The 220,464-nt window shown below is 63.7% G+C and carries 225 protein-coding genes, 1 tRNA gene and 1 pseudogene; 134 read left to right on the forward strand and 93 right to left on the reverse strand.

The annotated features are described in order from the left end of the window. The 4 genes and pseudogenes from NKG95_RS00005 to NKG95_RS00020 all read left to right on the forward strand — a co-directional run. Positions 1 to 547: NAD(P)/FAD-dependent oxidoreductase (locus NKG95_RS00005; RefSeq protein WP_353039565.1), on the forward strand; the 547-nt coding region annotated here is incomplete at its 5' end. A gap of 451 nt (positions 548 to 998) precedes the next feature. Then, positions 999 to 1,154, forward strand: a complete 156-nt coding sequence (locus NKG95_RS00010; protein WP_023721927.1) for a hypothetical protein — start codon at positions 999 to 1,001, stop codon at positions 1,152 to 1,154. A gap of 235 nt (positions 1,155 to 1,389) precedes the next feature. Next, positions 1,390 to 2,265, forward strand: coding sequence for an MBL fold metallo-hydrolase (locus NKG95_RS00015; RefSeq protein ID WP_352481087.1), 876 nt, complete (start codon positions 1,390 to 1,392; stop codon positions 2,263 to 2,265). Between the two features lie 58 nt (positions 2,266 to 2,323). Then, a pseudogene (locus NKG95_RS00020) lies at positions 2,324 to 2,489 on the forward strand (IS630 family transposase); the annotation flags it as partial. A 16-nt stretch (positions 2,490 to 2,505) separates the two neighbouring features. On the opposite strand, the gene NKG95_RS00025 reads toward NKG95_RS00020, so the two are convergent. Continuing rightward, positions 2,506 to 2,931, reverse strand: coding sequence for a GNAT family N-acetyltransferase (locus tag NKG95_RS00025; RefSeq protein WP_352496013.1), 426 nt, complete (start codon positions 2,929 to 2,931; stop codon positions 2,506 to 2,508). A gap of 166 nt (positions 2,932 to 3,097) precedes the next feature. Here NKG95_RS00025 and leuD point away from each other — a divergent pair, with 166 nt between their 5' ends. From leuD to leuB, 5 genes are all read left to right on the forward strand, one after another. After that, the gene (leuD, locus tag NKG95_RS00030; RefSeq protein ID WP_023721924.1) at positions 3,098 to 3,703 is read left to right on the forward strand and encodes a 3-isopropylmalate dehydratase small subunit; all 606 of its coding nucleotides are present in this window, start codon (positions 3,098 to 3,100) and stop codon (positions 3,701 to 3,703) included. A 60-nt stretch (positions 3,704 to 3,763) separates the two neighbouring features. Then, entirely contained in the window at positions 3,764 to 4,693 is a 930-nt protein-coding gene (locus tag NKG95_RS00035; protein ID WP_353039567.1) for an Ivy family c-type lysozyme inhibitor, read from the forward strand. A 148-nt stretch (positions 4,694 to 4,841) separates the two neighbouring features. After that, positions 4,842 to 5,225: a RidA family protein gene (locus tag NKG95_RS00040; RefSeq protein ID WP_353039569.1), complete on the forward strand. Its 384-nt coding sequence runs from the start codon at positions 4,842 to 4,844 to the stop codon at positions 5,223 to 5,225. Positions 5,226 to 5,276: 51 nt separating this feature from the next. After that, positions 5,277 to 5,627 (forward strand): VOC family protein, encoded by a 351-nt coding sequence (locus tag NKG95_RS00045; protein ID WP_352481122.1) that lies wholly within the window; start codon positions 5,277 to 5,279, stop codon positions 5,625 to 5,627. Between the two features lie 140 nt (positions 5,628 to 5,767). After that, positions 5,768 to 6,871 (forward strand): 3-isopropylmalate dehydrogenase, encoded by a 1,104-nt coding sequence (gene leuB / locus NKG95_RS00050; RefSeq protein WP_353039571.1) that lies wholly within the window; start codon positions 5,768 to 5,770, stop codon positions 6,869 to 6,871. Between the two features lie 58 nt (positions 6,872 to 6,929). Here the strand turns inward: leuB and NKG95_RS00055 are convergent, their stop codons facing one another. After that, positions 6,930 to 7,643, reverse strand: a complete 714-nt coding sequence (locus tag NKG95_RS00055) for a DUF805 domain-containing protein (RefSeq protein ID WP_353039573.1) — start codon at positions 7,641 to 7,643, stop codon at positions 6,930 to 6,932. A gap of 88 nt (positions 7,644 to 7,731) precedes the next feature. Then, a complete protein-coding gene (locus tag NKG95_RS00060) occupies positions 7,732 to 9,564 on the reverse strand; it encodes a DEAD/DEAH box helicase (protein WP_353039575.1) in 1,833 nt (610 codons plus the stop codon). Between the two features lie 200 nt (positions 9,565 to 9,764). Between NKG95_RS00060 and NKG95_RS00065 the strand changes: the two genes are divergently transcribed. The 3 genes from NKG95_RS00065 to NKG95_RS00075 all read left to right on the forward strand — a co-directional run bounded on the left by NKG95_RS00065 (position 9,765) and on the right by NKG95_RS00075 (position 11,596). After that, positions 9,765 to 9,914, forward strand: a complete 150-nt coding sequence (locus tag NKG95_RS00065) for a hypothetical protein (protein WP_023721917.1) — start codon at positions 9,765 to 9,767, stop codon at positions 9,912 to 9,914. Positions 9,915 to 10,018: 104 nt separating this feature from the next. Beyond that, positions 10,019 to 11,053 carry an aspartate-semialdehyde dehydrogenase gene (locus tag NKG95_RS00070; RefSeq protein ID WP_023721916.1) on the forward strand — a complete coding sequence of 345 codons (1,035 nt, stop codon included), beginning with the start codon at positions 10,019 to 10,021 and terminating at the stop codon, positions 11,051 to 11,053. A 159-nt stretch (positions 11,054 to 11,212) separates the two neighbouring features. After that, a complete protein-coding gene (locus tag NKG95_RS00075; RefSeq protein ID WP_352516117.1) occupies positions 11,213 to 11,596 on the forward strand; it encodes a GNAT family N-acetyltransferase in 384 nt (127 codons plus the stop codon). 3 nt (positions 11,597 to 11,599) lie between these two features. On the opposite strand, the gene NKG95_RS00080 is transcribed toward NKG95_RS00075, so the two are convergent. Then, positions 11,600 to 12,007 carry an ACT domain-containing protein gene (locus NKG95_RS00080; protein ID WP_353039577.1) on the reverse strand — a complete coding sequence of 136 codons (408 nt, stop codon included), beginning with the start codon at positions 12,005 to 12,007 and terminating at the stop codon, positions 11,600 to 11,602. A 259-nt stretch (positions 12,008 to 12,266) separates the two neighbouring features. Here NKG95_RS00080 and NKG95_RS00085 point away from each other — a divergent pair, with 259 nt between their 5' ends. Further along, positions 12,267 to 12,677, forward strand: coding sequence for a DoxX family protein (locus NKG95_RS00085; protein WP_353039579.1), 411 nt, complete (start codon positions 12,267 to 12,269; stop codon positions 12,675 to 12,677). 192 nt (positions 12,678 to 12,869) lie between these two features. After that, positions 12,870 to 13,133: a YMGG-like glycine zipper-containing protein gene (locus NKG95_RS00090; RefSeq protein WP_023680734.1), complete on the forward strand. Its 264-nt coding sequence runs from the start codon at positions 12,870 to 12,872 to the stop codon at positions 13,131 to 13,133. Positions 13,134 to 13,226: 93 nt separating this feature from the next. Here the strand turns inward: NKG95_RS00090 and rpsP are convergent, their stop codons facing one another. The 7 genes from rpsP to NKG95_RS00125 form a co-directional block, all read right to left on the reverse strand. Beyond that, on the reverse strand, positions 13,227 to 13,628 hold the full coding sequence (gene rpsP, locus NKG95_RS00095) for a 30S ribosomal protein S16 (protein ID WP_023721913.1): 402 nt from the start codon (positions 13,626 to 13,628) through the stop codon (positions 13,227 to 13,229). A gap of 46 nt (positions 13,629 to 13,674) precedes the next feature. Continuing rightward, positions 13,675 to 14,001 carry a chorismate mutase gene (locus tag NKG95_RS00100; RefSeq protein ID WP_023721912.1) on the reverse strand — a complete coding sequence of 109 codons (327 nt, stop codon included), beginning with the start codon at positions 13,999 to 14,001 and terminating at the stop codon, positions 13,675 to 13,677. Positions 14,002 to 14,008: 7 nt separating this feature from the next. Continuing rightward, positions 14,009 to 15,619 carry a signal recognition particle protein gene (gene ffh, locus NKG95_RS00105; RefSeq protein WP_023721911.1) on the reverse strand — a complete coding sequence of 537 codons (1,611 nt, stop codon included), beginning with the start codon at positions 15,617 to 15,619 and terminating at the stop codon, positions 14,009 to 14,011. Between the two features lie 312 nt (positions 15,620 to 15,931). Then, positions 15,932 to 16,900, reverse strand: a complete 969-nt coding sequence (locus NKG95_RS00110) for a CPBP family intramembrane glutamic endopeptidase (RefSeq protein WP_353039581.1) — start codon at positions 16,898 to 16,900, stop codon at positions 15,932 to 15,934. Between the two features lie 147 nt (positions 16,901 to 17,047). Next, positions 17,048 to 17,650 carry a DUF1236 domain-containing protein gene (locus tag NKG95_RS00115; RefSeq protein WP_023721909.1) on the reverse strand — a complete coding sequence of 201 codons (603 nt, stop codon included), beginning with the start codon at positions 17,648 to 17,650 and terminating at the stop codon, positions 17,048 to 17,050. A 63-nt stretch (positions 17,651 to 17,713) separates the two neighbouring features. Then, positions 17,714 to 18,808, reverse strand: a complete 1,095-nt coding sequence (locus NKG95_RS00120) for a zinc-binding metallopeptidase family protein (protein WP_353039583.1) — start codon at positions 18,806 to 18,808, stop codon at positions 17,714 to 17,716. A gap of 90 nt (positions 18,809 to 18,898) precedes the next feature. After that, positions 18,899 to 20,146, reverse strand: a complete 1,248-nt coding sequence (locus NKG95_RS00125) for a flavin monoamine oxidase family protein (protein WP_353039585.1) — start codon at positions 20,144 to 20,146, stop codon at positions 18,899 to 18,901. A 185-nt stretch (positions 20,147 to 20,331) separates the two neighbouring features. On the opposite strand from NKG95_RS00125, the gene NKG95_RS00130 reads away from it, so the two are divergent. Continuing rightward, complete coding sequence (locus tag NKG95_RS00130) at positions 20,332 to 21,132, forward strand: lytic murein transglycosylase (protein WP_023721906.1); 801 nt, start codon at positions 20,332 to 20,334, stop codon at positions 21,130 to 21,132. On the opposite strand, the gene NKG95_RS00135 is transcribed toward NKG95_RS00130, so the two are convergent. Further along, positions 21,087 to 21,686 (reverse strand): hypothetical protein, encoded by a 600-nt coding sequence (locus NKG95_RS00135; RefSeq protein ID WP_353039586.1) that lies wholly within the window; start codon positions 21,684 to 21,686, stop codon positions 21,087 to 21,089. The genes NKG95_RS00130 and NKG95_RS00135 overlap by 46 nt on opposite strands. A 13-nt stretch (positions 21,687 to 21,699) precedes the next feature. On the opposite strand from NKG95_RS00135, the gene NKG95_RS00140 reads away from it, so the two are divergent. Further along, positions 21,700 to 22,080, forward strand: a complete 381-nt coding sequence (locus NKG95_RS00140; RefSeq protein WP_353004114.1) for a hypothetical protein — start codon at positions 21,700 to 21,702, stop codon at positions 22,078 to 22,080. Positions 22,081 to 22,179: 99 nt separating this feature from the next. Here the strand turns inward: NKG95_RS00140 and NKG95_RS00145 are convergent, their stop codons facing one another. Then, entirely contained in the window at positions 22,180 to 23,403 is a 1,224-nt protein-coding gene (locus tag NKG95_RS00145) for an argininosuccinate synthase (protein WP_353039588.1), read from the reverse strand. Between the two features lie 178 nt (positions 23,404 to 23,581). Here NKG95_RS00145 and NKG95_RS00150 point away from each other — a divergent pair, with 178 nt between their 5' ends. Beyond that, positions 23,582 to 24,223, forward strand: coding sequence for a LysE family translocator (locus NKG95_RS00150; protein WP_023721902.1), 642 nt, complete (start codon positions 23,582 to 23,584; stop codon positions 24,221 to 24,223). On the opposite strand, the gene NKG95_RS00155 is transcribed toward NKG95_RS00150, so the two are convergent. The 3 genes from NKG95_RS00155 to NKG95_RS00165 form a co-directional block, all read right to left on the reverse strand. After that, a complete protein-coding gene (locus NKG95_RS00155) occupies positions 24,195 to 24,674 on the reverse strand; it encodes a hypothetical protein (RefSeq protein ID WP_023721901.1) in 480 nt (159 codons plus the stop codon). The two genes, NKG95_RS00150 and NKG95_RS00155, sit on opposite strands and share 29 nt — an antisense overlap. Beyond that, positions 24,671 to 25,903: a dual-specificity RNA methyltransferase RlmN gene (gene rlmN, locus NKG95_RS00160; RefSeq protein WP_352481073.1), complete on the reverse strand. Its 1,233-nt coding sequence runs from the start codon at positions 25,901 to 25,903 to the stop codon at positions 24,671 to 24,673. The genes NKG95_RS00155 and rlmN overlap by 4 nt, the downstream gene beginning before the upstream one ends. Positions 25,904 to 26,218: 315 nt before the next feature. Then, positions 26,219 to 26,725: an invasion associated locus B family protein gene (locus NKG95_RS00165; protein WP_023721899.1), complete on the reverse strand. Its 507-nt coding sequence runs from the start codon at positions 26,723 to 26,725 to the stop codon at positions 26,219 to 26,221. 362 nt (positions 26,726 to 27,087) lie between these two features. Here NKG95_RS00165 and NKG95_RS00170 point away from each other — a divergent pair, with 362 nt between their 5' ends. Next, positions 27,088 to 27,696, forward strand: a complete 609-nt coding sequence (locus tag NKG95_RS00170) for a methyltransferase family protein (protein WP_352817241.1) — start codon at positions 27,088 to 27,090, stop codon at positions 27,694 to 27,696. A 45-nt stretch (positions 27,697 to 27,741) separates the two neighbouring features. Here NKG95_RS00170 and NKG95_RS00175 read toward each other — a convergent pair whose 3' ends face one another. The 4 genes from NKG95_RS00175 to NKG95_RS00190 form a co-directional block, all read right to left on the reverse strand. Then, on the reverse strand, positions 27,742 to 28,104 hold the full coding sequence (locus NKG95_RS00175) for a YkvA family protein (protein WP_023721897.1): 363 nt from the start codon (positions 28,102 to 28,104) through the stop codon (positions 27,742 to 27,744). Between the two features lie 92 nt (positions 28,105 to 28,196). Next, positions 28,197 to 28,493 carry a 4a-hydroxytetrahydrobiopterin dehydratase gene (locus NKG95_RS00180; RefSeq protein WP_023721896.1) on the reverse strand — a complete coding sequence of 99 codons (297 nt, stop codon included), beginning with the start codon at positions 28,491 to 28,493 and terminating at the stop codon, positions 28,197 to 28,199. A 6-nt stretch (positions 28,494 to 28,499) separates the two neighbouring features. Further along, a complete protein-coding gene (gene thpR, locus NKG95_RS00185; RefSeq protein WP_353039590.1) occupies positions 28,500 to 29,096 on the reverse strand; it encodes an RNA 2',3'-cyclic phosphodiesterase in 597 nt (198 codons plus the stop codon). A 136-nt stretch (positions 29,097 to 29,232) separates the two neighbouring features. After that, positions 29,233 to 29,877, reverse strand: a complete 645-nt coding sequence (locus NKG95_RS00190) for an arylesterase (RefSeq protein WP_353039591.1) — start codon at positions 29,875 to 29,877, stop codon at positions 29,233 to 29,235. Positions 29,878 to 29,985: 108 nt separating this feature from the next. On the opposite strand from NKG95_RS00190, the gene NKG95_RS00195 reads away from it, so the two are divergent. From NKG95_RS00195 to NKG95_RS00210, 4 genes are all read left to right on the forward strand, one after another. Then, entirely contained in the window at positions 29,986 to 30,696 is a 711-nt protein-coding gene (locus NKG95_RS00195; protein ID WP_353039593.1) for an ABC transporter ATP-binding protein, read from the forward strand. Then, a complete protein-coding gene (locus NKG95_RS00200) occupies positions 30,696 to 33,245 on the forward strand; it encodes an ABC transporter permease (protein ID WP_353039594.1) in 2,550 nt (849 codons plus the stop codon). The genes NKG95_RS00195 and NKG95_RS00200 overlap by 1 nt, the downstream gene beginning before the upstream one ends. Positions 33,246 to 33,464: 219 nt before the next feature. Beyond that, on the forward strand, positions 33,465 to 34,244 hold the full coding sequence (locus NKG95_RS00205; RefSeq protein WP_254817871.1) for a Bax inhibitor-1/YccA family protein: 780 nt from the start codon (positions 33,465 to 33,467) through the stop codon (positions 34,242 to 34,244). A gap of 167 nt (positions 34,245 to 34,411) precedes the next feature. Further along, positions 34,412 to 34,981, forward strand: a complete 570-nt coding sequence (locus NKG95_RS00210; protein ID WP_352494036.1) for a GNAT family N-acetyltransferase — start codon at positions 34,412 to 34,414, stop codon at positions 34,979 to 34,981. Between the two features lie 4 nt (positions 34,982 to 34,985). On the opposite strand, the gene NKG95_RS00215 is transcribed toward NKG95_RS00210, so the two are convergent. Together NKG95_RS00215 and NKG95_RS00220 are read right to left on the reverse strand one after the other, a co-directional pair. Then, entirely contained in the window at positions 34,986 to 35,372 is a 387-nt protein-coding gene (locus NKG95_RS00215) for a DUF2794 domain-containing protein (protein WP_023721889.1), read from the reverse strand. A 597-nt stretch (positions 35,373 to 35,969) separates the two neighbouring features. Next, entirely contained in the window at positions 35,970 to 36,719 is a 750-nt protein-coding gene (locus tag NKG95_RS00220) for a DUF1223 domain-containing protein (RefSeq protein ID WP_023721888.1), read from the reverse strand. Positions 36,720 to 36,894: 175 nt separating this feature from the next. Between NKG95_RS00220 and NKG95_RS00225 the strand changes: the two genes are divergently transcribed. Next, entirely contained in the window at positions 36,895 to 37,557 is a 663-nt protein-coding gene (locus tag NKG95_RS00225) for a ceramidase domain-containing protein (RefSeq protein WP_353039596.1), read from the forward strand. 59 nt (positions 37,558 to 37,616) lie between these two features. On the opposite strand, the gene acnA is transcribed toward NKG95_RS00225, so the two are convergent. Further along, positions 37,617 to 40,307 carry an aconitate hydratase AcnA gene (acnA, locus tag NKG95_RS00230; RefSeq protein WP_023721886.1) on the reverse strand — a complete coding sequence of 897 codons (2,691 nt, stop codon included), beginning with the start codon at positions 40,305 to 40,307 and terminating at the stop codon, positions 37,617 to 37,619. A gap of 283 nt (positions 40,308 to 40,590) precedes the next feature. On the opposite strand from acnA, the gene ccmA reads away from it, so the two are divergent. The 5 genes from ccmA (at position 40,591) to NKG95_RS00255 (ending at position 43,280) form a co-directional block, all read left to right on the forward strand. Then, positions 40,591 to 41,199 (forward strand): heme ABC exporter ATP-binding protein CcmA, encoded by a 609-nt coding sequence (ccmA, locus tag NKG95_RS00235; protein ID WP_023721885.1) that lies wholly within the window; start codon positions 40,591 to 40,593, stop codon positions 41,197 to 41,199. Between the two features lie 196 nt (positions 41,200 to 41,395). After that, the gene (ccmB, locus tag NKG95_RS00240) at positions 41,396 to 42,061 is read left to right on the forward strand and encodes a heme exporter protein CcmB (RefSeq protein WP_023721884.1); all 666 of its coding nucleotides are present in this window, start codon (positions 41,396 to 41,398) and stop codon (positions 42,059 to 42,061) included. Further along, positions 42,061 to 42,438 (forward strand): Imm50 family immunity protein, encoded by a 378-nt coding sequence (locus tag NKG95_RS00245; RefSeq protein ID WP_352481064.1) that lies wholly within the window; start codon positions 42,061 to 42,063, stop codon positions 42,436 to 42,438. The genes ccmB and NKG95_RS00245 overlap by 1 nt, the downstream gene beginning before the upstream one ends. 102 nt (positions 42,439 to 42,540) lie before the next feature. Continuing rightward, positions 42,541 to 42,708 (forward strand): heme exporter protein CcmD, encoded by a 168-nt coding sequence (gene ccmD / locus NKG95_RS00250; protein WP_023721882.1) that lies wholly within the window; start codon positions 42,541 to 42,543, stop codon positions 42,706 to 42,708. Continuing rightward, positions 42,705 to 43,280, forward strand: a complete 576-nt coding sequence (locus tag NKG95_RS00255) for a DsbE family thiol:disulfide interchange protein (protein ID WP_352790086.1) — start codon at positions 42,705 to 42,707, stop codon at positions 43,278 to 43,280. Before ccmD ends, NKG95_RS00255 begins: the two co-directional genes overlap by 4 nt. A 32-nt stretch (positions 43,281 to 43,312) precedes the next feature. Here the strand turns inward: NKG95_RS00255 and NKG95_RS00260 are convergent, their stop codons facing one another. Continuing rightward, a complete protein-coding gene (locus NKG95_RS00260; RefSeq protein ID WP_023721879.1) occupies positions 43,313 to 43,480 on the reverse strand; it encodes a hypothetical protein in 168 nt (55 codons plus the stop codon). Positions 43,481 to 43,743: 263 nt separating this feature from the next. On the opposite strand from NKG95_RS00260, the gene NKG95_RS00265 reads away from it, so the two are divergent. Next, complete coding sequence (locus NKG95_RS00265; RefSeq protein ID WP_353039598.1) at positions 43,744 to 44,661, forward strand: SMP-30/gluconolactonase/LRE family protein; 918 nt, start codon at positions 43,744 to 43,746, stop codon at positions 44,659 to 44,661. A 32-nt stretch (positions 44,662 to 44,693) separates the two neighbouring features. Beyond that, positions 44,694 to 44,903: a tautomerase family protein gene (locus tag NKG95_RS00270; protein WP_353039600.1), complete on the forward strand. Its 210-nt coding sequence runs from the start codon at positions 44,694 to 44,696 to the stop codon at positions 44,901 to 44,903. Positions 44,904 to 45,181: 278 nt separating this feature from the next. On the opposite strand, the gene NKG95_RS00275 is transcribed toward NKG95_RS00270, so the two are convergent. From NKG95_RS00275 to NKG95_RS00305, 7 genes are all read right to left on the reverse strand, one after another. Next, positions 45,182 to 45,715: an NADPH-dependent FMN reductase gene (locus NKG95_RS00275; protein WP_353039900.1), complete on the reverse strand. Its 534-nt coding sequence runs from the start codon at positions 45,713 to 45,715 to the stop codon at positions 45,182 to 45,184. A gap of 40 nt (positions 45,716 to 45,755) precedes the next feature. Continuing rightward, entirely contained in the window at positions 45,756 to 46,376 is a 621-nt protein-coding gene (locus NKG95_RS00280; RefSeq protein WP_352481060.1) for a pyridoxamine 5'-phosphate oxidase family protein, read from the reverse strand. 67 nt (positions 46,377 to 46,443) lie between these two features. After that, positions 46,444 to 47,109 carry a septation protein A gene (locus NKG95_RS00285; protein ID WP_352817258.1) on the reverse strand — a complete coding sequence of 222 codons (666 nt, stop codon included), beginning with the start codon at positions 47,107 to 47,109 and terminating at the stop codon, positions 46,444 to 46,446. 60 nt (positions 47,110 to 47,169) lie between these two features. Then, positions 47,170 to 48,933: a signal recognition particle-docking protein FtsY gene (gene ftsY / locus NKG95_RS00290; protein WP_352588007.1), complete on the reverse strand. Its 1,764-nt coding sequence runs from the start codon at positions 48,931 to 48,933 to the stop codon at positions 47,170 to 47,172. Positions 48,934 to 48,944: 11 nt separating this feature from the next. Then, on the reverse strand, positions 48,945 to 50,246 hold the full coding sequence (gene mtaB, locus NKG95_RS00295) for a tRNA (N(6)-L-threonylcarbamoyladenosine(37)-C(2))-methylthiotransferase MtaB (RefSeq protein WP_353020028.1): 1,302 nt from the start codon (positions 50,244 to 50,246) through the stop codon (positions 48,945 to 48,947). After that, the gene (gene dapF, locus NKG95_RS00300) at positions 50,246 to 51,130 is read right to left on the reverse strand and encodes a diaminopimelate epimerase (protein ID WP_353039602.1); all 885 of its coding nucleotides are present in this window, start codon (positions 51,128 to 51,130) and stop codon (positions 50,246 to 50,248) included. Before dapF ends, mtaB begins: the two co-directional genes overlap by 1 nt. Before the next feature lie 74 nt (positions 51,131 to 51,204). Continuing rightward, the gene (locus NKG95_RS00305; protein ID WP_031195454.1) at positions 51,205 to 51,366 is read right to left on the reverse strand and encodes a DUF1328 family protein; all 162 of its coding nucleotides are present in this window, start codon (positions 51,364 to 51,366) and stop codon (positions 51,205 to 51,207) included. Positions 51,367 to 51,656: 290 nt separating this feature from the next. Between NKG95_RS00305 and NKG95_RS00310 the strand changes: the two genes are divergently transcribed. Both NKG95_RS00310 and NKG95_RS00315 read left to right on the forward strand, forming a co-directional pair. After that, positions 51,657 to 52,334 carry a flavin-containing monooxygenase gene (locus NKG95_RS00310; protein ID WP_353039604.1) on the forward strand — a complete coding sequence of 226 codons (678 nt, stop codon included), beginning with the start codon at positions 51,657 to 51,659 and terminating at the stop codon, positions 52,332 to 52,334. Positions 52,335 to 52,395: 61 nt separating this feature from the next. Continuing rightward, positions 52,396 to 52,917: an NAD(P)/FAD-dependent oxidoreductase gene (locus tag NKG95_RS00315; RefSeq protein WP_353039606.1), complete on the forward strand. Its 522-nt coding sequence runs from the start codon at positions 52,396 to 52,398 to the stop codon at positions 52,915 to 52,917. Here the strand turns inward: NKG95_RS00315 and NKG95_RS00320 are convergent. Continuing rightward, positions 52,914 to 53,924, reverse strand: coding sequence for an MBL fold metallo-hydrolase (locus NKG95_RS00320; RefSeq protein WP_353020030.1), 1,011 nt, complete (start codon positions 53,922 to 53,924; stop codon positions 52,914 to 52,916). The two genes, NKG95_RS00315 and NKG95_RS00320, sit on opposite strands and share 4 nt — an antisense overlap. A gap of 281 nt (positions 53,925 to 54,205) precedes the next feature. Here NKG95_RS00320 and NKG95_RS00325 point away from each other — a divergent pair, with 281 nt between their 5' ends. Together NKG95_RS00325 and zapE are read left to right on the forward strand one after the other, a co-directional pair. Beyond that, positions 54,206 to 54,745, forward strand: coding sequence for a protease inhibitor Inh/omp19 family protein (locus tag NKG95_RS00325; RefSeq protein ID WP_353039608.1), 540 nt, complete (start codon positions 54,206 to 54,208; stop codon positions 54,743 to 54,745). 83 nt (positions 54,746 to 54,828) lie between these two features. After that, the gene (zapE, locus tag NKG95_RS00330; protein ID WP_352494048.1) at positions 54,829 to 56,025 is read left to right on the forward strand and encodes a cell division protein ZapE; all 1,197 of its coding nucleotides are present in this window, start codon (positions 54,829 to 54,831) and stop codon (positions 56,023 to 56,025) included. A gap of 87 nt (positions 56,026 to 56,112) precedes the next feature. Here zapE and NKG95_RS00335 read toward each other — a convergent pair whose 3' ends face one another. Then, entirely contained in the window at positions 56,113 to 56,493 is a 381-nt protein-coding gene (locus NKG95_RS00335; protein WP_502913909.1) for a GNAT family N-acetyltransferase, read from the reverse strand. A gap of 280 nt (positions 56,494 to 56,773) precedes the next feature. Between NKG95_RS00335 and mdh the strand changes: the two genes are divergently transcribed. The 9 genes from mdh (at position 56,774) to lpdA (ending at position 67,488) form a co-directional block, all read left to right on the forward strand. Next, a complete protein-coding gene (gene mdh / locus NKG95_RS00340) occupies positions 56,774 to 57,742 on the forward strand; it encodes a malate dehydrogenase (RefSeq protein WP_023723107.1) in 969 nt (322 codons plus the stop codon). 41 nt (positions 57,743 to 57,783) lie between these two features. After that, on the forward strand, positions 57,784 to 58,977 hold the full coding sequence (sucC, locus tag NKG95_RS00345) for an ADP-forming succinate--CoA ligase subunit beta (RefSeq protein ID WP_353039612.1): 1,194 nt from the start codon (positions 57,784 to 57,786) through the stop codon (positions 58,975 to 58,977). 4 nt (positions 58,978 to 58,981) lie between these two features. Next, a complete protein-coding gene (locus NKG95_RS00350; RefSeq protein ID WP_023723110.1) occupies positions 58,982 to 59,353 on the forward strand; it encodes a cupin domain-containing protein in 372 nt (123 codons plus the stop codon). Positions 59,354 to 59,402: 49 nt separating this feature from the next. Continuing rightward, a complete protein-coding gene (sucD, locus tag NKG95_RS00355; RefSeq protein ID WP_352481051.1) occupies positions 59,403 to 60,305 on the forward strand; it encodes a succinate--CoA ligase subunit alpha in 903 nt (300 codons plus the stop codon). A 124-nt stretch (positions 60,306 to 60,429) separates the two neighbouring features. Then, positions 60,430 to 63,417: a 2-oxoglutarate dehydrogenase E1 component gene (locus NKG95_RS00360; protein WP_352717863.1), complete on the forward strand. Its 2,988-nt coding sequence runs from the start codon at positions 60,430 to 60,432 to the stop codon at positions 63,415 to 63,417. A 48-nt stretch (positions 63,418 to 63,465) separates the two neighbouring features. Then, positions 63,466 to 64,767 carry a 2-oxoglutarate dehydrogenase complex dihydrolipoyllysine-residue succinyltransferase gene (gene odhB / locus NKG95_RS00365; protein WP_352548534.1) on the forward strand — a complete coding sequence of 434 codons (1,302 nt, stop codon included), beginning with the start codon at positions 63,466 to 63,468 and terminating at the stop codon, positions 64,765 to 64,767. 23 nt (positions 64,768 to 64,790) lie between these two features. Continuing rightward, on the forward strand, positions 64,791 to 65,318 hold the full coding sequence (locus NKG95_RS00370) for a hypothetical protein (protein WP_352481048.1): 528 nt from the start codon (positions 64,791 to 64,793) through the stop codon (positions 65,316 to 65,318). Continuing rightward, positions 65,315 to 66,064 (forward strand): SDR family oxidoreductase, encoded by a 750-nt coding sequence (locus NKG95_RS00375; RefSeq protein WP_023722722.1) that lies wholly within the window; start codon positions 65,315 to 65,317, stop codon positions 66,062 to 66,064. The genes NKG95_RS00370 and NKG95_RS00375 overlap by 4 nt, the downstream gene beginning before the upstream one ends. Before the next feature lie 17 nt (positions 66,065 to 66,081). Further along, positions 66,082 to 67,488, forward strand: a complete 1,407-nt coding sequence (lpdA, locus tag NKG95_RS00380; protein ID WP_023722721.1) for a dihydrolipoyl dehydrogenase — start codon at positions 66,082 to 66,084, stop codon at positions 67,486 to 67,488. 935 nt (positions 67,489 to 68,423) lie between these two features. On the opposite strand, the gene NKG95_RS00385 is transcribed toward lpdA, so the two are convergent. Both NKG95_RS00385 and NKG95_RS00390 read right to left on the reverse strand, forming a co-directional pair. Next, positions 68,424 to 69,491, reverse strand: a complete 1,068-nt coding sequence (locus NKG95_RS00385) for a TraB/GumN family protein (RefSeq protein ID WP_353039614.1) — start codon at positions 69,489 to 69,491, stop codon at positions 68,424 to 68,426. A gap of 84 nt (positions 69,492 to 69,575) precedes the next feature. Continuing rightward, complete coding sequence (locus NKG95_RS00390; protein ID WP_353039616.1) at positions 69,576 to 70,514, reverse strand: tyrosine recombinase XerC; 939 nt, start codon at positions 70,512 to 70,514, stop codon at positions 69,576 to 69,578. A gap of 115 nt (positions 70,515 to 70,629) precedes the next feature. On the opposite strand from NKG95_RS00390, the gene rimM reads away from it, so the two are divergent. Both rimM and trmD read left to right on the forward strand, forming a co-directional pair. After that, the gene (gene rimM / locus NKG95_RS00395) at positions 70,630 to 71,229 is read left to right on the forward strand and encodes a ribosome maturation factor RimM (RefSeq protein WP_352859611.1); all 600 of its coding nucleotides are present in this window, start codon (positions 70,630 to 70,632) and stop codon (positions 71,227 to 71,229) included. Further along, a complete protein-coding gene (gene trmD / locus NKG95_RS00400) occupies positions 71,226 to 71,924 on the forward strand; it encodes a tRNA (guanosine(37)-N1)-methyltransferase TrmD (RefSeq protein WP_352845356.1) in 699 nt (232 codons plus the stop codon). Before rimM ends, trmD begins: the two co-directional genes overlap by 4 nt. Here trmD and NKG95_RS00405 read toward each other — a convergent pair. Further along, a complete protein-coding gene (locus NKG95_RS00405) occupies positions 71,906 to 72,658 on the reverse strand; it encodes a sulfite exporter TauE/SafE family protein (RefSeq protein ID WP_352481045.1) in 753 nt (250 codons plus the stop codon). The two genes, trmD and NKG95_RS00405, sit on opposite strands and share 19 nt — an antisense overlap. Positions 72,659 to 73,025: 367 nt before the next feature. Here NKG95_RS00405 and rplS point away from each other — a divergent pair, with 367 nt between their 5' ends. From rplS to leuC, 5 genes are all read left to right on the forward strand, one after another. After that, complete coding sequence (gene rplS, locus NKG95_RS00410) at positions 73,026 to 73,565, forward strand: 50S ribosomal protein L19 (RefSeq protein ID WP_023722714.1); 540 nt, start codon at positions 73,026 to 73,028, stop codon at positions 73,563 to 73,565. A gap of 257 nt (positions 73,566 to 73,822) precedes the next feature. Further along, entirely contained in the window at positions 73,823 to 74,620 is a 798-nt protein-coding gene (locus NKG95_RS00415) for a transporter substrate-binding domain-containing protein (RefSeq protein WP_352845355.1), read from the forward strand. A 76-nt stretch (positions 74,621 to 74,696) separates the two neighbouring features. Beyond that, positions 74,697 to 75,512 (forward strand): amino acid ABC transporter permease, encoded by an 816-nt coding sequence (locus NKG95_RS00420; RefSeq protein ID WP_023722712.1) that lies wholly within the window; start codon positions 74,697 to 74,699, stop codon positions 75,510 to 75,512. 51 nt (positions 75,513 to 75,563) lie between these two features. After that, positions 75,564 to 76,199: a class I SAM-dependent DNA methyltransferase gene (locus NKG95_RS00425; protein ID WP_353039618.1), complete on the forward strand. Its 636-nt coding sequence runs from the start codon at positions 75,564 to 75,566 to the stop codon at positions 76,197 to 76,199. A gap of 250 nt (positions 76,200 to 76,449) precedes the next feature. Further along, a complete protein-coding gene (leuC, locus tag NKG95_RS00430; RefSeq protein ID WP_353039620.1) occupies positions 76,450 to 77,859 on the forward strand; it encodes a 3-isopropylmalate dehydratase large subunit in 1,410 nt (469 codons plus the stop codon). Between the two features lie 58 nt (positions 77,860 to 77,917). On the opposite strand, the gene NKG95_RS00435 is transcribed toward leuC, so the two are convergent. After that, positions 77,918 to 78,229, reverse strand: coding sequence for a hypothetical protein (locus NKG95_RS00435; RefSeq protein ID WP_023722708.1), 312 nt, complete (start codon positions 78,227 to 78,229; stop codon positions 77,918 to 77,920). A 161-nt stretch (positions 78,230 to 78,390) separates the two neighbouring features. Between NKG95_RS00435 and NKG95_RS00440 the strand changes: the two genes are divergently transcribed. Together NKG95_RS00440 and NKG95_RS00445 are read left to right on the forward strand one after the other, a co-directional pair. Continuing rightward, on the forward strand, positions 78,391 to 79,587 hold the full coding sequence (locus NKG95_RS00440; RefSeq protein WP_353039622.1) for a GGDEF domain-containing protein: 1,197 nt from the start codon (positions 78,391 to 78,393) through the stop codon (positions 79,585 to 79,587). A gap of 80 nt (positions 79,588 to 79,667) precedes the next feature. Further along, positions 79,668 to 80,888: a GGDEF domain-containing protein gene (locus tag NKG95_RS00445; RefSeq protein ID WP_353039624.1), complete on the forward strand. Its 1,221-nt coding sequence runs from the start codon at positions 79,668 to 79,670 to the stop codon at positions 80,886 to 80,888. Here the strand turns inward: NKG95_RS00445 and NKG95_RS00450 are convergent. Beyond that, a complete protein-coding gene (locus NKG95_RS00450; protein WP_353004062.1) occupies positions 80,872 to 81,231 on the reverse strand; it encodes a hypothetical protein in 360 nt (119 codons plus the stop codon). The two genes, NKG95_RS00445 and NKG95_RS00450, sit on opposite strands and share 17 nt — an antisense overlap. Positions 81,232 to 81,487: 256 nt before the next feature. On the opposite strand from NKG95_RS00450, the gene NKG95_RS00455 reads away from it, so the two are divergent. The 8 genes from NKG95_RS00455 (at position 81,488) to NKG95_RS00490 (ending at position 87,425) form a co-directional block, all read left to right on the forward strand. After that, positions 81,488 to 81,853, forward strand: coding sequence for a hypothetical protein (locus NKG95_RS00455; RefSeq protein WP_352536463.1), 366 nt, complete (start codon positions 81,488 to 81,490; stop codon positions 81,851 to 81,853). A 242-nt stretch (positions 81,854 to 82,095) separates the two neighbouring features. After that, positions 82,096 to 82,521 carry a succinate dehydrogenase, cytochrome b556 subunit gene (sdhC, locus tag NKG95_RS00460; protein ID WP_352962014.1) on the forward strand — a complete coding sequence of 142 codons (426 nt, stop codon included), beginning with the start codon at positions 82,096 to 82,098 and terminating at the stop codon, positions 82,519 to 82,521. Next, the gene (gene sdhD / locus NKG95_RS00465) at positions 82,518 to 82,913 is read left to right on the forward strand and encodes a succinate dehydrogenase, hydrophobic membrane anchor protein (protein ID WP_352845345.1); all 396 of its coding nucleotides are present in this window, start codon (positions 82,518 to 82,520) and stop codon (positions 82,911 to 82,913) included. Before sdhC ends, sdhD begins: the two co-directional genes overlap by 4 nt. Before the next feature lie 3 nt (positions 82,914 to 82,916). Next, positions 82,917 to 84,755, forward strand: coding sequence for a succinate dehydrogenase flavoprotein subunit (sdhA, locus tag NKG95_RS00470; RefSeq protein WP_353039626.1), 1,839 nt, complete (start codon positions 82,917 to 82,919; stop codon positions 84,753 to 84,755). A 2-nt stretch (positions 84,756 to 84,757) separates the two neighbouring features. Further along, positions 84,758 to 85,195 carry a DUF3052 domain-containing protein gene (locus tag NKG95_RS00475; protein WP_353039628.1) on the forward strand — a complete coding sequence of 146 codons (438 nt, stop codon included), beginning with the start codon at positions 84,758 to 84,760 and terminating at the stop codon, positions 85,193 to 85,195. Beyond that, entirely contained in the window at positions 85,195 to 85,974 is a 780-nt protein-coding gene (locus NKG95_RS00480) for a succinate dehydrogenase iron-sulfur subunit (protein ID WP_023722699.1), read from the forward strand. Before NKG95_RS00475 ends, NKG95_RS00480 begins: the two co-directional genes overlap by 1 nt. 6 nt (positions 85,975 to 85,980) lie before the next feature. Next, positions 85,981 to 86,793 carry a nucleotidyltransferase domain-containing protein gene (locus tag NKG95_RS00485; RefSeq protein WP_023722698.1) on the forward strand — a complete coding sequence of 271 codons (813 nt, stop codon included), beginning with the start codon at positions 85,981 to 85,983 and terminating at the stop codon, positions 86,791 to 86,793. Then, positions 86,790 to 87,425, forward strand: coding sequence for a YceH family protein (locus tag NKG95_RS00490; RefSeq protein ID WP_353020040.1), 636 nt, complete (start codon positions 86,790 to 86,792; stop codon positions 87,423 to 87,425). Before NKG95_RS00485 ends, NKG95_RS00490 begins: the two co-directional genes overlap by 4 nt. Positions 87,426 to 87,434: 9 nt before the next feature. Here the strand turns inward: NKG95_RS00490 and NKG95_RS00495 are convergent, their stop codons facing one another. From NKG95_RS00495 to NKG95_RS00505, 3 genes are read right to left on the reverse strand one after another with little or no spacing between them, the layout of a single operon-like run. Further along, a complete protein-coding gene (locus NKG95_RS00495) occupies positions 87,435 to 87,980 on the reverse strand; it encodes a hypothetical protein (RefSeq protein ID WP_353039630.1) in 546 nt (181 codons plus the stop codon). Further along, positions 87,974 to 88,327, reverse strand: a complete 354-nt coding sequence (locus NKG95_RS00500) for a hypothetical protein (RefSeq protein ID WP_353039632.1) — start codon at positions 88,325 to 88,327, stop codon at positions 87,974 to 87,976. Before NKG95_RS00500 ends, NKG95_RS00495 begins: the two co-directional genes overlap by 7 nt. Then, a complete protein-coding gene (locus NKG95_RS00505) occupies positions 88,324 to 88,476 on the reverse strand; it encodes a hypothetical protein (RefSeq protein ID WP_352494070.1) in 153 nt (50 codons plus the stop codon). The genes NKG95_RS00500 and NKG95_RS00505 overlap by 4 nt, the downstream gene beginning before the upstream one ends. A gap of 177 nt (positions 88,477 to 88,653) precedes the next feature. Here NKG95_RS00505 and NKG95_RS00510 point away from each other — a divergent pair, with 177 nt between their 5' ends. Further along, entirely contained in the window at positions 88,654 to 89,613 is a 960-nt protein-coding gene (locus tag NKG95_RS00510) for a helix-turn-helix transcriptional regulator (RefSeq protein WP_352494071.1), read from the forward strand. Positions 89,614 to 90,021: 408 nt separating this feature from the next. Here the strand turns inward: NKG95_RS00510 and NKG95_RS00515 are convergent, their stop codons facing one another. After that, positions 90,022 to 90,447, reverse strand: a complete 426-nt coding sequence (locus NKG95_RS00515; protein ID WP_352494072.1) for an OsmC family protein — start codon at positions 90,445 to 90,447, stop codon at positions 90,022 to 90,024. A gap of 112 nt (positions 90,448 to 90,559) precedes the next feature. Here NKG95_RS00515 and NKG95_RS00520 point away from each other — a divergent pair, with 112 nt between their 5' ends. The 3 genes from NKG95_RS00520 to NKG95_RS00530 all read left to right on the forward strand — a co-directional run bounded on the left by NKG95_RS00520 (position 90,560) and on the right by NKG95_RS00530 (position 91,925). Beyond that, positions 90,560 to 90,922: a hypothetical protein gene (locus tag NKG95_RS00520; protein WP_352845337.1), complete on the forward strand. Its 363-nt coding sequence runs from the start codon at positions 90,560 to 90,562 to the stop codon at positions 90,920 to 90,922. A 2-nt stretch (positions 90,923 to 90,924) separates the two neighbouring features. After that, positions 90,925 to 91,281, forward strand: a complete 357-nt coding sequence (locus tag NKG95_RS00525; protein ID WP_352999009.1) for a YciI family protein — start codon at positions 90,925 to 90,927, stop codon at positions 91,279 to 91,281. 116 nt (positions 91,282 to 91,397) lie between these two features. Continuing rightward, positions 91,398 to 91,925 (forward strand): hypothetical protein, encoded by a 528-nt coding sequence (locus NKG95_RS00530; RefSeq protein WP_023722688.1) that lies wholly within the window; start codon positions 91,398 to 91,400, stop codon positions 91,923 to 91,925. A gap of 187 nt (positions 91,926 to 92,112) precedes the next feature. Here the strand turns inward: NKG95_RS00530 and NKG95_RS00535 are convergent, their stop codons facing one another. Next, entirely contained in the window at positions 92,113 to 93,357 is a 1,245-nt protein-coding gene (locus NKG95_RS00535; RefSeq protein ID WP_353039901.1) for a ubiquinone biosynthesis hydroxylase, read from the reverse strand. A gap of 100 nt (positions 93,358 to 93,457) precedes the next feature. Here NKG95_RS00535 and tesB point away from each other — a divergent pair, with 100 nt between their 5' ends. From tesB to NKG95_RS00550, 3 genes are all read left to right on the forward strand, one after another. Next, the gene (gene tesB / locus NKG95_RS00540) at positions 93,458 to 94,333 is read left to right on the forward strand and encodes an acyl-CoA thioesterase II (RefSeq protein ID WP_023722686.1); all 876 of its coding nucleotides are present in this window, start codon (positions 93,458 to 93,460) and stop codon (positions 94,331 to 94,333) included. A gap of 219 nt (positions 94,334 to 94,552) precedes the next feature. Beyond that, entirely contained in the window at positions 94,553 to 94,891 is a 339-nt protein-coding gene (locus NKG95_RS00545) for a P-II family nitrogen regulator (protein ID WP_023679755.1), read from the forward strand. Positions 94,892 to 94,922: 31 nt separating this feature from the next. Next, a complete protein-coding gene (locus tag NKG95_RS00550) occupies positions 94,923 to 96,344 on the forward strand; it encodes an ammonium transporter (RefSeq protein WP_352845333.1) in 1,422 nt (473 codons plus the stop codon). 131 nt (positions 96,345 to 96,475) lie between these two features. Here the strand turns inward: NKG95_RS00550 and NKG95_RS00555 are convergent, their stop codons facing one another. Further along, on the reverse strand, positions 96,476 to 96,625 hold the full coding sequence (locus NKG95_RS00555; protein ID WP_023722684.1) for a hypothetical protein: 150 nt from the start codon (positions 96,623 to 96,625) through the stop codon (positions 96,476 to 96,478). 136 nt (positions 96,626 to 96,761) lie between these two features. Here NKG95_RS00555 and NKG95_RS00560 point away from each other — a divergent pair, with 136 nt between their 5' ends. The 3 genes from NKG95_RS00560 to NKG95_RS00570 all read left to right on the forward strand — a co-directional run bounded on the left by NKG95_RS00560 (position 96,762) and on the right by NKG95_RS00570 (position 101,430). Continuing rightward, complete coding sequence (locus NKG95_RS00560; protein WP_353039635.1) at positions 96,762 to 99,422, forward strand: FtsK/SpoIIIE family DNA translocase; 2,661 nt, start codon at positions 96,762 to 96,764, stop codon at positions 99,420 to 99,422. 133 nt (positions 99,423 to 99,555) lie between these two features. Next, a complete protein-coding gene (locus NKG95_RS00565) occupies positions 99,556 to 100,239 on the forward strand; it encodes an outer membrane lipoprotein carrier protein LolA (RefSeq protein WP_352481025.1) in 684 nt (227 codons plus the stop codon). Positions 100,240 to 100,623: 384 nt separating this feature from the next. Beyond that, entirely contained in the window at positions 100,624 to 101,430 is an 807-nt protein-coding gene (locus NKG95_RS00570; RefSeq protein ID WP_023721396.1) for an exodeoxyribonuclease III, read from the forward strand. A gap of 20 nt (positions 101,431 to 101,450) precedes the next feature. Here NKG95_RS00570 and NKG95_RS00575 read toward each other — a convergent pair whose 3' ends face one another. The 3 genes from NKG95_RS00575 to NKG95_RS00585 are packed head-to-tail and all read right to left on the reverse strand — an operon-like array spanning position 101,451 to position 104,645. Further along, entirely contained in the window at positions 101,451 to 102,302 is an 852-nt protein-coding gene (locus tag NKG95_RS00575; protein ID WP_023721395.1) for a TIGR01459 family HAD-type hydrolase, read from the reverse strand. Then, positions 102,299 to 103,600 (reverse strand): FGGY-family carbohydrate kinase, encoded by a 1,302-nt coding sequence (locus NKG95_RS00580; protein ID WP_353039637.1) that lies wholly within the window; start codon positions 103,598 to 103,600, stop codon positions 102,299 to 102,301. Before NKG95_RS00580 ends, NKG95_RS00575 begins: the two co-directional genes overlap by 4 nt. Position 103,601: 1 nt before the next feature. Beyond that, complete coding sequence (locus NKG95_RS00585; RefSeq protein ID WP_352961997.1) at positions 103,602 to 104,645, reverse strand: class II aldolase/adducin family protein; 1,044 nt, start codon at positions 104,643 to 104,645, stop codon at positions 103,602 to 103,604. A gap of 229 nt (positions 104,646 to 104,874) precedes the next feature. On the opposite strand from NKG95_RS00585, the gene NKG95_RS00590 reads away from it, so the two are divergent. The 6 genes from NKG95_RS00590 (at position 104,875) to NKG95_RS00615 (ending at position 111,607) form a co-directional block, all read left to right on the forward strand. Continuing rightward, positions 104,875 to 105,657: a DeoR/GlpR family DNA-binding transcription regulator gene (locus NKG95_RS00590; protein ID WP_023721392.1), complete on the forward strand. Its 783-nt coding sequence runs from the start codon at positions 104,875 to 104,877 to the stop codon at positions 105,655 to 105,657. Next, positions 105,654 to 107,033, forward strand: a complete 1,380-nt coding sequence (locus NKG95_RS00595; protein WP_353039639.1) for an FGGY-family carbohydrate kinase — start codon at positions 105,654 to 105,656, stop codon at positions 107,031 to 107,033. The genes NKG95_RS00590 and NKG95_RS00595 overlap by 4 nt, the downstream gene beginning before the upstream one ends. Beyond that, positions 107,030 to 108,574, forward strand: coding sequence for a sugar ABC transporter ATP-binding protein (locus NKG95_RS00600; RefSeq protein WP_353039641.1), 1,545 nt, complete (start codon positions 107,030 to 107,032; stop codon positions 108,572 to 108,574). Before NKG95_RS00595 ends, NKG95_RS00600 begins: the two co-directional genes overlap by 4 nt. Before the next feature lie 20 nt (positions 108,575 to 108,594). After that, complete coding sequence (locus NKG95_RS00605) at positions 108,595 to 109,572, forward strand: ABC transporter permease subunit (protein ID WP_502896313.1); 978 nt, start codon at positions 108,595 to 108,597, stop codon at positions 109,570 to 109,572. A gap of 85 nt (positions 109,573 to 109,657) precedes the next feature. Beyond that, positions 109,658 to 110,596: an ABC transporter substrate-binding protein gene (locus tag NKG95_RS00610; protein WP_353039643.1), complete on the forward strand. Its 939-nt coding sequence runs from the start codon at positions 109,658 to 109,660 to the stop codon at positions 110,594 to 110,596. Positions 110,597 to 110,713: 117 nt separating this feature from the next. Beyond that, positions 110,714 to 111,607: a sugar phosphate isomerase/epimerase family protein gene (locus NKG95_RS00615; protein ID WP_353039645.1), complete on the forward strand. Its 894-nt coding sequence runs from the start codon at positions 110,714 to 110,716 to the stop codon at positions 111,605 to 111,607. 43 nt (positions 111,608 to 111,650) lie between these two features. Here the strand turns inward: NKG95_RS00615 and NKG95_RS00620 are convergent, their stop codons facing one another. Continuing rightward, positions 111,651 to 112,106: a Crp/Fnr family transcriptional regulator gene (locus tag NKG95_RS00620; RefSeq protein ID WP_023680480.1), complete on the reverse strand. Its 456-nt coding sequence runs from the start codon at positions 112,104 to 112,106 to the stop codon at positions 111,651 to 111,653. Between the two features lie 195 nt (positions 112,107 to 112,301). After that, a complete protein-coding gene (locus tag NKG95_RS00625; RefSeq protein WP_023721386.1) occupies positions 112,302 to 112,985 on the reverse strand; it encodes a response regulator transcription factor in 684 nt (227 codons plus the stop codon). 144 nt (positions 112,986 to 113,129) lie between these two features. Here NKG95_RS00625 and NKG95_RS00630 point away from each other — a divergent pair, with 144 nt between their 5' ends. After that, the gene (locus NKG95_RS00630; protein ID WP_353039902.1) at positions 113,130 to 113,666 is read left to right on the forward strand and encodes a L,D-transpeptidase family protein; all 537 of its coding nucleotides are present in this window, start codon (positions 113,130 to 113,132) and stop codon (positions 113,664 to 113,666) included. A 97-nt stretch (positions 113,667 to 113,763) separates the two neighbouring features. Here NKG95_RS00630 and NKG95_RS00635 read toward each other — a convergent pair whose 3' ends face one another. After that, a complete protein-coding gene (locus NKG95_RS00635; RefSeq protein ID WP_353039647.1) occupies positions 113,764 to 114,009 on the reverse strand; it encodes a hypothetical protein in 246 nt (81 codons plus the stop codon). Between the two features lie 162 nt (positions 114,010 to 114,171). Here NKG95_RS00635 and gcvA point away from each other — a divergent pair, with 162 nt between their 5' ends. Continuing rightward, complete coding sequence (gene gcvA, locus NKG95_RS00640; protein ID WP_023721383.1) at positions 114,172 to 115,092, forward strand: transcriptional regulator GcvA; 921 nt, start codon at positions 114,172 to 114,174, stop codon at positions 115,090 to 115,092. 26 nt (positions 115,093 to 115,118) lie between these two features. Here gcvA and NKG95_RS00645 read toward each other — a convergent pair whose 3' ends face one another. From NKG95_RS00645 to tsaD, 6 genes are all read right to left on the reverse strand, one after another. Next, the gene (locus NKG95_RS00645) at positions 115,119 to 115,538 is read right to left on the reverse strand and encodes a DUF1761 domain-containing protein (protein ID WP_023721382.1); all 420 of its coding nucleotides are present in this window, start codon (positions 115,536 to 115,538) and stop codon (positions 115,119 to 115,121) included. 48 nt (positions 115,539 to 115,586) lie between these two features. Then, positions 115,587 to 116,243: a class I SAM-dependent methyltransferase gene (locus tag NKG95_RS00650; RefSeq protein ID WP_353039903.1), complete on the reverse strand. Its 657-nt coding sequence runs from the start codon at positions 116,241 to 116,243 to the stop codon at positions 115,587 to 115,589. Next, a complete protein-coding gene (locus NKG95_RS00655) occupies positions 116,240 to 116,665 on the reverse strand; it encodes an EVE domain-containing protein (protein ID WP_352481017.1) in 426 nt (141 codons plus the stop codon). Before NKG95_RS00655 ends, NKG95_RS00650 begins: the two co-directional genes overlap by 4 nt. 136 nt (positions 116,666 to 116,801) lie before the next feature. Then, positions 116,802 to 117,098 carry a YciI-like protein gene (locus NKG95_RS00660; protein WP_353020053.1) on the reverse strand — a complete coding sequence of 99 codons (297 nt, stop codon included), beginning with the start codon at positions 117,096 to 117,098 and terminating at the stop codon, positions 116,802 to 116,804. A 26-nt stretch (positions 117,099 to 117,124) separates the two neighbouring features. Beyond that, positions 117,125 to 118,126 (reverse strand): NAD(P)H-dependent glycerol-3-phosphate dehydrogenase, encoded by a 1,002-nt coding sequence (locus tag NKG95_RS00665; protein WP_353039649.1) that lies wholly within the window; start codon positions 118,124 to 118,126, stop codon positions 117,125 to 117,127. Between the two features lie 11 nt (positions 118,127 to 118,137). Then, complete coding sequence (gene tsaD, locus NKG95_RS00670) at positions 118,138 to 119,223, reverse strand: tRNA (adenosine(37)-N6)-threonylcarbamoyltransferase complex transferase subunit TsaD (protein ID WP_352588416.1); 1,086 nt, start codon at positions 119,221 to 119,223, stop codon at positions 118,138 to 118,140. A gap of 106 nt (positions 119,224 to 119,329) precedes the next feature. Here tsaD and hemC point away from each other — a divergent pair, with 106 nt between their 5' ends. From hemC to NKG95_RS00700, 6 genes are all read left to right on the forward strand, one after another. Further along, on the forward strand, positions 119,330 to 120,256 hold the full coding sequence (gene hemC / locus NKG95_RS00675; RefSeq protein ID WP_353039651.1) for a hydroxymethylbilane synthase: 927 nt from the start codon (positions 119,330 to 119,332) through the stop codon (positions 120,254 to 120,256). Position 120,257: 1 nt separating this feature from the next. Then, the gene (locus NKG95_RS00680) at positions 120,258 to 120,974 is read left to right on the forward strand and encodes a uroporphyrinogen-III synthase (RefSeq protein ID WP_353039653.1); all 717 of its coding nucleotides are present in this window, start codon (positions 120,258 to 120,260) and stop codon (positions 120,972 to 120,974) included. Positions 120,975 to 121,529: 555 nt separating this feature from the next. After that, positions 121,530 to 123,044, forward strand: a complete 1,515-nt coding sequence (locus NKG95_RS00685; protein WP_353039655.1) for a COG4223 family protein — start codon at positions 121,530 to 121,532, stop codon at positions 123,042 to 123,044. Between the two features lie 8 nt (positions 123,045 to 123,052). Next, on the forward strand, positions 123,053 to 124,669 hold the full coding sequence (locus NKG95_RS00690; protein WP_353039657.1) for a heme biosynthesis protein HemY: 1,617 nt from the start codon (positions 123,053 to 123,055) through the stop codon (positions 124,667 to 124,669). Positions 124,670 to 124,708: 39 nt separating this feature from the next. Continuing rightward, on the forward strand, positions 124,709 to 125,188 hold the full coding sequence (locus NKG95_RS00695) for a tellurite resistance TerB family protein (protein ID WP_352481012.1): 480 nt from the start codon (positions 124,709 to 124,711) through the stop codon (positions 125,186 to 125,188). A gap of 18 nt (positions 125,189 to 125,206) precedes the next feature. Then, positions 125,207 to 125,854 carry a glutamine amidotransferase gene (locus tag NKG95_RS00700; RefSeq protein ID WP_353039659.1) on the forward strand — a complete coding sequence of 216 codons (648 nt, stop codon included), beginning with the start codon at positions 125,207 to 125,209 and terminating at the stop codon, positions 125,852 to 125,854. A 119-nt stretch (positions 125,855 to 125,973) separates the two neighbouring features. On the opposite strand, the gene NKG95_RS00705 is transcribed toward NKG95_RS00700, so the two are convergent. From NKG95_RS00705 to NKG95_RS00730, 6 genes are all read right to left on the reverse strand, one after another. Then, a complete protein-coding gene (locus NKG95_RS00705) occupies positions 125,974 to 127,215 on the reverse strand; it encodes an MFS transporter (protein WP_023721370.1) in 1,242 nt (413 codons plus the stop codon). Positions 127,216 to 127,397: 182 nt separating this feature from the next. Next, positions 127,398 to 127,862 (reverse strand): Ros/MucR family transcriptional regulator, encoded by a 465-nt coding sequence (locus NKG95_RS00710; RefSeq protein WP_023721369.1) that lies wholly within the window; start codon positions 127,860 to 127,862, stop codon positions 127,398 to 127,400. Positions 127,863 to 128,026: 164 nt separating this feature from the next. Next, positions 128,027 to 128,731 carry an ROK family protein gene (locus NKG95_RS00715; RefSeq protein WP_023721368.1) on the reverse strand — a complete coding sequence of 235 codons (705 nt, stop codon included), beginning with the start codon at positions 128,729 to 128,731 and terminating at the stop codon, positions 128,027 to 128,029. Between the two features lie 19 nt (positions 128,732 to 128,750). Beyond that, on the reverse strand, positions 128,751 to 130,127 hold the full coding sequence (gene zwf / locus NKG95_RS00720; protein ID WP_353039661.1) for a glucose-6-phosphate dehydrogenase: 1,377 nt from the start codon (positions 130,125 to 130,127) through the stop codon (positions 128,751 to 128,753). A 22-nt stretch (positions 130,128 to 130,149) separates the two neighbouring features. Then, complete coding sequence (gene gnd, locus NKG95_RS00725; protein ID WP_353039663.1) at positions 130,150 to 131,166, reverse strand: phosphogluconate dehydrogenase (NAD(+)-dependent, decarboxylating); 1,017 nt, start codon at positions 131,164 to 131,166, stop codon at positions 130,150 to 130,152. Positions 131,167 to 131,180: 14 nt separating this feature from the next. Then, positions 131,181 to 133,607, reverse strand: a complete 2,427-nt coding sequence (locus NKG95_RS00730; protein WP_353039665.1) for a glucan 1,4-alpha-glucosidase — start codon at positions 133,605 to 133,607, stop codon at positions 131,181 to 131,183. A 218-nt stretch (positions 133,608 to 133,825) separates the two neighbouring features. On the opposite strand from NKG95_RS00730, the gene NKG95_RS00735 reads away from it, so the two are divergent. The 5 genes from NKG95_RS00735 (at position 133,826) to NKG95_RS00755 (ending at position 140,523) form a co-directional block, all read left to right on the forward strand. Continuing rightward, positions 133,826 to 134,839: an ABC transporter substrate-binding protein gene (locus tag NKG95_RS00735; RefSeq protein ID WP_023721363.1), complete on the forward strand. Its 1,014-nt coding sequence runs from the start codon at positions 133,826 to 133,828 to the stop codon at positions 134,837 to 134,839. Positions 134,840 to 134,886: 47 nt separating this feature from the next. After that, the gene (locus NKG95_RS00740) at positions 134,887 to 136,407 is read left to right on the forward strand and encodes a sugar ABC transporter ATP-binding protein (RefSeq protein ID WP_023721362.1); all 1,521 of its coding nucleotides are present in this window, start codon (positions 134,887 to 134,889) and stop codon (positions 136,405 to 136,407) included. A 1-nt stretch (position 136,408) separates the two neighbouring features. Beyond that, positions 136,409 to 137,383, forward strand: a complete 975-nt coding sequence (locus tag NKG95_RS00745) for an ABC transporter permease (RefSeq protein WP_023721361.1) — start codon at positions 136,409 to 136,411, stop codon at positions 137,381 to 137,383. A 2-nt stretch (positions 137,384 to 137,385) separates the two neighbouring features. Next, a complete protein-coding gene (locus NKG95_RS00750) occupies positions 137,386 to 138,333 on the forward strand; it encodes an ABC transporter permease (RefSeq protein WP_023721360.1) in 948 nt (315 codons plus the stop codon). A 120-nt stretch (positions 138,334 to 138,453) separates the two neighbouring features. After that, the gene (locus NKG95_RS00755) at positions 138,454 to 140,523 is read left to right on the forward strand and encodes a 3-hydroxyacyl-CoA dehydrogenase NAD-binding domain-containing protein (RefSeq protein WP_353039667.1); all 2,070 of its coding nucleotides are present in this window, start codon (positions 138,454 to 138,456) and stop codon (positions 140,521 to 140,523) included. Positions 140,524 to 140,531: 8 nt separating this feature from the next. Here NKG95_RS00755 and NKG95_RS00760 read toward each other — a convergent pair whose 3' ends face one another. Continuing rightward, positions 140,532 to 141,344, reverse strand: a complete 813-nt coding sequence (locus tag NKG95_RS00760; RefSeq protein WP_353039669.1) for a response regulator transcription factor — start codon at positions 141,342 to 141,344, stop codon at positions 140,532 to 140,534. Between the two features lie 114 nt (positions 141,345 to 141,458). On the opposite strand from NKG95_RS00760, the gene NKG95_RS00765 reads away from it, so the two are divergent. The 10 genes from NKG95_RS00765 (at position 141,459) to NKG95_RS00810 (ending at position 152,494) form a co-directional block, all read left to right on the forward strand. Then, complete coding sequence (locus NKG95_RS00765; RefSeq protein ID WP_353039671.1) at positions 141,459 to 142,589, forward strand: ABC transporter ATP-binding protein; 1,131 nt, start codon at positions 141,459 to 141,461, stop codon at positions 142,587 to 142,589. Continuing rightward, a complete protein-coding gene (locus NKG95_RS00770) occupies positions 142,570 to 143,733 on the forward strand; it encodes an ABC transporter substrate-binding protein (RefSeq protein ID WP_353039673.1) in 1,164 nt (387 codons plus the stop codon). The genes NKG95_RS00765 and NKG95_RS00770 overlap by 20 nt, the downstream gene beginning before the upstream one ends. A gap of 76 nt (positions 143,734 to 143,809) precedes the next feature. Then, positions 143,810 to 144,673: an ABC transporter permease gene (locus NKG95_RS00775; RefSeq protein ID WP_353039675.1), complete on the forward strand. Its 864-nt coding sequence runs from the start codon at positions 143,810 to 143,812 to the stop codon at positions 144,671 to 144,673. Continuing rightward, on the forward strand, positions 144,673 to 145,485 hold the full coding sequence (locus NKG95_RS00780) for an ABC transporter permease (protein ID WP_353020074.1): 813 nt from the start codon (positions 144,673 to 144,675) through the stop codon (positions 145,483 to 145,485). The genes NKG95_RS00775 and NKG95_RS00780 overlap by 1 nt, the downstream gene beginning before the upstream one ends. Before the next feature lie 11 nt (positions 145,486 to 145,496). Next, positions 145,497 to 146,258: an SDR family NAD(P)-dependent oxidoreductase gene (locus NKG95_RS00785; RefSeq protein WP_353039676.1), complete on the forward strand. Its 762-nt coding sequence runs from the start codon at positions 145,497 to 145,499 to the stop codon at positions 146,256 to 146,258. Between the two features lie 140 nt (positions 146,259 to 146,398). After that, entirely contained in the window at positions 146,399 to 147,604 is a 1,206-nt protein-coding gene (gene pcaF / locus NKG95_RS00790) for a 3-oxoadipyl-CoA thiolase (protein ID WP_352494090.1), read from the forward strand. 167 nt (positions 147,605 to 147,771) lie between these two features. Then, positions 147,772 to 148,803, forward strand: coding sequence for a BMP family protein (locus tag NKG95_RS00795; protein ID WP_023721351.1), 1,032 nt, complete (start codon positions 147,772 to 147,774; stop codon positions 148,801 to 148,803). Positions 148,804 to 148,986: 183 nt separating this feature from the next. After that, entirely contained in the window at positions 148,987 to 150,498 is a 1,512-nt protein-coding gene (locus tag NKG95_RS00800) for an ABC transporter ATP-binding protein (RefSeq protein WP_352908563.1), read from the forward strand. Then, positions 150,498 to 151,553 (forward strand): ABC transporter permease, encoded by a 1,056-nt coding sequence (locus NKG95_RS00805; RefSeq protein WP_352858636.1) that lies wholly within the window; start codon positions 150,498 to 150,500, stop codon positions 151,551 to 151,553. The genes NKG95_RS00800 and NKG95_RS00805 overlap by 1 nt, the downstream gene beginning before the upstream one ends. Next, a complete protein-coding gene (locus NKG95_RS00810; protein ID WP_353039679.1) occupies positions 151,550 to 152,494 on the forward strand; it encodes an ABC transporter permease in 945 nt (314 codons plus the stop codon). The genes NKG95_RS00805 and NKG95_RS00810 overlap by 4 nt, the downstream gene beginning before the upstream one ends. 14 nt (positions 152,495 to 152,508) lie before the next feature. Here the strand turns inward: NKG95_RS00810 and NKG95_RS00815 are convergent, their stop codons facing one another. After that, positions 152,509 to 153,276, reverse strand: a complete 768-nt coding sequence (locus tag NKG95_RS00815) for an SDR family NAD(P)-dependent oxidoreductase (RefSeq protein WP_023721347.1) — start codon at positions 153,274 to 153,276, stop codon at positions 152,509 to 152,511. A gap of 265 nt (positions 153,277 to 153,541) precedes the next feature. On the opposite strand from NKG95_RS00815, the gene NKG95_RS00820 reads away from it, so the two are divergent. Both NKG95_RS00820 and NKG95_RS00825 read left to right on the forward strand, forming a co-directional pair. Then, positions 153,542 to 153,697 (forward strand): hypothetical protein, encoded by a 156-nt coding sequence (locus tag NKG95_RS00820; protein WP_023678176.1) that lies wholly within the window; start codon positions 153,542 to 153,544, stop codon positions 153,695 to 153,697. Between the two features lie 130 nt (positions 153,698 to 153,827). Beyond that, positions 153,828 to 154,775: an LLM class flavin-dependent oxidoreductase gene (locus tag NKG95_RS00825; RefSeq protein ID WP_352480997.1), complete on the forward strand. Its 948-nt coding sequence runs from the start codon at positions 153,828 to 153,830 to the stop codon at positions 154,773 to 154,775. A gap of 34 nt (positions 154,776 to 154,809) precedes the next feature. On the opposite strand, the gene NKG95_RS00830 is transcribed toward NKG95_RS00825, so the two are convergent. From NKG95_RS00830 to NKG95_RS00840, 3 genes are read right to left on the reverse strand one after another with little or no spacing between them, the layout of a single operon-like run. Then, positions 154,810 to 155,760 carry a dihydrodipicolinate synthase family protein gene (locus NKG95_RS00830; RefSeq protein WP_353039681.1) on the reverse strand — a complete coding sequence of 317 codons (951 nt, stop codon included), beginning with the start codon at positions 155,758 to 155,760 and terminating at the stop codon, positions 154,810 to 154,812. Then, positions 155,750 to 156,745, reverse strand: coding sequence for a Gfo/Idh/MocA family protein (locus NKG95_RS00835; RefSeq protein WP_352917781.1), 996 nt, complete (start codon positions 156,743 to 156,745; stop codon positions 155,750 to 155,752). The genes NKG95_RS00830 and NKG95_RS00835 overlap by 11 nt, the downstream gene beginning before the upstream one ends. Beyond that, on the reverse strand, positions 156,742 to 157,713 hold the full coding sequence (locus NKG95_RS00840) for a Gfo/Idh/MocA family protein (RefSeq protein ID WP_353039683.1): 972 nt from the start codon (positions 157,711 to 157,713) through the stop codon (positions 156,742 to 156,744). Before NKG95_RS00840 ends, NKG95_RS00835 begins: the two co-directional genes overlap by 4 nt. A gap of 97 nt (positions 157,714 to 157,810) precedes the next feature. Between NKG95_RS00840 and NKG95_RS00845 the strand changes: the two genes are divergently transcribed. The 7 genes from NKG95_RS00845 to NKG95_RS00875 all read left to right on the forward strand — a co-directional run bounded on the left by NKG95_RS00845 (position 157,811) and on the right by NKG95_RS00875 (position 164,976). Further along, positions 157,811 to 158,524, forward strand: coding sequence for a FadR/GntR family transcriptional regulator (locus NKG95_RS00845; protein WP_031194640.1), 714 nt, complete (start codon positions 157,811 to 157,813; stop codon positions 158,522 to 158,524). 32 nt (positions 158,525 to 158,556) lie between these two features. Then, positions 158,557 to 160,137 (forward strand): ABC transporter substrate-binding protein, encoded by a 1,581-nt coding sequence (locus NKG95_RS00850; RefSeq protein ID WP_352494093.1) that lies wholly within the window; start codon positions 158,557 to 158,559, stop codon positions 160,135 to 160,137. A gap of 66 nt (positions 160,138 to 160,203) precedes the next feature. Beyond that, positions 160,204 to 161,163, forward strand: a complete 960-nt coding sequence (locus NKG95_RS00855; protein WP_353039685.1) for an ABC transporter permease — start codon at positions 160,204 to 160,206, stop codon at positions 161,161 to 161,163. Next, positions 161,160 to 162,065 carry an ABC transporter permease gene (locus NKG95_RS00860; protein WP_502913910.1) on the forward strand — a complete coding sequence of 302 codons (906 nt, stop codon included), beginning with the start codon at positions 161,160 to 161,162 and terminating at the stop codon, positions 162,063 to 162,065. The genes NKG95_RS00855 and NKG95_RS00860 overlap by 4 nt, the downstream gene beginning before the upstream one ends. A gap of 18 nt (positions 162,066 to 162,083) precedes the next feature. Then, positions 162,084 to 163,001, forward strand: a complete 918-nt coding sequence (locus tag NKG95_RS00865; protein ID WP_352917778.1) for a dihydrodipicolinate synthase family protein — start codon at positions 162,084 to 162,086, stop codon at positions 162,999 to 163,001. After that, entirely contained in the window at positions 162,998 to 164,008 is a 1,011-nt protein-coding gene (locus NKG95_RS00870; RefSeq protein ID WP_353039904.1) for an ABC transporter ATP-binding protein, read from the forward strand. The genes NKG95_RS00865 and NKG95_RS00870 overlap by 4 nt, the downstream gene beginning before the upstream one ends. After that, positions 164,008 to 164,976 (forward strand): ABC transporter ATP-binding protein, encoded by a 969-nt coding sequence (locus NKG95_RS00875; RefSeq protein ID WP_353039689.1) that lies wholly within the window; start codon positions 164,008 to 164,010, stop codon positions 164,974 to 164,976. The genes NKG95_RS00870 and NKG95_RS00875 overlap by 1 nt, the downstream gene beginning before the upstream one ends. Positions 164,977 to 164,992: 16 nt before the next feature. On the opposite strand, the gene NKG95_RS00880 is transcribed toward NKG95_RS00875, so the two are convergent. The 3 genes from NKG95_RS00880 to NKG95_RS00890 all read right to left on the reverse strand — a co-directional run bounded on the left by NKG95_RS00880 (position 164,993) and on the right by NKG95_RS00890 (position 166,629). Continuing rightward, positions 164,993 to 165,748, reverse strand: coding sequence for a haloacid dehalogenase type II (locus NKG95_RS00880; protein WP_352788026.1), 756 nt, complete (start codon positions 165,746 to 165,748; stop codon positions 164,993 to 164,995). Between the two features lie 249 nt (positions 165,749 to 165,997). Beyond that, positions 165,998 to 166,330 (reverse strand): DUF167 family protein, encoded by a 333-nt coding sequence (locus tag NKG95_RS00885; protein WP_353039691.1) that lies wholly within the window; start codon positions 166,328 to 166,330, stop codon positions 165,998 to 166,000. Beyond that, complete coding sequence (locus tag NKG95_RS00890) at positions 166,327 to 166,629, reverse strand: YggT family protein (RefSeq protein ID WP_292657287.1); 303 nt, start codon at positions 166,627 to 166,629, stop codon at positions 166,327 to 166,329. The genes NKG95_RS00885 and NKG95_RS00890 overlap by 4 nt, the downstream gene beginning before the upstream one ends. 164 nt (positions 166,630 to 166,793) lie before the next feature. On the opposite strand from NKG95_RS00890, the gene NKG95_RS00895 reads away from it, so the two are divergent. The 6 genes from NKG95_RS00895 to NKG95_RS00920 all read left to right on the forward strand — a co-directional run bounded on the left by NKG95_RS00895 (position 166,794) and on the right by NKG95_RS00920 (position 170,885). Continuing rightward, positions 166,794 to 166,869: transfer RNA gene (locus NKG95_RS00895), tRNA-Ala, on the forward strand. Positions 166,870 to 167,498: 629 nt separating this feature from the next. Continuing rightward, the gene (locus NKG95_RS00900; protein ID WP_023721331.1) at positions 167,499 to 168,398 is read left to right on the forward strand and encodes a DMT family transporter; all 900 of its coding nucleotides are present in this window, start codon (positions 167,499 to 167,501) and stop codon (positions 168,396 to 168,398) included. Then, positions 168,395 to 169,024: a LysE/ArgO family amino acid transporter gene (locus NKG95_RS00905; RefSeq protein ID WP_023721330.1), complete on the forward strand. Its 630-nt coding sequence runs from the start codon at positions 168,395 to 168,397 to the stop codon at positions 169,022 to 169,024. The genes NKG95_RS00900 and NKG95_RS00905 overlap by 4 nt, the downstream gene beginning before the upstream one ends. Positions 169,025 to 169,089: 65 nt before the next feature. Further along, positions 169,090 to 169,929 carry a hypothetical protein gene (locus NKG95_RS00910; RefSeq protein WP_031194636.1) on the forward strand — a complete coding sequence of 280 codons (840 nt, stop codon included), beginning with the start codon at positions 169,090 to 169,092 and terminating at the stop codon, positions 169,927 to 169,929. Positions 169,930 to 169,980: 51 nt separating this feature from the next. Next, positions 169,981 to 170,667 carry an LOG family protein gene (locus NKG95_RS00915; RefSeq protein WP_352494101.1) on the forward strand — a complete coding sequence of 229 codons (687 nt, stop codon included), beginning with the start codon at positions 169,981 to 169,983 and terminating at the stop codon, positions 170,665 to 170,667. Next, positions 170,664 to 170,885, forward strand: a complete 222-nt coding sequence (locus tag NKG95_RS00920) for a hypothetical protein (RefSeq protein WP_023721327.1) — start codon at positions 170,664 to 170,666, stop codon at positions 170,883 to 170,885. The genes NKG95_RS00915 and NKG95_RS00920 overlap by 4 nt, the downstream gene beginning before the upstream one ends. On the opposite strand, the gene NKG95_RS00925 is transcribed toward NKG95_RS00920, so the two are convergent. The 6 genes from NKG95_RS00925 to NKG95_RS00950 form a co-directional block, all read right to left on the reverse strand. After that, complete coding sequence (locus NKG95_RS00925) at positions 170,882 to 172,936, reverse strand: M3 family metallopeptidase (RefSeq protein ID WP_353039905.1); 2,055 nt, start codon at positions 172,934 to 172,936, stop codon at positions 170,882 to 170,884. The two genes, NKG95_RS00920 and NKG95_RS00925, sit on opposite strands and share 4 nt — an antisense overlap. A gap of 90 nt (positions 172,937 to 173,026) precedes the next feature. Next, positions 173,027 to 173,437, reverse strand: a complete 411-nt coding sequence (locus NKG95_RS00930) for a hypothetical protein (protein WP_023721325.1) — start codon at positions 173,435 to 173,437, stop codon at positions 173,027 to 173,029. An 11-nt stretch (positions 173,438 to 173,448) separates the two neighbouring features. Continuing rightward, complete coding sequence (locus NKG95_RS00935) at positions 173,449 to 174,093, reverse strand: carbonic anhydrase (protein ID WP_023721324.1); 645 nt, start codon at positions 174,091 to 174,093, stop codon at positions 173,449 to 173,451. A gap of 167 nt (positions 174,094 to 174,260) precedes the next feature. Beyond that, positions 174,261 to 175,286: a transporter gene (locus tag NKG95_RS00940; protein WP_023721323.1), complete on the reverse strand. Its 1,026-nt coding sequence runs from the start codon at positions 175,284 to 175,286 to the stop codon at positions 174,261 to 174,263. An 84-nt stretch (positions 175,287 to 175,370) separates the two neighbouring features. Next, positions 175,371 to 176,975 carry an inorganic phosphate transporter gene (locus NKG95_RS00945; protein WP_353039693.1) on the reverse strand — a complete coding sequence of 535 codons (1,605 nt, stop codon included), beginning with the start codon at positions 176,973 to 176,975 and terminating at the stop codon, positions 175,371 to 175,373. A 120-nt stretch (positions 176,976 to 177,095) separates the two neighbouring features. Next, on the reverse strand, positions 177,096 to 177,632 hold the full coding sequence (locus tag NKG95_RS00950) for a TetR/AcrR family transcriptional regulator (protein WP_352641294.1): 537 nt from the start codon (positions 177,630 to 177,632) through the stop codon (positions 177,096 to 177,098). Between the two features lie 150 nt (positions 177,633 to 177,782). On the opposite strand from NKG95_RS00950, the gene NKG95_RS00955 reads away from it, so the two are divergent. Together NKG95_RS00955 and NKG95_RS00960 are read left to right on the forward strand one after the other, a co-directional pair. Further along, a complete protein-coding gene (locus tag NKG95_RS00955) occupies positions 177,783 to 179,060 on the forward strand; it encodes an efflux RND transporter periplasmic adaptor subunit (RefSeq protein ID WP_502913911.1) in 1,278 nt (425 codons plus the stop codon). After that, the gene (locus NKG95_RS00960; RefSeq protein ID WP_353039695.1) at positions 179,057 to 182,191 is read left to right on the forward strand and encodes an efflux RND transporter permease subunit; all 3,135 of its coding nucleotides are present in this window, start codon (positions 179,057 to 179,059) and stop codon (positions 182,189 to 182,191) included. Before NKG95_RS00955 ends, NKG95_RS00960 begins: the two co-directional genes overlap by 4 nt. Positions 182,192 to 182,261: 70 nt before the next feature. Here the strand turns inward: NKG95_RS00960 and NKG95_RS00965 are convergent, their stop codons facing one another. Beyond that, positions 182,262 to 182,726 (reverse strand): L,D-transpeptidase, encoded by a 465-nt coding sequence (locus tag NKG95_RS00965; protein ID WP_023721319.1) that lies wholly within the window; start codon positions 182,724 to 182,726, stop codon positions 182,262 to 182,264. Between the two features lie 603 nt (positions 182,727 to 183,329). Between NKG95_RS00965 and NKG95_RS00970 the strand changes: the two genes are divergently transcribed. Then, positions 183,330 to 183,497: a hypothetical protein gene (locus NKG95_RS00970; RefSeq protein ID WP_023721318.1), complete on the forward strand. Its 168-nt coding sequence runs from the start codon at positions 183,330 to 183,332 to the stop codon at positions 183,495 to 183,497. A gap of 78 nt (positions 183,498 to 183,575) precedes the next feature. Here NKG95_RS00970 and NKG95_RS00975 read toward each other — a convergent pair whose 3' ends face one another. Next, positions 183,576 to 184,262 (reverse strand): winged helix-turn-helix domain-containing protein, encoded by a 687-nt coding sequence (locus NKG95_RS00975; RefSeq protein WP_352588153.1) that lies wholly within the window; start codon positions 184,260 to 184,262, stop codon positions 183,576 to 183,578. A 46-nt stretch (positions 184,263 to 184,308) separates the two neighbouring features. Here NKG95_RS00975 and NKG95_RS00980 point away from each other — a divergent pair, with 46 nt between their 5' ends. After that, entirely contained in the window at positions 184,309 to 185,088 is a 780-nt protein-coding gene (locus tag NKG95_RS00980; protein WP_198030534.1) for a response regulator, read from the forward strand. A gap of 39 nt (positions 185,089 to 185,127) precedes the next feature. After that, positions 185,128 to 187,215 carry a PAS domain S-box protein gene (locus NKG95_RS00985; protein ID WP_031194628.1) on the forward strand — a complete coding sequence of 696 codons (2,088 nt, stop codon included), beginning with the start codon at positions 185,128 to 185,130 and terminating at the stop codon, positions 187,213 to 187,215. Positions 187,216 to 187,308: 93 nt separating this feature from the next. Here NKG95_RS00985 and NKG95_RS00990 read toward each other — a convergent pair whose 3' ends face one another. Beyond that, the gene (locus NKG95_RS00990; protein ID WP_353039697.1) at positions 187,309 to 187,713 is read right to left on the reverse strand and encodes a hypothetical protein; all 405 of its coding nucleotides are present in this window, start codon (positions 187,711 to 187,713) and stop codon (positions 187,309 to 187,311) included. A gap of 420 nt (positions 187,714 to 188,133) precedes the next feature. On the opposite strand from NKG95_RS00990, the gene NKG95_RS00995 reads away from it, so the two are divergent. Next, positions 188,134 to 189,336 (forward strand): aromatic ring-hydroxylating oxygenase subunit alpha, encoded by a 1,203-nt coding sequence (locus NKG95_RS00995; protein WP_353039699.1) that lies wholly within the window; start codon positions 188,134 to 188,136, stop codon positions 189,334 to 189,336. A gap of 31 nt (positions 189,337 to 189,367) precedes the next feature. Here the strand turns inward: NKG95_RS00995 and NKG95_RS01000 are convergent, their stop codons facing one another. From NKG95_RS01000 to NKG95_RS01010, 3 genes are all read right to left on the reverse strand, one after another. After that, positions 189,368 to 190,120 (reverse strand): DUF429 domain-containing protein, encoded by a 753-nt coding sequence (locus NKG95_RS01000; RefSeq protein ID WP_502913915.1) that lies wholly within the window; start codon positions 190,118 to 190,120, stop codon positions 189,368 to 189,370. A 107-nt stretch (positions 190,121 to 190,227) separates the two neighbouring features. After that, positions 190,228 to 191,112, reverse strand: a complete 885-nt coding sequence (pdxY, locus tag NKG95_RS01005) for a pyridoxal kinase PdxY (protein WP_023721311.1) — start codon at positions 191,110 to 191,112, stop codon at positions 190,228 to 190,230. Positions 191,113 to 191,123: 11 nt separating this feature from the next. After that, positions 191,124 to 191,375 carry a hypothetical protein gene (locus NKG95_RS01010; RefSeq protein ID WP_353039701.1) on the reverse strand — a complete coding sequence of 84 codons (252 nt, stop codon included), beginning with the start codon at positions 191,373 to 191,375 and terminating at the stop codon, positions 191,124 to 191,126. Between the two features lie 162 nt (positions 191,376 to 191,537). Between NKG95_RS01010 and NKG95_RS01015 the strand changes: the two genes are divergently transcribed. The 6 genes from NKG95_RS01015 to ppa all read left to right on the forward strand — a co-directional run bounded on the left by NKG95_RS01015 (position 191,538) and on the right by ppa (position 195,885). Beyond that, positions 191,538 to 192,176 (forward strand): LemA family protein, encoded by a 639-nt coding sequence (locus NKG95_RS01015; RefSeq protein ID WP_023721309.1) that lies wholly within the window; start codon positions 191,538 to 191,540, stop codon positions 192,174 to 192,176. Between the two features lie 85 nt (positions 192,177 to 192,261). Next, positions 192,262 to 193,071, forward strand: a complete 810-nt coding sequence (locus NKG95_RS01020) for a TPM domain-containing protein (RefSeq protein WP_502913912.1) — start codon at positions 192,262 to 192,264, stop codon at positions 193,069 to 193,071. 52 nt (positions 193,072 to 193,123) lie between these two features. Then, the gene (locus NKG95_RS01025; protein ID WP_353039909.1) at positions 193,124 to 193,966 is read left to right on the forward strand and encodes a TPM domain-containing protein; all 843 of its coding nucleotides are present in this window, start codon (positions 193,124 to 193,126) and stop codon (positions 193,964 to 193,966) included. A 10-nt stretch (positions 193,967 to 193,976) separates the two neighbouring features. Beyond that, the gene (locus NKG95_RS01030) at positions 193,977 to 194,615 is read left to right on the forward strand and encodes a TPM domain-containing protein (RefSeq protein ID WP_352494107.1); all 639 of its coding nucleotides are present in this window, start codon (positions 193,977 to 193,979) and stop codon (positions 194,613 to 194,615) included. Between the two features lie 117 nt (positions 194,616 to 194,732). Further along, positions 194,733 to 195,239: a GNAT family N-acetyltransferase gene (locus NKG95_RS01035; protein ID WP_023678138.1), complete on the forward strand. Its 507-nt coding sequence runs from the start codon at positions 194,733 to 194,735 to the stop codon at positions 195,237 to 195,239. A gap of 115 nt (positions 195,240 to 195,354) precedes the next feature. After that, positions 195,355 to 195,885 (forward strand): inorganic diphosphatase, encoded by a 531-nt coding sequence (gene ppa / locus NKG95_RS01040; RefSeq protein WP_023721304.1) that lies wholly within the window; start codon positions 195,355 to 195,357, stop codon positions 195,883 to 195,885. Positions 195,886 to 195,902: 17 nt separating this feature from the next. On the opposite strand, the gene NKG95_RS01045 is transcribed toward ppa, so the two are convergent. Both NKG95_RS01045 and NKG95_RS01050 read right to left on the reverse strand, forming a co-directional pair. Next, entirely contained in the window at positions 195,903 to 196,493 is a 591-nt protein-coding gene (locus NKG95_RS01045; protein ID WP_352814974.1) for a hypothetical protein, read from the reverse strand. Positions 196,494 to 196,590: 97 nt separating this feature from the next. Next, entirely contained in the window at positions 196,591 to 197,196 is a 606-nt protein-coding gene (locus NKG95_RS01050) for a TetR/AcrR family transcriptional regulator (RefSeq protein ID WP_352480978.1), read from the reverse strand. An 82-nt stretch (positions 197,197 to 197,278) separates the two neighbouring features. On the opposite strand from NKG95_RS01050, the gene NKG95_RS01055 reads away from it, so the two are divergent. Continuing rightward, complete coding sequence (locus NKG95_RS01055; RefSeq protein WP_031194621.1) at positions 197,279 to 198,562, forward strand: MFS transporter; 1,284 nt, start codon at positions 197,279 to 197,281, stop codon at positions 198,560 to 198,562. A 366-nt stretch (positions 198,563 to 198,928) separates the two neighbouring features. Further along, on the forward strand, positions 198,929 to 200,503 hold the full coding sequence (locus NKG95_RS01060; RefSeq protein WP_352858669.1) for an alkaline phosphatase D family protein: 1,575 nt from the start codon (positions 198,929 to 198,931) through the stop codon (positions 200,501 to 200,503). A gap of 46 nt (positions 200,504 to 200,549) precedes the next feature. Here the strand turns inward: NKG95_RS01060 and NKG95_RS01065 are convergent, their stop codons facing one another. Further along, a complete protein-coding gene (locus NKG95_RS01065; RefSeq protein WP_353039703.1) occupies positions 200,550 to 200,831 on the reverse strand; it encodes a hypothetical protein in 282 nt (93 codons plus the stop codon). A gap of 198 nt (positions 200,832 to 201,029) precedes the next feature. Here NKG95_RS01065 and typA point away from each other — a divergent pair, with 198 nt between their 5' ends. After that, complete coding sequence (gene typA, locus NKG95_RS01070; protein WP_352465599.1) at positions 201,030 to 202,859, forward strand: translational GTPase TypA; 1,830 nt, start codon at positions 201,030 to 201,032, stop codon at positions 202,857 to 202,859. Positions 202,860 to 202,916: 57 nt separating this feature from the next. Here the strand turns inward: typA and NKG95_RS01075 are convergent, their stop codons facing one another. After that, a complete protein-coding gene (locus tag NKG95_RS01075; protein WP_023719737.1) occupies positions 202,917 to 203,543 on the reverse strand; it encodes a DUF1062 domain-containing protein in 627 nt (208 codons plus the stop codon). A 395-nt stretch (positions 203,544 to 203,938) separates the two neighbouring features. Between NKG95_RS01075 and NKG95_RS01080 the strand changes: the two genes are divergently transcribed. After that, positions 203,939 to 204,553, forward strand: a complete 615-nt coding sequence (locus tag NKG95_RS01080; protein WP_353039705.1) for a LysE family translocator — start codon at positions 203,939 to 203,941, stop codon at positions 204,551 to 204,553. A 9-nt stretch (positions 204,554 to 204,562) separates the two neighbouring features. Here NKG95_RS01080 and NKG95_RS01085 read toward each other — a convergent pair whose 3' ends face one another. After that, positions 204,563 to 204,886, reverse strand: coding sequence for a YciI family protein (locus NKG95_RS01085; protein ID WP_023678126.1), 324 nt, complete (start codon positions 204,884 to 204,886; stop codon positions 204,563 to 204,565). A gap of 123 nt (positions 204,887 to 205,009) precedes the next feature. After that, positions 205,010 to 205,573 (reverse strand): peroxidase-related enzyme, encoded by a 564-nt coding sequence (locus NKG95_RS01090; protein WP_353039707.1) that lies wholly within the window; start codon positions 205,571 to 205,573, stop codon positions 205,010 to 205,012. A gap of 134 nt (positions 205,574 to 205,707) precedes the next feature. Here NKG95_RS01090 and NKG95_RS01095 point away from each other — a divergent pair, with 134 nt between their 5' ends. Further along, positions 205,708 to 210,492, forward strand: a complete 4,785-nt coding sequence (locus tag NKG95_RS01095) for an NAD-glutamate dehydrogenase (protein WP_353039709.1) — start codon at positions 205,708 to 205,710, stop codon at positions 210,490 to 210,492. Positions 210,493 to 210,681: 189 nt separating this feature from the next. Further along, the gene (locus NKG95_RS01100; RefSeq protein ID WP_353039711.1) at positions 210,682 to 212,058 is read left to right on the forward strand and encodes an MFS transporter; all 1,377 of its coding nucleotides are present in this window, start codon (positions 210,682 to 210,684) and stop codon (positions 212,056 to 212,058) included. Positions 212,059 to 212,098: 40 nt separating this feature from the next. Here NKG95_RS01100 and purH read toward each other — a convergent pair whose 3' ends face one another. The 4 genes from purH to htpX all read right to left on the reverse strand — a co-directional run bounded on the left by purH (position 212,099) and on the right by htpX (position 218,090). Further along, a complete protein-coding gene (purH, locus tag NKG95_RS01105) occupies positions 212,099 to 213,715 on the reverse strand; it encodes a bifunctional phosphoribosylaminoimidazolecarboxamide formyltransferase/IMP cyclohydrolase (RefSeq protein WP_353039713.1) in 1,617 nt (538 codons plus the stop codon). Between the two features lie 84 nt (positions 213,716 to 213,799). Then, positions 213,800 to 215,548, reverse strand: coding sequence for a heparinase II/III family protein (locus NKG95_RS01110; protein ID WP_353039715.1), 1,749 nt, complete (start codon positions 215,546 to 215,548; stop codon positions 213,800 to 213,802). Between the two features lie 146 nt (positions 215,549 to 215,694). Beyond that, positions 215,695 to 217,083 (reverse strand): RsmB/NOP family class I SAM-dependent RNA methyltransferase, encoded by a 1,389-nt coding sequence (locus NKG95_RS01115; RefSeq protein WP_353039717.1) that lies wholly within the window; start codon positions 217,081 to 217,083, stop codon positions 215,695 to 215,697. Next, on the reverse strand, positions 217,074 to 218,090 hold the full coding sequence (gene htpX, locus NKG95_RS01120; RefSeq protein WP_352814986.1) for a zinc metalloprotease HtpX: 1,017 nt from the start codon (positions 218,088 to 218,090) through the stop codon (positions 217,074 to 217,076). The genes NKG95_RS01115 and htpX overlap by 10 nt, the downstream gene beginning before the upstream one ends. 116 nt (positions 218,091 to 218,206) lie before the next feature. Here htpX and NKG95_RS01125 point away from each other — a divergent pair, with 116 nt between their 5' ends. Continuing rightward, positions 218,207 to 218,419, forward strand: coding sequence for a DUF1674 domain-containing protein (locus NKG95_RS01125; RefSeq protein WP_023719727.1), 213 nt, complete (start codon positions 218,207 to 218,209; stop codon positions 218,417 to 218,419). A 33-nt stretch (positions 218,420 to 218,452) separates the two neighbouring features. Here the strand turns inward: NKG95_RS01125 and NKG95_RS01130 are convergent, their stop codons facing one another. Beyond that, complete coding sequence (locus NKG95_RS01130; protein WP_023719726.1) at positions 218,453 to 219,124, reverse strand: HAD-IA family hydrolase; 672 nt, start codon at positions 219,122 to 219,124, stop codon at positions 218,453 to 218,455. Between the two features lie 177 nt (positions 219,125 to 219,301). On the opposite strand from NKG95_RS01130, the gene NKG95_RS01135 reads away from it, so the two are divergent. After that, positions 219,302 to 220,171 (forward strand): transglutaminase-like domain-containing protein, encoded by an 870-nt coding sequence (locus NKG95_RS01135; RefSeq protein ID WP_353003962.1) that lies wholly within the window; start codon positions 219,302 to 219,304, stop codon positions 220,169 to 220,171. Positions 220,172 to 220,464: the final 293 nt, after the last annotated feature.

Below are 220,464 nucleotides of genomic sequence, written 5' to 3' on the forward strand. Positions count from 1 at the left end.
GAATGCCGGCAAGGTGGCAGCAATGGCCGGGCTGGCGCTGCCGGTGGAGCCGCGCAAGCGCAATGTCTTCGTCTTCGAGGCGCGCGAAAAATATGACGACATGCCGCTGCTGGTCGACCCGAGCGGCATCTATGTCCGGCCGGAAGGTTCGGTCTACATCACCGGCGGCGCCGAGCCGGAAGAGGGCGAAGGCCCCGCCGACCCCACAGATTTCGAACCCGACTGGCCGCTGTTCGAAGAGGTGATCTGGCCGGTGCTGGCGACCCGCATTCCGGCCTTCGAGGCGATCAAGCCGACGCGCGCCTGGGTCGGCCATTACGACTACAACACGCTCGACCAGAACGCGGTGATCGGTTCGCATCCCGAGGTCGGCAATTTCTTCTTCGCCAACGGTTTTTCCGGCCACGGCTTGCAGCAGGCGCCGGCGGTCGGCAAAGCGCTGGCCGAACTGATCGTCCATGGCGGCTATCGCACGGTGGATTGCTCGGCGTTTGGGTATAGCCGTGTCGCTGAGGGGCGGGCGTTTCGTGAATTGAACGTGATTTGAGGGAAGGCCGCCCAGAATAAGCCGCTCTGTCGAGTTCCCGCCCATCCCCTCTGTCCTGCCGGACAGAGGGGAGGCTGTCCCGCCGATATCAAAAGTCCGCACGCTAGTAGTCAAAACCTGACGCTTGGTACCCGAAACGGAATACCGCTGCCGACTCGTTTCGGACATCTAGGGCAGATACTTAAAGAGCCATGGAAAGCAGGAATTTGACTTGACCTCCACTAGTTGGAAGGCACTTTCAGTGTTGATGTTCGCAATTATCCCATTCTCTGGATGAAGCAACGACCCTGAGTCACCGGAGAACAAACGTATATACTCTGTTCTCCAGCATCAGGAGTTTGAATTACGTCAGCAGAATAATCTGCCAATTATTTTTTCGGCAAGCGAGTAATGGATACTGAAATCAATACTATCGCCGTCCCTCTCGCCGGTGAGGCGAAAGGCTTATGTAGTGTTTTATGCCACGCCCGAAGAGGGTGGGTTAATTCTGTCGGTTCCGCAGCAATATGACGATATCAGTCTGACGAAGCAGACGCTTGAAGCCATCGTTGATAAAGGCCTCATCTCAAAGCCGCTTGAAATTCACCTTGCGTCACGCGCGCACTGAGCGCTTTGCCAAAAAGTACATGGTAGCGTCCGCTTTCCACCCTGAGCGGGCTTACGGCCCCGGAACCAAGCGTCAGATTTCGACCACTAGTGGTTAAGTTCTAACGCTTGGTACCCGATCGTGAGCGCGGCCACATCGCGAGCGCTCCTTCTCCTACAGGCAGAAATGTCTGACGCCATCTGGCCGCAAATGTTATCTCTAGTGATCCGTCCTCGATCGAAGAAGGATGCAGTCAGTGGATGACTGGAGAATCGGGAATATCTGGATAACCAGAATTCTGGAGATGTGCGACCCCCTGCGGACGCCGTCGGAATGGTTTCCCGACTGCACCGATGAAGCGCTCGAACCGCATCTTCATTGGCTCACGCCGCGATTAATATCGCCTGCAACCGGCCGGCTTATTCTTCCCATCCAGAGTTTTCTTGTTCGTACCGGACACCACACCATTCTGGTCGACAGTTGCGTCGGCAACGATAAGACGTTCGCATACTTCCCCCATTGGCATCGCCGCAATGACGGCACCTTTTTGGAGCGCCTGGCAAATGCAGGTGTTGCTCCCGAGCAGATCGACTATGTGCTGTGCACCCATCTTCATGTCGACCATTGCGGTTGGAACACACGATTGGTGGACGGGCGTTGGATACCGACATTCCCGAACGCCCGCTACATCATGGCGCGGCGCGAGTTCGAGGCCGCACAGGCGGCCTCCGGTGATGACGAAGATCGGACCTATGAGGACAATGTGTTGCCAATCGTCGAGGCTGGTCGGGCTGTGCTTGTCGATATGGATTATGAACTCGATGGCGAAGTGTGGCTGGAACCGACGCCGGGCCACACCCCGGGGCACGTAGCCATCGGCCTGAAATCTCGAGGCGTAGGGGCAGTGTTTTCCGGCGATCTCATGCATTGGCCGATGCAATGCATATACCCTGACTGGAGCTTTCGGTACGACACGGACCCTGACCAGGCACGTCGGACGAGATGGGCATTCCTGGAGGCTTGCTCGGACAATGGCCGCATCGTAATGACGTCGCATTTTCCCTTGCCGTCGGTGGGAACCATCTCGCGACGCCAGTCATCATTCTGGTTCGAGGATCAGCAGCCGCCGTAGTCGCCGGGGACGCCGACTGGGCGATCGCCCTCGGCCACCCGCACTTGTCGAAGCGCCGCTCAAGCGCGGCGTCTTTCACTCGGTGGTCGACCTCCAGGGCGGCAATCTACCCCTTCCTCGCCGAGCACAACCAGCAGCCCAGACCCTTCATCTGGACCGCCGACCCCGACAGGATCGCCGCCGCGGTCAAACGCGGGCACCAAACGTTAGATTCGATCCACTAGCTGGCAAGGCAACGCGTCAGCGCTTGCGGTCGAACCAGAACGCGTCGGACACGCGCTTCATGCCGATGCGCTCATAAAAGCCGACGGCGTCGGGCATGGAAATCAGGCTTATGGCAACGGAAGGCCCGAGTTGCCGGCGCGCTTCATCAAGCAGGCCCTTGCCGATGCCGAGCCCTTGCGCCGATTTGCAAACGGCGAGCTCGGAAACGTAACAGACCCACGAGAAATCGGTAACACCGCGGGCAACACCGACCAGCGGCTTGCCTTCTGTATCGAGACGCGCGGTGAGCACCAAATTGGCCCCTGACAGCATCGCGTTCAATCGGGTGTCGTCATCGACGGGGCGATTGGCGCCGAGGCCGGATTCCACCAGAACGCGGCGGAACTCGGCGATGCCGAGACCCGGTTCGCTGGCGTAGAGGACCTTGGATCGCGTTGTCATGTCGACAAAAGTGCACCATGGGCCGGTGGTTTTGAAGCTGTTTTGTACCGATCTTGCGTTTCGATCGACGACAGAGGTCCAAAAACAGCCGCCTTTTATTTGCCCGCGGCTTTGTGTAAACCGGGCGCCAGCAATTTCCCGCAACAAGAAGAAGACGGGCAAGGACATGGAAAAATTCACCAAGCTCACCGGCGTCGCCGCGCCGATGCCGATCGTCAATGTCGACACCGACATGATCATCCCCAAGGATTATCTCAAGACGATCAAGCGCACCGGACTCGGCACCGGCCTGTTCGCCGAAATGCGCTACAAGGACGATGGTTCGGAAAACCCGGACTTCGTGCTCAACAAGCCGGCCTACCGCAAGGCGCAGATCCTGGTCGCCGGCGATAATTTCGGCTGCGGCTCGAGCCGGGAACATGCGCCGTGGGCGCTGCTCGACTTCGGCATCCGCTGCGTCATCTCGACCTCGTTCGCCGACATTTTCTACAACAATTGCTTCAAGAACGGCATCCTGCCGATCACCGTCAGCCCGGAAGACCTGGAGAAACTGATGGACGATGCCTCGCGCGGTTCGAACGCGACGCTGTCGGTCGATCTGGAGGCCAAGGAAATCCGCGGGCCGGACGGCGGCGTGGTCAAATTCGACCTCGACGAGTTCAAGCGCCATTGCCTGCTCAACGGGCTCGACGATATCGGCCTGACCATGGAGAAGGCCGGCGCCATCGCTTCGTTCGAGAAGAGGAACGCCGCTGAGCGCCCCTGGGCCTGAGCGGTACGATGACCCGGCGGCGACAGGCCGGGTTCGTTGCGGCTGAACGGAGGGACAGTCATGACACGTTCGCTTCTTGCCGGCGCCTGCGCGTTGGCGTGGATTCTGATGCCGATGGCTGGCGCGCATGCCCAGACCGACACGGTGCTCGTGCCGGCTGACGATGCGCCCGGCACGGCCGCCGACCAGGGCGCGTTGAGCAATGCGGCCCTAGCCGACAATGACAAACAGGCGCCGATCCCGTTCGAGGGCGGCCAGCTGACCATCACCCAGGAGGAGGAGTACGGGGAACGGGTGCTCGCCTTCGACGGCAAGGAACTGGCGCGCAATTATGACGTCTTCTTCGACAAGATCGTCGAGGTCGGCGGCGTCAAGGTGGCGCTGATCGATGTCGGCGACGGCGGCAATCAATGCGGCCCGGCCAAGGTGATCGTGTGGAAGCCGGAAGGCGGCACGATCCAGACGGTCACGGTCGAGCAGGACGAATGCGGCGCGCCGCCGACCGCGATCTCCGACAGCGCCATCTATTTCGTGCCCTATCTGCTGCCGGGCGATTCCAAGCCGGCGCTGCAATGGTCGCCGACGGCCGGACTGATGACTTCCGGCAATCTCACCTACATGCCGGAGCCGGGCACCGACTGGAAAGACGTCGATCCGTCGAAATACGACAACATCATCGACGCCTTCCACAACGAGGCTGTCTACAAGCAAGCCGAGACGCTGCTTGGCAAGGACATGCCCGACATGGCGACCAGCCTGCTGGTCGGCGGCGGCACGGAAAAAACCGCGTCGGGTGCCTTCTTTGCCAGCGGCTGCGTGCCGCATGATTGCGGCGGCAATGACGGCTTCATGGCGGTCGACCCGGTCAAGCACAAGCTCTATTTCGCCCGCCGCGGCGACAAGCCCGAGCCGGACGCGTGGCCAGCGGTGAGTACATGGCCGGCCGACGTCAAGGAAGCGCTGGACAAGGCGCTGGGGTCGGCGAATTAGGTATTTTTGCAAAGCGCAGTGACCACCACGCCTTGGACGAGAGGGCTTTGTCGAGGCGGGAGACTCATAACAACCGTCAGTTCTATCTGGCCCATGGCGGGATCGGCTCGTTCCCTGCAAGATATCCGCGACGATTTGCGGAGGACCCATGCGAAAACTGATCTCCACCGGTTCGCCCTTTGAGAACACCGCCGGCTATTCGCGCGCCGTGGTGCAGGGCGACTGGTGTTTCGTGTCCGGAACGACCGGCTACGATTATGCGACCATGTCGATGCCGGAGACGGTGGAGGCGCAAACGCGCAATTGCCTGACGACAATCGCCAAGGCGCTCGGGGACGGCGGCTTCGAGATGGCCGATGTGGTGCGGGCGCATTACTATATCACCGATGCGGCTTTCGTGGATGTGGTGTTCCCGATCCTCGGCGAGGCCTTTGGCGAGATCAGGCCGGCGGCAACGATGATCGTGTGCCAGCTCAACAAGCCGGAGATGAAGATCGAGATCGAGGTGACGGCGCTGCGGCGCACAGCCTGATGCCTGTCACGGTTGCGACAACGACACGGTTAGCACGAGGATCGGCCCATGGTGAAGGTCAGACGCATCGTTGCAAACATAGACACGCAGGATATCGCGGCGGCAAAACCCTTCTATCAGGATGTGCTCGGCCTCGATCTCAAGATGGATATGGGCTGGATCGCTACCTATGGCTCGCAAGAGACGATGTCCGTGCAGGTCAGTTTCATGGCCGAAGGGGGATCAGGAACGCCGGTGCCGGACATCTCTATCGAAGTCGACGACGTCGATGCCTCGCTTGAAAGCATGAGGACGGCCGGCTTTATCATCGAGTACGGTCCGGCAGACGAACCCTGGGGCGTGCGGCGCTTCTTCGTGCGCGACCCGTTCGGCAGGCTGGTGAATATCCTTTCGCATCTGTAGACGTTTTGTCTTGAGCATCGGATTTTCCCAAAACCGGTTGCCACTTTTGGGTCCGATGCTCTGAACCGCAGGCTTGCGCGTCGGTCGCTTGGCGTTTAGCAAGGCCGCGTTCATGCGCTAAAATAATCGGGACGGTTCTCATGGCTTCGAAAAATCTTCTCCTGCTTGCCGGCGATGGCATCGGCCCCGAGGCGATGGCCGAGGTGAAGAAGCTGATCGCCGCGATGAACGACAAGCTCGGCAGCGATTTCGTCACCGATGAGGGCCTTGTCGGCGGCTGCGCTTACGACGCACATGGCGCGGCGATTTCCGATGCCGACATGGCCAAGGCAATGGCGGCGGACGCGGTGCTGTTTGGCGCCGTCGGCGGACCGAAATGGGATGCCGTGCCTTACGAGGTGCGCCCGGAGGCGGGTCTGCTGCGGCTGCGCAAGGACATGGAGCTGTTCGCCAATCTTCGACCCGCCATTTGCTATCCGGCGCTGGCGGCGTCCTCCTCGCTCAAGCAGGAGGTGGTCGAGGGGCTCGATATCCTCATCGTGCGCGAGCTCACCGGCGGCGTCTATTTCGGTGAGCCGAAGCAGATCATCGATCTCGGCAACGGCCAGAAGCGCGGTATCGACACCCAGGTCTACGATACTTTCGAGATCGAGCGCATTTCGGGCGTTGCCTTCGAATTGGCACGCACGCGCAAGAACCACGTCACCTCGATGGAAAAGCGCAATGTGATGAAATCGGGCGTGCTGTGGAACGAGGTCGTCAGCCAGACGCAAAAGGCCAGGTATGCCGACGTCAAGCTCGACCATATGCTCGCCGATGCCGGCGGCATGCAGCTGGTACGCTGGCCCAAGCAGTTCGATGTCATCGTCACCGACAATCTGTTCGGCGACATGCTGTCCGACATCGCCGCCATGCTGACCGGCTCGATCGGCATGCTGCCGTCGGCCTCGCTCGGCGCGCCGGATGCGAAGACAAAAAAGCGCAAGGCGCTCTACGAGCCGGTGCATGGCTCGGCGCCCGACATCGCCGGCAAGGGCATCGCCAATCCGATCGCCATGATCGCCTCCTTCGCCATGTGCATGCGCTATTCCTTCGGCATGGTGACTGAAGCCGACAAGCTCGAAGGTGCGATCGCCGCCGTGCTCGACGACGGCCTGCGCACCAGGGATATTCATTCGCCGGGGATGACCGAGGTCGGCACCGCTGAGATGGGCGACGCGATCATCGCCAAGTTCCTGGTCTGATCCTGTGTAGGTCCACGTCCGCTGGGCGACTGCCGCCGATGCGGCGGCACTCCCGCGGTTAGATTTGGACACCCGCCGGCACCGGACCCCACTGGTTTTCACGCGGCTGGGTCGGGATCAGCGCAAAGATCAGGATGATCACGGTGCCGAAGGTCGGGATCAGGAAAAGCAGGAAGAGCCAGCCGGTCAGGCCGATATCGTGCAGGCGGCGCACGTTGAGCCCGAACCACGGCAGGGCTGTCGCCAGCAGGAAGAGGCCGCAAAGGCCGACCGTCACTGCCGGCAATTCACTGTTGTCGAGATTGCCCATGGCGTCGTCGATGAAGACGCCGAGACCTATCGCCACGATCAGCGCGATCGTCCAGAACAAGCAATAGCCCCAATATTCCTTGCGGCGGGCACGGCCGGCGAAGTTGAAATAATTTTCGGTCAGGCCACGCGAGAAGTAGCTCCACAGGCCGGTGGATTCGGCGGGACTGTTTTCAGCGGACCGGCCGAAATGTTGCGGCTGACGTGCCGCGGGCGCATTGCCGGCCTGAGATGGGGCGGCGATTGCAGCGGAGGCGTCGGCGGGTGCACTGGCAGGTTGGACGTGGATCGAAAAAACATCGCGTGCCCGTCCGCCAGCCGGCTGGAATTCGACGGTCGTGCCTGCGGCAACCGACGCTTGGCGGCGCAAGTCCTCGCGCGCGAAGCTGTAGCGGTTGCCATCGGCCCCGGTAATGAAACCGAAGGCCTGGTCCTCGTCATAGTGAAGAACTTCGCCGCGCATGTCCTGCCCACCCCATTGCCCTGCCCCAGACTGTGCAAAGTTCCGGTAGACCGCAAGGGGCGTGCGCGAAATGGAAGGGGCAGGCTATTCACCCCGGCCGTTTCTTCGATTTCTTGTGTTTCGCCGGTCCGCCTTCGAATTTCGCCTTGGCCGGTTTGCCGGCCCAGGGCTTTGCCTCGAATGCCGGGCGCTGGTCAGCCGGTGCGCGCTTCTCGAATTTGGGCGCGTTCTGATCGAATGTCCGCTTGCCGCGGTGCGGCTTCTTGTCGGGGCGCGGCTCCTGATAGCCGGCCCGCGACAAATCCGGCGTGCCGTCCAGCCGCTTGACCGCGATGTTGCCCTGCAGCTTGCGGTCGGGGCCGATCGCGGCGAGGAAGCGCTCGGCCCAGTCCGCCGCGATCTGCACGAAGGTTTCTTCCGGCTGCATCTTGATGGCGCCGATCTCGCGCTTGGAGATGCCGCCTGTCCGGCACAGCATCGGGATCAGCCAGCGCGGCTCGGCATTCTGCCGGCGTCCGACCGACAGCGAGAACCAGACGCTGTCGCCGAAATCGTCGCGGCGGCTCGGTGCCTCGTCCCGGCGCGCAAATTTTTCGCCCGACGGCGTGAACGGTGCGACGTCGAGAAGATCCTCCGGCGCCGAGCGGCTGGAGCGGCACATCCGTACGAAGGCTGCGGCAACCTGTTCGGGTCCGTGCTGATCGAGAAGCGCCTGGACGAAGCCTCGCTCCTCATCCTTCATAGGCTCGCTGAAGACCGGGTCGGCGAGAATGCGCTCGTCATCGCGCCGGATCACGTCGTCGGCCGAGGGCGGGCTCGCCCAGGTCGCCGCAAGGCCGGCACTCTGCAGCAGCCGCTCGGTGCGCTTGCGGGCATTGTTGGGCACGATCAGCGCGCTGACGCCCTTGCGCCCCGCCCGTCCCGTTCGCCCGCTTCGGTGCAGAAGCGTCTCCGGGTTGGTCGGCAAGTCGGCATGGATCACCAGCTCGAGGTTGGGCAGGTCGATGCCACGCGCCGCGACGTCAGTGGCGATGCAGACCTTGGCGCGGCCGTCGCGCATCGCCTGCAGCGCGTGGCTGCGCTCGTTCTGGCTCAGCTCGCCGGACAGTGCCACGACGGAAAAGTTGCGGTTGTTGAAGCGCGCTGTCAGGTGATTGACGGCGGCACGCGTGTTGCAGAACACCAGCGCGTTCTTCGCCTCATAGTACCGCAGCACGTTGATGATGGCGTTTTCGCGGTCGGCCTGCGCGACGCCCAGCGCCCGGTATTCGATGTCGAGATGCTGCTTCTCCTCGCCCGAGGCCGAGATGCGCACGGCATCGCGCTGGTAGCCCTTGGCCAGCGTGGCGATGGAGCGCGGCACGGTCGCGGAAAACATCAACGTGCGGCGCTCGGCAGGGGCGGCGTCGAGGATGAATTCCAGGTCCTCGCGAAAGCCGAGATCGAGCATCTCGTCGGCCTCGTCGAGCACGACTGCCTTGAGCGCCGACATGTCGAGAGAATTGCGGGTGATGTGGTCGCGCAGGCGGCCGGGCGTGCCGACGACGATATGGGCGCCACGCTCCAGCGCGCGTCGCTCGGTGCGCATGTCCATGCCGCCGACGCAGGACGACACCGTGGCGCCTGTCAGCTCGTAGAGCCATTCCAGCTCGCGCGTCACCTGCAGGGCCAGCTCCCGCGTCGGCGCCACGGCCAGCGCCAGGGGTGCCGCCGCGTGGGAAAAGCGCTCCGCGCCGTCGAGCAGCGTCGGCGCCAAGGCCAGTCCGAAAGCGACGGTCTTGCCGGAGCCGGTCTGGGCTGAAACCAGCGCATCGGCCTGACCGAGCTCAAGAACCGCTTTCTGCACCGGTGTCAGCTCGACATAGCCGCGTTTTTCCAGCGCCTTTGCCAGCACGGGGACAATAGCTTCGAAGTTGGACATATGCTTCTTTCGAAATTCGGATTCTTAAATGCCCGGCGACGGGTCTGATGTCGGCAAGCGCCACGACGGGCGCCACGAGCCAAACGATGCCCGTTCGTACTTCGTGCCGCCCTCGTTGTACAGGGCGGGCGATCCGCCTGGTTGCGATTGACTCCTTACGCAAACCGCGTAAAAGCCGGCACCGAACGGGATAGTTTTCGATGCGCGGCCTTTTGATGGCGCTTCTTGCCTTCGACATCCCCGGCCCCAATGCGAACCATTGGGCCGGACGTCTCGGTGCGCCTTTCCGTTCCAGCAAAACCACGTTCTTGGTCAAAAAAACCGGTAAAACGACCACCAAAACGGTCTGATTCCCTTGGCCTAACCACCCTCTCCCGGGTCCGGCCCGGGGTGAAACCCGCATTGGCCGGCGGGTTTTCTCCAGAAACCGAGCGGAGAGGGACAGGAGATTTCGATGAGTTTCAAGGTTGCGATCGTCGGCGCCACGGGCAATGTGGGCCGGGAAATGCTCAACATACTGGAAGAGCGCGGCTTTCCGGTGAGCGAGGTGGTGGCGCTGGCCTCGCGGCGCAGCCAGGGCACGGAAGTGTCGTTCGGCGACCGCACGCTGAAGGTCCGGACGCTCGACCAATATGATTTTTCCGACACCGACATCTGCATCATGTCGGCCGGCGGCAACGTCTCCAAGGAATGGTCGCCGAAGATCGGCAAGCAGGGCTGCGTCGTCATCGATAATTCATCGGCCTTCCGCTACGACCAGGACGTGCCGCTGATCGTTCCCGAAGTGAACCCGGATGCGATTTCGCTGTTCACACGCAAGAACATCATTGCCAACCCGAACTGCTCGACGGCGCAGCTGGTCGTGGCGCTGAAGCCGCTGCATGACTTCGCCACCATAAAGCGCGTCGTCGTCGCCACCTACCAGTCGGTCTCCGGCGCCGGTAAGGAAGGCATGGACGAACTGTTCACGCAGACGCGGGCGGTGTTCGTCGCCGATTCCGTCGACGTCAAGAAGTTCACCAAGCGCATCGCCTTCAACGTCATCCCGCATATCGACGTCTTCCTCGACGACGGCTTCACCAAGGAAGAATGGAAGATGGTGGCCGAGACCAAGAAGATGCTCGATCCCAAGATCAAGCTGACGGCGACCTGCGTGCGGGTGCCGGTGTTCATCGGCCATTCGGAAGCGGTCAACATTGAGTTCGAGAAGCCGATCACCGCCGATGAGGCGCGCGAGATCCTGCGCGAGGCGCCGGGCTGCCAGGTCATCGACAAGCGCGAGGACGGCGGCTACATCACGCCGCTGGAATCGGCTGGCGAGGACGCCACCTTCATCTCGCGCATCCGCGAGGATTCGACCATCGACAACGGCCTGTCGATGTGGATCGTCTCCGACAATCTGCGCAAAGGCGCGGCACTCAACGCGGTTCAGATCGCGGAGCTGCTGGTCGAGCGCGGGCTGATCCAGCCAAAGAAGAAGGCGGCATAACTTCTCGCTCACGGGCCGCATCGCCGCTTCGCGGCTGGCCCTCCGCGGGGGCGCCGGACGGCCGGCGGCCCGCGGTCGCAGGCTTGTGAGATGAGCATTGCGACTAAAATCGCGCTGCGTCCGGCTAACGGGTCGGACGCAGGCGCAATTGCCAGGATCATGCGCGCAGCGCTTTCGTCGTTCGACTGGATGCCGGTCCTGCATACACCGGATGAGGATATGGCCTTCATCAGCGGCACCGTGCTGGCGCAGCAGCACGTGACGGTCGCCGAAATCGACGCGGCCATTGTTGGCTTTGTCGCCGTTGCAGGAGAATGGGTCGAGCAGCTCTATCTGGATCCTGCCTGGACTGGCCAAGGCATCGGCGCCCGGCTGCTGACACAAGCAACCGCGAATTTGCCGGTTGTGAAATTGCATTGCTTTCAGTCGAACTCAGGCGCTCGGCGCTTCTACGAGCGCCATGGCTTTCGCGCGGAAGCTTTGGGCAACGGCACGAACAATGAAGAGCGATTGCCCGACATTTTGTACGTCCGAAGGCATTGATCCTTATCGTGCGGCGTCCGCAGCGAGTTTCTGCAAAACATCCAGCGCCTCCTCCGCCCGGTCGGCGGGCACGAACAGGTGATCGTGGTAGACGACCGAGACCGGATTGACGCCGATGCCGGCGGTGGCCAGCCGCGCGGTGATGGCGGCGAGGAAGCCGACCGCTTCCAGCGACGAATGGACGTTCAGCGTCAGCATCCGGCAGCGGAACACGGTTTTCAGGCCAGCGGTCTTGGCCTGGTCTTCAAGCACGATCAGCGTCATGCCCTCGTGCTCGCGAAACAGCATTACCGGATCGAGCTGGTCGGGAACGGCCGCATCAGGTGGCAACGTGGTGAAGACATGAACGCCGGCAAGCAACTCCGGCGTCATTGCCGCCAGCAACTTTTTCAGGTCGGTCTCTCCGGCCATCGCTTACTTTCGTTGTGCGATTAGGCGGCTGCTGCCGTCGAGCGCTCGGGAGATACCCTTACGGATTTCCAATAACGCCCTCCACCTCACCTCGCAAGGTGGACTTGGCCAGGTTGGTTGCTGGCTGAACTTGCACATCCAAGGTCGCCGTCCCCGGAGTGAAAAAGCACTGGAGGCATGTCGGATGGCCGTCATGGGACGCGTCCTTGGTTCGAGCTGGCAGAAAAGCCAGTGCTCGCAACGACCGGAGGGAACATCAATGACCAAGTCTCAGGCAGCATCCGTCTCACCGCGCGCCCTCTGGGCCGGTCGCGTGCTCAGCGCCGTCATCGTGCTGTTCATGATCTTCGACGGCGTCATCAAGGTACCGCCGCTCGAAATCGTCACCCAGACCATGGTGCAGCTCGGCTGGCCAGCCGATGCCAATGTCTCGCGCATGCTCGGCATCATTGGATTGGTCTCGACAGCACTTTATGTAGTGCCGCGCACCTCGGTGCTCGGCGCCATCCTGCTCACCGCCTATCTCGGCGGCGCCATCGCCACGCATGTGCGTATCGGCAGCCCTTTGTTCTCGCATATGCTGTTCGGCGTCTACCTCGGCGCCATCCTCTGGGGCGGCCTGTATCTGCGCGATCCAAGGGTGCGCGCGCTGATCCCGTTCAGCCAATAGCAGCGACTTCCAAAGCCGTTCGATGGCGGCCACGCCGCCAGAGAGGGCGCTGTCTGCCGCCGCCTTTCTTCTCTTTGGATCAAATCGAGCGCCGCCCGGTCTGCTGCCGATCTTCTTCTTTGGATCAAATTGGCTGGTTGCGAGTTAGGGGGCGCAGCGGCGAGGACGGCACCCTGTTGGAGAGGAACGACAATGAAAAAGGTGATGATCTTGATGGCCCTGCTGGTGCCGCTCGGTGCCTGCTCCCGTACTGAGCAAGGCGCGGCCGTTGGTGGCCTGGGCGGTGCGGCGGTCGGCGCCGCAGTGGCCGGCAACCCGACCAAGGGCGCGGTGATCGGCGGTGCGGCCGGCGCCTTGGCCGGTGCGCTGATCGGCCGTGCCAGCGAAAGCGGCCAGTGCCGTTATCGCGATCGCAATGGCCGTGTCTACGTTGCGAGTTGCCCGGAAGGCTATTGATCGGGCCGCATCATACGGATGGACAGCAAAACGGCGGGCAAAGGCCCGCCGTTTTGTGACTGGTCAGCCGTTTTGTGAAGGGCAATCGATGACTTATTCGGCGCTGGCGGCTTCCGCCTCGGCCGGCGCGGCGGAAGCGGCGGCAACAGCGGCTGCAGCTTCCTCCTGCGCCTTCTTCAGCAGGGCTGCGCGCTCTTGCGCCTTCTTGCCGGGCTCGGCCTTCTTCGGGTTGGCGCGGGCTTCGCGCTTGGCGAGGCCGGCCTCGTCGAGGAAGCGCAGCACGCGGTCGGTCGGCTGGGCGCCGTGCGACAGCCAATGCTTGACGCGCTCGGCGTCAACCTTGACGCGTTCGCCGTCCTTGGGCAGCAGCGGGTTCCACGAGCCAAGCGACTCGATGAAACGGCCGTCGCGCGGCGAACGGGCATCGGCGACGACGACGTGGTAATAGGGACGCTTCTTCGAGCCCGCACGGGCCAGTCGGATTTTCAGTGGCATTTCTTTTCTCCTAAAAAGCTCTGATTGATCGGTTGGTGGCTGGTCCTCAGCCGGTTTTCGTTATGCCGTTGGATGCGGCGATCTGCTCGTGATGGCGGATCACTTCGCGGACGACGAAGTTCAGGAATTTTTCCGCGAAATCCGGGTCGAGATGGGCGTCCTTCGCCAGTTGGCGAAGACGGGCGATCTGCTGCTGCTCGCGTGCCGGATCGGCAGGCGGCAGGCCATGCTCCGCCTTCAGCACGCCGACCGCCTTGGTGCAGCGGAAGCGCTCGGCCAGCATGTGGATCAGCGCCGCGTCGATGTTGTCGATCGAGGCGCGATAATTGACCAGCGCCGCGCGCGCGTCAGCCATGTCCTTTTCTTCGTTCATGGCGCCCTCATTTCTTCTTGCCGAGGCCAGGCAGCCCGCCGCCGGATCCCGGCAAACCAGGGAGCTTCATGCCGCCGGGCAAGCCAGGCAGGCCACCGCCAGCGGGAAAGCCGCCGGGCAGGCCCTTCATGCCGCCGAGCCCGGCCGCCTGTGCCTGCTTCTGCAAGGCCTCGAGCTGCTTGGGGTCCATCTTGGACAGATCGGGCATGCCGCCGCCCATCATGCCGCCTTGGCCGCCCATGCCGGGCATCATGCCGCCGAGCCCCATCTTGGAAGCGAGGCCGCCCATCATGCCGCGCATCAGGCCGCCACCTTTGCCCTTGCCGCCCATCGCCTTCATCATGTCGGCCATGCCGCGATGCATCTTCAACAGCTTGTTGATTTCGGCCGCGTCGGTGCCCGAGCCGGCGGCGATGCGCTTCTTGCGCGAGTGCTTCAGAATATCGGGATTGGCGCGCTCGGCCTTGGTCATCGACGAGATGATGGCGAGCTGGCGGCCGAACATCTTGTCGTCGAGACCGGCGGCGGCCATCTGGTCCTTCATCTTGCCCATGCCCGGCATCATGCCCATGATGCCGCCCATGCCACCCATTTTCGACATTTGCTGAAGCTGGCCGGCGAGGTCGTTCAGGTCGAACTTGCCCGACTGCATCTTCTTGGCCATCGCCGCCGCCTGCTCGGCGTCGATGTTCTCGGCTGCCTTTTCGACGAGGCTGACGATGTCGCCCATGCCGAGGATGCGGTCGGCGATGCGCTTGGGGTGGAATTCCTCCAGCGCGTCCATTTTTTCGCCGATGCCGATCAGCTTGATCGGCTTGCCGGTGACGGCGCGCATCGAGAGTGCTGCGCCACCGCGACCGTCGCCGTCCATGCGGGTCAGCACGAGGCCGGTGATGCCAACACGCTCATCGAAGCTTTTCGCCAGATTGACGGCGTCCTGGCCGGTCAGCGAATCGGCAACCAGCAGGATCTCGTGCGGCGACGACACCTTCTTGATATCGGCCATCTCGACCATCAACGGCTCGTCGATGTGCGTACGGCCGGCGGTGTCGAGGATGACGATGTCGTGGCCGCCGAGCTTTGCCGCCTGCACGGCGCGGCGGGCGATGTCGACTGGCGTCTGGCCGGCGACGATCGGCAGCGTCGCGACCTTGACCTGCTCGCCGAGCTGACGGAGCTGCTCTTGCGCGGCGGGACGCCGCGTGTCGAGCGAGGCCATCAAGACCTTCTTGTTCTGGCGCTCGGCCAACCGCTTGGCGATCTTGGCCGAGGTCGTCGTCTTGCCGGAACCTTGCAGGCCGACCATCATGATGACGACCGGAGCCGGCGCATTGAGGTCGATGGCGACGCCCTCGGCGCCGAGCATCTCGACCAGCTCGTCATGGACGATCTTGACGACCATCTGGCCGGGCTTGATCGACTTGACCACGGCGGCGCCGACGGCCTTCTCGCGCACCTTGTCGGTGAAGGAACGCACCACTTCCAGCGCCACGTCGGCCTCGAGCAGCGCGCGGCGCACCTCGCGCAGCGCCGCCGAGACATCCGCCTCCGACAAGGCGCCGCGGCCGGTGAGGCCGTTCAGGATCGAACCAAGACGTTCCTGTAGCGATTCAAACATTCTTTTTCCTTTTCCCTGGCACCCGGATGATGCCCGAGAGGTAATGCGTTCGCGCCAGCTGTCCAAGCAAAAGCCGGTCCGGGCAAAAGCCCAAAGCCAAAAAGCACCCGGGGGCGCACAGCGCTGCCGGGTGTTGGCCTCCGGGATCGATTTACAGCACTTCACCTCAAAGAGGTTTCGGCGTCCCGGTCGGTTTGCTCGGAGGAATACTCGTCGCGGAATTTCGCGGCGTGTAGACAGGAAATCGGCCGCGGAGTCAAGCTTTGGTCAGGCTTTGCGCCAAATATGCTCAGGACAACCAGGCAAGGCGCATCAGCGCACGCTGCTGGCGCGCGCCATATCCGGCTCGACCTTCAGCGGGGAGCGCGGATGCAAAAGCAGCAGAACGGTCAACAGGCTGCTGACGATGCCGATCGCGGCGATGAGGACGGCGTCTGAAGTCGTCCAGCCGGCGGCTTCGAGCGGCTTGGCGTTGAACAGGGCGAAGGAATTATAGCTTTGCTGGTGCGAAATCAGCAGGAAGCCGGTCAGATTGTTGCCGAGATGGGCGCCGAAGCCGGCACCGAGATTGCCGGTTGCATAGACCAGAAGCGTCAGCAGCAGCGCAAAGGCGGCGATCGAGGCCAGCACGCAGGCATTGATCGCGGCGCTCGAGCCTGGGCTCCAATGTAGCGAGGTGAACAGCAATCCCGGCAGCAGCGCCCAGATGAAAGGGTTCTGGAACCGGCTCGCCAGGCCCCTGAGCAGATAACCGCGAAACAGCATCTCCTCCGACGAGGTCTGCAGAAAGGTCAGCGCAGCGATCGGGATCAGGAATAAAAGCCACGAAGACAGGCCGATCGTACCGCGCGCAATATCGGGCTGCAGGCCGTAAAGCAGGATCTCGGAAAGCAGCGAGGTGATCAGCACGGCGGCCAGCCCTTTCAGGAACCCCGACCATGAAATGCGCCGGCTGACGCCGATCAGGGCCGTCAGCTTCTCGCGATGGATCCAGCGCATGGCAGCCCAAAGGCCGAGCCAGATTCCGGCAAACGAAGCGAGCGCCGCGAGGATGCCCGCTGGAGAGGCCATGAAATCCTGCACCGCTCCTCCACCTGGCGGGGCGGTGCCAGACGACGCCTGCCAAACGGCAAAGGCATAGGTGCCGCCGAACAGCACGGCGGCAGTGGTTCCGAGCCAGAACAGGATGACGACGACCGTTCCAAGCAGAAGGCGCGGCAAAGTGGTCTTCTCGTTGGCGGTGTGCCGGTACTGTTGGAAGGCGGTCGGGTCGATCGTCACGCGGGCTCGCTGGCTGGTGCTTCGGCTCGCATGATCTAGAGCATCGGTCGCAAAAGTAGAAACCGGTATTGCAGCGGCAATGCCGGCTTGTGGCAATGTCGGGGTGTGAGCGGCCGCCATTACAGGGCGACCGCCCTGTTTTGCGCGTCAGCGCACGACGTACACGATACGCCGGCTGCTCGGATCGACCAGCGCCGGCTGGCCGTTCACATAGACGTAGCGATAATCATAATCGGGTATCTCGCGCAGCTCGACGGTGTCGGGCAACATCGCGCCGGTAACCACCTCGCCTTCGAGATAGACCGGATCGAGCCGGTTCGTTTCGACATAGGTGCGGATTTCCGCCGGCGGCCGCCGGATGGGCTCGATCGCCTCGCCGGCAACGATCGCTCCGGTATAGCTGTCGGAATATTCGGCGCTATCGGCAGGCGGTGTCACGACGGCAATGTCGGCGCCGGCCGGACGCTGTGTCAGGACCACACGGCTGCCGCCGAAATCGGCCGTCACATAGTCGGAATAGACCCAGCCTTGGCCGTTGGCCTCGGCGATGGTGCACCATTTGCTGTTGGCGATGCAGCCGTCGAGCGTCGCCGACTGGCCGGCCGCGAGTACCCCGATGACCGGATATTGCGGGCCGGGGCCGGCGCGTACATTGAGATCGGTGATGGCCGAGACGGCGGTTTCGGCCAAAGCAGAGCCCGACATCGCTATGAGCGCTCCGGCCACCGCCGGAAACAATATGCGTTTCATGGTTTTCTCTCCGTTTCACAGTCCCTCGGGACCGAAAACGAAGCAAAGCGGCATGCGTTCCGGCTAAAAAGCCTCCGCCGGCTCACGATTTGTTCCAATAGTTTTCGGCAGGTCAGTCAAAAGCTCGTGAACAAAAGCAAGCTTTTGCGCCGCCACGTCGGAGATTACGAAGGGATACAGATCGGGCAGGCCCATGCAGCGGTTGATCGAGTTGGAAGCTTCCGACAGCACCAGCCAGCGGTCGAGGATCTTTTCGAAAGGCTCCGGCCTGGCGGCGGGTTCCGATGGTGCCGGCTGCAGCTCGCCGCCGGTATCGGCGCGCGGCAGCTCGTTGGCTTCGACGGTCTCCAGCCGGCCGAGCGGGAAATTCAGCGCATGCACCATCTCCAGCGTGTCGGTGATGTGCATGTGATGCGCCCATGTCTCGGCCCAGTCCTCCCACGGGTGCGACGTCGCATAGGCCGAGATATGGCGCTGCTGCCAGTCGGGCGGCGCGCCATCGGCGTAATAGGTCTTCAGCGCTTGTTCGTAGCCGGCGCGTTCGTCGCCGAACAAAGCGCGAAAACCGGCAAGCTTTTGCGGATCGTCACGGATCAGGCGGTCCCAATAGTGGCCGAGCTCATGGCGGAAATGGCCGAGCAGCGTGCGGTAGTTCTCGCCCATCTCGACGCGCCGCCGCTCGCGCTCAGCCGAGTCCGCCTCGGCGACGTTGAGCGTGATCAGGCCGTTGTCATGGCCGGTCAGGATACGCTCGCCACCGGGACCGCCACCGATAGGATCGGCAAGAAAATCGAAAGCGAGGCCGATCTCGTCGCCGGGATTCTGCTTGGGTGCGACCGGCAGGCCGAAGGCGAGCAGCGAATAGACGGCACGCTTCTTTGCCGCCTCGACACGGATCCAGCGGCGGCGATTGCCGTCGACCGACAGATCCGGGATCAGCTGGTTCAGCGTGCAGGCGCGGCAGAAGGCGTGGCCAGGCTCCGCCATCCAGTTGCAGGCGCATTCGTCGGCGTTGGTGCATTGGAAGATGTCGTCGATGCCGGACAGCACAAAACGCGCATGCTCGGGATCATAGAGCACGAGGCTGGCGCAGTTCAGGCATTGCGCGTTCTCGAAATAGAGACGGTGGCCGCAATGCGGGCAGTCGAAAAGCTTCATTGGCGTCTCAAATCATTCGAAATGCGGAGGACGAGGCGAACAGGACAAGGCCAAACGCCTGTCACCGGCCCACGTTCCTGCCGGCCGATGCTATTTTGCCGCAAGCTGGGCCACGACCTCCCTGGCCACTGCCTCGCCCGACAATCTGGCGCCGCCGCAGGTCTGCATCAGCGGACCGGCCAAATGCTCGCCGGCGAAGAAGATCTTTTCCGCCACCGGCTGCATCAGCGTGGCGCGCGCTTGCGAGCGGCCGGGCCGCGCCGCCGCATAGGCGCCGCGCACAAACCGCTCAGCGCCCCAATTGGTCATCATTGCGCGTCCGACATGCTTTCGTATGTCGCCGCCAAAGATGCCGCAGAGCCGGTCGACGACGAAGTCGATGCCGGCCGCCTCGCCCGCCGCCGACATCTCCCAAGCGAAATCGCCGCCGACGAAACCGACCATCAAATCGAAGTCGAAGGGAAAGCAGAGGAAGTAGATGTCGTGCCGGGCCAGCCGCTCGATCAGCAAATCGTCGAACGGCTCCAAGCCAAGCCTCGTGCCGGATATTTCGACCGGCAGCTTGGTCAGCATGCCCATCGGCAGATCGAAGAAGGCAGCGAAATGCCCATCGGGGAGTGCGGGCGAGAACGCAATCTCCTCGAAGGCGAGCACTGCCGGCGAGGCGGTGACGATGACAGCCTTGGCGCGGATGGTACCGCGATCGGTGACGCAGGCTACGCCCGGCCCATCCCAGAGGATCTTGCGCACCGGCGTCGACAGCTCCACCGGCACGTCGGCGCCGAAGCGCGCAACCAGCGTGCCGAAGCCTTCCCTGGTGAAATAGTTCGGATCGAGATCGGCGGCGGCCTGAAAGTCGCGGATCGATATCTCGTCCTCGTCGGCGCCGAAATCCATCGGCCCCGCGAAGGTTGCGGCGGCGCGCGGCGCGTGGCCTTTGGCGAGCAATGCCGAAAGGCGGTCATCGTCGCCTTCCCTCACCTGATGTGCCGCCACCAGTTCGAGCAGTCTTGCGTCGGCCACCTTCATCGCGGCCTCTTCGGCTTCGCTTGCCTTTCGCTCGCGGTAGTAGAGATGATCGACACTCATGTCGTGGTGATGAAGCGTCCAGGCGGCGGCTTTCGCCTCGGGAAAGTAGGGATTGCGGTCTGCCGCATGCAGCCAGGCGCAGCCGATGTCGAACGGCACGCCGAAATGCTGGTCGCTGGTCCAGGCGCGGCCGCCGACGCGGTTCATCGCTTCTAACAATTTGAAGGAAAAACCGGCGGCGCGCAGGGTCTTGGCAGCCGAAAGTCCGGCCGAACCGGCGCCGACGATCACGACATCAACGTCTTTCATGCTTATTCTGTCCCCGCCACAATAATTACTTGATCGTAGGCAAATTCCCGGGCATCCGCCAGTGTGGTGGATTTGAAGTTCCTGCTGTATTGAGTGCATCGGCGCAGCGCCGGGACAGTGACAAGCAGGTGTTTCGCTGGCAAATTCGCAATTGGGAACGTGATTCAGGCAACCAGGAGAGCAGCATGGCATTTCTTGCCAAGGGGAAGATGTTTGTAGTGGCCACGGTGGTGGCGGTGCTTGCGCTGGCGACGGGCGCGCAGGCGGCGGCCAGTTGTGGCAAAAACGGCGCCGGCTTCGAGGCGTGGAAACCGGAGTTTGCCGCGGAGGCCAAGGCCGACGGTGTCGGCTCGAAGGGTCTGGCCGCTCTGGCTCGCGCAACCTACGCGACAAAGACGATCTCCGTCGACCGCGCCATCCATAAGGCTTTCAGCGGCTCGGTCGAAGCTTTCATGAAGCGCCGTGGCGCGTCCGCGATCATTGCCAGGGGCCGTGCGCTGAAGAAGGCCAATGCGGCGCTGTTCGACAAGATCGAACGGAATTACGGCGTGTCGCCGGGTGTGTTGATCGCCATCTGGGGTATGGAGACGGGCTTCGGTTCCGCCATGGGCAACCAGAATACGGTCTCTGCCATTTTAACGCTCGCCTATGATTGCCGCCGTCCGGAGTTCTTCTATCCCCATGCCATTGCAGCCCTGAAGCTGGTCGATCGCGGAGCGTTGAGCGCCTCGTCGGTCGGTGCCGCACATGGCGAGATCGGCCACACGCAGTTCCTGCCCGGAAATGTTTTGACGTATGGCGTCGGCAACAAAAATCTGCGCGACAAGAGCACTGCGTTGGCTTCCACGGCCAACTTCCTCAAGGGCCATGGTTGGCGGGCCGGAGCGAGCGCGCAGGCGAATATGGGCGCAATCGCTGGCTGGAATTCCGCTAGCGTCTATCAACAGGCCATCGCCCGCATGGCCACAGCCATCGATGCCGACTGACAGAAATCTCTATTCGATAGAATGATTCGACAGAAAGCCCGGCCATGCGCCGGGCTTTCTATTTCACGTCGAGCGCGTAGGAGCAGCCGGCGAGAACCTTGCCGGGATGTGAATTTAACGGTTGAGACATTGAGCGCAATGTGCGTGGAAAATGTCATGCCGTCGGCTTCCTCGCTGCTTTCGACGAGCACCTTCTCGCCAAGGAATTTGTCCGGTGTCGAGATTTGCGCTGTGACGCCGAGCGCTCGAGCGAGATCGGGCGCGGAAACATCGTCAAACACCGCCATCGGCCCGGTCGCGGTAAGGACGACGGCCGCCGTTTCGCGCCCGAAGACGCCGACCGTGGCCGGCAGCTCGTATTGCCTGAGGAAAGGATTGCCGGCGGTGACTTCCTTCCAGCCAAGTTTTTCCGCCGCGCCGGGCTCACCGCTCAGCCACAAGGCGAATCCGTTATAGGCCGGCACGTCGGCCCTGCATTCAATCAGCGCGGCGAGGTCGAGCGAGGTGGGATCGAATTCCTCCGCTCCGGCTGCTGCCAGGCCCGCCAGCAACATCAGCGGAAGTCGCGTGGCGCGTCGCAAACTAACCATCGCCGACCTGTCACTTGCCTTTGATGACCTTCCAGATGTCGGTGGATTGGTCGAGCTGAAGGCTGTTTATGTCGGAGAAGCCAATTCGGCCGCTGCGCACCGCATCGCCCAAGCGCCGGCAGAAGAGGCTCGGCATGCGTTCCTGAGAAACGCCCATGAAGGCTGCGATCTCATGTTTGAACGTAATGGTCCATGTAGCGACAGCGGCGATGCATCCCGCCTGGGGATCCTTCTTCGTGATGTCCTGTCCGGTCTGGCAGCCCGCCAGAATGCCGATCATCGCCGTCAAAATCGAAAGACCAAGTCGCATTATTACAGCCCCATTGCCCAAAAAAACAATTGGACAATCCGGCCATGAGGTCAAGCAAGAAAAGCTCTGCAGCTGTCATTAGAAACAACTACATTAGCTCACTAAGAGTATGGATCCAGGCTAAGCAGGATTTTCATGAATATATACTTAGCCTTTACGACCACGCGCCGCCAGCGTGCGCAGCCTCAGCGCATTGAGGCGGATGAAACCTTCGGCATCTTTCTGGTCGTAGGCGCCGCGGTCGTCCTCGAAGGTGACCAGCGCGTCGGAATAGAGCGTCTTCCTCGACTTGCGGCCGGTGACAATGACGTTGCCCTTGTAGAGCTTCAGCCGCACGATGCCTTCGACGTCTTCCTGGCTCTTGTCGATCATCGCCTGCAGCATCAGCCGCTCGGGCGCGAACCAGAAGCCGTTGTAGATGAGCTCGGCATAACGCGGCATGAACTCGTCCTTGAGATGGGCGGCTCCGCGGTCGAGCGTGATCGATTCGATCGCCCTGTGGGCTGATATCAGGATGGTGCCGCCGGGGGTTTCATAGACGCCGCGCGATTTCATGCCGACGAAGCGGTTCTCGACCAGATCGAGCCGGCCGATGCCGTTGTCGCGGCCAAGATCGTTCAGTGTCGCCAGCATCGTCGCTGGCGACAGCTTCTTGCCGTTGAGTGCGACGGGATCGCCCTTGAGGAATTCGATTTCGATCTCTGTGACCTCATCCGGCGCATCCATCGGCGAGATGGTGCGCTGGTGGACGAATTCCGGCGGCTCGCTCCACGGGTCTTCCAGCACCTTGCCCTCGGAGGAGGAATGCAGCAGGTTGGCGTCGACCGAGAACGGCGCATCGCCCTTCTTGTCCTTCGGCACCGGAATCTGGTGCTGCTCGGCGAAATTGATCAGATCGGTGCGCGACTTGAACGACCAGTCGCGCCAGGGCGCGATGACCTTGATGTCGGGGTTGAGCGCATAGGCCGAGAGTTCGAAACGCACCTGATCGTTGCCCTTGCCGGTGGCGCCATGGGCGATCGCATCGGCGCCGGTCTCCCTGGCGATCTCGACAAGATGTTTCGAGATCAGTGGCCGGGCGATCGAGGTGCCGAGCAGATAGGTGCCTTCATAGACAGCGTTGGCGCGGAACATCGGAAAGACGAAATCGGATACGAACTCCTCGCGGACATCGACGATGCGAATATCCTTGATGCCCATCATCTCGGCCTTGCGCCTAGCCGGCTCCAGTTCGCCACCCTGGCCTAGATCGGCGGTGAAGGTCACGACCTCGGCGCCGAGCTCGGTCTGCAGCCATTTCAGGATGATCGAGGTGTCAAGGCCGCCAGAATAGGCGAGCACGACTTTCTTGACGGCTTTTGCTTTCGACATGGTGGGCGGTTCCGCGACAGGATTCTTGCGGGCGAGGTATCACGGCGTTTCGGGGCTGCGCAAGGGAGGAACAGGCGCCTGGGAGCCGCAAGCGCTGGACCAGACGCCGTGGCGGCGAGATGCTGGCGTCGGCGAGGCGCCTGCGCTATAGGCTGCGCCTTCTTGTCCGAGGCCGCCAATGTCCTTCATTCCCGACAACGCTACGCTTATCCAATTCGCCATCGCGACGGTGATCCTGGCGATTACGCCTGGGCCGGACATGACGCTGTTCGTGTCGCGCACGCTGAGCCAGGGCCGCGCCACCGGCTTCGCCTCGATGGCCGGCGCGCTGTGCGGCACGCTGATCCACACCACGTTGGTGGTGGTCGGCGTCTCGGCGCTGATCGTCGCCTCGCCGATGGCGTTCTTCGTGCTGAAGATTTTCGGCGCCGGCTATCTGGTCTTCCTGGCCTGGCAGGCGATCACAAAAGGGTCGGCGTTTTCACCGGAGAAGAAGAGCGGGCCGCAGATATCGCTGGTTCGCAGCTGGGCGGCGGGGCTCGGCGTCAATCTGCTCAATCCGAAGATCATCCTGTTCTTCATGACCTTCCTGCCGCAATTCGTCTCCGCGCATGATCCCAATGCGCCGGGAAAGCTGTTCTTCCTCGGCGCGATGTTCGTCGTGCTGTCGGTCCCGGTGACAGCGCCGATGGTGCTGGCGGCGGAAAAATTCTCGGCGGCGATGAAAGCCAGCCCGCGCGTGACGCGCGTCGTCGACTATCTGTTTGCTGGAGTTTTTTCGGCCTTTGCGCTCAAGATCCTGACGGCCCAGGCGAAATAGGGCGTCCGATTTGACGCCAGCTCCCAGCCGAGCGGCCGGCGCTCAGCCAGTAGAAAATACCGCCGACCATGCCGCAGCCGATCACCGCCAGCATGACGCTTGTGTTGGTAACCTCGAAATTGGCGTCGTTCGTCTGGTGGACGAAGCCGAGGAAGACCGCCGCCACCGCCGCGCCCGCCAGTGCATAGAACAGCCAGTCGCGCCGGCCGAGGATTTCGGAAACCAGGATGGCGATCGCCGCCGGCATGAAAGCGAAATAGGCGACGAACAGCGCGACGAAGGGGACGGAAAAATAGAGGGAAGCCGTCGCCGCCGGCGGTGCCTGCTCCGGCGTGTAGCCCAGGGACGCCAGAAACATGATATTGAGAAATGCGCTGGCCGCCAGCGAGGCGACGCCATAACCGATCAGGATGACGGCGAAGCGGATCAGATAGGCGACGACGCGATTCACGCCTCGCCGTGCCCTGCGATCATCATCGCTTCCAGCGCCAGCCGGTCGACTTTGCGCATGCGCTCGGAGTCCGATTTGAGCTGGCCGCAGGCGGCGAGGATGTCGCGGCCGCGCGGCGTGCGGATCGGCGAGGCATAGCCGGCATTGTTGATGTAGTCGGCGAATTTCTCGATCGTCTCCCAGTCCGAGCACTGGTAGTTGGTGCCCGGCCACGGATTGAACGGGATCAGATTGATCTTGGCCGGGATGCCCTTGAGCAGCTTGATCAGCGCCTTGGCGTCCTCGATGGAATCATTGACGTCCTTCAGCATCACATATTCGAAGGTGATGCGCTTGGCGTTGGACAGGCCGGGATAGGCACGGCAGGCAGCGATCAGCTCGTTGAGCGGATACTTCTTGTTGATCGGTACCAAAAGGTCACGCAGATCGTCATTGGTAGCGTGCAGCGAGATTGCCAGCATGACGCCGATCTCTTCGCCGGTGCGGAAGATTTCGGGCACGACGCCCGAGGTCGACAGCGTGATGCGCCTCTTCGACAGGGAAAGCCCGTCGCCGTCGGATGCAATCAGCAGCGCCTTCTTCACCGCCTCGAAATTGTAGAGCGGCTCACCCATGCCCATCATGACGACGTTGGACACTTTCCGGCCCTCGGCCGGCACGATGGCGCCGTCGGGCGTGTCGCGGTCGGGGAAATCGCCGAGCCGGTCGCGAGCTGTCAAAAGCTGGGCGAGGATTTCTTCCGCCGTCAGGTTGCGCACCAGCTTTTGCGTGCCGGTGTGGCAGAAGGAGCAGGTCAGGGTGCAGCCGACCTGCGAGGAGATGCAGAGCGTGCCGCGGCCTTCTTCGGGAATGTAGACGGTCTCGATCTCGACCGGCCGGCCGGCGCCGCGCGGCGGAAAGCGGAACAGCCATTTGCGCGTGCCGTCGGAGGAAATCTGCTCCTCGACGATCTCGGGCCTGGCAACGGTGAAATGCCTGTCCAGTGCGGCGCGCAAATCCTTGGAGATGTTGAACATGCCGGCAAAATCGGAAACGCCGCGCACATAGATCCAGTGCCAGAGCTGCTGGGCGCGCATCTTCGCCTGGCGCTCCGGCACGATGCCGGCGGCGACGAGGGCGGCCCCGAGTTCGGCGCGCGTCAAGCCGATCAGCGACGGCTTTTCAGGCGTCGTGCGGGTGCGCAACGCGTCACGCGCGCCTTCGGCGGTAAGATCGAATGAAAGGGTCATTGTTGCGCCAATATAAGCGATTTGCGGCCGATTACAGCATCGTGCCCGAAATGAAGCGCGGCGCATAGCACAGGTTGATGGCGGAGTCATGCAGGGGGTTCTTCCTTCTCCCCTTGTGGGAGAAGGTGGCCGAGCGAAGCTCGGTCGGATGAGGGGTGTTCCAGCTTGGCATCCCCTGCACTCCGTCCAGCACCCCCCAACCGTCTTGGCGCTGCGCGCCAATCCACCTTCTCCCACAAGGAGAGAAGGCAAGACCGCACGAACACTGGTTCTTTACGTCGCTGTGTTAGGTCGTGAACGTCCCGGACGAGGACTTTACTTGCACTTGGCGATCGAGGCCAGCGCCGCCGAGATGCCCTTCAGCGAGAAGACGTAGGTGGTGGTATTGCCGCGGCCGGACTTGGCTGACACCTTCATGTCGGTGCCGGTCTTCATCGCGGCGATCAGCACCGGCTCCTCGGCGGCGTTCTCGACCCAGGCCGACTTGCCGCGCGTGAACATCGAAAAAGACTTCTTGTCGATGGTGACGGTGGCCTTGGAACCTTCCTGGAAGGTATAGCCGGCGATGAATTGCGGCTCGTAGGACACTTGCTGCCCCGGCCGCTGGCTGACGAAGAAGAACATGTCGCCATGATCGAGCGTCGGCGGCTGCTTGTCGGTTGGCACGGTCAGGACATAGCAGACCTTGCCGCCGCCCGACGCCTGGTAGCTGTAGGTGCCCCAGGCATTGTGCTGGCCGATCTTGGTTGCCGACTGCGCCAGCGCGGGCGCCGTCAAGGCCACCAGGGCCAGGCTGGAAACTATAGCAATCAATCCGCGCATCGCTTTTCCCGTATTCCACTGGTGCGGCGGCAGGCCGGCTCGGCGTCCTGCCCGTCGCTTCATTTTGATTTAATCTGGGTTACCAAACGGTGAATTTCCCCTGAGAAAAGGATGTTCACGCCAGGAAACCGCCGCCGTCTTCGCGCTGCCGCTTGAAAAAGCGGCTGGCGCAATGTCCCTGCCGCGACTTGGAGGCCACGAAAACGGCAAGAGTTTGACTTTTCAAGCAGCTAGGTCTTGCAGCGATTCTCGCTTTTCTGAGAGCTACGTGACGAATTTCCCGCCAGGCGGTATATGTCTGCGTTCGGCTCCACGGCACTCGGCCAGGGTGCCCTCCTTGGCGGCTTACGGGAGATTTGGCCATGGCCATTTCCGAGACAGTTCTGATCCTGGCGGGCGGCACAGTCGTCCTGGCGATCGTGTTCGGCATTCGTGTCGCCGTCCGCGCGGTGGCCAGCGGCGCGGTGCCCCGGTCGGATGGCGGAGAGGTGGCGGGCGGACCGGGCGCGCCCGACGTGGCGGGGGTCATTGCGCTGCCGCCTTTGATCTTCCTCGGCTTCCTGGCGGCGGCAACCGTGCTCGAGGTGCTCGCGCCGCTCCCGGTCATGGCCGGGCAGGCCCTCGCCCGCTATCTGGCCGGCGCCGTGCTCGCGGTGTGCGGCTTCGTGCTCATCTTTATGGCGGCGGGCCGCTTTCAGGCCGCTGGAACCAACATACCACCGACCTTGCCAACGACGGCGCTGGTCGTCGACGGTATCTATCGGTGGACCAGAAATCCGTTCTATCTGGGAGCGACCCTTATCTATCTGGGCCTCGGTGTCGCGGCCGGAAGTCTTTGGGGTATCGCGCTCGTCATTCCCTTGCTGTGGGTGATCAATACGGGCGTCATCGCGCCGGAAGAGCGTTATCTCGAGCGTAAGTTCGGAGACGCCTATCGCGCCTACAAGACGCGGGTGCGGCGGTGGCTTTGACGGCCGGAAAGTCGGTTCCCGCGCGATTTTTTGCGCCGTACCGGCTCAGCTCTTGTCGGCGATGGCCTGCCTGGCGGCGAGCCGGTGCGCCGGCGTGATGTGGGCGCTGACGGTTGTGATCGCCGCGGTCAGCACAGCGATGTCGTCGGTGAAGCCAAGCCCAAAGATGAAATCGGGGATGACGTCCGTCGGCAGCACGAAATAGCCGAGCGCAGCCAGCAATGTGCCCTTGGCGCGCAGCGGCGTCTTCTTGTCCATGGCGCAGTAATAGGCGGCGACCACCTCCTCCATGAACGGGATCTGCCGGGCAGCCTTCTTCGCCGTACGCCAGAACTTTTCGCGCACTTCGCTCTCATTGCCCAGCTTGCTGCCGAGGCCGAAGAAATCAAAACCGGATTTTTGCGCCATCAACCTCTCCTTGCCGCCGTCGCGTGACTTCACGCGTGACCGCGAGGCAAAATGTGGTGAAAGCCGAACCTCGCTGCAAGGTGCAGATAACGTCAGGTGCCGAAATAGCGGTTCATCTTCCTGGCCAGATCGAAATCCAGCGCGGTCAGGCCGCCGGCGTCGTGTGTGTTGAGGGTCACGTTTACCGTCTTGTAGACGTTCGACCAGTCGGGGTGGTGGTCCATCTTCTCCGCCGCCAACGCCACGCGGGTCATGAAGGCAAAGGCTTCCGAGAAATTCTTGAAAGTGAAGCTGCGGCTGATCGAACCACCATCCTTGGCCAGCGACCAGCCGTCGAGGCCGGCAAGTTCGGCGCTGATCGCCTCTTTTGCTAGTTTCTCCCTGGCCATGTCCGTCTACCGCATGATCCGCGAAGCGTCGGCGGCGCCGGCCAAACGGCTGGCGACGCGGTTGTCGGCACCTGAAAGCGGCCAAGCCTCCTCGACGACGTAAGGCCCGCCGCCGACCGAGTCGCGCGACGACATCAGCACGAAGCGGCCGACCCGGAACGGCAGCGTCGAAAAATTGCCGCGCGCCGACAGATACTGGGCGACGTCGAGCGGGCTCGCATTGCGCAGGCGGGCCAGCGTCACATGCGGCATGAACTTGCGCGGGTCGGCCGGGATGCCGAGCCGCTGGCAGATGCGCTCGATTTCGCTTTGCAAAGCGGAAAGATCGGGCGAAGCGGCGACGCCGGCCCACACCGCATGCGGCTTCTTCTGGCCGAAGGCGCCGACGCCGGACAGCGTCAGCGAGAAGGACGGGCGGTGAACGCGGTCGAGCGCGTTGGCGATTTCGTCGGCGACATGGCCCTCGACATCGCCGATGAAGCGCAGCGTCAGATGATAGTTTTCGACGTCGATCCAGCGGGCTCCGGGCAGGCCGCCCCTGAGCAGGGACAGCGAAAGAGCGGCATCACGCGGTATTTCGAGGGCGGTAAAAAGACGCGGCATGGCAAGCCTCCTGTCCTCGAATCGAACTCTTGCCCTAGCGAATCATCGATATTCAAACGGGGCAAGGGGTTTGTTGGTCGCAGGCCTGCCTAAAAGCTTCCCCGGCGGAAGGTGTTGCGGCGGCGAACCCTCGCCTTCAGGAATTGCCCCGGATCGCTTCAATGGTCTTCTCCACGCTGGGCAGGATACCCTCGACGATGCGGTCGACGCCTCGGGCGTTTGGATGAAGACCGTCTTCGAGCTGCAGGACGGATTGGCCGGCGATGCCCTCGAGAAAGAAAGGATAGAGCGGCACGCCGTATTTTTCAGCCAGTCTCGGAAAGGTCGCGTCGAAGGCCCTCTGGTAATCGGCGCCGAGATTCGGCGCCGCGCGCATCCCGGCCAGCAACACGGCGATCTTGCGCTGCTTCAGCTTTGCCAGCATGGCGTCCAGGTTCTTTTCCGCTATGGCGGGCGAAACGCCGCGCAGCATGTCGTTGGCGCCGAGCTCCAGGATGACCAGCTGCGTGCCGTCCGGCACCGACCAGTCGAGCCGCGACAGGCCGCCGCTCGTCGTATCGCCGGAAACGCCGGCATTGGCGACCGTGACATCGTAGCCCTTGGCGCGAAGCGCGGCCTGCAGCTTTTCGGTGAACCCCTGACCCGGCCCAAGGCCATAACCCGCCATCAAGCTGTCGCCGAAGCCAACGATGGTGAAGGGCTCGGCGCGCGCCGACGAAATGGCGCTGCAGATCGCGAGGAAAAGGGCGAAGGCTGCGGTAAAAGTGTGTTTGAAAGCCATGCGGCAGGCCCCATATGACCAGGAACATCTGTTGGCGAAGGCAGGTTTTCGTCTTTGTCGAGCATCGGATGCTCTAGCCCTCTTTCCCCCATATAGGACGATTTGATTTTGGAAGAAGCCGTCATTTCGCTGAAAGACGTATCGCTGACGCTCGGCGAAGGCGCATCCTCGGTGCATGTGCTGAAGGGCGTCAGCCTCGATGTGGCGAGCCGCGAAGCGACAGGCATCGTTGGACCTTCGGGTTCGGGAAAGTCGACATTGCTGATGGTTTTGGCCGGGCTTGAAAGGGTCGATTCGGGTGCGGTACGAATTGCCGGCGAGCTGCTCAACCGCAAAAGCGAAGACCAGATCGCATCGTTTCGAGGGCGAAACATCGGCATCGTGTTCCAGTCGTTCCACCTCATCCCCAATATGACGGCGCTGGAAAACGTCGCCGTCCCGCTTGAGCTTGCCGGCCATGCCGATCCGTTCGGCGTGGCGGCGCGCGAACTGGCGGCGGTCGGCCTCAGCGATCGCATCACCCATTATCCCGGCGAATTGTCTGGCGGCGAGCAGCAGCGCGTGGCGATCGCCCGGGCGCTGGCGCCGTCGCCTCGCATCCTGATCGCCGACGAGCCGACCGGCAATCTCGACCAGGCGACGGGACGGCACGTCGCCGACCTGCTGTTCGCCAAGGCGGCCGAACGCGGCATGACGCTGGTGCTGGTCACGCATGACCCGGTGCTCGCGGCGCGCTGCTCGCGCCAGGTGTCGATGCGGTCGGGGCTGATCGAGGACGCATCCAAGCCGGCCTCCAGGGCCGGCAAGGTGACCGCCTGATGCCGCTGTCGCGAACGCTGAGGCTCGCCTTCAAGTTCTCGCTGCGCGAAATGCGCGGCGGGCTGTCCGGTTTCCTGATCTTCCTTGCCTGCATTGCGCTCGGCGTCGCGGCAATCGGCGGCGTCAATTCGGTGGCGCAGGCGATTTCCGCCGGTGTTGCCGACCAGGGTCAGACGCTGCTCGGCGGCGATCTCCGCTTCCAGATCAACCAGCGCGATCCGACCAGAGCCGAACGCAGCTTCCTCGGCCGGCTTGGCACGGTTTCGCACAGCGCCAACATGCGCTCGATGGCGAGGCTCGAGGACGGCTCCGACCAGGCGCTGGTCGAGGCCAAGGCGGTCGACGGCGCCTATCCGCTCTATGGCGCGCTGGAGACCCAGCCGGTGCTGTCGCGAGAGGATTTGTTCGGCGAAAAATCCGGCGTCTTCGGCGCCGCCGCCCCGGACCTTTTGTTCGAGCGGCTGACCCTTGGCATCGGTGACCGGTTGAAGCTCGGCAGCGCGACATTCGAGCTGCGCGCCAAGCTGGTCAACGAGCCAGATGCGGTGTCGGATGGCTTCGGTTTTGCGCCGCGGCTGATGGTGTCGACCGACGGGCTTGCCGCTTCAGGCCTGATCCAGCCGGGCAGCCTGGTCGAGAACGCCTATAAGGTCCGCCTGCCCGGCGGCACCACTGAAGTACAGATCAAGGCGATCCAGGAGCAGGCCGCGAAAGAGTTCCCGCAGGCCGGCTGGTCGATCCGCACGCGCAGCAACGCAGCGCCGGCGCTGTCCTCGAACATCGAGCGGTTCTCGCAATTCCTGACGTTGGTCGGGCTGACGGCGCTGGTGGTCGGCGGCGTCGGCGTGGCCAATGCGGTGCGTGCCTATCTCGACGGCAAGCGCGGCGTCATCGCCACCTTCAAGAGCCTGGGGGCTTCGGGCGGGTTCGTCTTTGCCGTCTACCTGGTGCAGATCCTGATGATCGCCGCCCTCGGCATCACGCTGGGCCTTGTGCTTGGCGCGCTGATGCCGTTCGCGGCCAGCGCGGCACTCCAGTCGGTTATTCCGGTGCCGGCGGAAGGTGGGTTCTATCCCGGCGCCCTCGGCATGGCAGCGCTGTTCGGGCTGCTGGTGACGCTGGCCTTCGCCCTGCTGCCGCTCGGCCGTGCTCGCGACGTGCCAGCGACGGCGCTGTTTCGCGAAATGGGTTTTGAGGGCCGCGGTTTTCCCCGCCCGCTCTATGTCGCCGCGGCAATGGCCATCGCGCTGCTGCTCGCGGTGCTGGCGATCCTGTTTTCCGGCGACCGCCGTATTGCCTCGATCTTCGTCGGCGCCACGGTCTTTTCGTTCCTGGTGCTGCGTGTCGTCGGTACGCTGGTGCAGTGGGCGGCGAAGAGAAGTCCGCGTGTGCGCTCGACGGCGCTCAGGCTCGCCATCGGCAACATCCATCGGCCTGGCGCCTTGACGCCGTCCGTGGTGCTGTCGCTGGGTCTCGGGCTGACGCTCCTGGTGACGCTGGCGCTGATCGATGGCAATCTCAGGCGGCAGATTTCCGGCAGCCTGCCGGAACGGGCGCCGAACTTCTTCTTCGTCGATATCCAGAGCGGCGACGTCGATGCCTTCTCCGCGCTGGTCGGCAAAGAGGCGCCGCAGGGCACGCTGATTAAGGTGCCGATGCTGCGCGGCCGGGTGATGGCGCTCAACGGCGTCGATGTCGACAAGGTCAAGGTTCTGGCCGAAGGCGCCTGGGTGCTGCGCGGCGACCGTGGGCTGACCTATGACGCACAATTGCCGGAGAATGCAACGCTGACCGAGGGCAGCTGGTGGCCGGGGAATTATTCCGGCGAACCGCTGGTCTCGTTTTCCGCCGAGGAGGGCAAGGAGATCGGGCTGAAGCTCGGCGACACCATCACCGTCAATGTGCTCGGCCGCAACATCACGGCCAAGATTGCCAATTTCCGCCAGGTCGAATGGGAAACCATGGGCATCAATTTCGTCATGGTGTTCTCGCCCAACACATTCGCCGGGGCGCCGCATGGCTGGTTGGCGACGCTGACCGAGACGAATGCGTCGGCGGCCGACGACGCGCATCTTCTCAACGCCGTCACCCGGGCTTTTCCCGCGGTGACGACGGTCAGGGTCAAGGACGCGCTCGACATCGTCAACCGGCTGGTGGCGCAGCTCGGCACCGCGATCAGGGCCGCGGCGGGCGTGGCGTTGATCGCCTCGGTGCTGGTGCTGGCCGGGGCGCTCGCCGCCGGCAACCGGGCCCGCATCCACGACGCGGTGGTGCTGAAGACCCTGGGTGCGACCAGGAAAACGCTGATCGCGGCCTTTTCGCTGGAATACATGCTGATCGGCCTTGCGACCGCGATCTTCGCGCTGGCGGCGGGCGGTGTGGCGGCGTGGTACGTCGTCGCGCGCATCATGACGCTGCCATCGCACTTCATGCCCGAGGTGGCGGTGGCGACCATCGGCTTTTCACTGGTGGTCACGGTGGGTATCGGCCTGGCCGGCACGTGGCGGGTGCTGGGCCACAAGGCGGCGCCGGTGCTGCGGAATCTTTGAGCCAGAGCCGGTTTTGATTAAATCTCGTTAATGTTTCGACCGGCAAGGCCAATAAAACCGGATCTCCGGCACTTCACGGAGCATTACGTCCGGTTACGGTCTTGTCCTTTACGCCAAGAACCATCATATTTCGGCGCAGGCATGCTGGAGCCCCGCCAGCGGCGCCTGGGTTCAAACGGACCTGACACCGGACGGGGCAGAAGCAATATGAGGATTTCCATGGCTGATCCCGTTCGCAATTATCAGACGCGCGCCGTGCCCGGCGCCGGCGTCGATGCTGCCATCGACCAGGGCCTGCGCGCCTACATGATCAAAGTCTACAACCTGATGGGGCTTGGCCTCCTCATCACCGGCCTTGCCGCGGTCGGCACAATCATGCTGGCCACCACCAGCGATCCCGCCTCGGCGGTTGCCACGTTGCCAAGCGGCGAGATGCTGACCTCGTTCGGCTACGCGATCTTCGGCTCGCCGCTGAAATGGCTGGTGATCTTTGCCCCGCTGGCAGCGGTGATGTTCCTGTCGTTCCGGGTCCAATCGATGAGCGTTTCGGCGGCGCAGACGACGTTCTGGGTTTACGCCGGCCTTGTCGGCCTGTCGCTGTCGTCGATCTTCCTGGTCTACACCACCGCCAGTATCTCGCAGACCTTCTTCGCCACCGCCGCCGCGTTTGGCGGGCTGTCGCTCTACGGCTACACGACCAAGCGCGACCTTTCCGCGTTCGGCTCGTTCCTGGTCATGGGCCTGGTCGGCCTGATCATCGCGATGGTGATCAACATCTTCCTGCAGTCGTCGGCGCTTTCCTTCGCCGTTTCGGCGATCGGCGTGCTGATCTTCGCAGGCCTCACCGCCTATGACACGCAGAACATCAAGGAGATGTATTTCGAGGGTGACGAGACTGATGTCGCCGGCCGCAAGGCGATCATGGGCGCACTGAGGCTCTATCTCGACTTCATCAACCTGTTCATGTTCCTGCTGCAGTTCATGGGCGACCGTCGCTAGTACGGCGTTCTTTGTTGACCATGATCTGTTCCGAAAACCGGTTTCCACTTTTCGGGATCATGGTCTGACTGGACCAGCGAGTTTGGAAAGGGCGGCCCAATGGCCGCCCTTTTCTTTTGTGCCGGCTTTTGCTGTGATATGGGGCAGATGAACGACGTGCATAAATTATGAGCAGCATCACCTTGCGGGCCGCGACGTCGGCCGATCTCGACCGGATCACGGAAATCTATGCCGACGCGGTGACAAACGGCACGGCGAGCTATGAACTCGACCCGCCAAGTCGTATCGAGATGGGAGCGCGCTTCGACAGTTTGGTAGCGGGTGGCTTTCCCTATCTCGTGGCGGAAAAAGGCGGCATTGTGCTCGGCTATGCCTATGCCGGCGCTTTCCGGCCGCGCCCGGCATACCGCTTCGTGGTTGAGGATTCCGTCTATGTCGCGCCCGACGCCAAGGGGCAGGGCGTCGGGCTGCTCCTGATGCAAAGGCTGATCGAGGCAGCCAAGGCGGCGGGCTTTCGCCAGATCATCGCGGTGATTGGCGATGGCCGGCCCGACAGTGCCTCGGTGCGGTTGCACGAGAAGCTCGGCTTTCACCATTCCGGCCGCCTGGAAGGCTCCGGCTACAAGCACGGACGCTGGCTGGACACGGTGTTCATGCAACTGCCGATCAACGGTGGAGCGTCGGTCCCGCCCGATCCGCAATCGCTGCCCGAGCGGAAGTTCCGCAAACAAAAATAAGGGGTTACGCCTCGACCAGCTTCAGCGTTCGGTCGAACACGCCAAGCACCCGGCCGAGTTCCTGGCCACGCTTGAGGATGCGTCCGCCGGCGGCGATGACGGCGAATGCGCCTTGCCGGCGCGCCAGCTTCGGATCCTTGACGATCTGGAAAAGCGGCACTTCGCTGGTGCGACGGAAGACGGAAAAAACGGCGCGGTCGGTGAGATGGTCAATAGCATAGTCGCGCCATTCATTGGCGGCGACCATACGGCCGTAGAGCCTGAGGATCTGGTCCAGTTCGCGGCGGTCGAACCGCACCGGCTGGTCGAGGCGTTCGTGTCTTGCCTCGTGCAGCGGGATCAATATTGCGGATGCGTCCCCATCCTCCGTCCCGCTGCTGCGATCAGTCATGCCTGGATCCTCGCAATGAATCGTACGCCGACCAAAGTTGGCGCTTTCGTTGCCGAATTGCAAGGCCCGGCCGGGCAACGGCAGCACCGCGCGGTTTCTCCAACGTCCAGTCACGTTTGCGAAACGCCTGTTGGAATTGGTGATGCTTCGCCACAATCCTGCCTTTTTTTATCCGTGCTCATGCCCCAATGTCCGACGAATTTACCGGCGTTGCCTGAGACGGTTCGGTCCGGCACCGGCTCGTAAACCCCAAGCCCCCCGCCCACGGGTCTGCGTCGGATCGAACCAACCTCGGTCTTTCCTTGGAAAGATCGGGTGCGACGATCCCAAAACCTAAATGACCGGCGTCAGAAGCAAGCTGACGCCGGTTTTTTTATTGGCTGGAGCCGTGGCGGTGCGATCCATCCGGATAGGCTGTCGTCGGAGGCTTGAGCGCGGCTATCCCTTCTCCCCTTGTGGGAGAAGGTGGATCGGCGCGCAGCGCCGAGACAGATGAGGGGTGTTGGACGGAGTGAGGCGTTGGCGTTCCCTGGAACACCCTCATCCGTCGCCTTCGGCTCTCCCTTCTCCCACAAGGGAGAAGGGAGAGCGCTCTATCTAAGGCTTGCGGATAAAGGCTGCACCCAGGATCGGACCGGGCACGCCGTCCTTGCCGACCGACTGCAGCAGCACGGCGCAGCCGCCCTTCTTGGCGATCTCGCTCATCGGCAGTTCGTAGCGCTGCGCCTTGCCGTGCCACATGCCGGCGGTCTGGATGCTGGAGACGGCGTTCCAGTAGGTCATGCTGCGGCCGGTGTTTTCACCCTTGCCGATCTTGATCGTCTGCGGCGGGTTGAAATAGACGATGACGACATGCGCGTCGGCGGGGCCGGTCACGGCGTCGCCGGCATCGATCATGACGCGATCGCTGGTCCGGCTGACCTTGATGCCGACGCGCATGCCTTCGCCGACCCTCTCCATGCGGGCCAGCGCGCCGTCGACTTCCTTGCGGCTGGCGCCGTTGACATGGCTGCGGCCGTTGATGACGGCTTGCGGGGTGTAGACGGAACGGCTGCCGAAGGCGCGCATATATTCATATTGCCGCTCGGTATTTTCCTTGCGGCTCAGCGTATCCTGCCAGCCGAGGTAATCCCAATAGTCGACATGATAGGCGAGCGCGACGATGTTCTCCTTGGCGGCGAGCTCGGCGAAGAATTCGTCGGCCGGCGGACAGGAATTACATCCCTGGCTGGTGAAGAGCTCGACGACGCCTAATGGCTTGTCGGCCTGCTCGGCGAAGGCGCTTCCGGCAAACGCCGAGAGAGCCAGCGCAACGGCCGCAAGCCGCAATGGTCTTCGAGATGACATGGCCGTTCCGATCCCGCCGGTGATGCCGGCTTTGTTCTGATTGTCGAAATATGTGGCAGAAGCGGCAGTCAACGGGAAGTCACGTTGCGGTGAAATTTTGCCGTTGCAACCGCTGGCAAGGGCGCAATAGGTGGACGCGCACTTCACGATGGAAGCGATTCGGGCGGCAATCAGCATGTGGCAATCTCTCCTGGCGCCGGTCGACCTCTATTGCGAACGGACGGGGCCGGAATTCTGGGCTGAACCGCTCAATGCGCTGAGCAATCTGGCTTTTTTTGCCGCCGGGCTATGGGGTGTCTGGCAGGTGCGCAAGCGCGGCACCGGCGCCTTCGCCGAAGTGCTGGCCTGGTGGGTGGTGGCGATCGGCGTCGGCTCGTCGCTGTTCCACACCTTTGCCACAAGGGGAATGATCCTGGCCGACGTGCTGCCGATTGCAGGGTTCACGCTGGCCTACACGCTGTTCAACCTGCGACGTTTTCTCGGCATGAAATGGGGCAAGACGATCGTCATCTTCGTCGCCTTTTACGCCGTTGCCGGGCTGGTGACCTTTGCCGTGCCGGACTGGCTGCGCCAAGCGTCGAACGGCACGACCGGCTACCTGCCGCCCTTCCTGGCGCTTGCCTTCTTCGGCGCCTGGGTGGCGGCCAGCGGCAATCGTGCCGGCTGGTACAATCTGGCGGGTTCGGCGATCTTCGTCGTGTCGGTCGTCTGCCGGATGATCGATCCGCTGGTCTGCGGCGGCTTTCCGCTCGGCACGCATTTCCTGTGGCACATCCTCAACGGGCTGATGCTCGGCGTGCTGCTGGCGGCGACAGCGCGGTTTGGAAAGCCAAAGTAGGGCAGTAGGTGCTTGTCCTTGCTTCCCCTACTGCCCTACTCCCTTATTGCCCTACTCCCTTAAGCCGCAAGGTCGCGCAGCACGTATTGCAGGATGCCGCCATTCTTGAAGTAGTCGAGCTCGTCCAGCGTATCGATGCGGCAGATGATCGGAACCTCTTTGACGCTGTCGTCGCCATAGGTGATCCTGGCGATCATCTTCTGCCGCGGCTTGATGTTGCTCAGTCCGTCGATCTCGACCAGTTCGTCGCCCTTGAGGTTGAGCGAGGCCCACGAGGTGCCTTCCTCGAAGACGAAGGGGATTACGCCCATGCCGACCAGGTTGGAGCGGTGGATGCGCTCGAAGGACTGGGCGATGACCGCGCGGACACCGAGCAGATTCGTACCCTTGGCCGCCCAGTCGCGCGACGAGCCGTTGCCATATTCGACGCCGGCGAAGATGACCAGCGGCACGCCCTCCTTCTTGTAGTGCATGGCGGCGTCGTAGATCGATTCCTCTTCCTTCGACGGGTAATGGATGGTGTAGCCGCCCTCGCGGCCGTTCTCGCCCAGCATGTGGTTGCGGATGCGGATGTTGGCGAAGGTGCCGCGCATCATCACCTCGTGGTTGCCGCGGCGCGTGCCATACTGGTTGAAATCGGCGACGCCGACGCCGTGGTCGGTGAGGTACTTGCCGGCCGGGGAGGCCGCCTTGATCGAACCGGCCGGCGAAATGTGGTCGGTGGTGATCTTATCGCCGAACAGACCGAGCACACGCGCGCCCTTGATATCGCCGATCTTGCCGAAGCCTGATGTCATGCCGGCGAAATAGGGTGGGTTCTGCACATAGGTCGAATTGTCGTCCCAGGCATAGGTCTGGCCTTCCGGCGCCTTGACGTTCTGCCAGTACTCGTCGCCCTTGAAGACGTCGGCATATTTGCGGGCGAACAATTCGCGCGTGACATTCTTCTCGATGAATTCCTGGATCTCGACTGAACTCGGCCAGATGTCCTTGAGATAGACCGGATTGCCGTTGCGATCCTCGCCGAGCGGCTCGGTGGTTAGATCCTTGGTCACGGTCCCGGCCAGCGCGTGGGCGACGACCAGCGGCGGCGAGGCGAGATAGTTCGCCTGCACGTCGGGCGAGACGCGGCCTTCGAAATTGCGGTTGCCGGACAAGACTGCCGCAGCAATCAAGCCCTTATCGTTGATGGTCTTGGAGATCGGCGCCGGCAGCGGGCCGGAATTGCCGATACAGGTGGTGCAGCCGAAGCCGACCAGGTTGAAGCCGATCTGGTCGAGCTCCTTCTGCAGACCGGATTTCTCCAGATATTCGGCGACGACCTGGCTGCCCGGCGCCAGTGAGGTCTTGACCCACGGCTTCTGCTTGAGGCCGAGCCGGTTGGCGTTGCGCGCCAACAGCCCGGCGCCGATCAGCACGCTCGGGTTCGAGGTGTTGGTGCAGGAGGTAATGGCGGCGATGACGACATCGCCATGGCCAAGATCGTAGTCCGTGCCCTCGACGGCATAGCGCTTGTCGATTTCGGCGGCCTTCTTGTATTCGGTCTCCATGGCCTTGTCGAAGCCGGCCGGAATGTCTTCAAGTGCCACGCGGCCTTCCGGCCGCTTCGGGCCGGCCATCGACGGGACGACACTGCCGAGATCGAGCTCGAGCAGATCGGTGAAGACCGGATCGGCCGAGCCGACGTCGCGCCATAGGCCTTGCGCCTTCGAATAAGCCTCGACCAGGGCGATGCGGCTTTCGTCACGGCCGGACATGGTGAGGTAGCGGATGGTTTCGCTGTCGACCGGGAAGAAGCCGCAGGTGGCGCCATATTCCGGCGCCATGTTGCCGATGGTGGCACGATCGGCCAGCGTCATGTTGGACAGGCCCGGACCGAAGAATTCGACGAACTTGCCGACGACGCCCTTCTTGCGCAGCATCTGCGTGACGGTGAGCACCAGGTCGGTGGCGGTGACGCCCTCCCTCAGCCTGCCGGTGAGGCGAAAGCCGATCACTTCGGGCAACAGCATGGAGACGGGCTGGCCGAGCATCGCGGCCTCGGCCTCGATGCCACCGACGCCCCAGCCGAGAACACCAAGGCCGTTGATCATGGTGGTGTGCGAATCGGTGCCGACGCAGGTGTCGGGATAGGCGGTGGTCTCGCCATCTTCGCTGTTGGTCCACACGACCTGGCCGAGGTACTCAAGGTTGACCTGATGGCAGATGCCAGTGCCGGGCGGCACGACGCGGAAATTGCGGAACGCCTGCTGGCCCCATTTCAGGAATTTGTAGCGTTCCTCATTGCGCTCATACTCAAGCTCGACATTGCGGGCGAAAGCCAGCGGCGTGCCGAATTCGTCGACGATGACCGAATGGTCGATGACCAGATCGACCGGCACCAGCGGGTTGATCTTTTGCGGGTCGCCGCCGAGCGAGGCCATGGCGTCGCGCATGGCGGCAAGGTCGACCACAGCCGGAACGCCGGTGAAATCCTGCATCAGCACGCGGGCCGGGCGATAGGCGATCTCGACGCCGGCAGTGCCCCGGTCGGTCAGCCAGCCGGCGACCGCCTGGATGCTCTCCTTGGTGACGGAACGGCCGTCCTCGTTGCGCAGCAGGTTCTCCAGCAGCACCTTCATCGAATAGGGCAATTGAGCGATGCCGGTGAGGCCGTTCTTTTCGGCCTCGACAAGGTCATAGTAGATGTACTCGGTGCCGCCGGCGGTCAGCGTGCGGCGGCAATTGAAGCTGTCGAGTGATTTGGACACGTGCGATCCCTAACTGTCGGTTGCCGGGGAGGGAACGGACGCCAGTGGGCATGCAAATCACGCGCAAAGGTGCGGGTACGGCCATTTCCGCTATCCGTTCCCAAGCGTCCGGGCCGTTCAAGGCGGCACGCGCGCTGGTTCGGCGCAAATTCGGTTCCCGTGCCGACCGCTGGCACGGATGATGCGGATATAGAGAATTTTCTGGAATAGTTCTAGACACGGAATTGCCATTTTTGCTGCGGCGCACCGAAGCCGCGCTTGAACTTTCGGCGAAGGGGAACGGATGCGGCTGATCGCCGAAAATCTGGGCGGCGAACGCGGCGGCGAGACGGTATTTTCCGGCATCGAATTCGCGCTGGGGGATGGCCAGGCGCTGGTCGTCACCGGGGCGAACGGCGCCGGCAAATCGACGCTGCTCAGGATCATCGCCGGACTGTTGCCGGTGGCGGCAGGCCGTGTGCGGTTCGAAGGTGGTGGCGAAGACTTTCCGTCGGCCGCCTCGGCCTGTCACTATCTCGGCCACCTCGACGCAATGAAGAGCGCACTCACCGTTAAGGAGAATCTGTGCTTCTGGCGCGATTTTTCGGGCGCGGGTTCCAGGGGTGTTGAAGAGGCGCTGGAGACCGTCGGGTTGGGCGGCATCGGCCATCTGCCGTTCGGCTATCTCTCGACCGGCCAGCGCCGCCGCGCCGCGATCGCAAAACTGCTGGTCAGTCATCGGCCATTGTGGCTGCTCGATGAGCCGACGGCGGGACTGGACAAGGCTTCGGAGGAGAGATTCGGCGGACTAATGCGGAAGCATCTCGATGGTGGGGGGATCGTGGTTGCGGCCACGCATTTGCCGCTGGGGCTGGAGGGGGCGAGGGAGCTTGTGATGGGGATGGTTGGATGATGTCGGCGCTCTGTCGCACCCCCCTCTGTCCTGCCGGACATCTCCCCCGCAAGGGAGGAGATTGGCGGTTTCAACGACTCGCCCTCTCTTTCACGTTGAAGACTGACGAAAGCCGAGGCGACATCCAATCTCCCCCCTTGCGGGGGAGATGTCCGGCAGGACAGAGGGGGGTGCCTGGGCGAAAGCATCTCACATCATGCTAGCCCTCTTCCTGCGCGACATCCGCTTAAGTATCCGCGCCGGCGGCGGGGCGCTTACCGGCGTGATTTTCTTTCTCGCCGTTATCGCGACCATCCCCTTCGGCGTCGGTCCCGACCTGAAGCTGCTGGCCCGCATCGGCCCGGCGATCCTGTGGATCGCCGCCTTGCTGGCCTGCCTGCTCGGCCTCGACCGGCTGTTCCAGGCTGACCGCGAGGACGGCTCGCTCGATCTTCTGGTGCTTGGCAACGACCGGCACATGCTGGCCCTGACCGTGCTGACGAAATGCCTGGCGCATTGGGCGGGAAGCGTGCTGCCGCTGGTCGTCGCGGCTCCCCTGCTCGGCCTGTTCATGAACATGGAGCCGGCCGGCATCGGCGCCACGGCGCTGACGCTTCTGGTCGGCACGCCGGCGATCACCTTCATCGGTGCTGCCGGTGCCGCGGTGGCGGTAGCGTTGCCGCGCGGCGGACTGCTGATCTCGGTGCTGGTGCTGCCGCTGACCATTCCCGTACTGATCTTCGGCGTATCGGCAAGCTATGGCGCGGTGGCGGACCCCGATCCCTTCCTGCATCCCTTCCTCATTCTTACCGCGCTGACCCTGTTTCTTGCCGTGCTCGGGCCGGTGGCAGCGGCGCTGGCGCTGCGGCACGGAACGGATTGATGTGGCCGCTGCGCATAGAGAACCCGATCTTTCTCCAGACCATCTACGGCAACTACCCCGATCTGTCCTCCGTCGAGGTTACCGGGGCCAAGATGGACCGCAACGGGCCTAGCATGCACCTTTCCTTCATCTCGACCGTCCTTCCCTACCGGCCCCCCGCCAAATGGGCGGCGTTCAATGCCGTGTCTTTCGGGCTTGAGTTCATCGCGGTCGAATCCATTAGCCTTCGCAAGTTCCAGAGCCATGGCTCCAGTGCAATCAGGATGTGGGATGACGCCGGTAGAATCCTGCTTACCTGCGAAGGGGCTGTCAGGCTGTCCCTGACGTGCCAATACATGCGTATCAAAAACATATCAGGTGTTTTGCTTTCGCAGTGACCTTCGGCTTGCGATAACCGCAAATCTGCCGCAGACCCGTTCATTGCGACAAACAGCCGGTGAGGCTATGAATTTCGCCGTGAGAAGCCTTGGATCGGGAAAATGAGCATGCATGCCCTTTATGTCACCGCCGCCTATGCCATTACGGCCGTGGTGCTGGCCGGGCTGGTTGGCTGGATCCTGCTCGACCAGCGCGGCCGCAAGCGAGAGCTCGCCGAGCTGGAGGCGTCCGGCGTGCGCCGGCGCTCCGACAAGGCAGCAAAATCATGAGCACGGAAACGGAAACACCGGCGCGTCGCCGCCTGATCGTGCTGGTGCCGCTGCTGGTCTTTCTCGGGCTGGCGGGATTGTTCCTGGCGCAGCTGTTGTCCGGGCGCGACGTGTCGGAAGTGCCGTCGGCGCTGATCGGCTTGCCGGCGCCGCAGACCAACCTGCCGGCGCTCGAGGGCACCAATTTGCCGGGCCTCGATTCAAAACAGTTCGCCGGCAAGGTGACGCTGGTCAACGTCTTCGCGTCCTGGTGCGCGCCATGCCGCGACGAGCATCCGGTGCTGCTGGCGCTGTCGCAGGACAGACGCTTCGTCATGGCAGCGCTGAACTACAAGGACCAGCCGGAAAACGCCCGTCGGTTCCTTGGCGATCTCGGCAATCCGTTCCAGGCGATCGGCGTCGACCAGGCCGGGCGCACGGCGATCGACTGGGGTGTCTACGGCGTGCCGGAGACCTTCGTCATCGGCAAGGATGGCAAGATCGCCTACAAGCATGTCGGGCCGCTGACGCCGGACTCGGCGCAGACGCTGCTGCTGCCGGAGATCGAGAAGGCGCTGGCCGTTCCGGGCTGATGCCCGCCGATCGTGATAGGTCGACCGAAGACTCAGCCGTAGATCTGCTTGTGGACCTGATAGAGCATTTCTGAGCGGTCGGCGCGCATGTCGGCGAGGTCGCGGCTGCTGAAGCTGTCGATTTCGGCGACGAGGCGGTTGTAATGCCGGCGCTTGGCGATGCTGGCGCGAGCGCGGCTCATGAGGCTGTCGATGATCATAGCGAGTTTCCTTTTGCGCCGCATTTCGCGGCCAGTTGTTCCTCCCTTGATCGATACGAAGCATGACATAGTTATGGCGCGTTGCAAAAATAAGATGTTGCAATGCACCATTGCGCTGGCCGCATAGCCGGTTAACCGGATGTGACCTGCCGTCCGGGCCAGCATTCGCTCCCCTAATGCTTCTGACGCATCATCGATCTTGCCATATCGATCGCAGGCTGGCTTGATCGCGGCTCGCCAAGCGACTGATACCGGGAGGAACCATGACCAGCGAATTCTACGAAGTTCTCGATCCGCGCTTTTCGCGGCTGTTTAACGGCAACGCACAGGTCGACAGGCTGTTTACCGGCTGCCGATGGGCGGAGGGGCCGGCCTGGTTTGCGGCCGGGCGCTATGTGGTGTGGTCCGACATTCCGAACAATCGCATGCTGCGCTACGACGACACCGACGGCAGCGTCAGCGTGTTCCGTCAGCCGTCCGGCAATTCCAATGGCAACACCGTCGACCGGCAAGGCCGGATGGTTACTTGCGAACATTCCGGCCGCCGCGTCAGCCGCACCGAGCATGACGGCTCGGTCATCACCATCGCCGACAAATGGCGCGGCAAGCGGCTGAACTCGCCTAATGACGCGGTGGTCAAGTCCGACGGCTCGATCTGGTTCACCGATCCGAGCTACGGCATCGATACCGATTACGAGGGCGACAAGGCCGAAAGCGAGATCGGGGCCTGCCATGTCTACCGGGTCGATCCCGGCACCGGCGAGACCGAGGCGGTGATCACCGACATGGTCAGGCCAAACGGGCTCGCCTTCTCGCTCGACGAGAGCAAGCTCTATGTCGCCGACACCGGCCGCACGCATGGCGCCCAAAACCCGGCGCACATCCGGGTGTTCAATGTCGGCCAGGGCGGCAAGACGGTGTCCGGCGAAAAGGTCTTTGCTGACTGCACCGCCGGCCTGTTCGACGGTTTCAGGCTCGATGCGGACGGCCGCATCTGGACCAGTGCCGCCGACGGGGTCCATTGCTACGATCCAGACGGGACGCTGATCGGCAAGGTCAAGGTACCGGAAGTCGTCGCCAATTGCGTGTTCGGCGGCAACAAGCTGAACTGCCTCTACATCGCCGGCACGACCTCGCTCTACATGGTCCGGCTCATGGTCAACGGCGCCAAGACATTTTGAGCGGCCGCCAAGCATATCCAAGGGAGGGAACCATGCCATTCGTGAATATCCGCCTGGTCAAGGAGGTGATTGCCGATGACCCGGCCGGAAAAAAGGCCGCGATCGCCGCCCAGGTGACGGCGGCCATCACCGGCGCCACCGGCCTGACCAGCAACGATGTCTGGGTGGTCTTCGAAGAGGTCAATGCCCGCGACTGGTTCGTCGGCCAGACCGACGTCGAGACGCGGAGACGGAAGGGCTAATCTCCCGACGGAACGGCAGCGAGGCGGAAGTTTGCGAGAGGCCTGCGGGACAGCGGCCCCCTCTGCCCTACCGGGCATTTCCCCCACTTGGGGGGAGATCGGCAGCTTCGTCGCCTGGCCCGTCTTTCAACGTTGGAGGTTGGCGAAAGCGGGGATGACGGCCAATCTCCCCCCTTGTGGGGGAGATGTCCGGCAGGACAGAGGGGGGCGCGAAGGATCGCCGACGCTCGCTTCGCGTTCGCTCTGCCCTGGGATAACGACAGCGCGATGGCCGCCACTTAACGCGAGCGGATGAAGGACGCGAAGGCCGAAACGGCGCGGCGCATTGCCAGCCGGTTTGCCGGTTCCGCCAGGATTTTCTCCACCTCCGGCGGCTTCTTGCCGAGCAGGCCGATTTCGAGCGCTGCTTCCTCATAGAGTGCGAAAGACATTGTCCGCATGATCTCGGCCAGTGCGGCGCGGGCAAACAGCGAGCGCGGCGAGGCGTGGACCAGCATGGCCGGTTTGCCGACGGCTGCATCGCGCGACACCAGCCAGTCGAGCGCGTTCTTGAGGCCGCCTGGTACGCCATGGGCATATTCCGGGCAGGAGACGATGACGCCGTCAGCGACGGTGACCGCGTCGATCAGCGCCGCTGCTTGCGGTGGCGTTCGCTCGCCTTCGTCGTCGGGGTTGAAGATCGGCAGCCGCCCAAGCCCATCGTAGACGGCGACGTGACAGTCCGGCGGCGCGTTTTGCGCGAGTGCCGCGACCAGGGCCGAATTGGTCGAGGCGGCGCGCAGGCTGCCAGAGATGGCGAGGATGTTGAGCAAGGAAATGGAGACCGGCTCGAGCGATTCGTCGCCGGGCACACTACCACATGGTCTCTCTGTATTCCTCGTCCAGCCAGCGGTCGGTCGCCTCGGCCGAATCGGCGAGCGCCAACTGGTCGCGCAGGATCTGGCCGAGCGTCGGCAGCGTCGCGCGGTCGTACCAGCTCTCCGGCTTCCACAATTCGGAGCGCATGAAGGCCTTGGCGCAATGCATGTAGGCGGCCTTGACCGTCACCACGACGACGCTTTGCGGTGCCTTGCCGTCGACCGCCAGCCGCTCACGCAATGACGCATCGACGGTGATGCGGGCATCGCCATTGACACGCAGCGTTTCGTTCATGCCGGGAATGAGGAAGAGCAGCCCGATCGAGGGATTGAGAAGGATGTTCTCCAGCGTGTCGAGGCGGTTGTTGCCGGGCCGGTCGGGGATGGCGATGGTCTTCTCGTCGAGCACTGTTACGAAGCCCGGCCTGTCGCCCTTCGGCGTCACGTCGGCATTGCCGGCGCCGTCGGACGAGCCGATCAGCACGAAGGGGCTCTTGCCGATGAAGGAACGGCAGTGGCCGTCCAATGCCTTCAGTTCCTTGCGGATCGAACCGTCGGTCGGCCGAGGCGTCTTGTAGATCGTCCTCAACTCGTCGCGCGTGGTGATGAATTCCATGCCCCTCTCCTCCTATTCTGACGCAATTCCGGACGGAAAACCGCTACACACTTTTCCTGGAATTGCTCTATTTGCCGGCTTTCTCTTCCTTGGCGGCCTTGTCCTCGAGCGAGTGGCGCAGGATCAACGGCATTTGGCTTAACGTGAAGACAAGGGTAATGGGAATCGTGCCCCAGACCTTGAAATAAAGCCAGGTTTCCTCAGAAAAATTGCGCCACACGACCTCGTTCAGCACAGCCAGAAAAAGGAAGAAAAGCCCCCATCGGAAAGTGAGCTTGCGCCAGCCTTCGGCGTCGAGATTGAAGGCGGAATCAAAGACATAGCCCAACAGCGATCTGCCAAACGCCAACCCGCCAAGCAGCGTGATGCCGAACAGGCTGTTGATGATTGTCGGCTTCATGAAAGCGAAGGTCTTGTCCTGCAGCCACAGCGCCAGCGCACCAAACACAAACACGACGATGGCCGAGACCAGCGGCATGATCGGCCAGCTGCGCGTCAAAATCCACGAAACGCTGAGCGACAGCGCCGTCGCCACCATAAAGAACGCTGTGGCAATCAGGATAGGCTCGCCGATATGGCTGAGGATCGGGAATTTCCCGACAAGCCACGCGCCGCGGATGGTGGTGAAAAAGAACACCAGACCAGGCCCGAGTTCGAGCAGGAATTTCAGGCCGGGGTTCAACGCCTTGCGTCGCGGATCGGACAGGTCGCGTTCGAGGATGGGTGGGTTCATGGGATCCTTCTTACGCACGATCCAATCCAAAAAGTCTGCAACTTTTCGGGATCATGCTCGTCAAGCCACGCCAGCGATCGCCCTGGCGAACTCGCTTGCGGAAAAGGGTTCGAGGTCGTCGACCTGTTCGCCGACGCCGATGAAGTAGACCGGCAATTTGTGCTTTGCCGCGATCGCCACCAGAATACCGCCGCGCGCCGTGCCGTCCAGCTTGGTCATCACCAGGCCGTTGACGCCGGCGACATTGCGGAAGATCTCGACCTGGTTGAGCGCATTCTGGCCGGTGGTGGCATCGACCGTCTGCAGCACGGTGTGCGGCGCTTCCGGATCGAGCTTGCCCAGCACGCGGACGATCTTTTCCAGTTCCGCCATCAGTTCGGTCTTGTTCTGCAGCCGCCCGGCGGTGTCGATGATCAGCACGTCGGAGCCGGCCTCCTTCGCCCGCTCGAAGGCGTCGTAAGCGAGGCCGGCGGCGTCGGCGCCGAGCTTCGAGGCAATGACCGGCGAGTTGGTGCGCTCGCCCCAGATCTTCAACTGCTCGATCGCGGCGGCGCGGAAAGTGTCGCCGGCGGCGAGCATCACCGAGAGGCCGCCATCGGTCAGCTTTGCGGCGAGCTTGCCGATGGTCGTGGTTTTCCCCGTGCCGTTGACGCCGACGACCAGGATGACATGCGGCTTGTGGCTGAGGTCGAGTTCCAGCGGCATGGCGACATGGGTCAGCACCTTCTCCACCTCCGCCGCCATGATGGCGCGGACTTCCGTCTCGGAGACATCCTTGCCGTAGCGGCTGGCGGAGAGCGCGTCGGTAACGCGCAAAGCCGTCTCCATGCCGAGATCGGCGCGGATCAGCACATCCTCCAGGTCCTGCAGCGTGTCCTCGTCGAGCTTGCGCTTGGTGAAGACGCCGGCGATGTTGCCGGACAACTCCCTGGAAGAGCGGGCAAGCCCGTCTCGCATGCGCTGGAACCAGGAGCGCCTCGGCGCCGGTTCGGGCGCTCTTTGCGGCTCGGCCTTCTGCTCGACCTTCTTGGTTACGGTCACCTTGCCGGGGGCAGGTTTTGGCTCCGGCGATGGTTGCGGAATGGCCTCTGGTTCGGGCGCAATCTCGGTCAAGACCGGTTTCGTTTCGACCGGGGCGGGCTGGCGGAGCGGAGGCGGGATTTCGGCCGGCGGCGCTTCGGGCGCTGCGGAGGGGCTCTCGGCGGGCGGTGCGGTATCTTGCAGAGGTTCGCGCTGCCCCTCACCCTTTCCCGTTCCGGGGCGAGCCGCTTGTCTCGCCGGTCCTTCGGACCCCCGTGAAGGACGGAGAGAGGGGGACGTCAGCGTTGCAGCTTCTTCTTCATCGCTTTCAAAAGGAGGCTCGGCCTGCCGATCAGCCCCCTTCTCCCCGTCACCATACGGGGAGAAGGTGCCGGCAGGCGGATGAGGGGCAGCGCCAGCTTCCGATGACCGAGGCTCAGTCTGGACAATCTCCGGCTGCTCCGGCTCGGGAATAACAAGCTCGGCCGGGATTTCTTCCGGCTCCTCAGCAGGCGTTTCCGACTCCGGCTGGATCTCTGGCTCGGGCGGAATGGTTGGTGCGGGTTCGAGCGGTGGCTGCGGCGCGGGCGGCGCTTCCGTCTCGACAGACGGCGGAGGCGCAGTGTCTGCCTCGGGCCGCGACTCTTCGCGTTTCAAAAACTCCGGGACGGCCTGCTCGGCCGCCGGCTTCAGCGCCTCCAGTTCGTCCCATTTGATCGGCGGCAGCGGTGCGGTCTCGTCGGGCCGCTCCTCGACAACTTCCTTCTTGCCGAACGAAAATATCTTCTTGAAAAACCCGGCCATGTCTTGCGCTCTCAGGCGGCGCGGGCGGCAAGCGGCGCGGCGATCAGTCTGATACCGTCATTGCCGGCGATATCAGCCTCGACGATGTCGCCCGGCGCCCCGGCTGACAACACGGCCAGCGTAAACCCTTCGGTGCGGCCGAGCCCATCGCGCTCGACCAGGATCGACTGGCGTGTGCCAGCGAGCGAGGAAAGGTGACGGCGGTAGGCGACCTCGCCGGCGGCGCGCAACCGTGCGGCGCGCTGCTTGACCATTTCGCGGCGAAGCTGCGGCATGCGCGCGGCGGGCGTGCCCTGGCGCGGCGAAAACGGGAAGACATGGAGATGCGTCAGGCCGCATTCCTCGACGATCTCCAGCGAGTTTTCGAACATGGCATCCGTCTCCGTCGGGAAGCCGGCGATGATGTCGGCGCCGAAAACGATGCCGTGGCGCAGTTTGCGCACATCCTCGCAAAAGCGGATCGACTGGTCGCGGCTGTGCCGGCGCTTCATCCGCTTCAGGATCATGTCGTCACCCGATTGCAGCGACAGGTGCAGATGCGGCATCAGCCTCGGCTCGGTGGCGATGGCGTCCAGCAGATCGTCGTCGGCCTCGATCGAATCGATGGAAGAAAGCCGCAGGCGTTTCACGTCTGGCACCTGCTTCAGGATGGTCTTGACCAATTTGCCGAGCTTCGGTGCGCCCGGCAGATCGGCGCCAAAACTGGTCATGTCGACGCCCGTCAGCACGATCTCGGCATAACCACTGCCGGCGAGTCGCTTGACCTGCTCAACCACGGCGCCCATCGGGACCGAGCGCGAATTTCCGCGACCGTAGGGAATGATGCAGAAGGTGCAGCGGTGGTCGCAGCCGTTCTGCACCTGGACAAAAGCGCGCGCCCGGCCCTCGATGGCGTCGACCATGTGGGTGGCCGTTTCGCGCACCGAAAAGATATCGTTGACGCGCGCCTTTTCGGTGTCGTTGACGCCGAAATCCGGCAGCGCGCGATATGAATGCGCCTTCAGCTTCTCCTCATTGCCGAGGACGAGATCGACCTCGTCCATGGCGACGAAATCCTGCGGGCCGGTCTGCGCGGCGCAGCCGGTGACGATGATGCGGGCGGCCGGGTTCTCACGGCGGGCTTTTCTGATCGACTGCTTGGCCTGGCGCACCGCCTCGCCGGTGACGGCGCAGGTGTTGAAGATGATAGCGCCGCCTTCGAGCCCGCCGAGGCCCGCACTTTCGGCTTCACGCCGCATCACCTCGGATTCATAGGTGTTCAGCCTGCAGCCGAAGGTGACGACGTCGATACCCCTGTTGCCACGAGGAGCCATCAGGCGGCGCTTTCGGTGTCGCGCGCCCACGCCCCGGTCGACGGATCGAAGCTGCCGGAAAATTCCCATTCGGCGGCACCGGTCAGGATGACGTGGTCGTCGTCGCGCCACAGGACGTGCAGCGAGCCGCCGCCGGGCGTCATCAGCGTGACGCTGCGGCCGGTGCGCCGGGTGCGGGCCGCGGCGACCACGGCGGCGCAAGCAGCCGAGCCGCAGGCCTTGGTCAGGCCGGCGCCGCGCTCCCAGGTGCGGATGGCCATGGTCTCCGGCGAAGTCACTTGCGCGATGGTGATGTTGGCGCGCTCAGGGAAGATCGGGTGGTTTTCGAGCAGCGGGCCGAAGCGCTCGAGTTCATAGGACCAGACGTCGCGGTCGACCCAGAAGATGGCGTGCGGATTGCCCATCGAGACGACCGACGGCGAATGCAGTACCGGCGCATCGATCGGGCCGATCTGCAGTTCGATCATGCGGGTGTCGCGAAACTCCTCGGCCAGCGGGATGTCCCGCCAGCCAAAGCGCGGCTTGCCCATGTCGACCGAGATCATTCCGTCGGCATGTTCCTCGGCATTGAGGATGCCGGCGACTGTTTCAAAGGCAAATGTCTTCTGGCTGGTCTCGGCGGCGAGCGCCTGGACGACACAGCGCATGCCGTTGCCGCAGGCTTGCGCACTGGTTCCGTCGGAATTCAAGATGTCGATGAAAAAGGCGGTGCCCGGCGTCCTGGGATCGTGGATCGCCATGATCTGGTCGAACCTGGTCGCGGCGTCGGCATTAAGCGCGACGGCTGCCGCAGGCGTTACGCGATCGGCACGGCCACGCATATCGGCAACGATGATTTCGTTGCCGATACCGTTCATCTTGGCGAAAGGGGCCGCGCTTGCCATGGATCGAAAGGTCTCTTGCCGATTTGGCGCCTATATGGCGGATACCGGCCGAAATTACCAGTGCGGCATGCTTTTCAGGTCACCGCGAATACGCCAAGCACGATCAGCAGGAAGATGATCAGCACGATGCCGATGAGGATGCGGGCGCCGGTTGCGGCGGCTCCAGCCAGTGCCGGCATGCCGAGCAGGCTTGCCGCGGCCGCGATAATCAAAAGAATGATGATCCACCTGATCATGAGAGACACCTCGCAGCCGGCAGGTTTGAAACACCTACAAACGCTTCTGCGAGGGCTTGGGTTCCCTGCGGTGGCTGGGCGGGTCGAGGACCCGGCTGTGATATGCAGCTACGGATGCAATGTTGTCATAGTGTTGAATGAACGCTACCGTTGTGTCGATTTGACGTCCGGGAATGGATATTTCGCTGCTAAGCAATCTTGGATCCCTTTTTTCGTCTTACCCAAGATCTTCACCGCACCGAGACCGTAAGCTGACGACGTGTTTGGCGGGCCGGCGATAGAGTTTTCCAATGACTGAGCGTTGGGACACGATCATTATTGGTGGCGGCCAGGCGGGGCTCGCCATGAGTTACTATCTTCACCAACATGAACGTGAGCATGTCGTGTTGGAACGCGCGCGTATTGCCGGACGCTGGCGGACTGAGCGTTGGGATTCGCTTCGGTTTCAATTCATCAACCAGGCAATAGAGCTTCCTGGGGTTTCTTATCAGGACCCTAAACCGGAAGGATTCGCCCACCACACCGCCATCACGCGGTTCATCGAGCACTATGCGGCAAAAATTGCAGCTCCGGTTCGCGAGGGTGTGGAGGTCACGAAGCTCCGACACAGGGATACCGGCGATTATGCGTTGGAGACAAACGCCGGCAGCATGACGGCCCGCAATGTCGTTGTGGCGACGGGCCCTTTCCAGCGTTCGATGGTACCGGCGGCGGCCAAGGATTTGCCTCGATCCGTTTACCAGGTTCACGCTTCGAGGTACCGCAACCCCGACGAGCTTCCCCCCGGAGTGGTGCTGGTGGTGGGCAGTGGTGCATCCGGTAGCCAGATTGCGGATGAACTCCAGCAATCCGGGCGCGATGTCTATCTTTCGGTCAGTCCGCATCGTCGGGTGCCGCGGCGCTATCGCGGCCAGGATGTCTTGTGGTGGTTCGACAAAATGGGACGTTTCGAGATCACTATCCGATAGTTTCCCGGAGCGGCGGTATCCCCCCTCGACCGTCGTAACCGGTGTCAACGGCGGTTACGATATGAACGTCCGCCGTTTTGCACGCGATGGTGGAGTGGTGCTGGGACGTGTACTCGGATGCGCCGATGGAAAACTGTTGGTGGCCGGGGATGCCTCGCAGATATTGGCTGAAGCCGATAGGTCCTATGACGATTTTGTCTCCGCGGCAGAGGCGCTGGCAGAGAAACCTGAAGTCGCGGACCACATCAGCGATGGCAATGAACGCTCAGCAACGCCAATCCTGGCGGAAGTCGGCGGCGCCCGGTCAGTGGATATCTCCGGTGAGAACGTCGGCTCGGTCATCTGGGGAACGGGATATCGCTTCGACTATAACTGGATCGATTTACCAATTTTCGATTCGCGCAACGCACCTATTCAACAGCGTGGCGTGACAGCCTTTCCCGGCCTGTACTTTCTTGGCCTTCATTGGATGCATACCTTCGGCTCCGGCCTTCTTTCATATGTGGGCCGCGACGCCGCCCATATAGCCAGGCATATGGAAGCTTTGCAGCCGCCTTCGCCGTCAGGCCAGCCGCCGCGCTAAACCTCTGGCACGTCCCAGACTTCGCCCGGCTGCAAGGCACGGAAACGATCCCGCGGCAGACCGGCGGCTCCAAGCGCTTCGCCGAGCTTTCTGGCCGGCTCGTCGATCGGCTCGTTGGTGAGCCGGAATGTGCCCCAGTGGCAGCCGGCGGCATAGCCAGCGTTGCACAAAAGCATGCCTTGCACCGCCTCCTCCGGATCCTGGTGATGCGGCGCCATGAACCAGCGCGGCTCGTAGGCGCCGATCGGCAGGATGGCGAGGCGGAAGCCACCATGCTTTTCAGCCATCAGCCGGTAGTTGATACCGCCGTGGAAGCCGGTATCGCCGGCAAAATAGATCTTTGCACTTGGCGTTTCGACGACGAAACCCGCCCACAGCGCCATGCGCCGGTCGCGGGTGCCGCGGGCCGACCAGTGGTGCACCGGCTCGACATAGACGGCAACCCCATTGCCGATATCGACCCGATCGCCCCAGTCATGCGCGGAAAGCCGCATACCGGGAACGGCAGCGCCGATGATGGCGTCGTTGCCGAGCGGCGTCAGCAGCAGCGGGTCGTGCCTTGCCTTCAGGCGCTTCAGCGTGGCGAGGTCGAGATGGTCGTAATGGTTGTGGCTGATCAGCACGAGGTCGATCGGCGGCAGATGGGAAAAGGCGATGCCCGGCGGATTGACGCGTTTCGGCCCGGCGAACGAGATTGGCGAGACACGCCGCGACCAGACCGGATCGGTAAGGATGTTCAGGCCGGCTGTCTGGACGAGCAGCGAGGAATGGCCGACCATGGTGAGGCGGAGCGCTGCACCATCGATCCGCTCGACCGGTCTTGCCGGTGGAAACGGACTCGGATTCGCCGCCGGCCATTTCGAGCGCTCGCCGCTCAATTGCCATTTCAACAGATCGGCAAAGCGACCCGGCGGCCGGCCGTCGGGATTGAAGAACAAGGTGCCGTCGAAATGATCGCTGGGCGGGCCGCTGTAATAGCGGTTGGCGGCTCTCTTTCTCGCGGCCAAGAAATCGGCTCCCTGCAGTTTGCTGATCGCCAAGAGATAATGCCGGAGCCAGCTGGCGCAAGCATTTGAGGTGAACGTCAAGGATTTGGAGCCGGCGCGCCGTATCGCACCGACCCGGAGGTATCAGCCAGGCAATGTGCATTTTGCGATAAATTTGCAACATTAGCGGCGCAAACCGTATTTTAACCATATCGGGTTGAAATTTCGCCACCTTCTCCATCTTGGTGAGAGGGACATTGCGCGGACGGCACCCCCCAGCCGGATCCGACGGAGGTTGAAGAATGAGATTTTCGAAAACCGGCCTGCTGGCCGTATCGCTGGCCGCGCTCGTTGCGAGCGGCTGTTCAACCTCGCGGTTCTCATCAATGGACGAGCAGCAGCCGGCGCCGCTGGAAGCTGCGCCCGCCGGCAAGGTGACTGCAAACCAGCTGCCGCCCCCGGCGACACCCGGCCCGGCCGATCCGTCGAAATTTCCAACCGCGCCGCAGAACACCCAGGTCGCCTCGTTGCCGCCCGACGGGACGGCGCCGGCCGGCGCGGCCGACCTGACCGCCTCCAGCGTCGCCGGCGTGTGGAAGGCAAGCGTGTCCGGCCAGAGCTGTCAGGTGGCGACGCCGCAGACCAAATTCGGCTCGGGCTATCGCGCCGGACCGCTGCATTGCCCGGCGCCGCTCGACGGCATCAAATCCTGGAACGTCGCCGGCAAACAGCTGACGCTCTTTGACGAGAACGGCGGCACGCTGGCACGGCTGTATTCCTCGGGCGGCGACAAATTCGACGGCCAGACTTCCAACGGCCTGCCGATCTCGCTTACAAGGTAATCGAACCGCCCCTATTGTTACGCAATTCCGGACAGAAAACCGCTACACACTTTTCTTGGAATTGCTCCGGAACGACGTGACCGATGCATCTGCGTGACGGCCTCCAGACCCATGCGACCGTCAAGCAGCGCTACGACCATCTGGTCGAGACGGGCGCCATCGGGCGCGACCCGGCGCAGGAGCGGATCGCCGCTGCGCTCGACCGGCTGATCGACGAAATATCGGCAAAGCGGCTGGCGCATAAATCAAGCGCACTTGGGTGGCTGTTCGCCCGCAAGCGCGAAGTGCACGAGGCAGTCAAGGGCCTCTACATCCATGGCGGCGTCGGCCGCGGCAAAACCATGCTGATGGATATGTTCTTCGAGCTGCTGCCGGTGCGGCGCAAGCGCCGCGTGCATTTCAACGATTTCATGGCCGACGTGCAGGATCGCATCCAGAAGCACCGGCAGGCTCGCAAGAACGGCACGGCCAAGGAGGACGATCCGATCCCACCGGTGGCGCGCGCGCTGGCCGAGGAAGCCTGGGTGCTGTGCTTCGACGAGTTTTCGGTCACCGACATCGCCGATGCGATGATCCTGTCCAGGTTGTTTTCGGCGTTGTTTGCCAATGGCGTGGTGCTGGTCGCCACTTCCAATGTCGCGCCGCAGGAGCTCTACCGTGACGGCCTGAACCGTCAGTTGTTCTTGCCGTTTGTTGCTATCTTGGAGCGCCACGCGCAGGTGCTGGCGCTGGACGCCGACAAGGATTACCGCCTCGACAAGCTCAGCCGCATGCCGGTCTACGTCACCCCGGCCGATGCCGCCGCCGACCATGCGCTCGACGACGCCTGGGCGGTGATGACGCATGGCAGGCCGACGGCCGAGACGATGCTGATGGTGAAGGGCCGGCATGTCGTAGTGCCGCGTGCTGCCGGCGAGGCGGCGCGGTTTTCCTTCGCTGATCTCTGCGAGAGGCCGCTCGGCGCCCGTGACTATCTTGCCATCGCCGGCCGTTTCTCGACCATCTTCATCGACCATGTGCCGGTGCTCGGCGAAGGCAAGCGCAACGAAGCCAAGCGCTTCATCCTGCTGGTCGATACGCTCTACGATCATCATGTGCGGCTGGTGATGAGCGCCGCAGCACCGCCGCCGCAGCTCTATACGGCCAAGCGCGGCAACGAGGTCTTCGAGTTTGAGCGCACCGCATCGCGGCTGATCGAGATGCAGAGCCACGACTGGCTGGAGGATTGGGTGGAAAGGCAGAAGGCGCGGGGATCATCGACAGAGGCGCGGCAGGCTTAGGGCTAGGAGCCCGATGCCCAGCAGGCTGATCTGCAGCGCTCCTTCACACCTGTCCAGCCATCGTTAAAAGGGTCCGTCCCGCCGCGTCTATAATCGATAAACATACATCACAAAATCCTCCGCCGGCCCATGCGGCACCTTTCGCGACTCGTAAAGTGCGCGAGCAGCAACATTGTCCGGCTCGGTGCTGACCCAGGCCTCCTCACAACCATGCTCGCGACCGAGTGCGAACATGGCGTCGAGCATCCTCGTCGCAATGCCCTGGCGTTGAAAAGCCGGCGCCACACCGACCTCGTCTATGTAGAGTTCGCTCACCTTGTCCGGGTGCCGGTGGACGATCGCGGCGCATTGGCCGATAACGACGCCGTCGGCGAGGGCCACGATCATGAAATGGCCGGGCGCCGCGAGATAGGCAGAGAGTCGATCCGGCCTGACCGGCTCATCGAAAACCTCGTCGGCAACCCGCATCACAAGGGCGTCATCGCCCGGAGATAGCCTTCTGATTTCAGATGCCATTGTGTAGAATTCCTCTAGCCGGCTTCAGAACTTTTACGTTTACGTAAGTCCCATTGTTTCTAACCGATTGAAATTACTCACTCCAAAATAATCGTTTGAATTTTTGCACGGCCGGGGCTATTGCGTGCGGCGAATTTCGCGGTTCCGCGGCATTCCGGCCTCTTCCTCCGACGCCGTCATCAAATCGTCAAGGATTTGGGCGCCGTCATAGTCAAAGGGAAAACATCCTGACATGGCACGCAACAAGATAGCGCTCATCGGCTCGGGCATGATCGGCGGCACCCTCGCCCACATGGTCGGCCTCAAGGATCTCGGCGACGTCGTGCTGTTCGATATCGCCGAAGGCATCCCGCAAGGCAAGGGGCTGGACATCGCGCAGTCGTCGCCGGTCGATGGGTTCGACTCCAGGCTGACCGGCGTCAACGACTATGCCGGCATAGAGGGCGCCGACGTCTGCATCGTCACCGCCGGCGTGCCGCGCAAGCCCGGCATGAGCCGCGACGATCTTCTGGGCATCAATCTGAAGGTGATGGAGCAGGTCGGCGCCGGCCTCAAGAAATACGCGCCGAAGGCCTTCGTCATCTGCATCACCAATCCGCTCGACGCCATGGTCTGGGCGCTGCAGAAGTTTTCCGGCCTGCCGAAGAGCCATGTCGTCGGCATGGCCGGCGTGCTCGACAGTTCGCGCTTCCGTTATTTCCTGGCCGAGGAATTCAAGGTCTCGGTCGAGGATGTCACCGCCTTCGTGCTCGGTGGCCACGGCGATTCCATGGTGCCGATGATCCGCTATTCCACCGTTGCCGGCATCCCGCTGCCCGACCTCATCAAGATGGGCTGGACCTCGAAGGAGCGGCTCGACCAGATCGTGCAGCGCACCCGCGACGGCGGCGCCGAGATCGTCGGCCTGCTCAAGACCGGTTCGGCCTTCTACGCGCCCGCCGCCTCGGCCATCGCCATGGCCGAAGCCTATCTCAAGGACAAGAAGCGGGTGCTGCCCTGTGCTGCCTTTCTTTCCGGCCAATATGGCGTCAAGAACACCTATGTCGGCGTTCCCGTGGTGATCGGCGCCGGCGGCGTCGAGCGTATCATCGAGATCGAACTGGCGAAAAGCGAACAGAAGATGTTCGACAGTTCGGTCGCCGCGGTGCAGGGTCTGTGCGACGCCTGCGTCAAGATCGCTCCGCATCTCGCGGCCAAATAAGCCGGCAACCAAGCCCGCCAAACAAGCTGGAGACATAGCGCATGAACATCCATGAGTATCAGGGCAAGGCGCTGCTGAAAGGTTTTGGCGCACCGGTGGCCGAGGGCGTGCCGGTGTTCAAGGCGAGCGAGGCGGAAGCCGCCGCCAAGGCGCTGCCCGGCCCGCTCTATGTGGTCAAGAGCCAGATCCATGCCGGCGGCCGCGGCAAGGGCAAGTTTAGGGAGCTCGGCGCCGATGCGAAGGGCGGCGTCAGGCTGGCGAAGTCGGTGGCCGAGGTCGTCGCCAACGCCAAGGAGATGCTCGGCCATACGCTGGTCACCAAGCAGACCGGCCCGGCCGGCAAGCAGGTCAACCGGCTCTACATCGAGGACGGCGCTGACATCGAGCGCGAGCTCTATCTGTCGATCCTGGTCGACCGCTCGGTCGGGCGCGTCGCCTTCGTCGTCTCGACCGAGGGCGGCATGGACATCGAGGCGGTCGCCCACGACACGCCGGAAAAGATCATCACCGTCGCCATCGACCCGGAAAAGGGCGTGACGGCCGACGATGTGAACACGCTCAACGCCGCACTGAGGCTCGACGGCGACGCCGCCAAAGATGGTGGCACGCTGTTTCCGATCCTCTACAAGGCATTTGTCGAGAAGGACATGAGCCTGCTCGAGATCAACCCGCTGATCGTCATGAAGAGCGGCCGGCTGCGCGTGCTCGACGCAAAAGTGTCGTTCGACAACAATGCGCTGTTCCGCCACCCGGACGTGCTCGAATTGCGCGACACCACCGAAGAGGACGAGAAGGAGATCGAGGCGTCGAAATACGACCTAGCCTATGTCGCGCTCGACGGTAATATCGGCTGCATGGTCAACGGCGCCGGCCTTGCCATGGCGACGATGGACATCATCAAGCTCTACGGCGCCGAGCCGGCCAACTTCCTCGATGTCGGCGGCGGCGCGTCTAAGGAAAAAGTGACGGCGGCGTTCAAGATCATCACCAAGGATCCGGCGGTCAAAGGCATTCTGATCAACATCTTCGGCGGCATCATGAAGTGCGACATCATCGCCGAGGGCGTCATCGCCGCAGTCAAGGAGGTCGGCCTGCAAGTGCCGCTGGTTGTGCGGCTGGAAGGGACCAATGCCGAGCTCGGCAAAAAGATCATCAACGACAGCGGGCTGAACGTGGTGTCGGCCGATGACCTCGATGACGCAGCCAAGAAGATTGTCGCGGCGGTGAAGGGCTGAGTCTGTGCCTCCGCACAAGATAAACCTCGTCGAGGCGGCGGATACGAAGATCAAGAAGGTCTTCGATCCGCATATTGCCGGCGACGTCAACGATTCCCAGGTCAAGATCGCCAAGTTCGGCGACGTCTTCGATTGGCACGCGCACGACAATGAAGACGAGGCCTTCCTGGTGCTGCGCGGCCGCATCGCCATCGATTTCCGCGACGGCACGGTGGAGCTTTCCAGCGGCGAGTTCATCGTCGTGCCGCGCGCCGTCGAGCACCGGCCGCGCTCGCTGAGCGAAGAACCTGTGGTGCTGATGTTCGAGCCGGCGACGACGCTCAACACCGGCAACGCCAAGAGCGACCTGACCGTCGCCGAGCTGAAGCGGTTGTGACGATGAGCGCGCGGCCTTCCCCGATCAACGGTTTTTGAAAAGGACCACCATGTCCATTCTCGTCGACAAGAACACCAAGGTGCTGGTGCAGGGCCTGACCGGCAAGACCGGCACGTTCCACACCGAACAGGCGCTGGCCTATCACGGCACGAAAATGGTCGGCGGCATCCATCCCAAGAAGGGCGGCGAGATCTGGACCGGCGCCAAGGGCGAGGCACTGCCGATCTTCGCCACCGTAGCCGAAGGCAAGGCGAAGACCGGCGCCAACGCTTCGGTCGTCTACGTGCCGCCGGCGGGTGCCGCCGAAGCGATCCTGGAAGCGATCGAGGCCGAGATCCCGCTGATCGTCTGCATCACCGAGGGCATACCGGTGATGGACATGATCAAGGTCAAGGCGAGGCTCGACCGCTCGAAATCGCGGCTGATCGGGCCGAACTGCCCCGGCGTGCTGACCCCCGACCAATGCAAGATCGGTATCATGCCCGGCAACATCTTCCGCAAGGGCTCGGTCGGCGTTGTTTCGCGCTCGGGAACGCTTACCTATGAGGCGGTGTTCCAGACCACCAATGTCGGTCTCGGCCAGACCACCGCCGTCGGCATTGGCGGCGATCCGGTCAAAGGCACGGAGTTCATCGACGTGCTGGAGATGTTCCTTGCCGACGATGAGACCAAGTCGATCATCATGATCGGTGAGATCGGCGGCTCGGCCGAGGAAGACGCCGCGCAGTTCCTCAAGGATGAGGCAAAGCGTGGCCGCAGCAAGCCGATGGCGGGCTTCATCGCCGGGCGCACGGCGCCGGCGGGCCGCACCATGGGCCATGCGGGCGCGGTCATCTCGGGCGGCAAGGGCGGCGCGGAAGACAAGATCGCGGCGATGGAATCGGCCGGCATCAAGGTATCGCCGTCGCCAGCACGGCTCGGTACGACGCTGGTCGAGGCGATCAAAGGATAAGTGAGTAGCGAGTAGTGAATAGCGAATAGGAAAAACAGAGTAACGGCGCGAACCAGGGAAATCCCTACTCGCTACTCTCTATTCGCTCTGAAAAGGAGACGGAGCAGGCGCTCCGCGGAAAAAAATGGCAAGACAAGATCAGGCCAACGACCAGTTTTCGCTTACCTCTTTCCTCTATGGCGGCAATGCCGATTATATCGACGCGCTTTATGCCGCTTATGAGGACGATCCCGCGTCGGTCGATCCCGAATGGCAGGACTTTTTCGCGGCGCTGAAGGACGACGCCGGCGACGTGCGCAAGAATGCCAAGGGCGCCTCATGGGCCAAGCCCTCCTGGCCGATGCAGGCCAATGGCGAGCTTGTCTCGGCGCTGGACGGCAATTGGGGCCTGGTCGAAAAGCACATCGAAAAGAAGGTCAAGGACCGAGCGGCCGGCAACGGCGCAGCCCTTTCCGACGCCGACGTGCATCAGGCGACGCGCGATTCCGTCCGCGCCATCATGATGATCCGCGCCTTTCGCATGCGCGGCCATCTGCATGCCAATCTCGATCCGCTCGGCATTGCCAAGCCGCTCGAGGATTATAACGAGCTGTCGCCGGAGAATTACGGCTTCACCGAAGCCGATTACGACCGGCCGATCTTCCTCGACAATGTGCTCGGGCTGGAATTCGGCACCATCCGGCAGATGCTCGACATCCTGACCCGGACCTATTGCTCGACGCTCGGCGTCGAATTCATGCATATTTCCGATCCCGAGGAGAAGGCCTGGATCCAGGCGCGCATCGAGGGCGCCGACAAGGAGATCTCCTTCACCGCCACCGGCAAGAAGGCGATCCTGCAAAAGCTGGTCGAGGCCGAAGGCTTCGAGCAGTTCATCGACGTCAAGTACAAGGGAACCAAGCGCTTCGGCCTCGATGGCGGCGAGTCGCTGATCCCGGCGCTGGAGCAGATCGTCAAGCGCGGCGGCCAGCTCGGCATGAAGGAGATCGTGCTCGGCATGGCGCATCGCGGCCGGCTGAACGTGTTGTCGCAGGTGATGGCCAAGCCGCACCGCGCCATTTTCCACGAGTTCAAGGGCGGCTCGGCCGCGCCCGACGAGGTCGAAGGCTCGGGCGACGTGAAGTACCATCTCGGTGCCTCATCCGACCGCGAGTTCGACGGCAACAAGGTGCATCTGTCGCTGACCGCCAACCCATCGCATCTGGAAATCGTCGATCCGGTGGTGATGGGCAAGGCGCGCGCCAAGCAGGATTATCTGTTTGGCCGCAGCCGCGAGGAGATCGTGCCGCTGGAAGAGCGCGCCAAGGTGCTGCCGCTGCTGCTGCATGGCGATGCCGCTTTTGCCGGCCAGGGCGTGATTGCCGAAATCCTTGGCTTGTCCGGCCTGCGCGGCCACCGCGTCGCCGGCACGCTGCATTTCATCATCAACAACCAGATCGGCTTCACCACCAACCCGCGCTTTTCGCGTTCGTCGCCCTATCCGTCCGACGTGGCCAAGATGATCGAGGCGCCGATCTTCCACGTCAATGGCGACGATCCGGAAGCCGTGGTCCATGCCACCAAGGTGGCGATCGAATTCCGCATGAAGTTCCACAAGCCTGTCGTGGTGGACATGTTCTGCTACCGCCGCTTCGGCCACAATGAGGGCGATGAGCCGGCCTTCACCCAGCCGATCATGTATCGCAAGATCCGCAACCAGAAGACGACCATGCAGATCTATGCCGACCGGCTGATCGCCGAAGGCCATATCAGCCAGGCCGAGCTCGAAAAGATGAAGGCCGACTGGCGGGCGCATCTCGAGCAGGAATTCGAGGTCGGCCAGCACTATAAGCCGAACAAGGCGGACTGGCTGGACGGCGCCTGGTCCGGCCTGCGCTCGGCCGACAACCAGGACGAACAGCGGCGCGGCAAGACCGCGGTACCGGTCAAGACGCTGAAGGAGATCGGCAAGAAGCTGACCGAGGTGCCGAAGGATTTCGAGGCACACAAGACGATCATCCGCTTCCTCGACAACCGCCGCCAGGCGATCGAATCGGGCGAAGGCATCGACTGGTCGACGGCCGAGGCGCTGGCCTTCGGCGCCATCCTGCTCGACGGCAATCCGATCCGGCTGTCCGGACAGGATTCGGAGCGCGGCACCTTCTCGCAGCGCCATTCCGTGCTCTACGACCAGCGCGACGAGACCCGCTACATCCCACTCAACAATCTGTCGGCGGCGCAGGCCGGGTTCGAGGTCATCAACTCGATGCTGTCGGAAGAGGCCGTGCTCGGCTTTGAATATGGCTACTCGCTGGCTGAGCCGAAGGCGCTGACGCTGTGGGAAGCGCAGTTCGGCGACTTCGCCAATGGCGCCCAGGTGGTATTCGACCAGTTCATCTCGTCGGGCGAGCGCAAGTGGCTCAGAATGTCGGGCCTCGTCTGCCTGCTGCCGCACGGCTATGAAGGCCAGGGGCCGGAGCATTCGTCGGCCCGGCTCGAGCGCTTCCTGCAGCTTTGCGCGGAAGACAACATGCAGGTCGCCAACGTCACGACGCCGGCCAACTACTTCCACATCTTGCGCCGGCAATTGAAGCGGGACTTCCGCAAGCCGCTGATCCTGATGACGCCGAAGTCGCTGCTGCGCCACAAGCGGGCGGTGTCGACGCTGCCGGAAATGTCGGGCGAAAGCGCCTTTCACCGGCTGTTGTGGGACGACGCCCAGCTGCTGTCGGGCCAGGCCATCAAGCTCACCAAGGATTCGAAGATCCGCCGTGTCGTGCTCTGTTCGGGCAAGGTCTATTACGACCTCTACGAAGAGCGCGAGAAGCGCGGCATCAACGACATCTACCTGCTGCGCGTCGAGCAGCTCTATCCGTTCCCGGCCAAGGCGCTGATCACCGAACTGTCGCGCTTCCGCAATGCCGAGATGGTGTGGTGCCAGGAGGAGCCCAAGAACATGGGCGCCTGGTCGTTCATCGATCCGTATCTCGAATGGGTGCTGGCGCATATCGACGCCAAGCACCAGCGGGTGCGCTATACCGGCCGGCCGGCCGCCGCCTCGCCGGCGACCGGATTGATGTCGAAGCATCTCGCCCAGCTTGCCGCCTTGCTCGACGACGCGCTTGGTGAATAGAACAGAACTGGGCGGATAAAACAGAACCGAAAGAAACGGACAGGCACAATGGCAACCGAAATCCGCGTCCCGACACTTGGTGAATCCGTCACCGAGGCGACCATCGGCAAATGGTTCAAGAAGGTCGGCGACGCGATCGCCGCCGATGAGCCGCTGGTCGAACTCGAAACCGACAAGGTGACGGTGGAAGTGCCGGCCGCCGCCGCGGGCACGCTCAGCGAGATCGCCGTCAAGGAAGGCGAGACGGTTGGCGTCGGGGCGCTGCTCGGCACGATTTCGGCAGGCGCCGGCGCGGCAGCCAATGCTGCCGCCGCTCCGGCAGCGAAGCCGGACGCGGTGTCGCAGGCCTCGGCTCCGACCGCGGCCTCGAGCGTCCAGCAGGCCGCGGCCGAGACGGCCAAGATCGCCGGCGACGCCGGCGCGATTGAGACACGCACAATGCCGCCGGCGCCGTCGGCGGCAAAGCTGCTGGCCGAGCACAATCTTGCGGTCGACCAGGTCTCGGGCTCGGGCAAGCGCGGCCAGGTGCTGAAAGGCGACGTGCTCGACCTGATCGCCAGGGGCGCGCCGTCGCAGCCGGCCGAAATGCCAAAGGCAGCACCTGTGCCGGCACCTGTCGCCGCGCGCGCGCCGTCCTCGGCCGACGATGCGTCGCGCGAGGAGCGCGTGCGCATGACCAAGCTGCGCCAGACCATCGCGCGCCGCCTCAAGGAAGCGCAATCGACCGCCGCGATGCTGACCACCTTCAACGAGGTCGACATGAGCGCGGTGATGGCGCTGAGGAGCAAATACAAGGACGTGTTCGAGAAGAAGCACGGCGTGAAGCTCGGCTTCATGGGTTTCTTCACCAAGGCCGTCACCCATGCGCTGAAGGAGATCCCGTCCGTCAACGCCGAGATCGACGGCACCGACATCATCTTCAAGAACTACGCCCATATCGGCGTCGCCGTTGGTACCGAAAAAGGCCTTGTCGTGCCGGTCGTGCGCAATGCCGACCAGATGTCCATCGCCGAAATCGAGAAGGACATCGGCAGGCTCGGGCTTGCGGCGCGCGACGGCAAGCTATCGGTTGCGGATATGCAAGGCGGCACGTTTACGATTTCCAACGGTGGCGTTTACGGGTCGCTGATGTCGACGCCGATCCTCAATGCGCCGCAGTCGGGCATTTTGGGCATGCACAAGATCCAGGAGCGGCCGGTGGTGGTCGGCGGCCAGATCGTCATCCGGCCGATGATGTATCTGGCGCTGTCCTACGATCACCGCATCGTCGACGGCAAGGAAGCGGTGACGTTCCTGGTGCGGGTCAAGGAAAGCCTGGAGGATCCCGAGCGGCTGGTGCTCGACCTCTAGGGGCGGCCCGAATGAGCCGGAGAATGGATCTGCGCCACCGGATTGGTTCCTCTCGTTTCCGGTCCGGTTTGTTTGTCACGATCTCCGCACTCGGCGTGCAGACGGTCTCCGCTGCGCTTGCCGCCTGCCCGCTCGAACTGGCCGTCTACGGCGACACTGAAAACGCAGCCGAGATCGATTTCAGGCCAACCGGCGAATCGGCCGCCGTCACCAACAGTTTCAAGATGGTGCTCGACAAGGGCGTCGTTCTCGACGGAATCGTCATGTGGACGGAGGGCGTGGCGCGGCCGCATGGCTCACTGATGTACAAATGCCCGGCCGGCGACGTCACCGGCGACGAGCTCGCCGCCTGCACTGTGTGGGAGGGGGTCATCTATACGGCCGACGACCAGGGCAATATCGCGTTGCTGCCGGGCGAAGGAAAGGATGCGCCGAAGAAGCTGATCCTGCCCGATCTGGGGGCGTCGTTGCAGATGTCGGCGGCCTATGGCGCCAACGGCTTTTCCAAGGTGCCCTGGGACGTCTTTGCCCTGAAAGGATGTCAGGAATGAGCGGAAAAATCCTGCTGGTGACCGGCGGCAGCCGCGGCATTGGCGCCGCTACATGCAGGCTTGCCGCCGAGGCCGGCTACCGCGTTGCGGTCAATTACGCGTCGAATGCAAAAGCGGCCGAAACGGTGGTCGCCGACATCGAGGCCGGCGGCGGAGAAGCCTTTGCCCTCAAGGCCGATGTCGGCAGCGAGACGGATGTGCTGGCCATGTTCGAGGCGGTCGAAGACCGCTTCGGCGGGCTTGATGCGCTGGTCAACAATGCCGGTGTCGTCGACAGCCTGTCACGGGTCGACGAGATGTCGTTCGCGCGGCTCGAGCGCATGATGCGGATCAATGTGATTGGGCCGATGCTTTGCGCACGCGAAGCGGTGAAGCGCATGTCGACCAGAAATGGCGGCAAGGGCGGCGCCATCGTCAATTTGTCTTCGATCGCGGCAAGGCTTGGCGGGGCAGGTCAATATATCGACTACGCAGCCTCCAAGAACGCGATCAACGCCTTCACTGTCGGCCTGGCGCGGGAAGTGGCCGAGGAAGGCGTCCGTGTCAACGCGGTCAGCCCGGGCATCATCGACACGGAAATTCATGCCTCCGGCGGGCAGCCGGATCGCGCCGAGAAAATGGGCCGGGTGGTGCCGATGCAGCGCGCAGGCACTGCCGAGGAAGTCGCGGCCGCAATTCTCTGGCTGCTGTCGGACGAGGCCTCCTATACGACAGGCGCCAATCTGGAAGTCGGCGGCGGCCGCTAAAGCAAAGGGACAGTATCATGGCCTATGACGTCGTTATCATCGGATCGGGACCGGGCGGCTATGTCTGCGCCATCAAGGCGGCACAGCTCGGCCTGAAGACGGCGGTGGTCGAAAAGAACCCGACCTTCGGCGGTACCTGCCTCAACATCGGCTGCATCCCGTCAAAGGCACTGCTGCATGCGTCCGAGATGTTTGCCGAGGCCGGCCATTCCTTCGACGCGCTCGGCGTCGAGATCGGCGCGCCCAAGCTCAATCTCGGCAAGATGATGGCACACAAGGATGCGACGGTGACGGCCAACGTCAATGGCGTCGCCTTCCTGTTCAAGAAGAACAAGATCGACAGTTTTCGTGGCACCGGCAAAGTAGTTGCGGCTGGCAAGGTGTCGGTGACCTCCGATGACGGCAAGGTCGAGGAGATTGAGACCAAGAACATCGTCATCGCCACCGGCTCCGACGTCGCCGGCATTCCCGGTGTCAAGGTCGATTTCGACGAGAAGGTGATCGTGTCGTCGACCGGCGCGCTGTCGCTGGACAAGGTGCCGGGCCATCTGGTGGTGGTCGGCGGCGGCGTCATCGGGCTGGAACTCGGCTCGGTATGGGCGCGGCTCGGCGCCAAGGTCACCGTGGTCGAGTTCCTCGACACCATCCTGGGCGGCATGGATGGCGAGGTCTCCAAGCAGTTCCAGCGCCTGCTGTCGAAGCAGGGCTTTGAGTTCAGGCTGGGCGCCAAGGTGACCGGCGTCGCCAAGGCCAAGAAGGGAGCGACGGTCACCTTCGAGCCAGTCAAAGGCGGGGCGGCCGAGACGATCGAGGCCGACGCCGTGCTGATCGCGACGGGACGACGGGCCTATTCGGACGCTCTCGGGCTTAAGGAGGCAGGCGTCGACGTCGACGAGCGCGGCTGGGTCAAGACCGACGGCCATCTCAGGACCAAAGTCCCCGGTATCTACGCCATCGGCGATGTCATCGCCGGCCCGATGCTCGCCCACAAGGCCGAGGACGAGGGCGTGGCGGTGGCCGAAACCATTGCCGGCCAGGCCGGGCATGTGAACTATGACGTGATTCCGAGCGTCGTCTACACCACGCCGGAAATCGCTTCGGTCGGCAAGACCGAAGAAGAATTGAAGAAGGCCGGCGTCGACTACAAGGCGGGAAAATTCCCGTTCAGCGCCAATGGCCGGGCGCGCGCCATGCTGCACACCGACGGCTTTGTGAAAATCCTGGCCGACAAGGCCAGCGACCGCGTGCTCGGCGTCCACATCGTCGGCTTCGGCGCCGGCGAGATGATCCACGAGGCGGCGGTGCTGATGGAATTTGGCGGCTCGTCGGAAGACCTAGCCCGCACCTGTCACGCCCATCCGACAATGTCGGAGGCGGTCAAGGAGGCGGCACTGGCGACGTTCTTCAAGCCCATCCATATCTGAGCAAACGCGGTGAATCGCAAAGCTTAGAGATTGGCTGAAACAGCCGCGATTCGTCATCCCAGGGCGGAGCAGGAGCGGAGCGATGTCGCGGAGACCCTGGGATCCATGCCGTTACCTAAGCGGCAGTGTTCCGGCGAACCAGAATCGAGTGCCTCTTCCATCGGCTGGTAACCGGTGATTCTGCACCACTGCATTCTTCGGCGGATGTCACGGCATGGATCCCAGGGTCTGCGCTCCGCTTTGCGTTCGCTCCGCCCTGGGATGACGAAGCCATCGACGGCTGTTCCCAAAAACAAAACGGCCCGCCTTTCAGCGGGCCGTTCATATATTAAGTCGGCAGTCTGATTACTGAGGGGCCGGTGCTGGTGCCGGGGCCGGGGCCGGGGCTGGCGCGGGTGCAGGTTCTGCCGGAGCGGGAGCCGGAGCGGGTGTTGCCGGAGCTGGCGCAGGAGCCGGTTCGGCTGGCTTCATCGGCTCGGCAGGTGCTGGAGCCGGAGCCGGTGTGCTGGCTGCGGGCGGTTCGGCAGGCGCAGGTGCCTCGCTACGTCTTCCAAAAACATAATAGGCGACAATTGCCAGGATAACGACGACCAGGGCAATCAGCCAGCCGCTGCCGCCGCCGCGTGGCCGTGCGGTACCCGGTGAGGTGAATGGGTCGTTCGGATTGGGTGTGTTCGCCATAAAAGTGTCCTCCGTGGATGAAAAACATCAAGTAATAGCCATCAACGTACAATCGTTGAATCGGTTTCACATTAGGCGTTGAAAACGCCGAAAACAGGGCAATTCTGATCCGGAATCGCTTGCAGGCATGCATTTTCACCGCAAAATGGGTTCGATCGAGCCAAACCGAACCTTTTTCAGTTTCTTGGCACGAAGCGCGGGTGGTCCGCCGTCGCGCCACGGCAATGATTCGGTGTGCAACTCCGCCGTGTTGTTCAGTTGACGGCGGTCACCGTATAGCCAGTCTTGCGGAAACCCTCGACCAAGCCTTGCTCGCCGGGAAGGTGCATGGCGCCGACCGCCATGAAGACATTGCCGTTGGCGAGGATCGGCGCTGCCCGATCGACCATCACCTTGTTGCGGCTGGTGATCATGGTCTGCTCGAATTCGGCGTAACCCGATTGGTCGTCGACCTGTTCGGGGATGACGGCCCGAAACAGCGGTACGTACATGCCAGTGTCGCCACGCCGGTAAAGCACGATCATGGTTTCGTTGACGTCGTTCACCTTGTCGCCAAGCTTCAGCGTATCGACCAGCCCCTTCAGGTGAAAGGCGATCGGCAGCGAAGCCATGGCGCGCAGCTGGTCGGCGATTGTCTCCAGCCCCTCGACTGATTTGCCCGAAGCCTCGGCGTCCTTGGCAAGCTTGACGTCGAGCACCGGCGCGCCGCCAGCCTGGCGGGCGACTTCGCATGCAGGCAGCGCCACCATCGCCGACAGCAACCAGGGCTTCATCTTGGCGACGGTCGCTGGCGGGATGCCACGCGCATCGAGCGCCTTGTTGACCACCGCCGCATCCTGCGGCGACAGCAGCGACGAAAGCGTCGTCTTGTCGGTGAACATCATCAGATCCGGCTCTTTCAGCAGTGCGGCCATCATCTTCTGCTTGTCGAGCACTTCGGTGGTCTCGATGATGACGGTGCCAGCCGCATCGAATGCCTTCTGCGCGGCGGGCGGCAGCGTGGTGACGCGCGGGTCGGTAACGTGCATGGTGCCGAACAGGAAAGACGGTTTTTCGCCTGATTTTTCGAGCTTCCACAGCAAGCCCTTGCCGTTCGGCGTCACTGCCGCGTCCGCCTCGATCTTGCGGTAGGTGGCCGGGTCGTCCTTTTGCAGCGCGCCCAGCATATCGGTACCGGCGCAGACCGGGATCTCGGCGCGTGCTTTGCCTGCGGCGAGCAGCGCGATGATGAGGAAGGAGAGGAAAAACAGGGCGTTGAGCGCGACAAGCAGCTTCAGCGACACATGGGTCGCGCGGTCGGCGATGGCGATGAGGCGTTTCATGCTGCGGTTCTAGGCGCAAAAAGCGGCAAAACGGTTAATCGGCGCATCAAAATTGTTGCGAGATGGCCACCAATCAAGCATCCATCACGCACGCGGATGAGCTGCTTCGTAAATCTCGAGCAGCCTGGCGGTGTCGACACCGGTGTATATCTGGGTTGTCGACAGGCTGGCGTGGCCGAGCAACTCCTGGATGGTGCGCAGGTCGCCGCCGCGCCCAAGCAGATGCGTTGCAAAGGAATGGCGCAGCGCATGCGGCGTCGCCGTGTCGGGCAGGTTGAGCGCCGAGCGCAGCTTGGCCATGTCGCGCTGAACGATTGCCGGGTTCAGCGGGCCGCCGCGGGCACCGCGAAACAGCAGGCCCTTGGGATCGAGATGATAGGGACACAAGCGGCGGTATTCGGCAATCGCCCGCAGCGCCACCGGCAGCACCGGCACCAACCGCGTCTTGCCGCCCTTGCCGGTGACGCGCAGCACGGTCTCACCAGGCGAGGACAGATCGGCGCCCGACAGGCCGAGCGCCTCGGAAATGCGCAAGCCGGACCCATAGAGCAGGGTCAGCACGGCGGCGTTGCGCGCGGCGATCCACGGCTCCTCCGCCAGTTGGCCTTCCACCGAGACGACGTGTTTTGCATCGCTTGCGGTCAGCGGCTTGGGCAGCGATTTCGGCTGTCGCGGCGCGCGCAGGGCTGCCGCACCTGCCGCATTGGCGAGGCCGCGCCGTTCCAGGAAACGCAGCAGCGAGCGGATGCCGGCTAGGCCGCGCCCGAGCGTGCGGGCGCCGGCGCCCTCGGTACGGCGGGCAGCGAGAAAGCCGCGCAGATCGGCGGGGCGCAGATCGGCGATGTCGGAAATGCCGGGCGAGCCGCCGCAATGGCCGGTCAGGAAATGCAGCAACTGGCGCGTGTCGCGCTCATAGGCCTCGACGGTTTCGGGCGACAGCCGGCGTTCGCGCGCCAGCATCTTCAGCCACGCCTCGCGCGCCGCCTGAAGATCGGGTTTTGCCGGTATGAGGAATTCCCGCATTGCGCTCTTCCAATTCCCAACCATCTTCCGGCACTCGGGTTAGGAAGCGGTGAAGAGCGGCATCATTGAAATGACGACGGGCTGGGGCTAGAGCAAGGCAAAGGATTTTCCGCAGATGAGCAAGCCGCAAAACCCCGTCCAGATGGCCGTGATCGGTGCCGCGCACGGCATCAAGGGCGAATTGCGCGTCAAGAGCTTTACCGGCGACCCGCTGGCGCTGGCCGATTACGGTCCGCTCTACGCCAGGGATGGCCGCGCCTTCCAGATCGTCGATATCAGGCCTGCCAACACCGTGGTGGTGGTGCGGTTCAAGGGCGTCAGCGATCGCAATGCCGCCGAGGCGCTTGCCGGCACCGAGTTGTTCGTCGACCGTTCAGTGTTGCCGGATGAGGGCGAAGAGGATGAATTCTACCATGCCGACCTCGTCGGGCTGGAGGTCAAGGATGACACTGGTGCGGTCATCGGAAAGGTCGTCGCCGTGCATAATTTCGGCGGCGGCGACATTCTCGACGTGACGCTTGCCGAGCGCAAAGGCGTGCTCATCCCGTTCACGCAGGCCGCCGTTCCGGAAGTGTCGATCGCCGGCGGCTTTGTCCGCATCGATCCGGCCGCCGCAGGGTTGGTCGAGAACGAGGACGGCGAGCCTGCCGGTGACGACGGTTTCGACCCCAAGGGCAGGCCGCGCGGGCCGAGGGACGCCGGAGGCAACCGGTGAGTTTTTCGGCTTCGGTGCTGACGCTCTATCCCGAGATGTTTCCCGGCGCGCTCGGCCTGTCGCTGGCCGGGCGCGCGCTCGAGACCCGCATTTGGTCGCTCGAAACGATCCAGATCCGCGACTTTGCCCGCGATCGTCACCGGACCGTGGACGACACGCCGGCCGGCGGCGGCGCCGGCATGGTGATGCGGGCAGACGTGCTGGCCAGCGCCATCGACCATGCCTCGCCGCCGGGCGATCCACGTCCGCGCCTGCTGATGAGCCCGCGCGGCAAGCCGCTGAACCAAGCACGCGTGCGCGAGCTCGCCGCCGGGCCGGGTGCGGTGATCGTCTGCGGCCGCTTCGAAGGCGTCGACCAGCGGGTCATCGAATCGCGAGGCCTCGAGGAAGTCTCGATCGGCGACTTCATCCTGTCCGGCGGCGAGCCGGCGGCACTTGTGCTGTTAGACGCCGTGGTGCGGCTGCTGCCCGGCGTCATGGGCAATGCGGTGTCGGGCGACGAAGAGAGCTTTGAGAACGGCCTGCTCGAACATCCGCACTACACGCGGCCGCAGGAGTTCGAGGGCCGGCCGATCCCGGAGGTGCTTACTTCGGGCAATCACAAGAAGATCGCCGCCTGGCGGCGGGCCGAGGCGGAAAAGCTGACGAAAGAGCGAAGGCCGGATCTTTTGGCCGCTCAGCCCTTGTCGAAATAGTAAAACGCCAGGAACAGGCCGACCGCGATGACGAAGCCGCGCACCGCGTTCTGTGGCACGCGCCTGGCGATCCAGACGCCGGCATAGCCGCCCAGCGCGCCGCCTGGGATCATGATGATCGCCTGCAGCCAGGCGATGACGCCGCCGGAGACAAAGACCAGGATGGCGACCGCAGCTATGACAACGGCCAGCATGTTCTTCAGTGCGTTCAGCCGGTGATAGTCGCCGGACTGGGTGAGGCCGAGCGTCGCCAGCATCATGACGCCCATGCCGGCGCCGAAGAAGCCGCCATAGACGGCGGTGGCGAACTGCGCCAGCGATCCGACCAGCGAACCCACCGCGGCCTCATGCTCCGGCTTGGGCGCCGGCTTCAGCCATGGCCCGGCAGCGAACAACGCCGTCGCCGCCAGCAGCAGCCACGGCACCAAGGCGCGGAACGCCGGGTTGTCGAGCCCTAGAAGGATGAGCGCGCCAGACAGCGCACCGAAAGCCGAAATGAGGCTGAGCAGCAGTGCGCCGCGCCAGAAATGCTTGATGTCGTGCCAATAGGCGAGCGTCGAGGTGATGTAGCCAGGAAATTGCGTCACCGACGATGTCGCATTGGCGACGATCGGCGGCAGGCCGGCCAGGGTCATGGCGCCAAAGGTTATGAACGTGCCGCCGCCGGCAACTGCGTTGACCGCGCCTGATAGAAAGCCGGCGAGAAAGAGCAGGACCGCGTCCAAGATTGGCATGAGGGGTGTCGTCGCTGGAGGAAAATGCTTATCTTCCGGCTTAGAAAGCTTGACGCGCGGGCGCAACCCCCTGGACCACAAGCGATCATGGGATTGCCACAGCGGGCGCCAGTCAAAAGAAGCAGCGCCAAAAAAGAAACAGCGAAGGCGTGACAAAGCGCCGAAATAGCTGTATGTGCGCGCCGAACCGGAAGAAAATCTGCCAAGAGCGATCTTCTGGCCCGTCAACAATGACGGTGTAGTCGCCCCTGCCCGATGTTCTCGAACAGACGTTCTCGAACGAAGGGCATAGCCGAGCGGTCGATGCGACTGCAAGGCGAGTGTCGGACGCTCTGACTGTCGGAAGAACAAGAAGTGGATTTATGAGATGGATATCCTCCGTCAGCTCGAGGCCGAGCAGGCCGCCAAGATCGAAGCCAAGCGCAAGCTTCCCGAATTCCAGCCCGGCGACACCGTGCGCGTCCAGGTCCGCGTGACCGAAGGCACCCGCACCCGTGTCCAGGCCTATGAGGGCGTCGTCATCGCCCGCGCCGGCGCCGGTTTCCAGGAGAGCTTCACCGTTCGCAAGATCTCCTACGGCGAAGGCGTGGAGCGTGTGTTCCCGGTCTATTCGCCGATGGTCGAGGGCGTCGAGATCGTGCGCCGCGGCAAGGTGCGTCGCGCCAAGCTGTATTACCTGCGCGATCGTCGCGGCAAATCTGCCCGTATTTCGGAAAACACCGGCGTGCGCGCCCGCAAGCTGAACGACGAAGAGCGCGATGCGCTGAACGCCGAGAAGGCGCGCATCGAGGCCGAGAAGGTGGCCGCCGCCCAGGCGCTGGCCGCCGAGAAGGCAGCGCAGGACGCCGCCGAGAAGAAGGCCGCCGACGAGGCAGCCAAGGCCGCGGAAACAGCTGCCGCCGAATAAGGCGTCTTCAAAACCCATGTTTTCGGAAAGGCGGCTTCGGCCGCCTTTTTGTTCGCGAGGTGGATTCGATTTTGCCAGTCCCGCAATCGATACGGATCGTTCCGTAATGCCGTCGTTGAAAGCATCGGAAATCCATTTTCGTGCCGAGCGGCGCATCGGAGCGGCTTGCAAGGCGCCTGCGGAAAGCTAAAGTCGGCGCCGGATTTTCCTGCATGCCTCGGCCGATCGAGGCGGTTCAGTTCCTGGGGAGCATAGTCATGATCAATTCGAAACTGCTGCTGGCCGGCCTGCTGGCTTGCCTTCTTGTGCCTGTCGCGGCTATGGCGCAGGCGTTGCCCGACCTCGGCGGCAAGAAAGTGGTGGTGGTGACGGAAAACGCCTATCCGCCGCTGCAGTTCATCGATGCCAAGACCGGCAAGCAGATCGGCTGGGAATATGACGCGATGAACGAGATCGCCAAGCGGCTGAATTTCAAGGTCGAGTACCAGAATACTTCCTGGGACGCGATGATCCAGGCGGTTTCCGACAACCAGTACAACATTGGCATGACCGGCATCACCATCAAGGACGACCGCAAGCAGAAGGTCGATTTCTCCGACCCGTATATGCGCTCGGAACAGTTCATGCTGGTGCGCGGCGACGAGAAGCGCTTCAGCGATGCCAAGACGTTCGCTGCCTTCAAGGACGGGCTGATCGGCGCGCAGGCCGGTACCACGCCGTTCTACACCGCGGTCTACAGCGTCCTCGACGGCAATGAACAGAATCCGCGCATCAAGCTGTTCGAGACATTCGGCGCGACGGTGCAGGCGCTGAAGTCCGGCGACGTAGACGTCGTGCTCACCGACGGCACTGCCGGCAAGGGCTATGTCGATGCGTCCAATGGCGGCCTTAAGCTGATCGGCGGCCCACTCGGCACCGAGGATTTCGGCTTCATTTTCCCCAAGGGCTCCGACCTGGTGAAGCCGGTCAACGCGGCAATCGCCGCGCTCAAGGCCGACGGCACGCTCGACGCGCTCAACAAGAAGTGGTTCCTCGACTACAAGATGGGGCAGTAGGACTTTTGTCGCGGGTGCCCGGTGATGCGCGGGAACTCGTGCTGACTCTGGGCGACTCTGTCACCGGTATTGCTTGATGCCGCCGGCGCCCCCAGCCTCCGCCAAATCCGACTTCCCGTGGTGGCTTGCCGTGGCCGTGACGATCGCCTTGGCCGCCGCCATCTTCATCGCCGCCAGCGACCTCTATGCCCAGGTGTTCGCGACCGTCGCCAAGGGCATCGGCGTCACCATCTTCGTCACCGTGGTCGCCTTCACGCTGGCTTGCGCCATCGGGCTTGGCGTGGCGCTGATGGGGCTGTCGGGCTCACGCTGGCTCAGCCAGATCGCCCGCTTCTACGTCGAGATCATCCGCGGCGTGCCGATCCTGGTGCTGTTGTTCTGGATCGCCTTTGCTGGCGCGCCGGCCTTCGTCGCGGCATGGAACGCGCTGACGGCGCCGCTGCAAAGCGCCGGCCTGTTCGGTGAGCTGCTGGTACGCGACGTGTCGCTGCTATGGCGCGCCATCATGGCGCTGACCATCGGCTATTCCGCTTTCATCTCGGAGGTCTTCCGCGCCGGCATCCAGGCGGTCGAGAAGGGTCAGATCGAGGCGGCGAAGGCGCTCGGGCTGACGCGCACGCAGCGCTTCCGGCTGATCGTCTTTCCGCAGGCGATCCGCACCATCCTGCCGCCGCTCGGCAATGATTTCGTCGCCATGGTCAAGGATTCCTCGCTGGTCTCGGTGCTCGGCGTCGCCGACATCACCCAGATGGGCAAGATTTACGCCGCCGGTTCGTTCCGCTTCTTCGAAACCTATTCGATCGTCGCCTATATCTATCTCATCCTGACCGTCGGTCTGTCGCTGGCGTTGCGGGCGCTGGAGAAGCGGCTGCGGCACCAGCATGGGGAATAGAAGGCAGGCGAAAACGGCGCTACCATCGAACGAATGCGACCGGGGAGAACCATGATCATCCACAAAGCCAATGCGGCGCTGGAAGCGGTCTACACGGCCGACACGCCTGAGGCGCTCGCCAAGGCCTATGCGCAATGGGCTGCGACCTATGACGGCGAAACCGCGGCGCTCGGCTATCTCCTGCCGTTCCTGATCGCCGCCTGGGTGACGCGCCACGTGCCGTCAGGCGAAGGGCCGCTGCTGGACGCCGGCTGCGGCACCGGCCTGTCGGGGCCGTCGCTCAAGGCGCTCGGCTACCACGACATTGCCGGGCTCGACCTGTCGGAGGACATGCTGAAAATCGCCGGCAGCCGGCAGGCCTACAGCGAGCTGAAACAGGCGATGCTCGGCGGGCCATTGCCCTGGGCGGACGGGTATTTTCGCGCCTTCTTCTCGACCGGCGTGTTCACCATCAGCCACGCGCCGGCGTCCGGCCTGCGTGAACTGGTACGCATCACCAGGAAGGGCGGCCACGCCATCTTCACCGTCCGTGACCAGGTATTTGAAAGCGGCGGGTTTCAAGCCGTGTTTGACGAACTGGAGCAGGCGAAAAAATGGCGGCCGGTCGAGGAGAGCCCATGGTTCCGCTGCTATGCGATCGCCGAGCCCGACGCGCTGGTGAAGACGTTTGTGTTCGAGGTGCTGTGAAGCGCCTGCGAAGGCCGCCACGATTGCTGAAAAGCCAAAACATTGATAAGAGCAGCGCCATGGAAGAGCTTTTTGGCGATCCGGCCTATAAGGGTTTCGTGCTGCAGGACAGAAAACGCCTGCCGTCGCGATTTTCGGCGCGCGTCTGCGGGGCGCTGACCAGCCGACTTAGCTAAGGCAGACTCGCCAGGCTGTTTCGCCGGGCCGACCGGCGTCCTTTTCCTTTTTTTAAATCGACGGATTTACGCAAATGAGCGCACCGCGCACCCTCTACGACAAGATTTTCGACGACCATGTGGTCGACCGCCAGGACGACGGCACCTGCCTGCTCTACATCGACCGCCACCTCGTCCACGAAGTCACCAGCCCGCAGGCTTTCGAAGGCCTGCGCATGACCGGCCGCAAGGTTCGGCATCCGGAAAAGACGCTGGCCGTGGTCGATCACAATGTGTCGACCTCGCCGGAACGCAAGTTTGGAATCAAGAACGAGGAAAGCCGCATCCAGGTCGAGGCGCTGGCCAAAAACGCCAAGGATTTCGGTATCGAATACTATTCCGAGAAGGACATCCGCCAGGGCATCGTCCACATCATCGGGCCGGAGCAAGGCTTTACGCTGCCCGGCATGACCATCGTCTGCGGCGACAGCCACACCTCGACGCATGGCGCGTTCGGCGCGCTGGCGCATGGCATCGGCACCTCGGAAGTCGAGCATGTGCTGGCGACGCAGACGCTGATCCAGCGCAAGGCCAAGAACATGCTGGTGCGTGTCGACGGCGCGCTGCCGGAAGGCGTCACCGCCAAGGACATCATCCTTGCCATCATCGGCGAAATCGGCACGGCCGGCGGCACCGGCTATGTCATCGAATATGCCGGCGAAGCGATCCGTGCGCTGTCGATGGAAGGCCGCATGACGATCTGCAACATGTCGATCGAAGCCGGCGCCCGCGCCGGCCTGATCGCGCCCGACGAGACCACCTTCGCCTATGTCAAGGACAAGCCGCGCGCCCCCAAGGGCGAAGCCTGGGATGCCGCGCTCGCCTATTGGAAGACGCTGCAGTCCGACGAAGGCGCGCATTTCGACAAGGTGGTCGTGCTCGACGCGGCAAAGCTGCCGCCGATCGTCTCCTGGGGCTCCTCGCCCGAGGACGTCGTTTCGGTCCAGGGCAGCGTGCCGAACCCGGACGACATCACTGATGAGAACAAGCGCACCTCCAAGCAACGCGCGCTCGACTATATGGGCCTGACGCCGGGCACCAAGATCACCGATATCGAACTCGATCGCGTCTTCATCGGCTCCTGCACCAATGGCCGCATCGAGGATCTGCGCGCCGCCGCCAAGGTGATCGAGGGCAAAAAGGTCAATCCGCGGGTCAGTGCGATGATCGTGCCGGGCTCCGGCCTGGTCAAGGAACAGGCCGAGGCCGAAGGTCTCGACAAGATCTTTGTCGCCGCCGGTTTCGACTGGCGCGAGCCGGGCTGCTCGATGTGCCTTGCCATGAACGACGACCGGCTGAAGCCGCATGAGCGCTGCGCCTCGACCTCGAACCGCAATTTCGAGGGCCGCCAAGGCTTCAAGGGCCGCACCCATCTGGTGTCGCCGGCAATGGCGGCAGCAGCAGCGATCGCCGGCCATTTCGTCGATATCCGCGAGTGGAAATAGCGCAGGGCACGCAGTCGGATATGAGTTGCCCGAGCCGCAGTGCGGTTCGGGCATTTCTTCAGCTGGGGCGCCTGACGAATTCGTGGAATCCCTCACGGCGGCCGGGTTGGTCCTTTGCGACGACCAGCGCCAGTTGGCGCTCGTCGAAGAGCTTGAACCATTCGTCCCATTCGACCAGTTCATAGCCGCCGGCATTGATCGGGCGTTCGGCCTCGTCCTGATCCTGGTAGGCGTGCTGGCCGAAGACCAGCCTCAGCATGGCCTGGGTTCCGGCTTCAGGCGACACGTCGACGATCGCCGGAAAGCCGGCGCGCGCCGCGGCCCATGAGCGAATTGCATCGTGATCGGTCAGCATGATCGTGTCGGCCATCAGAGCGTCTCCTGGTTGCCGTCGTGAAACGCCGCCCGCCGTTCCCGGTTCCGTCCAGCAGCTTCACCGATGCATCCGTCGTATATTCGCCTTCGCTTAACCGCTTGTTTGGGCTTCCGCTCTAAGGTCTCCTCAGGGGAAGCGAGGGGAACTTACAGCGCTTGGACACCGGCCTGCTCATAGCGCTGCTCAATCCAGGCATTGCCCTCACACTCGGCGCGGCATTTCTCGTGCTGTGGTTCTATCAGCGCCACCGTCCCTATCTGATCGTGCTGGCGGCGGGCTACTCGGCCTCGGCCGCAGGCTTCCTGCTCCAGTATTTCACGCTGCCGGTCGGTATGGCGCCGACCAAGCTCATGTCCATCCTATGCTTCACCTTCGCGACCTGCTGTCTCGCCGGCGCGGTCATCGCGCGCTACGGGCGGCGCGTGCCGTATCCAGCGATCGGCATTCTGGCGGGCGGCGGCCTGGCCGCGGTCTCATGGTTTCTCTTTGCCCGGCCGGATATCACGTGGCGGATCCTTGCCATCAATTTCAGCTTCGGCGGCATCAGCCTGGTTGTCGCCGCCGAGTTGCGCGTGGTGCGCAACAACGGCCCGACGGAGATGATCCTGTTCGTGCTGTCGCTGCTTTCCGGTCTGAACTTCCTGGTGCGGACCCTTGCCGTCGTCATCGCGCATGGTCCATTTACCAGCTATGAAGGGCTTTACTCGTCGTCCTATTGGACGACGGCACTGCTGTCGCATGCATTGCTGTCGCTGCTTATCGCGCTTTGCCTGTTCGGCGCCGCCGCGCTCGATGTGATGAAGGCCCTGAAGACCGAAACCCTGACGGACCCATTATCGGGCCTGCTCAACCGCCGCGGCTTCGAGGAGCGCGCCATGCTTGTCCTGCAGCACTGTGCCACGGCGCGATTGCCGGTTGCGCTGGTGTTGGCCGATCTCGATCATTTCAAGGCGCTCAATGATCAGCATGGCCACGCGGCCGGGGATCGCGTCATCGCCGACTTCGCCGCCAAGCTTCTATCGGCTGCAGGCACGCGCGGCGTTGCCGGCCGCATCGGCGGCGAGGAGTTCGCCGTGCTCTTGCCGCTCAGTGACCTTGGCGCGGCAAGACTGTTTGCCGAAGCCATTCGCACGCTCTATTCGGCGGGCAGAATCGACGGGCTTCCGCCCGACACAAGAGTGACCGTGAGCTTCGGCGTGGCCGCCCGTACGGGCGACGAAGGGCTGGACCCGCTGATGCGCCGTGCCGACGAAGCGCTCTACAAAGCCAAGAGGAATGGCCGCGACAGCGTGTGCCTGTCCTATCAGCGGCCTGAAACGGTGTTCTTTCCCGATCGGACCAGTGCCGGCTGAGCGTCAGCGGCGGCCTCGAATTAACGTCTTTTTCGCGCCTCAGTGGTTTGCTGTTCGGCGGGGAGTGCCAAAAACGCGCAATGGGCAGCGCCAATTTCATCCTGGTGATCAACCTGTTCGTTGCCGGGCTGCTGGCGGCGGCCTTCATGACGATCGCGGTCTATGACGCCGGACGGGTGTCGGCGCGCTGGCTGGCGTTCGGCTATGTGCTCGGCATGGCCTATTTCGCCATCGAGTTCAGCATTCCCGCCTTCGACAATGCGCGCCCCGTGGTTGTCGCCGCCTTTGCCGCTTTCCTTGGCGCAACCGTCGCCTTCAATGGCGGGCTTGCCCAGAAATACCGCGTTTCGCCGCCTTGGCCGCCGATGCTGTTCTTCCTGGTCTTCGCCACCCTCGCGGTCTATTTCGTACAGGACCTGCCACGCCAATCCTTTCTGCGAATGGCGGCCTACCAGCTTCCCTATGCGGCCATGCAGTTCACCGGGCTGGCGATCGTCTTGTCGTCCAGGCAAAGACGCGAGCGGCTCGACTATATGCTGATGGCTGTCCTGGCGGCCAGCACCTTGCAGTTCGCCAGCAAACCCTTCATCGCCCATGCGCTTGGCGGCTGGGGCGCCAACCCGCAATCTTATGCGCAGACCAGCTACGCGTTGGTGTCGCAGTCTATCGGCACCGTGTTCGGCCTGGCGCTTGCGCTGGTGACGTTGGCTATCCTGGTCCGCGACGTGCTCGCCGAGGCGACGTCGAAATCGGAAACCGATACGCTTTCACGGCTGCTCAACCGTGGCGGCTTCGAGCGCCATGCCGAGATCGCACTGCGCGACGCCATGCGGCGGGCTGTCTCGGCGGCACTGGTCATTGCCGATCTCGACCATTTCAAGCGCATCAACGATACGTACGGCCACGCGTCCGGCGATCGGGTCATCGAGACCTTTGCCGGTTTTCTCCGCGATGCCGCGGCCGACCATCATGTCGCCGGCCGGATCGGCGGCGAGGAATTCGCTATTTTCCTGCCGGGGACCAACCTCGCCGCCGCCCGGCTCTTCGCCGAGGGCACGCGTACCGCCTTCGGTGCCACGCCCATCGACTGCCTGCCGGCGGATCATCGCTGCAGCGCCAGCTTCGGCGTTGCCGAGCTTGGTCCGGGCGAAAGCTTTTCCGACCTGCTGCGGCGCGCCGACAAAGCGCTCTATCAGGCGAAAGGCAGCGGCCGCGATTGCGTGCGTGTCTCGGTGGGGTCGGCTGTTGCCTTGCCGGCGCCGTCGACAAAGGGCGGCGTGGCCGTCAGCGGCAGGGGCTGAGCTCCGGCATTTCGCCGTCGGAGAGGCCGTACATATAGCTGCGGCCCTTGACGAAAACCGGCGGCCTGTAGCAGTCGCCGTCGCGGACATCGTCCGATTCGTTTTCGTAGATCACGTCGGGCTGGCCGGCGCTGGTGTAGTCGGACAATTCCTTGGCCAGCTTGCCCTCGCCAACGAGGATACGCTTGTAGCCGGCGGCGCTGTCGATGACGAGATTGCCGAAGGAATCGGCATAGACGCGGTCATGATGGCGCGTTCCGGCGAATGCCGGTGCGACGACGCCGACGGCGAGCGCCGCCAATAGGAACCAGGGAAGGCGCGATCCTGCTGAATTCGAATGCATGGCGTGCTGCTCCATTGCTGGGAGGCAAGCCTCCTCGAATCAGAAATTAACCTTTTATTAACCTTTGTTAAGAGGGCAACCGCCGCCGCCGCGAGGTCTCGGAAAACATGGTTAATACTCGGTCGCCCACCGGCCATCATTCGGCCATGCCTTGTTCCCACCATCGCCGGCATCGGGCGCGACTCAAAAAGCATGAAAATCCGGCGGCTTGCCGGAGCATCGCGGCGGGCTCGATGCGCGCGGGGGAAAGCAGCATATGAGGTTACGCCGCACGTTTCGGATAGCGCTGGCCGTCTCCTCGCTGCTGGCTGCCGCCGCCTGCGCGCCGCAGACCAGTGGGCCTAAGCTCGAAAATACCGCCGTCGCTCCCGCTGTCGGCGAGTCGTCGGCGCCACAGCCGCGCAAGGCAACCTACAAATGCGCCGACGGGAGCATGATGGCCATCGAGAACCTCGGCACGTCGGTGCGCGTGCTCGGCCCGGACGGCAGCAGCTCCGAGCTGCCGGCCTCACCTGCCAATCAGACCAGCCGTTACGGCGAGGCGCATGACGCGATCGTGATCGACGGCCGCGACGCGCTGGTGATGAAGGGCGGTGCCTCACCGCTGGCCTGTAAACGCTGATCCGTCCGGTGCGGCAGCCATATTTTGCAGTGCAGCGACATTGTGCCGGCTCAAGGCGACAGTCCTAATCGATTGAAGCTGGAAGCCTCGCTTTCATAAGACTAAATTACGTTTTCAAAACGATTTTCCGGCTTTGACGCGGTGCAAAAAGAGCATTAGAAACCGGCTGTCCGAAGTCGCAACCGGAAGCGGCAATGCCGCATTTCCACCTGAGGCTCCAGAGACGCCGAACTGGGGGAGCCATGAGCAAATCACCAGCCACCCGCGAATTTACCAGACGTGAACGGCCGCTTTCACCGCATCTGACCGTCTATCGGCCGCCGATCACGATGACAATGTCGATCATCCACCGCATCACTGGCGGGGCGCTCTATTTCGGCACGCTGCTGGTCGCGCTGTGGCTGATGGCGGCGGCGAGCTCGGAGGCGACCTTCAATGCCGTCAACTGGGCCTTCGGCTCCTGGCTGGGGCGGTTGGTGCTGTTCGGCTACAGCTGGGCGCTGATGCACCACATGCTGGGCGGCGTGCGCCATCTTATCTGGGACACTGGGGCAGGGCTGGAAAAGCATACGGCCTCGAGGATCGCCTGGGCGACGCTGGCCGGCTCGGTCACGCTGACGCTGCTGATCTGGATCGCCGGCTACATGGCGCGGGGGAGCCTGACATGACAGGCAAAAACACCGATATGCGCACGCCGCTGGCCAAGGTCCGCGGCCTGGGTTCGGCCCGCGAGGGCACCGGCCATTTCTGGCGCCAGCGGCTGACGGCGATCTCCAACATCCCGCTGGTCCTGTTCTTCGTCGGCTTCCTGATCGCACTCAACGGCGCCAGCTATCTCGAGGTGCGCGCCGCACTTGCCAATCCGTTCGTGGCACTGGTCCTGGCGCTGGTGCTGTTGTCGGTGCTCTACCACATGCGGCTCGGCATGCAGGCGATCATCGAAGACTATGTGCATGGCGAGGGCACCAGGTTGGCGCTGCTCGCGCTCAACACATTCTTTCCCGTAGTCGTCGGCGTCGCTTCGGTCTTCGCCCTGCTTAAACTGGCATTTGGAGGCTGATTTTTGGCCAAGGACGCGAAGAACGCCAATACGGCTTCCGCCTATAGCTATGTCGACCACAAATTCGACGTCGTGGTCGTCGGCGCCGGCGGTGCTGGCCTGCGTGCCACGCTCGGAATGGCCGAGCAGGGCCTGCGCACCGCCTGCATCACCAAGGTTTTCCCGACGCGCTCGCACACGGTCGCCGCTCAGGGCGGCATCGCCGCCTCGCTCGCCAATATGGGGCCCGACAACTGGCAGTGGCATCTCTTCGACACGGTCAAGGGCTCGGATTGGCTGGGTGATACCGACGCGCAGGAATACATGGTGCGCGAGGCGCCGGCGGCGGTCTATGAACTCGAGCATTACGGCGTTCCCTTCAGCCGCACCGAGGACGGGAAAATCTACCAGCGGCCGTTCGGCGGCATGATGATGAATTTCGGCGAAGGGCCGCCGGTGCAGCGCACCTGCGCTGCCGCCGACCGCACCGGCCACGCCATGCTGCATACGCTGTACGGTCAGTCGCTGAAGCACAATGCGCAGTTCTTCATCGAGTATTTCGCGCTCGACCTGATCATGGAGCCGGACGGCACCTGCACCGGCGTCGTCGCCTGGAACCTCGACGACGGCACCATCCACCGTTTTTCGGCCAAGATGGTGGTGCTGGCGACCGGCGGCTATGGCCGCGCCTATTTCTCGGCCACCTCGGCGCATACCTGCACCGGCGATGGCGGCGGCATGGCCGCACGCGCCGGCCTGGCGCTGCAGGACATGGAGTTCGTGCAGTTCCACCCGACCGGCATCTACGGCGCCGGCTGCCTGATTACCGAGGGCGCGCGCGGCGAGGGCGGCTATCTCGTCAATTCCGAGGGCGAGCGCTTCATGGAACGCTACGCGCCGTCAGCCAAGGATCTGGCTTCGCGTGACGTGGTCTCGCGCTGCATGACGCTGGAGATCCGCGAAGGCCGTGGCGTCGGCCCGAAGAAGGACCATATTTTTCTCCACCTCGACCATCTCGATCCGGCCGTTTTGCACGAAAGGCTCCCGGGTATTTCAGAGTCGGCAAAGATTTTTGCCGGCGTCGACCTGACCAAGGAACCGATCCCGGTGCTGCCGACCGTCCATTACAATATGGGCGGCGTGCCGACCAATTACTGGGGCGAGGTGCTCAACCCGACCGCCCTGAACCCGGACCAGGTGTTGCCCGGGCTGATGGCCGTCGGCGAGGCCGGCTGCGCCTCGGTGCACGGCGCCAACCGGCTGGGTTCGAATTCGCTGATCGACCTGGTGGTGTTCGGCCGTGCGGCGGCGATCCGGGCCGGCAAGGTGATCGACCGCAACGTCGCGATCCCGTCGCCCAACGAAGCCTCGGTCGAAAAGATCATGGACCGCTTCGACCGGCTGCGCCACGCCAACGGTTCGACGCCGACAGCGGTTTTGCGCGAAAAGATGCAGAAGGCGATGCAGGAGGACGCGGCGGTGTTCCGCACCCAGGAATCGTTGGAAAGCGGCTGCAGGCGCATTTCGCAGATCTGGGGTGAACTCGGCGACGTCAAGGTGTTCGACCGCTCGATGATCTGGAACTCCGACCTGGTCGAGACGCTGGAGCTGGAAAACCTGATGGCCAACGCCATCACCACCGTCTACGGCGCCGAAGCGCGCAAGGAAAGCCGCGGGGCGCACGCGCGGGAGGACTTTTCGGCGCGCGACGACGCGAACTGGCGCAAGCATACGCTGGCCCGGCTCAACGAGGCCGGCGAGGTAGCGCTCAGCTACCGGCCGGTGCACACCGAGACGCTGCTTAAGGAAGCAGACGGCGGCATCAACCCGGCCAAGATTGCGCCGAAGGCCAGGGTGTATTGATCATGGCGCTGGCGGCAGCTGGATATTCCGGCACGCCCCTTCCGGCCAAGCTCGGCCTGAAGGACAGGATGATTGCCGCCTTCGTCGCCCTGCCGCCCGAACTCGACGATCTGACCGACGCCGTCGACTTTGCCCACGTCGACCGGCTGGCTGACTGGTCGGCGATCTCTGGCGTTCATGAGAAATACGATGCCGTGCATGCTTTCGCCCGGCGGCGTGTCGAAATCGAGGACCGTCTTGGCGACGTAGAAGCGGCGATTAAGCGGCACGGCATGGTTTGGGTGTCGTGGCCAAAGAAGGCATCGAAAGTGCCGACCGACGTCACCGAGGACGTTATCCGCACCGAGGCGCTGAAGCTCGACCTCGTCGACGTCAAGGTCGCCGCCATAAACGGGATCTGGTCCGGGCTGAAGCTCGTCATCCGAAAGGACCTGAGATAATGGTCGAACTCACGCTTCCGAAAAACTCGAAGATCATGGCCGGAAAAACCTGGCCGAAGCCGGAGGGCGCGACCAACCTGCGCGAATACCGCATCTACCGTTGGTCGCCGGACGATGACGAGAACCCGCGCATGGACACGTATTTCGTCGACATGGACGATTGCGGGCCGATGGTGCTCGACGCGCTGCTCTGGATCAAGAACAAGATCGACCCGACGCTGACGCTGCGCCGTTCCTGCCGCGAAGGCATTTGCGGCTCCTGCGCCATGAACATCGACGGGTCGAACACGCTGGCCTGCACCAAGGGCTGCGACGACATTTCCGGCGCGATCAAGGTCTACCCGCTGCCGCACATGCAAGTGGTCAAGGACCTTGTGCCCGACCTCACCAATTTCTATGCCCAGCACGCCTCGATCGAGCCGTGGTTGAAGACGGTGTCGCCCGAGCCGGCCAAGGAATGGCTGCAGAGCCATGAGGACCGCGAAAAGCTCGACGGGCTCTACGAGTGCATATTGTGCGCCTGCTGCTCGACCTCCTGCCCGAGCTACTGGTGGAACGGCGAGCGCTATCTCGGCCCGGCGACGCTGCTGCAGGCCTATCGCTGGCTGATCGATTCCAGGGACGAGGCAACGGGCGAGCGGCTCGACAATCTCGAAGACCCGTTCCGGCTCTATCGCTGTCACACGATCATGAACTGCGCCCAGACCTGCCCCAAGGGGCTCAACCCGGCCAAGGCGATCGCCGAGATCAAGAAGATGATGGTGGAGCGACGGGTTTAGCAGCAGATGAAGCAGCTACCTGCCGATTTTTCATCTGACGCCGTCGCGGCGATCCGGGCGCGACTCGATGTCGTGCGAACGCAAGGCGTGACGATCCTGTTCGCCATCGAAAGCGGCAGCCGCGCCTGGGGGTTCCCGTCTCCCGACAGCGACTATGACTGCCGTTTCGTCTATGTCAGGCCGGCATCGGATCACCTTGTGTTGGAACAGGCACGCGACGTGATCGAATTTCCCATCGAAGGCGAGATCGATGCCGGTGGCTGGGATCTGCGCAAGGCCTTGCTGCTCGGGCTCGGCGGCAATGCCGTCATCGTCGAATGGGCAAAATCATCAATCGTCTACGAAGAGGTCACGGGATTTCGGCGGCGCCTTCTCGACCTGCTTGCCGAGATCGTCGATCCGGCAAAAGTAGCGCGTCACTATCTCGGCCTGGCGCGTTCACATGTTGCCAAGATCGGCAGCTTTTCCGGCGAGGTGAAGCTGAAGAAGCTGTTCTATCTCATTCGACCACTGGTCGCGTTGGACTGGATGGAGCAGCGCGGCCTCGCCGGTCTACCGCCGATGAACCTTGGCGAGTGCATCGACCAAATCGAGATGCCAGCGCAGGCAAGCGATGAAATCCGCAGCCTGATCGACCGCAAAAGCCAGACGCGGGAAATGGGGACCGGTCTCATCCCGACGGCGATCGCGCGCTATCTTGAGGCGCGCTATGGTCACCACGAAATGAACCTTGCCGGCGTGATCCGGGATGAAGCCCGCCAGGCTCGAAACCGTGTCCTTGCAACCGACTTTTACCGCCGGGAGGCTGAACTTCAATGAGCGATGAGCTTCCCATCCTCTCCCCCATCGAGGCGCGTGTGCTCGGCTGCCTGATCGAGAAGAAGGAGCTGACGCCCGACGTCTATCCGCTGACGCTCAATGCGGCACTTGCCGCGGCCAACCAGAAGACGGCGCGCGAGCCGGTAATGTCGGTCGAGCTTGCCGAGGTTAGAAGGGCGCTTGGCCAGCTCGAGCAGAAGGGCCTGGTCAGGCAGGTGTTCGCGTCGCGCGTCGAGCGCTATGAGCATGTCGTGGCGCAGCGCTTTTCCCTGACCTCGGCGCAGATCGCGCTGCTCGGCCTGTTGTTGCTGCGCGGCCCGCAGACGGCCTATGAACTGCTGGCGCGAAGCGAGCGCATGGCACGGTTGCCGTCGATCGAGGAGCTTCGCGGCAATCTCGATCTGCTGATCGGCCGCAGGCCGCCGCTGGTGCAGCAGATCGACCGCGGCCCGGGCCAGCGCGAGGACCGTTATGTCCAACTGCTCAGCGGGCCGGTGCAGCTGTCGGCTGCCGCGGCGCCCCAGCAATCGCCCTTGCCGGCCTCGGATCTGGAAATGCGCGTGCAGGCCCTCGAGCAGGAGGTCGCGGCATTGCGCGCCCGCCTCGACGCGCTGACCGGCGAGGGGCACTGAATCGCGACCTCATCTCCTGCTGTAGACGCCGCTCGCCTCGCCTCCCGGATCGACCAGCCGCAACTGCCGGCCATTCAACTGCCAGCTCAGCGAGACCGGCTTCAGGTCGCCGGCGCCGAACTTCCAGGTGCCGGTCAGATCGGGCCGGCAGCCATTGACGGATTTGTAGGTTCCGGCCTTAGGCGTGAAGACCAGCGTCGAGCCGTGCACGGTCGTCGTGCCCGTCTTCAGCGTCAGCGACTGGATCTGGCCGCAGCCGTCGACCAGCGAGGATTCGAACAGCGCATATTGCGTGCGCCCGTTGGCGCCGAAGGTGAAGGAGATGCTGCCGCCGCTGCCCGGCGCACAGTGGCCGAGCGTCGTGCAATGATCGCCGCTGGCGACTGCAAAGCCCCATTTGCCGACAAGTGCTGGTGGTATCGAGCCCTGGCGCGAACGGGCTGTCTGCCCCTTGCCTTGGCCGGCGGCATCGGCCGGGCCGACGGCCAGGCAACCGGTCAGGCCCGCCAGTGTGACAAAAACCGCCAGGCGCGCGGGTGAGGAGCCGGTCAGCATCCCTTGTTCGCGATAAGCTTGTGCAGATGGGCAAGCCGCGTGGCTATGACATTGTTGACGATCGCCATCTTGCCGGGGGGTGCCATGCCGCCATATTTCTTCGGCGAAGGCCCATGGTTCCTGGCCTCCTCGTAGCCGGCGGCCTGTTGCCGCAACTCGGCACAGGACATGCCGGCATATTTCGCCTGCTCCTGCGGGCTGATGACACCCGATTGCTCCATGCCGATGGAGTTTGCCGCCGCCATGCCGCCGAGGCCGACAGCCGCGGAAATCGGATTGAGGCCGACGCAGCCGGAAAGGCCAAGGCACAGCATCGGCGCCGCCAAAAAAGCATATCGCAGGCTCATGGCTGACGCTCCCTGATGCGCGGCGGCAGCTTCAGGTCGCGATGATCGGTGGCGGTTTTTCCGAGCGCAAGCGACAGGAGATAGACGCGCGGATTGAAGCCCGCCGAGGCGAGCGCCGACAGCGTCCTGAGCAGTTGCAGGTGATACATCGAACCCCCTTGTGGTCATTGCCGATGGATTTCCGGTTTTGGAAACGGGCTGCAAACTACGTCCGATGAGAACAAGCCGGCTTGGACGAGACGGCCCTAAAAACGGCCTAAACGGCCCTGTATTGACGTTTTAGGGGGCTCGGCGCATATCAGCGCGCTCTCGGGCTGGGGATGCCGATGAATGCGACGACCTCGTTCAGGCTGATGACGGACGCGTTTCCGGAGCAGGATCGCGTCGAGGTGATGCGCGAGGTCTACGGCCGCACGGTCCTCAAGGTCGAGCTCGATCCGCTCGCACCGACGCGTGTCGACATGAAAGTGCGTGCGCTGCCCGGCCTCGGCATTGCCACCGGCACTTCCTCGGAATTCCGGGCGCATCACTCGATGCCGCTGATCGACAGCGACGACCTCATCCTGTTGGCGGCGCTCGATGGCGCGAGCGTCATGAAGCATCGCGGCCGCGAGGAACCGATCGGCAACGGCCGGGCGCTGATGATGAGCGGCGAAGAGGTCGGCCTCAACCTCATCCAGCCGGGCGGCATGCGCTTCGTCAATATGAGCTTCTCGCTGAGGCAGCTTTCGCCGCTGATCGGCGATCCGGCTTCGGTGCTTATGCAGCCGTTGCCGACCACGAGCGGGGCGATGCGGCTGCTGCTCGACTATGTCCAGTCGATCCAGGATGCAGACGATGCGCTGACGCCGGAAACCTGGCAGCTGGCCGCGACTCACATTTTCGACCTTGCCGCGCTTGCCATGGGGGCGACCAGGGATGCGGCCGAAATCGCGCGTGGCCGCGGCGTGCGGGTGGCGCGATTGCGCGCCATCAAGGCCGATATCCTCGCCCATGGCGGGCACGGCGAGCTGTCGGCGGAAGACATCGCCGCCCGCCACCATCTCTGCGCCCGCTATGTGCGAAAGCTGTTCGAGAGCGAAGGCACGTCGCTGTCGGACTTCATGCTGCGCCAGCGGCTAGTGCGCGCGCATCGCATGCTGGGCGATCCTTCTCATGCCGACCGCAGCATCACGGCAATCGCCTTCGATGCCGGCTTCAACGACCTTTCCTATTTCAACCGGGCGTTCCGCCGGCGCTATGACGCGACGCCGTCGGACGTGCGCGCTGCGGCCTTAAAGAACTGACATTGGGTTACGCCCGGGCATGATGGGAGCCCGTGGGGCCCCCGACTCTCAAGACTGGGTTCCTCGCCCACCGCGAAGCGGGGGAGAGGTGGGCGCGCAGCGGCCCGGGAGGGGGGGGGATATAGCGGGGGGGGCCACACCGGGGGGGGGGGGGGGGGGCGCCCCCAACCCCACGGGGGGGGTGGGGGGGCGCCTAGGGGGCGGGAGAGGGGGCTTAATAGAGCGCGGTTCCCCTCTCCGTCTCGGCTTCGCCGAGACACCTCTCCCCACTGTCGTGGGGCGAGCAACCCAAGCTGGAATAAAGCCGCGATCTTCCCTCTATCCTGCCAGCCCCCGCAAGGGAGATCGGATGGCCGCTATGCTGTCGCCAATCATCGACCGGCTGTTCGATGCAGGTTTGCTTACGGCTCACCCGAGACTGGCGTCGAGCGATACTTTGATGGCGCCGAGCGCTTTCGAGACTGGGCATTCGGCCTTGGCCTTTTCGGCCAGTTCCTTGAACTTGGCGGCATCGATGCCCGGCACCTTGCCGACCAGCGTGATCGCGCTGCCGGTGATGCCGGTGCCGGGGACCAGCGTTACCACGGCCTTGGCGTCGAGCTCGGCAGCCGGAGTGCCGTTCTCGGCGAGGAAATGCGAAAGCTGCATGGCGTAGCAGCCGGCATGGGCGGCGGCGATCAGCTCTTCCGGGTTGGTGCCGGATTTGCCGCTCTCGTCCTCGAAACGCATCTTGGCAGAATAGGGCGTACCTTTCAGCGTCCCGCTCTGGGTTTCGAGCGTGCCTTTGCCTTCCTTGAAACTGCCTTTCCAAACGGCGTTGGCGGTGCGGTCCATCAATTCCTCCTTGATTGTCGTGATTGAGCCCGTGATCGGCATCCAGTCGACTATAGCGCGCGCTGGAGCGAAGGCCACCCGCGCTTTCGTATCGGCGGCAGCGTGACACATCATGGTCAAGCAAAAAATCGCTCGGGAAAAAAATCGCGAAAAAAATATGCGTGCAAAAATGTCGACTTCCATCTGTCCCGGCCGTCCTGCGGGCGGCCATGGAATTGGTGGCTGGATGGAGGATCACATGAACAATCTGTTTTCTGCTCACTGGACAAACACCAGCCACAGGGCCGGTGAACAACAAGCCGACTGGTCGCGCCTGCCGCCTTCCGGCTTCGGCCGGCTGCTTGCGGCGATTGCCATTATCGGGATTGCGGTGTCCTTTCTGGATTATGCAGCGGGGCTCGATCATACAGCGGGCAAAGGCCCGGCCGAGATTTCCCTAGCCTCGGCTGCCGCTTCAACCCAGGAATGGAGGTAAAGATGAAATACGTTTGCCTGGTCTACGGCGAAGAAAAAGATCTCTACGCAATGACGCCTGCGAGGCTGGCCAAGCTCGACGCCGATTCGCTGGCCTATGACAGGTCGGTGGCGCAAAGCGGCCGGCTGATCATCGCGCAGGCGCTGCAATCGGTGCAGACGTCGAAGACCGTGCGCCGGCGCAAAGGCAAGCGGCTGGTCACGGACGGCCCCTTCGCCGAGACCAAGGAGCAGTTGCTCGGTTTCGTCATGATCGAGGCCGGGGACCTCGACGAGGCGCTGGAGATCGCCGGCGGCATTCCGCTGGCAGAAATCGGCACGATCGAGGTGCGGGCGATCTACAATGTGCCGGGGTCGTAGAGATGTCGGGGCCGGCGACTGGCGCAGGCTTTCGTTTTCTTCAATTGACGCAACTTTTGCGTGTTGAAGCGAAACGACACTTCTCTTGTCGTCGCCTGAGATTGGGGATCTTGGGCATGCATATATTGATTGCTGCAATCGGCCTGCTGGGGGCAGCGGCGTTCTGGTGGTACCGGCTGAAGACCATGAACGACGCGGCGCGTGAGGTTGCCGACGTCGTTGGCCGCGTCCAGGGCAATGTCCGCCGCAAGAAACTGCGCAAGCAGGCGGCGCTCTCGCCGTTGACGGCGATCGACGATCCGGTCGTGGCGGCGGCGACGCTGATCACCGCCATTGTTTCCGAGCATGGTCCGGTGCTGCCGCAACGCGAAGCTGCCATTCGATCGGTGATCTCGGAGATTGCCGACAAAAAGCAGACCGATGAAGCGGTGATCTACGCCAAATGGGCGGCCTCGCAAATCGACGATGCCACGGTCGTCATCGACAAGCTGGCACCGTTCCTGCGCGAACGCCTCGACGCGGCTGAAAGGAACGATCTGCTACAGATGGTCAGCCGTGTCACGGAAGTCGGCGGGCAAAGCCAGCAGATTTCCGACCAGCGCATGCTCCGGCTGCGCCAGAAGCTCGGTTTCGAGGTCAATTAGGGTGTGCTGATATTCAGGTGATGCCGGCCTGCAAAGGGTGGCTTCCTGCGCTTCCTATTCTCACGTACCCAAACGCACGCTCCGCTCCGGTTCTCGGAAGCCACTGTTGGTCGCTTCGCGCCCCGTCTTCGACTCCGGCTCGGCCTGACCTGAATCTCAACACATCCTGGCATGTCTGTGAGATGGATCAGATCGCCTCGCCCTTCAACAGCTTCGGCGTGTCGCCGGACAGACCTGACGCCTGGCGGATGAAGAACCCCTTCAGCCGCGGCATGCGTTCGACAAGGCCAAGACCGACGTCGCGCAACGTACGCAGCGGGCCGAAATCGTTGGAAAACAGCCGGTTCAGCACATCGGTGGTGATGCCCATCTGCACCGTATCGAAGCGCCGCCATTGCTGGTAGCGCTCAAGCACGTCGAGCGCGCCGATGTCCTGGCCGAGCCGGTCGGCCTCGACCACCACCTCAGCAAGTGCCGCCACGTCCTTGAAGCCCAGATTGAGGCCCTGGCCGGCGATCGGGTGGATGCCGTGGGCGGCGTCGCCGGCCAAGGCGATGCGCGGCGCAACGAAGGCGCGCGCAATGGTCAGCCCGAGCGGCCAGGCGCGGGGCTTGTCGGCGATATGGATTTCGCCGAGCTTGAGGCCAAAGCGGTGCTCGAGCTCATACTCCAGGACCAGGGTGTCGCCTGCGACCAGCTTTTCGGCATCCTGCGACCGTTCGACCCAGACGATCGACGAACGGTTGGTGCCGTCCTTGCCCGGCTTGAGTGGCAGCGTGGCAAAGGGGCCGGCCGGAAGAAAATGCTCTTCGGCGCGGCCGTTGTGCGGCCGCTCATGCGCCACCGTGCAGACGATGCCGGACTGGCCATACTCCCATTTCACCGTTTTGATGCCGGCCATGTCGCGCAGCTTCGAGTTGACGCCGTCGGCGGCGACCAGCAGCCGCGCCTTAAGCGTCGCGCCATCGGCAAGATGCACGGTGATGCCGGCGCCGTTGGTATCGAAGGCGCGGACGGCGACGCCCTCGATGATGCCGATGCCGAGCTGTTCGGCGCGCCGGCGCAAGGCGCCGTTCAAATCCTTGTTGGCGACCATATGCGCAAAGGGTTCGCCGGGCGCGACCTCGCCGTCGAAGGTGAGGAACACCGGACGGACCGGATCCGTTGTGCGCGAATCGGTGACGATCATTTCGGTGATCGCCTGCGCCTCCGGCGCGATCTCGTTCCAGACGCCGAGCTGGTCGAGCATGCGGCACGCGGCGGCTGCAATCGCCGAGGCGCGGCCGTCCTTCTGCCAGACGCCGGCGGGTGCTGCGTCGACGACGGCAACGGCGAGGCTCGGCCGCGCCTGCTTCAGAGACACGGCGGCGGCCAGGCCGATATAGCCGGCGCCGGCCACCAGAACGTCGAGCGAATTCTTGCTGTCCACCATGGCAATTCCTTTCGCAGCCTGACTGTCGCCGGGCATTCCGCCCTTGACTGCCCGCTGTTCCTGTCGGAAACCGCCATGGTAATTTTGCGGCGAGGTCAAGATGACGGCAGCCATGGACGAGCTTCTCGGCATTCTCGACCTCGAGCAGCTGGAACACAACCTGTATCGCGGTCGCAGCCCCAAGCTCGACTGGCAGCGCATCTTCGGCGGCCAGACCATCGCCCAGGCGCTTGTCGCCGCGCAGCGAACGGTCGAGGCCGAGCGCCATGTGCACTCGCTGCATGGCTATTTCATGCGACCGGGCGACACCAAGGTGCCGATCATCTACGAGGTCGACCGCATCCGTGACGGCGGCTCCTTCACCACGCGCCGCGTCGTCGCGATCCAGCACGGCCAGGCGATCTTTTCGCTGGAAGCCTCATTCCAGCAGGATGAGGTCGGCCTGGAACATCAGGTGCCGATGCCGCAGGACGTGCCGGCGCCCGACACATTGCTGTCGCAGCGCGAATTGCTGGGCAAGTTCGGCGAAGCCGTGCCCGACGGCATCAAGCGCTATTGGGAGCGCGACCGGCCGATCGAGATGAAGCCGGTGATGCTGAAGCATTACACCAGCCGGGAAAAGCTCGAGCCGAAGCAGAACATCTGGATCCGCACCACCGGCCCGGTGCCGGCCGACCGCGCCACGCAGGCGGCCGTGCTCGCTTACCTCTCCGATATGACGTTGCTCGACACCTCGACTTTTGCCCACGGCCGCGCCATTTTCGATCGCGACATCCAGGCAGCGAGCCTCGACCACGCCATGTGGTTCCATCGCAGCCACCCGCTCGACGACTGGATGCTGTACACGCAGGACAGCCCGTCGACGCAAGGATCGCGTGGCTTTACCCGCGGCTCGCTATTTGCCCGCGACGGCACGTTGATCGCCTCGGTTGCCCAAGAAGGACTCATCCGGCTGAAGCGGCCGCCTGCCGAGTAGGCATTTTTCGGAATTTGCCTATTTTTTAATCATTTGCATTGACGCGACTGTGAACAGGCAGCCGACAAACCTTCCCGATTTCGTTGTTTAACAACAGCTTAACACCCTGCTTCGGCAATTGGCACGGAGCTTGAATCCTAGCGGGCACTCTCCGGCTCTCATGGGGATCGGCGAAGTCGTGCAAACGCGGGGACCCGCAACAGCAAAGGGTGAAACCTTATGAAGATCGTGATGGCAATCATAAAGCCGTTCAAGCTCGACGAGGTGCGCGAGGCGCTCACCGCAGTCGGCATCCAAGGCCTGACCGTCACCGAAGTAAAAGGCTACGGACGTCAGAAGGGGCACACGGAAATCTATCGCGGGGCGGAATACGCGGTCAGCTTCCTGCCGAAGATCAAGATCGAAGTCGCGGTCGCCGTCGACATGGTCGACAAGGCCGTCGAAGCCATCACCGCGGCGGCCAAGACCGGTCAGATCGGCGACGGCAAGATCTTCGTCTTCGGCATCGACCAGGCGGTGCGCATTCGCACCGGCGAAACAGACACCGACGCGCTTTGAGCCGCGGACACGTATTCCAATGGAGAGTTCAATGAATATTCCTTCCACCTTGAAGTTAACGGGACGCGCGGCCGTTTGGGGCTCGCTCGCTCTCGCTGCACTGGGCACGGTTGCTGCGTTCGCGCAGGAAGCGGCTCCGGCAGCACCGGCAGCGGCGCCGGCATTCACCGTCGACAAGGGCGACACGACGTGGATGATGATCTCCACTATTCTGGTGCTGCTGATGACCATTCCCGGCCTTGCCCTTTTCTACGGTGGCCTGGTTCGCGCCAAGAATATGCTGTCGGTGCTGATGCAGGTCTTCACCATCACCAGCGTGGTCATGATCGTCTGGGTTTTCTACGGCTACAGCCTGGCCTTCACCCCCGGCAACGCCTTCGTCGGTGGCCTTTCCAAGATGTTTCTGGCCGGCGTCGACGTGACGACGGTGTCCGAAACCTTCACCAAGGGCGTGGCCATTCCCGAACTGGTGTTCGTTCTCTTCCAGATGACCTTCGCCTGCATCACGCCTGCCCTGATCGTCGGCGCTTTCGCCGAACGCATCAAGTTCTCCGCCGTGATCCTTTTCACCATCCTCTGGGTCACCTTCGTATATTTCCCGATCGCGCACATGGTGTGGTTCTGGGGCGGCCCGAGCGCTTATAGCGATCCGTCGGGTCTCATCTTCGGCTTCGGCGCCATCGACTTCGCCGGCGGCACCGTCGTTCACATCAATGCAGGCATTGCCGGCCTTGTCGGCGCGCTGATGATCGGCAAGCGTATCGGCTACCAGAAGGACGTTATGGCGCCGCACTCGATGACGCTGACCATGGTCGGCGCCTCGCTGCTGTGGGTCGGCTGGTTCGGCTTCAATGCCGGTTCGAACCTGGAAGCGAACGCCTATGCCGTGCTGGCCATGGTCAATACGTTTGTCGCCACGGCGGCGGCGGCAGTGACCTGGATCGTGCTTGAAACGCTGCTGCGCGGCAAAGCATCCATGCTTGGCGCCGTTTCGGGTGCTGTCACCGGCCTCGTCGCCGTGACACCTGCCGCCGGCTTTGCCGGACCGATGGGCGCCATCGTGCTCGGTCTCGTCGCCACTTGCGTCTGCTACTTCTTCGTCTCGGTGGTGAAGAACAAGTTCGGCTACGACGACAGCCTCGATGTTTTCGGCATCCACTGCATCGGCGGCATCATCGGCGCGCTCGGCACCGGTATCCTGGTCAATCCCGCTCTCGGCGGCGCCGGCATCGTCGATTACTCGACAGCCGACTTCGCCGCCGGCTACGCCGGCACGGCCACCCAGCTGATGTCGCAGTTCAAAGGTGTGCTGGTGACAATCCTGTGGTCGGGTATCGGCAGCGCGATCCTCTACAAGATCGTCGACCTGATCGTCGGCCTGCGTCCGACAGCCGATGCAGAGCGCGAAGGGCTCGATCTCACCTCGCACGGCGAAGTGGCCTATCACCCGTAAGCTCGTCCGGGGCGGCCCTCGGCCGCCTCGCGACGTCCCATCCCGTCGTGATGCTCCCGCAAGGGCTCACGCCTTGAGGCCCGGAAATCTTCCGGGCCTCTTTTTGTGCGCGGATGGCCGTGACGGCTCGATCACGATCGCTTGATCAAGGTGCTCGATCCGTCGGCGGCGTGAAACATCTGCCGCAGCGGCTCCAGCGTGCCCGCCATTTTCGCCGAGTCAGCGTGGTTGCCAATGCCTGTCGCAGGATCACCGCCGCGTTTGAACAGGAAGTCAGGCATGACATCCTGCGCCCGTTCCGCAGACGCAGGCTGCCCATGGTTAATGCGCCCTTAACCTTCCCGCCGCTAGTCTGACAGCCGAATCTGCCGTGTTGCGCGTCCGCGCCCGGCCGGGCAACGACAGACGAGGAAGAGCATGCGTTCAGGGGCTTCAGCACCGCTTGCGCTGGCCGATACGGGGCACGGCATCCGGGCGTTCGCGAGGCGCCAGGTCGGGCGGCTGGTCGGTGCCGGGCTGTTTGCTCTGGTTGGCTTCGGCGTCGCCGCCCTTGCCACCTGGAACGTCGCCGATCCGAGCTTCTCGCACGCCACCGATAATATCGTCACCAATGCAATGGGTTATGCCGGCGCCGTCTTTTCCGACATTGCCATGCAGTTCTTCGGACTCGCCGCCGTTGCGGCGCTGGTGCCGGCGGTGATCTGGGGATTTCTGCTGTTTACCGCGCGCGGCGTCGACCGGCTGCCGAAACGGGCGCTGGCCTGGTTCGGGTTTTCGCTGCTTGGCGCGGCAATTGCCGGCTGCGTGGTGCCGCCCAAGACCTGGCCGCTGCCGACCGGCCTCGGCGGCGTCTTTGGCGACATGGTGCTCAACATTCCCGGCCTGGTCATCGGCGGCTATCCGACCGGCCTCGTCGCCAGCGTGCTTGCCGTGCTCCTTGCAGCACCGGCGCTGGGGCTGTTTCTGTATGGTTCGGCGCTGATTTCACGCAAGAACGGCTTTGCCGTGCTTGATCAGCCCACTGCTGCCGATCCGCAGGACGACCTGCTTTTCGACAATGAAGAGGACGAGGGCGACGAAGGCATATTGGCGCTTGGCGCCATCACCCATTGGTGGCTGTCGCTGCGGGCCTATCTGCGTCGCCGCGCCGCGCGCCGGCGCGAGCGCGACGATTTCGAGCCGGAGATGGAGCCGCGGGCCAGCGCCTGGCGGCGGGCGGCAGAACGGGTCGAATCGGCCGAGTTCGCCGAGGCGCGGATGAGCCCGGGCGGGCGCGCCCGCGTCGAGCCGGAATTCTTCGCCGCCATGGTCAACGACCGCAGTGCCTCGATCGACCCCGACGATGCCGATGTCTTCGATAACGACGACAATGACGACGACACGGATTTCGCGCCCGAGCCGGCCGGCCAACGCCGCGCCGCGCCGACGGCGAAGGTGCAGAACTTCCGTTCCGATGCGGCGACACGCGTCGAGGCGCCGGCGCCGCGGCCGGCACCCGGCGCCCGGGTCCAGCGCGAGGCGCAGACCTCGCTGATCGGCTCGGAAAAATTCGAGATGCCGTCACTGCATTTCCTGTCGGAACCGAAGAACGTGGTGCGCGACGCCAGCCTGTCGAAGGACGCGCTGGAGCAGAACGCCCGCCTGCTCGAGGGCGTGCTGGAGGATTTCGGCGTCAAGGGCGAAATCATCCATGTGCGCCCGGGTCCGGTCGTCACGCTTTACGAGCTGGAACCTGCGCCCGGCATCAAATCGTCGCGGGTGATCGGCCTGTCCGACGACATCGCCCGCTCGATGAGCGCCATCGCCTGCCGTGTCGCCGTGGTGCCTGGCCGCAACGCCATCGGCATCGAATTGCCGAACGCCAGGCGCGAGACCGTCTATTTGCGCGAGATCATGGCCAGCCGCGATTTCGAGACCACCAAGGCCAAGCTGGCGCTGGCGCTGGGCAAGACCATCAATGGCGAGGCGGTCATCGTCGACATCGCCAAGATGCCGCACGTGCTGGTCGCCGGCACCACCGGCTCGGGCAAGTCCGTCGCCATCAACACCATGATCCTGTCGCTGCTCTACCGGCTGACGCCGCAGGACTGCCGGCTGATCATGATCGATCCGAAAATGCTGGAACTCTCGGTCTATGACGGCATCCCGCATCTTCTGACGCCGGTGGTCACCGATCCGAAGAAGGCGGTGGTGGCGCTGAAATGGACCGTGCGAGAGATGGAGGACCGCTACCGCAAAATGTCGAAGGTCGGCGTCCGCAACATCGACGGTTTCAACGCGCGCGTGCAGCAGGCCGAGAAAAAAGGCGAAAGAATCTCGCGCACCGTGCAGACCGGCTTCGACCGCCAGACCGGTGAAGCGATCTACGAAACGGAGAACCTCGACCTCGAGCCGATGCCCTACATCGTCGTCATCATCGACGAGATGGCCGATCTGATGATGGTCGCCGGCAAGGACATCGAAGGCGCAGTGCAGCGCCTGGCGCAGATGGCGCGCGCCGCCGGCATCCATGTCATCATGGCAACGCAGCGGCCGTCGGTCGACGTCATCACCGGCACCATCAAGGCCAACTTCCCGACCCGCATCTCCTTCCAGGTGACATCGAAGATCGACAGCCGCACCATCCTGGGCGAGCAGGGCGCCGAACAGCTGCTCGGCATGGGCGATATGCTCTACATGGCCGGCGGCGGCCGCATCCAGCGCGTGCACGGTCCCTTCGTTTCCGACGACGAGGTGGAGAGGATCGTCGCGCATCTGAAATTGCAAGGCGTGCCGGAATATCTCGACGCCATCACCGAGGATGACGACAAGGATGATGATGAGCCGTCGGGCAAAGGCAGTGGCAGCAGCGGCGACGGCGGCAATTTCGAGGATTCCGACGATCCCTACGACCAGGCGGTCGCGGTGGTGCTGCGCGACGGCAAGGCCTCGACCAGCTACATCCAGCGCCGGCTCGGCATCGGCTACAACCGCGCCGCCTCGATCATCGAGAAGATGGAGAAGGAAGGCATTGTCGGCCCGGCCAACCATGCCGGAAAACGCGAAATCCTGGTGCCGACGGAGGACGACAAGTTCTAGAGCGCATCCGCGCCGGCAACTTTGAACCTCTCGGCGCGTTGCAACGGATGAGCGCTGCGCGCCCGCCAAACTTAAGCCCAACTGGGGGGCCAGACCAATATAACGAGCAAGCAATCAGATGATGGTGACCGGCATGAAAAACGCATCTTTCGCCCCAAGCAGGGATTTCGCCCCAACCCGCCGACAGGTGCTCGGCCTCGGTCTGGTCCTGGCCGGTGCCGCGGCCGTCAACGTCGTGCCCGGCTTCCAGCTGCTGGCGTCGGCGCAAGCAGCGGTTCCGGCGACGGCGCAGAAGATCGCCGATCATTTCTCCTCGGTCAAATCGATGAGCGGCGAGTTCGTGCAGTTCGGGCCAAAGGGCGAGCAGACCGGCGGCAAGTTCTTTCTGGAACGGCCGGGCAAGATCCGCTTCAACTATGACGGCGCCTCGAATTTCAGGGTGATTTCCGACGGCAAGTCGGTGGTCATCCTCAACAAGAAGCTGCGGACCTCCGACCTCTACCCGCTGTCGAAGACACCGCTGAAGCTGCTTCTCGACGACAAGATCGATCTGTCGGGCGGACGCGTCAGAAGCGTTAAGGAAGAAAACGATCTCACCACCATCCAGCTTGCCGACAAATCGGTGTTCGGCAATTCGAAGATCACCATGATGTTCGATCCGAAATCCTATGAATTGCGGCAGTGGACCATCACCGATGCGCAAGGCAAGGACACGACGGTGATGATCTTCAACACCAAGGAGGGCGTCAGTTTCGCGCCCGACACCTTTGCCATCGACTATACGGCCAACCGGGAACTGAACACCAAGTCGCGCTAAGGTGTGTCGATATTCAGGTGATGCCGGCCTGCAACGGCGGTTTCCTGCGCTTCCGGCCTTCGCCGGCCAAAGCATTCATGAGCGGTCGTGGCAGTTAAGGCTACGGCCGGCGTAGGCCGGTGCTCACGTACCCAAAAGTACGCTCCGCTCCGGTTCTCGGAATCCACCATTCTGGTCGCTTCGCGCCCGTCTTCGACTCCGACTCGGCCTGACCTGAATCTCAGCACACCTTGGGCTTGGTTCCTGTATTGATATTTCTGGAAAGTCATGGGCCGCGCCCCCAAGGCGCGGCCGGCTTGTTTTTGCGGTGCGCGGCTGGCAGTAGTTTCCGCGATTGACTTCCGTCGGGCCATCCGGCGGATCTTGCGTTGTCCGGAACCCCACATGCCCTTTTCCGTCGCTACCTGGAACATCAACTCCGTCCGGCTGCGCATGCCGATCGTCGAGCGTCTGCTGGTCGAGCAGGCGCCGGACGTGCTCTGCCTGCAGGAAACCAAGGTTCCTGACGAATTGTTTCCGGAGAAGGCGTTCCGCAAGCTTGGCTACGAGCACATCGCCTTCCATGGCCAGAAGGGCTACCACGGCGTTGCGACGGTGGCACGGCGGCCGATCGAGGTGGTCGAAAAGCGCCGCTTCTGCGAGATCGACGACAGCCGGCATCTGTCGGTCACCGTCAAGGCTGGCGGCAAGGCGATCCTGCTGCACAATTTCTACGTGCCGGCCGGCGGCGACGAGCCCGACCCGGCCGTCAACCGGAAGTTCAAGCACAAGCTCGATTTTGTTGCCGAGATGAACGCCGTCCGCGCCGAGCATGACGAGGTTTCCGGCTCGATCCTGGTCGGCGATCTTAACATCGCGCCGCTCGAGCACGATGTCTGGTCGCACAAGCAGCTGCTCAACGTCGTCAGCCATACGCCGGTCGAGACGGAAAATTTCGAAGCGATGCGGCTCGCCGGCGACTGGGTCGACCTGATGCGGCTCAATGTGCCTTACGAGGAGAAGCTCTACACCTGGTGGAGCTATCGTGCACAGGATTGGCAGGCGTCAAATCGCGGCCGCCGCCTCGACCATATCTGGTCGTCGCCAAACCTGGTGCCGCAGTTTGCCGGCTATGAAATCCTGCGGCCGGCGCGCGGCTGGGAGCGGCCCTCCGACCATGTGCCGGTGATCGGGCGTTTCAACCTCGATTAGCTTTGTCTCGCCTTAACAATTCAGCGAAACCTGAAGCTATCCGCGATGTAGTCGGGGCGGGCGTTCAGCGTGGCGAAAACAGTCTCCAGATCAGGTGTCTCCGCCAATATACCGGACAGGACCAGCGTCGTCGCGACGCCGACGCCGTTGCCGCCGGCGATGTCGTGCTCGACGCTGTCGCCGACGCAGACCGCGTTGCCGCGCTCCGGGTTGCCCGCCAGCGCCAGCGCTGCCTCGAATATCTGCGGATAGGGCTTGCCGATGCGGGTGACGCTGCCGCCGAGGTTCTCATAGAGATCGGCCAGCCGGCCAGCGCCGAAGCAAGGCCCGACGGCAGTCAGCATGATCTTGTCGGGGTTGGTGCAGAAGCACGGCACCTGGCGCTTCGCCGCCGGACCGAGAAGCCGGCGATAATGGTCGAGGTCGTAGCGATCGCCCTCGCTGGCGGAAATCAGTACCAGTTCTGCATCGTCGCCGTCCTTGGCCAGGACGAAGGGCAGGCCGTCGACAGCCGAACGGTCATTATCGCGGCTGATCAGCAGGCATTTTGTCTGCGGGCGCAGGGTCCCCGATGCCGCCATTTCGTGGAAGGAGCGCCACGCCACCTCGCCGGAGGAGACAAAATGGTCCCAGCTTCCCGGTGCGAAGCCGAGCTTCAGCAGGCGGCGCTCATTGGGTTGCGCCCGCTTGCCGGAATTCGAGATCAGCACGATGGTCTTGCCGGCGCGCTTGAGTGCCGACAAGGCTTCGATAGCGCCTGGATAGGCGCTGGTGCCGTCGTGCAGCACACCAAATTGGTCGAGCAGGAACACCTGATAGCGCTCGGCCAGCGCGGCGATGCCGTCGAGGTGCTGAATTATCTTGGCCGTCATAAAAGCCCCGCTGCGCCTGCGCCCATCAGCGCCAGCCGCGCCGTGCCGGCGGCGGCCTCCTCCGAAAGAGCCGGCACGAGAGCGACGCCAAGCTTGCGCTGCCGGATCGCCGTCCAGGCCGGATTGGCCGCACCGCCGCCGACGCTCCTGACCGATGTAAGCCGGGGTGCGCCGAGTTCGGCAAGCCGGCGATAGCCGAGCGCTTCGATCGCCGCAATACCCTCGAACATCGCTTTCAGATAATCGGCGTCGTCGGCGGGCCGCGGCTCGAGGCGGGGCGGCAGCGCCGGATCGGCTATGGGGAAGCGTTCGCCCGGCGCCGGCAGCGGGTAATAATCGAGGCCGGTCTCTGTCGCCGGGTCGATCTTTTTGCTGAGTTCGACAATGCGGGCGACGGGGAAATGCTGGGCCAGCACCTTGCCGCCGGAGTTCGAGGCACCGCCCGCCAGGTAGGTGTTTCCCAGCCTATGGCTGTAGATGCCGAATTGCGGCGCCGAGATCGGCCGGTCGGAGAGGATCTTGATGGTCAGCGATGAGCCGAGCGCGGTGACGCCGGCGCCCGCGGCAGTCGCACCGGTCGCCAGGAACGACGCGCATCCATCGGTGGTGCCGGCGACGACAACCACGTCGCGCGGCAGGCCGAACATTTTCGCAGCGCTGGCGGTGAGCGTGCCCGTGACATCGCCCGGCCGCACGATTCGGGGCAGGAATTCCATGCGCATGCCGGTCGCCGCGATCCAGTCCGGCCAGCGCCGGGCCTCGACGTCGTAGCCGGTTTTCAGCGCGTTGTTCTCGTCACTGACATCGAAGCGGCCGGAAAACTGTCCGGCGATCCAGTCGGCCTGGTGCAGCACAGTGGCGACGCCGGGCAGGTGCTGGAAAGACAGCGCCTTGGCGAGACCGGACGTCGCCCCAAGTGCAGCGCTCGTTGCCGGTGCCGCGCCGGCTATTGCAGTCAGAATAGTGTCGTCAGCGACCTTGTCGTTGTACATCAGCGGTTCGGCCAGCGGCCGCCCGGAGCCGTCGACCGGCAGCAGCGTGCCCGACGTACCGTCGACGGCGATCGAGAGCACTGCCGCGCGATCGATACATTTGAGCACTTCCGCCAACGTCGCGCCGACCGCCTCCCACCATACGGCGGGGTCGCGGCCGTTCAGCCCAAATCGCTCAAGGGCAATTGCGGAATGCGCGGCGATGGAAAAGTCCGGGCGCATTGCGACGGCGCGCGCGCCGGATGTGCCGATGTCGATGCCGATGGCAAGCGGGCCAGTTGATAGCGGGCTTGACGAACGCGGCATGTCAGCTGCCTCCGGCATTGAGTTTCTGGCGATATTTTTCGGCGTCCCAGTTGATCAGTTCGTCATTCTCCGCCGCTGTCAGATAATTCAGCTTCGCTGCGACATCGACCCGCGCCGTCACGTCGGCGAGGCAGCGCTGCATGGCGTCGGCGCCGGCGCCGGCGTCGCCGCGCATCAGCACGCCAAGGCCGGGAAACAGGATCGCCACGGGTGCGGCGCCGCAGCGCTCGATCACGCGCTTCACATCCTCGCCCGGTCCCGCCACGACCGAACCCTCGCCGAGAAAGATGACGTGGTCGGGGTAGAGGCTGCCACCCGAAGCCATGCGGCAGCTTTCGGGGTCGATCGCCACCGCATGCGCCTCCACGTCGGCTGGCAGTCTGTAGCCGCTGCCGCCGGCGCGCGCCGTCAGTGCGGCAATGTCCGGCTCAGCCACCTGGCGCGGCGGCCGCGCCAGGAGCCGGGTTACGCGGCGCAGCAGCATGTCGGCCGCGGCGACGGTCTCGGCTGCAACGACCAGACCGTGATTGCCGAGGATCAGGATGTCTACGCCTGGCCGCAAGCGCTCGGCGATCCCTTGGGCAAGCGGCAGCCCCGGCCGGCGATAAGGAACATAGGTCCATTGGTGGCCATCGAGCCGCCTGGCGACCTCGGCCTCGCAATCGGCCTGCACGGCCAGCGAAATGGTCTCGACGCAGTGGACATGCAGGACGATACGCTGCGGCATCAGCGCATGCACCGTGGTCTCGATCGACGGGCGCAAGCCGCGTGGATTGAGGGCGCCGATGGCAAAGGCCTGCGGCTGTTCGGCGGCCGGGTCGCGCCGTTCGATGGCTTCAAGCAATGGCGGGATGCTGACCGGCACCATGATGTCTGCGGTAAGCGCGTCCTTCAGCCAGGTACCGGAGGCCTTGATCCAGAGCGTGTCGCCGGCTTTCAGCGAGGTATTGCCGCCGGCGGCCTGGGTCAGATGCGGGTCGCTGCCGATGACGGCCGAAAGCGACCGCAGCGCTGCCAATTCCTGCGCATCCGCACTGATCGTCATCGAAATTCCTCCACAAACCGGCCGCGTGGCCACGGCTTTGGACGGCCCGTTGCCGGGACTAAGACCGACGCTGGTATCGCAGATGCGAGTAAGTTACGTCAACAGTGATGTTATCGCGTCAAATCACGCTTGCAATCCGAGGCCCGTTGAGTAAGTTGCACCAATTGCCGTGCAAAATGGCAATGCCGTGCAAAATGGCTTGGGAGGCAAGCGCATTGGGAGGTAAGGGTTGAGCGACTCCGGCCGCCAGCGCCAGATTGTCGAGCTTTTGCGAGACCGGCCTTTCGCATCGGTGCGCGAGCTGCAGGAGCGGCTTGGCGTGTCGGCGGCGACGGTGCGGCGCGACATCGACAAGATCGACGAGGCCGGCGAAGCGCGCAAGGTCTATGGCGGCATCTCGGCGCTCGATGGCGCTTCGCAAGTTGGCGTCGCCTATGCCAGGCCCTATGACGAGAACCGCGACCTCGCCGTCGAGGCCAAGCGGCAGATCGCCGCTCTCGCCGCCACCATGGTGCGCGACGGCGACGCGGTCATCGTGCATGGCGGTTCGACCTGCTTCCATCTCGGCGTCAAGCTCGCCGACCGCAACATCCGGCTCTACACCAACTCGATGCCGCTCGCGGCCTATCTCAGCGATCACGGCCATTGCAGCCTGACCGTCGCCGGCGGCGAACTGCACCGCGAGCCGGGTATCATCCATTCGCTGACCCAGACGGTGCCGTTCTACGCCTCGAAGTTCTTTCTCGGCGCGCAAGGCATCGGCCAGGAAGGCCTTCTGGAATCGCACCCGCTGCTGGTCCGCTCGATCGTCGAGCTCAGCCTCTGCGCCGACCAGATCGTCGTGCTGGCCGACAGCCGCAAACTGTCGATCCACGCCCGCAACGTGGCGCTGCCGCTGTCGCGGATCGGTACGCTGGTCACCGATGAGGGCCTGTCCGACACCGACGCGCGCATGCTCGAAGATGCCGGCGTCATGGTGCGCATCGCCGCTTCCTCGGGAGGCGCCCAGTGAAAGTAGCCGTCCTCGATTTCGGCAAGACCAATTCGAAGCTGTTCGTCTTCGGCCAGGACGGACGCATCCTCGACGAGCGCCGCACCCAGCCGAGCTGGATCCGCAAAAACGGCTTCAGCGTGCTCGACGAGGCAACGCTGCACGACTGGGCGGCCCGCGCCATCGATGACGCCGTCGACACGCATGGCGTGGAAGGGCTGATGGTATCCGGCCATGGCTGCACCTTCGCGTTGGTCGACGACGCCGCGCTGACGCATCCGATCCTCGATTACGAGCAGGAACCGCCGGCCGAGATCGCCGCGCAAATCGATCGCCGCATTCCGGATTTTGCCGAGACCTTTTCGCCGCGCCTGCCGCTTGGCTTCAACTACGGCCGCCACATGTTGTGGCTGAAGGAGGTGGAGCCCGGTGCCTTCGCCGCAGCGAAATCGATCCTCGGCTACCCCCAATACTGGAGCTGGCGCCTTGGTGGCCGGCCGGTATCGGAAGTGTCCTATCTCGGCTGCCACTCGCATTTATGGGCGCCGCGCAAACGCGATTTCAGCTCGCTGGTCGATGGCGAGGGCTGGCGCGGCCAGATGCCCGCCTTCGAGCGTGCCGGCGCGGTGATCGGCGAGCAGCGCTTCGGCCGAGTCGCGAAGCCGGTCGCCATCCATAATGGCGTCCACGACAGCAATGCCGCGCTCCATGCCTACCGCCGGCAGCAGCTCGGGCCGGTGACCGTGGTCTCGACCGGCACCTGGGTCGTCGTTCTCAATCCGGACTGCCCGCTCGACGCACTCGACGGCGAGCGCGACATGCTGGTCAACGTCGATGTCGATGGCGGCCCGGTGCCGACCATCCGCTTCATGGGCGGCCGCGAATTCGCGACGATCAGCGCCGGCTGGCAGGGCGCCATCGCGCCGTCATCGATACAGCGGGTGATCGACGCCGGCATTATGGCGCTGCCGAGCTTCGCGCCCGGCGGCCCGATGGCACACCGGCGCGGCGAACTGGTCGGGCGCACGCCCAACGCCGACGAACGCGCGGCCATGGCGCTGCTCTATGTCGCGCTGATGGTCGATTTGTGCCTCGAGCTGATCCATTCCGATAATACCGTCATCGTCGACGGCGGCCTGAACAATGGCGGGCTGCTTGCCGCGCTGCTGGCGCAAGTGCGTCCCGGGCAGGCCTTCCTGCAGGGCGCAACGCTGGAGGGCAGCGCCACCGGTGCCGCAGCACTTGCCTTCGAAAGCGTCGGACGCGAGTTTGCCACCGAGGCGCCGGAGGCGGTGCATGCGGCAAGCTTCAGCGGCCTTGCCGGCTACCGCAACGACTGGCGCGGCCTTGCCGCCGATCGGGGTGCCCCCAGAGCAGCTGCGGGAGGTGCGCGATGAGCGCCATCGCCCGGATCGAGACGGTGCGCCAGCCGGTGCTGGAGATGCGCCACATCTCGAAGACATTCGGCCCGATCCGCGCCCTGCACGATGTGTCGCTGACCGTCCATGCCGGCGAGCTGCACGCGCTGATGGGCGAGAACGGTGCCGGCAAGTCGACGCTGATGAAAGTGCTGTCCGGCGCCTACCGGCCGGATCCCGGCGGCGAGATCCTGATCGACGGCATGCCGGCCGCCACCGGCGACCCGATCAAGGCACGCGCCGCCGGCATTGCGGTCATCTACCAGGAGCTGTCGCTGGCGCCCAATCTGTCGGTGGCGCAGAACATTTTCCTCGGCAACGAGCCGCGACGGTTCGGCATCGTCGATCGCGAGCAGTGTAACCGGCGCGCCAGCGACATCATCGCGCGGCTCGGCGTGACTTTTTCAGCGCGCACCCCGGTCACCAGCCTGTCGCTCGGCGAACGCCAGTTGGTCGAAATCGCCCGCGCGCTGTCGACCAATGCGCGCATCATCGTCATGGACGAGCCGACCACGTCGCTGACCTCGCGTGAGACCGACCGGCTGTTCGAGGTGATCGCGACGCTGAAGTCGCAAGGTATTGCCATCATCTACATCAGCCACCGCATGGAAGAGGTCTACCAGCTCGCCGACCGCGTCAGCGTGCTACGCGACAGCGGCTATGTCGGCACGCTCGACCGCGCCGATCTGAACGCCTCACGCCTGGTATCGATGATGGTCGGGCGCGATCTGTCGACGTTCTACAAGAAGGATCACCGCCCGCCGGACAGCAAGCGCGCCGTCGCGCTGTCGGTGCGCGGCATGTCGGACGGCAATCTCATAAAGAATTGCTCCTTCGACCTCCACAAAGGCGAGGTGCTGGCACTGGCAGGCCTGGTCGGCTCGGGCCGCACCGAACTGGCACGGCTGATCTTCGGCGCCGACAGGCACATATCGGGCACGCTGGAGCTCGGCGGCAAACCGATATCCATCGGTTCGCCAAGCGAGGCGCTGGATGCCGGCATCGCCTACCTGACCGAGGACCGCAAGCAACTTGGCCTGTTCCTCGACATGTCGATCTCCGACAACATCAGCATGGGCGTGCTGGCAAGGGACGCGAAGGCCGGCGGTCTGCGCGACTTCGCGGCTGCCGAAAAGCGCGCCGCCAAGGCGGTGTCCGAGCTCTCCATCCGCACCAGCTCGGTGCAGGCCAATGCCGGCTCGCTGTCGGGTGGCAACCAGCAGAAGGTGCTGCTCGCTCGCCTGCTGGAAACAGAGCCGCAGGTCGTCATCCTCGATGAGCCGACCCGCGGCGTCGACGTCGGGGCGAAGTCGGAAATCTACCGGCTGATCGACAATCTGGCCAAGAAAGGCATCGCCATCCTGATGATCTCCAGCGAGCTGCCGGAGGTGATCGGCATCGCCGACCGCGTGCTGGTGATGCGCGACGGCGCCATTGCCGGCGAGGTGACGGCGCTGGAGGGCGAGCCACTGCGGCAGGAAGCGATCATGGAACTTGCAACGGGAGCGGCTCAGCGATGACCGACAAGGTGGCCGACACGATGAAAGCGGACGACCGGGCGGTCGGCAGGAGCACAAGGTGGCGCACCGCCATCGCTGCGCTCGGCATGCTGCCGATCCTGATTCTGCTGGCGGTCGGCTTCCAGTTCATCAACCCGCGCTTTTTCACCCAGACCAATCTGCTGATCGTCATGCAGCAATCGTCGATCAACATCGTGTTGGCGGCCGGCATGACCTTCGTCATCCTGACCGGCGGCATCGACCTGTCCGTCGGCTCGATCCTTGCCGCCTCGGCGATGGTGGCGGTGATGGTGTCGCTGGTGCCCGATTGGGGACTGCTGGGCGTGCCGGCGGCCATTCTCGTCGGGCTCGGCTTCGGCGTCATCAACGGCCTGCTGATCGCCTACATCAAGCTGCCGCCCTTCATCGTCACGCTGGGATCACTGACCGCCGTGCGCGGCGTCGCCCGGTTGCTTGGCCAGGACACGACGGTGTTCAACTCGGACCTGCCGTTCGACTTCATCGGCAACGGTTCGCTGTTCGGCGTTCCATGGCTGGTCATCATCGCGCTGGCGGTCGTGGTGCTGTCCTGGCTGGTGCTCAAGCGCACCGTGCTTGGCACCTGGATCTACGCCGTCGGCGGCAACGCCGAGGCCGCCAGACTGACCGGCATCAAGGTGCCGCTGGTGCTGCTCTTCGTCTACGGCGTTTCCGGCCTTCTGGCCGGCCTTGGCGGCGCCATGTCGGCGGCCCGGCTCTATGCCGCCAACGGGCTGCAGCTCGGCCAGTCCTACGAACTCGACGCCATTGCCGCGGTCATCCTCGGCGGCACCAGCTTCGTCGGCGGCGTCGGCTCGATCTGGGGCACGCTGATCGGCGGCCTGATCATCGCCGTGCTGTCAAATGGGCTCATCCTCGCCGGTGTTTCCGACATCTGGCAGTACATCATCAAGGGATTGGTCATCATCGTGGCGGTCGCCCTCGACCGTTACCGGCTCCAGGCAGGAGCAAGAACGTGATGGCCCTTAGTCGCCGGCGTCCATCGAGCCGGTTTCATGTGTAACGCACCGTGAGAGGCGCGGGCATCAGGAGGAAAATAAAACTATGAAGATCATCGCTAAACTGCTCTGCGGCGTCGCCCTTGCGGCCGCCGTCATCGCGCCGGCATCGGCCAAGGACCTGAACAAGGTCGGCATCTCGGTCGGCCTGCTCGGCAACCCGTTCTTCGTCGCCACCATCAAGGGCATCGAGGACGCGGCCAAGAAAATCAACCCGAATGTGCAGGTGACATCGGTATCGGCCGACTACGATCTCAACAAGCAGGTCTCGCAGGTCGATTCCTTCATCGCCGCCGGCGTCGACGTCATCATGCTCAATGCCGTCGATGCCAAGGCGATCGCACCGGCGGTGAAGAAGGCACAGGCAGCCGGCATCGTCGTTGCCGCTTTTGACGTTTCGGCGCCGGGCGCCGACGTCACCGTGATGACCAACAATGTCAAGGCCGGCGAAGAGGCGTGCCAGTATCTGGTCGACCATACCGGCGGCAAGGGCGACTACGTCATCCTCAACGGCCCGGCTTCGTCGTCGATCCTGGAGCGGGTCAAGGGCTGCAAGGACGTGCTGGCAAAACACCCCGACATCAAGATCCTTTCGGACGACCAGAACGCTGAAGGCTCACGTGACGGCGGCCTGAAAGTGTTCCAGTCGCTGCTGACCCGCTTCGACAAGATCGACGCGGTCTTCGCCATCAACGATCCGACGGCGATCGGCGCCCAGCTTGCGGCCAAGCAGCTCAACCGCTCGGAGTTCATCTTCACGGCGGTCGACGGCGCGCCCGATATCGAGAAGGAACTCGCTTCCGGCACGTCGATGATCAAGGCCTCGGCCTCGCAGGATCCCTATGTGATGGCCGGCCAGTCGCTGACGATGGCGGCTGACCTGCTTGCCGGCAAGGAGCCGGCCGAGCCGACGGTGCTGCTCGACCCGAAGCTGATCACGGCCGACAATTTGAAGGATTACAAGGGCTGGACCGCAGCTCGCTAAACCTCCCAAGCGTGGGGCGGCCGGTATGACCGGCCGCACCTTTTTTGTCTGAGCAACGGATTGCCAAACACCGATTTGGACTTGGGTCCGCTACTGCTGGAATAACCGGAGACAATCATGTCGCGCATCGGAATCCACTCATTCGTCTGGTCGGCGAGCTCGACGCAGAGCGATCTCGAGCGGACGCTGGCCAACACCAGCGAAGCCGGCTTCGACCTGATCGAATTCTCCTATCTCGACCCCGCCAATGTCGACATTGACGGCTTGGCCAAGCGGATAGCCGATCTCGGCCTCGGCGTCGCAATCAGCATCGGACTGCCGGCCGACGGCGATATTTCGAGCGCCGACAAAACGATTGCGGCGCACGGCGTCGAAATCCTGAAACGTACGATCGCGCTGACTCGCGATCTCGGCGGCCAGAAGGTTGCCGGCATCCTCAGCACCAGCCACGGCTTGCAGAGCGAGGCGCCGACGCGCGACCAGTGGAACCGCAGCGCCGGCACGCTTGCCGAGGTGGCGGAGACGGCAAAGTCAGCCGGCGTCACCCTCAACCTCGAGATCGTCAACCGCTTCGAAAGCAACCTGCTCAACACCGCCGCGCAAGGCATGGCCTTTATCGAGGACAGCGGCTCCGACAACATCTTCCTGCATCTCGACACGTTCCACATGAACATCGAGGAGGCCGATGTCGGATTGGCCATCCGCAACGCCGCAAAGAAAATCGGCTATGTCCATATCGGCGAGAGCCATCGCGGCTTCCTCGGCACCGGCAATATCGATTTCGCCGGGATATTCGATGCGCTGACCGCTATCGGCTATAGCGACGACCTCAGCTTTGAATCCTTCTCGTCGGAAATCGTCGACGAGAACCTGACGCGGAAAACCGCGATCTGGCGCAATCTGTGGACCGACAATATGGAGCTGGCCAAACATGCGCGCCGCTTCATTGCGCTCGGACTGGAGACGGCGCGGCGCAAGGCCGAGCTTGTTTCCGCAACGCACCGGCCTTGAGAACTCGCAAATTCCGAAATCTGGTTAAACCAGAGGCGCTACATTAGCCGGCAAAACGCGGGCCAAGTTCCTCGATCCGGCGGATCATCGCCTGGAAATCCTCCAAGATGCGCTGGTGCAAGTGAACCGCCAGCTCCGGGTATTCCTCGAGGATGCGGCGGAACATCTTGCGGCTGAGCCGCAGCACTTCCGAATCGATTTCGGCGGAGGCGCTGGTCAGCCGGTTGGTGTCGGCGATCAGCGCCAGTTCGCTGAGTATCGTGCCGGGACCGGCGGTGCCGATCGGGATGCGCTCCCCGTCGTGCTCGCGATAGAGCACGATGCGGCCGCTGACCACGATGTAGGCCGAATCAGCTTCGTCGTCCTCGCGATAAAGCTTGTGGTCGGCTTTCAGCATGGTGGTTTCGGCGCCGAAGGCGAGCAGACGCAGCTGTTCCTGCGTAAAGCCCTCGAAGAGCCTCACGGTGGACAGGATGCGGATGTCGTCATCCAGCGCCATCTAGCTATGTCCCCGAACCGTCAGTCCCACTCCTCCCTAGAGCGCCGCGCGTCCCCCGGACGCGCAAGGCGTTTCAAAAATCGGTTCCGCTCCTTGGACCCGATGCCTCCGCGAGTTCGATCCAGACCCACCTCCAGCTCAGGACCGTACCCGAAAAGCGCCCCGCCCGGATCGCTTATTTGAATAATGAAATGTTTAAGGAACCAGCTTGTAGCCGCCGCTTTCTGTCACGAGAATTTCCGCGTTGGAAGGATCGCGCTCGATCTTCTGGCGCAGCCGGTAGACGTGGGTTTCGAGCGTATGCGTGGTGACGCCGGAATTGTAGCCCCAGACTTCCTCCAGCAGCACGTCGCGGGTCACCACCTTCTGGTCGGCGCGGTAGAGATATTTGATGATCGAGGCTTCCTTTTCGGTCAGCCGCACCTTGGCGCCGCGCGGGTCGATCAGAAGCTTCTGGCTGGGCTTGAACGTGTAGGGGCCGACCGAGAAAGTGGCGTCCTCGCTCTGTTCGTGCTGGCGCAGCTGGGCGCGGATGCGGGCTAGCAACACGGCAAAGCGGAACGGCTTCGTCACATAGTCGTTGGCGCCGGCCTCGAGACCAAGGATCGTGTCGGAATCGGTGTCGTGGCCGGTCAGCATGATGATCGGCGCCTTGTAGCCGCCCTTGCGCAATATCTTCACCGCCTCGCGGCCATCCATGTCGGGTAGGCCGACATCCATGATGAGCAGGTCGATAAGCCCGCCGCGCGCCGCGGCGACGCCTTTGGCGGCGGTCGCTTCCTGCAGGACATCGAATTCCTCATAAAGCGACAATTGCTCGACAAGGGTGCCGCGCAGGTCGTCATCGTCGTCGACGATCAGAATGGTGCGTGAAGTCATGGATCAATCCGTTGTTTTGAAAAGAGATTTCAGTTGACCGCTGCCTGTTTATGCGGAAGCTGACCGGCACAACAGCCGTTCACAGTGATTTGTTCCGTGGCACGATCATACAAGAAAAAACACGATCGCAATGCAGTCGGCGCAATTTTGCCGAAAGGGCTCACCGTGCTCACCGTGCGCGCGCGGCCCGGCCATGCCAGCCAGGGCTTTCTACAGGCCGGCAAACTCGTGTTTCCATGTGCGCTGGGGCATGGCGGCATCTCGGCCGGCAAGCGCGAGGGCGATGGCGCCACGCCGCTCGCCTCGATGCGGATATTGTCGGGATATTTTCGCGGCGACCGTTTTGCCGGCGGCCGCAGGACGCGGCTGGCGATGACGCCGATCGGCCGCGACCTCGGCTGGTGCGAAGTGCCTGGGGACCGCAACTACAACCGCCCGGTCAAAATCCCCTATGGCGCCAGCCATGAGCGGATGCTGCGCACCGACGATCTCTACGATGCCTGCCTGGTGCTGGACTGGAACATTGTGCCGCGCCGGCGCGGGCGCGGCAGCGCCATCTTCTTCCACCTGGCGCGCCCCGGCTTCACGCCGACACAAGGCTGCGTCGCGGTGACGGCCCGCACCATGGCGCGGCTGCTCCCGCTGCTGTCGGAACGGACGGTGGTGAGGGTAGTGAGATAGGGCAGTAGGGGAGTAAGAATAGAGACAGGCGCGGGCGCGCCGCTTAGCTTTTCCTACTGCCTACTGCCTACTGCCTACTGCCTACTGCCCTACTGCCCTACTGCCTTGTTGCCCTACTCCTCTGCCACCCTGTGTCGAGAAGACCGAGCCGGCCGAGTTCGCGGTCCATGGCTCGCCCGATGTCCTTGCGTTCGCCACCGATGTCGCGCAGCTGGCGATCGGAGAGATCCTCGACATTCTCATAGGGAAGACTGACCGCGATTTTTGCATGCCGAAGCCAATCAAGCACGGCGCGCAGCCAGGCCGGGCGGAGGGTTACAGAGCGCAAGGCGATGTCAGACATGGTGCAATCCGCTTCTCCGGACATCAAATCCGGTTTGATGTTTCTTCGATGCTCAGATCATGGCGGATTGAAATTCAAACGGGAAACGAGTAGTTTTTTCTGCATCTTCAAGTTTTGTTTGAGGATTGGAATGCTCGACCGAACCCTCCTCGTCTGGCCCTGATGGCGCGCCTGCTGCCTGGAACCCGTGCGCTGCGGACGCTGGAGGCGGCGGCCCGGCACCTCAATTTCACCCGCGCCGCCGACGAGCTCGGCCTGACGCCGGCAGCGGTCAGCCACCAGATCAAGGAAATCGAGGATCAGCTCGGCATCATGCTGTTCACACGCACCAGCCGCACAATCCGGCTCACCGAGGCGGGTGCGGTGCTGTTCGAGGCCTCGACCGACGCGCTCGACCTGCTTGGCCGCGCGGTCTCACGGGCGCAGAAGACGGCGCGCGGATCGGCGCTGCTGAAGGTCACCCTCGATGCGCAATTCGCGACGAAGTGGCTGATGCGGCGCGTCGACGATTTTCGCAAACAGCATCCGGCAATCGAGCTGCGCTTCGATATCAGCTATGAGGTGCGCGATTTCGACCGCGACGATGTCGATGTCGGCATCCGTTTCGGCGCCGGCAAATATCCGGGGCTTCGCTCGCACCGGCTGTTCGAAAACGTCATCATTCCCGTCTGCAGTCCGGCCTTGCTGCGGTCAGGGCCGCCGCTCAAGGAGCCACGCGACCTGTTCCATCATACGCTGGCGCATATCGAGTGGTCGCGCCAGGGCGTCACCTGGCCGAACTGGAGCATGTGGATGGCGGCGGCGGGCGTCGACGATTTCGACGACAGCCGGACCATCGTGTTCGGCAATTCGACGGATGCCGTGCAGGCCGCGCTCGACGGCAACGCGGTTGCGCTCGCCGATTTCGCCATGGTGGCAAACGACCTTTCGGAAGGCCGGCTGATCCGGCCCTTTGAACTCGGCATCAAGGTCGCGCCCGAATTCGCCTATTTCCTGGTCTATCCCGAAAGTGCGGCGAACGATCCGCGCATCGTCGCCTTTCGCGATTGGCTTCTCGAGGAAGTCGCCAAGACCCCAACCTAAAGGTCAGCCTGTCGCCGCCTAAAGGGTCAGCCTGTCGCCGCCGCGCCGAACCAGCCGATCACCGCGCCGATGAGAAGCATCACGCCGAGCCAATGGCCGACATCGATGAGCGTCAGATCCCAGCCGAAACCTTCGTAGCGATGGTTGACCGAAAGCGTCGTGGCGACGAACCCCAGCCAGAGAACGAAGCCGAAGATCACCCCGGCAAGCAGGCTCGGTTCGCCGCCGGTCACTGCGCCGATGATCAGCGACATGACCAGCGCCATGACAAGCTCCGCGACGAAGGAGACGACGAAGGGCAGCATCGACTTGCTCATCGTCGCCGGATCAAGCTTGGCGGCCTTCAGCCACGGCTTGCTCAAGCCCATATACCAGGCCGCGCCGAACAGCCACGCCACCACGGCGGCGACGATTACCGCCAGCCAATTGATTGCTGAAAAATCCATGATTCCCTCCGGTCGATTGCGCGATGGAACGCCTGTTCGGCGATGCCGTCAAGCAAGGCACCAGACGGTGGTGCACTTGACCTCGGCGTCCTCCAGCGCGCGGGTCACCGCCACTTCGTAGACGGCAAGCGGTTCCAGCCCGGCATTCGGCAGATAGGAGCGGCCGGGATCGCCGACGAGGATGTCGGCGCCGCGCGCCTTCAACGCCGCGAACCACGGCATCAGCCTGTCGGCGAAAGCTTTGTCGTAGAAGACGTCGCCGGCCAGCACCAGATCCCAGCCCGCATCGGTGCCGATGCAGTCGCCGGCGAGGAATTCTATCTCGACGCCATTGGCCTCTGCATTGAGGCGGATCGCGGTCGCGCAGAACGGGTCGATATCGGCGGCGATCACCTCGGCAGATCCGGCCATCACTGCTGCAATGGCGACAAGGCCGGAGCCGGAGGCGAAGTCGAGCACGCGCCTGCCGCGCACCGCAGCCGGATTGTCGAGGATGTAGCGGGCAAGGCCTTGGCCGCCGGCCCAGGCGAAGGCCCAGAAGGGCGGTGGCAGGCCGATTTCGCTCAGCTCATCCTCGGTCCGCTGCCACAATTCATGCGCCTCGTCGGCCAGCTGCAGGCGTATCTCCGGCACATGCGGCGGCGCCATGAGCGCCGTGTTGTCGAGGATGAATTTCTTGGCGCTGTCCGGCGTCAGCGCCGTCATGGCGCCGGCGTCAGTCCGCTCATGCGGCAGACCTCCTGCCATTCGGCAGGCGTCACCGGCTGCACCGAAAGCCGCCCGAGCCGCACCAGCGCCATGTCGGCCAGCTTTGGATTGGCCTTGGCCTGTTCCAGCGTCACCGGCTTCGGCATGTCCTTGAAGGCGCGGATATCGACGCACTCCCAGCGGGGGTCGTCGGTCGTGCTGTCCTGATGGGCCAGGGCGCAGACTTCGGCGATGCCGACGATGTCGAGCCCGTCATTGGAATGGTAGAAGAAGCCGAGATCGCCGATCTGCATCGCCTTCATGTTGTTGCGCGCCGCATAATTGCGCACGCCGTCCCATTGCGTGCCGGCCTTGCCCTTGGCCTTGAGGTCCTCGAAGGAGAAGACCGAAGGTTCGGATTTGAACAGCCAGTAGTTCATTGTGTTGCTCCTCCTCAGGTGCCGCCGCGACTAAAAGCGCGTCGCGTTCGACCGGCGTCAAGCGACGCGCTTTTTAGGCTCTTGTTTTATGCATGTCGTTATCACAAAACCGCTGCACACTTTTGCGCGACATGCATTAGATATCCGCCGGTTTGTTGAAGCTCCAGTTCCACTGCCGGATTTCGACGCTTTCGAACAGCCCTGCCTTGGTATAGGGATCGGCCGTCGACACGGCTTTTGCCGCAGCCAGATCGGGCGCCTCGACAACGACGAGGCTGCCGTTCGGCTTGCCGTCTGCGTCGAGGAACGGGCCGGCGAAGGCCAGTTTCTTGTCGCCGTTCAGCCCTTCCAGAAAGGCAATATGCTCGGGCCGCGTATCGAGCCGCACCTGCAGGCTTCCTGGCTTGTCCTTGCAAATCAACGCAAACAGCATCTTTCCATCTCCGCAATCGTTCGGGATCACATGTCGGTTTCGGTTTTGAGCGGCCTGGTCATCAACGCCGACACAGCCTGGTCTATGGTGACGGTGCCGTCCAGTATGGCGGCGACGGCGGCGATGATCGGTGCATCGATCCGGCGCTCACCGGCGATGCGGGCGGCGATCGCCGCCGTCGGCACGCCTTCCGCCAGAGGCAGGCCGGCAAGCGGCTTGCCTTGCCCCAGTGCCAGCCCATAGGCGAAATTGCGCGACTGCGCGGACGAGCAGGTGAGCAGCAGGTCGCCGAGGCCGGAAAGCCCCATCAGCGTCTCCGGCTTTGCGCCGAAGGCGGCACCGATGCGGCGCAATTCGACGAAGCCGCGCGTCACCATTGCGGCCTGGGCGCTGGCGCCGAGCCCGGCGCCGGTGACGGCACCCGCGGCAATGGCAAAGACGTTCTTCAGCGCGCCGCCGATCTCGACGCCGATCAGGTCGTCGCTCGAATAACAGCGCAGGTTTTCAGCCGAAAAACGGGCGGCAAGGTCGGCAGCCAGGGCCTCGTCGCGAGCGGCGACCACGACGGCCGTCGGCAGGCCTTTGGCGACGTCGGTGGCAAAGCTTGGGCCCGACAGGGCGGCGACCGGATTTGCCGGCAGGATTTCCTCGGCAATGGACGACAGCAGCGCGCCGGTGTCGCGCTCGATGCCCTTGGCGCAGAGCACCAGCGGGACGCCTTTCGGCACATGGCTGGACGCGGCCGTCAGCATGGCGCGTAACGATTGCGCCGGCGCCACCGCCAGCACGCAGTCGGCGTCGGCGAGAGCCAGTTTGATGTCACTTGTCGCCGCGATGCCGGGATCAAGCGCGATGCCGGGCAGATAGCGTGGATTTTCGCCGCGACCGATCGCCGCGACACTGTCCTGGTCGCGCGCGAACAGCCGGACCGAATGGCCGGCACGCAGCATGGCCAGCGCCAGCGCCGTGCCCCAGGCGCCGCCGCCGAGCACGGCGACGCGCCAGCCGCTCGTGGCTTTGCGCTTCATGGCTTTGCTCGTCACGCCTTGGCCCCGCGCCGGCCCGAGCCGACCATCGGGGCCGAGACGCTGTCCAGCGGCCAGCGCGAGCGCGGCACGAAATCGGCGGCGTTTTCGCCTGATATGCCGGCGCGCAGGCGCTCGATGCCGGCCCAGGCGATCATCGCCGCATTGTCGGTGCAGAGGTTAAGCGGCGGGGCGACGAAGCTGAACCCGGCCTGCTCGCACAGCGCTTGCAATGTCGCCTTGATCGTCCGGTTGGCGGCGACGCCGCCGGCGACAACCAGCGCAGGCTCAGCCTTGTCCGGGAATTGCTGACGGAACCTGGTCAGCGCCCGCGAAACACGGTCGCCGAGCGCATCCGCCACCGCCGCCTGGAACGAGGCGCAGATATCGGCGACGTCCTGGTCGCTCAGCGGGGCAATCGCGGTTGCCGCCTGGCGCACCGCGGTCTTGAGGCCGGAGAAAGAAAAATCGGGCTGCACCGAGCCCTTCATCGGGCGCGGAAACGCAAAACGGGCCGCGTCGCCATTTGCCGCCGCCTTCTCGACATTCGGTCCGCCGGGATAGGGCAGGCCGAGCATCTTAGCCGTCTTGTCGAAGGCTTCGCCAAGCGCGTCGTCGATGGTCGTCGCCCAGCGCTGGTAGTCGCCAACGCCGCGCACGGCGACGATCTGGGTATGGCCGCCGGAGACCAGCAGCAAGAGGTAGGGAAAGTCGAGCCCGTCGGTCAGCCTGGCGGTGAGCGCGTGGCCTTCGAGATGGTTGATGGCGATCAGCGGTTTTTTGGCTGCCGCGGCGATGGCTTTTGCCGTCATCAGGCCGACGATCAGCCCGCCGACAAGACCGGGACCGGCGGTGGCAGCAATCGCATCGATGTCGGCGAGATCGACGCCGGAATCAGCAAGCGCTGCCTCGATGATGCCGTCCAGCGCCTCGACATGGGCACGCGCGGCGATCTCCGGCACGACGCCGCCGAAAGCGGCATGCTCCTCGATCTGGCTGAGCACGATGTTCGACAGGATTTGGGGCGCGCTGCGATCGTCCAGCGCCACCACGCTGGCGGCGGTCTCGTCGCAACTCGTCTCGATGCCCAGAACGCGGATCAATTCGTCGCTGTCTCCAAGGATTGTACGGCCTGCCTTTCCCCGATAGGAGAAAGCCGGGAAGACGGACCTCGATCCTGCCGGGGGTTATCACGGACGGCGCGCCATGCAAACAACCTTGAAAATCGGAACACGCGGCAGCCCGCTGGCACTGGCGCAGGCGCATGAAACGCAGGCCCGGCTGATGACGGCGCATGGCATGCCGGCCGAGGCGTTCGAGGTGGTCGTCATCTCGACCAGCGGCGACCGCATCCAGGACCGGCCGCTGTCCGAAGCCGGCGGCAAGGGCCTGTTCACCAAGGAGATCGAGGAGGCGCTGCTGGCGCGGCGCATCGACATCGCCGTGCATTCGTCGAAGGACATGCCGACGCTGTTGCCCGAGGGGCTGGAGCTGGCCGCCTTCCTGCCGCGCGAGGACGCGCGTGACGCCTTCATCGGCAAGGCGGCGCGAACGATTGCTGGCCTGCCGCAAGGCGCCAGGGTCGGTTCGTCGTCGCTCAGGCGCCAGGCGCTGATCCGGCGGATGCGGCCGGACATCGACGTGGTGATGTTTCGCGGCAATGTGCAGACGCGGCTGCGCAAGCTCGACGAAGGCATCGCCGACGGCACCATCCTCGCCTATGCCGGGCTGAAGCGGCTCGGCCTCGAAGATGTCGTCACTGACCTGATGCCGCTCGACGTCTTTCCGCCGGCGCCGGGACAAGGCGCGATCTGTATCGAGAGCCGCATCGGCGACCGCGACGTGGAAGCGATGCTGGCAGCGATCCACGACGTGCCGACCGGCCAGGCGCTGGCCTGCGAGCGCGCCTTCCTGGCGGCGCTCGACGGGTCCTGCCGCACGCCGATCGCCGGCCATGCGACAATATCGGGCGGAACGGTTTCCTTTGCCGGGCTGATCATCTCGCCCGATGGCACGCAGTCGCATGAGGTCAGGCTTGAAGGGCCGGCGCAACAGGCCGCGCGCATCGGCACGGAAGCCGCGGCGACCGTTCGGGCCAAGGCCGGCGAAACATTCTTCGACGGCTGGACCTGACATGCTCCGCGTCCTGGTGACGAGGCCCGAACCGGGCGCCTCGCGCACGGCGCGCCGGCTCGCTGACGCCGGGTTTCAGGCGATCCTGCTGCCGCTGACCGAAACGGTGGCCCTGCCGGTCGATGCGGTCGCGGTCGCCGATACCGCCGCGGCGGTCGCAGTTACCAGCGCCAATGCGATTCGCCATGCGCCGAAAGAGGTGATCGCGGCGCTCGCCGGCTTGCCGTGCCATGCCGTCGGCAGGAAGACGGCGGAAGCCGCCCGCGCGGCCGGGTTTCTGTCGGTTAGCGAAGGCCCGGGCAATGCCGAGGCGCTGGCCGATGCACTTGCTGGTGGTTACGCGGGGCAGACCATCGTCTATCTCTGCGGGCGGGTGCGGTTTCCGGGCTTCGAGGAGCGGCTGCAGGCGGCGGGCGCTCAGGTCCGCGCCGTCGAGACCTACGACACCGTTGTGCTGGATTACTCCGACGAGGCCGTTCTTGCGCGCCTGTCCGCCCAGCCGGTCGAGGCGGTGCTGCTCTATTCGGCCAAGACGGCCACCGCTATGCAGGCCCTGGCTGGCCGGCCGGCGCTGCGCGGTTTTTTTGAAGAGACGCGCTTTTTCGCATTGTCGGGACGTATTGCCGCGGCCTTGGATGATGCCGCTGGCGAAAGGATCCGGATTGCGCCTGAGCCCAGCGAAGATGCCTTGCTGGGGCTTTTGCAGGCGCGGCGCTGACCGGCATCCGCCTGTTCCGGACGTTGGCATACCTCCTGCCGGCATCCTCAATTTATTCCGCAGCAGGCGCTGTCGGCGAAGCTGCCGATCTCCCCCCTTGCGGGGGAGATGCCCGGCAGGGCAGAGGGGGGTGCTGTCCCTCCGACCTGTCAGCCAATCGAGCCCTCCATTCCCGGTTGGGGGATGGGTTTAGGTAGACGTTGGTGCTCTGTCACACCCCCCTCTGGCCTGCCGGCCATCTCCCCCGCAAGGGGGGAGATCGGCAGCTTGGCGGGCAGCCACCAACCTGAGACAATTGCGCTCGAGCCACATTTTGTTCTTGCTTTGTGCCGGCAGCTATGCTACTAATTTGCGTATGGTGCTGATTCGCCCCACCGACCCGCCGCCGAGGCGGGTTTTTCGTTTCTGGCCCCGCATGGCATCTCCCAAAACCGCTGCGGCGTTTTGCCAAAACTGAACTCCAAGCCGTGGCGTCATCACGCCGCCCCTTTTCACCGCTTGGTGATGTGCTAGACCCTTTCAACCATCCCGAAGCGAATTTTGCGGAGCCCGAGCATGGTCAAGACGCCGAAGATGCGGCATTCCAAGAGCCGCCGTGAACCGGTGACCATCGAGCTGGAGCCCGGCGCCGTCTCGCGAGTCGCCGACGAACAGGATGCCAGCTCGCAGCAGCCGGCCGCGGCGCAGACCGACGAGGCGCGGGCCGAGGAAGCGGCGAACGCATCGCAGCCGGAGCCGCCTGAGGAGCCGGTGCATGCCGACCAGACCGATCTCGAACCATGGGAACATGCCGACGCAGCCGCGCGGGCCGGCACGCAAGAGCCGACGGACGCAGGCGCCGATTCTGCCAGGGAAGCGGAAATCCCTTATCCCGCCGGCTCGGATGCGCCGGCCGGTCGCTCCACGGCTTCCGACTACAGTTTTGAGGATGCATCCGCCAATGTCCACGCAACCGAGGCCAACAGACCGGGAATACCAGGTTCCGGCGAGACAACAGCCCGGATGAGGGACGAAAACATGGCAGCGCAGCCGAAGCGGAGCGGCATCAACGGCATCGCCGCCGGTATTATCGGCGGCGTCATCGCGCTGGCCGCGGCCGGCGGGCTGCAATTTGCCGGCCTGCTCGGCGCGCCGGGGTCGGGCGGCGTATCGCTCGACCCCGTCAATGGTGAGATCGCTTCGCTGAAACGCGAGGTCGCGGACCTCAGACAGGCCGACGCCAACAATGACGCATCGGCCAAGGTGGACGGGCTGTCGTCGGCGCTGGATCAGGTCAGGGCGGACGTCACGGCGCTGAAATCGGCGGTCGAGCAAGGCGGCGCCGGCGACAATGCTGGGCTTGCCGCACTTGGCGACAAGGTCCGGCAGATCGAGACGGCGGTCGCGGGCCTCGGCAAGGCCGGCGGCACGGCGCCGGTCGATCTCGGGCCGCTCAACGAAAGGCTGGCCGCGCTCGACGCGCTGGTGAAATCGGCCGGCGAGACGGCAAAGGCGCAGGAAGGCCGGCTTGCGGCGCTGGAACAGTCGGTTTCACAGCTCTCGGGCAAGGTCGATGCACAGGCTTCGCAGCCGAAGATCGCGCTGGCCATTGCCGCCTCGGCGCTCAAGGCAGCGCTCGACCGCGGTGCGCCGTTCGCGACCGAACTCGAAACCTTTGCCGCGATCTCACCCGATGCACCCGAGATCGCGACGCTGCGCGCCTATGCCGAAAAGGGCGTCCCAACGCGCGCCGAGATCGCCGCCGAAGCGGACGCCACCGCCAACGCCATGGTCGCTGCCGCGACGCCTGTCGACCAGAATGCGGGCATCCTGCAAAAGCTGCTGTCGAGCGCCGAATCGCTGGTCAAGGTCAGGCCGATCGGTGCGGTCGAGGGCGCCGGCGCCCCGGAAACCGTCGCCCGCATGGAGGTCGCCGTCAATCAGGGCGACTACGCCAAGGCGCTCAGCGAATACGAAACGCTGCCTGAAGCGGCCAAGGCCGCCGGCGCCGACTTTGCCGGCAAACTGAAAGCGCGGATGGAGGTCGAGACGCAGATCGATTCGCTCATCGCTGGCGCGATGAAGGCGTGAGGAACCCGATGATCCGCATCCTCGCCTTCCTTGCCGTCGTCTTTGCGCTCGGGCTCGGCTTCGCCTGGCTGGCCGACCGGCCGGGTGAAATGCTCGTCACCTTCAACGGCTATCAATACCAGGTCAGCCTGATGGTCGCGGCGGTGGCGATCGTTGCCGTGGTTGCCGCGGTGATGATCGTCTGGTGGCTGGTCAAGGCGCTGTGGACCAGCCCCTATACGATCTCGCGCTATTTCCGCGTGCGACGCCGCGACCGCGGCTACCAGGCGCTGTCGACCGGCATGATCGCCGCCGGCGCCGGTGACGGCGCGCTCGCCCGCAAGAAGACCAAGGAAGCGGCAAAGCTGATCCGCTCCGACCAGGAGCCGCTGATCCAACTGCTCGACGCGCAGGCCTCGCTGCTCGAAGGCGACCATGAAGGCGCCCGCGAAAAATTCGAGACCATGCTCGACGATCCCGAAATGCGGTTGCTCGGCCTGCGCGGGCTTTACCTCGAGGCCGAGCGGCTCGGCGACCGCAACGCAGCCCGCCACTATGCCGGCCGGGCCGCCGCGGTGGCGCCGCAACTGGCCTGGGCGGCCGAATCGACGCTGGAAGACCTGACTGGACGCGGCGATTGGGACGGCGCGCTGAAACTGGTCGACGCCCAGAAGTCGACCCGGCAGATCGAGCGCGACGCCGCTAACCGCCGCCGCGCCGTGCTGCTCACCGCCAAGGCGCAGGCGCTGATCGACAGCGATGCCAATGCCGCCCGGACGGCGGCGCTCGAAGCCAACCGGCTGCGGCCGGATTTCGCGCCGGCGGCGGTCGTCGCGGCGAAATTGCTGTTTCGGCAGAACGACGTGCGCAAGGGCTCGAAAATCCTCGAGGCGGCGTGGAAGGCCGAGCCGCATCCGGAGATCGCCGAGCTCTACACCCATGCCAGGCCCGGCGATGCCGTGCTCGACCGGCTGAACCGGGCAAAGAAGCTGCAGGACCTGAAGAAGAACCATGCCGAGGCCTCGCTTGCCGTGGCGCGCGCCGCGCTCGATGCGCAGGATTTTTCAACCGCCCGCCGCGAGGCCGAAGCCGCCATCCGCATCGATCGCCGTGAAGGCGCCTATCTGCTGCTGGCCGATATCGAGGAGGCAGAGACCGGCGACCAGGGCAAGGTGCGGCAGTTGCTGTCGAAGGCGGTGAGAGCGCCGCGCGACCCGGCCTGGGTCGCCGACGGCGTCGTCTCCGACCGCTGGGCTCCGGTATCGCCGATCACCGGCAGGCTCGATGCATTCGAATGGCGAGCGCCGATGGAGCGGCTCGGCCAGTTGATCGACAGCGATGAGGATACGCAGGAGGCATCGGTGCCGGCAATTGCGGCTTCAGCCAAGCCGGTACAGGAAACAGCCGAGGCGATCGAGCACACAGCGGTTGCTGCCGAGACACCGGGCACCGCGACCGAAGCAAAGACCGAAAACCGTGCCGGCGAGGATCATGTGACACCGGTCGCCGCGGCGGCGTTTGCCGCGGTGCCGGACGATGCCGAAGCCGTCGAGCCGGCGCAGGAGTTGACGCGGCTGCCCGACGACCCCGGCGTCGACCCCGACGACGAGGCGGGTAAATCGACGCGCCGGTTTCGTTTGTTCTGATCCGGGTCGAGTGGACCCGGTCTTATTGGGAATGATTTGATGTTCGAACGCGTTCTGTCGTTTCTAAGGGACCTGCCGTCCGGTAGTGGCGCCAGCGCCAGCGCCGACGATCCGCGCGTTGCCGCATCCGCCCTGCTTTTCCACGTGATGAACGCCGACGGCGTGCGCCAGGATACCGAATGGGAACGGTTCAAGAAGGTGCTGGCGGAAAGCTATTCTATCAGCGGCGACGAACTCGATGCGTTGGCGGCTGCCGGCGAGCGGGCCGACAATGAGGCGATCGACCTTTACGCCTTTACCAGCGTGCTCAAGCGCCATCTCGACGCCGAGGCGCGAAAGGCCTTTATCGGCCTGATGTGGGAGATCGTCTATGCCGATGGCGAGCTGCACGAACTCGAGGACAATACCGTCTGGCGGGTCGCCGAGCTGATCGGCGTCGAACGCCGCGACCGCGTCGAGGCGCGCCTCAAGGCGGCGGCCGCGGCTCCTGGTGCTGCCGGAACGTCAAGCGACGAATAGACAGGATCCCGCCTTCCAATGCCGCCCAAGCCAAGCCCGAGACCAAAGATCCTGATCGTGCTGCATCAGGAGCATTCGAGCTCGGGACGGGTCGGCCATATGCTTATCGAGGAAGGCTTCGATCTCGACATCCGCCGCCCGCCGCTCGGCGAGGCCTTGCCGCAGACGCTTGATGGCCATGCCGGCGCCGTGGTGTTCGGCGGGCCGATGAGCGCCAATGACGGCGACGAGTTCGTCCGCCGCGAGACCGACTGGCTCAAAATTCCACTCAACGAGAACCGGCCGCTGCTTGGCATCTGCCTCGGCGCGCAAATGCTGGTCAAGCATCTCGGCGGCAGGGTCGAGGGCCATGGCGAGGGCCTCGTCGAAATCGGCTGGTATCCGCTAAAGGCGACTGAAGCAGGCAGCAGGCTGATGCATTGGCCGGAGATGGTCTATCAGTTCCATCGTGAGGGCTTTTCGCTGCCGAAGGACGCGACGCTTTTGGCGACGGCCGAAACCTACCCCAACCAGGCCTTCCGCTATGGCGACAATGCCTGGGGCATCCAGTTCCATGGCGAATTGACCCGGGCGATGATGCAGCGCTGGGTGGTGCGCGGCGCCCATCGCTTCGAATTGCCCGGCGCGCAGCCCGGCCGCGACCATCTCGGTGGCCGGCTGATCTGAGACATGCACCTCAAGCGCTGGCTCGGCGAGTTCCTGCCCATGATTTTTGGCGCCCAAAAGTGTGCAGCGGTTTTGGGAAAACGACATGCACAAACAAACGAACTAAAGCGCGTCGCGCTTTAGTTTCGCCCCCTGAGATGACGCACCTTGCGCAGCTGTGGGAACAGCACCGCCCATAGACCGGCGACAGCGATCGCGCCGACGCCGCCGACCACCACGGCCGGAACCGTGCCGATCAGCGCGGCCATGGTGCCGGCGCGGAATTCGCCGAGCTCATTGGAGGCGCCGACAAACACCTGGTTGACGGCGTTGACGCGGCCGCGAACGTCGTCCGGCGTCCACAGCTGGATCAGCGTCTCGCGGATATAGACGCTGAACATGTCGGTGGCGCCGAGCAGGGCAAGGGCTGCGATCGACACCCAGGTGATGGTCGAGAGGCCGAACAAGACGGTGAACGCGCCGAACAGCGCAACGAAGCCGAGCATGACAAGGCCGGCATGGTTGCGGATCGGGTGTCCGGCCAGCCAGATGGCGACGCAGATGGCGCCGACGCCGGGCGCCGAGCGCAACAGGCCGAGCCCCCATGGGCCGAGTTCGAGGATATCGCGCGCATAGACCGGCAGCAGCGCCGAGGCGCCGGACAGGAGCACCGCGAACAGATCGAGCGAAATCGCGCCTAGCACGATCTTTTCGCTCCAGATATAGCCGAAGCCGGCGAACAGGGTCCGTACCGTCGGTCTGTCGGTCCGGCTGCGCTGGGCGGGCTTCGGGATGGTGAAGATCAGCACGGCGGCGATGAGCATCAGCGCGGCCGCGGTGGTGTAGGCGGCTTCGGCCGAAAGCCCGTAGAGCAGACCGCCAGCGACCGGCCCGACGATGGTTGCCGTCTGCCAGGCGGACGAGTTCCAGGCGATGGCGTTGGCGAAATCCTCGGGCGGCACCAGATTGGCGAACAATGATGACGAGGCCGGCCCGAAGAAGGCGCGCGCGATGCCGAACATGGCGAGCACGATGAAGACCGGCATCGGCCCGGAGAGGCCGCGCAGCGTCAGCAACAGAAGCGCCAAAGCGCAGCCCGCCTCGACCAGCACCGCCAGCGCCATGATCAGGCGGCGTCCAAAACGGTCGGCAACGTCGCCAGTGACCAGCACCAGCAGCAGCGAAGGCAGGAACTGGACGATGCCGACAAGCCCAAGGTCGAACGGGTCGCGGGTCAGATCGTAGATCTGCCAGCCGACGGCGACCGACACGATCTGGGTGGAGAATGTCGAGAGGAAGCGCGCCGCCCAGTAGCTCAGGAACGGCCGATGGCGAAAGGCGGCATAACGCTGGTCAGGCGGTACTTGGGATTCTGTGGTCATGGATCAGGCCCCGTGGCGGCGATGTCGGCCGGCGGGGCACTTCCACGATGGGCGCTGGTCCGGCCAAGAGAGCCTTTAGCGCAGTTCAGCGCAGGGCGCGCGCAAAAATCCGGCCTGGATCAACAATTTCCGCTCCGCCGGGCGTTGCCGCTGGCGGAGCGACCGGACCTGCTCCGAACGCTTTAGGCCGTCGCCTTGGCCTTCCTGCCCCTGCCCTTGACGGGCGCGGGCGGGGCGGCCTTGCGGCCGAGACCGATTGCCTTGGCCAGCTGCGAACGCGAGGCCGCGTAGTTGGGGGCGACCATCGGGTAGTCGGACGGCAGGCCCCATTTGGCGCGATAGGCGTCGGGCGTCAGCCCGAAATGGACGCCGATATGGCGCTTCAAGGATTTGAACTTCTTGCCGTCCTCGAGACAGATGATGTAGTCCGGCGTCACCGATTTCTTGGGATTGACGGCAGGCGTCAGCGGCGCGGCGACCGGCACTGCCGGTTGCCCGAGCCCGCCTATGGAAGCGCTGACGCTGGCGATGAGATCGCCGAGGCCGGAAGCCGGCAAGCGGTTCTTCTCGACATATGCGGACACGATATGGGCGGTCAGCTCAAGCAGGTCGATGTCTTTGCGAGCGTTGTTGTTGTCGTCGGTCAATCTATTTCTCCGTCCGTGGGGGTCGCAGAAATTCCTAGTCGGCAAATCTGCGCAATGCAATGACGCCGCACCACGTCACACATTATTTTGAATAATAATACTAACGGCAGCGCGGGATTAACAACCCTGAGCCGGTGCTCGATAATATCAGACAATCAGCAATATCAGATAATCAGGGATTTGTCGCGCCACAGTCGAAATCCGCCCTCGAAGGCGCGTGTATTGTCGCCGCGTCTGCAATCGGCGGGCAAGTCGGCGAGTTCCTCGACATTGCCGCCGCCGATGACCACGTAATCCGGCTGCATGGCGGCGCGAAGCCGGTCGACCACGTCAAAGACGTGTTTGCGCCATTTCTTCTTGCCGCGCTTTTGCAGGCCGCGTTCGCCGACATAGTCTTCGAAACTGCCGCGCTTCTTGTAGGGAAGATGGGCAAGCTCCATCGGTTGGGCGACGTTGTCGACGATCATCGCGGCCCCGAGGCCGGTTCCGAGGCCGAGGAACAGCATGCGGCCGCCTTCATAGCTGCCGACGGCCTGCATCAGCGCATCGTTGACGACCTTCACCGGTTTGCCGAACTCAGCGGCGAAATCGCAGCCGACCCAGCCCTTGCCGAGATTGGCGGGTTCGGTGAGCGGCCGGTTGTGGTGCACCGGACCCGGATAGCCCATCGAGACGACATCGTATTGCAGCCCTTCGGCCAGCGTCTTCACCGCCGCGACCATCTGCTGCGGCGTCAGCTCCGGTCCGGAAGCGGTCTTGCGCTCGTCGCCGCCGGCGCTGGTGCGGATCTTGACGTGCGAGCCGCCGATATCGATCGCAAGCACGATCTTTTCGGCGTCGGGTGCCGGTCGCTTCACCGCTTTGGCCATCGCTTTCGCCTCCCAGAAATCATTTCGATGGATTGATCCAGCCGTTCGGCGGGCCGAATCCAGTCATCGCTTCGGTCGGCCCCCAGGTCTTTGGCGCGTAGATCGCGGGCGGCGTGGTGTCGCCGAGCACCAGGCCGACGATGCGCCAGGCGAGCTCGCTCGCGTCCTGGCGGGTGAACAGCTGGCCGTTGCCGTTCATAGCGTCGCCGATCAACCGCTCGTAAGGCGGCATGTCGCCCTTCGAATCGTCGAGCGCGGTGAGCTCGACCTGCTCGCCGACCATGTCGTCGCCGGGCGCCTTGCGCCGGGCTCCGATCGAGATCGCCACCTGCGGATCGATGCGGAAGCGCACGTGATTGCAGTCGCCGGGCTTGATTGGATCGAAGACGTCGAGCGGCGGCCGTTTCAGCCGCACGATGACCTCGGTGGCGTGCACCGGCAGGGATTTGCCGGCGCGGATGAAGAACGGCACATCTTGCCAGCGCCAGGTATCGACGAAAAAGCGCACCGCCGCGAAGGTCTCGACCGGCGAGTTCGGCGCCACGCCCGGCTCGTTGAGATAGCCGTCGAACTGGCCGCGCACGACATCGTCCCTGGTCAGCGTCCGGATCGCCCGCAGCACCTGCACCTTCTCGTCGATCAGATCGTCGGCCGAGCGGCCGACCGGCGGCTCCATGGCGAGCAGCAAGAGGATGTTGAGCAGATGGTTTTCGATGACGTCGCGGATGCAGCCGACCTCGTCATAGAAGCGGCCGCGGCCCTCGACACCGAAATCCTCGGCCATGGTGATCTGCACGCTCTCGACGAAGTTGCGGTTCCAGATCGGCTCGAGGAAGGAATTGGCGAAGCGGAAATAGAGCAGGTTCTGGATCGCCTCCTTGCCGAGATAATGGTCGATGCGGAAGATCGACTTTTCGTCGAAGACCAGATGCAGTACCCGGTTCAGCCAGCGCGCCGATTGCAGATCATGGCCGAACGGCTTTTCCACCATCAGGCGTGCGCCCTGGGCGGCGCCCGACTGCTCCAGTCCCTGGACGACGACCTCGAACATGGCGGGCGGCACCGCCAGATAGTGCAGCGGCCGCTGTGCGCTGCCGAGCGCGGTCTTCAGTTTATCGAAGGTCGCAGGCGCCCGGTAGTCGCCGCTGACATAGCGCAGCAGCGACGCGAGCCTTGCGAAGATCTTCTCGTCGATGCTGCCGATGGCGTTGACGATGCCGTCGCGGGCGCGCGCCTGCAGCTTGGCGATATCCCAAGGATCGAAGGCGACGCCGATCACCGGCTCGTTCAGCGTTCCCTTGGCCACCATGGCGTAGAGGGCGGGGAAGATCTTCTTGTGGGCGAGATCGCCGGTGGCGCCGAAAAGCACCAGCGTGTCCGATCGTTCCTGGCTCATGGGCGTGCCTCCCTGTCGCCCGTCACGAGCCGGCCTTGGGTTTTTCGACATGGCCGCCAAAGGCATAGCGCATGGCGGACAGAAGCTTGTCGGCGAATTCGGACTCGCCTTGCGAGGAGAACCTGTCGAACAGCGCCGACGACAGCACCGGCGCCGGCACGCCGGTGTCGATCGCCGCCTTCAGCGTCCAGCGGCCTTCGCCGGAATCCGAGACCCGCCCGCCGAACTGTGTCAGCGACGAATCGGCCTTCAGCACGCCGGCCGTCAGGTCGAGCAGCCACGAGCCGATGACGCTGCCGTGCCGCCAGACCTCTGCCACCTCAGCGATGTCGATGTCGAACTGGTAATATTGCGGGTTCTCGAGTGGACTGGTTTCGGCGTCGGCGGTGCGCTGCCGCTTGCCGGCGTTCGCCGACTTCAGGATGTTCATGCCCTCGGCATAGGCGGCCATGACGCCATATTCGATGCCGTTATGGACCATCTTGACGAAATGGCCGGCGCCGCTCGGCCCGCAATGGAGATAGCCGAAGGGAGCGGTTCCGGCATCCTTGCCGGGGGCAGGCGAAGCGGCGCCGGCGCCGGGCGCCAGCGTTGCGAAGATCGGATCGAGATGCTGGACCGCGCTGTCGGGGCCGCCGATCATCAGGCAGTAGCCGCGCTCGAGGCCCCAGACGCCGCCGCTGGTGCCGACATCGACATAGCTCAAGCCTTTCAAGGCCAGGCGCGCGGCGTGGTCGACGGCCTCATGATAATAGGAATTGCCGCCGTCGATGATGATGTCGCCCGACTCCATCAAGGCGGCCACCTGGTCGACGATCCGGCCGGTGATCGCCGCCGGCAGCATCAGCCAGGCGCTGCGCGGCTTGGTCAGCTTGCCGACGAACTCCTCCATCGAGGCGGCTCCGACCGCGCCGGCGGTCACAAGCGCCGCGACGCTCGCCGGGTTAATGTCGTAGACGACGCATTCGTGGCCATCGCGCAACAGGCGCCGAACCATGTTGGCGCCCATCCGGCCCAGTCCCATCATTCCTATCTGCATGGTCTCGTCCTGCCTTACTTGAGGGATCGATGATCTAGTGGCTGTGCGGTATCGCCGATGCCGACAGAAAAGTCAGCATTCTCCCAACGGCCGGCATCGGACCAGAAGAATGTGAAGACAATGCTATTGCCCGGAGCGGCGTCGGCAACCGGCAACTCTGCGAGATGGATACCGAAAAGGTTCGCGGCGGTCTCGGTGTCATGGACGGTTGCCCAATTGTCGCTGCTCCAATGAACCACCGCCCGGGCCAGAAGTTCGATGCGCAGCGCCTTGCCTGCCGGGACGGTACGGATCTTGTGGTTGAAGCGCCATGCCCTGAGGCACGACACCGTCCTGCCCTCGATATAGCGCTTGACGCCTTGCGGCGGCATGTCGAACACGGCGCCGTCGCGCAGCGAACGCAGCAGCTTGATGTGCTCGGAATGCGCCCAGACCAGCGGCTTGGCGCTGCCGGAGGGGCCGCCATGCCGCAATTCGCGCTCCGGCATGTCGGGACCGTCCCAGACCTGCTCCGGCAGCAGGCCGCCCGGCCCGGCGGAGCCCTCAAACGTGGCGAGCAGGCGTGCCGCACTGTCCCTGCGCCCTGCCGCCAGCTCGTAATGGGCGCGCTCGCCGACCAGCAGCGGCCTGGGCCGGCCCTGGCCGGTTCCATCGAAGGGTGCGCCGTCGGCATGCTCGCCATAGCCGTCGCCATTGTAGCGGTACCAGAGCGGCCCCTGCGGCAGTTCGCAGCGCAATTGCGCGTCGATGACCTTGACCGTGTCGAGGATGCGCGGATCGTCGGCTGCCCTCAGGCCGAAGCGGACCAGCGCCAGCGCATCCGGGCTGACGATCGCTTCGGCTGGGCGGTCCGCATCACCGGGCGGGCGGTTCTTGATCGGCACAAAGCCGTCCTTCGGCGATGCGGCGCCGGCGGTGTCGGGCGGGGCGATGCGGACATAGTAGCCTTCGACGCCGGCTTCCTCGCATGCGGCGGTGCCGGCGACGTAGGTCCAGCGCTCGATCTGATCGTTCCAGATATCGGCGGTTTCGCGCAGATAGTTTGCCGGCTCTGTTTTGCCGGCGGCATCGAACATGTCCGCAGCCGCAAGCAGCGCGGCGATCTCGACGGCAAGCGTGAACGGGCTGTAGCCGGCGTCTTCCTCCCAGCGGTCCTCGCCGGTGACGGGGCCGTTGCGTACGACATAGGCGGCAGCGCGCTCGATCATCGGCATGAAGGAGGAGAGTACCGCAGGCGGCAAATGCCCGGCGCGGCGCAGCGCGTCGGCGAGCAGCAGCGGAAAGGCGCACTCGTCCATCTGGATGCCCGGCCAATAGACCGACCCGTCGAGCCAGGCGTTCTGCGGCCAATGGCCGTCCGGCTGCTGGATCGAGCGCAGATAGCCAAGGATGCGCAAGGCTTCCGCCGGGTCGCCGGCGGCGAGGAATCCGCCGGCGGTTTCGACCAGATCGCGCGGCCAGACCAGGTGATAGCCGCCGAGATCGTCGTCGCCCTTGTTGAAGCCCCACGGGATCGACAGGCTGGCCACGGCTGCTCCGGTCGACGAGCGGTGTGTCGCCAGCACCGCCGTGCTGAGGCGGTAGGGATTGAGGGCGGACACCGCATGCCGATCCAGCGGCAGCAATCCGGCCTGCCATTGGCGCCATTTGTCGACGTAGGATCCGGCTGCGGGCCCAAAACCTTGGTTCAGGCTGGCGAAAGCAGTTTCCGCCGCCTGTTGCGGCGTCGTGCCGAAGCCCAGCGCCAGCAACATTTTTGGGTTCGCAGCCGAAAAGGCGATCTCACCGGTCAGCGCGACATTGCCGTCCTCGGCCCTGCGGCAGGCCGGATCGAGCCGGCCGCTTTGACGAAGCTGCTGCCAGCCGTCGGAGACGCCGACATAGCCGGCCGCGCACGCCTTCCACGGCCGCGACGAGGCGAGCGCCAGGCAGACGCCGCGTCCCGATGCAAACAGAACAGGCTGTCCTTCATGGTCGTCGATCCAGGCAGTGTTGTCCTTGCCGGCATTGACGAGGTGCGGCGCCAGCAGCGCGTAGACGCGGTAGTCGCTGGCGGCACCCTTGAGCGACGTGAACATGATCTCCTGCAGCAAGACGGGACGTTCCGGATCGGTGAGGACGCGCTTCTCGATCCGGTAGCTTCCATCGGCTGCGGTGTTGACCAGCCGATAGGCAGGCACCCCGTCCTCGAGGGGTTCGATGCGATGTTCGGCGTCGCGCTTCTCTTCGGAGAAATAGCCGTCGGGTCCGGTGACGATCAGCCCCAGATCACGGGTGCATGCGCTGTCGAGGCGGGAATAGTAGATCTCGTTGAGGATACCGTGGCTGATGGTGAACCAGATCGGGCAGGCCGGCGACAGCGCGGTGCCGACGCCGCTCTTGGCGCTCGACGTCCAGCGCGCCGGAATGCCGGGTGCACCCGGGGCAAGGTTCACTGCCATTTAATCGGTCTCCATCGCCATCCCTAGACCAGGAGTCGAACCGGTTTCAATGATTGCACCGCAAGTTGATCGTCGGCCATGGATTGATGTTGACAGCTTGCTGGCTATCTGCATTTGTCTGATAATAGATAAAAAACAGCATTGTGAGCGTATCAGCCATTAGCCACCAGCCAGCCATTAGCCACCAGTAAGACAGCAACTCACGGGAGGAGTATGACATGAAGAAAATATTCGTTTTGGGCGCCCTTGCAGCGATGCTTGCCGCAGGCACCGCGCTTGCCGATACCAGCGGCAAGAAGATCGCTTTCTCCAACAATTACGCCGGCAATTCGTGGCGGCAGGCGATGCTGGACAGCTACGGCATCGTCACCAAGAAGGCAGTCGCCGACAAGGTGGTCGGCGCCGCCGACGTCTTCACGACGGCCGACAAGGAAGTGCCGACGCAGGCAGCCCAGGTGCAGAACCTGATCCTGCAGGGCTATGACGCGATCGTCATCAACGCGGCATCTCCGGATGCCCTCAACGGCGCCATCAAGCAGGCCTGCGACGCCGGCATTGTCGTCGTCTCCTTCGATGGCATCGTCACCGAACCCTGCGCCTACCGCGTCGTCGTCGACTTCAAGGACATGGGCAAGCAGGAAGTCGAGCAGATGGCCAAGTTCCAGCCCAAGGGTGGCAATCTGCTGGAAATCCGTGGCCTTGCCGGCACTTCGATCGACGATGCCATCCATGCCGGCATCCTCGAAGGTGTCGCCGCCCATCCCGAGTTCAAGATCGTCGGCTCGGTGACCGGCGACTGGGACCAGACCACGGCACAGAAGGCCGTAGCGACGATCCTGCCGTCGCTGCCGGATGTGGTCGGTGTCGTCGACCAGGGCGGTGACGGCTACGGCGCGGCGCAGGCCTTTGCCGCCGCCGGCAAGCCGCGCCCGACCATCATCATGGGCAATCGCCAGGACGAGTTGCAATGGTGGAAAGAGCAGAAGGAAAAGGACGGTTACCAGACCTGGTCGGCTTCGATCGCGCCAGGCGTATCGACGCTTGCCTTCTGGGTGGCGCAGCAAGTGCTCGACGGCCGCACCGACGTGCCGCACGACCTGCTGGTTCCTTATCTCGCCTTCACACAGGACGATTTCGAGGCAGCGTTGCCGAAGATTCCGAAGGGCGGCGTCGCCAGCCACGAATACACGCAGGAAGACGCCGTCGCGGCGATCAAGGCCAACATCAAGTGAGCATGGCACTATTGTTGCCGCCACAGATAACCGGGTATCGTTGAGGCATGCCCGAGGCCAGTGCAGACATCATCAGGCCTGACGGCGCCGAAAAACATTTCGGCGCCGTCAGTATGGACATCATAAGACTGGACGGAGCCGAAAAACATTTCGGCGCCGTCAGGGCGCTCGACGGTGTCGATTTCAGCGTTCGTGCCGGAGAATGCGTCGGTCTCGTCGGCCATAACGGCGCCGGAAAGTCGACGCTCATGCATATGGTGGCCGGCACGCTTACCCCCGACAGCGGGCAGATCGCGGTCCGCGGCGGCGTCGAGGCAAGTTATTCGGTGCCGCGCGCACAGCAGCTCGGCATACGTTGCGTTTTCCAGGAACTGTCGCTCTGCCCGAACCTCAGCGTCGCCGAGAATACGCGGATCAACCACGCCTCGCTTAATGGCTTCGGCTGGCGGCGCAAGGCCGCCCATCTGATTGCCGCCAAGCTCGACGAGATATTCCCCGGCCACAGCATCTCGGCATCCGACATCGTCGGCGATCTTTCCATCACCAGCCGGCAGATGGTGGAGGTGGCGCGCGCCTTCACGGTCACGCAGGAGCCGCTCGAACTGGTCATCCTCGACGAGCCGACATCCTCGCTCGATGCGCATACCGCCGGCCAGCTGCTGGCGTTCGTGCGCCGCTTCATCGCCGCCGGCAAGAGCTGCATCCTGATCTCGCATGTGCTGGGCGAAGTGCTCGGAAATGCCGATCGCATCGTGGTGATGCGCGACGGCAAGGTGGTCGCCGCCGGGCAGGCCGACGCCTTCGACCGCGACAGGCTGGTGACGGCGATGGGCGGAGCGGAGGCGCGCGAGAAGGCCGCCGCAGAGATTGCGAGCGGCAAGCCGGAGCCCGGTCCGCTGCGGGTCCGGGCGCGGCCGGCGCGACAGCAAGACGGCAATGAGCTCATCGCCCGTGCCGGTGAGATCATCGGCCTTGCCGGACTTGCCGGGCATGGCCAGACCGACCTGTTGCTGGCGATCTTTGCCGCGGCTTCCCGCGCCAAGACCGGCATCGAGGTCACCGCGCCGGTGGCGCTGGTTGCCGGCGACCGCCAGTCGGACGGGATTTTTCCGCAATGGTCGATCGCCGAGAACATCGGCATCCGTTCGCTGGCGCGATTGCGCAACGGCCTCTTGATCTCACCGCAGCGCGAAGCCGAGCTCGCCCAGCTGTGGCAGCGGAAAATCGGCATCCGCACGCCCGACATGAACAACAACATCTTCTCGCTGTCCGGCGGCAACCAGCAGAAGGCCTTGTTCGCGCGGGCGCTCGGCTCCGACGCCAAGATCGTGCTGATGGACGATCCGATGCGCGGCGTCGATATCGGAACCAAGCTCGAAGTCTACGATCTCGTGCGCGAAGAAGCTCGCCATGGCCGCACATTCCTCTGGTACACCACCGAAACCGAAGAGCTCGACAATTGCGACCACATCTATGTGTTCAAGAACGGCCGGATCGTCGCCAACCTTCGTCGCGACGAACTGACGGAGGAAAAGATCATCCAGTCCTCGTTTGGCGACGCGGCCTGAGATGACGGCGGCATCCATCGAGAATGGGCTAAAATCGTCGGCTCGCGCCACGAGGCGGGCGCGCATGCTGCGCAGCCTGCTGCCGGCACTGTCGTTGGCGCTGGTGCTCATCGCTATCGCCTGGCTCAACCCGCGCGCCATCAGCTATTTCGGCTTCAGCCTGATGCTCAATCTGGCGATCCCGATCGCGCTGGCGACGATCGCGCAGATGTTCGTCATCGCCGGCAACGAGCTCGATTTGTCAATCGGCACCTTTGTCGGCTTCGTCGGCTGCGTCACGGCGACATGGCTGAAGGACGCGCCGTTGCTCGGCGTCGTCATCCTGCTCGGGTCGATCGGTGTCTACGCGCTGCTCGGCGCGCTGATCCATCTGCGCAACCTGCCCTCGATCGTGGTGACGCTCGGCATGAGTTTCGTCTGGCAGGGCCTGGCCATCCTGATCCTGCCAAAGCCCGGCGGCAAGGCGCCGGACTGGCTGCTGGCGCTGATGGCCTTCAAGCCACCCTTCATTCCGTTCCCGATCATCGCGGCATTGCTGATCGCGGCGGTCGTCCACTTTGGCCTGATGCGCACCTCCTATGGTGTCATCCTGCGTGGATCGGGCGGCAATTCAGCCGCACTCAAGCGCGCCGGCTGGTCGCTGCTCCGTACCAAAATCGCGCTGTTTGCGCTGACCGGCCTGTTCGGCGTTTTGTCCGGCATGGCGCTGATCGGCATCACCACCTCGGCCGACGCCAATATCGGCAATGGCTACACGTTGCTTTCGATCGCCGGCGTCATCCTCGGCGGCGGTGAGTTCGTCGGCGGCCGGGTGTCGCCGATCGGCGCCGTCATCGGCGCGTTGACGCTGGCGCTGGCCGCATCGCCACTGCTGACGTTCATGCACATTCCGCCCGACTGGCAGGTTGCCGCCAATGGCGCCATCCTGATCATCGTGCTGGCGGCCCGGGTGCTGATCAGCCGCAGGGAGAGGTGAGCATGGTCTCGCTGCGGACACTGCTCGCCAGACCCTGGATCTGGTCGTTCTTCGGGGCGCTGCTGGTGTGGCTGGCGACGATCGCCTTCACCGGCGGCTATGGCGGAGGCGGGATGATCACGGCGGCGCTGTCGCTTGCCGTCTTCACCGTCATCGTCGGCGTCGGCCAGATGTTCGTCATCACGCTCGGGCCGGGCAATGTCGACCTGTCGCTGCCGGCCAATATCGGCCTTGCCAGTGCTGTCGCCATGAAGGTCATGGACGGCAATGATGCGATGATCGCGGTCGGGCTGCTGGCCGCGCTTGCCTGCGGCATGGCGATCGGTGCCGTCAACTACCTTCTGATATGGGCGCTGCGCATTCCGCCGATCATCGCGACGCTGTCGGCCAGCTTCGTCATCCAGTCGGTCGACATCAGCTATGGGCGCGGCTTGCAGATCAAGCCGCCGCCGGGCTTTGCCGATTTCACCAACTGGCAGGTGTTCGGCATCCCGGTGCTGGCGATCCTGACCGTGCTGTTCACCATCGGCGCCGGCATCGTTTTGCAGCGCATGATCTACGGACGCTCGGTGCTGGCGATCGGCCAGAACATCCGCGCCGCCTGGCTGGCAGGCGTCAATGTCGGCCGCACCCGCTTCCTCACCTACACGCTGTCGGGCGCGCTCGGCGGCCTCGACGGTGCACTGCTCGCCGGTTATTTCCGCGGCGCCAATGTCGATATCGGCAATGAGTATCTGCTGGCGTCGATCGCGGTCGTCGTCATCGGTGGCACGTCGGTAGCCGGCGGCAAGGCCAATGTGCCGGGAGTCTGGGGCGCGGCGCTGTTCCTCGTGCTGCTGTTGACCATGCTCAACACGTTCGGCGTAAGCGTCGGCGTGCGCCTGGTGCTGACCGGGCTGATCATCGTCGGCGTCATCACCGCGGCCGGCGGGCAGAAGGCGCTGCGCTAAGGCAAGGCCACCCGGCGGCGAGAGGATATCGATCCGGCCCGCAAACATGTGGTTCCCATCCGCATGCCAGCGCTGTAAATCCCGTCGGGCTCCTGGCCAACATCATTGTATGAGGTTTGCGTGCCCGATTTCGTCAGCACTACAAGGCACGGCAACGTCGCGCTGGTGACCATCGACAATCCGCCGGTCAACGCGCTGAGCTTCCATGTGCGCGAGCCGTTGATGCGGGCGCTCGTTTCCCTGCGGGACGAGCCGTCGGTGGGAGCAATCGTGATAGCCTGCGCCGGGCGGACCTTCGTCGCCGGCGCCGACATCACCGAATTCGGCAGACCGGCGCAGCAGCCGGAATTGCGCGCCATTGTCGCCGTGCTGGAAACCATCGCCAAGCCGACGGTCGCCGCCATTCACGGCACTGCGCTCGGCGGTGGCCTGGAACTGGCGCTCGGCTGCCATTTCCGTGTTGCCGACCGAGCGGCAAGGCTCGGCCTGCCGGAAGTCAAGCTCGGCCTGCTGCCGGGCGGCGGCGGCACGGTTCGCCTGCCGCGCTTGGTTGGTCCGCTGAAGGCACTCAGCATGATCCTTTCGGGAACGCCGATCAATGCGGCCGAGGCGCGCGCCGCCGGTCTGGTGGATGCCGTCTTCGATGGCGACCTGACCGCGCAAGCGGTGAGTTTCGCCAGCGAAACGGCCGCGAAAGGCGGTCCGTTCACGCCGGTGCGTGACCGCAACGATCGCCTCGACCAGGCCGACTTGCCGGCCTTCGACAAGGAGGCGGCAACGCTTGCGGGCAAAGCGCGCGGTCTCGAGGCGCCGATAGCCTGTGCGCAGTCGGTCCGCAACGCCCTCACGCTGCCCTTCGACGAAGCGCTGGCGGCCGAACGCGACCTGTTCGTCAAGCTTGTCGCCGGCGACCAATCGCGCGCGCAGCGGCATTTGTTCTTCGCTGAACGTGAGGCGGCAAAGCTTGCCGGCAAGGATGTCGTCAGGCGCAAGATCGCCCGGATCGGCGTCATCGGCGCCGGCACGATGGGCGGCGGCATCGCCATGGCGTTCGCCAATGGCGGTCTTCCCGTGACCTTGCTGGAAACAACGCAGGAAGCGTTGCAACGCGGGCTGGCGACGATCGACAAGAACTATGCCGTTTCCGTCACCCGCGGGTCGCTGAGCGAAGACGCCAAGCGCCAGCGGCTGGCTTTGTTCAGGGGCAGCACCGACTATGCAGACCTCGCCGATTGCGACCTGATCGTCGAGGCTGTGTTCGAGGAAATGGCGGTCAAGAAGGAGGTATTCGGCAGGCTCGATGCGGTGGCCAAACCGGGCGCGATCCTTGCCACCAACACCTCTTATCTCGACGTCAACGAGATCGCCGCTTCGACGTCGCGGCCGCAAGATCTCCTTGGCATGCATTTCTTTTCGCCGGCTAACGTCATGAAGCTTCTGGAAATCGTCCGCGCCGACAAGACCTCGCCGGACGTGCTGACGACCATCGTCGATCTGGCGCGGCGGATCGGCAAGGTGCCGGTCGTCGTCGGCGTCTGCCACGGCTTCGTCGGCAACCGCATGCTGGCGGCGCGGGGTGCGGAACTGGAGGCGCTTCTGCTCGAGGGTGCAATGCCGCGCCAGGTCGACCAGGTGTTCACCGATTTCGGCTGGCCGATGGGGCCGTTCCAGATGAGCGATCTCGCCGGCCTCGACATAGGCTGGCGCAACCGCAAGGCGCGTGGCCAGACGGCTGACATCGCCGACACGTTGTGCGAACAGGGCCATTTCGGCCAGAAGACCGGCAGCGGCTTCTATCGCTATGAGAACGGTTCGCGCACGCCGCTGCCCGATCCCGAGGTAGAAGTGCTGATCCGCGGAAAGGCTACCGAGCGCGGCATTGCACCGCGGGCGATCGGCACCGAGGAGATCATCGAGCGCACGCTCTATCCGATGATCAACGAGGGCGCCAAAATTCTCGAGGAGGGGATAGCGGCCCGTGCGTCCGATATCGACGTCGTCTGGGTCAACGGCTATGGCTTCCCGGTCGGCAAGGGCGGACCGATGTTCTGGGCAAGCCTCGAAGGCGTGGACAAGATCATCCGGCGGCTGGATCACTGGCACCAGCAGACCGGCAAGGACGTCTTTCGGGTGGCACCCCGGCTCAGGCAGATGGCCGAAACCGGTTCCTGGGACGGCGCTGCCGGCTGAACTCGGGACTACCGAATCCGTGCGTCCATGATCTCGACAAAACGTGCGAACAGACCCGCCTGCGACTTTATCTTGAGCTTGCGGTAAATGTTGCGGCGATGAACTTTTACGGTTCCCGGCACGATACGCATCGCCCTGGCGATCGATTCCGTTGAATGGCCCTGAAGCACCAGATCGACGACATGCTGTTCGCGCGGCGTGAGCGAAAGGCTCTTCCAGATGTGAGCACGTTCGAACTCGCTGACCGGAGCAATCGCCTCGTCCTGCTTCGTCTCTGCCGGTGCGTCAGCCGGCAGATTAGGCCAGCGCATCCTGACGAGGCTGATCACCGCAGGCGCCATGTCGCGCAGCAACCTGGCATCGGCGGTTCCGAATGGTCCCGAAGCGCGCAATCGCATTAGCGAGACCACCAGCGCGTCTTTTCCCGGCAGCGGCACGAAGAAGCCGACCTCCTCCGCAAGTCTGGTCTGGGTGTAATAGGAGCGGTAATATTCGCTGGCATAGAAGCGATCCGGCGCCAGTTCGCGCATGCGCCAAAAGCCTTCCTTGCGCTCGACTGCCGCATGGTGGAACGGGTCGAGCAGATAAGGCCCTTCCTGATAGAGCGCGACGAAGACATGGCTTTCGGCCGGCGAGAATGTCTCGAACAGCAGCGGCGGGCGGGAGGCGCCGCGATAGCCGAAGATCACACAATGATCGAAGCTGACATGCTGCCGGAGCCAGGTGACCATCGCCTTGCCGAAAAGCTCGCCGCTCGTCTCCTGCGTCGCTGCGATGAGCGCAGCGAGCCGGCTGTATTCATCGCTCCGTGAAACGCCCAATTCATACCCCTCCAGGCGAGAAAATAGACGAAATATACCACCTGGGAGGTATATACTAGCCGCCATTGGCTCTGATAGCGTTTCGAGATCAACTAGCCGCTGGAGCCCGCAGCTTTGACCGCAGTGCCCGACATCGAGTTTCGCGGGGTCACCAAACGCTACGGCAGCGTGATCGCGGTCAGCGGCATCGATCTTGCCATCCCGCCGTCTGCCTTCGTCGCCTTGCTCGGGCCGTCCGGCTGCGGCAAGACAACCTGCTTGCGCATGATCGGCGGCTTCGAACAGCCAAGCGAAGGCGCGGTATTCATCCGTGGCCACGACATGGCCGGCACGCCGCCCTATCGGCGGCCGGTCAACATGGTGTTCCAGCAATATGCGTTGTTTCCGCATCTGGATGTCGAGGACAACATCGCCTATGGCCTGCGCCAGGCGCGGCCGCGCCTGTCGTCGCGCGAGATCAGCCTGAAGGCAGGCGAGGCGCTCGCCATGGTGCGGCTTGCCGGCTATGGACGCCGCAAGATCCATGAGCTTTCCGGCGGCCAGCAGCAGCGTGTCGCCCTGGCGCGGGCGCTGGTCAACAAGCCGGCGGTGCTGCTGCTCGACGAGCCCCTGGCGGCGCTCGACAAGAAGCTGCGCACCGATATGCAGATAGAACTCCAGAACCTGCAGCGCGAGATCGGCATCACCTTTGTCCTGGTCACCCACGATCAGGAAGAGGCACTGTCGATGAGCGATTTCGTCTGCGTCATGAATGGCGGGCGCATCGTCCAGCTTGGGCAGCCGAGTGAAATCTATGACGAACCCGCCGACCTCTTCGTCGCCGACTTCGTCGGCAAGACCAATCTCTTGAGCGGCAAGGTCGTCGGGCTCTCGGGCAGGCTTGTCGAGGTGGCGCTTGCCGATGGCACTGTCATTGCAGCGCGCAAGCGGACTCCGCTAGCTCAGGGTGAAGCCGTTTCGGTCAGCCTGCGCCCTGAATCGCTAAGCCTCGGCGCGCCCGGAAGCGGCCGGCTGAACGGGCTTGTGCGCAACCGGATCTTTCTCGGTTCGACCGCGGAATATGCAATCGAGGTCCAGGGCATCGGGACGCTGCTCGCAAAAGCCGATCATCTGATTGGCGGTGGAAATCTCTTCAGGCCGGGCGAACCCGTTGCCATCGGCTTTGCAGCCGGAACGCCGCTGGCGTTTCCGGAGAATAACGGGACCAACCAGAGGGAAAACAAAAATGTCGAAATCATATCGTGACGGACTGCCGATAAGCCCTGAAAAATTCGTCGACCAGTTGATGCGCCTCAAGCGCGGTTCCATCGGCCGCCGCGAGTTCCTTGGCCTCACCGGCCTCGGCATCGCAACGGCGGTAATGGTCCGCGAGCTCGGCATCATGCCGACGCCGGCTTTCGCCCAGGAGGGTCTTGGCGACCGCATGTCGATTGCCACCTGGCCCAATTATCATGACCCGGCGACGTTCGAGAATTTCAAGGCCGAGACCGGCGTTGCCGTCGAGGTCAACGTGTTCGGGTCAAACGAGGAGATGCTGGCCAAGCTGCAGGCCGGCGCCTCGGGCTGGAGCCTTTTCGTTCCGACCAACTACACGATCTCGACTTACAAGAAGCTTGGCATCATCGAAGCGCTCGATATGGCCAAGCTTGCCAATTATGACGGCTCGCAAGAAGACCCGCGCTTCACTGGGGAAGGCACGATCGACGGCGTGACTTACGCTGTGCCGAAGAATTGGGGCACCACCAGCTTTGCCGTCAACACCAAGAAACTGACCAAGCCGATGACGAGCTGGAAGGAATTCTGGGACACGGCCATGGCGGAGGGCGACGGCCGGACCATGGTCCATGATTACCAGCTGACCACGATCGGCAACGCGCTGAAATATTTCGGCTTCTCGTTCAACTCGCTGAAGCCGGACGAACTCGCCAAGGCGGAGGAATTGCTTCTGAAGGTCAAGCCGCATCTGTTCGCTGTCTCCAGCGACTACCAGCCGTCGATGCGTGCCGGCGACGCCTGGATGACGATGTGCTGGACCAATGACGGGGCGCAGCTCCATCGCGACATTCCCGAAATCGCCTATGTGCTTGGCAAGGAAGGCGGCGAGATCTGGACCGACTTCTACGCAATCCCCAAGGATGCGCCGAACAAGCCTGCCGGCTATGCCTTGCTCAACTATTTGATGAATCCGAAAGTCGCGGTCAAGGAGCACCTGGCCAACGGTGCGCCTTCCACCGATGCGCGGGTCAATGCGCTGCTGCCCAAGGAGGTGCTGGACAATCCGATCCTCTATCCGGCGGCGGATCTGCTCAAGCCACTCGAATTCGGTGCAGCCGCGACCTTGACCGACCCGGGCCGGGCCGAATTGATGGCACGCTTCAAGTCGGCTTGAACCGGGCGGACCAAAGGTCCGATGCAGGCAACTCCCCCGGCGGACAGATGTCCGCCGGCATCGGGGCGATTTTTCAATGCGCAGCAATGTTCTTCGTCACAATCTCCTGACCGCCCTGCTGCTCGGTCCGGCGACCGCATGGCTGTTGGTGTTTTTAGTTTTGCCGTTCGTGGCGATCGCCGTTTTCAGCGTCGGCGAGCGGGCGCCGGAAGGCGGCTATCAGGCCGCTTTCACCTTGGCGCAGTATGCCAATCTTCCGGCGCGAGCGACCGCCTTCTGGAACACCATGGTGCTGGCGCCGGCCGGTGCACTGGCCTGTCTTCTCGTTGCCTATCCGGTCGCCTATTACCTCGCCTTGCGCGCGCCGGAGCGGTGGCGGCTGATCCTGCTTGCGCTTGTCGTCATCCCGTTTTGGACCAGCCTGCTGATGCGGACTTATGCCTGGATGTATGTGCTTGGCGGGCGCGGCGTCCCAGCTCTGCTGGCCAATGTCGGGATGGAGGATGTGCGGCTGATCAATACGCCGGGAGCGGTTCTGCTCGGCATCGTCTATGGTTATCTGCCGCTGATGATCCTGCCGATCTATGTCAGCCTCGAGCGGCTCGATCGCCGGCTGCTGGAGGCCTCCGCCGATCTCGGCGCGACGCCGATCTCGACATTCCTCGGCGTGACGCTGCGGCTGTCGCTGCCAGGTGTGATGACCGGCTTCTCGCTGGTCATGATCCTGTTGCTCGGCGAATATCTGATCCCAACGCTACTCGGCGGCGGCAAGGTCTTCTTCATCGGCAACGCGCTGGTCGATCTGTTCCTGCAATCGCGCAACTGGCCGTTCGGATCGGCAATCGCCATAACCCTTGTAGCGGTTTCCGTGGTCGTGCTGCTTGCCGCGAACCGCATTTCGACACGGCTTTCGGGTGCCCGCCGGGTGGACCTGATCTGATGCGTGCCTTCGTCGTTGCGGTCTTTGCCTTTCTCTACCTGCCGATCGCGCTGGTGGTGCTGTTCTCGTTCAACGCCGGCCACCACGCCAGCGAGTTCACTGGCTTCTCGGTGCAATGGTACGGCAAGGCACTGGCGAACCCGTTCCTGGTCGAAGCGCTGAAGAACAGCCTGTTAATCGCCACGACCAGCGCCTTGCTCGCGGCACTCTGCGGCACCGCGGCGGCGCTTGGCCTGGCGCGTGTCGGCGCGCGGACGCGAGCCGTCTTCGATGCGCTTTTGGGTGCTGCGATCGTCGTTCCTGGCGTCGTCATCGGCATCTCGACGCTGGTCGCGCTGGTCCAGCTATTCGGGGTGGTCAACCCGTTTGTCGCTTCGCTGTGGCCGAACGATCAGCCACCGCGCCTGGCGCTCGGCTATGGCTCGATCATCGCCGCGCACGGGCTGTTTTCGATGGCGCTGGTGGCGATGATTGTCGGCACGCGCCTCGGCAGCCTCGACCGCAACCTGGTCGAGGCTTCGAGCGATCTTTACGCCACCCCGCTGACGACGTTCCGCAGCATCGTGTTGCCGCAGATCATGCCGGCGGTGATTGCCGGCTTCCTGCTCGCCTTCACATTCTCCTTCGACGATTTCATCGTCGCTTTTTTCGTCGCCGGCGCGCAGACGACATTGCCGATCTATGTCTTTGCCTCGATCCGGCGCGGGGTCACGCCGGAGATCAATGCCATCGCGACGATCGTGCTCGTCGCCTCCGTTCTGCTCGTGGTGCTCGCCCAATGGCAATTGCGCCAGCGAAAACCATCCCACTGAAAGACAAAAACATGATTCTGAAAGATCGCATCGCCGTGGTGACGGGCGCCGGGTCGGGGATCGGGCGTGCCGGCGCCATGATAATGGCCAGGGAAGGCGCGCTCGTGGTGATCGCCGACAGGGACCAGGCGGCGGGGGAAGCAACCGCTTCCGACATTCGTGCGGCCGGCGGTCGGGCCGAAGCCGTCGCCACCGATGTCGGCGACGATGCGGCGGTCGAGCAGCTCGTCGCAGGAACGCTCCTCCGGCATCGGCGGATCGACATCCTGCACAATCATGCCGGGATCCAGGTCGGCGGCACGCTGACCGAAGTCGGCGCCGACGGCATGGATGCCTCCTGGCGGATCAATGTGCGGGCGCAGTTCCTCGCGGCCAGGCTGGTCATGCCGTCGATGATCGCGCAAGGCGGCGGGGTGATCCTGAATACCGCCTCGAATTCGGGTGTGTTCTACGACCGCGAAATGATCGCCTACGCAACCTCAAAACATGCCGTGGTGGCGATGACCCGGCAGATGTCGCTCGACTATGCCAGGCACAATGTCCGCGTCAACGCGTTGTGCCCCGGCTGGGTCGACACGCCCTTCAACGAACCGTTTATCGCGCAGATGGGCGGGCGGGCGGCGATCGAAAACTATGTCCGCACCAAGATCCCCATGCAGCGCTGGGCCAGCGCCCAGGAAATCGCCGAAGCGATCCTGTTTCTCGTTTCCGACCGCTCGTCCTTCATGACCGGGCAGGCGTTGGTGATCGACGGCGGTGAAAGCATCGGCTGATCCGCAGCTCCCGGCGGGCGGGAGCTGAAATTCCCTTTGGCCTAACGGCCGGCGGCAAGATGTGCTTTCGTCTCAAGGAGAATGCGGCCAACATGGCTGGGCCGGGAGCAGAAATCGTCAGCGCAAAGGGAAGCTGCATAATGGCCGAGGCCTATATCTGCGACTATATCCGCACGCCGATCGGCCGCTTCGGCGGTTCGTTGTCGGCGGTGCGTGCCGACGATCTCGGCGCAATCCCGCTGAGGGCGCTGGTCGAGCGCAATCCCGGCATCGACTGGGCTGCCATCGACGACGTCGTCTATGGCTGCGCCAATCAGGCCGGTGAGGACAATCGCAACGTGGCGCGCATGGTACTGCTGCTGGCCGGCCTGCCGAAGGAGATTTCCGGCTCGACCGTCAATCGCCTCTGCGGTTCGGGCATGGATGCCGTCATCATCGCAGCGCGCGCGATCAAGGCCGGCGAGGCGGAGCTGATGATATCCGGCGGCGTCGAATCGATGTCGCGCGCACCGTTCGTGCTGCCGAAGGCCGAGACCGCGTTTTCGCGCAATGCCGAAGTTCACGATACCACGATCGGCTGGCGCTTCGTCAATCCACTGATGAAGAAGCAATACGGCGTCGATTCGATGCCGGAGACGGGCGAGAACGTGGCGGAAGAGTTCGCCGTCTCTCGCGCCGACCAGGATGCGTTTGCCGTGCGCAGCCAGGACAAGGCGGTCGCCGCACAAGCCAATGGCCGGCTGGCAAAGGAAATCACGCCGGTGACGATCGCGCAGCGCAAGGGTGACCCGATCGTCGTCTCGAAGGACGAACATCCGCGCTCGGGTACCACGATCGAGGCGCTGGCCAAATTGCCGACGCCGTTCCGGCAAGGCGGCACGGTTACGGCCGGCAACGCGTCGGGCGTTAACGATGGTGCCGCGGCGCTGATCGTCGCCTCGGAAACCGCCGTGAAAAGATACGGGTTGACGCCGATCGCCCGCATCCTCGGCGGTGCCACCGCCGGCGTGGCGCCGCGCATCATGGGCATTGGTCCGGTGCCGGCCACGCAGAAGCTATGCGCCCGGCTCGGCCTGGAGCCGCAACAATTCGATGTCATCGAGCTCAACGAGGCCTTCGCCTCGCAAGGCATCGCCGTGCTGCGCCAACTCGGCATTGCCGAGGATGCGGAGCACGTCAACCCGAATGGCGGCGCCATCGCGCTCGGCCATCCGCTCGGCATGTCCGGGGCGCGCATCACCGGCACGGCGGCATTGGAACTGCGCGAACGCGGCGGCCGCTACGGCCTCGCGACCATGTGCATCGGTGTCGGCCAGGGCATAGCGGTGGCGCTGGAGAGATTGTGAGCGAGCAACTCCGGCCGTTCTGAAGGTGCGGCTGCGCGAATTCCCACGTCGTTCCGCCCTTCAAATTTGACCATGTGGACAAAAGCCGGGCACCGTTCCATAGTTCCTTCGCTGATATTCCAGAGAAGAGAGCCGGCTCGACACGGCGCCAATCAGAGGGGCATGCAATGGACAACGGGAAGAGCAGAATCCAATCGAAACGCGAAGGGCTTTCGCGACGCAACGTGCTGGAGCTGGGCGCGCTCGGCCTTGCGGCGGCGATGCTGCCGGGCAGCGCCTTTGCTAAGACCAAGAAGCTGAAAGTGGCGGCGATCTTCGCCACGCCGATCGAGGAGCCGTGGGACAACCAGATCCACGTCGCCCTGCAGAAGGCCGAGAAGGAACTCGGCATCGAGTACAAATGGTCGGAGAAGGTGCAGACCGCCGATTTCAGCCGTGTCATGCGCGAATATGCGCAAGGCGGCTATGAGCTGGTGCTGGGCGATGCCTTCGCCGCCGAGCGCGAATCCCGCAGGACCGCCAAGCAGTTCCCGAAGACCGCCTTCCTGTTCGGCTCCGGCGCCGGGCCGGCCGAGCCGAACTTCGGCGTTTTCGACAACTGGATTCACGAGCCGGCCTATCTGTCCGGCATGATCGCCGGAAAGATGTCGAAATCGGGCACGATCGGCGCGGTCGCGGCTATGGGCATTCCGGAAGTGAACCGGCTGGTCAACGCCTTCTTTGCCGGCGCCAGGGAGGTCAATCCCAACATCAAGAAGAAGGTCGCCTTCATCGGCTCGTTCTTCGATCCGCCAAAGGCAAAGGAAGCGGCTGTTGCCCAGATCGACGCTGGCGTCGACGTCATCTATGCCGAGCGCTTCGGCGTCATCGAAGCGGCGGCGGAGAAGAAGATCCTCGCCATCTCCAACATGTCGGACCAGTCGAGCCTCGGCCCCGACACGGTGATCACCGGGCCGGTCTGGGACATGTATCCGACCGTCGAGCAGGCGATCAAGCTGGTCAAGGCCGGGGTCTTCACCGCGCAGGATTACGGCGATTTCTCGCGCATGGCCAAGGGCGGCTCCTACCTCGCGCCGTACCATAAATTCGACAAGACGCTGCCGGCCGAGGTCAAGGAATTGGTCGAGAGGAAGAAGGCCGAGATCCTCGACGGCAATTTCCGAGTCGACGTGGACGAGAATACGCCGGTCTCGGACTGAGTGCGCCCGCCCCTCCCCCTTGAGGGGAGGGTGGCCCGCAGGGCCGGGTGGGGTCCTCCGCGACGCGCTCCGTCTCTTAAGTCAAAAGTCGAGGCGGTTGAGGCGACCCCTCCCGCCTCGCTTCGCTCGGTACCTCCCCGCAAGGGGGAAGGGTATCCGCGCCATCTCTCACCAGGAGTGCCCTTGCCCGCCCCTCTCATCGAAATGCGCGGCATCACCAAGAGCTTCGGCGCCGTCAAGGCGAACGAGGCCGTCGATCTCAGCGTCGCGCCGGGTGAAATCCTCGGGTTGCTCGGCGAAAACGGCGCCGGCAAGACGACGCTGATGAACGTGCTGTTCGGCGCCTATGCGCCCGACGCCGGCGAGATCCTGGTGCAGGACCGGCCAGTGGCGATCAACAGCTCGGCCGATGCGCTGGCCGCCGGCATCGGCATGGTGCACCAGCATTTTCATCTCGCACCGCGACTTTCGGTGCTGGAGAACCTCTTGATCGGCATTCCCGGCAGATCGGGCCGGATCGACCGCGCCGGGGGGCTGGCGCGGCTCGCCGAGATCGGCCGCCAGCATGGGCTGGCGCTCGACCCGGACCTTCCCGTCTCGGCGCTGTCGGTCGGCGAGCAACAGCGGCTCGAAATCGTCAAGGCATTGTTTCGCGGCGCAAGGCTGCTGATCCTCGACGAGCCGACGGCGGTGCTGGCGCCAACCGAGGTCGACGGACTGTTTTCGGCGCTGCGCTCGATGGCGGCACAGGGGCTCGGCATCATCTTCATCTCGCACAAGCTCAACGAGGTGCGGGCGCTGACGCATCGCTGCGTCGTGCTCAGGCACGGGCGCGTTGCCGGCCGCGTCGATACGCCGGCCAGCACGACATCTTCGGAGATGGCGCGGCTGATGTGCGGCCACGAGATCGTGCCTCCGGCCAGGGGACCGTCGACACCGGGTCCGGCGGTGCTGACCCTCGATGGTATCTCGACATCGCATCATTCCGGCATGGCGCTGCGCGATGTGTCGCTGTCGGTACGCGGCGGCGAGATCCTCGGCATTGCCGGCGTCTCCGGCAACGGCCAGCGGGCGCTTGCCGAGGTCATCTCCGGCGTGCGAGCGCCCGATGCCGGCCGCATGACGATAGCCGGCAAAGCCGTTTCGCGGTTCTCGCCGAGCGCAGTGCAGGCGCTCGGCCTCGGCCGCATCCCGGAAGACCGCATGACGACCGGCCTGGTCACCAATCTGCCGCTTGCCGATTCGATGGTGCTGCCGCGCATCGGCACGGTGGCGTTCAGCCGCAACGGCCTGCTCAGACAGGATGCGATCCGCGCCTTCACCGAGGCGCAGATCAAGGCCTATGACATACGCTGCCCCGGACCGATGACGCGCGCCGGGGCGCTTTCCGGCGGCAATCTGCAAAAGGCGCTTCTGGCGCGCGAACTCGCCTTCGACCCAAAGGTGCTGATCGTTTCGCAGCCGACACGCGGCCTCGATATCGGCGCCGCGCGCTTCATCCACGAAAAATTCCTCGACATGCGTGCCAAGGGCTGCGGCATCATCATCATCGGTGAGGACCTGGAAGAGTTGCTGATGCTCTGCGACCGCATTGCCGTAATGTATGAGGGCCGCATCGTCGGCACGCTGGACAGCACCGATGCCAGCGTCGCCAGACTCGGGTTAATGATGACTGGGGCGGAGGGAAAAGCCTGATGTTCCGTCTCGAGACCCGCACCTCAACGCCCGCGTGGTTCAATCTGGCGCTGCCGCTGCTCGCCGTCGGCGCGACGCTGATCCTGTGCAGCGGCCTTATCGCACTGGCCGAGGCCGGCGTCGTCGAGGCTTATGGCGTGATGTTTTCGGCGTCTTTGGGCGACAGCTACGCCATCACCGAAACGCTGGTGCGTGCCGCGCCGATGATCTTCACCGGCCTTGCCGTGGCGGTCGCCTTCCGCGCCAAATTCTGGAACATCGGCGCCGAAGGGCAATTGCTGGCCGGTGCGGTGGCGAGCTGTGCCGTCGGCGCCATCCCGATGCCGGGGCCGCTCGCCATGTTGCTGATGGCGCTGGCGGGCGCCGCCGCGGGCGCGGCCGTCGCCCTGATCCCCGCCACGCTGCGAGTGAAATTCAGGGTCGATGACGTGGTCAGCTCGCTGTTGCTCAATTCGGTCATTTTTTACGCGCTGATGGCGCTGATCGAGGGCCCATGGAAGGATAGTTTCAGCGGCTACCCGATCTCGCCGCCGATCGAGGATTCAGCGAATTTCCCCGTACTCATCGAAGGCACGCGGCTGCATCTCGGCGTCGTCGCGGCGCTGGTCGCAGCACCGGTCATCTGGTTCGTGGTCGCGCGCACGACGCTCGGCTTCCGCATCAGGGTCACCGGCGAGAACCCGGAAGCCGCGCGCTATGGCGGCATCAATGTCGAGCGGGTGCTAATTTCGACGGCGCTGCTGTCTGGCGCATTGGCCGGCCTTGCCGGCGTCGGCGAGGTCGGCGGCGTGCATTTCCAGGTGATGAGCGACATCTCGCCGGGCTATGGCTATTCCGGCATCGTCGTCGCCATGCTGGCGAGGCTCAATCCGCTTGGCGTCGTGCTGGCGGCGATCTTCCTTGCCGCCGTCATGACCGGCGCCGAGGCGATGTCGCGGGCGACCGGCGTTCCGGCCTTCCTCAGCGATGTTATTCAGGGAACCGCGCTGCTCGCCATGCTGGTGGCGCTGCTGTTCACCGCCTATCGCATCCGTCGCGTCGGAGCCGCCAGATGAGCGTGGTGCTGCAGCAGATCTTCCAGGTCGGCTTCCTGGCCGCCATCATTCGCATCGCCACGCCGCTTGCCTTCGCGACGCTGGGCGAAATGTTCTCCGAGCGCGCCGGCGTGCTTAATCTCGGCATCGAAGGCATCATGCTTTTGTCGGCAATGACCGGCTTCACCGCGGCGAGCCTCAGCGGCAGCCTCTGGCTTGGCGTGCTTGCGGCGGTGCTGACCGGGGCGCTGATGGGCGCCGTGCACGCGCTGTTCACGGTGGCGCTCGGCCTCAGCCAGCATGTCTGCGGCATCGGCGTGACGCTGTTCAGTTCAGGTCTTGCCTATTTCCTCTACCGGCTGATCTTCGGCCAGCAATCGGTGCCGCCGAACATCAAGGGGTTCGAGACGCTGCCGATCCCGATACTATCCGGCATTCCGGTGCTCGGGCCGGCGGTGTTCAACCAGTTTTCGCTGGTCTACATGGCGATGCTGTCTATTCCCCTGGCCGCCTTCGTGCTCTACCGCACGCCGTGGGGTCTGTCGGTTCGCATGGTCGGTGAAAACCCGCGCGCCGCCGATTCGGCAGGCGTCAGCGTCATCGCGACGCGCTCCCAGGCGGTGATCCTCGGCGGCGCCTTGATGGGGCTTGCAGGCGCCTTCCTGTCGATGGCGCAATTCAACGCTTTCACCTTCGGCGTGGTTTCCGGGCGTGGCTGGGTGGCGATCGCGCTCGTCGTCTTCGGCCGCTGGGATCCATGGCGCTCGGCAGGCGGCGCACTGCTGTTCGCCTTCGTCGACGCGCTGCAATTGCGCATGCAGGCAAGTGGGCTCGGCCACATTCCTTATGAGGCGTTCCTGATGCTGCCCTTCATCTTCACCATCGTCGCCATGGCGGTGATGTCGCGCAATGCGGTGGCTCCTTCGGCACTGCTCAAGCCGTTCCGGCGCGAAGAGCGGTAGCGGCGCGCCGTCCTTCACATCGCGGTAAAGCCGTTATCCACGAACAGATGGGCGCCGTTGACGAAGCTGGCCTCGTCGCTGGCCAGGAACAGGGCTGCCCTCGCCACCTCTTCCGGCTCGCCGATCCGGCCTTGCTGCGCGGCCATTGCCGCGTCTGAGACATCGACGCCAAGTTTGTCGAGATCGGCGACCTCGCGCAGGCCATGCGGTGTCCTGATGAAGCCGGGGCAGACCGCATTGCAGCGGACGTTGCGGTCGCGGAATTCGACGGCAATGGCACGCGCGAACATGTGGCAGGCACCCTTGGTGGTGTCGTAAAGCACCTCCATCGGCGTCGCCGCCACCGCCGAGATCGACGAGGTGCAGACGATGGAACCGCCGCCGGCGGCGATCATGCCGGGCAGCACGGCGCGCGTCATCAGGAACATCGAACGCACATTGACGGCATGCAGCCAGTCCCATTCCTGCAGCGTGGTCTCCAGGAAGGGTTTGATGACGATGGTGCCGGCATGGTTGAACAGAACCGTAACCGGGCCGAATTTTTCCATCACGCCCTTCACCGCCGCTTCGACCTGCCGCTCGTCCGATACGTCGGCGACCCAGTGCTCGGCGATATGGCCGCGTTGCCTGATTGCCGCTGCGGTGGCAGCCGCCGCTTCGCCGTTGCGGTCGACGATCGCCACCTTGGCGCCCTCGGCCGCGAAAAGCTCCGAGGCCGCACCGCCCATTCCCGTCGCGCCGCCCGAAATGATGGCGACCTTGCCGGCCAGTCTTGTGCCCATGTTTTGCTCCCTGCTGCCTTGCCGTGACGTCGCGGCTTCCGCTCAAGCAGCGATGCTATCCCGTATCCATTGGATGGCCAAGGAGCCACACACACATGGACTTGACGTTTTCTGCCGTCTTCCCCGGCACGCCCAAAAGCCAGCGCTAAGCAGCAAAAACACCAATTGTCTGCGGTTTGGGGAAAATTGTTCTAAAGATCGCGCGAAAATAGCACTCGACAAAGTCTACTGATTTTATAGATTAAGCGCCGAGACGGAGGTCGATATGTCCTATAGCCAGAACGCTCAGACTGCCCGCAAAGGCCAAAGGCTGGGTTCCGACCAGGTGTGGCGGCCGGCCTATGCCGGCGCTTTCGCCTACCTCGTCTTTGCCCTTGCGTTCGTATTCACCGGGGCAGTGGTACTGGGGCTGATCCCCTGATTAGTAAGGCTCTGATCGTCGAGGCTTGCTCGGGATAGCGGCCTGCCGTTTGCAGAAATTCCGGAGTTGAATGAACCGAATGCCGGTGCGCTTTTGCGCGCCCTGATTCAACGTGATGGAGGAGATGGCAATGCCGATCGAGTTCACGCATGTTCCCGGTAAGATCCACGCTGCCGACGCCAGCTTTTTCTACGACTTTGTCGAGACCGCGACGAAGCTGTCGCTGATCGAGGATGCCGGATTCCAGAAGATCGTCATCGACGACCAGGCCGGGCTGCTGACCAATATGGACCTTGCCGCCCAGACGCTGGACCGGACCTCCTCCCTCGAGGTCGTGCTCACCCATTGGGCAGGCGTGATCGAACCAACCGTGGCGGCGCGGCAGCTCGCTGCCCTCGACGCGAGGAGCCGTGGCCGGCTGTCGCTCAGGATGCTCAGCGAGCCGCTGAGCGACGACGATGCCGAGGCACGTCCGGCCGGCCATACGGTGGTCTGGCAACGCATCGACGAATATCTGGTGCTGCTGAAGCGGTTGTGGTCGAACGACAGGCCGTTCGACCATGAAGGCGCCTTTTACAGCGTCAACGGCGGCTATGTGCCGCGCAAGGGGCCGCATGGTGCCGACGTGACCATCCGCATGGGCGGACAGTCGGGCACGGCGCTCAGGGTCGCGGGCAGGCATGCGGATGTGTTCGAGCTGGCGCCCGGCTCGCTTGCAGAAATCCGACAGTCAATGGAGCGCGTACGCGGCGCTGCCGCCGAACACGGTCGGGCCGGCAAGCTGCGTTTCGCGCTTCCCGTCCGAATCCGTTCGGAAGACAAGCCGGCCGCTTCCTGCCAGAAGGCGCTCGAACTTGCCGGGCCGCCGGCGCAGGTCGCGCTGTCGCTGCTTTCCTACGCCGCTTTGGGGATCAAGGAGTTCATGATCGTCGGCGTCGACAGGCCGCGCGAGATTGCGACTGCCGGCCGCGAGGCGATCGCACTGCTGCGCAACTCGCTGGCGCGGCGCGAGGCCGATATCCCTCAGCCGGGGGCGTTTGCGTCCCGTGCGACACAGGGCGCGAGAGCCGGCTGCTGAAGAGCCGCCGTCGTCCCGCGCCTTGCTGACGGGTCTACCACCATTCCGGGAAAGCCGCGCAGGCGGCCCTGGCCAGCGTCGGTATTTCCTGATCGGGAACGGAGCTGTAGGGCCAGAGCAGTCGCGGGCCGAGTGGCGCCCAGCCGCCGGCCGCCGCCATCGCCTTGTCGAGCGCTGCATCGCTGACATTGTAACGGGTGCGAAACGGTAGGACATGTGCGGCGAGGAAGGCCTGTATGCGGGCCTCGACCTCGGCAGCGGCGGCCATGTCGGTGCGGATCATCTGCCACCACTGTACCGCACCCTTCGGGTTGAGGCAGGCAACGTTGGAATAGCTGCCATGGGCTCCCCCAGCATAGCCTGTCGCCAGCGTGTGGCCGGGGACGAAGACGGAGAATCCGTCCAGTTTGTGGCGCATATCGGCATACCAGTCGGCGTCACCGCCCGGCAGTTTGGCGCCGACCAGCGACGGCACGGCCGCGCGCAGCCGGGCGATGCCTTCGAGTGTCAGGCGACGCTTGGCGTGCGGCGGGTTGTAGAGCACCAGCGGCGTTTCGGGCGCGGCCTCGCAGAGGCGGCCGACAAAACGCATGACCTCGTCGTCGCTGGGCGGCCACCAGTCGGGCAGTGTGAATTGCACCGCCGCCGGGCCAAACGCCGAGACCCGCGTCAGCCGCTCCAGTGCGACGCGCGGATTGGACTGGCTGATGCCGATCTGGAAAGGAAGGCGCGCGCCGCCGGCTGTTGCGGCGACCAGCCCACAAAGCCGGTCGAATTCGGGCTCGGTCTGGCAATGGAATTCGCAGGCCGTGCCATTGGAATAGACGCCGTCGACGCCTGACGCGCAAAGCCGCGCGATCGTCTCTTCCGTCGCCTGCCAGTCGATCGCTCCGCGATCGTCGATGGCCAGCATCACCGCGCCCCAGACGCCGCGCGGTGCGTGTGCGGGCAAGCGGGCCAGATGGTCGTCGAGGTCAGCGTGCACCGGCGATCTCGTGTTCGTGGCGGGTTTCGTTCGACGCGAAGGCAGCCTCGATAATGCCGATGATCTTGCGTGCATAGAGACCGTCGACCGGCACCGGCGTGTCGTCGGCAATGGCATCGCGCATCGCGCTCCATTCGCGCACCAGCGCGTTGTGCATCCAGTTCGGTTCGAATGAACCGGGCAACTCGGTCCAGACCGTATCGCGTCCAAGCATCGTGCCGCGATCCATGTCGATGCGCAGCGTTCCCTGCTCGCAGACCAGATCCATGGCGTAGGTGGTAGCGCCGGTGCGATAGCCGATGCTCTGCACCTGGCCGATGCCGCCGCCGGCGAAGCGCAGCCCAAGCAAGGCGCTGTCGTCTGCTTCCTGGTCATGGAACTTGGCGCCGAGCATGCCGCTCACCGACACGACATCGTCATCCATCAGCCAGACCAGGCGGTCGAGCGCGTGGATGCCGGCCGTCAACAGCATGCCGCCGCCGGTCGACTTGCGCAGATGCCAGTCGCGGCGATTGTGCTCCATCCATAGCTTGATGATCCAGCTCGATCCGATGAGCGGCCGGCCGAGCTCTCCTTGCTCCAGCTTCTGCCTGGCTGCCATGCAGGGCAGGGCGAAATGCATGAGATGGGCGACCATCAGCTTGACGCCGCTATCGGTTACGGCGGCGTTGATCGCGTCGCAGGCAGCCGCCGTCGGCGCCATCGGCTTTTCGAGCAGGATGTGCTTGCCGGCGTTTGCTGCGCCGATGGCCATTTCGGCATGGAGATGGTGCGGGGTGGCAATGAGGACCGCGTCGACCTCCTTGTCGTCCAGCAGCTTGCGCCAATCAGTGTAGCCGCGGCCGCCATATTCGGCGGTGAAGCGCTGCAGCGCATCGGCATTTCCACGAGAGGCGGCGACGAGACGAATCCCTCCAACCTCACGGATTGCCCGCGCATGGGCTGCGCCGAAATCGCCGGCGCCGATAATTCCTATTCCAATCATGATCCTGCCTTTTCATAAGCGGCGTCGATCAGCAACATCGCCGTAACATAGTCCTCGATGGACGCCGACGGAGGCGCGTTTCTCGCGAGCCGGTCAAGCGTATCGCGCATGAAAAGACGATAGCGCATTGCCGGCAGTTCAACCGGCAGATCGAGGATGATAGCATCGTCGAGCGTGGCGCAGATGGCACGGTCGCCATGATCGACCAAGGTCGCATTGGCACTGACGATGCGCCACTCGAAGTCACCGCCGGGGCGCATCGAAGCAAAGGTGTAGCCGGCCTCGACGATGAACACCGCGCCGGCCTCGTCTTCCAGCACCAGCAGCGCATGGTCCTCGACCGGGCCGGGATGAATGCGGTTCGCGATCGAAACGCTTTTCAGGCCGAGCTTGCCGGTTGCGAGGCTGAGTGCCGCGTCGACGCCGTGTATGCCAAGATTCCTCAACGCACCCCCGCCGCCAACCGCCGGATCGACGACCCAGGCGACACCGTCGGCGATGTAGCGTTGCGGCGGGCCGTTGACCAGCCGGAACTGGCAATGCGCCACCGGCCCGGCGCGACCTTGCCGGCGCAGCCGTTCAAAGCCGGCAACGGCCGGCCCGAAACGGTTGGGCAGGGGAACAGCGACAAAAGCCTGGTGCTGCCTGGCAAGCTCGCGCAGCGCCATCAGTTCCCTCGTATGGCTGGCCGCCGGCTTCTCCAGGATCAGCGGTATCCCTGCCGCGATGATCGCGCGTGCCCGCGCCGGCACCATCGAAGGGTGCCCCATCAACAGGATCGCATCCGGCGGGCTGGAGAGTATCTCCGTGAAATCTTTGATAAACGGCAGATCGTGGTGCGCGGCGAACCCATGCGCTTGGCCAGGATCCTCGTCCCAGATGCCGGCGATCTCCGCACCGTAAAAGCGTGCGGCGTCGAGGTGCATTTCGGCGTGCCAGTGGCTCGAGCCGGCGAGGGTAATCTTCATTCGAAGGCAGCAGGTTTGTTATGGGCTTGCAGGATATCCTACAAGTAGCTATACGACAAGCGGGCAGGCTAATCCGGCGGATGATGAAAGCAGTGGGATGGCGGAACTGAAGTCGATCGAACCGTTGAGCAGACCGCCGCTTCTTCACGTCACCGTGCAGGAAAGCCTCAGGGCCTATATCGAAAGCAACCAGCTCAAGGCAGGCGATCCCTTGCCGCCGGAAACGTTCCTGGCGCAGCGGCTCGGCGTCGGCCGCAACTCCGTGCGGGAAGCCATCAAGGCGCTGGAATCGATCGGCATCCTGGAGACGCGGCGCGGCATCGGCGTCTTCGTCAAGGAGTTCTCGTTCAAGCCGCTGCTGGATAACCTGGCATACGGCTTGCAGGATTCGCTGCGCGATGTCGAAGAGCTGCGCGAAATCCGCCGCGTGCTGGAAACCGGCCTCATCGCCAAGACGATCGAGATGATCAGTGCCGAGGATATCGAGGCGCTGCGCCAGTTGACCGAGCGCATGCGGCAACGTGCCGAGCGCCATGAGAGCTTCGCCGAAGAGGACCAGCAATTCCACCAGCTGCTGTTCCGCTGCCAGAACAATCACATGCTGAGCGCACTGATCGACATCTTCTGGACGGCGTTCGACAAGGCCTCGAATTTCACCAATCTCGATAATCCGACGCCGCTGGCGACATGGCGCGACCATCACGAGATCGTCGAGGCTGTCGCCGCCAAGGATGTCGACCAGGCGCGTCGGCGGCTCGACGACCATTACCGGGGGATCCAGCAGGTTATCGCCAAAAACCGAGCAAGCTGAAGAACAACCTGAATATGCCAAGGGAGGAAACCATGCGCATCAGGACCATCGCATTCTCAGTCGCCGGGCTGCTGCTCGCCAGCATTGCCCCATTGACCAATGTCCAGGCACAAAGCGCCAAGACCATTGCGGGCGGCTTCGACGTCGGCCCGGGCGGTTTTCCCAAGAACTTCAACCCGCTGGTCGCGACCGGCGGCTACACCTGGCTCAGCACCTATTTCGAACCGCTGGTCATCTTCAATGCCGGGCTGACCGAGATCGAAGGCGACCTCGCCAAGGACTACAAGATCAGCGACGACCAGCTGAGCTATACGTTCAACCTGGTCAACGAGACCTGGCATGACGGCAAACCGTTCACCTCGAAGGACGTCAAGTTCACCCTCGAGCTTGCCAAGAACAAGGCCTCCGGCAGCCTGTTTGCCGCCCGCCTCGCCAACATCGCCTCGGTCGATGCACCGGATGACCACACCGCAGTGGTGAAGCTATCGAAACCGAACGGCTCGTTTCTATCCATCCTCTCGCAGCTAATGATCCTGCCGGAGCATGCCCTGGCCGCTCTGCCGCCGGAATCACTGGCGACAAGCACCTGGTGGTCGACCGCTCCGGTGGGCACCGGCCCGTTCAAGTTCAAGCGCTACGTGACCGACCAATATGTCGAACTGGCAGCCGATGACGACTATCGCAGCGGCAAGCCGAAGGTAGACGTGCTCATCAACCGCTATTTCGAGTCGCCGGCGGCGGCCGTCGCCGCGCTCCGCGCCGGCGAGATCCAGTTCACCTATGTCGAGCCCGACGATGCGGCATCCTTCAAGAGCGACAGCAATTTCAAGGTGATCGAAGGTGCCTCGTACGTGGTCAACTATATCGGCCTGAACCAGAAGGTCGACCTGTTTAGGGATATCCGTGTCCGCCAGGCGATTATGTATGCGATCGATCGCAACGCCATCATCGACAGCCTCTACGGCGGTGCCGCCAAGCCAGCCAATTGCGGCTATGTCGCGCCGCATCTCGTTCCGGCAGACCTCGAACCCTATGCCTACGATCCGGCAAAGGCCAAGGCGCTGCTGACCGAGGCGGGCTGGGACAAGATCAATGGCGACAAGCCGATCACCTTGCTGACCTATTACGGCTCGCCGCAAGCCGCCAATGTGATGGCCGCTGTCCAGTCGATGCTGGCCGAGGTCGGCATCAATGTGGTGCCGCGCGTCGTCGATACGCCGACCTACAATGGCATCGTCTACAAGCAAGGCACGCCGGACTGGAATGCATTTCCGATGGTTTATGCCGGCCTGCAGAACGGCCCCAACCCGGCCGGCCTCAATCCCGGCCTCAACAAGTCGCAGATTCCGCCGGCAGGCTTCAACACCATGCGCATCGAGTTCGACGACCTGAGCACCGCGTTGGACGCCGCGCTCGGCCAAACCGATCCGGCCAAGCTCGATCAATCCTGGCAGGAGGTCTGCAAGGTCATGAACAAGGAGCTACCCTGGGCGACGTTGTGGGTGGCCAACCGCTATGGCGTGGCCTCCAACAAGCTGCGTGACTTCGTCTGGACGCCGGCGCCGGGCGGCGGTCCTTATGCAGCTCACCCCGAGCGCTGGGACATCCAGTAAGAACTCCGCAACCAAGCGAGCAGGCGGAACCACTTTGGCGCCGCCTGCCACGGCCACGGAAAGCCCATGTTGAGCTTCATCGCCCGCCGCAGCGCCACAGGACTGCTGATGCTGGTCGCGCTCAGCGTCCTCATCTTCATCCTGCTGCGGCTGGCGCCGGGCGATCCGATCGACGCCTATATCAACCCGTCGGTCCCCATGTCGGCTTCCGACCTCGAGGGCCTGCGCGAACGGCTCGGGCTCGATCGGCCGCTTCCCGTGCAATATCTCGCCTGGCTGCGCGCGGCGCTGAGCGGTGACTTCGGCTATTCGATCCAGCGCAGCGGCGTTGCCGTGCTGCCACTGGTCATGGAACGCATCGGCCCGACGGCGCTGCTGATGGGCACGGGCCTGGCGATCGCCATCGTGCTCGGCATTTCCGCCGGCATTTTCAGCGCGGTGCGCCGTAACGAACCGTCCGACATCGCGCTGTCGGTGCTGTCGTTTATCGGTATCTCCAGCCCGGCTTTCCTGACGGCGCTGCTCGGTCTCTATTTCTTCTCAGTGCTGCTGCGCTGGGCGCCGTCCGGCGGCATGCAGACGGCCGGCGCGCCGTTCTCGATGACGGATGTGCTAGCGCACCTCATCCTGCCCGCTTGCCTGCTATCGATCGGCCATGCCGCGCTGATCATGCGCTACATGCGCGCTTCGCTGCTGGAAGTGCTCAACCAGGACTACGTGCGGACGGCGCGCGCCAAGGGCGTGCGCGAGTTCTGGGTGATCATCAAGCACGCCACCCGCAATGCGCTCTTGCCGGTCATTACCCTGATCGGCTCGACCGTCGGCATCGCCGTCGGCGGCGCCATCTTCCTGGAAAGCGTGTTCAACTGGCCGGGCATGGGACTGCTTCTGGTCAGCGCCGTCGGCACCCGCGATTACCCGGTGATCATGGGCGCTACCCTGGTGATCGGCGTTTGCGTCATCCTGGTCAACCTCTTGACCGACGTCGTCTATGCCGTCGTCGACCCGCGCATTCAGGTGGCATGATGGCAATCACCGCGCCAGATCCTACAGTTGACCCGACAGCCGTGCCGCAAGCCAAAGGCCCGCTTCGCCGCGCGTTCGACCGCTTTTTTGAAAACCGAGCGGCACGCGCCGGGCTTTTGATCGTCATCCCGATCCTGTTGGCGGTTTCGACCTATCCTCTGTGGTGGCCGTTCGGCCCGAACGCCATCGACCTCAGGGCGATGAACAAGGCGCCGTCCGCCATTCATTGGCTGGGCAGCGATGGCGTTGGGCGTGATGTCATGGCACGGTTGCTGCAAGGCGGGCGGATCTCACTGCTGGTTGCCATCTGTTCGGTTGCCATCTCGACCGTCATCGGCTTCCTGATCGGCGCCGTCGCCAGCTTTGGCGGGCGTCTCGTCGACGGAACGGTGATGCGCCTGGTCGATCTGGCGATGACGCTGCCGCCGGTGATCTTCCTGCTGGTGCTGGCTTCGATTGCCGGCACCGGCATCGCCCCGACCATCCTGGTGATCTCGCTGCTCTCCTGGCCAGTGCTGTCGCGCATGGTGCGCGCCCGGCTGCTCGAACTGCGCGAGCGCGATTTCGTCGTTGCGGCCCGGGGCATGGGCGCGGGGCTGCCGCATCTGCTGTTCCGGCATGGCCTGCCCAATTGCATCGATATCCTGGTCGTCTACGCCACCTTGCAGATCGCCAACGCCATCCTGCTTGAGGCTGGCCTGTCCTTTCTCGGCCTGGGCATCGCACCGCCAGAAGCCAGCTGGGGCAACATGCTCAATCTCGCCCGCTCCACCGTCGTGCTGGAAAATTACCCCTGGCAATGGATGTTCCCGGGCGCCGCACTGGTGCTCACCGTGCTCGCCATCAATTTCATCGGCGACGGCTTGCGCGATGCATTCGATCCTCGCTCCGATCTCAACTGACCTCAAAGGTTCATCAAAATGCCCCTGTTTACCGGCGTCGTGCCACCTGTCGTCACCCCGCTCAATGCCGATTTCAGCATCGACTTTCCCTCGTTCACCCGCACCATCGAGAACCTGCTCGACGGCGGTGTCCACGGGCTGTTCGTGCTCGGCTCGACCAGCGAGGTGGTCTTCCACGACGAGGCGGGCCGCAGGGCCATCCTCGAGCACGCGGTCAGGGTCAATAACGGCCGGGTTCCGATCTTCGCCGGGGTCATCGACCCGACGACCGATCGTGTGATCAATCACGCCCGCATCGCCAGATCGGCCGGCGTCGACGCCATCGTCGTCACCGCGCCGTTTTATACCCGCACCAGCCAGCCGGAGATCGGCGACCACTTCCGCTATATCAAGGATGCGATCGACATTCCCGTCATCGCCTACGACATCCCGGTCTGCGTTCACATCAAGCTGGAGCGCAAGACCACGGTCGGCCTCGCCAGGGAAGGCGCCATCGCGGGCATCAAGGATTCCAGCGGCGATGACGGCAATCTGCGTTACGTGCTCAAGGATATGGCCGATGACCCGGGGTTCTTCGGCATGACCGGCTCCGAGATCCTGGTCGACAGCGTGCTGGCCATGGGTGCGCATGGCGTCGTGCCGGGCCTCGCCAATGTCGACCCGCATGGCTATGTCAGGCTGTGGAAGCTGATGCAGGCCGGCCAGCATGCCGAAGCCCGGCTAGAGCAGGAGCGGCTGTTAAAGCTGTTCGAGATCGTCTGGATCTCGCTCGGCAGGACAAGCGCCGGCTCGGCCGGCGTCGGCGCCTTCAAGGCAGCGATGAAGAGCCTCGGCATCATCGCCTCGAACACCATGGCGCGGCCGCAGCGCAGCCTGAACGAGGAGGAAACCGCGAAGATCGACATGATCCTTCGCGACGTGGGGCTGCTCCGCTGAGTGTCGCGCCGATCCTCTCGATTTCCGGCCTGCGCGCGGTGTTCCGCATTGCGGGGCGCGACATCGCGGCGGTAACGGATGTCGACCTGACGATCGGCTCCGGCGAGACGGTGGCGCTCGTCGGCGAATCCGGGTCCGGCAAATCCGTCACCAGCCTGTCGATCATCGGCCTGTTGCCGAAAAGGGTCGGGCATATCGCCGAGGGTTCGATCGCGCTGCGGCGCAAGAACGGCACGGTCACCGAGCTGACCAGCCTCGATGCCGAGTCGCTGCGCAAGATACGCGGCAACGAGATCGGCATGGTGTTCCAGGAGCCGATGACCAGCCTCAACCCGGTCTACACGATCGGCGAGCAGATTGCCGAGCCGATCCGCATCCATCTCGGCAAATCGCATCGCGAGGCAGAAGCAGACGCGGTGCGGCTGCTGGAGCAGGTCGGCATTCCCGATCCGAAGCGGCGGGCGCGACAGTATCCGCACGAGCTGTCGGGCGGGATGCGCCAGCGCGCCACTATCGCCATGGCCCTGTCCTGCGATCCAGGCTTGCTGATCGCCGATGAGCCGACAACCGCGCTGGACGTCACAATCCAGGCCCAGATTCTCGATCTTTTGGCCGAGCTGCAGGCGCAGCGCGGCATGGGCATCCTGTTCGTCACTCACAATCTCGGCGTCGTAGCCGAAATCGCCGACCGGGTAGCGGTGATGTATGCCGGGCGTATCGTCGAAACAGGTCCAGTGAGCGAAGTGTTCACCCGTCCGCGTCATCCCTATACGGCAGGGTTGATGCGCTCGGTGCCGCGGCTCGGCGAGGCCATGGCGCTAAAGATGGCGGGGACGCCGCTGCCGACCATTGCCGGAAATGTTCCGTCGCTCGCCTTGCTGCCCAAGGGCTGTTCCTTCGCGCCGCGCTGCCCGATGGCTATCACTGCCTGCCGCGCCGCGGTCCCGCCACTATTTGCGGCGACGCCGACCCAGCAAAGCCGCTGCCTGCGCTGGGAGGAGCTCTGATGGAGGGCGCCCCGTTCCTATCGGTCAAAAACCTGACCAAGCATTTTGCGCCGACCGCGTTTTCGCGCGGCCCCATCGTCAGGGCACTGGAGGATATTTCGTTCGAGGTCAGGCGTGGTCAGGTGGTCGGGCTGGTCGGCGAATCCGGCTCCGGCAAGACCACGATCGGCCGCTCGGTGCTGCGTCTGATCGAGCCGACATCCGGCCAGATCAGCTATGGCGGCACCGACATCACCAGGCTGGGTGCCGCCCAGTTGCGCCGCCAGCGCCGCAAGATGCAGTATATTTTCCAGGATCCCTTCGCCAGCCTGTCGCCGCGCATGACCATCGGGCAGATCCTCACCGAAGGCTTGGACATTCAAGGCATTGGCAGGAAATCCGAGCGGCGGGCGAAGGCCGAGAAGGCACTTGCCGCGGTCGAGTTGCCGGTCGACGCCTATGATCGCTACGCCCATGAATTCTCGGGCGGCCAGCGCCAGCGCATCGGCATCGCCCGGGCGCTGACGCTCGAGCCGGAATTCATTGTCGCCGACGAGCCGGTCTCGGCGCTCGACGTCTCGATCCAGGCCCAAATCATCAATTTGTTGCGCGATCTGCAGCTCCGGCTTGGGCTGACCATGCTGTTCATTTCGCACGATCTGGCCGTGGTCGAGTACATCTGCGACACGGTCATCGTGCTCTATCTCGGGCGCATCATGGAGGTTGCGCCGGCGGCCGCGCTCTATGCCCGGCCGCAGCATCCCTATACGCGTGCGCTGCTGTCGGCCATTCCGTCGCTCGATCCGTTGGCCAGGCAAGACCGGCAGGTGCTCAAGGGCGATATTCCCAGCCCGGCAAACCCGCCGTCGGGCTGTGTTTTCCGGACCCGTTGCCCGTTTGCGCTGGAGGCTTGCGCCGGGGCTATGCCGCCGCTGAGGGCGACAGCCGAGGGTCATCTGAAGGCCTGCATCCGCGACGACATCGCTTAGGTTTTTTGCCCTCGGCCTACGGGAGAACTTGGGCGAGATGGACAAGGTCGTCGGCCACAAAGTCCCAGCTCTCACGAGGCGAGAGATCGGTCGTCTGCGCCGGACCATGCTCTTTTGGACGAGCAACAAAAGCGGTTCCGATACCGCACCTTCGTGCCGCAGCCAGGTCGTCGTTATGCGCGGCGACTAACACGGCCTCCGAAGGTCGCACCCCCAGGATCTCCACTGCGCGGAGATAAGCCTGTGGCGCAGGCTTGTAGGTGCCGAACACATCCGAGCCAAGGACGGTGTCCCAAGGCAGGCCGGCGCGCTTGGCCATGTCCAGCAACAGCCGGGTATTGCCCCCCGACAAGGGCGCGATGATGAAGCGTTCCTTCAGCCTCGCAAGGCCTTTCAGCGAATCGGGCCACGGCTCCAGCCGGTGCCAGGCGAGATTGAGTTCTTCAAGTTCGGTGGCCGGCAGCGCGGATGGGGTTAGCCCGAACTGGACGAAGGCGGCGTCCAGATTCTCCTTGTTGATCACGTCGAGTGAAACGAAAGGCCGGTGCCCCGTCCGCACCGCCTCGGTCGAGGCGTCATAGCGCAACGCCCATGCATCCGCGAATTCACCGGGATCGACCTGCTGTGCACCGTTTCGCGCGAGGAAGGCGCCAGCCTCCCTTGCAATACCGTTGCGCCAGTCAACGACGGTTCCCAGAACGTCGAAGAATAGAACTCGAGTAGCGGTCATATTGAGCTTTCCGGTCGGGTTGCGGTGGGTGTCCTGCCGCATCGGTCGCGATAGGACGGATCGGCCTCGTCGAGCTGCTGATCAGATAGTCGAAATGTTTAAAAGCCTGATCGCGAAGGGCGGTTCCCCCGACCTCATTGAAACGTCGTCGACGCCAACCCATATGCAATCCGCGTCGGATGTTTCCTCCCATTCGTCCGGCGCGTTCCCCTCTGAAGGTTTTCGACCTTCACATCTGGCCGGGCTTCGCAGCCCGGCCTTTTTTCTGCGGGGTAGGTGAGCGAGCCGAGATCATGGCGCAGGCGAGCCCAGCGTATCGATGCGTTTGGTCAGCGCCGCGGGATCGCCAAGCACGCGCAGCGTCTTCCGCCGAGCTGTGCCGCCGGCGGCGATCGAGACGCCCGATGCCGGCACGCCAAGCGCTTTGCCGACCAGCTTTTCCAGCGCTCGATTGGCGGCTCCGTTTTCCGGCACGGCGCGGACGCGGGCTTTTAAATAGCTTCGCCCATCCGCCGATGTTTCGATCCCCTCCAGCCTGTCCATCGCCGCTTTCGGCGTTAGCCGAACGAAAAGGTCGATGCCGTCGGCGCGAGGTCGAAAGAAACGGTTCGTCCCGTGACTCACATCGATCCGATACCGAACATCGGCTGAACCGTCGTGTCTAGGAACACGCTGATAAATGTCAGCGCCAGCAACAGGATGATCGGCGAGATATCGATGCCGCCAAGGTCCGGGAGGACGCGGCGGATCGGCCGCAATGCCGGCTCGGTCAGTCGATAGAGCATGTTGCCGATCGAGTCGACAAGCTGGTTACGCGAATTGACGACGTTGAAGGCGTAAAGCCAAGAGAAGATAGCCGCGCCAATCACAATATACCAATAGATATTAATCGCGGCATGCAGCGTGTAAAAGACTGCGATCATCGGTTGCTCCTTGCGAACGCCCGACATGTAGCCACTGCAGGGGAAAGCGGCAAGAGCCGCCTCTGCCGCATGGCGAAGCCGGACCAGCGGCAGGCGAGAATTCGGCAGCAAGCGCAGTCTTGACAGGAAACCGCAGCGGCCGATAAAAGCCCCATCCGCTGGACGGGGCTGTAGCTCAGCTGGGAGAGCGCGTCGTTCGCAATGACGAGGTCAGGAGTTCGATCCTCCTCAGCTCCACCAGCGGATTTTTCGAATCCCCTTGCCTGGTTGCATGCCGAAGACAGCGGCCTTGGGCGCTGTTCCGCTTGCGCAAGCTTACTCGGGCAGGGGCGATTTCGCGACGCCGAGAGAAGGCCGCTCGCGACTTGCGGCCATCGACCGGCGTTTACGAACGCGTTAGGCATCGGGCGGCAAAGATCAGCCTCTCAGGTCGCTCGTCCGGCAGGCCAGAGGGCGTTGCCTCCTTCTCCAACCTTCCGAACGACCCCCTAACCTTGCTGCGCTGAGCGTCGCTTCGGCACCATGACCACCTCGAAAAACGCCCCGTAAGCCATCCGTAAGCCACGTTATCGGAACCTCACCCCGTCGATAAAAGTCGATTGCCGCAGGCCCTTCGCCTGTGTCCATCGATCAGGCGGCGGGGGTTTGAAATGGCGGCTACTTCAGCACTTCGAGACAAAATCCGCGACGCCGGACCGAGCGCGCAGAGCGGTTCCAAAAGTTCTCAGCGCGGCCGGCACACAGCACCGCCGGCAGCCTGCAAGCGCAGTTCCAGCGCGTCTTCAGGGCGTGCCGGCCGAAGCCCGCCAGGCTCTCGCAAACAGCTTGAATCGGCACATGTCTGCAATCGGCTCTAGGGGGAAGAGCCGATGTCGAAGCTTCACGCCAACCTGCTTCTCCTGCTTGCCGCCGCTTTGTGGGGTTTCGGCAATGTCTCGCAGAAGACTGTGCTCGGATATCTCGACCCGCTGAGCGCGGCCGGCATGCGCTGCCTGATCGCCGGACTTCTGGTGCTGCCGCTGATGATTGGAGAAAGCCGGGTAGCGAAGACCAAAGGTTTTCGCGCCAGCTTGGCAAGGGTCGGCGCGCTATTCGCCATTTCGATCGTTCTGCAGCAGATTGCCTATCTCGGCACCTCGGTCACCAATGCCAGCTTCCTGATCAGCACCGCGACCGTGATGACGCCGGTTGCAGCGTGGGTTCTGGTCGGGGAGCGGCTGACCGCGACGGTCGGGTTTGCCGCCGGCATGACCCTGATCGGCGCGCTGCTATTGTCTGGCGGCATCGCCGGCTTCAATGGCAGCGACACGACGGTGGTGCTGTCGGCCGCATGCTATGCATTGTGGACGGTCGAGCTCGGCCGCCACATGCAAACCCATGGGCGCCCGTTTGCCACCATGGCGGCGCAGTTCCTCGGCACTGCGGCGGTCACCCTGCCGCTAGCCCTCTCGCATGGCAATTTGTCGGTCGCGACGGCACTCGATGCCTGGCCGCAACTGCTTGTGCTCGGCGTGTTCTCGACTGCCGCCGGCTTCGGCATCCAGACCGTTGCCCAGCGCTTTACCTCTGCCAGCCACGCAGCGGTGATCGTCAGCGCCGAAAGCCTGTTCGGCGCGACTGGCGCCGCCCTTTTTCTCGGTGAGCGGATCTCGCCCATGGGGGCTCTCGGCGCGATGATGATGCTCGGCACCATCCTCTATCTCGTCACCTCGCCCGGGCCGGCGAATCCGGCCGATCCCGTCATATCATCGCTGGAGGGAGCTCCATGAGCTTTGCCGACGCGAGCGGATTCCAGGCTGGGCTTGCGCTCGGCATGGCCTCGATGGCCTCGATAGGGCCGAACAACCTGATGATGATCAGGGAAGGCTTGCTGCGCGGGCGGGTGATGTTCGTGGCGAGCCTGGTGTGGGCGACCTATGTCGCCCTGATCGCCATCTCCTATATGCTCGGCAGCTCGATCGCCGGCCTCGATCCCTCACTCGGAACGGCGCTCTCCTGGCTTGGCCTGGCGGCGGTCTCCTGGTTTGCGGTGAAATCCTTTCGTGCAGCATTGGCCGTCGGCGAGGCCGAGGACCGCTCCGGCAAGGCCGAGACCAGCCGCTCCTGCGTAGCCCGCGTCATGGGCGTGGTCGGGATGAACCCGCTGACCTACGTCGAGCGGCTGTTCGTGCCGGCGGCGTTCGGCCAGTCTTTCGCTGCGAGTGGTACGCAGCTCGAATTCATGGTGACGCTGATCCTGATGTCGGCGCTCGGCTGTTACGGCTATGCGCTCGGCGGCGGCCTCGTGGCGCCGCTGCTGCGCAGCCGTGCCAGCCTGCGCATCTTCGATCTCATCTCCGGGCTCATCCTGTCCACCGTCGCATTGGTCATGGCCGTGGGGCTCGTCTCGCCATGACCGCCCGTAGCAAACGCCCGCTCATCGTGCCGTCAAATGCCACCGCAGCTGAAAAGGAGGACCCAATGCAATTCGACAACGACCGTGCGCCGTTCGGCCGGCATTTCGCGCTTTCAATCTGGAACGACGCGCCGGCCAGCTGGCGTGATGCCTCCGGGCTGGTCGATCGCCTCTCCTTCGAGCCGTCGATTATCGACTTAAAACCGAAATCTGCCGGCCCCAGTCGGACCGCCCGGGCGGTGTCGCGATTTGCGGCTGCCATCCGGGCGCGCATTTCCGGTCCGGGCGGCTACTACAATCTTGGCAACGCGCTGGGGCTGGCAATGGGCGTGGCGATGCAGCTCGCCACCGGCCCTGAATGGGGTGCCGGCACCCTGTTCGACTATTTTGCCGGCAGCGGCAGCGCCGTGGCGTTGACGCTGGCGACGTCGATCTTCTTCTGCAGCGGCGAAGTCTATCACCGCGCCTGGGCTGGCCGCGATGTCCCCGATCCGGCGCTTAACCGGCGCGCCGATCTCCTGTCGGGGCTCGGCGCGATCGGGCTCGGCGTAGCGCTGTTCCTGCTCGGCCAACCGGTGCTGGCTGCGACTGCCGGACTGCTGCATGCGTTGGGAAAATTCGGCAGCGCCGTGTCCGGCATGATTGTGCCCGGTTGGCCGGCCAGGTGGCCCGATCCGTTCCGCAGCGCAGTGTTGGCCAGCCGCCTGCCTGCGGCATTGGCGGCAGCCCTTTCGGCCGGCTCCGCCGTGCCTGAAGTGTGGTCGGGGGCCTCACCCGCCCTTGTCACCGCGCCGCTGACATTGCTCGCCTGCTACGCGCTGTGGGCGAGGGCCGACCTTCTGCTGTTTGCCGACGCCGGCGAAAGCCCACCAACCCGTTCCGCCGCGGCGGGGCAGGGCGACTAGAGCCGCGCCCGCAGGACCATCGTTCAACTGAAGCCAAATGGAGACAGAGCCATGTTCGGAATTTTCAATGACGACGATGCGCCTTCCCTGGAGGGGCTGCTCTATCCGACGCAGACCCGTATCGGCACCGTCTGCGTGTTCGGCGGCGCCCGCGCCGGCAACGACCGGCGCCTCGCGCAAGCGGCCGCGGCGCTGGGCCGCGAAATCGGCAGTGCCGGCATCCGCCTCGTCTATGGCGGCGGCGGTGAAGGGTTGATGGGCGCCGTGGCTTCCGCGGCGGCAGACGCCGGCGGCGAGGTGATCGCGATTGCGCCGCACTTCCTTCTGGAGCGGATGCGGATGCCGCGCGGCGTCGCCCAAATCATAGCGGTTCCGGACATGCACATGCGCAAGCGGCTGATGTTCGACTATGCGGATGCATTTGTAGCGCTGCCGGGCGGAATCGGCACCATCGAGGAACTGGCCGAAGTGATGACCTGGCGCAAGCTCGACCGGCACGACAAGCCGATCCTGGTCGCCGACTTCTTCGGTTTCTGGTCGCCCTGGCTCGACCTGCTCGATCATCTCGAGGAGGCGGGGTTTCTCAGCGGCCACGTGTCGACGGCATGTCTTGTTGCCGACGTGCCGGCGGCAATCCTGCCGATGCTGCAGCGCGGCGTCTGCTTCACGCAAACGCAGCAAGGCGCGAGTACCGTCGGGCGCACCGCTCAATCTCTGGCACCCGTGGCGACACCATGACCGGAGCTGTCGATATGAAGGACCGCTTCGAAGCCATAGCGAACCCAAGCTGCCGGTTCGATATCTGGGACAATGAGAGCGGCGAGCCCGTGGTCCATCGCGGCCGATTGCTCTCCTTTGCCACGACCAAGACGGCGGAGCGGATCGCCGGCTTCCTCAACGAGACAGCCGCGGCCGGTGAGGCCGAGCCGGCCCGAGAAGGGCCGGGCAAGGCTTAGACCAGTCCGCGCTTGGCCATCATTGCTTCCGGTGAAGGCATCTTGCCGCGGAAGGCGGTGTAGAGTTCTTCGGGGTCCTTCGAGCCGCCGGCGGCGTAGATGTTCTTGCGCAGCCGCTCGGCCAGCGCCGGGTTGAACGGATCGCCTGCTTCCTCGAAGGCGGCGAAGGCGTCGGCGTCGAGCACTTCCGACCACATGTAGGAATAATAGCCGGCCGAATAGCCATCGCCTGCAAAGATATGGCCGAAATGCGGAGTGCGGTGACGCATCGCGATGGTGTCCGGCATATTGAGCCTTTCGAGCGTTTCGGCTTCGAAACGAAGCGGCTCTTGCGGCGCCTCCGGGCGCGCATGGTAGGCCATGTCGACCAAGGCCGAGGCGGTGAACTCGACCGTGGCGAAGCCGGCGCCGAAGGTGCGCGCCGCCAGCATCTTGTCGACCAGCGCCTTTGGCATCGGCTTGCCGGTCCTGACATGCAGCGCATGTTTTTCCAGCACCGCCGGTACCGTCAGCCAGTGTTCGTAGAGCTGCGAAGGCAGCTCGACGAAATCGCGGCTGACCGAGGTGCCAGCGACCGACGGCCAGGTGACGTCGGTCAGCATGCCGTGCAGGGCATGACCGAATTCGTGGAACAGCGTCTTGGCTTCATCGACCGACAGCAAGGCGGCCTCGCCGGCCGGCGGCTTGGCGAAATTCATGATATTGTAGATGACCGGCTTCGAGCCAGGACCAAGCTTATAGCCGGATTTGAGTGCACTCATCCAGGCGCCGGAGCGTTTCGAGGGTCGCGCGAAATAATCGGCGAGGAAAAGGCCGCGCTCGCTGCCGTCGGCATTCTTCACGACGAAAACACGTGCGTCCGGATGCCAGGTGGCAATGCCCTTCTTTTCCTCGAAAGAAATGCCGAACAATCGTGTCGCCACGTCGAAACAGGCGTCGATGATGCGGTCGAGCTGCAGATACGGCTTCAGTTCGGCCTCGTCGAAAGCGAATTTCTCGGCGCGCAGCTTCTCCTGATAGAAGCGCCAGTCCCAGGCGGCGAATTTTTCATTGCTGCCGGCCTCGGCCGCCAGCCGCTGCAATTCGGCCTGGTCGGCGGCGGCCTTCTCCAATGCCTTTTTCCAAACCGGGTCGAGCAGCGTATGCACCGCCTCCGGCGTCTTGGCCATTGTGTCGTCGAGCTTCAACGCGGCATATGATTCGTAGCCGAGCAGCTTCGCCTTTTCGGCGCGCAGGCGCAGCATGTCGCGCACTACGTCCGTGTTGTCGGTGGCGCCGCCATTCTGGCCACGCATGATGAAGGCGCGGAACGCCGTCTCGCGCAGGTCTCGGCGTTCTGAGAAGGTCGAGAACGGCTCGTAGATCGAACGCGACAAGGTGACGGCGTAGCGGCCCTTCTGGCCGCGCATCTCGGCGGCTTCCGCCATCGAGCTTTTCAGGAATTCCGGCACCCCGGCAAGGTCAGCCTCGTCGAGGAACAGCGCCCAGTCGCGCTCGTCGGCAAGCAGGTTCTGGCCGAAATTGGTGCCGAGCGACGACAATTCCTCGTTGATCGACGCCAGCCGCTTCTTGCCTTCGGCGTCGAGCTTGGCACCGGAGCGGACGAAGTTTTTCCAGGTCTTTTCCAGTACGCGCAGCGTTTCGGCATCGAGCTTCAAAGCATCGCGGCGCTGATAGAGATCGTCGATGCGGGCAAACAGTCGCTCATTCATCGAAATCGCCGAGAAATGCCGCGACATTTTTGGCGAGATGTCGCGCTCCAGCGCCTGGATCGCCTCATTGGTGTGGGCGCCGGCGCGGCACCAGAAGATCGACGAGACATGGTCGAGAGCCTCGCCGGCGAGTTCGAGTGCGGCAAGTGTATTGTCGATGGTCGGCGTCTCGCCGTTGCCGGCAATCGCCTCGATCTCGGCCTCATGCGCCTTCAGGGCCGCGTCGAAGACCGGAGAAAAATCGCCGTCGCCGATGCGCGTGAAATCGGGCAGGCCGAGCGGCCCTTGCCATGCGGTCAGCGGATGGGCGGCGAGGTCGACGGTGGACGGCATGGGCAAACTTTCGCTGAGTGGGTGGGAGAAGCGGATCGTCACCGATGTAAGGCGCCGGCCGGTTCCACGCAACAGCACGCCCCGTTCATGATTTCCTCAGTAGCCGTCGCAGTTTTCCGCGATCGCGGCTTGCGAACTGGCGGTGATCTGGTCGTTGGCGACCGCAAAGGTCTCCTGCATCAGCATGTCGTTGCTGGGAAAATCATAGCAGGCGATCACAGTGGTGACGCCGCCCTCGGTCTTCTCGATCCGGTGGCGGATTTCGGCGCCGGCGACGGCGCCTTGCCACTCGGCGATCGAAGCGATGAATTCCTGCTTGCTTTGCACGACGCCGAGGTCGTCGAGCTTGATGCGGACGTCGTCGGCGAGCAGGTCCGACAATTCGGTGCGGTCGGCGACGAGCAGTGCCGAATACCAGCGGTCGATGATCGCGCTGTCGTCGGCGCGGGCGAAATCTGCCGAGCACAGCAGTGCTGCCGCCGCGAACGCGACCGGAATTCGCACCATGCCCTTGTCTCCTACTCCGTCTCCGGCCGCTCGAAATCGCCGGTCTCCTTGTTCATCACCCAAAGCTCACCGGTCGAAATATCGAACCAGGCGCCGTGCAGCGATAGCCGCCCCTTGCCTTCGAGGATCGAGACGCAAGGGAAGGTACGCAGATTGGCGATGGAATATCGGATCGATATGCGCTCCAGCGCGGTCTGGCGCTCGGTCGCGGTCATGAAGGTGCTGGACGATACGGTCTCGGCCGCCGGCGCGATCAGGCTCATCCATTTGCCGATGAAATCACCCGGCGACAACGGCGCGGCCGTGGTGTCGAGTGCCGCGCGGATGCCGCCGCAGCGGCCGTGGCCCATCACCACGATGTTCTTGACCTTGAGGCTCTGCACGGCAAATTCGAGCGCTGCCGATGTCGAGTGGAACTGATCGTCGGGCGCATAGGGCGGCACCAGATTGCCGACATTGCGCAGCACGAACAGTTCGCCCGGCCCGGCATCGAAGATCGCTTCGGGCGCAGCGCGGGAATCGCAGCAGGCGACGATCATAGTTTCCGGTGCCTGGCCTTCCCGGGCCAGTGCGCGATAACGCCCGCTTTCGGTGAGATAGCGGCCACTCATGAAATTGCGGTAGCCGGTGAGAAGATGCTCGGGAAGATGGGGCATGGGCAGCGGCGGGAGCCTTTCCGGGTTAAAGGCACGGTTCAATCCCGAAAGGCTCTAGCGCATCGGCCCGAAAATCGGAACCGATTTTCGGAAGGCGGGACGGCGTGGTTTCGACGTGCCAGCCCGTACTTTGCATACAGGCGAACGAACGCCGCCATTAGTCGGCCTCAGAACCGCAGTTTGGCGCCGGCGCACAGTAGAAGCCAGTAGAACAGGCCGGTCGCGCCGACCGCGAGCAGCATCGCCAGGATGAAGCCGCTGGGGCTGTCGGTGAATGGCAGCCCGCCGGTGTTCATGCCAAATATGCCGACGATCAGGGTGCCCGGCAAAAGCAGTGCGCTCATCACTGCCAGCGCCTTGAGGCTGCGGTTCGATTCGTCGGCAAGCTCGGCCGCAAGCTCCTCCTGCAGCAGCCTTGCCCGGTCGTTGATCATGACGACCTCGCGGTCGAGCCGTTCCAGGCGGGCAGCAAGCCGGCGCAGAACTTCATGTGCGCCGGCGGAAAGGTTCCAGGCGGAACGGTCTTCATCCTGGAAAAGTGCTGCCAGGGCCGAGATCGGCCGATGCAAGGATACGGCAAGGCGGCGCACATCCTTCAGCTGTCGTCTTTCGTCGGCAAGCCGCTCGGTCACGAGATGGTCCTCGACCGCATCGAGCCGCTTCGTCGCCGCGGCGAGCCGCAGGCTGGTGGTCTTGCAAAAAGCCATGACCAGCGTTTCGAACAGCTCGAATGCTGTGGCGGGCCGCAGCCCTGCGGCAAGGGCGGTGTGCACTTCCTCCACCGCCGCCAGCGGATGGCGCCGGCCGGTGACCAGCAGCCGCTCCGAGACCGCAAAATGCAATCTGCCGATGGTCGTCGACTGATGGGCGATCTCGCCATGCAGGTCGGCGGAAATGCCGTGGACGACGCCATTCTCATGCGCCAGCACCAGGCTGTCCTCATGTCCTTCGAGGATTGCATGAGCCGACGCCGGCAGCGCGCAGGCATGGCTGACCCAGGAATGGGCGCGCCGGTCGACAAGGTCGACATGCAGCCAGACCCAGCCGTCCAGTGAGGCCAGCGCGGCCTCTATGTCCCGGGGCGCCAGCGATTCGGGAGCTTTGCCGGGAGCGGCATGATAGGCCCAGACCAGCCCGGGGGCATGATGCTGGTCGTCCGCGGCAAGCAATGTCAGATGCGATGCGTCATTCATGGCCGCCGCCGAGACAATGCACGTTCAGGATCCGGGCGGCGCCGGAGCCGGCGCCGCGACATTCTGGCCAAGTCCTATCCCCGCTCAGAATATCTGGCGGAAGATGACGAACAGCACGAAGGCAAGACAGATGGAGACCGGAAGGGTCAGTATCCAGGCCATCAGCATGTTGCGCACTGTCGACCATTGCAGGCCCGAGCCGTTCGCCGCCATGGTGCCGGCAACGCCCGACGACAGCACATGGGTGGTCGAGACCGGCAGGCCGAGATAGTCGGCCGATGCGATGGTCGCCATTGCAACAAGCTCTGCGGACGCACCCTGGCCGTAGGTCAGATGGCTTTTGCCGATCTTCTCGCCGACGGTGACGACGATGCGCTTCCAGCCGACCATGGTGCCGAGGCCGAGCGCCAGCGCGATGGCGACCTTGACCCAGAGCGGGATGAACTTCGTCGCGTTGTCGACCGCCTTGTGATAGGTCGTCACCGCCTTCAGGTCGTCGACCTCCATCGGCAGCAGCTTCTTCTTGTCGATCAGTTTCAGCGCTTCACCGATAAGATAGATGTTGTTGCGGGCGTTGCTGACCAGCGTTGTCGGCAGCTTTTCCACGGACGGATAGGGCGACAACATTGCGCTAGTGTCGTGGATGAAGCTCTGCAGGGCAGGCGTGGTCTCGTCCTTCCAGGTCTTGGTGCGAACGGCGTCACCGACCACGGTTGCCGCGTCGGTCACGGCGACGCCGGGCTTGACGTATTTGCCGAGTACCGTTTCGACCTGCGTCGCTGCGGACTTGTAAGCTTCGAGATAGTTCACGTCCGGTGTGCGGTTGAGCGCGAAGGCGGTCGGCACCACGCCGATCAGGATGAGCATGATGAGGCCCATGCCCTTTTGCCCGTCATTGGAGCCGTGGGCAAAGCTGACGCCCGTGCAGGTGAAGATGAGCAGCGCCCGGATCCACAGCGGCGGCGGAGCGCTCGACTTCGGCGCCTCGTAAAGCTCGCGGTTCCTGACCAGCAGCTTCATCACCAGAAGCAGCAGCCCAGCCAGGCAAAACCCGACCAGCGGCGAGATCAGAAGCGACAGGCCGACATTGCTTGCCTGCGACCAGTCGATGCCGCTGGTGATGGAACCGGCCGGCGCCGTGAACTGGTTGGCGAGGCCGACGCCGATGATCGAACCGATCAGCGTGTGCGAGCTCGAGGCAGGCAGGCCGAGATACCAGGTTCCGAGGTTCCACATGATCGCTGCGACCAGCAGCGCGAAGACTATGGCCAGCCCGGAGCTTGATCCGACCTGAAGGATCAGTTCGACCGGCAGCAGCGAAATGATGCCGAAGGCGACCGCCCCGCTGGCGGTGAGCACGCCGAGGAAGTTGAAAAAGCCGGACCACATCACTGCAAGCTCGGCCGGCATGGAATGGGTGTAGATCACCGTTGCCACCGCATTGGCGGTGTCGTGAAAACCGTTGACGAATTCGAAGCCGAGCGCGATCAGCAGCGCCAGGCCAAGCAGAATCCACGGCACCGCGACGGTGCTGGTCAGGTCCTGGCTGAGCGCGTAGCCGACATAGGCAAGGCCGCCCAGGATGATGACGGCAAAGGCCGGCAGAAACCATTTGCCGGTGCTGTTTGGCCGGTCGAGCGGATGCTCCGGCCTTGGAATTCCTGCTTCGCTGGAAACAATATCGACCATACCCCACTCCTCTTGCGTTGCAGCAAAGAATGGGAGGACGCTATGTCGGCACAATGAAGCCTGTGTGACGGCAGAGCACTTTGAGATTGGAGCAGATAGTGCTGGACGGTGGTTCCTGATCTATTCCGCGATCTCCAGCAGGGTCGATATCAGCAACCGGCGCTCGTCGGCGGAGAGAATGTCCGAACCGAACAGGTTCATGCTGCGAAGCCCTTCGATAGCGAGATAGCAGACCAGCAGCGCCTTGAGATTCGGCGTCTCCTCCTTCAGCCGCTCGAACACTTGCCGCCTGAACGATTTTATCGGCGTCAGGAAATCGGGATCCTCGGCAATCGCCGAAAATATCCAGGTCGCCGACGGTTTCGACTCCTCGGCATGCTCGGCCGAAAGCCTGATATAGGCCGCAAGCGGGCTCTCACCGCTGACGCCGTTGGTGCGGGCGGCCTCAAGCGCCTGTTGGAACGCGCTGAGGTAATCCTCCACCAGCGCCTGCATCAATTTCGCCTTGGTCGGGAAATTGTAGAGAAGACCACCCTTCGACACGCCGGCACGGCTGGCGACCGCATCCAGCGACAGGCTGCCGGGACCCGTCTCGCGCGCCACGTCGGCGGCGGCGGCGAGGATCTTCTCGCGCGAATTTGTTCTGCGGGCCTTCATCAATCGTTCCCCATTCATTAGCTTAAGCGGAATTGACAAGACCGTCCAGACGGTACAGTAAGATTGCCGTCATTTGAAATTGGGACCAGTCACAGGTATGTGTTCCGGTCGTCCGACCGTTATGCTGGGCCATGGCCGAGGGGACTGTTCGTGATCAAGCGCTTCATCATCGCCTTCATTCTGCTCGTGCTGGTGTGCGGCGGCATCGTCGGTTTCAACCTGTTTCACGACATGGCGACCAAACAGTTCTTCGCCACCATGAAGCCGCCTGCCGCGACCGTGTCGACGGTCATCGTCAAACCGATGTCCTGGACACCAGGCATCGAAGCTATCGGCACTGTCAGTGCCGTACGCGGCGTCGACCTGACGGTCGAAACCGCCGGCATCGTCAAGGACATCCTGTTTCATGCCAATCAGAAGGTCGCCGCCAACGCCGTCCTGCTGCAGCTCGACGATGAAGTCGAGCGAGCCGATCTCGTGGCGTCAAGGGCGCAAGCCACATCCGACCAGACGACACTGATGCGCGCTCTTGAGCTGCAGAAGCGCGGGGTCGGCACCGACGCTACGCTCGACACCGCGCAGGCAGCGGCATCGGTGTCCGCCGCGCAGGTAAACAAGCTGCAAGCGGTGCTCGACCAAAAGCAGTTGACGGCCCCCTTCAAGGGTACCGTCGGTATTCCGAAAATCGACCTTGGCCAGTATCTCACACCCGGCACCGCTGTGGTGACCTTGCAGGACTTGGATACGATGCGTGTCGATTTCACCGTGCCGGAGCAGCAGCTTCCGCAGCTGAAGATCGGACAGACGGTGCGGCTGGGCGTCGGCGGCGGCGACATGCCGTTCGCCGGTAGCATCCGCGGTATCGATCCGAAGATCGACCCGACCAGCCGGCTGGTGACGGTGAGGGCGGAGGTCGGCAATCCCGAAGGCAAGCTGACGCCGGGCCAGTTCGTCCAGGTGCGCGTCGAACTGCCCGAGGAGAACAACGTGCTGGCGCTGCCGCAGACGGCACTGACTTCCAGCCTGTACGGCGACTTCGTCTTCGTGGTGCGCCCGGCCAAATCCGCCGAAGCCAACGGGGCGGCTCCCGAGGCGAACCCGGAAGAAAAGCCGGCTGCAGATGCTGCCAAGCCCGCAGCCGAAGCACCCGCCGCAAAACCCGAAGAAAAGCCGGCCGCTACCCCAGCCAAACCGGCAGCGGAAGCCAAACCGGCAGCGGAAGAACCGAAGCCGCAGCTCGTGCTCGCCCAGGTGTTCGTCAAGCCAGGCCGCCACAACGCCGGCTTGGTCGAGATCCTGGAAGGCATCCAGCCCGGCGACGAAGTCGTTACCGCCGGCCAGAACCGGCTCTCCAACGGCATGTCCGTTGCCGTCGACAACACGATCGATCCGAGCAAGCCGGGGAACCAGCAGGCAGCCCAGCAATGAGCTTTTCCGACCTCTTCATCCGCCGCCCGGTTCTTTCGACCGTGCTTGCCTGCATGATCCTGCTTCTGGGTTTTCAGGGCATCTTCAACCTTTCGATCCGGCAGTATCCAGAGGTTGAAGAAACGGCCATCACGATCACCACGGCCTATCCCGGCGCCAGCGCCGACCTGATCCAGGGGTTCATTTCCGCGCCGATCGCGCGTGCTGTCGCTTCGACCGAAAACATCGATTATGTCACGTCGTCGAGCCGGCCGTCATCCAGCACCGTGACAGTGCAGATGAAGCTCGGCTCCGACCCCGACGTCGCGCTGAACGAAGTCTTGTCGAAGGTTCAGAGCGTTCGCGGCGATCTGCCGGACGAAACCAAAGACCCGGTGATCGTCAAGGGCACCGGCCAGCAGTTCGCGATGATGTACATCTCGATGCAGAACCCGAACATGACGCCGGAACAGCTCACCGAATATATCGAGCGCGTCGTGCGGCCGCGTATCTCGACGGTCGAAGGTGTTGCGGACGTGCAGATTTTCGGCGCCGCCGAATATTCGATGCGTGTCTGGATCGACCCGATCAAACTGGCGGCGCGCGGCGTGACGGCGGCGGAAGTGCTGACGGCCATCAACGAATCGAATTTCCTCTCCGCGCCCGGCGATACCGAAAACGAATATGTGGCTTCCTCGATCACGGTTCGCTCGACCCTGCAGACGCCGGAGGCTTTCGCTGCCCTTCCGCTCCGCTCGAAAGACGGCAATGTGGTGAGACTGCGTGACGTGGCCCGCGTCGAGCTCGCCGCGGTGAACACCGACACCAGGGTCACCTTCAACGGCAAGCCCGGCATCTTTCTCGCCATCTTTCCGACGCCGGCCGCCAATCCGCTGACCACCGCGGCGGCGATCCACAAGATTGTGCCGACCATCCAGGAGACGCTGCCGCTCGGCATGACGATCGAGATTGTCTATGATTCGACCGAGCAGATCAGCGCGTCGATCGAGGAGGTGTTCAAGACCATCGGCGAGGCGGTCGCCATCGTCATCGTCGTTATCCTGCTCTTCCTCGGCTCGTTCCGCTCGGTGCTGATGCCGATCGTGACCATTCCGCTGTCGCTGATCGGCGTCTGTTTCCTGCTGTTTTCTTTGGGTTATTCGATCAACCTCTTATCGTTGCTGGCCATGGTGCTGGCGATCGGGCTGGTTGTTGACGATGCCATCGTGGTGGTGGAAAACATCCACCGCCACATGGAGGAAGACGGCTTGTCGCCGATGCAGGCGGCCTTCAACGGCATGCGGGAGATCTCGTCCGCCGTCGTTGCCATGACGATAACGCTGGCCGCGGTGTTCGCGCCGCTAGCCTTCACCGGCGGCCTGACAGGCGCACTGTTTCGCGAATTCGCGGTGACGCTTGCCGGCTCGGTGGTGCTTTCAGGTGTCGTCGCCCTCACCATCACACCGATGATGTCGGCACGTATCCTGAGGTCCGGCTCGCACAGCCGCTTCCAGCGCATTGTCGACAATACGTTCGGGCGCGTCGAACACGTCTATGAGCGGCTGGTCACCGGCTCGCTGAAATATCGCCCGGTGACGCTGATGATCGTCCTCGCGCTGGTCGCCACCACCGGCTTCATGTTCACCAAGACCTCGAGCGAACTGGCGCCGGAAGAAGACCAGGGCTTCTTGCTGTCTATTGTCAACGCGCCACGCTATGCGACGTCGGACTACACCGAGACTTATGTGAACCAGATTCTCGGGCTGGTGAATGATATCCCCGAAACCAGGGCGCGGTTCTCCGCCGTCGCGTTCCAAGGCCCGACGAACAGCGCTTTCGTCGGCTTCGCGTTCAAGGACTGGGCCGAGCGCGCGCGCAGCTCGAAGGAACTTCAGGAAGACATCACTGCCCGCCTTGCCAAGGTGGCAGGCGTCGAGGCTTTCGTCTTCGCGCCGCCGACGCTGCCCGGCTCCGGCGGCGGCCTGCCAATCACAATGGTGGTGCGCTCGACCGGCGAGGCCTCCCAGGTGTACGAGGCGGCCGAGAACATCAAGAACAAGGCGCAGGCCTCCGGTCGCTTCCTCGCCGTGCAGAATTCGATGTCCTACGACGCGCCGGAAGTGACGGTGACGATCGACCGCGATCGCGCCGCGGCACTCAACCTGCCGATCGCCGATATCGGCCGGACGCTGACCCTGTTGGTCGGTGGCGCCGAGGTGGCGCAATTCGACCGCGAATCCAACAGTTACGACATCATCCCGCAGGTACCGCAGCAATTCCGCGACAATCCCGAAAAGCTGGGGGAGTATTTCGTGCGCAGCGTGTCGGGCGAGATGGTGCCGCTCTCGGCGGTGGTGAAGATCTCGACCAACGCGTCGCCGGCGGCAATCGAGCAGTTCAACCAGTTGAATTCCGCCACGATTTCCGCTCTGCCATTGCCCACCGTCACCACCGGTGACGGGCTGAAGACCATCGAGGATATCGCCAGGGAAAGTCTGCCCGACACGTTCTTCATCGACTATACCGGCCAGTCGAGGCAGGAGAAGCAACAGGGCTACACGATCATCATCGCCTTCACGGCGGCTGTGCTCGTCATCTACCTGGTGCTGGCGGCACAGTTCGAAAGCTTCCGCGATCCGCTGATCATCATGATGTCGGTGCCGCTGTCGATCTTCGGCGCCATATTGCCGCTCAACATGTTTCCGAATCTCAACATGATTTTCATGATCAGCGGCTTGCAGTTCAGCATTCCACCCGCGACGCTCAACATCTACACCCAGGTCGGCTTGATTACGCTGATCGGCCTGATCACCAAGCACGGCATCCTTCTGGTCGAGTTCGCCAACCAGCAGCGTGAAATGCACGGCATGCGGCGGCGCGATGCGATCATCGCGTCGGCCAAGGTGCGGCTGCGGCCGATCCTGATGACGACGGCGGCGATGGCGCTCGGAGTGGTGCCGCTGATCATCTCCAGCGGCGCTGGTGCCGCGGCACGCTATTCGATGGGCCTGGTGATCTTCACCGGCATCCTGGTCGGAACCATGTTCACGCTGTTCGTGGTGCCGATGTTCTACACGTTTATCGCCAGCAAGGACCTGCCGCATCACGCCGAAAAGCCGGACCCCAAGCTGATGCCGGTGATGCCGGATTAGATTGTACTAACATTGCACAATAAAGAAGGCCGGATTTCCGGCCTTTCTTGGGAGCTACGAAAAGCATCGCTCATTTGACGATGACGATGCTGGTGTTGGCCGGGCCGAAGACCTCGACGAGCTGATAGAAATCGGCGGCGTTGTCCGGATGCAGACGCACGCAGCCATGCGAGGCCGGCTGGCCGAGGCGCTTGATGGCGCTTGTCGCATGTACGGCGTAGCCGCCGCTGAAGAACACCGAATGCGGCATCGGGGCGTTGTCGTATTTCTTCGAATACCACATTTCATGCATGCGGGTCGGCTTGAACGAACCGGTCGGCGTGACGTGCGTCCTGTCGCCGGTCGAGACTTTCCAGGCGAATGTCGGCCGGCCGTCGACCAGGATTTCCATGGTCTGCTGTGACAGCGACACACGCGCGACGATCTTGTTGGCGGCCGCGTGGGCTGCGCTGTTGCCGGCACTGACAAGCAAGGCAGCACCGGTGATGACGGCGGCGGCGATGTTGATGAGCTTGGCGGAAATGGCGGTGTACATGATGTCTCCCCTATTCTGCCGGTCGGGGCCGGCTCAATTCGATGACCGGCTTATCGGGGCGTCATGTTTCGAGCCGATTTCGCTAGATGCTCGTTTGTGTTTCGATTCTGTTTCCCCTGGTTAACAGAAAACGCCGTGCAAAGCGGCTTACAGCTGTTGGACGTCGTCATGACAGCGGCGGCGTGTTTGCCTAAGCGGATCAGCCAAACCGCGGCACGAATACGCGATTGTCTTTCGTTTGAGAGGAATTCCACCTGACTCCGAAACCGAGCTGCAACAAAGCGCGGCCTCGGCGGCATGATCCGGATACAGCGAACGGGCAAAGTTGACGTAACGAAAACAGCGGGCAACGAACGATCGGAAGCCAACACTGTTTTCGCTACGGTCTGGATTGTCTGGACAGTTTCCAGCCTGCGCGTCGACCGGCTCAAGCCCCTCTGGCGGGGGCGGCTTAGAGCCGTTGAGGATGCGCGGCGCCTCCGGCAACTTGCAGCCGAGAGGACCGAAGGCCCGCGCCGCAACGGGGGGCTCCGCTGGCGGCGCGGGCGCTTCGGGGGTTCCCCTGAAGCGCCCGTAAATCCCCAATTTTGAGGAAAGAACAGGATGAAAACGAAATTCGCCGCTTCCGTGCTTTCTGCCCTGCTCTACGTGCAGGGCCTGCTCGGCATTGCCGGCCTCGCAACCGTGCTGCTGAAGGAACGTGCGCATGCCGGCGAGGTCAGCACGAACAGTGACATGCCGTCAGGCCCGTCGCTTCTCGTGGTGCGCTGAGGAAAGAGCATCGGACCCAAAAGCGGGAACCGGTTTTAGGAAAATCCGATACTCAAAAAAGGGGTGGCTGTCCTGCATTCAATCGGCGAATTGCGTTGGCGGATCGAACCGGTAACCCGCACCCCGTATGGTGGTGATGGTTTCGGTGTCGAGCTTGCGGCGCAGCCGCACGATGCGCGAATCGATCGACCGGTCGAAGGCTTCGGCATTTTCGGCGGGCGCGGCGGCGATGATGTCGTCACGCGTCAGCACCTTGCGCGGGCTGGCCAGGAACAGCCTGAGCAGCGCCACCTGCCCGGCGGACAGCTGTTCTTCCGTGCCCGAGCGGTGCATGACGATGGCCGACCGGAGATCGACGGTCGCGTTCTCCAGCACGATCAATTCCCCGGCGCTCCTGCCGCGCCGAGCCAGCAGGCCGCCAACGCGGGCGGCAAGCTCCCTGACATTGAGCGGGCTTTCGACGACGTCGGCGGCGCCGAGCTCGAGCGCCAGCACCTTGTCGACCAGATCGGCCGGGCGGCAGATCAGGATGAAATCCGGTCCACCTTCGCCGCCATGTCGCCTGAGCAGGTCGCGCCCCTCCGCCTGGCTGACGCTGTCGCCGACAACCACGACATCGATACCCTTTTCAGAAAGCAGCGATTCGGCTTCCCACGGCTGTCGCGCGGCGCGGACGTCATGACCGCGTCGCTTGAGATGATCGGCGAGATCGGTCGCAATTACTTCAGCGACGGAAACAAGCGCGATGACGGATCGTGCAGCCATGTTTTTCTACCCCGCATACGGCAACCCAAGAAGAGTGCTGGACATCATGTTTATACCCAATCTACTTTCCGCTGAAAGCGGGAGCGAACGCATCGTGCGGGCACGAATTGTCATTGTCGAGGACGAGCCCGACCTGAGGGACGCGGTCGCCGAGTATCTCGGCGCCAGCGGCTATGATGTGGCCACGGCCGAAAGTGCGGCGGCGGCGCGCGACCTGTTGGAAGCCCAGTCCTTCCATCTGGCCATTCTCGACATCGCCATGCCGGGCGAGGACGGCCTGTCGCTCGGCCGCTGGATGCGGTCGAAAATGCCGATCGGCATCATCTATGCGACGGCCGCCGGTACCGCGCTCGACCGCATCGTCGGACTGGAGCTCGGCGCTGACGACTACATCGTCAAGCCTTACGAGTTGCGCGAAGTGCTGGCCAGGGTGCGCAGCGTGCTGCGCCGCGTTCCGGAGCCGACCGAACCACAAAAAGCCAAGGCTGAAACATCCGGTGGCCGCCGGTCCGTGAGCTTCGGCGCCTTTCACGCCGACCTCGACGGCAGGCTCGTCACCGGCGCCAACGGTGCGGTCATCGACATGGCCAAGAGCGAGTTCGACGTGCTGGAGGTGTTCCTTACCCGCGCCAACCGGCTGTTGACGCGGGCGGCGATCTCCGAGGCGATCGGTTTCGTCGAGGACGCGGAATCGTCCCGCGCCGTCGACATCCGCATCATGCGGCTGAGAAAGAAGATCGAGGCGGATCCGGCCAATCCGAAATTCCTGCGCACGGTGCGCGGCGAAGGCTATATCTTCTCGCTGCCAGCCGGCGAAAATAACTGAGGCCTGGCGGCTTGAGCAAGCCACGGCCAGGAAATGACCATGACGGCTGAAACAGCACGCGCGGACTCGCAGGGCGCCAGGCAGGGCGCGGCGATGGCGGCCGTGCATGTGGTTCGCCGGCTGCGCGAAGCCGGCGACTGGCAGCGCGAGATGGAGGGTATCCTCCAAACGCTTTGCGAAGCCATGGATTGTCACCGCGGCATCCTGTTTCGCCTGCGCGAACTGCCCGGCCAGGGCTTCGCCCAGTCGGTCGCCGCTTATTGGATCGCCCCCCGGTTTGGCGGCGAGCTGGCGTCACCGACCGTCATCATGCAGTCGGTCGTCGATTCGGACCCATTGCTGGAACAGCTGGCGGAGGACGAGCGCCAAGGCAAGATATTCGCCGGGCACACACGCGATCTCGAAGGCTTTCTGCGGACCGATTTCGAAAAGCAGAACATCAAGTCGTTCCTGTCGGTGTCGGTCTTTTCGCACGGCAATTTGTGGGGCACGCTGGCGGTCAACGACTGCGTCAACGAACGCGAATGGACCGACCAGGAAGAGGCGGCGCTGCACATGGTGGCACTCGCCATTGGCGACGCCATCGAACGGTCGCCCTCCGACGCGCATGCCAGTGACGTCATTCGCCGCACCATGCTACAGGCCTCGCTCGACGCCATCATCGTCATCGACGAGACCGGCTCGATCATCGAATTCAATCCGGCCGCCGAGAAGATGTTCGGCTATCGACGCAGCGATATCCTCGGCAAGGACCTGCTCGACACGGTCGTGCCGGAATATTACCGCAAAGGCTATGCGTCGGGCGCCGAATACATGTCGGGCCGCGGGGCGCCGATGGTCGGCCAGCGGCTCGAAACGGTCACCCAGAATGCCGCCGGCGAGGTTTTTCCGATCGAGCTGACGGCGACCGAGATGCGGGTCGCCGATCGCCATCTGATCTTCGGCTCCATCCGCGACCTGCGCGACAGATTGCGCGCTGAGGAGGAAATCAACCGTCAGCGCGAAAAACTGCACCAGAACGAGAAGATGGCGGCGATGGGCTCGCTGCTTGCGGGCGTTTCGCACGAGCTCAACAACCCGCTGGCCGTGGTCGTCGCCCAGTCGACGCTGCTGCATGAATTCGCCGCCGATCCGCAGACCAAAGTACGCGCCGAAAAGGTGCGCGCCGCTGCCGAGCGCTGCGGCCGTATCGTCAAAAGCTTCCTGTCGATGGTCCGCCTGCACCCGACGGCGCAGGCCGAGACCGACCTCAACCAGGTGATCCGCGCGGCACTCGAAGTGACCGCCTATGGCGCGCGATCAAGCGGCATCATCATCGACACCGATTTCGCCGGCGGCCCGCTGCTGGCCATGGCCGATGCCGACCACGTGACGCAGGTAGCCGCCAACTTCCTCATCAACAGCCAGCATGCCTTGGCCGGCATTGCCGGCGACCGGCGGATCAAGGTCCGGACGTTTCGCAGCGACCGCGGCAATCCCGGATTCTCGGTCGAGGACAACGGGCCAGGCGTGCCGGAAGCGATACGCTCACGCATATTCGAATCCTATTTCACCACCAAGCCAGTCGGCGTCGGTACCGGTATCGGCCTGTCGATTTCCAAATCGATCATCGAGCGGCACAATGGCAATATCTGGTTCGAGGAGGTTTCGCCGAGAGGCGTGCGTTTTGTCGTGCAGTTGCCGGCGATCGCTGCCGGCGCGGTCGCCGCCGGCGACAGTCCGTCGCGGTCGAGCGGCTTGCGTCACGCGCTGATCATAGACGATGAGCCGGATGTCGCGGCGTCGCTGTCCGACATTCTGGAGTTGATGGGCATCAAGTCGCGGATCGTGCCGGCCTGGGTCTCGGCCGCCGCGACCCTGAGCGGCCACATGCCGCCGGACATCGTGTTTTCCGATTTGCGCATGCCCGGCACCAGCGGCATAGCCGCCTATCGCGAGCTGCTTGCCGAAATGCCGGATCTGGCGCGGCGTTTCGTGCTTGTCACCGGCGATCTGATCGGCGCAAAAGGCGAAATCGAGGCGCTGCCGGCGCCGCAGCGGCCGCCAATCCTCGAAAAGCCGTTCAGCACGCTGGATGTGCGCGGCGTGCTCTCGGCCATTGCCGAGCAGGTCGCTTTGGGCGGCTAGACTCCCAGAGAGACAAAAAGGAAAGAAAAAAGGCTCCCAGCCGACATTGCGGCGGGAGTCTGACTGGAGTGCTGGAGGGCGCTCGCGAAAAGATCAAAAAACGTTCGGCGTATCGGCCAGCGGGGCGGCGTTGGCGATCATGCGGACGGGCCGTGCCTTGCCCGACTTGGCAGCGATGGCGCGCAGGCAGTCCAGGCTCTCGGCGCCCCAGGCCTGACCCTTGCAGGCAAAATCGATGTCCGGGATCGACAGGCGCGCCGTCTTGGTCGTGGTCGTCGCGCCGTCGATGAGGTTGACCGGCGGGTTCAGCGAGGCGAAGGCCGGACCGACGGTCGGCGTGAACGCCATGCCGGCAAACGCGGCAGCGGCAAGCAGCAGGAACATCGCCATCGGGTGATCGCTGGCGCGCTGGCGCAGCGCCAGCTTCGGGCGCCGGTCGTTGCGCTGCGGACCCTGCAGGCGATGGTCGTTGTCGGTGATCTGGGTTTTCGTATGCATCGTCGTTTCCTTCGGTGTTCTTCTTTTCCCTGTTGAAACGAACTTAATCGCACCTTGTAACGGGCCAACGATGATGGATTAACGATTGTGTAACCGGCATGAAACCAGGCCCGCGGCCATTCCGGGGCAAACCGATCATGCGTAGCTGGCCGCACCGGTGGCATTCAGCGCTCGTTTTCCGCTATCCACGGCAGCGGATCCACGTCGTCTTTTCCAGGTTCACGGATGGTCGGGCGCCCAACAAGCGTAAGGGGATTAACGCCCGGAATTCGCGGGATTTTCCCGGCTTCGATCGTTCTGGCTCGGCTCTCAATTACCGATCGGTTTCCCGTCAAGAATTCGCCCAATTTTCGCAAGCCATTGCATTTCAATGGAAAATATGCTTTTATTGAACGTCCATTCAATAAATAAGAGCCTTTCATGAACCCGCATCTGCGTGACGTGGCAATCCCCAACGATTGGGATCGGCGGGGGCTGCCGGGCTGGAGCTATCATTCCGACGCCCTGCTCGAACTCGAGAAAGAGCACGTCTTCCGCAATCACTGGCAGATCGCCGGCCATGTCTGCGACGTGCCGAACGCCGGCGACTATCTGACGATGGATGTGGTCGGCGAGCGGGCGCTGATCGTGCGCGGCAAGGATGGCGTGGTGCGCGCCTTCAACAATATGTGCCGCCACCGCGGCAGTCGCGTCGTTGCCGATAGCCAAGGCACTTGCAAGAATGCGCTGGTCTGCCCCTTTCATGGCTGGGTCTACAATCTCGACGGCACGTTGCGCGGCGCTGCCCGCCCGCGGTCCTTCCCCGACCTCGACAAGACCGAATTCGGCCTGATGCCGCTCGAGCTCGAAATCTGGATGGGTTTCATCTTCATCCGCTTCCGCAAGGGTGGCCCGCAGCCATCCGTGGCCGAGCTGTTGAAGCCGATCGAAGCCGAGATTGCCCATTACGGCGTCGCCGAGATGGTGCCGTCCTGGGGCATCTGGACCCAAAAGACGCCGGTCAACTGGAAGTCGGTGCGCGACGTCGACAATGAAGGCTACCACGTCGCCATGGCGCATCCGGCGCTGCAGGATCTTTATGGCGCGACCTACTTCGACGAGCCGTTCGTCAACGGCGTGTCGCGCTCGTTCGCCACTTACAACCCGCATGCCGGACGGCGCTGGAGCGTCGCGCAATACATCAAGCTCGCACCCGAGGCGAAGCAACTGCCGGAGCACCTGCGCAAGGCCTGGATCTATTACGGCATCTTCCCGAACAACGCGCTGTCGATCATGCCGGAGTCGGTGCAGTTCTATCAGGAGTTCCCGCTGTCGACGGGTGAGACGCTGCTGCGCGGCGCCATCTACCGCTATCGCGACGAGAGCAGGGAGCAGGCGGCTGCCCGCTACCTATCCTACCGCATCGACCGCGACACGCTGGCCGAAGATGTACAGCTTTCGATATGGTCCAACGAATCCATGCTGTCAGAAGCCTTCGGAGGTTTTTACCTCTCCGATCTCGAATATGGCGTGCGCACCCACCACGACCATTTGCGCAAGCAAATTCCCGTGCTCGGATTGGAGACCGCGCCCGAGGAGAAGGATATGTGGGCGCTCAACGAGGCGCTCAGATCACGCTCCTGACGCATGCCACCTAAAACGTTAGCCCTGGTCCTCAAGCCCAGATGGCGACGGGAATGCCGAAACGATTGGCGAGCGGCGGATCCGGAAACGGCATTGCCTCGCCTCTGGCGATGCGGCCGGCAATCAGCATCATCGCCGCGGCATCGAGGAAATCGTCGGTGGCCGCGCCGCGCGGCGGCCTCTGGTCGAGAAAATGCTGGCCATAACCATGCCGGGCAAGCAGCGCCTTGCGTTCGGCCATGCCGGCCGGATTGATGTTGCCCTTGATCTTCTTCGGCAGACGCATCGCCCGGTCGCCGTTCAGTCTGCAGAAGGCAACTTCCGGATGCGATTCGAAGACGCGGCTGCGCAGTTCGGGCCGCGCGATCAGCAGCGAATCGATCTCACGGATCTTGGCAAAGATGCCGAAGGCCTGGCTCGAGACACCGCGCGGCGGATCTGAGGTCGTCTTGGCCACGTCACTTGCCCTGCGATGTGCCGCGTACCAGGCTTCGACCGTGGTGAAGGCTTCGATCTCCGCATAGAGCGCGGCGCGGGAGGGGATGGCAAAGACACTGGATTGCCGGGCGCCAAGAAATGGCCGCACCAGCGCCTCCGGACCGCGACCGCCTCTTTGCGAGAAATCGGGCAGGCCGATCGGCATATCGACCGCTACGATTGCATTGACGGGTAGCTGGTCGAGCAACGCCGCGAAGCTTGGGAAAACGGCTGTCGACGGTGTGGCACCGGAATCGCGGCGGACGGCTATCCAGCCGGTCTTGCAACCGTCGACGCCGACAAGCACAACATCCCTAGGCGCAACATCCTCGGGCACAACATCCCCAGGCACAACATGGTCGGGCGCAGCACCCTTGGGCGCATCATCCTGGGGCACGGCGTCTTCGGCCTGCGTCACGCCCGGCGATCCCGTCCCGGATGCAGGAGATGGCGAAGCTGCACCATCGCCATCGGGTGCGACAGGCTCTGGGCATCGGTCTCGAGCTGCAATTCGTCGCCGCCGCGCTTGGCGGTGCGCGCCAGGATCTCGTAGACCGCTGCCGTGGTCGATTGCAGCGCCTTGGCGGCCGTTTGGCCGGACAGGATGCGCGCCAGGTAGACGGCCGCCGTCAGGTCGCCGAGCCCATTCGGAGGCTTGTCGATTAGCCGGTGTTCGGCAAGCAGCGCCTCTCTGCCGTTGAGCAGCAAATTGCCGATGCCGCCGGCCATCATCGCCGGTGCCGAAGTGACCAGCATGGCCGGTGGGCCGGCTTGCAGGGCAGCAGCCATTGCCGATTTCAGGTCGGGCAGCGGCGCTCCGGCCATCCATTCCAGCTCGTAGCGGTTGGGCGTGGCGATATCGGCGATCGGCATCAGCCGGTCGCGCATGGCGATTGCGGTCGGCTCAGGTACGTAGAGGCCGCCCGAATCGCCCATCACCGGGTCGCAGATATAGAGGGCGTCCGGCGTCTTCGCCTTGACGGCGCCGACCAGCGAAGCGACGGCTTCGGCCTGGCCAGCCTCGCCGAGATAGCCGGACAGCACGGCGCCGACCTCGCCCAGCCACGGCGCGCGCTCGAGGTCGGTCATCAGCGCCTTGAACTGGTCCAGCGGCGGCACGATGCGGGTGGCCCGGCCGTGCCCCGGATGCCAGGGCAGAATGACGGTCGGCACCGCCCAAACCGGAAACCCCAGCGTCTCCAGCGCAAACACGGCGGCACGGTTGCCGACCGAGCCACGTGCGACATGGCTGGAGACGACGATGACCGCGCGCGGCGCGTCGGCTTTTTCGGCGCTCATTGATCTTTGTCCTAACCGCCCCTGGTGATGAAAAGCACGAGCCAGATCAACAGGCCGATGGCAATAAGCAAGCCTGCCGCCCGACCAATACGGGTGCCCCAATATTCGATCGGGTCCGATCGGTCGGCATCGGCCGCTGTGACGTGGTCGCGCGCGCCTCTGGCGGTTCGTGCGAGGAACGAGGTGCCGCCCGGGTCGGTCTCGCGCGCCACCCGTTCGATGATGCGGCGCGATGCCGCGTCGCTGTCGTGGCGTTTCGCCATGGTGATATCCCGTTTCATGCCGAGCTTAACCCGTTCGCCTCGTCTGTCACAGGGCCTGACGGCGAATGGTAGAAACCAGTAACGCTTCTCGGCCGAAGTCATTTTCTTGCGCAAGGATTGTGCTAATGCTTCGCGTGCCAATGCTATCGAGGGGACCTTATCATGCTTGTCCAGCGCCTTGCTTTACCGCCAATCTTCCGTAATTTAGCTGCGTTCCTGGTGATGGCCGTCATGCTGCCGCTGCTTGCCGGCTGCGGCTACAACACCATCCCGACGGCTGAGGAAAACGCCAAGGCCGCATGGAGCGAGGTGTTGAATCAATACCAGCGCCGCGCCGATCTCATCCCCAATCTGGTCAACACGGTCAAGGGCTATGCCGCGCACGAGAAGGACACGCTCGATGCCGTGGTCGAAGCGCGCGCCAAGGCGACGCAGGTGACCGTGACGCCGGAAACGCTGAACAATCCGGAAGCCTTCAAGAAATTCCAGGACAGCCAGGCCGGCCTGACCAGCGCGCTGTCGCGCCTGCTGGCGGTGGTGGAGAACTATCCCGATCTCAAGGCCAACCAGAACTTTCTGGCGCTGCAAGCACAACTCGAAGGCACCGAGAACCGCATCACGGTCGCCCGCCGCGACTATATCCAGGCGGTGAGAGAGTACAATCTGACGCTGAGGACCTTCCCGTCGGTGATCTGGGCGACCTTGTGGTTCCGCGGCAACCAGCCGTTTGCGAATTTCACCATCGAGGAGGACAAGATGCAGCCGCCGAAGGTCGATTTCGGCACGCAGCAGGGCGGGTGAACGGCGCTTAGCGGGTCTGTTCCCGTTGGCCTTGTACTCCGTCCCACCCCCCTCTGTCCTGCCGGCCATCTCCCCACAGAGGGGGGTGGGAAGAAATGCCGGCCGGATTTTTTTTGGCTTCGTTCTAAGCTTTCTCCTCCTCCCTCTCACCGTTCTCGCGGCCGAATTGCCGGCGCTGACCGGACGGGTCGTCGACAATGCCGGCATCATCGATGCCGCGACCAAGGCGGCGCTGACGCAGAAGCTTGCCGATTTCGAGACCAAGGGTTCGGACCAGATCGTCGTTGCGACCATTCCCAGCCTCGACGGCGAGGAGATCGAGCCTTACGCCAACCGGTTGTTTCGCGCCTGGAAACTCGGCCAGGCGAAGGAGAACAACGGCGTGCTTTTGCTGGTGGCGCCGAACGACCGCAAGATGCGCATCGAGGTCGGCTATGGGCTTGAAGGCACGCTGACTGACCTGCACACCAAGTTGATCATCGAAAATGACATGGTGCCGGCCTTCCGTGCCGGCGATTTCTCCGGCGGCATCAGCAAGGCCCTCGACGACATGATCATGGTGCTGGAAGGCACTCCCGAAGAGCTGGAAGCGCGCGGCGAACGCAACCAGCAGCCGCCGTTCAACAGCGACGATCTGTTCTTCACCATCTTCATAGCCATCTGGGCAATCATCTTTTTCGGCGGCCTCGCAGCCTCCATCCTGCCGCCGATCTTCGGCCAGAAGATCGGTCCCGGCCGCTATCGCTGGCTGGGCATGACCTTCGAGCCGAGCCGGCGGTCGTCCGGCGGCTGGTCGGGAGGTTCCGGCGGGGGATGGTCGTCGGGTTCAAGCGGTGGCGGGTTTTCCGGCGGCGGCGGTTCGTCCGGCGGCGGCGGCTCCTCGGGAAGCTGGTGACGAGATGACAAGACACGCCGTCAGCCCGGTGGAATCCGGCCGTTTCATCAAAATGACCGGCACCGCGCTGTTGGCCGTAGCGGTGCTGCTGTTCGGCTTCGCGGCCTTCGCCGCCGAATTGCCGGCGCTGACCGGACGGGTCGTCGACAATGCCGGCATCATCGATGCCGCGACCGAGGTGGCGCTGACGCAGAAGCTTGCCGATTTCGAGACCAAGGGGTCCGACCAGATCGTCGTCGCGACCATTCCCAGCCTCGACGGCGAGGAGATCGAGCCTTACGCCAACCGGTTGTTTCGCGCCTGGAAACTCGGCCAGGCGAAGGAGAACAACGGCGTCCTGCTTCTGGTGGCGCCGAACGACCGCAAGATGCGCATCGAGGTCGGCTATGGGCTTGAAGGCACGCTGACCGACCTGCACACCAAGTTGATCATCGAAAACGACATGGTGCCGGCCTTCCGTGCCGGCGATTTCTCAGGCGGCATCAGCAAGGCCGTCGACGACATGATCATGGTGCTGGAAGGCAATCCCGAAGAGCTGGAGGCGCGCGGCAAGCGCAATCCGGCGAATGACAATCCTGTCGATCCCATCTTCATGCTGTTCATCATCCTGTGGGCGACGATGTTCTTCGGCGGCTTGGCAATGGCGTTCCTGCCGCCGATCTTCGGCACGAAACTGTCGCCGGGCGTGTACAAGTGGCTGGGCATGACGTTCCGCTACGGCCGCGGGCCAGGTTCGTCACCCTCCGGTGGCGGTGCCTGGACGTCGGGGACCTCGTCCGGCAGTGGCTGGTCGTCGGGAAGTTCAGGCAGTGGTTGGTCGTCAGGAAGTTCCGGCGGCGGGTTTTCCGGCGGCGGCGGTTCGTCCGGCGGCGGCGGTTCTTCAGGAAGCTGGTGAGACATCAATCATGGCAACACGACCGATCAGCCCCGAGGATCATGAGCGCATCGCCGATGCGATCCGCGCTGCCGAATCAAAGACCGACGGCGAGATCTACTGCGTCGTGGCGCATGCAAGCGACGGCTATTTCTTCCCGGCCGCCTTCATGGCGATGCTCGGCATGCTCGTCGTCAGCCTCGCCGTCGGTTACGGGCTGGAAGCCTGGTGGCTGTCGATCCGCTTGCCGCATTTCGTCATAGCCGAGCTTCTGGCGCTTGCCAGTGTGCTCATCCTGTTGTGGGCATTGCCCGCATTGCGCATCCATTTGGTGCCGAGGCGGCTGCGCTACCAGGCCGCCCACGCCAATGCGATGAAGCAGTTCCTCGCCCGCAACGTCCACCGCACCGCGGCGCGCACCGGCGTGCTGGTGTTCGTCTCGATCGCCGAGCGCTATGCTGAAGTGGTCGCCGACAGCGGCATCGATTCTCGTGTCGGCCAGCATGTCTGGGACGGTGTCGTCCGCGACCTTACGGCGCATGCCGGCGACGATCGGCTTGCCGACGGCTTCGTCAGGGCGGTCGAAGCGGTCGGTGCGGTACTGGCCGAGCATTTTCCGGTGTCGACCGGCGACAGCAACGAACTGGACGACCATCTGGTCGAGATTTGATCTCGCTAAAGGCGGTTTTGCAGCGTCTCAAGGACGCACCGTTCGGCTGTGCGAAAGCATCGCAGTGGCTGACCGGACTCTTGCAATCGGGCGCCGCGGGTTTATGGTTAACCAATCATGAATACGCTGAGCATCGACATCAGGAAAGCCGAGCCGCGCGATGCAGCCGCCATTGCCGACGTGCATCTCGAGGCCTGGCGCGGCGCCTATTCGGGCATCATCCCACACCGCACTCTGACATCGATGATCAACCGCCGCGGTGCCGACTGGTGGGCGAATGCCATTCGCCGCGCCGCCACCGTCCTGGTCGTCGAAATCGGCGGCAAAATTGCCGGCTACGCGACGATCGGCAAGAACCGTGCCCGCGAACTCAGGCAGCAGGGCGAGATCTACGAGCTTTACCTGCGGCCGGAATATCAAGGCATCGGGCTCGGCAGCCGGCTGTTCTCGGCGGCACGGGCACGGCTGGCCGACCATGGCTTGAAGGGCATGGTGGTGTGGGCGCTGGAAGACAATCAGAACGCACTTGCCTTCTATGCCGGCGCCGGCGGTCGCGATGTGGCCGAGGGCGTCGAGATATTCGAGCAGAAGGCGCTGAAGAAGGTCGCTTTCGTCTGGGAATGACGGCCAGCGCATGATCCGACCGGTTTCGGTTCGGACGATCCCCCAGTACCATTCGCCGCATTGCACCATTCGCCGTCGCCCGCTATCGATCTTCAATCGAGAGAGGGATAAAGCGATGCGTATCGAAGCGATTGCCAGCGGAAAGAACCCGCCCGAGGACGTCAACGTCATTATCGAGGTGCCGATCGGCGGTGAGCCGATCAAGTACGAGATGGACAAGGAGGCCGGCACGCTGTTCGTCGACCGCTTCCTGCACACGTCGATGCGCTATCCCGGCAATTACGGTTTCGTACCGCACACGCTGTCGGGCGACGGCGACCCGATCGACGTGCTGGTCTGCAACACACGCGCGCTGGTGCCGGGCTGCGTCATCAATGTGCGGCCGATCGGCGTGCTGGTGATGGAGGACAATGCCGGCCAGGACGAGAAGGTCATCGCGGTTCCTTCGCCCAAGCTGACCTTGCGCTATGAGGACGTTCACGAATACACGCAGCTGCCTGATATCACCCGCCAGCAGGTGCAGCATTTTTTCGAGCACTACAAGGATCTCGAACCCGGCAAATGGGTCAAGATCGAGGGCTGGTACGATGCCGCCTATGCCAAGAAGATGATCGTCGAGGCAATCGAGCGGGCCAAGCGCAAGTAATTGACGGGCGCAAATAGTCAGTTATCGACGCGGCCGAAATCGGGCGTGTTGCCCAGCATCACACGCTTGTCCTTGCCGCAGGCGAAGGTGCGTGCCTTCTCGTCGGCAAGCTTACGCGCCTGATCGTTGGCGGCGGGATTGCCGGTGGCGAGCACAAGAGCGATCGTGCAGCCTTCGTGGGCGCCAGGCTGGGCAACCTTGGCGACGATCAGCACTTCCGTCGACTTGTTCTCGCCCTCGCTATCGCTGATCGAGCGACGATGGATGACTGCAAAAGGAACGGCCATATCGCCCTTGGTTTCGATACGCCACTCGACTTTGGGTCCAGCCGAGTTGAGGCCGGAAAAGCTTTCCCAGACCGTGGTCATGTCGCCAGGTGGAAACCCGTAGAACAGAGATTCCCGCGCGTCGTCATAGGAAACCATCACCGGGTAGCCGCCATAGCCCGAACAGGCGAGGTCGGCCCAGTCGCCGTCGCCTTCCTCCGCCTGGGCATAAGTCACGCAGTCCTTCTCCCAGACGAGATCGGTATAGACGCTGGATATGTCGCCAGCCCGGGCCGCCTGGCAGAAACCGGCGAGGACAAGCAGGATCAAAAGAGCGCGCATGGCGGACAACTCCGTTCGGGCTGCCGCAGCGTACCGTCAAATTCAGCAGCAGCCTAGACGAAGTCAGGCTGCTCACAGTGACCTGGTAAACGGAACGCTATTTCCTCAAGCTTGCCTCGATCAGAAGATCGGCGTTGCGGGCCACCGACTGCGCCGGTCCGCCGGCACCGAACAACTGGCCGCTGATATAGGCTCCCTCGATCAGGAGCAGCAGCCCGTCACCCAGCGTGTCGGCGTCGCCGGCGCCCATCGCCGCCGCCATAGCACGCAGGCGCCGGCGCAATTCCTGCTTGTTGGCCTCGCTCACGACGCGGGCCGGATGGCCGTGTTCGGGATATTCGACCGCGGCATTGGTCATGCCGCAGCCGCGATAGTCGGGCCTTTGCGTGCGCTTGCCGACACGCGTCAGGAAGGCGACGATCTGCGCGCGCGGATCGCCGGGATGGGCATTCACCGCCTCGTCGAAGCGCTCCCAGAATTCGAGGTCATAGTGCCGAAGATAGGATGCGGCCAACTCATCCTTGGACGGAAAGCTGCGGTAGAGGCTTGGCTTGGTGACGCCGGCACGCCGTACGATCTCGTCGACGCCGATCGCCCTGATGCCTTGCCGGTAGAACAGGTCGCGCGCCACCTGGAGAATCCGTTCGGCGGCGCGAGGCAGCGGTGCGCCATTCTCCTTGATCGTTGGTTCAATGCTTTTCATGTCTGGTTTGCCGATTGCCTGGTTGACAATGTTACCGGTCGGTACGTATGTTCCGCACATCTGAAACGTACCGGTCAGTAACATGATAGCTCAATCCCGCCCGTTTGGCCAGCGCTACGCTTTCGTCGTGGTCGCCGTCATCTTCCTCTGCCTGCTGATCGCCGCGGGCCTGCGTTCGGCGCCGGCAGTCATGATGCTGCCGCTGGAGAATAGTTTCGGCTGGCGGCGCGACGTCGTCTCGCTGGCCGCGGCCACCGGCATCTTCCTCTATGGCCTGACTGGGCCGTTTGCCGCGGCGCTGATGGAGCGGATCGGGCTGCGCCGCACCTTGCTTGCCGCGCTGCTGTTGATGTCGGGATCGACCGCGCTCAGCCTGCTGATGACCAAGCCGTGGCATCTGCTCCTCACCTGGGGCGTGTTTTCCGGCATCAGCTCGGGCGCCGTCGCCACCGTGCTCGGCGCCACCATCGTCAACCGCTGGTTCAAGACCAATCGCGGCCTTGTGATGGGACTGATGTCGGCGTCCAGCGCCACCGGGCTGCTGGTCTTCCTGCCGCTGCTCGCCTCGCTCGCCCAGTCTGGCGGCTGGAAGCCGGTCGCCATTGCCATTGCCGTGGCCACCGCCGCCTTGGTGCCGCTGGTTTATATGCTGGTACCGGAGCGTCCGGCCGCGATCGGCATGGTCCGCTATGGCGCCGAGCTCGACGATGTGCCGCCCGCGCCGCCGGCCGCGCAAGGCAATTTCCTCGCGCATACGCTGAGCACGTTGCGCCGCGCCGCCGGTACGCGTGTGTTTTGGTACCTGTTCGCCACCTTCTTCGTTTGCGGCTTCACCACCAACGGGTTGGTCGGCACGCACCTGATCGCCTTTTGCGGCGATATGGGCATCGGCGAAGTGCAGGCCGCGGGCCTGCTCTCGATGATGGGTATCTTCGATCTTATTGGCACGACGCTGTCGGGCTGGCTCACCGACCGTTTCGACCCGCGCAAGCTGCTCGGCATCTATTACGGCATTCGCGGCCTGTCGCTGATCTATCTGCCCTATTCCGGCTTCTCGGCGACCAGCCTGATCATCTTCGCCGTATTTTACGGACTGGACTGGATCGCCACAGTGCCGCCGACGCTGCGGCTTTCCAACGAGGCGTTCGGCGACCGCAGCGGGCCGATCGTCTTCGGCTGGATCGTCGCCGGCCATCAAGTCGGCGCAGCGACAGCGGCCTTTTTCGGTGGCACTATGCGTGAGTTGCAGGGCAATTACGAGCTTGCCTTCCTGATCGCCGGCATGACGGCAATAGCCGCCGCCTGCATCTCGCTGCTGATCAACACCAGCCGCCCGGCGTTCGATCCTGAACCGCAGGCGGCATAGCTTCTCGTTGCAGGAGAGATGCCGTCGGCCAAATTGCCGATCTCCCCCCTCGCGGGGGAGATGCCCGGCAGGGCAGAGGGGGCGCGAAGGTTCGCCAGCCTCCGACTTTACGCAATGTTCTGCCCAAACTCCGCTGCTCCGTCTGATTTCTTTCTGATTTGTACGTCGGCGGGACAGCGCCCCCCTCTGGCCTGCCGGCCATCTCCCCCGCAAGGGACCCGCAAGGGGGGAGATCAGCAGCTTCGCCGCCGAGCGGTCCAGCCTTCCCGCTTGTCGATGTCAGAAAACCTTCATCGTTTCGAAATGTGCCTGAAACATTGAAGCTGGAGCTTGGCGGCGACGTTCAACGCCATCCAGGAGACAGCCATGAACAAGATTTCAATGACGCGGCGCGCTTTCGTCACGTCGGCCAGCGCCGTTGGCCTGGTCGGCGCGTCGGGCCTTGCGCTTCCCTATTACTCGCGCGCCAATCAGCGCCCGGCCTTCACCCATGGCATCCAGTCCGGCGACGTCGACGCCACCAGCGGCATGGTCTGGACGCGCACAGACCGGCCGTCGCGCGTCATGTTCGAAGTGTCGTCTACGGAAAGCTTCGCCAATGCCGTCCGCCTGGCGCCGCTCGATACCTCGCCGGCCAGCGATTACACGGTGAAGCGCCTGCTCACCGATCTCGCCTCCGACCAGGACATCTTCTACCGCATGGTCGCGGCCGATCTTGCCGACATCAACGCCGTTTCCGAGCCGATCGTCGGCCGCTTCCGCACGGCACCTGCCTCGAAGCGCGACATCCGCTTTGCCTGGTCGGGCGACACCGCCGGCCAAGGCTGGGGCATCGACGAGACCGGCATGAAGACCTACGCCACGATCGCCAAGCACACGCCCGATTTCTTCCTGCATTCGGGCGATACGATCTATGCCGATGGTGCGATGAAGGACGAAGTCGATCTGCCCAATGGCGGCAAGTGGAAAAACACGGTGCTGATCGACGAAAAGCGCAAGGTTGCCGAGACGCTGGACGAATACCGGGCGCAGTGGAAATACAACATGATGGACAAGAACGTTCTTGCGCTCAGTGCCATCTGCCCGACTTTCTATCAGTGGGACGACCATGAGGTGCTGAACAACTGGTCGGACTCGAAGGACCTGACCGCCGACGACCGCTACACCGAAAAATCGATCCATGTGCTGGCGGCACGTGCTGCGCGCGCCTTCCACGAGATGACGACGATCCGCTACGAACCGTCGGAGCCGGGCCGCGTCTACCGCAAGATCGCCTATGGGCCGCTGCTCGATGTATTCTTCCTCGACATGCGTTCCTACCGCGGCCCCAACGGTCCCGACATGCAGGAGACGATGACGCCTGAATCGCGCATCCTCGGCGAACAGCAGATCAAGTGGTTGAAGCGTGAGCTGGCAAATTCCAACGCGACGTGGAAAATCATCGCCGCCGATATGCCGCTCGGCCTCGTGGTCTGGAATGACGGTACCAAGAAGGTCGGGGCCGAGGCAGTCAGCAATGGCGACAATGGCCCGGCCAAGGGGCGCGAGCTGGAAATTGCCGACCTTCTTCGCTATATAAAGAACGCGGGCATCAGCAATACCGTTTGGCTCACCGCAGACGTGCATTACACGGCCGCGCATTACTACAATCCGGACAAGGCGCAGTTCCAGGACTTCAATCCGTTCTGGGAATTCGTTTCGGGTCCGATCCATTCAGGCACATTCGGACCGAATGGTTTCGACATGACCTTCGGCCCGGAGCTGAAGTTCATCAAGGCACCGACTGCCGAGCAGGGTCAGAACCTGCCGCCGTCGGCCGGCCTGCAGTTCTTCGGACTTGTCGATATCGATGGCGCTACAGAGCAGCTGACGGTGCGGCTGATGGATCGCGACGACAGCGAACTCTACAAGGTCACGCTCGATCCGGTGCGGTCGGCGTGAGCGACTGCACCATTATCCTCGGGCCAGCCCGAGGGTAGGACGTGTATCAATCGGGATAGCAGACGACGGGAATGTTGGGCCAGACGGCGCTGTCGCATCCGGCATTTTGCTGCCTTTGCTTGAAGGCGGCGCTGACTGGCCCGGTCACCACCGGGTCGACGCCATCGGGAGCATCGACAAAAAGCTGCTCCGCCGACCGCTTGTCGGACGGCAGGGCAGTCCGCGTCTCCTTGAACGACGCGGCCGACTGCGCCGCGCCTGCCGCGAGGAGGACGGCGAGTGCGCTACATGCCAAAATCGGCCGGAGTCTGCTGCCTGCGTCGATCATGAAATTCGAACTGCCCGGACCATGAAAGGTTCCGCCTTGGTTAATAATTCCACTTCACACCAAGACATTTAAGATTTGGTGACTTTATTTGGTGGCTCGCCTCCTCTTTCGCAATTGCGAAAAACCCTGTATGAGCCGCCCAACCGAAAGAGGCAGCGCCTTTTGGCCTGCTGCCTGCAACGCTCCCGAGACCAAAACATGAAAATCCGCAATATCGCGATCATCGCGCACGTCGACCATGGAAAAACCACCCTCGTCGATCAGCTCCTGAAACAATCCGGCTCGTTCCGCGACAACCAGCGCGTCGCCGAGCGCGCCATGGATTCGAACGACCTCGAAAAGGAACGCGGCATCACCATCCTGGCCAAGGCGACCTCGGTCGACTGGAAGGACACCCGCATCAACATCGTCGACACGCCCGGCCACGCCGACTTCGGCGGCGAGGTCGAGCGCATCCTGTCGATGGTGGATTCGGCCATCGTGCTGGTCGACGCCGCCGAGGGGCCGATGCCGCAGACCAAGTTTGTCGTCGGCAAGGCGCTCAAGGTTGGACTGAAGCCGATCGTCGTCATCAACAAGATCGACCGGCCGGATGCCCGCCATGTCGAAGTGGTCAACGAGGTGTTCGACCTTTTTGCAGCACTTGACGCCACCGACGAGCAGCTCGACTTCCCTATCCTCTACGGTTCGGGCCGCGATGGCTGGGTCTCGGAAAACCCCGAAGGTCCGAAGGACCAGGCTCTGGCGCCGCTGTTCGACCTCGTCATCAAGCACGTGCCGGCGCCGACCGTTCATCCCGGCCCGTTCCGCATGATCGGCACCATTCTGGAAGCCAATCCGTTCCTTGGCCGCATCATCACCGGCCGTATCGAATCCGGCACGCTGAAATCCAACCAGGCGGTCAAGGTGCTGCACCATGATGGCACCCAGGTCGAAACCGGCCGCATCTCGAAGATCCTTGCTTTCCGCGGGCTCGAGCGCCAGCCAATCGACGAAGCGCAGGCGGGCGACATCGTCGCCATTGCCGGCCTGTCGAAAGGCACCGTCGCCGACACCTTCTGCGACCTGTCGGTGACGGAACCGCTGCATGCGCAGCCGATCGATCCACCGACGGTGACGATGTCGTTCCTGGTCAACGATTCACCGCTGGCGGGCACCGAAGGCGACAAGGTGACCAGCCGCGTCATCCGCGACCGCCTGCTGCGCGAGGCCGAAGGCAATGTCGCGCTGAAGATCGAGGAATCGCCGGACAAGGATTCGTTCTTCGTCTCCGGACGCGGCGAATTGCAGCTGGCCGTGCTGATCGAGACGATGCGCCGCGAAGGTTTTGAGATCGCCGTGTCGCGGCCGCGCGTCGTCATGCAGAAGGGCGAGAACGGCGAATTGCTGGAGCCGGTCGAGGAAGTCGTCATCGACGTCGACGAGGAGCATGCCGGCGTCGTCGTGCAAAAAATGTCGGAGCGCAAGGCCGAGATGGTCGAGCTGCGCCCTTCGGGCGGCAATCGCCAGCGCATTGTCTTCCACGCGCCGACGCGCGGCCTGATCGGCTACCAGTCGGAACTGCTGACCGACACGCGCGGCACCGCCGTGATGAACCGGCTGTTCCATGCCTATGAGCCTTACAAGGGTGAGCTGCCGGGCCGCACCAACGGCGTGCTGATCTCCAACGAACAGGGTGAATCGGTGGCCTATGCCATGTGGAACCTGGAAGACCGCGGCCCGATGGTCATCGACCCCGGCGTCAAGGTCTATCAGGGCATGATCATCGGCATCCATTCCAGGGACAACGACCTCGAAGTCAACGTGCTCAAGGGCAAGAAGCTGACGAACATCCGCGCCGCCGGCAAGGACGAGGCGGTGAAGCTGACGCCGCCGATCCGCATGACGCTGGAACGCGCGCTGGCCTGGATCCAGGACGACGAGCTGGTCGAAGTGACGCCGAAAACCATCCGCCTGCGCAAGCTCTATCTCGACCCGAACGAGCGCAAGCGTTTCGAGAAGTCGGCGAAAGTGGTCGGCGCGGCGTAAGCCACTTTTCTCAGCCATTATGAGGGAGGGAGCACGTGCGTGCTTCCTCCCTCTATCTTACCCGCCGGCAGCCGCGATAATGCCGTCCCGGTCTGGATTACTAGACAGGTCGATGCGGATCGCCGTTCCCGCTCGGGCTGGCCTGCGCAAGGCTTTGGCCCCGTCCGGACCAACGGCCAGCAATCGCTTCTCTTCCCAAACCTGAAGCCGCGATCGCGAGATACCGAGTTCGTTGGCGAGCAACCGGTCGAGCCGCAGCGCTGTCGGCATTTCGAGCTCGAGCTGGAGTTCGAGGCCGGCGGTGTTTTCCGGCCTGTCCCCGAGCACCTGCTTATGAACGGCGGCTTCAGGAAATTCCTCGACGCGCCCGATCCTGCTTCGCAATGCGGCAATATCGAAAGCATGGCGCCGCGCCAGGACCGGATCGTTGCATTCGAGCGCCTGCAGCAGGGCCGGCTCGATGTCGCGGCGATTGCAGCGCTCCAAAATGCCGAAATTCCAGGAATTGTCGCAATCGATGCACCGGTAGATCAACCAGGCATCAATGCGTTTGCCATTAGCATTGACCCGGAATTTGCCGCTGCAGCGATAGGCTTTCAGGCCGCCGCAGCGATTGCAGTTGAGGTGAGGTCGCGGTGCGGTCTTGGGCGCGATCGCCCAGCGGATACGCAGTATCGAAGGCATGCCGAAAAGCCCTTCCCGTCGGGAAGTTCGTCAGATCGGCGATGTCGAGATGCCCCTGCGGGCACGGCGTGGCGAGAGACTGCGGCAGTTGGAAATAAGCGTCGCGGGTGATTGTGCGCGACAGCGGTTCAGCAGTGCCAAACCGGTCTCGAACCGCCACCCTGAGGAACACATGATGTGAAAACAGGCGCCGCGACTGCGACGCCCTGCTCTGTGTTGGGGGAGTTGGCGAGACCGGCGGTTACGTAGGCAAAGTGAAGCTCGAAATGATGTCGGGACGACATTTCTAGCCGCGAGGTGCCCAGCCGACAAGCCTTCTTTCGGTAGACGCTACCGTCGTCGGAACAGTTGGGTTATGTTGAATGACTCCAAAAGTTTCTAACGAGATCCGCGTCATGCATTTCACGTCGCTTCTGATTTTTGCCGGCGCCCTGCTTGTTGCCGCCGGCTCGCCGGGCCCGTCGATTGCCGCACTTGTGGCGCGGGTCATCGCAAAAGGGTTTCGCGACGTGTTTCCGTTCCTGCTTGCCATGTGGATTGGCGAAGCGATCTGGCTGTCACTGGCGGTGTTTGGCCTCGCCGTGGTGGCGCAGACGTTCCACTTCGCCTTTGTCGTCGTGAAATGGGTTGGCGTCGTCTATCTCGCCTGGCTTGCCTGGAAGATGTGGACGGCACCGGTCGAGGCAAAAGAAGGCTCGCTGCCGCGCGACGATTCGCCCGTCAGACTGTTCTTTGCCGGCATGGCGGTGACGCTCGGCAACCCCAAGATCATGATGTTCTATCTGGCGCTGCTGCCGACCATCATCGACCTCGGTTCGGTCAGCATGATCGGCTGGGTCGAGCTGACGGCGACCATGGCCGTGGTGCTGGTCGCCATCGATTTGACATGGGTGCTCGCCGCATCGCAGGCGCGCAAGCTCTTGAGGAGCAAGCGGGCGATGAAGATCGCCAACCGCATCAGCGCCGGCACCATGGCCGGCGCTGCGGCGGCGATCGCGGCGCGGTCCTGAGCCGGCGCGTCAACCCATTTCGATTATCGGCGCAATCTCGACGCTGAAACCCGGGTCCGTCAGGATAGGACAATCCTTGGCTTTGCCGACGGCATCGTCGATGTCTTTCGCTTCGATGATGGTGTAACCGGCGGTTGGATTGCTGCCGCCATTGTTCTCGACCTTGCCGCCGGGCAGCAGGGTCTTCGACATGCCGACTGGATTGCCACCGTCGACCACGGCTGAGCCAAGCTTGCCGTACCAGCCGTTCCAGGCATCCATCGCTGCCTTCCGTTCGGCCTCCTCGGTCGGCATCTTGCCCGAGCCGTGATAGACGTAGAGAAATTTCGCCATGTTCTCCTCCTTTGATCGGCGGCATCGAACCGGCATGCGGTCATGCCGCATGCCGATCATCGGACCAAACGGGCAAACAAGCAACGAGAATGCGAAGCAGCTAATGTATACGACCGCGGTGCCCTATCGCGCCATCGTGTGGTATTCATCGTTCGGCCGCATATCGATCGCCGATGCCAGCCGGTTCGACATGTTGAAGAACGCGGCAGTCGAGGCGATATCCCAGATGTCGCGGTCGGAAAAGCCCACTTGCCGCAGCGCCGCCCGGTCGGCTGCGACGATCTTTGCCGGCTGCTCGGTCAGCTTCACCGCGAATTCGAGCATGGCGCGCTGCCTGTCCGACAGCTCGGCGGCGCGAAAATTCATCACCATCATCTCGCCGAAGGCCGGGTCGCCGGAAAGCTGGCGCACCGCCGCGCCATGTGCAACCAGGCAATAATAGCAATGGTTGACTGATGAGACGACTACCGCGATCATCTCTCGCTCCAGCTTCGACAGGCCGGATTCACCCAGCATCAAATCATTGTACATGTCGGTGAAAGCGCGCAGCTTCTTCTCGTCGAAGGCGTAGGCGAGCAGCACATTGGGAACGAGGCCGAGCTTCTCCTGGCATTTGGCAAAATAGGCCTTGGTCGCTTCGCTCAGCTCCGCCGGTGCGAGGTCAAGCGCGGTGATTTTGTCTGTCATAGGGGATTTCTCCTCGTTTTCCGCCAGGCTGCCGGTGAATTCCGACATTTCGTCGCAAGCCGTCAAACCTTTGTCGCCAAATACCCGTCATCTGCTACGATAGTTGTAAAAACATGACGGGAGGGAATTAGCTCATGGCCGGCCTGAAATCCGCAAGCCAGTTGAAAAAGATGAGTCCGGCCAAGGACAGCGAAAAGCCCGGCAGGCTTGCCGACTACTTGCTGGCCCGAGCTCCGGCCGAAGATGTCGCCGCCTACGACGTCATCGATCTCGAACGCGCTGCCGAACTCGCCGGCCGCGCTGTCGCCCGGCACAAGAAGGACGACTGCGTCGTTGCCATAGACGTCGATTCCGGTGTCGTCCGCCAGGGCCGGCCGATGACGGTGATCACCGTCGTCAACGACAACATGCCGTTCCTGTTCGATTCCGTCCTCGGTGAGATTACAGAGAGCGCCGGCGAGCCGCTGCTGGTTACCCACCCGGTCATCGTAGTCAGGCACGGCAAGAACGGCGTCGAGGAAATCCTTGGCGATGGCGGTTATGCCAAGGGCGAGCACAGCCATGACCGGCTGAGCGTCATCCATGTCCATATCGGCCGCCTTTCGGCCGAGCAGGCCGAAGGCCTTTCCGCACGCCTGACGAAGCTGCTCGGTCAGGTGCGCGCCGCCGTCATCGACTGGAAGCCGATGCTTGCCCGCCTCGACCAGGCGATCTCGGAATTCCGCTACTCGCCGGTGCCGCTCGACAAGGCCCATGTCACCGAGGCGATCGCCTTCCTCGAATGGCTGCGCGACGACAATTTCACCTTTCTCGGCATGCGTGAATTCAAATACACCGGCGGCGAGAAGAGCGGCATGCTCGAGCGCGCCGAAAAGCCCGGCCTCGGCATCCTTTCCGATCCCGACGTGCTGGTGCTCAGGCGTGGCACCGAAGCGGTGAGCACGACGCCGGAAATCCGCGCCTTCCTGCATGGGCCGGAACCGCTGATCGTCACCAAGGCCAACGCCAAGTCATCGGTCCACCGCCGTATCTACCTCGACTACATCGGCATCAAGACCTACACCGGCAAAGGCGTGCTTTCGGGCGAGCTGCGCATCGTCGGACTGTTCACCTCGACTGCCTATACGCGCTCGGTCATGAAAATCCCCTATCTGCGCTCGAAGGCCGAAACCGTCATTGCCAAATCCGGCTTCAATCCAGGCGACCACTCCGGCAAGGCATTGATCAACGTGCTGGAGAGCTATCCGCGCGACGAGCTGTTCCAGGTTCCGGTGCCGATCCTGCGCAAGCATGCCGAAGCCATCCTGGGCTTGATCGAGCGGCCGCGCGTCAGGGCATTGGTGCGTGTCGACCAGTTCGACCGCTTCGTCTCTGTACTCGTCTTCGTGCCGCGCGACCGTTACGACAGCGTCGTGCGCGAGAAGATCGGCACCTATCTGAAGACCGTCTTCGAAGGCCGGCTGTCGGCCTATTATCCGGCCTTCCCGGAAGGCGGGCTGGCGCGCGTCCATTTCATCATCGGCCGCTCCGGCGGCAAGACGCCGAAGGTCGAGCAGGCGACGATCGAGGCGGCAATTCGCGACATCGTACGGACCTGGGACGATGCACTGCGCGAGACCGCGACCGAGACCGGCGCCGACGCGAAGCTAACGGCCATCGCCTCGCGCTTTTCGGAAAGTTATCGCGACAGTTTCCCGCCGGCCGTGGCGCTGGCCGACGCCGGGCGCATCGCCAGGCTCGATGCGTCAAATCCGATCGCCATCGACTATTACCGTCACGCCGACCAGAAGCCGCATCAGGCGGCGCTGAAAATCTATCACCATGGCAGCCCGGTGGCGCTGTCGCGGCGCGTGCCCGTGTTGGAAAACATCGGTTTCCGCGTCATCAGCGAGCGTACTTTCGAGGTCGGCGACAATCAATCCGGCATGGTCTTCATCCACGATATGGAACTTGAGAACAGCTACGGCAGGCCGATCGACCTCGGCAATGGCGGCGCGCTGTTCGAGGATGCGTTCCTGTCCGTCTGGCGCGGCAATGTCGACAATGACGGCTATAACGGCCTCGCCCAGACCGCAGGCCTGTGGTCGGGCGAGATCACCGTCCTGCGCGCCTATGGCCGCTATCTGCAGCAGGCCGGTATCCCGCAGAGCCAGGATTTCATCGCCGCCGCACTCAACCGCTATCCCGAGATCGCCCGCGGACTGCATGCGCTGTTCGTCGCCCGCCTCGGCCCGACGGCTGAGACGGAAGGCGTCGTTCAGGCCAAACATCTGAAGGCCAAGATCACGGATGCGCTGGAAGACGTTCCCAACATCGACGACGACACCATCATCCGACGTTATCTGAACCTGATCGAAGCCTCGCTGCGCACCAATCATTTCGTTGCCGATACGAAAGAGAAGGGCCAATCACTGGCGATCAAGCTCGATTCGCAATCGGTCGACGGGCTGCCGGCGCCGCGGCCATGGCGCGAGATCTTCGTCTATGGCTCCGAGGTCGAGGGCGTGCATCTGCGCTTCGGCCCGGTCGCGCGCGGCGGCCTGCGCTGGTCGGACCGTGCCCAGGACTATCGCACCGAGGTGCTCGGCCTGGTCAAGGCACAGCAGGTCAAGAATGCGGTGATCGTGCCGGTTGGCGCCAAGGGCGGTTTCTACCCGAAGAAGCTGCCGATGAGCGCCGGGCGCGATGCCATTTTCGAGGCCGGCACGGCCGCCTACAAGAACTACGTCTCCAGCCTGTTGTCGATCACCGACAATATCGGGCTGGACGGCGTCATCCCGCCGGCCGGCGTGGTGCGGCGCGACCAGGATGATCCGTATTTCGTCGTCGCCGCCGACAAGGGCACGGCTACCTTCTCGGACACCGCCAACGCCATCAGCGAAATGCACAGCTTCTGGCTCGATGACGCTTTCGCCAGCGGCGGTTCGGCCGGATACGACCACAAGAAGATGGGCATCACCGCCAAGGGCGCCTGGGAAGCGGTCAAGCGGCATTTCCGCGAGATGAACCGCGACATCCAAACCACGCCGTTCACCGTCGTCGGCGTCGGCGACATGTCGGGCGACGTGTTCGGCAACGGCACGCTGCTGTCGGAGCAGACCCGGCTGATCGCCGCCTTCGACCATCGCGACATCTTCATCGATCCCGCTCCCGACATGGCGGCTTCGATGGCCGAGCGCCGGCGTATGTTCGCTCTCGCCCGTTCGAGCTGGCAGGATTACGACAAGTCGAAGCTGTCCGAAGGTGGCATCATCGTCTCGCGCAGCCAGAAGTCGATCACCTTGCCGGCGGCCGCGGCCACAGCGATCGGCCTCGGCAAGACAACGGCCACGCCGGTCGAGATCATGAGTGCCATCCTCAAGGCGCCGGCAGACCTTTTGTGGTTCGGCGGCATCGGCACCTATGTCAGGGCATCGAGCGAGACCAACCAGGACGTCGGCGACCGCGCCAATGACGCGATCCGCATCACCGCGCTCGACCTGCGTGCCAAGGTCATCGGTGAGGGCGCCAATCTCGGCGTCACGCAGCGGGCGCGCATCGAATTCGGATTGAATGGCGGCCGCTGCAACTCAGATGCGATCGACAATTCGGGCGGCGTGAACTGCTCCGACGTCGAGGTCAACATCAAGATCGCGCTGGCTTCCGCCATGCGCAAGGGATCGCTGACGCGGCCGGCGCGCAACAAATTGCTGGCCGAAATGACCGACGAGGTCAGCGCCCTGGTGCTGTCCAACAACTACCAGCAGACGCTGGCGCTGTCCCTTGCCCGCAAGCGCGGCCTTGCCGACATCGCCCATCAGAGCCGTTTCATGGCGGCGCTGGAGGCGCGCGGACTGCTCGACCGTGCCGTCGAGACGCTGCCGTCGCCGGCGGCCCTTGCCGAGCGCGAGACGCGCGGCGAGCCGCTGACCCGGGCCGAGCTCGGCGTGCTGCTCGCCTATGCCAAGATCGTGCTGTTTTCCGATATTGTCGCCAGCGACGTGCCCGACGATCCGCATTTCGACCGCGACCTGATGGGTTACTTTCCCGACCGCATGGCAAAGAAATATGCGGCGGAAATCCACGGCCATCGCCTGCGCCGCGAGATCATCGCCCGTGTCGTCGCCAACGATCTGGTCAATCGCGGCGGTCCGTCCTTCGTCAACAGGCTGCAGGAAGCGACCGGGCGCAGTGCCGCCGATGTCGTGCGCACCTTCGCGGTGGTGCGGGATGGCTTTGCGCTGCCGGCGCTCTATCGCCAGATCGACGCGCTCGACAACCAGATCGACGGGCAGATCCAGCTCGACCTCTATCAGGCGGTCAGCCGGCTGATCTTTATGACGAGCGGCTGGTACCTGAAGAATGCTGCCGGCACCGCGCCGCTCGGACAGCGGATCACCGAGTTGCAGGATGCGCGCAAGGCGCTGGAGCCGAAGCTCGTGTCGCTGCTGCCAGCCTTCTCGCGCGAGCGGATCGAGGAGCGGCGGCACAGCCTGTCAAAAGGCGGCGCGCCGGAGAGCCTTGCCGAACAGCTGGCGCTGACCGACGTGGCGGAACTCATCCCCGACATCGCAATGACGGCGCGGACCGCGAATGCCGGCATCGTCGCTGCCGCGAAGGCGTTTTTTGCAGTCAGCGATGTCTTCCGTATCCCGCGCGTCGAGGACGCGGCGCGCTCGATCACGCCCTCGGATTATTACGATCAGCTGGCGCTTTCCCGCGCCACCGACACGATTGGGGCGGCCAGGCGCGGCATCGCCGTGGCGGCACTCACCGGCCATGCCGAGGCGGCGGATCCGGTGACGGCATGGTTGGAGGCCGGCGGCGAACGGGTCGGGCGCATCCGCGAGCGGTTGCAGGCGCTGACCGAGGGCGGCGACATCACCGTGTCCCGGCTGTCCGTGGCGTCCGGCCTGATGAGTGATCTGACGGCGCTGTGAGAAGTCTTCCACATCGCGCGGGATTGCCGGGAAGAACTGCGCTATAGAGCGAACGGCGCGCTGCTTTGGGGGGGCGCCGGAGCATGATCGCGAACGTAACGATCGGCTTTTGGACAAGATCGTGCTCAACAAGAAGACGGCGCATCATGCCGATTCGATCGGCATGGAGCAAGCTCCAGCGGAGGGGACATGGCTGAGATGACAGTGCAGCGTGCGTCGGGACGCGGCATCTGGGGATGGATGCTGTTCGACTGGGCGGCCCAGCCGTTCTTCACGGTCGTCACCACCTTCATCTTCGGTCCTTATTTCGTCTCGCGCATGGCCAGCAATCCCGAGACCGGGCAAGCGGCCTGGGGCTACGGCATCGCCGCCGCCGGCCTCGTCATCGCCGTTTTGTCGCCGATCCTCGGCTCGATCGCCGATCAGACCGGACCACGCAAACCGTGGATAGCCTTCTTCGCCGCGGTCAAGATCACCAGCCTCACCCTGCTGTGGTTCGCCGCGCCCGGCTCCAACCTTTTTCTGGTCGTGGCGTTGTTCTCGCTGGCGTCGGTCGCGGCGGAATTCTCGACCGTGTTCAATGATTCGATGATGCCGCGCCTGGTGCCGAAGAGCGACATCGGTCGGATCTCGAACATGGCCTGGGGGCTCGGCTATCTCGGCGGCATGATCGCGCTGATCTTCGTCGTTACCGTCATGGCCGGCTCGCCTGAAACCGGCAAGACCGTCGTTGGGCTCGACCCGATCTTCGGCCTCGACCCCAGGCTAGGCGAGGACGCGCGCGCCACCGGACCGTTGTCGGCGGCCTGGTATTTCCTGTTCATCCTGCCGATGTTCTTTTTCACGCCGGATGCGATCAAAGGCATTCCAATCGGGCCGGCGGTGCGCGAGGGCCTGTCGGAACTGAAGTCGACGCTGGCCGAAGTTCGCAAGCGCAGCGGCATTTTTCGCTTTCTCGTCGCCCGCATGATCTATCAAGACGGCGTCAACGCGCTGCTGGCGCTGGGCGGAACGTTTGCGGCGGCGATGTTCCATTGGTCGATCACCGAGATCGGCCTGTTCGGCATCATCCTCAACGTCGTCGCCATCGTCGGCTGCCTGGTTGCCGCACGCCTCGACACAGCACTGGGTTCCAAGACCATAGTGATGATTTCGCTGGTCATGCTGAGCATTGCCACGCTCGGCATCGTCTCGACCGGCCCAGGCTATACGCTGTTCGGCGCCTGGGTGATGCCCGGACTGGATGGCGGCGGGTTGTTCGGCACGGCGGCCGAAAAAGCCTACATTTTCTACGGCCTGCTGATCGGGCTTGCCTTCGGGCCGGTGCAGGCATCGTCACGCTCCTACATGGCGCGCAGCGTCTCCGCAGCCGAATCCGGCCGCTATTTCGGCATCTATGCGCTGGCCGGTCGGGCAACAAGTTTTGCAGCGCCCTTCATGGTGGCCACGATCACCCTGGCCAGCGGCTCGGCGCGGCTCGGCATGGCGGCGATCGTGCTGTTCCTCGGCGCCGGCATGGCGATCCTGATCGGCACGCCCTATCCGGCGGATCGGCCGGCAGAGTGAGCTGCTCTTCCCCTCTCCCACAGCGGGAGGGTAAGGCGTCCTAATGCCGGAAGTGCCTCACTCCGGTGAAGACCATGGCAATGCCGTGAGCGTCGGCGGCGGCGATGACGTCGTCGTCGCGCATCGAGCCGCCCGGCTGGATGACGGCGGTGGCGCCGGCTTCGATTGCCGACAAAAGCCCATCCGCGAACGGGAAAAAGGCATCCGAGGCGACGACCGAGCCCTTGGTCAAAGGCTCCGTCAGACCGGCCGCCTCGGCCGCGTCGAGCGCCTTGCGCGCGGCGATGCGCGAGGAATCGACCCGGCTCATCTGGCCGGCGCCGATGCCGACGGTGGCGCCGTCCCTGGCATAGACGATGGCGTTCGACTTGACGTGCTTTGCCACGCGAAAGGCGAATTTCAGATCGGCCAATTCGGCCGATGTCGGCGCGCGCCGGGTCACCACTTTCAGCTCGAGGTCATCCACCACCGCATTGTCGCGGCCCTGGATGAGCAAGCCGCCAGCGACCGATTTTAAGCCAAAGCCCGCGGCGCGCGGGTCGGGCAGGCCGCCGGTGACCAGCAGGCGTAAATTCTTCTTGGCGCCAATGATGCGGATTGCATCATCGGACGCCTCCGGTGCGATGATCACTTCGGTAAAGGTCTTGACGATCTCTTCGGCGGTTGCGGCATCGAGGATGCGGTTCATGGCGACGATGCCGCCGTAGGCCGAGACCGGGTCGCAGGCCAGCGCCTTGGCATAGGCCGCTTGCAGCGAAGCGCCTTCGGCAACGCCGCACGGGTTGGCGTGCTTGATGATGGCTACCGCTGCGGAGCGGGTCGGATCGAACTCGCCGACCAGCTCGAAGGCGGCGTCGGTATCGTTGATGTTGTTGTAGGAAAGCTGCTTGCCCTGAAGCTGGCGTGCCGTGGCGACGCCCGGCCGCCTGTCGCCGTTGACATAGAAGCCGGCGCCCTGATGCGGGTTTTCGCCGTAGCGCATCACCGACTGCAGCCTGCCGCCGAAGGCGCGCCATGTCGGATGCTCGATCTCAAGCGCCTCGGCGAACCATCCCGAGATCGCCGCATCGTAGCTGGCGGTGCGGGCAAAGGCCTTGGCTGCGAGCTTCTTGCGGAAATCCAGCGACAACGAGCCGAAATTCATCTCCAGCGCGTTGAGCACCGAGGCATAGTCGTCAGGGTCGGTGACGATGCCGACATATGCGTGGTTCTTGGCCGAGGCACGGATCATCGCCGGGCCGCCGATGTCGATGTTTTCGACGATCGCGGCGTAGTCGGCGCCGGAGCGGCGCACCTCCTCGAATGGATAGAGATTGGAGACGACGAGATCGATCGGCTCGATGCCGTGGTCGCGCATCGCCGTGGCGTGCTCTGGATCGTCGCGCACGCCGAGCAGTGCACCATGCACCGACGGGTGCAGCGTCTTGACGCGCCCGTCCATGATCTCGGGAAAGCCGGTGAGCTCGGATACGTCGCGCACCGCCATGCCCGCATCGGCGAGGGCCTTTGCCGTGCCGCCGGTCGAGACCAGCTCGACGCCGGCCGAAGCCAGCGCCCTGGCGAAATCGATCAGGCCGGTCTTGTCGAAGACGGAGAGCAGCGCGCGACGGATGGGTACAAGGTCGGGCGCGGGAATATTCTTGGCGGCGACGGCCATGGGCTGGCGGCCTTTCCACGTGTGGTTGGAGAGCGTCCGCGGGCCGTAGCATATGAGGCCCGGAAATCAAGCCGCAAGGCTTGATCAGTGTCTGCCGTTGCCACCGGCATCAGCTTTGTCCTGACGGCCGGCGATAATTGTCCGCGTTAATTGCCAATGGACCTCGGGAATCTCCGAGGCCTTGAACGCAAGCACGATCTGGCGGCTGCGGCGTGGACCGCCGAGCCCGGCGAAATAGATCGATTCCTCGACCTCGGGTGCCACTTCGGTGGAGGTAAACACCCAGGTATCGGCGTGGTCGGCGGTCAGCACCAGGCGGTCATGCTCATCCTGGAGCATGTTTATGTCGGGATGGACATGGAAACGCACTGTAACGAAATCACGGCCATTGTTGCGGATAGAAGCGCCGCCCGGCCGCAGGAAGCGGTCCCTGCCGGCAAGCACATTGCCCTCGGTCGACAATTTCAGCTCGCGCTCATGCAGGAAGCCGAAGCGCGCCACATAGCCGTCATGGCGGGCGATGAAGCCCTGGCTGCCCTTCTGGTCCGTGCGCTTGCAAGGCACATGCTGCGGCCCGCCTATCAAAGGCGTGCCGAGCAGGTCGTTGACGCGCAAGGAGTGGTTGAAGCGCGCCGACGACGTGTCGTTGATGGTAGCGGTGGAGTGGGCGGCGGTGGCGCGGGCAAGCGGCCGGAACGCGGCGGCACCATAGGTGTCTATGCCGGCATTGACGATATAATGCTGGCGGCCCGACGACAATTCGAAGGCGAGGCATCCGGCGTGAGCAGCATTGGACACGTCGACGGGCGGCGGCGGGCCGGTATCGGCGATCACCGTGACACCACCCATCGACAGGCGCTCATAACCCGAATGCGGCGCGTGCAGCAGTGGTGCGCCGGCGGTGTCGTCGTGATGCAGGATGCTGGCGATGCGGTCGTGGATGGTGGCGCCCATGCCGTTGAAGCGGGCAAGGCTGCCATCCTGATGGCGAAAGAAGCGCAGTGCCGGCAGCATCCGGTCGATGGCGCCGATCAGGGCGGCCGGCGGTGTCTCGGCCTGATTGGCGTATGTCTGGCGCAATGGCAGAAGGTCTGCGAGTATTTCAAGCACTGCCATCGGATTGCGCGAGATATGGCCGCCGTCAGGCAGGATCTGGCGGTCGAGCTCCTCGGCGAGATTGCGGGTGGCACCGCGCAGCGCCGAGGCCGGCGCCGGCAGCGACAAAGCGGCAAAGGCCAGCGCAATGCGGGCGCGCAGCCTGTCCTTGCCGTCCGGCATCTCGCGCACCATGGCGCGCAGATAGCGGATCTGGACGGCAAGCGATTTCAGGAACGCACGGTAGAACGGAAACTCGGCGCCCTGCAACACGATCGAGGAATGCTGCAGCCAGGCAATGACACGCTTGGCCGTCGTGCCGGGCTCCCAGGCGACGCCGGAAATATGGCTGCCATGGATTGCAATCCAGTCGGAAACCAACGCCCGCGCGTTGGCGGCGGCGAGCTCCGTGCTGGCGGCACGCATGTGGCGCAGCCAGCGAAAGCCATGCAGCGTTTTTTGCCAGCCGGGATTGGGCACGTCGATCTGGAAGGGCGATTTGCCACCGGTCTCGACCAGATGCCCCGAAAGCGGATAGCGGCCGTAATAGATCTCGAGCGCGATCTGAGGATCGGCGAGGCGCAGGTCCGGCGGGGCAATCAGGACGCGCTCCGGCGTGCGGCCGGAGTAGCGCCAGCGATAGAGTGGCCCGGCGCGCAAGCGCCGGCGCGTCTTGCGCCAGAACTCCCTCGCGACAAGCGTCCACAGACGCGTCGTGTTACCGGCAGCGATTGCCAAAACCCCTCCTGATCGTCCTCACCCAAGCACAAGTTTATATGATTCAAGAACTTGTGCGAAGGCGAATTCCGCGGCAGTGGGGCCGTTCAGCCTGTTTTCCATGCCTCCTCGCCCCAAGAAGTCGGATGGCGCTTCAAGATCGGCCCTTAGCCGGCTCTGCGCATGCGGGCGGCAAAGAAACCGTCCAGCCCGGAACGCGCCGGTGAGCCAAGCTCCAGATCGGCAGGCGTGGTGCGCAACGTGCCTTGCGGCGTCAGGAATGGGTCGATGCCGGCAATCTCGCCTGGCCGAAGCGGGTCGTCGATGATCTCCGCATTGCCGGCGAGAAAGTCGCGATAGAGCTCTTCGCCTTCCAGCGGATCGAGCGAACAGTTGGAAAAGATGATGCGACCGCCAGGCTTGACCAAGGTGATGGCGCGGGCAAGCAGCCGGCGTTGCAGGTCGGCCAGTTTTTCGACATCGGCCGCCGTCTTCGTCCAGGGAACGTCGGGATGCCGCCGCACCGTGCCGGTCGAAGAGCAAGGTGCGTCGAGCAGGACGGCGTCGAAGAGGTCCTTCGGCTCGTATTTGAGCAGATCTGCCTGGACGATCTCCGCGGAAAGGCCGAGCCGTTCGAGGTTCTGCGTGAGCCGCGCCAGCCGCGTTCTGGACATGTCGAGCGCGGTGACGTGAGCGCCGGCGAGGATCAGCTGGGCGGTCTTGCCGCCGGGGGCGGCACAGAGATCGGCGATTCGCAAACCATTGATGTCGCCGAACAGCCGGGCCGGCAGGCTGGCCGCTGCATCCTGAACCCACCAGGCGCCTTCCCCAAAGCCGGGCAGTTCGGTCACGGAAGGGCTGAGCTTTTCGACCCGCACCGTGCCGGTCGGCAAGACGAAGCCGCCGAGCCGTTCGGCCCACAGCGCCGGGTCCGACTTGACCGAGAAATCGACCGGCGCCTCATGGCGATGGGCGAGCAGTATCTGCCTGGCCTTGTCGGGGCCGTAGACCGTTTTCAAACGGTCGGAAAACCATTTCGGCGCCTCGTCGGTGGCGGCAAGTGCTGCCGCGAGCTCGTCCTGCTTGGACCGCGCCAGCGTACGCAGCACGCCGTTGACGAGGCCGGAAAAGCGCGCCGTGCGCGGATCGGACTTGGCGTGGGTGACGGCGAGGTCGACGGCGGCGCTGTCGGGAACATCGAGGAACAGGATCTGTGCCGCCGCTACATGCAAGATGTGCGAAAGCGCAGTGGCGTTGGGCGGCAGCGGCTTTTCCAGGCGGCGGGCCAAAAGGCCCGATATGGTCATGCGGTAGCGCAGGGCGGTGACCAGAATGGCGCGTACCAGGGCGCGGTCGCGCAGGTCGAGCGCCTTGTATTGCGGATGGCCGTTTTCATGGTCGGTCAGCCCGTCGAGCGGCGTCCTCGCGTCGATGACGGCGGCAAGCAGGCGCGCGGCTGCCTTGCGCGCGGCGAGACCGGCTACGGCCTCGCTGCCCGAATTGTGCTCGCGATCACCTGGAATTGCGTGCCGGCGTTGTGCTGCGCTCACGACCACGGACCTTTGGGTCCGGTCGGATTGCGTCCCCAGGGATTGGGTCTCGGCTTGGCCGGCTCAGGCGGCCTCTCGGGCCGGGCGGCCCTGTCCCACGGACCCGACGGCTGCTGCCCGGTCCCTTCCGGCGCCGGCTTTGGCGTCGCGGCCGCTTCGGGTGCGCCGGCCATCTCGCTCGCCATCCTCTGCAATGCGGCGATGCGGTTTTCTGTGCTCGGGTGAGTGGAAAACAAACTGTCCATGCGCTCGCCGGAAAGAGGATTGATGATGAAGAGATGGGCGGTTGCCGGATTGCGCTCGGCATCCGGGTTGCGGATGCGTTCGGCGCCCCGCGCGATCTTGTCAAGTGCCGAGGCGAGCCACAGCGGGTGTCCACAGATTTCGGCCCCGCGCCGGTCGGCCTCGTATTCGCGGGTGCGGCTCACCGCCATCTGCACGATCATGGCGGCCAGGGGCGCGACGATCATCGCCACCAGCACGCCGACGATGCCGAAGGAATTGTTGTTGTCGCGGTTGCCGCCGAAGAAGAAAGCGAAATTGCCGAGCATCGAAATTGCGCCGGCAAAGGTCGCGACGATCGTCATGGTCAGCGTGTCGCGGTGCTGCACATGGGCAAGCTCATGCGCCATCACCGCCGCGACTTCTTCATGTGAGAGCTGCTCGAGCAGGCCGGTGCTGGCGGCGACAGCGGCATTTTGCGGATTGCGGCCGGTGGCGAAGGCATTGGGCTGAGGATTGTCGATGAGATAGGTTCTCGGCATCGGCAGGCCGGCGCGTTGCGCGAGACCCTTCACGATGGCGTAATATTCGGGCGCGTTGCTTTCGTTGACCTCGATCGCACGGTGCATCGACAGCACCATCTTGTCGGCGTTCCAATAGCTGAACAAATTGGTGCCGGCGGCGATCAGCAAGGCGATCATCATGCCGCCGGATCCGCCGACCAGATAGCCGACACCCATGAACAGGGCCGTCATTGCGGCCAAAAGCATGGCGGTGCGAAGGGTGTTCATCGTCTGCTCCGTTCTGGCCCAACAAAGGGGTCGATCCTTGTGGGCCCATCGCTATATGATGGGAAACAGCGGTTCCCGTTTCAATCGGGGCCTGTTTCAATCTAGCGGAAGATCGCATGATCGACAAAACCAGCCAAACGCATGCTAACGGCTCGCCGCACAAGCCACTGACGCCGGCAGCCCGGCGCGCCTTGGCCGAGGCCGAGGCCCGGCGGGAGCAATATCGCGAGAAGGAAGCCACGCTGCCGAGGGAGATCGGTGGGCGCGGCGGCAAGGAACCCGGCCGCTACGGCGACTGGGAGGTCAAGGGCCTGACCAGCGATTTTTAGCCCAGGCAGGGTGCTGGCTAAGCAGGGTACCAGCTAAGCAGGCTGGGCGGCCCGCTCCGCTTCGATGGCAATCCAGCCGCTGGCATCGACGGCGACGCCGATCGCGTCATAGCCGGCGATGGCGGCATGCGGCGTCTCCAACGGATGCCGGTGCGTGGCGCTGATCACGACGACCGCGGCGCCCGCGGCCTCGGCTGCTGCTATGCCTGCCGGTGCGTCTTCGAAGACGAGGCAATCGCGCACGTCGACGCCGAGCCGTTCGGCCGCCAGCCGGAAGCAGTCGGGCGCCGGCTTGCCGCGGGAGACATCCTCTGCCGCAACGATCACGGCGGGAGCCGGAATGCCGGCGGCCTGCAGGCGCAGCAGAGCGAGTTCACGGGGCGCCGAAGTGGCGATCGCCCAGCTCCCGGGCGGCAGCGACGCCAGGAATGCCGCGGCGCCGGTAATCGGGTGGATGCCTTCGACGTCGGCTGCTTCGGCCTGCAAAAGCGCATCGGCTTCGCGGGCAGGATCGATCCCTGGGAGCGCCAGCCGGCCGATGGTCTCGATCGCCCGCACGCCGTGGATGGTCGGCAGGAATGCAGCGACGTCAAGACCTTGCCGGTGCGCCCAGGCTGCCCAGACCCTTTCCGCCGCGGCAATCGAATTGAGAATCGTGCCGTCCATATCGAACAGGAAGGCCGCGAATTTTCTGCCTGCAAACATCGGTTTTCCCGGGGTCATCTTGGAAGGATTATTTCGAAGGGAGCATATCGATCCACCGTAACGTTGCCGCGTCCGTATGGGAAGCCGCGAGACCTCGTTTTCGACGTTCGCAAGGAACCGCGCGCACTCTCCTGCGTTGACCAGCACTATCTTCCATGACGATCGCAGGGGAGGGCGATGCTGATTCGGCTCGGCTATGAAATTGGCATTGAATGCGTTGCACCAACGCCGGTCGTTTCATTGCTCGACATCCACGGGGATCGTCAGACAGACATCAAGCGGCAGACGCGCGTACTGACGTCGCCATCCGTGCCGACCAGGGTCTACCACGATCTTTTCGGCAATAGCTGCCGCCGCTTCACGGCGCCGGCAGGAAGCTTTCGCATCCTCTATGACGCGGTGATCGAGGACGGTGGCGAGACGGACGAGGTCAACACGCTGGCCGGGGAAGTCCCGGTCGCGGAATTGCCGGACGAGGTGCTCGGCTATCTGCTTGGCAGCCGTTACTGCGAGACCGATCATCTCAGCGATCTCGCCTGGCAACTTTTCGGCCAGCTTCCGCCGGGTTGGGCGCGGGTGCAGGCGATCGTCGACTATGTCCACAACCGCCTGTCCTTTGGCTACGGCTATGCGCGCCCGACCCGCACGGCGGCGCAGGCGCATGAGGAGCGCGTCGGCGTCTGCCGCGACTTTGCCCATCTGGCGATCACGCTGTGCCGCTGCATGAATATCCCGGCCCGTTACGTGAACGGCTATCTCGGCGATATCGGCGTGCCCGCCGATCCGGCGCCGATGGATTTCTCGGCGTGGGTGGAAGTGTTCCTCGGCGGCAGATGGTACACGTTCGATCCTCGGCACAATGTGCCGAGGATCGGCCGCGTCGTCATAGCGCGCGGCCGTGACGCCACCGACGTGCCGCTGCTGCATAGTTTCGGCCCGCATCGACTCAGCCGGTTCAAGGTCTGGACGCACGAGCAGGAAGGCAATCTCTTCAAGCCGCCCTATCGCGGCGTCGACAAGACCGTCAGCGCACGGATGCTGGCATAGTCCTTTCACAGTCCAGATTTCCATCTCCCGCTACCGCGGTCGTGCTGAACCGGTTCGATACATCTCGTCTGTACCGGATTGGGACGCAGTCCAGTCGTCCTGAATTGCGAGCCTGATCATGGTAAGCGCTTTGTCAACAAAGCCGCGCTGACGCGACTTTCATTTACCGGCTGTTTACCTTGCCGTCGCTTGAAACCGTTTGGAAACAATGGCCTGAGCGAGAGCCGCTCGCTTTCTCGCGCCTGGCGGCGCGATCCGGCCGGATTCCTGCAATGCGCCTTCGGACAGCTGCA

This window comes from Mesorhizobium sp. M1423 (genome assembly GCF_040317575.1).
GTDB lineage: Bacteria > Pseudomonadota > Alphaproteobacteria > Rhizobiales > Rhizobiaceae > Mesorhizobium.

Excerpts from the sequence above, each read along its gene's own strand:
- NKG95_RS00025 (WP_352496013.1), bottom strand. The coding sequence starts at position 2,931 with ATGACAACGCGATCCAAGGTCCTCTACGCCAGCGAACCGGGTCTCGGC.
- leuD (WP_023721924.1), top strand. The coding sequence starts at position 3,098 with ATGGAAAAATTCACCAAGCTCACCGGCGTCGCCGCGCCGATGCCGATC.
- NKG95_RS00035 (WP_353039567.1), top strand. The coding sequence starts at position 3,764 with ATGACACGTTCGCTTCTTGCCGGCGCCTGCGCGTTGGCGTGGATTCTG.
- NKG95_RS00040 (WP_353039569.1), top strand. The coding sequence starts at position 4,842 with ATGCGAAAACTGATCTCCACCGGTTCGCCCTTTGAGAACACCGCCGGC.
- leuB (WP_353039571.1), top strand. The coding sequence starts at position 5,768 with ATGGCTTCGAAAAATCTTCTCCTGCTTGCCGGCGATGGCATCGGCCCC.
- NKG95_RS00055 (WP_353039573.1), bottom strand. The coding sequence starts at position 7,643 with ATGCGCGGCGAAGTTCTTCACTATGACGAGGACCAGGCCTTCGGTTTC.
- NKG95_RS00060 (WP_353039575.1), bottom strand. The coding sequence starts at position 9,564 with ATGTCCAACTTCGAAGCTATTGTCCCCGTGCTGGCAAAGGCGCTGGAA.
- NKG95_RS00065 (WP_023721917.1), top strand. The coding sequence starts at position 9,765 with ATGCGCGGCCTTTTGATGGCGCTTCTTGCCTTCGACATCCCCGGCCCC.
- NKG95_RS00070 (WP_023721916.1), top strand. The coding sequence starts at position 10,019 with ATGAGTTTCAAGGTTGCGATCGTCGGCGCCACGGGCAATGTGGGCCGG.
- NKG95_RS00075 (WP_352516117.1), top strand. The coding sequence starts at position 11,213 with ATGCGCGCAGCGCTTTCGTCGTTCGACTGGATGCCGGTCCTGCATACA.
- NKG95_RS00080 (WP_353039577.1), bottom strand. The coding sequence starts at position 12,007 with ATGGCCGGAGAGACCGACCTGAAAAAGTTGCTGGCGGCAATGACGCCG.
- NKG95_RS00085 (WP_353039579.1), top strand. The coding sequence starts at position 12,267 with ATGACCAAGTCTCAGGCAGCATCCGTCTCACCGCGCGCCCTCTGGGCC.
- NKG95_RS00090 (WP_023680734.1), top strand. The coding sequence starts at position 12,870 with ATGAAAAAGGTGATGATCTTGATGGCCCTGCTGGTGCCGCTCGGTGCC.
- rpsP (WP_023721913.1), bottom strand. The coding sequence starts at position 13,628 with ATGCCACTGAAAATCCGACTGGCCCGTGCGGGCTCGAAGAAGCGTCCC.
- NKG95_RS00100 (WP_023721912.1), bottom strand. The coding sequence starts at position 14,001 with ATGAACGAAGAAAAGGACATGGCTGACGCGCGCGCGGCGCTGGTCAAT.
- ffh (WP_023721911.1), bottom strand. The coding sequence starts at position 15,619 with ATGTTTGAATCGCTACAGGAACGTCTTGGTTCGATCCTGAACGGCCTC.
- NKG95_RS00115 (WP_023721909.1), bottom strand. The coding sequence starts at position 17,650 with ATGAAACGCATATTGTTTCCGGCGGTGGCCGGAGCGCTCATAGCGATG.
- NKG95_RS00120 (WP_353039583.1), bottom strand. The coding sequence starts at position 18,808 with ATGAAGCTTTTCGACTGCCCGCATTGCGGCCACCGTCTCTATTTCGAG.
- NKG95_RS00125 (WP_353039585.1), bottom strand. The coding sequence starts at position 20,146 with ATGAAAGACGTTGATGTCGTGATCGTCGGCGCCGGTTCGGCCGGACTT.
- NKG95_RS00130 (WP_023721906.1), top strand. The coding sequence starts at position 20,332 with ATGGCATTTCTTGCCAAGGGGAAGATGTTTGTAGTGGCCACGGTGGTG.
- NKG95_RS00135 (WP_353039586.1), bottom strand. The coding sequence starts at position 21,686 with ATGTTGCTGGCGGGCCTGGCAGCAGCCGGAGCGGAGGAATTCGATCCC.
- NKG95_RS00145 (WP_353039588.1), bottom strand. The coding sequence starts at position 23,403 with ATGTCGAAAGCAAAAGCCGTCAAGAAAGTCGTGCTCGCCTATTCTGGC.
- NKG95_RS00150 (WP_023721902.1), top strand. The coding sequence starts at position 23,582 with ATGTCCTTCATTCCCGACAACGCTACGCTTATCCAATTCGCCATCGCG.
- rlmN (WP_352481073.1), bottom strand. The coding sequence starts at position 25,903 with ATGACCCTTTCATTCGATCTTACCGCCGAAGGCGCGCGTGACGCGTTG.
- NKG95_RS00165 (WP_023721899.1), bottom strand. The coding sequence starts at position 26,725 with ATGCGCGGATTGATTGCTATAGTTTCCAGCCTGGCCCTGGTGGCCTTG.
- NKG95_RS00170 (WP_352817241.1), top strand. The coding sequence starts at position 27,088 with ATGGCCATTTCCGAGACAGTTCTGATCCTGGCGGGCGGCACAGTCGTC.
- NKG95_RS00175 (WP_023721897.1), bottom strand. The coding sequence starts at position 28,104 with ATGGCGCAAAAATCCGGTTTTGATTTCTTCGGCCTCGGCAGCAAGCTG.
- NKG95_RS00180 (WP_023721896.1), bottom strand. The coding sequence starts at position 28,493 with ATGGCCAGGGAGAAACTAGCAAAAGAGGCGATCAGCGCCGAACTTGCC.
- thpR (WP_353039590.1), bottom strand. The coding sequence starts at position 29,096 with ATGCCGCGTCTTTTTACCGCCCTCGAAATACCGCGTGATGCCGCTCTT.
- NKG95_RS00190 (WP_353039591.1), bottom strand. The coding sequence starts at position 29,877 with ATGGCTTTCAAACACACTTTTACCGCAGCCTTCGCCCTTTTCCTCGCG.
- NKG95_RS00200 (WP_353039594.1), top strand. The coding sequence starts at position 30,696 with ATGCCGCTGTCGCGAACGCTGAGGCTCGCCTTCAAGTTCTCGCTGCGC.
- NKG95_RS00205 (WP_254817871.1), top strand. The coding sequence starts at position 33,465 with ATGGCTGATCCCGTTCGCAATTATCAGACGCGCGCCGTGCCCGGCGCC.
- NKG95_RS00210 (WP_352494036.1), top strand. The coding sequence starts at position 34,412 with ATGAGCAGCATCACCTTGCGGGCCGCGACGTCGGCCGATCTCGACCGG.
- NKG95_RS00215 (WP_023721889.1), bottom strand. The coding sequence starts at position 35,372 with ATGACTGATCGCAGCAGCGGGACGGAGGATGGGGACGCATCCGCAATA.
- NKG95_RS00220 (WP_023721888.1), bottom strand. The coding sequence starts at position 36,719 with ATGTCATCTCGAAGACCATTGCGGCTTGCGGCCGTTGCGCTGGCTCTC.
- NKG95_RS00225 (WP_353039596.1), top strand. The coding sequence starts at position 36,895 with ATGTGGCAATCTCTCCTGGCGCCGGTCGACCTCTATTGCGAACGGACG.
- ccmA (WP_023721885.1), top strand. The coding sequence starts at position 40,591 with ATGCGGCTGATCGCCGAAAATCTGGGCGGCGAACGCGGCGGCGAGACG.
- ccmB (WP_023721884.1), top strand. The coding sequence starts at position 41,396 with ATGCTAGCCCTCTTCCTGCGCGACATCCGCTTAAGTATCCGCGCCGGC.
- NKG95_RS00245 (WP_352481064.1), top strand. The coding sequence starts at position 42,061 with ATGTGGCCGCTGCGCATAGAGAACCCGATCTTTCTCCAGACCATCTAC.
- ccmD (WP_023721882.1), top strand. The coding sequence starts at position 42,541 with ATGAGCATGCATGCCCTTTATGTCACCGCCGCCTATGCCATTACGGCC.
- NKG95_RS00255 (WP_352790086.1), top strand. The coding sequence starts at position 42,705 with ATGAGCACGGAAACGGAAACACCGGCGCGTCGCCGCCTGATCGTGCTG.
- NKG95_RS00260 (WP_023721879.1), bottom strand. The coding sequence starts at position 43,480 with ATGATCATCGACAGCCTCATGAGCCGCGCTCGCGCCAGCATCGCCAAG.
- NKG95_RS00265 (WP_353039598.1), top strand. The coding sequence starts at position 43,744 with ATGACCAGCGAATTCTACGAAGTTCTCGATCCGCGCTTTTCGCGGCTG.
- NKG95_RS00270 (WP_353039600.1), top strand. The coding sequence starts at position 44,694 with ATGCCATTCGTGAATATCCGCCTGGTCAAGGAGGTGATTGCCGATGAC.
- NKG95_RS00280 (WP_352481060.1), bottom strand. The coding sequence starts at position 46,376 with ATGGAATTCATCACCACGCGCGACGAGTTGAGGACGATCTACAAGACG.
- NKG95_RS00285 (WP_352817258.1), bottom strand. The coding sequence starts at position 47,109 with ATGAACCCACCCATCCTCGAACGCGACCTGTCCGATCCGCGACGCAAG.
- ftsY (WP_352588007.1), bottom strand. The coding sequence starts at position 48,933 with ATGGCCGGGTTTTTCAAGAAGATATTTTCGTTCGGCAAGAAGGAAGTT.
- mtaB (WP_353020028.1), bottom strand. The coding sequence starts at position 50,246 with ATGGCTCCTCGTGGCAACAGGGGTATCGACGTCGTCACCTTCGGCTGC.
- dapF (WP_353039602.1), bottom strand. The coding sequence starts at position 51,130 with ATGGCAAGCGCGGCCCCTTTCGCCAAGATGAACGGTATCGGCAACGAA.
- NKG95_RS00305 (WP_031195454.1), bottom strand. The coding sequence starts at position 51,366 with ATGATCAGGTGGATCATCATTCTTTTGATTATCGCGGCCGCGGCAAGC.
- NKG95_RS00310 (WP_353039604.1), top strand. The coding sequence starts at position 51,657 with ATGACTGAGCGTTGGGACACGATCATTATTGGTGGCGGCCAGGCGGGG.
- NKG95_RS00315 (WP_353039606.1), top strand. The coding sequence starts at position 52,396 with ATGAACGTCCGCCGTTTTGCACGCGATGGTGGAGTGGTGCTGGGACGT.
- NKG95_RS00325 (WP_353039608.1), top strand. The coding sequence starts at position 54,206 with ATGAGATTTTCGAAAACCGGCCTGCTGGCCGTATCGCTGGCCGCGCTC.
- zapE (WP_352494048.1), top strand. The coding sequence starts at position 54,829 with ATGCATCTGCGTGACGGCCTCCAGACCCATGCGACCGTCAAGCAGCGC.
- NKG95_RS00335 (WP_502913909.1), bottom strand. The coding sequence starts at position 56,493 with ATGCGGGTTGCCGACGAGGTTTTCGATGAGCCGGTCAGGCCGGATCGA.
- mdh (WP_023723107.1), top strand. The coding sequence starts at position 56,774 with ATGGCACGCAACAAGATAGCGCTCATCGGCTCGGGCATGATCGGCGGC.
- sucC (WP_353039612.1), top strand. The coding sequence starts at position 57,784 with ATGAACATCCATGAGTATCAGGGCAAGGCGCTGCTGAAAGGTTTTGGC.
- sucD (WP_352481051.1), top strand. The coding sequence starts at position 59,403 with ATGTCCATTCTCGTCGACAAGAACACCAAGGTGCTGGTGCAGGGCCTG.
- NKG95_RS00360 (WP_352717863.1), top strand. The coding sequence starts at position 60,430 with ATGGCAAGACAAGATCAGGCCAACGACCAGTTTTCGCTTACCTCTTTC.
- odhB (WP_352548534.1), top strand. The coding sequence starts at position 63,466 with ATGGCAACCGAAATCCGCGTCCCGACACTTGGTGAATCCGTCACCGAG.
- NKG95_RS00370 (WP_352481048.1), top strand. The coding sequence starts at position 64,791 with ATGGATCTGCGCCACCGGATTGGTTCCTCTCGTTTCCGGTCCGGTTTG.
- NKG95_RS00375 (WP_023722722.1), top strand. The coding sequence starts at position 65,315 with ATGAGCGGAAAAATCCTGCTGGTGACCGGCGGCAGCCGCGGCATTGGC.
- lpdA (WP_023722721.1), top strand. The coding sequence starts at position 66,082 with ATGGCCTATGACGTCGTTATCATCGGATCGGGACCGGGCGGCTATGTC.
- NKG95_RS00385 (WP_353039614.1), bottom strand. The coding sequence starts at position 69,491 with ATGAAACGCCTCATCGCCATCGCCGACCGCGCGACCCATGTGTCGCTG.
- NKG95_RS00390 (WP_353039616.1), bottom strand. The coding sequence starts at position 70,514 with ATGCGGGAATTCCTCATACCGGCAAAACCCGATCTTCAGGCGGCGCGC.
- rimM (WP_352859611.1), top strand. The coding sequence starts at position 70,630 with ATGAGCAAGCCGCAAAACCCCGTCCAGATGGCCGTGATCGGTGCCGCG.
- NKG95_RS00405 (WP_352481045.1), bottom strand. The coding sequence starts at position 72,658 with ATGCCAATCTTGGACGCGGTCCTGCTCTTTCTCGCCGGCTTTCTATCA.
- rplS (WP_023722714.1), top strand. The coding sequence starts at position 73,026 with ATGGATATCCTCCGTCAGCTCGAGGCCGAGCAGGCCGCCAAGATCGAA.
- NKG95_RS00415 (WP_352845355.1), top strand. The coding sequence starts at position 73,823 with ATGATCAATTCGAAACTGCTGCTGGCCGGCCTGCTGGCTTGCCTTCTT.
- NKG95_RS00420 (WP_023722712.1), top strand. The coding sequence starts at position 74,697 with ATGCCGCCGGCGCCCCCAGCCTCCGCCAAATCCGACTTCCCGTGGTGG.
- NKG95_RS00425 (WP_353039618.1), top strand. The coding sequence starts at position 75,564 with ATGATCATCCACAAAGCCAATGCGGCGCTGGAAGCGGTCTACACGGCC.
- leuC (WP_353039620.1), top strand. The coding sequence starts at position 76,450 with ATGAGCGCACCGCGCACCCTCTACGACAAGATTTTCGACGACCATGTG.
- NKG95_RS00435 (WP_023722708.1), bottom strand. The coding sequence starts at position 78,229 with ATGGCCGACACGATCATGCTGACCGATCACGATGCAATTCGCTCATGG.
- NKG95_RS00445 (WP_353039624.1), top strand. The coding sequence starts at position 79,668 with ATGGGCAGCGCCAATTTCATCCTGGTGATCAACCTGTTCGTTGCCGGG.
- NKG95_RS00450 (WP_353004062.1), bottom strand. The coding sequence starts at position 81,231 with ATGCATTCGAATTCAGCAGGATCGCGCCTTCCCTGGTTCCTATTGGCG.
- NKG95_RS00455 (WP_352536463.1), top strand. The coding sequence starts at position 81,488 with ATGAGGTTACGCCGCACGTTTCGGATAGCGCTGGCCGTCTCCTCGCTG.
- sdhC (WP_352962014.1), top strand. The coding sequence starts at position 82,096 with ATGAGCAAATCACCAGCCACCCGCGAATTTACCAGACGTGAACGGCCG.
- sdhD (WP_352845345.1), top strand. The coding sequence starts at position 82,518 with ATGACAGGCAAAAACACCGATATGCGCACGCCGCTGGCCAAGGTCCGC.
- NKG95_RS00475 (WP_353039628.1), top strand. The coding sequence starts at position 84,758 with ATGGCGCTGGCGGCAGCTGGATATTCCGGCACGCCCCTTCCGGCCAAG.
- NKG95_RS00480 (WP_023722699.1), top strand. The coding sequence starts at position 85,195 with ATGGTCGAACTCACGCTTCCGAAAAACTCGAAGATCATGGCCGGAAAA.
- NKG95_RS00485 (WP_023722698.1), top strand. The coding sequence starts at position 85,981 with ATGAAGCAGCTACCTGCCGATTTTTCATCTGACGCCGTCGCGGCGATC.
- NKG95_RS00490 (WP_353020040.1), top strand. The coding sequence starts at position 86,790 with ATGAGCGATGAGCTTCCCATCCTCTCCCCCATCGAGGCGCGTGTGCTC.
- NKG95_RS00495 (WP_353039630.1), bottom strand. The coding sequence starts at position 87,980 with ATGCTGACCGGCTCCTCACCCGCGCGCCTGGCGGTTTTTGTCACACTG.
- NKG95_RS00500 (WP_353039632.1), bottom strand. The coding sequence starts at position 88,327 with ATGAGCCTGCGATATGCTTTTTTGGCGGCGCCGATGCTGTGCCTTGGC.
- NKG95_RS00505 (WP_352494070.1), bottom strand. The coding sequence starts at position 88,476 with ATGTATCACCTGCAACTGCTCAGGACGCTGTCGGCGCTCGCCTCGGCG.
- NKG95_RS00510 (WP_352494071.1), top strand. The coding sequence starts at position 88,654 with ATGAATGCGACGACCTCGTTCAGGCTGATGACGGACGCGTTTCCGGAG.
- NKG95_RS00515 (WP_352494072.1), bottom strand. The coding sequence starts at position 90,447 with ATGGACCGCACCGCCAACGCCGTTTGGAAAGGCAGTTTCAAGGAAGGC.
- NKG95_RS00520 (WP_352845337.1), top strand. The coding sequence starts at position 90,560 with ATGGTCAAGCAAAAAATCGCTCGGGAAAAAAATCGCGAAAAAAATATG.
- NKG95_RS00525 (WP_352999009.1), top strand. The coding sequence starts at position 90,925 with ATGAAATACGTTTGCCTGGTCTACGGCGAAGAAAAAGATCTCTACGCA.
- NKG95_RS00530 (WP_023722688.1), top strand. The coding sequence starts at position 91,398 with ATGCATATATTGATTGCTGCAATCGGCCTGCTGGGGGCAGCGGCGTTC.
- NKG95_RS00535 (WP_353039901.1), bottom strand. The coding sequence starts at position 93,357 with ATGGTGGACAGCAAGAATTCGCTCGACGTTCTGGTGGCCGGCGCCGGC.
- tesB (WP_023722686.1), top strand. The coding sequence starts at position 93,458 with ATGACGGCAGCCATGGACGAGCTTCTCGGCATTCTCGACCTCGAGCAG.
- NKG95_RS00545 (WP_023679755.1), top strand. The coding sequence starts at position 94,553 with ATGAAGATCGTGATGGCAATCATAAAGCCGTTCAAGCTCGACGAGGTG.
- NKG95_RS00550 (WP_352845333.1), top strand. The coding sequence starts at position 94,923 with ATGAATATTCCTTCCACCTTGAAGTTAACGGGACGCGCGGCCGTTTGG.
- NKG95_RS00555 (WP_023722684.1), bottom strand. The coding sequence starts at position 96,625 with ATGCCTGACTTCCTGTTCAAACGCGGCGGTGATCCTGCGACAGGCATT.
- NKG95_RS00560 (WP_353039635.1), top strand. The coding sequence starts at position 96,762 with ATGCGTTCAGGGGCTTCAGCACCGCTTGCGCTGGCCGATACGGGGCAC.
- NKG95_RS00565 (WP_352481025.1), top strand. The coding sequence starts at position 99,556 with ATGAAAAACGCATCTTTCGCCCCAAGCAGGGATTTCGCCCCAACCCGC.
- NKG95_RS00570 (WP_023721396.1), top strand. The coding sequence starts at position 100,624 with ATGCCCTTTTCCGTCGCTACCTGGAACATCAACTCCGTCCGGCTGCGC.
- NKG95_RS00575 (WP_023721395.1), bottom strand. The coding sequence starts at position 102,302 with ATGACGGCCAAGATAATTCAGCACCTCGACGGCATCGCCGCGCTGGCC.
- NKG95_RS00580 (WP_353039637.1), bottom strand. The coding sequence starts at position 103,600 with ATGCCGCGTTCGTCAAGCCCGCTATCAACTGGCCCGCTTGCCATCGGC.
- NKG95_RS00585 (WP_352961997.1), bottom strand. The coding sequence starts at position 104,645 with ATGACGATCAGTGCGGATGCGCAGGAATTGGCAGCGCTGCGGTCGCTT.
- NKG95_RS00600 (WP_353039641.1), top strand. The coding sequence starts at position 107,030 with ATGAGCGCCATCGCCCGGATCGAGACGGTGCGCCAGCCGGTGCTGGAG.
- NKG95_RS00605 (WP_502896313.1), top strand. The coding sequence starts at position 108,595 with ATGAAAGCGGACGACCGGGCGGTCGGCAGGAGCACAAGGTGGCGCACC.
- NKG95_RS00610 (WP_353039643.1), top strand. The coding sequence starts at position 109,658 with ATGAAGATCATCGCTAAACTGCTCTGCGGCGTCGCCCTTGCGGCCGCC.
- NKG95_RS00615 (WP_353039645.1), top strand. The coding sequence starts at position 110,714 with ATGTCGCGCATCGGAATCCACTCATTCGTCTGGTCGGCGAGCTCGACG.
- NKG95_RS00620 (WP_023680480.1), bottom strand. The coding sequence starts at position 112,106 with ATGGCGCTGGATGACGACATCCGCATCCTGTCCACCGTGAGGCTCTTC.
- NKG95_RS00625 (WP_023721386.1), bottom strand. The coding sequence starts at position 112,985 with ATGACTTCACGCACCATTCTGATCGTCGACGACGATGACGACCTGCGC.
- NKG95_RS00635 (WP_353039647.1), bottom strand. The coding sequence starts at position 114,009 with ATGTCTGACATCGCCTTGCGCTCTGTAACCCTCCGCCCGGCCTGGCTG.
- gcvA (WP_023721383.1), top strand. The coding sequence starts at position 114,172 with ATGGCGCGCCTGCTGCCTGGAACCCGTGCGCTGCGGACGCTGGAGGCG.
- NKG95_RS00645 (WP_023721382.1), bottom strand. The coding sequence starts at position 115,538 with ATGGATTTTTCAGCAATCAATTGGCTGGCGGTAATCGTCGCCGCCGTG.
- NKG95_RS00650 (WP_353039903.1), bottom strand. The coding sequence starts at position 116,243 with ATGACGGCGCTGACGCCGGACAGCGCCAAGAAATTCATCCTCGACAAC.
- NKG95_RS00655 (WP_352481017.1), bottom strand. The coding sequence starts at position 116,665 with ATGAACTACTGGCTGTTCAAATCCGAACCTTCGGTCTTCTCCTTCGAG.
- NKG95_RS00660 (WP_353020053.1), bottom strand. The coding sequence starts at position 117,098 with ATGCTGTTTGCGTTGATTTGCAAGGACAAGCCAGGAAGCCTGCAGGTG.
- NKG95_RS00665 (WP_353039649.1), bottom strand. The coding sequence starts at position 118,126 with ATGAAGCGCAAAGCCACGAGCGGCTGGCGCGTCGCCGTGCTCGGCGGC.
- hemC (WP_353039651.1), top strand. The coding sequence starts at position 119,330 with ATGCAAACAACCTTGAAAATCGGAACACGCGGCAGCCCGCTGGCACTG.
- NKG95_RS00680 (WP_353039653.1), top strand. The coding sequence starts at position 120,258 with ATGCTCCGCGTCCTGGTGACGAGGCCCGAACCGGGCGCCTCGCGCACG.
- NKG95_RS00685 (WP_353039655.1), top strand. The coding sequence starts at position 121,530 with ATGGTCAAGACGCCGAAGATGCGGCATTCCAAGAGCCGCCGTGAACCG.
- NKG95_RS00690 (WP_353039657.1), top strand. The coding sequence starts at position 123,053 with ATGATCCGCATCCTCGCCTTCCTTGCCGTCGTCTTTGCGCTCGGGCTC.
- NKG95_RS00695 (WP_352481012.1), top strand. The coding sequence starts at position 124,709 with ATGTTCGAACGCGTTCTGTCGTTTCTAAGGGACCTGCCGTCCGGTAGT.
- NKG95_RS00700 (WP_353039659.1), top strand. The coding sequence starts at position 125,207 with ATGCCGCCCAAGCCAAGCCCGAGACCAAAGATCCTGATCGTGCTGCAT.
- NKG95_RS00705 (WP_023721370.1), bottom strand. The coding sequence starts at position 127,215 with ATGACCACAGAATCCCAAGTACCGCCTGACCAGCGTTATGCCGCCTTT.
- NKG95_RS00715 (WP_023721368.1), bottom strand. The coding sequence starts at position 128,731 with ATGGCCAAAGCGGTGAAGCGACCGGCACCCGACGCCGAAAAGATCGTG.
- zwf (WP_353039661.1), bottom strand. The coding sequence starts at position 130,127 with ATGAGCCAGGAACGATCGGACACGCTGGTGCTTTTCGGCGCCACCGGC.
- gnd (WP_353039663.1), bottom strand. The coding sequence starts at position 131,166 with ATGCAGATAGGAATGATGGGACTGGGCCGGATGGGCGCCAACATGGTT.
- NKG95_RS00730 (WP_353039665.1), bottom strand. The coding sequence starts at position 133,607 with ATGGCAGTGAACCTTGCCCCGGGTGCACCCGGCATTCCGGCGCGCTGG.
- NKG95_RS00735 (WP_023721363.1), top strand. The coding sequence starts at position 133,826 with ATGAAGAAAATATTCGTTTTGGGCGCCCTTGCAGCGATGCTTGCCGCA.
- NKG95_RS00740 (WP_023721362.1), top strand. The coding sequence starts at position 134,887 with ATGCCCGAGGCCAGTGCAGACATCATCAGGCCTGACGGCGCCGAAAAA.
- NKG95_RS00745 (WP_023721361.1), top strand. The coding sequence starts at position 136,409 with ATGACGGCGGCATCCATCGAGAATGGGCTAAAATCGTCGGCTCGCGCC.
- NKG95_RS00750 (WP_023721360.1), top strand. The coding sequence starts at position 137,386 with ATGGTCTCGCTGCGGACACTGCTCGCCAGACCCTGGATCTGGTCGTTC.
- NKG95_RS00770 (WP_353039673.1), top strand. The coding sequence starts at position 142,570 with ATGTCGAAATCATATCGTGACGGACTGCCGATAAGCCCTGAAAAATTC.
- NKG95_RS00775 (WP_353039675.1), top strand. The coding sequence starts at position 143,810 with ATGCGCAGCAATGTTCTTCGTCACAATCTCCTGACCGCCCTGCTGCTC.
- NKG95_RS00780 (WP_353020074.1), top strand. The coding sequence starts at position 144,673 with ATGCGTGCCTTCGTCGTTGCGGTCTTTGCCTTTCTCTACCTGCCGATC.
- NKG95_RS00785 (WP_353039676.1), top strand. The coding sequence starts at position 145,497 with ATGATTCTGAAAGATCGCATCGCCGTGGTGACGGGCGCCGGGTCGGGG.
- pcaF (WP_352494090.1), top strand. The coding sequence starts at position 146,399 with ATGGCCGAGGCCTATATCTGCGACTATATCCGCACGCCGATCGGCCGC.
- NKG95_RS00795 (WP_023721351.1), top strand. The coding sequence starts at position 147,772 with ATGGACAACGGGAAGAGCAGAATCCAATCGAAACGCGAAGGGCTTTCG.
- NKG95_RS00805 (WP_352858636.1), top strand. The coding sequence starts at position 150,498 with ATGTTCCGTCTCGAGACCCGCACCTCAACGCCCGCGTGGTTCAATCTG.
- NKG95_RS00810 (WP_353039679.1), top strand. The coding sequence starts at position 151,550 with ATGAGCGTGGTGCTGCAGCAGATCTTCCAGGTCGGCTTCCTGGCCGCC.
- NKG95_RS00815 (WP_023721347.1), bottom strand. The coding sequence starts at position 153,276 with ATGGGCACAAGACTGGCCGGCAAGGTCGCCATCATTTCGGGCGGCGCG.
- NKG95_RS00820 (WP_023678176.1), top strand. The coding sequence starts at position 153,542 with ATGTCCTATAGCCAGAACGCTCAGACTGCCCGCAAAGGCCAAAGGCTG.
- NKG95_RS00825 (WP_352480997.1), top strand. The coding sequence starts at position 153,828 with ATGCCGATCGAGTTCACGCATGTTCCCGGTAAGATCCACGCTGCCGAC.
- NKG95_RS00835 (WP_352917781.1), bottom strand. The coding sequence starts at position 156,745 with ATGATTGGAATAGGAATTATCGGCGCCGGCGATTTCGGCGCAGCCCAT.
- NKG95_RS00840 (WP_353039683.1), bottom strand. The coding sequence starts at position 157,713 with ATGAAGATTACCCTCGCCGGCTCGAGCCACTGGCACGCCGAAATGCAC.
- NKG95_RS00845 (WP_031194640.1), top strand. The coding sequence starts at position 157,811 with ATGGCGGAACTGAAGTCGATCGAACCGTTGAGCAGACCGCCGCTTCTT.
- NKG95_RS00850 (WP_352494093.1), top strand. The coding sequence starts at position 158,557 with ATGCGCATCAGGACCATCGCATTCTCAGTCGCCGGGCTGCTGCTCGCC.
- NKG95_RS00855 (WP_353039685.1), top strand. The coding sequence starts at position 160,204 with ATGTTGAGCTTCATCGCCCGCCGCAGCGCCACAGGACTGCTGATGCTG.
- NKG95_RS00860 (WP_502913910.1), top strand. The coding sequence starts at position 161,160 with ATGATGGCAATCACCGCGCCAGATCCTACAGTTGACCCGACAGCCGTG.
- NKG95_RS00865 (WP_352917778.1), top strand. The coding sequence starts at position 162,084 with ATGCCCCTGTTTACCGGCGTCGTGCCACCTGTCGTCACCCCGCTCAAT.
- NKG95_RS00875 (WP_353039689.1), top strand. The coding sequence starts at position 164,008 with ATGGAGGGCGCCCCGTTCCTATCGGTCAAAAACCTGACCAAGCATTTT.
- NKG95_RS00880 (WP_352788026.1), bottom strand. The coding sequence starts at position 165,748 with ATGCGGCAGGACACCCACCGCAACCCGACCGGAAAGCTCAATATGACC.
- NKG95_RS00890 (WP_292657287.1), bottom strand. The coding sequence starts at position 166,629 with ATGATCGCAGTCTTTTACACGCTGCATGCCGCGATTAATATCTATTGG.
- NKG95_RS00900 (WP_023721331.1), top strand. The coding sequence starts at position 167,499 with ATGTCGAAGCTTCACGCCAACCTGCTTCTCCTGCTTGCCGCCGCTTTG.
- NKG95_RS00905 (WP_023721330.1), top strand. The coding sequence starts at position 168,395 with ATGAGCTTTGCCGACGCGAGCGGATTCCAGGCTGGGCTTGCGCTCGGC.
- NKG95_RS00910 (WP_031194636.1), top strand. The coding sequence starts at position 169,090 with ATGCAATTCGACAACGACCGTGCGCCGTTCGGCCGGCATTTCGCGCTT.
- NKG95_RS00915 (WP_352494101.1), top strand. The coding sequence starts at position 169,981 with ATGTTCGGAATTTTCAATGACGACGATGCGCCTTCCCTGGAGGGGCTG.
- NKG95_RS00920 (WP_023721327.1), top strand. The coding sequence starts at position 170,664 with ATGACCGGAGCTGTCGATATGAAGGACCGCTTCGAAGCCATAGCGAAC.
- NKG95_RS00930 (WP_023721325.1), bottom strand. The coding sequence starts at position 173,437 with ATGGTGCGAATTCCGGTCGCGTTCGCGGCGGCAGCACTGCTGTGCTCG.
- NKG95_RS00935 (WP_023721324.1), bottom strand. The coding sequence starts at position 174,093 with ATGCCCCATCTTCCCGAGCATCTTCTCACCGGCTACCGCAATTTCATG.
- NKG95_RS00940 (WP_023721323.1), bottom strand. The coding sequence starts at position 175,286 with ATGAATGACGCATCGCATCTGACATTGCTTGCCGCGGACGACCAGCAT.
- NKG95_RS00945 (WP_353039693.1), bottom strand. The coding sequence starts at position 176,975 with ATGGTCGATATTGTTTCCAGCGAAGCAGGAATTCCAAGGCCGGAGCAT.
- NKG95_RS00950 (WP_352641294.1), bottom strand. The coding sequence starts at position 177,632 with ATGAAGGCCCGCAGAACAAATTCGCGCGAGAAGATCCTCGCCGCCGCC.
- NKG95_RS00960 (WP_353039695.1), top strand. The coding sequence starts at position 179,057 with ATGAGCTTTTCCGACCTCTTCATCCGCCGCCCGGTTCTTTCGACCGTG.
- NKG95_RS00965 (WP_023721319.1), bottom strand. The coding sequence starts at position 182,726 with ATGTACACCGCCATTTCCGCCAAGCTCATCAACATCGCCGCCGCCGTC.
- NKG95_RS00970 (WP_023721318.1), top strand. The coding sequence starts at position 183,330 with ATGAAAACGAAATTCGCCGCTTCCGTGCTTTCTGCCCTGCTCTACGTG.
- NKG95_RS00975 (WP_352588153.1), bottom strand. The coding sequence starts at position 184,262 with ATGGCTGCACGATCCGTCATCGCGCTTGTTTCCGTCGCTGAAGTAATT.
- NKG95_RS00980 (WP_198030534.1), top strand. The coding sequence starts at position 184,309 with ATGTTTATACCCAATCTACTTTCCGCTGAAAGCGGGAGCGAACGCATC.
- NKG95_RS00985 (WP_031194628.1), top strand. The coding sequence starts at position 185,128 with ATGACGGCTGAAACAGCACGCGCGGACTCGCAGGGCGCCAGGCAGGGC.
- NKG95_RS00990 (WP_353039697.1), bottom strand. The coding sequence starts at position 187,713 with ATGCATACGAAAACCCAGATCACCGACAACGACCATCGCCTGCAGGGT.
- NKG95_RS00995 (WP_353039699.1), top strand. The coding sequence starts at position 188,134 with ATGAACCCGCATCTGCGTGACGTGGCAATCCCCAACGATTGGGATCGG.
- pdxY (WP_023721311.1), bottom strand. The coding sequence starts at position 191,112 with ATGAGCGCCGAAAAAGCCGACGCGCCGCGCGCGGTCATCGTCGTCTCC.
- NKG95_RS01010 (WP_353039701.1), bottom strand. The coding sequence starts at position 191,375 with ATGGCGAAACGCCACGACAGCGACGCGGCATCGCGCCGCATCATCGAA.
- NKG95_RS01015 (WP_023721309.1), top strand. The coding sequence starts at position 191,538 with ATGCTTGTCCAGCGCCTTGCTTTACCGCCAATCTTCCGTAATTTAGCT.
- NKG95_RS01025 (WP_353039909.1), top strand. The coding sequence starts at position 193,124 with ATGACCGGCACCGCGCTGTTGGCCGTAGCGGTGCTGCTGTTCGGCTTC.
- NKG95_RS01030 (WP_352494107.1), top strand. The coding sequence starts at position 193,977 with ATGGCAACACGACCGATCAGCCCCGAGGATCATGAGCGCATCGCCGAT.
- NKG95_RS01035 (WP_023678138.1), top strand. The coding sequence starts at position 194,733 with ATGAATACGCTGAGCATCGACATCAGGAAAGCCGAGCCGCGCGATGCA.
- ppa (WP_023721304.1), top strand. The coding sequence starts at position 195,355 with ATGCGTATCGAAGCGATTGCCAGCGGAAAGAACCCGCCCGAGGACGTC.
- NKG95_RS01045 (WP_352814974.1), bottom strand. The coding sequence starts at position 196,493 with ATGCGCGCTCTTTTGATCCTGCTTGTCCTCGCCGGTTTCTGCCAGGCG.
- NKG95_RS01050 (WP_352480978.1), bottom strand. The coding sequence starts at position 197,196 with ATGAAAAGCATTGAACCAACGATCAAGGAGAATGGCGCACCGCTGCCT.
- NKG95_RS01055 (WP_031194621.1), top strand. The coding sequence starts at position 197,279 with ATGATAGCTCAATCCCGCCCGTTTGGCCAGCGCTACGCTTTCGTCGTG.
- NKG95_RS01060 (WP_352858669.1), top strand. The coding sequence starts at position 198,929 with ATGAACAAGATTTCAATGACGCGGCGCGCTTTCGTCACGTCGGCCAGC.
- NKG95_RS01065 (WP_353039703.1), bottom strand. The coding sequence starts at position 200,831 with ATGATCGACGCAGGCAGCAGACTCCGGCCGATTTTGGCATGTAGCGCA.
- typA (WP_352465599.1), top strand. The coding sequence starts at position 201,030 with ATGAAAATCCGCAATATCGCGATCATCGCGCACGTCGACCATGGAAAA.
- NKG95_RS01075 (WP_023719737.1), bottom strand. The coding sequence starts at position 203,543 with ATGCCTTCGATACTGCGTATCCGCTGGGCGATCGCGCCCAAGACCGCA.
- NKG95_RS01080 (WP_353039705.1), top strand. The coding sequence starts at position 203,939 with ATGCATTTCACGTCGCTTCTGATTTTTGCCGGCGCCCTGCTTGTTGCC.
- NKG95_RS01085 (WP_023678126.1), bottom strand. The coding sequence starts at position 204,886 with ATGGCGAAATTTCTCTACGTCTATCACGGCTCGGGCAAGATGCCGACC.
- NKG95_RS01090 (WP_353039707.1), bottom strand. The coding sequence starts at position 205,573 with ATGACAGACAAAATCACCGCGCTTGACCTCGCACCGGCGGAGCTGAGC.
- NKG95_RS01095 (WP_353039709.1), top strand. The coding sequence starts at position 205,708 with ATGGCCGGCCTGAAATCCGCAAGCCAGTTGAAAAAGATGAGTCCGGCC.
- NKG95_RS01100 (WP_353039711.1), top strand. The coding sequence starts at position 210,682 with ATGGCTGAGATGACAGTGCAGCGTGCGTCGGGACGCGGCATCTGGGGA.
- purH (WP_353039713.1), bottom strand. The coding sequence starts at position 213,715 with ATGGCCGTCGCCGCCAAGAATATTCCCGCGCCCGACCTTGTACCCATC.
- htpX (WP_352814986.1), bottom strand. The coding sequence starts at position 218,090 with ATGAACACCCTTCGCACCGCCATGCTTTTGGCCGCAATGACGGCCCTG.
- NKG95_RS01125 (WP_023719727.1), top strand. The coding sequence starts at position 218,207 with ATGATCGACAAAACCAGCCAAACGCATGCTAACGGCTCGCCGCACAAG.
- NKG95_RS01130 (WP_023719726.1), bottom strand. The coding sequence starts at position 219,124 with ATGTTTGCAGGCAGAAAATTCGCGGCCTTCCTGTTCGATATGGACGGC.
- NKG95_RS01135 (WP_353003962.1), top strand. The coding sequence starts at position 219,302 with ATGCTGATTCGGCTCGGCTATGAAATTGGCATTGAATGCGTTGCACCA.